The 169,231-nt window shown below is 60.4% G+C and carries 162 protein-coding genes and 1 tRNA gene (1 of these 163 cut by a window edge); 83 read left to right on the plus strand and 80 right to left on the minus strand.

Annotated elements, in window-relative coordinates; all coding sequences use genetic code 11:
• Together Q666_RS40920 and Q666_RS40925 are read left to right on the plus strand one after the other, a co-directional pair.
• Nucleotides 1–110: the 3' portion of a xanthine dehydrogenase family protein molybdopterin-binding subunit gene (locus tag Q666_RS40920; protein WP_023002834.1), read on the plus strand. 2,077 nt of this gene lie to the left of the window's left edge; 110 of the gene's 2,187 nt are visible here — the last part of the coding sequence; its start codon lies off the left edge, out of view; its stop codon occupies nt 108–110.
• 297 nt (nt 111–407) lie between these two features.
• Entirely contained in the window at nt 408–2,549 is a 2,142-nt protein-coding gene (locus Q666_RS40925; RefSeq protein WP_023002835.1) for a methyl-accepting chemotaxis protein, read from the plus strand.
• A 72-nt stretch (nt 2,550–2,621) separates the two neighbouring features.
• Here Q666_RS40925 and rlmN read toward each other — a convergent pair whose 3' ends face one another.
• Both rlmN and Q666_RS40935 read right to left on the minus strand, forming a co-directional pair.
• Entirely contained in the window at nt 2,622–3,839 is a 1,218-nt protein-coding gene (gene rlmN, locus Q666_RS40930; RefSeq protein ID WP_023002836.1) for a 23S rRNA (adenine(2503)-C(2))-methyltransferase RlmN, read from the minus strand.
• Nucleotides 3,840–4,143: 304 nt separating this feature from the next.
• A complete protein-coding gene (locus Q666_RS40935) occupies nt 4,144–4,653 on the minus strand; it encodes an invasion associated locus B family protein (protein ID WP_023002837.1) in 510 nt (169 codons plus the stop codon).
• 253 nt (nt 4,654–4,906) lie between these two features.
• Here Q666_RS40935 and Q666_RS40940 point away from each other — a divergent pair, with 253 nt between their 5' ends.
• A complete protein-coding gene (locus tag Q666_RS40940; protein WP_035907892.1) occupies nt 4,907–5,479 on the plus strand; it encodes a sigma-70 family RNA polymerase sigma factor in 573 nt (190 codons plus the stop codon).
• Nucleotides 5,480–5,540: 61 nt separating this feature from the next.
• Here the strand turns inward: Q666_RS40940 and Q666_RS40945 are convergent, their stop codons facing one another.
• The gene (locus tag Q666_RS40945; protein WP_031270178.1) at nt 5,541–6,086 is read right to left on the minus strand and encodes an RNA methyltransferase; all 546 of its coding nucleotides are present in this window, start codon (nt 6,084–6,086) and stop codon (nt 5,541–5,543) included.
• 164 nt (nt 6,087–6,250) lie between these two features.
• On the opposite strand from Q666_RS40945, the gene Q666_RS40950 reads away from it, so the two are divergent.
• The gene (locus Q666_RS40950; protein WP_023002840.1) at nt 6,251–7,225 is read left to right on the plus strand and encodes an NADPH:quinone oxidoreductase family protein; all 975 of its coding nucleotides are present in this window, start codon (nt 6,251–6,253) and stop codon (nt 7,223–7,225) included.
• A gap of 222 nt (nt 7,226–7,447) precedes the next feature.
• Here the strand turns inward: Q666_RS40950 and xth are convergent, their stop codons facing one another.
• Both xth and Q666_RS40960 read right to left on the minus strand, forming a co-directional pair.
• On the minus strand, nt 7,448–8,257 hold the full coding sequence (gene xth / locus Q666_RS40955; protein ID WP_023002841.1) for an exodeoxyribonuclease III: 810 nt from the start codon (nt 8,255–8,257) through the stop codon (nt 7,448–7,450).
• 70 nt (nt 8,258–8,327) lie between these two features.
• On the minus strand, nt 8,328–9,521 hold the full coding sequence (locus tag Q666_RS40960) for a cation:proton antiporter (protein ID WP_035907893.1): 1,194 nt from the start codon (nt 9,519–9,521) through the stop codon (nt 8,328–8,330).
• Between the two features lie 153 nt (nt 9,522–9,674).
• Between Q666_RS40960 and Q666_RS40965 the strand changes: the two genes are divergently transcribed.
• Nucleotides 9,675–10,439, plus strand: coding sequence for a GH25 family lysozyme (locus tag Q666_RS40965; RefSeq protein WP_023002843.1), 765 nt, complete (start codon nt 9,675–9,677; stop codon nt 10,437–10,439).
• 21 nt (nt 10,440–10,460) lie between these two features.
• On the opposite strand, the gene Q666_RS40970 is transcribed toward Q666_RS40965, so the two are convergent.
• Nucleotides 10,461–10,952 carry a hypothetical protein gene (locus Q666_RS40970; RefSeq protein ID WP_208993985.1) on the minus strand — a complete coding sequence of 164 codons (492 nt, stop codon included), beginning with the start codon at nt 10,950–10,952 and terminating at the stop codon, nt 10,461–10,463.
• A gap of 200 nt (nt 10,953–11,152) precedes the next feature.
• On the opposite strand from Q666_RS40970, the gene Q666_RS64730 reads away from it, so the two are divergent.
• Entirely contained in the window at nt 11,153–11,719 is a 567-nt protein-coding gene (locus Q666_RS64730) for an SH3 domain-containing protein (RefSeq protein ID WP_023002845.1), read from the plus strand.
• A 10-nt stretch (nt 11,720–11,729) separates the two neighbouring features.
• On the opposite strand, the gene Q666_RS40975 is transcribed toward Q666_RS64730, so the two are convergent.
• Entirely contained in the window at nt 11,730–12,266 is a 537-nt protein-coding gene (locus tag Q666_RS40975; protein WP_306355459.1) for a CAP domain-containing protein, read from the minus strand.
• A 280-nt stretch (nt 12,267–12,546) separates the two neighbouring features.
• On the opposite strand from Q666_RS40975, the gene Q666_RS40980 reads away from it, so the two are divergent.
• Nucleotides 12,547–13,221: a class I SAM-dependent methyltransferase gene (locus Q666_RS40980; RefSeq protein WP_023002847.1), complete on the plus strand. Its 675-nt coding sequence runs from the start codon at nt 12,547–12,549 to the stop codon at nt 13,219–13,221.
• Nucleotides 13,222–13,359: 138 nt separating this feature from the next.
• On the opposite strand, the gene ccrA is transcribed toward Q666_RS40980, so the two are convergent.
• On the minus strand, nt 13,360–14,655 hold the full coding sequence (ccrA, locus tag Q666_RS40985; protein ID WP_023002848.1) for a crotonyl-CoA carboxylase/reductase: 1,296 nt from the start codon (nt 14,653–14,655) through the stop codon (nt 13,360–13,362).
• Between the two features lie 285 nt (nt 14,656–14,940).
• On the opposite strand from ccrA, the gene Q666_RS40990 reads away from it, so the two are divergent.
• From Q666_RS40990 to Q666_RS41010, 5 genes are all read left to right on the plus strand, one after another.
• Nucleotides 14,941–16,938, plus strand: coding sequence for a protein meaA (locus Q666_RS40990; protein WP_031270187.1), 1,998 nt, complete (start codon nt 14,941–14,943; stop codon nt 16,936–16,938).
• A gap of 200 nt (nt 16,939–17,138) precedes the next feature.
• Nucleotides 17,139–18,896, plus strand: coding sequence for a diguanylate cyclase (locus Q666_RS40995; RefSeq protein WP_031270188.1), 1,758 nt, complete (start codon nt 17,139–17,141; stop codon nt 18,894–18,896).
• A 119-nt stretch (nt 18,897–19,015) separates the two neighbouring features.
• Nucleotides 19,016–19,393, plus strand: coding sequence for a hypothetical protein (locus tag Q666_RS41000; protein WP_023002851.1), 378 nt, complete (start codon nt 19,016–19,018; stop codon nt 19,391–19,393).
• A gap of 206 nt (nt 19,394–19,599) precedes the next feature.
• Entirely contained in the window at nt 19,600–20,259 is a 660-nt protein-coding gene (locus tag Q666_RS41005) for a carbonic anhydrase (protein ID WP_023002852.1), read from the plus strand.
• Between the two features lie 22 nt (nt 20,260–20,281).
• The gene (locus tag Q666_RS41010; protein WP_023002853.1) at nt 20,282–20,785 is read left to right on the plus strand and encodes a DinB family protein; all 504 of its coding nucleotides are present in this window, start codon (nt 20,282–20,284) and stop codon (nt 20,783–20,785) included.
• A gap of 13 nt (nt 20,786–20,798) precedes the next feature.
• On the opposite strand, the gene Q666_RS41015 is transcribed toward Q666_RS41010, so the two are convergent.
• The 4 genes from Q666_RS41015 to mtnK are packed head-to-tail and all read right to left on the minus strand — an operon-like array spanning nt 20,799 to nt 24,844.
• Entirely contained in the window at nt 20,799–21,467 is a 669-nt protein-coding gene (locus Q666_RS41015) for a class II aldolase/adducin family protein (protein ID WP_023002854.1), read from the minus strand.
• Nucleotides 21,460–22,479: a sugar-binding transcriptional regulator gene (locus Q666_RS41020; protein WP_023002855.1), complete on the minus strand. Its 1,020-nt coding sequence runs from the start codon at nt 22,477–22,479 to the stop codon at nt 21,460–21,462. The genes Q666_RS41015 and Q666_RS41020 overlap by 8 nt, the downstream gene beginning before the upstream one ends.
• Nucleotides 22,476–23,585: an S-methyl-5-thioribose-1-phosphate isomerase gene (mtnA, locus tag Q666_RS41025; protein ID WP_023002856.1), complete on the minus strand. Its 1,110-nt coding sequence runs from the start codon at nt 23,583–23,585 to the stop codon at nt 22,476–22,478. The genes Q666_RS41020 and mtnA overlap by 4 nt, the downstream gene beginning before the upstream one ends.
• Nucleotides 23,582–24,844 carry an S-methyl-5-thioribose kinase gene (gene mtnK / locus Q666_RS41030; RefSeq protein ID WP_023002857.1) on the minus strand — a complete coding sequence of 421 codons (1,263 nt, stop codon included), beginning with the start codon at nt 24,842–24,844 and terminating at the stop codon, nt 23,582–23,584. The genes mtnA and mtnK overlap by 4 nt, the downstream gene beginning before the upstream one ends.
• 138 nt (nt 24,845–24,982) lie before the next feature.
• Between mtnK and Q666_RS41035 the strand changes: the two genes are divergently transcribed.
• From Q666_RS41035 to Q666_RS41045, 3 genes are read left to right on the plus strand one after another with little or no spacing between them, the layout of a single operon-like run.
• A complete protein-coding gene (locus tag Q666_RS41035; protein WP_031270191.1) occupies nt 24,983–26,521 on the plus strand; it encodes a sugar ABC transporter ATP-binding protein in 1,539 nt (512 codons plus the stop codon).
• Complete coding sequence (locus tag Q666_RS41040) at nt 26,518–27,546, plus strand: ABC transporter permease (RefSeq protein WP_023002859.1); 1,029 nt, start codon at nt 26,518–26,520, stop codon at nt 27,544–27,546. Before Q666_RS41035 ends, Q666_RS41040 begins: the two co-directional genes overlap by 4 nt.
• A gap of 56 nt (nt 27,547–27,602) precedes the next feature.
• Nucleotides 27,603–28,625, plus strand: a complete 1,023-nt coding sequence (locus tag Q666_RS41045) for a substrate-binding domain-containing protein (RefSeq protein WP_286133941.1) — start codon at nt 27,603–27,605, stop codon at nt 28,623–28,625.
• Between the two features lie 101 nt (nt 28,626–28,726).
• On the opposite strand, the gene Q666_RS41050 is transcribed toward Q666_RS41045, so the two are convergent.
• The 3 genes from Q666_RS41050 to Q666_RS41060 all read right to left on the minus strand — a co-directional run bounded on the left by Q666_RS41050 (nt 28,727) and on the right by Q666_RS41060 (nt 33,595).
• Entirely contained in the window at nt 28,727–30,184 is a 1,458-nt protein-coding gene (locus Q666_RS41050) for a PAS domain-containing methyl-accepting chemotaxis protein (RefSeq protein ID WP_023002861.1), read from the minus strand.
• A 206-nt stretch (nt 30,185–30,390) separates the two neighbouring features.
• Nucleotides 30,391–31,233 (minus strand): HD domain-containing phosphohydrolase, encoded by an 843-nt coding sequence (locus Q666_RS64735; protein WP_161633278.1) that lies wholly within the window; start codon nt 31,231–31,233, stop codon nt 30,391–30,393.
• A 721-nt stretch (nt 31,234–31,954) separates the two neighbouring features.
• On the minus strand, nt 31,955–33,595 hold the full coding sequence (locus tag Q666_RS41060) for a Cache 3/Cache 2 fusion domain-containing protein (protein ID WP_023002863.1): 1,641 nt from the start codon (nt 33,593–33,595) through the stop codon (nt 31,955–31,957).
• A gap of 342 nt (nt 33,596–33,937) precedes the next feature.
• Between Q666_RS41060 and Q666_RS41065 the strand changes: the two genes are divergently transcribed.
• From Q666_RS41065 to Q666_RS41095, 7 genes are all read left to right on the plus strand, one after another.
• Nucleotides 33,938–34,972 (plus strand): iron ABC transporter substrate-binding protein, encoded by a 1,035-nt coding sequence (locus tag Q666_RS41065; protein WP_023002864.1) that lies wholly within the window; start codon nt 33,938–33,940, stop codon nt 34,970–34,972.
• Nucleotides 34,948–35,991, plus strand: coding sequence for an iron ABC transporter permease (locus tag Q666_RS41070; RefSeq protein ID WP_023002865.1), 1,044 nt, complete (start codon nt 34,948–34,950; stop codon nt 35,989–35,991). Before Q666_RS41065 ends, Q666_RS41070 begins: the two co-directional genes overlap by 25 nt.
• Nucleotides 35,988–36,782, plus strand: coding sequence for an ABC transporter ATP-binding protein (locus tag Q666_RS41075; RefSeq protein WP_031270203.1), 795 nt, complete (start codon nt 35,988–35,990; stop codon nt 36,780–36,782). The genes Q666_RS41070 and Q666_RS41075 overlap by 4 nt, the downstream gene beginning before the upstream one ends.
• Nucleotides 36,783–36,842: 60 nt before the next feature.
• Nucleotides 36,843–37,175 carry a metalloregulator ArsR/SmtB family transcription factor gene (locus tag Q666_RS41080; RefSeq protein WP_023002867.1) on the plus strand — a complete coding sequence of 111 codons (333 nt, stop codon included), beginning with the start codon at nt 36,843–36,845 and terminating at the stop codon, nt 37,173–37,175.
• Nucleotides 37,172–37,600, plus strand: a complete 429-nt coding sequence (locus Q666_RS41085) for an SRPBCC domain-containing protein (RefSeq protein WP_023002868.1) — start codon at nt 37,172–37,174, stop codon at nt 37,598–37,600. The genes Q666_RS41080 and Q666_RS41085 overlap by 4 nt, the downstream gene beginning before the upstream one ends.
• A 20-nt stretch (nt 37,601–37,620) precedes the next feature.
• Entirely contained in the window at nt 37,621–38,034 is a 414-nt protein-coding gene (locus tag Q666_RS41090; RefSeq protein ID WP_031270205.1) for a DUF1801 domain-containing protein, read from the plus strand.
• 110 nt (nt 38,035–38,144) lie between these two features.
• The gene (locus Q666_RS41095; protein ID WP_023002870.1) at nt 38,145–38,357 is read left to right on the plus strand and encodes a hypothetical protein; all 213 of its coding nucleotides are present in this window, start codon (nt 38,145–38,147) and stop codon (nt 38,355–38,357) included.
• 77 nt (nt 38,358–38,434) lie between these two features.
• Here the strand turns inward: Q666_RS41095 and Q666_RS41100 are convergent, their stop codons facing one another.
• A complete protein-coding gene (locus tag Q666_RS41100) occupies nt 38,435–38,935 on the minus strand; it encodes a c-type cytochrome (protein WP_023002871.1) in 501 nt (166 codons plus the stop codon).
• A 9-nt stretch (nt 38,936–38,944) separates the two neighbouring features.
• Entirely contained in the window at nt 38,945–39,403 is a 459-nt protein-coding gene (locus tag Q666_RS41105) for a cupin domain-containing protein (RefSeq protein WP_023002872.1), read from the minus strand.
• A gap of 111 nt (nt 39,404–39,514) precedes the next feature.
• Here Q666_RS41105 and Q666_RS41110 point away from each other — a divergent pair, with 111 nt between their 5' ends.
• The gene (locus Q666_RS41110) at nt 39,515–40,507 is read left to right on the plus strand and encodes a LysR family transcriptional regulator (protein WP_023002873.1); all 993 of its coding nucleotides are present in this window, start codon (nt 39,515–39,517) and stop codon (nt 40,505–40,507) included.
• Between the two features lie 490 nt (nt 40,508–40,997).
• Here Q666_RS41110 and Q666_RS41115 read toward each other — a convergent pair whose 3' ends face one another.
• The 7 genes from Q666_RS41115 to Q666_RS41140 form a co-directional block, all read right to left on the minus strand.
• Entirely contained in the window at nt 40,998–41,891 is an 894-nt protein-coding gene (locus Q666_RS41115) for a DMT family transporter (protein WP_023002874.1), read from the minus strand.
• Between the two features lie 4 nt (nt 41,892–41,895).
• Nucleotides 41,896–42,636, minus strand: coding sequence for a TenA family protein (locus tag Q666_RS41120; RefSeq protein ID WP_023002875.1), 741 nt, complete (start codon nt 42,634–42,636; stop codon nt 41,896–41,898).
• 336 nt (nt 42,637–42,972) lie between these two features.
• Nucleotides 42,973–44,007, minus strand: a complete 1,035-nt coding sequence (locus tag Q666_RS41125) for an aspartate-semialdehyde dehydrogenase (protein ID WP_023002877.1) — start codon at nt 44,005–44,007, stop codon at nt 42,973–42,975.
• A gap of 110 nt (nt 44,008–44,117) precedes the next feature.
• A complete protein-coding gene (locus Q666_RS66180) occupies nt 44,118–44,255 on the minus strand; it encodes a hypothetical protein (RefSeq protein WP_023002878.1) in 138 nt (45 codons plus the stop codon).
• Nucleotides 44,256–44,463: 208 nt separating this feature from the next.
• Entirely contained in the window at nt 44,464–45,207 is a 744-nt protein-coding gene (locus Q666_RS41130; RefSeq protein WP_023002879.1) for an aspartate/glutamate racemase family protein, read from the minus strand.
• An 18-nt stretch (nt 45,208–45,225) separates the two neighbouring features.
• The gene (locus tag Q666_RS41135) at nt 45,226–46,368 is read right to left on the minus strand and encodes a Xaa-Pro peptidase family protein (protein ID WP_023002880.1); all 1,143 of its coding nucleotides are present in this window, start codon (nt 46,366–46,368) and stop codon (nt 45,226–45,228) included.
• Entirely contained in the window at nt 46,361–47,443 is a 1,083-nt protein-coding gene (locus tag Q666_RS41140; protein WP_031270211.1) for a pyridoxal-phosphate dependent enzyme, read from the minus strand. Before Q666_RS41140 ends, Q666_RS41135 begins: the two co-directional genes overlap by 8 nt.
• Nucleotides 47,444–47,608: 165 nt before the next feature.
• Here Q666_RS41140 and Q666_RS41145 point away from each other — a divergent pair, with 165 nt between their 5' ends.
• Both Q666_RS41145 and Q666_RS41150 read left to right on the plus strand, forming a co-directional pair.
• Nucleotides 47,609–47,953: a metalloregulator ArsR/SmtB family transcription factor gene (locus tag Q666_RS41145; RefSeq protein ID WP_023002882.1), complete on the plus strand. Its 345-nt coding sequence runs from the start codon at nt 47,609–47,611 to the stop codon at nt 47,951–47,953.
• Nucleotides 47,954–47,963: 10 nt separating this feature from the next.
• Nucleotides 47,964–48,473, plus strand: coding sequence for an arsenate reductase ArsC (locus Q666_RS41150; RefSeq protein ID WP_023002883.1), 510 nt, complete (start codon nt 47,964–47,966; stop codon nt 48,471–48,473).
• Nucleotides 48,474–48,508: 35 nt separating this feature from the next.
• Here the strand turns inward: Q666_RS41150 and Q666_RS41155 are convergent, their stop codons facing one another.
• Nucleotides 48,509–49,708, minus strand: coding sequence for a multidrug effflux MFS transporter (locus tag Q666_RS41155; protein WP_023002884.1), 1,200 nt, complete (start codon nt 49,706–49,708; stop codon nt 48,509–48,511).
• 227 nt (nt 49,709–49,935) lie between these two features.
• On the opposite strand from Q666_RS41155, the gene Q666_RS41160 reads away from it, so the two are divergent.
• Entirely contained in the window at nt 49,936–52,155 is a 2,220-nt protein-coding gene (locus Q666_RS41160) for an esterase-like activity of phytase family protein (protein WP_023002885.1), read from the plus strand.
• Nucleotides 52,156–52,243: 88 nt separating this feature from the next.
• Here Q666_RS41160 and Q666_RS41165 read toward each other — a convergent pair whose 3' ends face one another.
• Nucleotides 52,244–52,738, minus strand: a complete 495-nt coding sequence (locus Q666_RS41165; RefSeq protein ID WP_023002886.1) for a cytochrome b/b6 domain-containing protein — start codon at nt 52,736–52,738, stop codon at nt 52,244–52,246.
• Nucleotides 52,735–53,133, minus strand: coding sequence for an antibiotic biosynthesis monooxygenase family protein (locus tag Q666_RS41170; protein WP_023002887.1), 399 nt, complete (start codon nt 53,131–53,133; stop codon nt 52,735–52,737). Before Q666_RS41170 ends, Q666_RS41165 begins: the two co-directional genes overlap by 4 nt.
• 69 nt (nt 53,134–53,202) lie before the next feature.
• On the opposite strand from Q666_RS41170, the gene Q666_RS41175 reads away from it, so the two are divergent.
• Together Q666_RS41175 and Q666_RS41180 are read left to right on the plus strand one after the other, a co-directional pair.
• A complete protein-coding gene (locus Q666_RS41175) occupies nt 53,203–53,652 on the plus strand; it encodes a MarR family transcriptional regulator (protein ID WP_023002888.1) in 450 nt (149 codons plus the stop codon).
• On the plus strand, nt 53,649–54,080 hold the full coding sequence (locus tag Q666_RS41180; RefSeq protein WP_023002889.1) for a YqaA family protein: 432 nt from the start codon (nt 53,649–53,651) through the stop codon (nt 54,078–54,080). Before Q666_RS41175 ends, Q666_RS41180 begins: the two co-directional genes overlap by 4 nt.
• A gap of 48 nt (nt 54,081–54,128) precedes the next feature.
• Here Q666_RS41180 and Q666_RS41185 read toward each other — a convergent pair whose 3' ends face one another.
• The 13 genes from Q666_RS41185 to tsaD all read right to left on the minus strand — a co-directional run bounded on the left by Q666_RS41185 (nt 54,129) and on the right by tsaD (nt 64,454).
• On the minus strand, nt 54,129–54,524 hold the full coding sequence (locus tag Q666_RS41185) for a VOC family protein (RefSeq protein WP_023002890.1): 396 nt from the start codon (nt 54,522–54,524) through the stop codon (nt 54,129–54,131).
• A gap of 13 nt (nt 54,525–54,537) precedes the next feature.
• On the minus strand, nt 54,538–54,957 hold the full coding sequence (locus Q666_RS41190) for a hypothetical protein (RefSeq protein WP_023002891.1): 420 nt from the start codon (nt 54,955–54,957) through the stop codon (nt 54,538–54,540).
• A gap of 80 nt (nt 54,958–55,037) precedes the next feature.
• Nucleotides 55,038–56,150 (minus strand): 3-isopropylmalate dehydrogenase, encoded by a 1,113-nt coding sequence (gene leuB / locus Q666_RS41195; RefSeq protein ID WP_023002892.1) that lies wholly within the window; start codon nt 56,148–56,150, stop codon nt 55,038–55,040.
• Nucleotides 56,151–56,330: 180 nt separating this feature from the next.
• The gene (locus tag Q666_RS41200) at nt 56,331–57,101 is read right to left on the minus strand and encodes a sulfite exporter TauE/SafE family protein (RefSeq protein ID WP_023002893.1); all 771 of its coding nucleotides are present in this window, start codon (nt 57,099–57,101) and stop codon (nt 56,331–56,333) included.
• Nucleotide 57,102: 1 nt separating this feature from the next.
• Entirely contained in the window at nt 57,103–57,897 is a 795-nt protein-coding gene (locus tag Q666_RS41205; protein WP_023002894.1) for an ATP-binding protein, read from the minus strand.
• A gap of 136 nt (nt 57,898–58,033) precedes the next feature.
• Entirely contained in the window at nt 58,034–59,206 is a 1,173-nt protein-coding gene (locus Q666_RS41210) for a M20 aminoacylase family protein (RefSeq protein ID WP_023002895.1), read from the minus strand.
• A 143-nt stretch (nt 59,207–59,349) separates the two neighbouring features.
• On the minus strand, nt 59,350–60,021 hold the full coding sequence (locus Q666_RS41215) for a methyltransferase (protein WP_023002896.1): 672 nt from the start codon (nt 60,019–60,021) through the stop codon (nt 59,350–59,352).
• A 27-nt stretch (nt 60,022–60,048) separates the two neighbouring features.
• Entirely contained in the window at nt 60,049–60,474 is a 426-nt protein-coding gene (locus tag Q666_RS41220) for an EVE domain-containing protein (protein WP_023002897.1), read from the minus strand.
• On the minus strand, nt 60,475–60,765 hold the full coding sequence (locus Q666_RS41225; RefSeq protein WP_023002898.1) for a YciI-like protein: 291 nt from the start codon (nt 60,763–60,765) through the stop codon (nt 60,475–60,477).
• A gap of 478 nt (nt 60,766–61,243) precedes the next feature.
• Nucleotides 61,244–62,251 carry an NAD(P)H-dependent glycerol-3-phosphate dehydrogenase gene (locus tag Q666_RS41230; RefSeq protein ID WP_023002899.1) on the minus strand — a complete coding sequence of 336 codons (1,008 nt, stop codon included), beginning with the start codon at nt 62,249–62,251 and terminating at the stop codon, nt 61,244–61,246.
• Nucleotides 62,238–62,714: an NUDIX domain-containing protein gene (locus tag Q666_RS41235; protein ID WP_023002900.1), complete on the minus strand. Its 477-nt coding sequence runs from the start codon at nt 62,712–62,714 to the stop codon at nt 62,238–62,240. The genes Q666_RS41230 and Q666_RS41235 overlap by 14 nt, the downstream gene beginning before the upstream one ends.
• Nucleotides 62,715–62,740: 26 nt before the next feature.
• The gene (locus tag Q666_RS41240; protein WP_023002901.1) at nt 62,741–63,244 is read right to left on the minus strand and encodes an NUDIX domain-containing protein; all 504 of its coding nucleotides are present in this window, start codon (nt 63,242–63,244) and stop codon (nt 62,741–62,743) included.
• A 103-nt stretch (nt 63,245–63,347) separates the two neighbouring features.
• Complete coding sequence (tsaD, locus tag Q666_RS41245) at nt 63,348–64,454, minus strand: tRNA (adenosine(37)-N6)-threonylcarbamoyltransferase complex transferase subunit TsaD (RefSeq protein ID WP_023002902.1); 1,107 nt, start codon at nt 64,452–64,454, stop codon at nt 63,348–63,350.
• A gap of 93 nt (nt 64,455–64,547) precedes the next feature.
• Between tsaD and hemC the strand changes: the two genes are divergently transcribed.
• From hemC to Q666_RS41270, 7 genes are all read left to right on the plus strand, one after another.
• Nucleotides 64,548–65,474 (plus strand): hydroxymethylbilane synthase, encoded by a 927-nt coding sequence (gene hemC / locus Q666_RS41250; protein WP_031270219.1) that lies wholly within the window; start codon nt 64,548–64,550, stop codon nt 65,472–65,474.
• A gap of 7 nt (nt 65,475–65,481) precedes the next feature.
• Nucleotides 65,482–66,198, plus strand: coding sequence for a uroporphyrinogen-III synthase (locus Q666_RS0132930; RefSeq protein ID WP_023002904.1), 717 nt, complete (start codon nt 65,482–65,484; stop codon nt 66,196–66,198).
• A 120-nt stretch (nt 66,199–66,318) separates the two neighbouring features.
• Nucleotides 66,319–68,286: a hypothetical protein gene (locus Q666_RS0132935; protein ID WP_023002905.1), complete on the plus strand. Its 1,968-nt coding sequence runs from the start codon at nt 66,319–66,321 to the stop codon at nt 68,284–68,286.
• A gap of 77 nt (nt 68,287–68,363) precedes the next feature.
• On the plus strand, nt 68,364–70,406 hold the full coding sequence (locus tag Q666_RS41255) for a heme biosynthesis HemY N-terminal domain-containing protein (protein WP_023002906.1): 2,043 nt from the start codon (nt 68,364–68,366) through the stop codon (nt 70,404–70,406).
• 200 nt (nt 70,407–70,606) lie between these two features.
• A tRNA-Thr gene (locus Q666_RS41260) sits at nt 70,607–70,682 on the plus strand.
• Between the two features lie 745 nt (nt 70,683–71,427).
• Nucleotides 71,428–72,249, plus strand: a complete 822-nt coding sequence (locus Q666_RS41265) for a response regulator (RefSeq protein WP_208984613.1) — start codon at nt 71,428–71,430, stop codon at nt 72,247–72,249.
• A 288-nt stretch (nt 72,250–72,537) separates the two neighbouring features.
• Nucleotides 72,538–73,275 carry a hypothetical protein gene (locus Q666_RS41270; RefSeq protein ID WP_035907952.1) on the plus strand — a complete coding sequence of 246 codons (738 nt, stop codon included), beginning with the start codon at nt 72,538–72,540 and terminating at the stop codon, nt 73,273–73,275.
• Nucleotides 73,276–73,481: 206 nt separating this feature from the next.
• Here Q666_RS41270 and Q666_RS41275 read toward each other — a convergent pair whose 3' ends face one another.
• From Q666_RS41275 to Q666_RS41315, 9 genes are all read right to left on the minus strand, one after another.
• Entirely contained in the window at nt 73,482–74,270 is a 789-nt protein-coding gene (locus Q666_RS41275; protein ID WP_023002909.1) for a crotonase/enoyl-CoA hydratase family protein, read from the minus strand.
• The gene (locus Q666_RS41280) at nt 74,267–75,127 is read right to left on the minus strand and encodes a hydroxymethylglutaryl-CoA lyase (protein WP_023002910.1); all 861 of its coding nucleotides are present in this window, start codon (nt 75,125–75,127) and stop codon (nt 74,267–74,269) included. Before Q666_RS41280 ends, Q666_RS41275 begins: the two co-directional genes overlap by 4 nt.
• Before the next feature lie 117 nt (nt 75,128–75,244).
• Nucleotides 75,245–76,876: an acyl-CoA synthetase gene (locus Q666_RS41285; RefSeq protein ID WP_023002911.1), complete on the minus strand. Its 1,632-nt coding sequence runs from the start codon at nt 76,874–76,876 to the stop codon at nt 75,245–75,247.
• Entirely contained in the window at nt 76,863–78,857 is a 1,995-nt protein-coding gene (locus Q666_RS41290; protein WP_023002912.1) for an acetyl/propionyl/methylcrotonyl-CoA carboxylase subunit alpha, read from the minus strand. The genes Q666_RS41285 and Q666_RS41290 overlap by 14 nt, the downstream gene beginning before the upstream one ends.
• Before the next feature lie 3 nt (nt 78,858–78,860).
• Complete coding sequence (locus tag Q666_RS41295; RefSeq protein WP_023002913.1) at nt 78,861–79,190, minus strand: hypothetical protein; 330 nt, start codon at nt 79,188–79,190, stop codon at nt 78,861–78,863.
• Nucleotides 79,180–79,701 carry an O-acetyl-ADP-ribose deacetylase gene (locus Q666_RS41300; RefSeq protein WP_023002914.1) on the minus strand — a complete coding sequence of 174 codons (522 nt, stop codon included), beginning with the start codon at nt 79,699–79,701 and terminating at the stop codon, nt 79,180–79,182. The genes Q666_RS41295 and Q666_RS41300 overlap by 11 nt, the downstream gene beginning before the upstream one ends.
• Nucleotides 79,698–80,123 carry an ASCH domain-containing protein gene (locus Q666_RS41305; RefSeq protein ID WP_023002915.1) on the minus strand — a complete coding sequence of 142 codons (426 nt, stop codon included), beginning with the start codon at nt 80,121–80,123 and terminating at the stop codon, nt 79,698–79,700. The genes Q666_RS41300 and Q666_RS41305 overlap by 4 nt, the downstream gene beginning before the upstream one ends.
• 4 nt (nt 80,124–80,127) lie before the next feature.
• The gene (locus Q666_RS41310; protein WP_023002916.1) at nt 80,128–81,735 is read right to left on the minus strand and encodes a carboxyl transferase domain-containing protein; all 1,608 of its coding nucleotides are present in this window, start codon (nt 81,733–81,735) and stop codon (nt 80,128–80,130) included.
• Nucleotides 81,736–81,810: 75 nt separating this feature from the next.
• Entirely contained in the window at nt 81,811–82,452 is a 642-nt protein-coding gene (locus tag Q666_RS41315; RefSeq protein ID WP_023002917.1) for a TetR/AcrR family transcriptional regulator, read from the minus strand.
• A 222-nt stretch (nt 82,453–82,674) separates the two neighbouring features.
• On the opposite strand from Q666_RS41315, the gene ppk2 reads away from it, so the two are divergent.
• Nucleotides 82,675–83,583: a polyphosphate kinase 2 gene (ppk2, locus tag Q666_RS41320; protein WP_023002918.1), complete on the plus strand. Its 909-nt coding sequence runs from the start codon at nt 82,675–82,677 to the stop codon at nt 83,581–83,583.
• A gap of 263 nt (nt 83,584–83,846) precedes the next feature.
• Entirely contained in the window at nt 83,847–84,854 is a 1,008-nt protein-coding gene (locus tag Q666_RS41325; protein WP_023002919.1) for a Gfo/Idh/MocA family oxidoreductase, read from the plus strand.
• A gap of 133 nt (nt 84,855–84,987) precedes the next feature.
• On the opposite strand, the gene Q666_RS41330 is transcribed toward Q666_RS41325, so the two are convergent.
• A complete protein-coding gene (locus Q666_RS41330) occupies nt 84,988–85,827 on the minus strand; it encodes an MBL fold metallo-hydrolase (protein WP_023002920.1) in 840 nt (279 codons plus the stop codon).
• Nucleotides 85,828–85,923: 96 nt separating this feature from the next.
• Between Q666_RS41330 and Q666_RS41335 the strand changes: the two genes are divergently transcribed.
• Together Q666_RS41335 and Q666_RS41340 are read left to right on the plus strand one after the other, a co-directional pair.
• On the plus strand, nt 85,924–86,844 hold the full coding sequence (locus Q666_RS41335; RefSeq protein ID WP_023002921.1) for a helix-turn-helix domain-containing protein: 921 nt from the start codon (nt 85,924–85,926) through the stop codon (nt 86,842–86,844).
• 61 nt (nt 86,845–86,905) lie between these two features.
• The gene (locus tag Q666_RS41340) at nt 86,906–87,787 is read left to right on the plus strand and encodes a hypothetical protein (protein ID WP_161633279.1); all 882 of its coding nucleotides are present in this window, start codon (nt 86,906–86,908) and stop codon (nt 87,785–87,787) included.
• 86 nt (nt 87,788–87,873) lie between these two features.
• Here the strand turns inward: Q666_RS41340 and Q666_RS41345 are convergent, their stop codons facing one another.
• From Q666_RS41345 to Q666_RS41365, 5 genes are all read right to left on the minus strand, one after another.
• Nucleotides 87,874–88,713: an inositol monophosphatase family protein gene (locus tag Q666_RS41345; protein WP_023002923.1), complete on the minus strand. Its 840-nt coding sequence runs from the start codon at nt 88,711–88,713 to the stop codon at nt 87,874–87,876.
• Between the two features lies 1 nt (nt 88,714).
• Nucleotides 88,715–89,776 carry an ABC transporter ATP-binding protein gene (locus Q666_RS41350; protein ID WP_023002924.1) on the minus strand — a complete coding sequence of 354 codons (1,062 nt, stop codon included), beginning with the start codon at nt 89,774–89,776 and terminating at the stop codon, nt 88,715–88,717.
• Nucleotides 89,773–92,004 (minus strand): iron ABC transporter permease, encoded by a 2,232-nt coding sequence (locus Q666_RS41355; protein WP_023002925.1) that lies wholly within the window; start codon nt 92,002–92,004, stop codon nt 89,773–89,775. The genes Q666_RS41350 and Q666_RS41355 overlap by 4 nt, the downstream gene beginning before the upstream one ends.
• A 236-nt stretch (nt 92,005–92,240) precedes the next feature.
• Entirely contained in the window at nt 92,241–93,269 is a 1,029-nt protein-coding gene (locus Q666_RS41360; protein WP_031270233.1) for an ABC transporter substrate-binding protein, read from the minus strand.
• A 197-nt stretch (nt 93,270–93,466) separates the two neighbouring features.
• The gene (locus Q666_RS41365; protein ID WP_023002927.1) at nt 93,467–94,507 is read right to left on the minus strand and encodes an ABC transporter substrate-binding protein; all 1,041 of its coding nucleotides are present in this window, start codon (nt 94,505–94,507) and stop codon (nt 93,467–93,469) included.
• 211 nt (nt 94,508–94,718) lie between these two features.
• On the opposite strand from Q666_RS41365, the gene Q666_RS41370 reads away from it, so the two are divergent.
• From Q666_RS41370 to Q666_RS41400, 6 genes are all read left to right on the plus strand, one after another.
• On the plus strand, nt 94,719–95,462 hold the full coding sequence (locus tag Q666_RS41370) for a response regulator transcription factor (RefSeq protein WP_023002928.1): 744 nt from the start codon (nt 94,719–94,721) through the stop codon (nt 95,460–95,462).
• Nucleotides 95,463–97,580: an ATP-binding protein gene (locus tag Q666_RS41375; protein WP_023002929.1), complete on the plus strand. Its 2,118-nt coding sequence runs from the start codon at nt 95,463–95,465 to the stop codon at nt 97,578–97,580. It abuts the gene before it with no gap.
• 487 nt (nt 97,581–98,067) lie between these two features.
• Nucleotides 98,068–99,066, plus strand: coding sequence for a Gfo/Idh/MocA family oxidoreductase (locus Q666_RS41385; RefSeq protein ID WP_031270236.1), 999 nt, complete (start codon nt 98,068–98,070; stop codon nt 99,064–99,066).
• Nucleotides 99,067–99,068: 2 nt separating this feature from the next.
• Nucleotides 99,069–100,643 carry a CoA-transferase gene (locus tag Q666_RS41390; RefSeq protein ID WP_023002932.1) on the plus strand — a complete coding sequence of 525 codons (1,575 nt, stop codon included), beginning with the start codon at nt 99,069–99,071 and terminating at the stop codon, nt 100,641–100,643.
• The gene (locus Q666_RS41395; protein WP_023002933.1) at nt 100,640–101,413 is read left to right on the plus strand and encodes an enoyl-CoA hydratase/isomerase family protein; all 774 of its coding nucleotides are present in this window, start codon (nt 100,640–100,642) and stop codon (nt 101,411–101,413) included. Before Q666_RS41390 ends, Q666_RS41395 begins: the two co-directional genes overlap by 4 nt.
• Nucleotides 101,410–102,930 carry an aldehyde dehydrogenase family protein gene (locus Q666_RS41400; protein ID WP_023002934.1) on the plus strand — a complete coding sequence of 507 codons (1,521 nt, stop codon included), beginning with the start codon at nt 101,410–101,412 and terminating at the stop codon, nt 102,928–102,930. Before Q666_RS41395 ends, Q666_RS41400 begins: the two co-directional genes overlap by 4 nt.
• Before the next feature lie 8 nt (nt 102,931–102,938).
• On the opposite strand, the gene Q666_RS41405 is transcribed toward Q666_RS41400, so the two are convergent.
• Entirely contained in the window at nt 102,939–103,988 is a 1,050-nt protein-coding gene (locus Q666_RS41405) for a substrate-binding domain-containing protein (protein ID WP_023002935.1), read from the minus strand.
• A 316-nt stretch (nt 103,989–104,304) separates the two neighbouring features.
• Between Q666_RS41405 and Q666_RS41410 the strand changes: the two genes are divergently transcribed.
• From Q666_RS41410 to Q666_RS41465, 12 genes are all read left to right on the plus strand, one after another.
• On the plus strand, nt 104,305–105,507 hold the full coding sequence (locus Q666_RS41410) for an ABC transporter substrate-binding protein (RefSeq protein ID WP_228148126.1): 1,203 nt from the start codon (nt 104,305–104,307) through the stop codon (nt 105,505–105,507).
• A 164-nt stretch (nt 105,508–105,671) separates the two neighbouring features.
• Entirely contained in the window at nt 105,672–106,577 is a 906-nt protein-coding gene (locus Q666_RS41415) for a sugar ABC transporter permease (protein WP_023002937.1), read from the plus strand.
• Nucleotides 106,577–107,449 (plus strand): carbohydrate ABC transporter permease, encoded by an 873-nt coding sequence (locus Q666_RS41420; RefSeq protein ID WP_023002938.1) that lies wholly within the window; start codon nt 106,577–106,579, stop codon nt 107,447–107,449. The genes Q666_RS41415 and Q666_RS41420 overlap by 1 nt, the downstream gene beginning before the upstream one ends.
• A 4-nt stretch (nt 107,450–107,453) precedes the next feature.
• Entirely contained in the window at nt 107,454–108,563 is a 1,110-nt protein-coding gene (gene ugpC / locus Q666_RS41425; RefSeq protein ID WP_023002939.1) for a sn-glycerol-3-phosphate ABC transporter ATP-binding protein UgpC, read from the plus strand.
• A 3-nt stretch (nt 108,564–108,566) separates the two neighbouring features.
• A complete protein-coding gene (locus Q666_RS41430) occupies nt 108,567–110,051 on the plus strand; it encodes a GMC family oxidoreductase (protein ID WP_023002940.1) in 1,485 nt (494 codons plus the stop codon).
• Entirely contained in the window at nt 110,048–110,806 is a 759-nt protein-coding gene (locus Q666_RS41435; protein WP_023002941.1) for a 3-ketoacyl-ACP reductase, read from the plus strand. The genes Q666_RS41430 and Q666_RS41435 overlap by 4 nt, the downstream gene beginning before the upstream one ends.
• A gap of 25 nt (nt 110,807–110,831) precedes the next feature.
• The gene (locus tag Q666_RS41440) at nt 110,832–112,424 is read left to right on the plus strand and encodes a GMC family oxidoreductase N-terminal domain-containing protein (RefSeq protein WP_023002942.1); all 1,593 of its coding nucleotides are present in this window, start codon (nt 110,832–110,834) and stop codon (nt 112,422–112,424) included.
• The gene (locus Q666_RS41445) at nt 112,421–112,735 is read left to right on the plus strand and encodes a Dabb family protein (protein WP_023002943.1); all 315 of its coding nucleotides are present in this window, start codon (nt 112,421–112,423) and stop codon (nt 112,733–112,735) included. The genes Q666_RS41440 and Q666_RS41445 overlap by 4 nt, the downstream gene beginning before the upstream one ends.
• A 27-nt stretch (nt 112,736–112,762) precedes the next feature.
• Nucleotides 112,763–113,926 carry a dihydrodipicolinate synthase family protein gene (locus Q666_RS41450; protein ID WP_023002944.1) on the plus strand — a complete coding sequence of 388 codons (1,164 nt, stop codon included), beginning with the start codon at nt 112,763–112,765 and terminating at the stop codon, nt 113,924–113,926.
• A gap of 7 nt (nt 113,927–113,933) precedes the next feature.
• Entirely contained in the window at nt 113,934–114,947 is a 1,014-nt protein-coding gene (locus tag Q666_RS41455; RefSeq protein WP_023002945.1) for a LacI family DNA-binding transcriptional regulator, read from the plus strand.
• Nucleotides 114,944–116,215, plus strand: coding sequence for a glycerate kinase (locus tag Q666_RS41460; RefSeq protein ID WP_023002946.1), 1,272 nt, complete (start codon nt 114,944–114,946; stop codon nt 116,213–116,215). Before Q666_RS41455 ends, Q666_RS41460 begins: the two co-directional genes overlap by 4 nt.
• Complete coding sequence (locus Q666_RS41465) at nt 116,212–116,802, plus strand: HAD family phosphatase (RefSeq protein WP_023002947.1); 591 nt, start codon at nt 116,212–116,214, stop codon at nt 116,800–116,802. Before Q666_RS41460 ends, Q666_RS41465 begins: the two co-directional genes overlap by 4 nt.
• Nucleotides 116,803–116,832: 30 nt before the next feature.
• Here Q666_RS41465 and Q666_RS41470 read toward each other — a convergent pair whose 3' ends face one another.
• From Q666_RS41470 to infC, 3 genes are all read right to left on the minus strand, one after another.
• Nucleotides 116,833–117,732: a sigma-70 family RNA polymerase sigma factor gene (locus Q666_RS41470; RefSeq protein WP_031270238.1), complete on the minus strand. Its 900-nt coding sequence runs from the start codon at nt 117,730–117,732 to the stop codon at nt 116,833–116,835.
• Nucleotides 117,733–117,747: 15 nt separating this feature from the next.
• Complete coding sequence (locus Q666_RS41475) at nt 117,748–118,413, minus strand: flavodoxin family protein (RefSeq protein WP_081713207.1); 666 nt, start codon at nt 118,411–118,413, stop codon at nt 117,748–117,750.
• Nucleotides 118,414–118,581: 168 nt separating this feature from the next.
• Complete coding sequence (gene infC, locus Q666_RS41480; protein WP_075283347.1) at nt 118,582–119,121, minus strand: translation initiation factor IF-3; 540 nt, start codon at nt 119,119–119,121, stop codon at nt 118,582–118,584.
• A 332-nt stretch (nt 119,122–119,453) separates the two neighbouring features.
• On the opposite strand from infC, the gene Q666_RS0132940 reads away from it, so the two are divergent.
• Nucleotides 119,454–119,921, plus strand: coding sequence for a hypothetical protein (locus tag Q666_RS0132940; protein ID WP_023002952.1), 468 nt, complete (start codon nt 119,454–119,456; stop codon nt 119,919–119,921).
• A gap of 8 nt (nt 119,922–119,929) precedes the next feature.
• Here Q666_RS0132940 and Q666_RS41490 read toward each other — a convergent pair whose 3' ends face one another.
• The gene (locus tag Q666_RS41490; RefSeq protein ID WP_023002953.1) at nt 119,930–120,304 is read right to left on the minus strand and encodes a YkvA family protein; all 375 of its coding nucleotides are present in this window, start codon (nt 120,302–120,304) and stop codon (nt 119,930–119,932) included.
• Between the two features lie 106 nt (nt 120,305–120,410).
• The gene (locus tag Q666_RS41495) at nt 120,411–120,659 is read right to left on the minus strand and encodes a hypothetical protein (RefSeq protein WP_023002954.1); all 249 of its coding nucleotides are present in this window, start codon (nt 120,657–120,659) and stop codon (nt 120,411–120,413) included.
• A gap of 201 nt (nt 120,660–120,860) precedes the next feature.
• Here Q666_RS41495 and Q666_RS41500 point away from each other — a divergent pair, with 201 nt between their 5' ends.
• Complete coding sequence (locus Q666_RS41500) at nt 120,861–121,112, plus strand: YMGG-like glycine zipper-containing protein (protein ID WP_023002955.1); 252 nt, start codon at nt 120,861–120,863, stop codon at nt 121,110–121,112.
• Nucleotides 121,113–121,255: 143 nt separating this feature from the next.
• Here the strand turns inward: Q666_RS41500 and Q666_RS66185 are convergent, their stop codons facing one another.
• Together Q666_RS66185 and Q666_RS66190 are read right to left on the minus strand one after the other, a co-directional pair.
• On the minus strand, nt 121,256–121,417 hold the full coding sequence (locus tag Q666_RS66185) for a hypothetical protein (RefSeq protein WP_023002956.1): 162 nt from the start codon (nt 121,415–121,417) through the stop codon (nt 121,256–121,258).
• Nucleotides 121,418–121,541: 124 nt separating this feature from the next.
• A complete protein-coding gene (locus Q666_RS66190; RefSeq protein WP_023002957.1) occupies nt 121,542–121,706 on the minus strand; it encodes a hypothetical protein in 165 nt (54 codons plus the stop codon).
• Nucleotides 121,707–121,901: 195 nt separating this feature from the next.
• Here Q666_RS66190 and Q666_RS41505 point away from each other — a divergent pair, with 195 nt between their 5' ends.
• Entirely contained in the window at nt 121,902–122,933 is a 1,032-nt protein-coding gene (locus tag Q666_RS41505) for a cation transporter (RefSeq protein WP_023002958.1), read from the plus strand.
• A 28-nt stretch (nt 122,934–122,961) separates the two neighbouring features.
• Here Q666_RS41505 and Q666_RS41510 read toward each other — a convergent pair whose 3' ends face one another.
• Both Q666_RS41510 and Q666_RS41515 read right to left on the minus strand, forming a co-directional pair.
• Nucleotides 122,962–123,549: an exopolysaccharide biosynthesis protein gene (locus Q666_RS41510; RefSeq protein WP_023002959.1), complete on the minus strand. Its 588-nt coding sequence runs from the start codon at nt 123,547–123,549 to the stop codon at nt 122,962–122,964.
• A 145-nt stretch (nt 123,550–123,694) separates the two neighbouring features.
• The gene (locus Q666_RS41515; protein WP_023002960.1) at nt 123,695–124,147 is read right to left on the minus strand and encodes a host attachment family protein; all 453 of its coding nucleotides are present in this window, start codon (nt 124,145–124,147) and stop codon (nt 123,695–123,697) included.
• A gap of 208 nt (nt 124,148–124,355) precedes the next feature.
• Between Q666_RS41515 and Q666_RS41520 the strand changes: the two genes are divergently transcribed.
• Both Q666_RS41520 and Q666_RS41525 read left to right on the plus strand, forming a co-directional pair.
• Nucleotides 124,356–124,784: a DUF4399 domain-containing protein gene (locus Q666_RS41520; RefSeq protein ID WP_023002961.1), complete on the plus strand. Its 429-nt coding sequence runs from the start codon at nt 124,356–124,358 to the stop codon at nt 124,782–124,784.
• An 89-nt stretch (nt 124,785–124,873) separates the two neighbouring features.
• Nucleotides 124,874–125,449 carry an MgtC/SapB family protein gene (locus Q666_RS41525; protein ID WP_228871083.1) on the plus strand — a complete coding sequence of 192 codons (576 nt, stop codon included), beginning with the start codon at nt 124,874–124,876 and terminating at the stop codon, nt 125,447–125,449.
• A 6-nt stretch (nt 125,450–125,455) separates the two neighbouring features.
• On the opposite strand, the gene Q666_RS41530 is transcribed toward Q666_RS41525, so the two are convergent.
• Nucleotides 125,456–127,144: an acyl-CoA dehydrogenase family protein gene (locus Q666_RS41530; protein WP_031270243.1), complete on the minus strand. Its 1,689-nt coding sequence runs from the start codon at nt 127,142–127,144 to the stop codon at nt 125,456–125,458.
• A 163-nt stretch (nt 127,145–127,307) separates the two neighbouring features.
• Between Q666_RS41530 and Q666_RS41535 the strand changes: the two genes are divergently transcribed.
• On the plus strand, nt 127,308–128,198 hold the full coding sequence (locus Q666_RS41535) for a YihY/virulence factor BrkB family protein (RefSeq protein WP_023002964.1): 891 nt from the start codon (nt 127,308–127,310) through the stop codon (nt 128,196–128,198).
• A 34-nt stretch (nt 128,199–128,232) separates the two neighbouring features.
• Here the strand turns inward: Q666_RS41535 and Q666_RS41540 are convergent, their stop codons facing one another.
• Complete coding sequence (locus Q666_RS41540; protein ID WP_023002965.1) at nt 128,233–129,108, minus strand: DMT family transporter; 876 nt, start codon at nt 129,106–129,108, stop codon at nt 128,233–128,235.
• 312 nt (nt 129,109–129,420) lie between these two features.
• Between Q666_RS41540 and Q666_RS41545 the strand changes: the two genes are divergently transcribed.
• Together Q666_RS41545 and Q666_RS41550 are read left to right on the plus strand one after the other, a co-directional pair.
• Complete coding sequence (locus Q666_RS41545; protein WP_023014476.1) at nt 129,421–131,358, plus strand: HAMP domain-containing methyl-accepting chemotaxis protein; 1,938 nt, start codon at nt 129,421–129,423, stop codon at nt 131,356–131,358.
• A gap of 170 nt (nt 131,359–131,528) precedes the next feature.
• A complete protein-coding gene (locus Q666_RS41550) occupies nt 131,529–132,713 on the plus strand; it encodes an FAD-dependent oxidoreductase (protein WP_023002967.1) in 1,185 nt (394 codons plus the stop codon).
• A gap of 80 nt (nt 132,714–132,793) precedes the next feature.
• Here Q666_RS41550 and Q666_RS41555 read toward each other — a convergent pair whose 3' ends face one another.
• From Q666_RS41555 to secA, 7 genes are all read right to left on the minus strand, one after another.
• Nucleotides 132,794–133,756 carry a hypothetical protein gene (locus Q666_RS41555; protein WP_023002968.1) on the minus strand — a complete coding sequence of 321 codons (963 nt, stop codon included), beginning with the start codon at nt 133,754–133,756 and terminating at the stop codon, nt 132,794–132,796.
• A 130-nt stretch (nt 133,757–133,886) separates the two neighbouring features.
• Entirely contained in the window at nt 133,887–134,681 is a 795-nt protein-coding gene (locus tag Q666_RS41560; RefSeq protein WP_023002969.1) for an alpha/beta fold hydrolase, read from the minus strand.
• A 53-nt stretch (nt 134,682–134,734) separates the two neighbouring features.
• Complete coding sequence (locus Q666_RS41565) at nt 134,735–135,925, minus strand: adenylate/guanylate cyclase domain-containing protein (protein ID WP_023002970.1); 1,191 nt, start codon at nt 135,923–135,925, stop codon at nt 134,735–134,737.
• Between the two features lie 68 nt (nt 135,926–135,993).
• Nucleotides 135,994–137,514: a glycosyltransferase family 39 protein gene (locus Q666_RS41570; protein WP_023002971.1), complete on the minus strand. Its 1,521-nt coding sequence runs from the start codon at nt 137,512–137,514 to the stop codon at nt 135,994–135,996.
• A 3-nt stretch (nt 137,515–137,517) separates the two neighbouring features.
• Nucleotides 137,518–137,949, minus strand: a complete 432-nt coding sequence (locus Q666_RS41575) for a GtrA family protein (protein WP_023002972.1) — start codon at nt 137,947–137,949, stop codon at nt 137,518–137,520.
• On the minus strand, nt 137,939–138,976 hold the full coding sequence (locus Q666_RS41580; RefSeq protein ID WP_208993448.1) for a glycosyltransferase family 2 protein: 1,038 nt from the start codon (nt 138,974–138,976) through the stop codon (nt 137,939–137,941). Before Q666_RS41580 ends, Q666_RS41575 begins: the two co-directional genes overlap by 11 nt.
• A gap of 109 nt (nt 138,977–139,085) precedes the next feature.
• Complete coding sequence (gene secA / locus Q666_RS41585) at nt 139,086–141,857, minus strand: preprotein translocase subunit SecA (RefSeq protein WP_031270251.1); 2,772 nt, start codon at nt 141,855–141,857, stop codon at nt 139,086–139,088.
• Nucleotides 141,858–142,126: 269 nt separating this feature from the next.
• Here secA and Q666_RS41590 point away from each other — a divergent pair, with 269 nt between their 5' ends.
• The 4 genes from Q666_RS41590 to Q666_RS41605 all read left to right on the plus strand — a co-directional run bounded on the left by Q666_RS41590 (nt 142,127) and on the right by Q666_RS41605 (nt 145,252).
• Complete coding sequence (locus Q666_RS41590; protein WP_051990069.1) at nt 142,127–143,011, plus strand: peptidylprolyl isomerase; 885 nt, start codon at nt 142,127–142,129, stop codon at nt 143,009–143,011.
• Between the two features lie 255 nt (nt 143,012–143,266).
• Entirely contained in the window at nt 143,267–144,508 is a 1,242-nt protein-coding gene (gene argJ, locus Q666_RS41595; RefSeq protein WP_023002976.1) for a bifunctional glutamate N-acetyltransferase/amino-acid acetyltransferase ArgJ, read from the plus strand.
• 85 nt (nt 144,509–144,593) lie between these two features.
• Nucleotides 144,594–144,995: an 8-oxo-dGTP diphosphatase MutT gene (mutT, locus tag Q666_RS41600; protein WP_023002977.1), complete on the plus strand. Its 402-nt coding sequence runs from the start codon at nt 144,594–144,596 to the stop codon at nt 144,993–144,995.
• Nucleotides 144,996–145,024: 29 nt separating this feature from the next.
• Entirely contained in the window at nt 145,025–145,252 is a 228-nt protein-coding gene (locus tag Q666_RS41605; protein ID WP_306355458.1) for a Flp family type IVb pilin, read from the plus strand.
• Between the two features lie 19 nt (nt 145,253–145,271).
• Here the strand turns inward: Q666_RS41605 and Q666_RS41610 are convergent, their stop codons facing one another.
• Nucleotides 145,272–146,102, minus strand: a complete 831-nt coding sequence (locus tag Q666_RS41610; RefSeq protein ID WP_208993996.1) for a methyltransferase domain-containing protein — start codon at nt 146,100–146,102, stop codon at nt 145,272–145,274.
• Nucleotides 146,103–146,397: 295 nt separating this feature from the next.
• On the opposite strand from Q666_RS41610, the gene Q666_RS41615 reads away from it, so the two are divergent.
• The 5 genes from Q666_RS41615 (at nt 146,398) to Q666_RS41635 (ending at nt 149,710) form a co-directional block, all read left to right on the plus strand.
• The gene (locus Q666_RS41615; protein ID WP_023002980.1) at nt 146,398–147,159 is read left to right on the plus strand and encodes a ComF family protein; all 762 of its coding nucleotides are present in this window, start codon (nt 146,398–146,400) and stop codon (nt 147,157–147,159) included.
• Nucleotides 147,160–147,273: 114 nt separating this feature from the next.
• Nucleotides 147,274–147,531 (plus strand): glutaredoxin 3, encoded by a 258-nt coding sequence (grxC, locus tag Q666_RS41620; protein WP_031270254.1) that lies wholly within the window; start codon nt 147,274–147,276, stop codon nt 147,529–147,531.
• 47 nt (nt 147,532–147,578) lie between these two features.
• Nucleotides 147,579–148,433, plus strand: coding sequence for a carbon-nitrogen hydrolase family protein (locus tag Q666_RS41625; RefSeq protein WP_023002982.1), 855 nt, complete (start codon nt 147,579–147,581; stop codon nt 148,431–148,433).
• Entirely contained in the window at nt 148,430–148,957 is a 528-nt protein-coding gene (locus tag Q666_RS41630) for a DUF1178 family protein (RefSeq protein ID WP_023002983.1), read from the plus strand. Before Q666_RS41625 ends, Q666_RS41630 begins: the two co-directional genes overlap by 4 nt.
• 402 nt (nt 148,958–149,359) lie before the next feature.
• Complete coding sequence (locus Q666_RS41635) at nt 149,360–149,710, plus strand: response regulator (RefSeq protein ID WP_023002984.1); 351 nt, start codon at nt 149,360–149,362, stop codon at nt 149,708–149,710.
• A gap of 204 nt (nt 149,711–149,914) precedes the next feature.
• Here the strand turns inward: Q666_RS41635 and Q666_RS41640 are convergent, their stop codons facing one another.
• From Q666_RS41640 to ubiG, 3 genes are all read right to left on the minus strand, one after another.
• Nucleotides 149,915–150,460, minus strand: a complete 546-nt coding sequence (locus Q666_RS41640) for a hypothetical protein (protein ID WP_023002985.1) — start codon at nt 150,458–150,460, stop codon at nt 149,915–149,917.
• 230 nt (nt 150,461–150,690) lie between these two features.
• Nucleotides 150,691–151,386 carry an alpha/beta hydrolase gene (locus tag Q666_RS41645; protein WP_023002986.1) on the minus strand — a complete coding sequence of 232 codons (696 nt, stop codon included), beginning with the start codon at nt 151,384–151,386 and terminating at the stop codon, nt 150,691–150,693.
• Complete coding sequence (ubiG, locus tag Q666_RS41650; RefSeq protein WP_023002987.1) at nt 151,386–152,147, minus strand: bifunctional 2-polyprenyl-6-hydroxyphenol methylase/3-demethylubiquinol 3-O-methyltransferase UbiG; 762 nt, start codon at nt 152,145–152,147, stop codon at nt 151,386–151,388. The genes Q666_RS41645 and ubiG overlap by 1 nt, the downstream gene beginning before the upstream one ends.
• 193 nt (nt 152,148–152,340) lie before the next feature.
• On the opposite strand from ubiG, the gene Q666_RS41655 reads away from it, so the two are divergent.
• The 9 genes from Q666_RS41655 to Q666_RS41695 all read left to right on the plus strand — a co-directional run bounded on the left by Q666_RS41655 (nt 152,341) and on the right by Q666_RS41695 (nt 166,510).
• Nucleotides 152,341–153,591, plus strand: a complete 1,251-nt coding sequence (locus Q666_RS41655; protein WP_023002988.1) for an aspartate kinase — start codon at nt 152,341–152,343, stop codon at nt 153,589–153,591.
• Between the two features lie 64 nt (nt 153,592–153,655).
• Nucleotides 153,656–155,923 (plus strand): phosphoenolpyruvate--protein phosphotransferase, encoded by a 2,268-nt coding sequence (gene ptsP, locus Q666_RS41660; protein ID WP_023002989.1) that lies wholly within the window; start codon nt 153,656–153,658, stop codon nt 155,921–155,923.
• A 54-nt stretch (nt 155,924–155,977) separates the two neighbouring features.
• Entirely contained in the window at nt 155,978–157,051 is a 1,074-nt protein-coding gene (gene prfA, locus Q666_RS41665) for a peptide chain release factor 1 (RefSeq protein WP_023002990.1), read from the plus strand.
• 1 nt (nt 157,052) lies between these two features.
• Nucleotides 157,053–157,901 carry a peptide chain release factor N(5)-glutamine methyltransferase gene (gene prmC, locus Q666_RS41670; protein WP_023002991.1) on the plus strand — a complete coding sequence of 283 codons (849 nt, stop codon included), beginning with the start codon at nt 157,053–157,055 and terminating at the stop codon, nt 157,899–157,901.
• A 391-nt stretch (nt 157,902–158,292) separates the two neighbouring features.
• Entirely contained in the window at nt 158,293–158,988 is a 696-nt protein-coding gene (locus tag Q666_RS41675; RefSeq protein ID WP_152533292.1) for a DUF4167 domain-containing protein, read from the plus strand.
• A 255-nt stretch (nt 158,989–159,243) separates the two neighbouring features.
• Complete coding sequence (gene clpB, locus Q666_RS41680; RefSeq protein WP_023002993.1) at nt 159,244–161,841, plus strand: ATP-dependent chaperone ClpB; 2,598 nt, start codon at nt 159,244–159,246, stop codon at nt 161,839–161,841.
• A 205-nt stretch (nt 161,842–162,046) separates the two neighbouring features.
• Nucleotides 162,047–162,250, plus strand: a complete 204-nt coding sequence (locus tag Q666_RS41685; RefSeq protein WP_023002994.1) for a DUF2892 domain-containing protein — start codon at nt 162,047–162,049, stop codon at nt 162,248–162,250.
• 13 nt (nt 162,251–162,263) lie between these two features.
• Nucleotides 162,264–163,292 (plus strand): efflux RND transporter periplasmic adaptor subunit, encoded by a 1,029-nt coding sequence (locus Q666_RS41690; RefSeq protein ID WP_023002995.1) that lies wholly within the window; start codon nt 162,264–162,266, stop codon nt 163,290–163,292.
• Entirely contained in the window at nt 163,289–166,510 is a 3,222-nt protein-coding gene (locus Q666_RS41695; RefSeq protein ID WP_023002996.1) for an efflux RND transporter permease subunit, read from the plus strand. Before Q666_RS41690 ends, Q666_RS41695 begins: the two co-directional genes overlap by 4 nt.
• 147 nt (nt 166,511–166,657) lie before the next feature.
• On the opposite strand, the gene Q666_RS41700 is transcribed toward Q666_RS41695, so the two are convergent.
• Together Q666_RS41700 and Q666_RS66525 are read right to left on the minus strand one after the other, a co-directional pair.
• The gene (locus tag Q666_RS41700) at nt 166,658–168,631 is read right to left on the minus strand and encodes a M23 family metallopeptidase (protein ID WP_031270257.1); all 1,974 of its coding nucleotides are present in this window, start codon (nt 168,629–168,631) and stop codon (nt 166,658–166,660) included.
• 336 nt (nt 168,632–168,967) lie between these two features.
• On the minus strand, nt 168,968–169,231 hold a 264-nt coding region (locus Q666_RS66525), incomplete at its 5' end, for a hypothetical protein (RefSeq protein ID WP_208993988.1).

The following is a 169,231-nucleotide window of genomic DNA, read 5'->3' on the forward strand; positions in this document are numbered from 1 at the left end:
TCGGTGAGCCCGGTACTCCGCCAATCGGCCCGGCAGTCGCCAACGCGATTGCCGCTGCCAAGGGCGAGTGGTCAACCAGCCTGCCGCTGGCAAAGTCCGGTCTCGTCTGAGCCTCGCCGAAGAATACAAAAAGGCCGCCTCCGGGCGGCCTTTTTCATGAGAGCGTAACCTTTGCCGAAGGCGCCAAGCGCCGGATTAGAGGCAAATGTGCGATCTATCTATGGTGGTATTATTTCAAGATGAATCCTCAGGTATAAGCATTGATGTAGGAATTAATCTTATTTTCTACCGTTAGTTACATTCTTATTGTTTTCAACTTCTCTATTTTTCTAATTTTATCAATATTAACCAACATTAAATTGCTGAGATCTAGCCTTCTCGTAATAATTCTACTTCGGGAGGGTGCCTTGGGAACCCGAATCTCAAAACTCAGTTTTCGTCTGCCGGCCATCATCTCCGGTTGTTCGGTTGTGGCCGCGCTGTTTGTAGGCGCCCTTGCCTATTGGGTCAGTTCAACGGATCTGGAAGAGCAGGCGGAAGAGCGGCTTTCGGCTCTTGCAAGTGCGCGCGCCGGAGATCTTTCGCACTATCTGGACTCCATCGTGCAGGATCTGCAGGTCACCGCCGCAAGTCCGTTCGTGAAATCCGCACTGGCGGATTTCAAGGAAGGGTGGGCAAGCCAGGAGGGCGATGCCACGGCGAGTCTGCAGAAGGCCTACATTCACGACAATCCGCATCCGACGGGCCAGAAAGACGCGCTGATGCGCGCTGGCGACACCGCCTACGACGAGGCGCATGAACAGTATCATCCGTGGTTCAGCAAGATGCTGAAGACCCGCGGTTACTACGACATCTTCCTGTTTGCGGAGGACGGCTCGCTCGTCTACACGGTGTTCAAGGAACTCGACTACGCAACCAACCTGACCACCGGCAAATACAAGGATACGGATCTGGGCAATGCCTTCCGGGCGGCGTTGAACGGTGGACGGGACGAAGTTCGCTTCTTCGATTTCAAACCATATGCTCCGAGCGCGGATGCGCCGGCAAGTTTCATTGCGACACCGGTTTTTGAAGGCGGCAAGCGTGTCGGCGTGCTGGCCTTCCAGATGCCCATCGACAACATCAACAGCGTGATGAGCAGCTCGGCGGGTCTCGGAGAAACAGGGGAGGCCATCCTTGTCGGCGCAGATAAGCTGTTCCGGAACGATTCTTCCAAGACACCCGGACAGAACGATATCCTGACCGCAAGCCTCGATTCGTCTCTGGTGGATCAGGCCCTTGGCGGCAAGCCGGCTTCCGGAAACCTGGAAGGGTTCCGCGACACGGACTATCTGGCCGCTGCAGTGCCTCTGACGTTTTTTGGAGCCAATCTCGCGGTTGTTACGGTCGAGGCACGCGATGAAATTCTCGCGCCGGTGCGGGCGCTGCGCAATCAGATCGCACTGATTTGCCTCGGGATTTTCGGCATCATGATGGCAATCGGCTGGCTGGCTGCACGCTCGATCGTTGCCCCGATCAAAAGCCTTGTCGCCAATGCGGCTCGCCTCGCCGGTGGTGATGTATCCGTCGTCTTTGCGGAAGCAGACCGAAAGGATGAGGTTGGAGAAATCGCGGCCGCCATTGCAGGCTTCAGAGATGGCGTCGCCGAGCAGGCGCGTCTGGAAGAAGCACGAAAGATTGAAGAACAGGCTCGTACGGACCGTCAGCTCCGGATCGAGGCGTTGATCGAGGGCTTCCGCACGCAGTCATCCGAAATGCTCGGTTCCGTTGACGCTGCCATGTCTGAAATGCAAGCCAATGCAAGTTCCATGATGGAAACGGCCTCAGGGGCTTCTGAAGAGGTGAGCAGCGCTGCTGCGGCAACAACCCAGGCATCGGGCAACGTACAGCTTGTTGCGGCCGCCACTGAGGAGCTGTCATCGTCGATTTCCGAAATCGGTCAACGTGTGGAGGAAACCACGCGGGTGATTGCCGATGCGACCAGCCAGACCCAGGCAAGCACACAGAAAATGGAATTGCTGTCGTCGGGTTCTGCCAGGATCGGCGAAGTGATCGGCCTTATCCAGGCAATCGCTGAGCAGACCAACCTTCTGGCGCTCAATGCGACAATTGAAGCGGCACGGGCCGGCGAAGCCGGCAAGGGCTTTGCGGTGGTGGCTGCCGAAGTGAAAGAGCTGGCCACCCAGACCTCCAGGGCGACCGAGGAAATTTCCAACCAGATTGCGGAAATCCAGTCTGCCACCGAGCAGGCAGTGACCGCGATTGAAGGCATCGCTTCCATCATGGTTCGGGCGAACGAGAACACCACCTCGATTGCCGCTGCCGTTCAGGAACAGGATGCGGCCACCGGCGAGATCAGCCGCAGTGCTTCGGAAGCTTCCTCAGGCACACGCGCGGCCAGCGACAACATGTCGAATGTCAGCACTGCCGTGGAAACGACGGCCAATTCGGCGCAGTCGGTGGATCAGGCGACGCAGGTCGCCTCCGAGAAACTGCGTTCGCTGAATACGGCCGTAAACGACTTCCTGCGCGAGGTCGCTGCGGCCTGACGGATCAGAATCTGAAAACAGGAACGGCGGCTCCAGTGAGCCGCCGTTTTTCGTTCAGCAGATGATGTTGCCTCAGGAGGCTGCCAGGGCCTCGCGGTCCTTCTTTCGCATGCGCTCGGACGCGGATTTCAGCTGTCCGCAGGCGGCGAAGATGTCGCGGCCACGTGGCGTGCGGATCGGAGAGGCATAACCGGCGCGGTTGACGATGTCGGCAAATTCCTCGATTCGCTCCCAGTCGGAGCATTCGTAATCGGTGCCCGGCCACGGGTTGAAGGGAATCAGGTTGATCTTGGCCGGAATGCCCTTCAGCAATCGGACCAGTTCAAGCGCGTCCTGATTGCTGTCGTTGACACCCTTCAGCATCACATATTCGAAGGTGATGCGCTTGGCGTTGGACAGGCCCGGATACTGCCGGCAAGCGTCCAGCAGTTCCTTGATGTTCCATTTCTTGTTGATCGGCACCAGCACATCGCGCAGCTCGTCACGAACCGCGTGAAGCGAAATGGCCAGCATGCAGCCGATTTCTTCACCGGTGCGGAAGATTTCCGGCACGACGCCGGAGGTCGACAGGGTGATGCGGCGCTTGGAGAGCGACAGGCCGTCACCATCGGACGCGATCAGCAGCGCCTTCTTGACGTTGTCGAAATTGTAGAGGGGCTCACCCATGCCCATCATGACGATGTTGGTCACCAGACGGCCTTCGGACGGCACGATGGCGCCCTGCGGGGTGTCCGCATGCGGGAAATCGCCCAGCCGGTCGCGCGCAATCAGGATCTGCGACAGAATTTCTTCGGCCGTCAGATTGCGGACCATCTTCTGGGTGCCCGTGTGGCAGAAAGTGCAGGTGAGGGTGCAGCCGACCTGGGAAGAAACGCAGAGCGTGCCGCGGCCTTCTTCAGGAATATAGACGGTTTCAACCTCGACCGGGCGGCCGGCGCCGCGCGCGGGAAAGCGGAACAGCCACTTGCGGGTACCGTCGACGGAGATCTGCTCGGACACAATTTCCGGACGGGCGATCGTGAAGGCTTCGTCCAGCTTCTGACGCAGGTCCTTGGCGATATTCGTCATCTGCGCAAAGTCGGACACGCCGCGCACATAAAGCCAGTGCCAGAGCTGGGAGGCACGCATGCGCCACTGCTTCTGCGGCACACCGATGGTGCCGAGCGCTTCACCCAGTTCCTCGCGCGACAGGCCGATCAGCGTCGGCTTGTCTTCGCCGGGCAGGACGGCTTCGGCTGAAACGGTGTGCGCGTTCGGATTGTCCCGCGCGATGTCGAGCGTAATTGCCATGTCGTGATCCGTAATCTCTTCCGGCAGGGTCTTCAGGCGTCTTGGAACAAGACTACGCGGTCGCCGGGCACCTGACTTGCAGGTCTGATTTCAAGCGCTCCCAAAACCACAAAAAGCGCCGAAAATCAAGTTTGCTGACGTGCAGGGGAGCTATGCAGAGCTGTTTTTACGCAACGACAACGACCCGGATAGGCCGTTCGGCCCGTCCAGGGTGACGTCGAGACTGAAAGGAAACCACCGGCCGACTTCGGCTTTTCGCCCTGCGGATGCAGGGGAAAGCCGGAGAAGCTGCTGCCTGAACGCGTTAGCGGCAGGCAGCGTTGGAGTCGTCGATCGCGGCTGTGACGCCGGACAGCGAGAACTTGTAGGTGGTGCGGGTGCCGCGGCTGGATTCGCCGGTCACCGTCATTTCCCGGCCTGCCCTCATGGCAGAAACGAGTTGCGCTTCGGTTGCAGCATTTTCGACCCAGGCACCGTCATTGTTGGTGAAGAGCGTGAAGCCCTTGCCGTCAATGTCTACGCTGACCGAGGATTTGTCCTTGAAAGGATAACCGACCAGCAGGCTCGGCTCGGACGAGACGCCTTCTGCCGGGCGGGTGGTCACGAAAAAGAATACGTCCCCGTGATTTCGATCTCCCGGAAGCAACGTCGTCGGTTTGGTAAGCGCGTAGCAAACCTTGCCGCCGCCACTGGTCAGCGCATAAGCCGCCCAGTCCTTGTGCTGCTTCAGAAGTGTCGGGGTTTGTGCGAAAGCCGCTGCACTCGAAACGGCAAGACCTGCTATGGCCAGAACCAGCGATTTTGCTTTCATCATCTCCACACCGTTGGATTTGAGTTTCCGTCAAATTTAGTTCAACTGCCGTCTGACATATAAACCTTGCTTTAATGATAACTTAAAGCGGGTTACGAAAGGGTTGAAGCCCGACAATTGTATTTTCTGTTTTTCGGTGCGTGCACCAACCTAATCGCTTTGCGGTTAAACGCGGCAACAGTGTGGCAGACCTGCTTGACCCCCCTTTCGAATTATGCCGAACCTGATAAAGAAGATGGATCGGCAGGGGGATTGATTGTCTTTGACGCAGGTGCAGTATTTTTCCGATCTCATTGTCAAAGTGGCGGAAGACCGGGACAAGGCGGCTTTCATCGAGCTGTTCGATCACTTTGCGCCGCGCCTGAAGGGCTACCTGATGAAGCAGGGCGCCGATGAGGCCCTTGCCGAAGAAGTCGCCCAGGACGTCATGATGACGCTGTGGCGCAAGGCCGATCTGTTCGATCCGAAAAAATCCAATGCCAGCACCTGGCTGTTCCGGGTTGCCCGGAACCGGCGTATCGACAGGATCCGCCGCCAGAAGTCTGCCGCGCTCGATCCCGAAGATCCGTCCCTGCACCCGACGCCGCTGCCGGACATTGCCGAAGAGATGGATGCGAAGCTGCGGGAAAAACGCGTGCGTGCTGCTTTGTCGCAGTTGCCTGAAGAGCAGCGGAATGTGGTTCGGCTGGCTTTTTTCGCAGGACAGTCGCACAGCGAGATCGCCGAACACACGGGTCTGCCGCTTGGCACGGTCAAATCCCGTATCCGGCTTGCTTTCGGACGTTTGCGCCAGCTTCTGGAAACCGACACGTCCGTGGATGTGGACTAATTGGGGCCCCGGGCAAGAGACGCCCAAAATTCTGGCGGCCTGAAGTTCAGGCACAACTCATTCAGGTTCCCGGCACTTTCCGTCCCGTGCGCATCACGGGACCGCCGCTGACATGTTTCGGACGTTCGATCCTGGGAGCGCCGGCCGTGGTGGAGCGGTCCGCGTAGCGACCCAGCGCCCTGTGACGGTCGTACATGACGATCGCGCCGGCCATGGCGACATTGATGCAGAACTTTGTCGGGATCTTTACCACGTGGTCGCAGCGCGCCAGCATCTGCGGTGAAAGCGAGCCTCTTTCAGGACCAAGAACGTAGGCCGCTTGAAGGGGATGTCCGAAGCTCGGCAGCTCGATCGATTCGTCCGTGAGCTCGATGCCGACAAGCTGGCAACCTCTGGGCAGGTCCATCGTGTCTACGCTGTCCCAGGTGAAGACAGGCAGGTGGCCGGGGCTCTTGGAGGTGTCGGAGGGGGGCGCCTTGCGCAGCTTCTGGTCGGCATCCACCGTGAAGAAGAAGTTGGCGCCGAAGGCATGGGCAGAGCGCATCAAGGTGCCCAGGTTCATCCGTTTCGAGAGGCCTTCGGCCCCGATTGCAAAATATCCGCGCATCAGTTTGTCCGTTTTCGATTTGGCTGCCTCATAGCCGACTTTCGCCATGGCCGAAAGTTTTCAGCTTATCCGGAAAGCCAATTCCCGCCTCGGACAGGGCTTGCTAACGTCTCACCCGGCGCAGCGCGAGCGGCGCTTTGCCCGTAGAATTTCATGAGGATGCCGTGAAAGCCTGTCTCTGCAAAACCTTCGGTCCGCCTTCCAGCCTGGTTGTCGAGGAGATTGCCGATCCGGTTGCCGGGCCGGGGGAGGTCGTGGTGCGGGTGAAGGCCTGTGCGCTCAATTTCTTCGATACGCTGATCATCAGGGGCAAGTACCAGTACAAGCCGGAAATGCCGTTTTCGCCGAGTGCCGAATTCGCCGGTGTGGTCGACCAGGTGGGCTCCGGCGTCGAAGGGGTTTCGCCCGGCGACAGGGTCATGGGCTACATGCGCTGGGGGGCGGCGCGGGAAAAAGTGGTGGTCGCAGCAGGCGATCTTGTCTCGCTGCCGGACGATATTTCCTTTGAAGTCGCGGCAGGTTTGACCGTGACCTACGGCACCACGCTGCATGCCTATCGCGACCGGGCCGGGTTGAAACCCGGCGAGACTGTTGCCGTTCTGGGCGCATCGGGCGGTGTCGGCCAGGCTGCAGTGGAAATTGCCGCGATCATGGGAGCAAAGGTGATTGCCTGCGCCTCATCTGAGGAAAAGCTCGCTTTTGCCCGCTCGCTCGGCGCTGACATGACGGTCGATTATTCGGTTGAGCCGCTCAAGGAAACCCTGAAGGAGCTGACCGGTGGAAAGGGTGTGGATGTGGTCTACGACCCGGTTGGCGGAGAGCTGTCGGAACAGGCCATCCGGGCAACGGCCTGGGAGGGGCGGTTCCTGGTGATCGGGTTTGCCGCGGGCGACATTCCGAAAATTCCGCTGAATATCGTGATGCTGAAAGGCTGCGACATTCGCGGTGTCTTCTGGGGCGCCGCACTCGACCGGGATCCGGAAGGCCATCGCCGCAACATGAAGGAACTTTTGTCCTGGGTGTCTGAAGGCAAGCTGAAGCCGCACATCCACGGCGTTTACAAGTTGGCAGAAACGGCAACCGCGCTTGAGGAAATCGCTGCGCGCCGGGTGCAGGGCAAGGTGATTGTGACGCCTTGAGGCCTGCGTTGCGCCTGATTGATGGCGCGGGGCCTTTCCAGGTTTAGGCAGTTCAGGTGCTATTTTTCGGGTAAGTGGCCCATCCTTCGAGACGGATCTTGCGGTCCTCCTCAGGATGAGGCTCTGGTTTTGGCAAATCCGGGAACATGCAACAAGGATGACCTCATCCTGAGGAAGCGCAAAGCGCTGTCTCGAAGGATGGGCCGCTTGCTCAGACTGACCTCAGATCGCGAATTCGGCGATCACCGGGGCGTGGTCGGACGGCTTTTCCCAGCCGCGTGCGTCGCGCAGGACCGTGGTGCCCTTCACATACGGGGCGAGCGGCTGAGACACCCAGACGTGGTCAAGACGGCGGCCCTTGTCGGCGGCAGACCAGTCCTTGGCGCGGTAGCTCCACCAAGTGTAGAGCTTTTCATCCAGCGGCGTGAACTGGCGCATGGCGTCCAGCCAGCCGCCTGCCTCGCGCACCTGCTCGAACAGTTCCGTTTCGACCGGGGTATGTGAGACCACCTTCAGGAGCTTCTTGTGGGACCAGACGTCGTGCTCGTAAGGCGCGACGTTGAGGTCGCCGACCAGAATGGCGGGTTTCGAGGTTTCCTCGCCTTTCAGCCATCCCAGCATCTCTGCCATGAAGTCGAGCTTGTGGCCGAATTTCGGGTTGATCGTGCGATCCGGCTCGTCACCACCTGCCGGTACATAGAAATTGTGCAGCCGGATGCTGGAGCCGTTGAAAGGCACGTCCGCGGCCACGTGACGGCTGTCACCCACCTGGCAGAAGTCGCGTTTCTCGATGTTGCTCAGCGGCAGCTTGGAAAGCGTTGCGACGCCGTGGTAGCCCTTCTGGCCGTGGATGGCCATGTGTTCGTATCCCGCCTTGCGGAAGGCGTTTTCCGGGAAATTGGCGTCCGGGCACTTGGTTTCCTGCAGGCAGATCACGTCCGGTGCGACTTCCTCGATCAACTGTTCCACAATCGGCATGCGCAGGCGCACGGAATTTATGTTCCAGGTGACGAGTTTGATCCGGTCTGTCATGGGAAGTTTGCCAAGGCTTGTTGCGGGAATAGCCAAGTCATACGGATTCGGCCACCGAGTGCAAACGAATTCAGGTCTCGGGATCGTCTTCCCCGGCCTTGCCGGTTTCGCCGACCCGTTTCAGGGCGAGTTGAGTAGCCGCGGGGCCGAGCAGTTCGAAGACGATGGTTGATCCGATGGCGACGGTCAGAATTTCGTCCCGGTACTGCGGCAGCACTTCGGCAGCGACCAGGGCCATGCCAAGCGCGACGCCCGCCTGGGGCAGAAGCGAGAGGCCGAAGAGATAGCTTCGGTCGGTTCCGGCCCCGCCGCTGAGCTTGCCGCCCAGCCAGCCTCCAGCCAGACGCCCGGCGAGCCGCAGCAGAACATATGCCGCGCCAAGGAGACCAAGCTTCAAAAGCAGGTCCGGCTGCAGCGCTGCGCCGGCCAGCACGAAAAAGAAGATCATGAACGGCCATTCGATATGTTCGATCTCATAGAACGGCCGGGTATGGTGACGCCCGGTGTTGACCACCATGGCCCCGCAGGCAATGCCGGCAAGCAGGAACGAGAGGTCGAGCCAGATGGCCAGACCCGCCGTCAGGAACACGATGCCAAGCGCCTCGGCAAGGGTCGGGTCGCCGGGTTGGAGGCGGCCTGACAGGTAGCCTGCCGGGAGGCCGACAATCGCGCCAAGCAGGAGCGATCCGGCAATTTCCCAAACCGCATGAAGCAGGGCGCCCGAGCCGTCGCCGCCCATGAGCGCCTGTGCTCCCATGAGACAGAACGCAAAGACCAGAATGCCCCAGATATCGTCCAGCGCAACGATGCCGGACAGGATGGTTGTGAAGGGCCCCTTTGCGCGGTACTGGCGGATGACATCGCTGGTGGCTGCCGGGTCGGTGGCGGTGGCCAGGGCTGCCAGAATCAGTGCCAGTTCCAGCGGAAAGCCGAGAAGGGCGAGACCTGCAAAGACGACGATCGCGGTAGAGGCGACCGCTGAAGCCGAAACGACCGTTACAGCCTTGCCGCTGTTTTGCAGATGGACCCTGGAGAGTTTGCCGCCCAGGACGAAGGCGACCATCGACAGGGCCAGAACGGCGAGGGTTTCATAAAGCTGGGTCAGGTTTTCAGGCAGAAGATCCAGAAAGGCGGGGCCGGCGGCCAGTCCGCACAGGATCAGCAGCGTCACGCGGGGCATCTGCGTCCTGTGGCCGATTTCGTCGGCCAGCATGCCGAGCAGCAGCAGGGCGCCAATGGCGATCAGGGTGGTCGCGATTTCCATGCTCATACATTGAGGGAAAGAGACCAGACGTCTTTGATCCGCCGCAATCCCGCCCTATTCGATTGCCCGCACGATAACAGATACGTGTTTATGCGGAGAAATCGTGATTTCGTCTACGCTCCGTTAGGAAATCCCGCGCATTTTGTGCGGTGAGTGAAAGCCTTTCTTAACCCTGCCGAGGACGCTGTGCTGGCAATCGTAAAATCGTTTTGTTCCATTTTCGGGTTCATCTTTTTAAGCTCGTGCGCGGCTTACGACTTTCCGGATCCAACGCCAGAAGACTACGCGGTACACGGCATCGACGTGTCCCGATGGCAGGGCGATATCGATTGGGCGGCCGCAAAACAGGGCGGTGTGGCTTTTGCCTGGATCAAGGCGACCGAAGGCGGCGACCACGTCGACCCGCGCTTTGTCGAGAACTGGGTGGCAGCGCGCCAGGCGGGAATGCCACGCGGGGCCTATCACTTCTATTATTTCTGCCGTCCGGTTGAAGAACAGATTTCGTGGGTGAAGGAAATCGTTCCCGTCGACCCGCAAGCCCTGCCGCTTGTTCTCGACATGGAATGGAATGCGCATTCCAAGACCTGCAGGGAACGGCCGGAACGACCGCAGATCCTGCGGGACATGAAGATCTTCCTCGACGAAATGGAAAAGCACTACGGCAAGCGCCCGGTGATCTATTCCTCGGTCGATTTTCACCGAGACAGGCTGGTCGGTGCGCTCAAGAACGAGCAATTCTGGCTGCGCTCGGTCGCCAGCTTCCCGAACAACATCTATGAGCAGCGCGACGACTGGGTGTTCTGGCAGTATACGGCCGAGGGGCGGGTGCCGGGCGTCAAAGGCGACGTCGACCGGAATGCGTTCTTCGGAACCAAGTCCCAGTACCGCGACTGGCTGAACGGCAAGCTGAGGCGCTGACCGTTCCCAGGGCCAATACCGCTAGCGCACCTTGATCTGGTGTGTGACGTCTTTGCCGTTGCTGACTGTGATCTGGGTGAAGCCGATCATCTTGCAAAGATCGAGAAAGTTCAGGTCCTGCGGCTGGTTTGACCGCGCGAAGAGTTCCGTCGTGCGGGCCATCGAGGTCAGCGAGGCAAGCAGGGCCCGCAGCCTGAACAGCGTGTCATAGCGCCCGTCGCCGGTTGCCACCACAATCAGTTTTTCCAGTTCTGTGCCCTTGGCGAACAGGTGATATCCTGGCGGATACCCCAGTTTTGCGTTCTGGGATGCAAGGCCGCTGACGAAGGCTGCCCGCGACCGCTTGCCCGTGTCAGGTGCAAGGCCCAGTTCTGAGACATAAACCTCCTGGGTCTGCACCTCCGGGTAATAATAGCCCGCATGCGCATCGAAGGCCGACACCGGTGCAATGGATGCAGCAAACCAGAGCGCCGCCAGCGCCATGGCAGACGCAACAGATTGAATTCGTTTCACTTCACAAAGCCCCCCGGCTGTTCGTGCGCCTATCAAGCCCGAAATGCAGGCCGAACGCAAATCGGACGCAAGCTGGGCGCAAGCTGGGGCGGGCAGCATTTGGCGTGAGAAGGAATAGAGACGCCTGCAGCGCTATACTTTTGCCATGATGCTAGCCGCTTCTTGAAAGCGTCAGGGCGCAGAACTTTGGAGTTTTGAACATGTTGATCCGCTTTTCGCTGGCATTTGCCGCGATCGTGATGATGGTGCTGCCAGCAAGCGCACAATCACGGCCGGCTATTGCCTTCACGACGGCCAATCTCAACATGCGCGCCGGACCGGGAACCAATTATCCCGTGATGGCCACCGTGCCGCGCGGGGGCGGGGTAACCATTTTCGGGTGTACGGCCGACTTCGGCTGGTGCGATGCCGCCTTCACCAATGTGAAGGGATGGGTTTCCGGCCAATATCTCAGCTATGGCGGTGAAGGCATCTATTATGGTCGGCCGATCCCCAGCGCGGGCATCAACCTGGGTGTGCAGCGCTACTACCGGGATTACCCGATCTATGCTGAGGCGCCTGCGCCTGCCTATCGCGGCGGGCCAGTCTACAAGGGCGATCCTCCCTATGATCCGCCGCCGGTTGAACCGGGCCCAGTCTATGCACCGGAACCGCTTTACGAAGCACCGCCTGTCGTGGTCGCGCCGCCGCAGCCGATCATTATCCGGCCCTATTGGGATTCATTTCCCGGCTATCCGCAAAGGTATTTCGAGCCGCGTATCTATTGACGCGGGCTGTTTACCGGGCCGGTTTCGGTCCGGCCATGACCAGCGACCAGAATACCTTGTGCTTGGCATTGGGCGCGTAAGCCGTCGCGATGCCAAGCCGGGTGGCGTCTTTCGTCAGCAACACCTGGTTATGTTTCGGGCTTTCCCGCCAGCCTGAAAAAGCTTCGGCAAAGGTCCTGTATCCGGCGCTGACGTTTTCGGCGGCAGCCGTCTTCGGCTCGCCGATGGAGGCCATGCGGGTTGCCAGCTGCTGGTTCGGGGCGAGCGATGCCTGAACGTTTCCGGCCGCGGCCATTGCGTCGGCCTGGGATTTTGCAATGGACGTCAGCTGCGGATCGGCAATCACGGGCGAAAGTCCGTTGTTGATCCGGTATTGCGAGATCATCTGAGCGGCCGTCGCAGCATCCACCACACCGTCGACACGCGCCATGTCCTCGTAGAAGGGCGGTGTCTGCATGCGGTCGCCCATGCAGGCGGCAACCGAGAGCAGCAGCGCTCCGGCGAGGGCGAGTTTCAGGGATCGATGGACCATCGGATTGTCAGCCACGCTGTTGAAGCTCCCGCTCAGGATCAATGAGATTTAGTGAGGCACATGATTCGCCTCACTTTGGAAGGTGATGGGACGACAGTTGAGCAGAATTGCGGCGCAAGGCTCCTGAAACCGGTGCACAAGCCTATCAGCTGGGGTGCGCGCGCAACGGGTTGGAAAAAATGGAACAGGTTTCTTGAATGGCAATTTTCAAGTTACATATAAAGTAACATGATGGTGCCGAACGTCTTGGTATGGATCGGAGCACCAGGCCACGCATTGCTTGAGGACCTTTTCCATGTCCCTGTTTTCCGGAGCCGCATCAACCGCCGGATATGCGGAAAGAACGGCGAGGCTCGTTCCCGGGCTTGCAGACATGCACAAGATGACCGGCCTGCTGCTGGCGGAGCGGGCGCCATCGGACGGAACAATCCTGGTGCTTGGTGCCGGTGGCGGTGTTGAACTGAAGGCCTTTGCCCGCATGCAGCCGGACTGGCGTTTCCTTGGTGTCGACCCGTCCGCAGACATGCTGGAAAAGGCGCAAGAGCACCTTGGTCCCCTCGGGGCAAGAGTGAGCCTTCTGGAGGGATACATCCAGGATGCCCCCGAGAGACAATTTGATGGCGCCGCTTGCCTGCTGACGCTTCATTTTCTGGATCGGGAGGAGAGGTTGAAGACGCTTTCCGGACTGCGGCAACGGTTGAAGCCTGGAGCGGCCTTCGTTTCGGTTCATCACAGCTTTCCGACCGACCGTGCGGGCAAGGACAGGTGGCTGGCAAGATATGCCGCGTTTTCCACCCTATCCGGCACTTCCCGCTCGCTTACCGAAAACGGCATGGCTGCGATGAAGGAGCGATTGCCGGTGCTGACGCCCGAACAGGATGCGGATCTGTTGAGGCAGGCCGGATTTGTCGACGTCGAGACCTTCTACACGGCCTTCACCTTCAGAGGCTGGGTCGCCACCGCCGGGTAATCAAAAAGAAAAGACCAGCCCGTGAGACACGGGCTGGTCAGGCTGCATGAGGCTAACGGGGCTTGAGGCCCCCAGCCTTTCAGGGAGCTTGTTGAGCCCGCCGCCTGCAGGTGGTTGCCCTGAAGGCGACGTGCCGGATCAGCGGGTGGAGGCTTCCAGAACGTCCTCATAGGTCCGAAGACCGGTGGTCGGCGCGCAGACCAGGACGGACATGTTGCCCGGTGCGTGCTGGTTCTTCCACATCTTGGTATGGGCCTTCGGGATCTGATCCCAGGGGAAGACCTCGGACATGTAAGGGTCGATGCGCCGTTCGATCATCAGCTTGTTGGCGGCCGAGGCCTGCTTCAGATGGGCGAAGTGTGACCCTTGAAGGCGCTTCTGGTGCATCCACATGTAGCGGACGTCGAAGGTGCAGTTGAAGCCTGACGTGCCTGCGCAAATGACGACCATGCCGCCCTTCTTGCAGACCAGGGTGGAGACCGGGAAGGTTGCCTCGCCCGGGTGTTCGAAGACGATATCGACGTTGTTGCCCTTGCCGGTGATGTCCCAGATCGCCTTGCCGAACTTGCGCGCTTCCGCGAACCATTCCGCATATTCGGGCGAGCCGACCGTCGGCAATTGTCCCCAGCACTTGAAGTCCTTGCGGTTGATCACACCCTTGGCACCGAGATCCAGCACGAACTGGCGCTTGTCCTCGTCAGAGATGACGCCAATGGCATTGGCACCTGCTGCCGTAATCAACTGGATGGCGTAGGAGCCAAGGCCACCCGAGGCGCCCCAGACAAGCACGTTCTGGCCTGGCTTCAGCTCATGCGGGTGATGGCCGAACAGCATGCGATAGGCGGTTGCGAGCGTCAGCGTGTAGCAGGCGCTTTCTTCCCAGGTCAGGTGGCGCGGCCGGGGCATAAGCTGCTGGGCCTGCACGCGGGTGAACTGCGAGAACGACCCGTCCGGTGTCTCGTAGCCCCAGATCCGCTGGGAGGTGGAGAACATCGGGTCGCCGCCGTTGCACTCCTCGTCGTCGCCATCATCCTGGTTACAATGAACCACGACCTCGTCGCCCACTTTCCAGCGCTTGACCTTGTCACCAACGGCCCAGACGATGCCCGAGGCATCGGAGCCGGCAATGTGGTAGGCGGCGCCGTGACCGTCGAACGGGCTGATCGGCTGGCCGAGGCCTGCCCAGATGCCGTTGTAGTTGACGCCGGCGGCCATCACCAGAACCAGAACCTCGTGGCTGTCGAGTTCCCAGGTCGGCACGACTTCCAGTTTCATGGCGTCTTCCGGCGGTCCGTGGCGTTCACGGCGGATGGTCCAGGCATACATGTTTTTGGGAACGTGTCCGAGCGGCGGGATCTCTCCGATTTCATAAAGATCTTTCACCGGCGCGCCCTCTCGCGTTTGGTTGTCATTGGCTTCCGCGGTCGCTGTCATTCTCCCCTCCCAGGGCTTCTTTTGGGCCTCAGAATTTCGCATTTGCACAAGTCGTAATCGGGCAAATACCCAATTTTGCGCAACTATTGTTCAAAAACGATCACCGTTCTATACGACTATTGCTTAACTTGCGTTTTGATGCCAACCATATTTTGCATTGCACATTGGGGTTTCGCAGTCGCGTAAACTCCGGCACACTGCTGACTGTTCGGGAGAAACAGGCTGACGCGGTGCTGCCAAATCAAGAAAAAACAGGCAGCAGAACGCCTTAGGAGGATGAGTGGCATGAGTGCATCGGGTGAGAGCCGGCCGGAGAAAGATCGTCCGTGGATTTTCCGGACCTACGCGGGCCACTCGACGGCGGCCGAATCGAACAAGCTCTACCGTGGCAATCTTGCCAAGGGTCAGACCGGCCTGTCCGTTGCGTTCGATCTGCCGACTCAGACCGGCTACGATCCGGATGACGCCCTGGCGCGCGGCGAAGTGGGCAAGGTCGGTGTTCCGGTGGCACATCTCGGCGACATGCGCACCCTGTTCCAGGACATACCGCTGGAGCGGATGAACACCTCCATGACGATCAACGCGACCGCACCCTGGCTGCTGTCGCTCTATATAGCGGCTGCCGACGAACAGGGCGCCGATCGCAAACTGCTGTCGGGCACGACCCAGAACGACATCATCAAGGAATATCTGTCCCGGGGTACCTATGTGTTTCCGCCGGCGCCATCGCTCAGGCTGACGACCGATGTCATCGCCTGGACCTATTCCAACATGCCCAAATGGAACCCGATGAACGTCTGCTCCTATCATTTGCAGGAAGCAGGCGCGACACCGGTTCAGGAGCTGTCCTTCGCGCTGGCAACGGCGGTGGCCATTCTGGATTCCATCAAGGCGAGCGGTGCCATTCCCGAGGACGATTTCCCAAAGGCTGTCGGCCGGATTTCCTTCTTCGTCAATGCGGGCATGCGGTTCATTACCGAGATGTGCAAGATGCGCGCCTTCACCGAATTGTGGGACGAGATCTGCCTGGAGCGCTATGGCGTTGAGGACGAGCGCTATCGCCGCTTCCGCTATGGGGTTCAGGTGAACAGCCTCGGGCTGACCGAGCCGCAGCCGGAAAACAACGTCTACCGTATCCTCATCGAGATGCTGGCAGTGGTCTTGTCCAAGAATGCGCGCGCCCGCGCTGTGCAGTTGCCGGCATGGAACGAAGCGCTGGGCCTGCCGCGACCGTTCGACCAGCAGTGGTCGCTGCGAATGCAGCAGATCGTCGCCTATGAGACCGACCTTCTGGACTATGCGGACATTTTTGACGGCTCGGCCGAAATTACCCGCAAGGTGGAAGAGCTGAAGGCGCAAGCCCGCGAGGAACTTGCCCGGATCGATGCCATGGGTGGTGCGGTCGCCGCGGTCGATAGCAGCTACATGAAGCGCCAGCTTGTGGAAGCCAATTCCGCACGCCTTGCCGCGATCGAAGGCGGCGACCAGGTGGTGGTCGGCGTCAACCGCTGGACGGACAGCGAGCCTTCACCTCTGGCCGCCGGGGAAGACGGCGGCATTCTCACCGTTTCCGAGCATGTCGAGGAAGAAGCGGTCGAGAAGGTCAAGGCCTGGCGCGATGCACGCGATCAAGCCGCGGTCGAAACCGCGCTGGCGGACCTGAAAGCCGCCGCCCAGGAAGGCCGCAACATCATGGAGCCCTCGATTGCCGCGGCCAAGGCCGGAGCGACCACAGGCGAATGGGGCCGGACACTGCGCGAGGTCTTTGGCGAGTACCGTGCACCGACCGGTGTCGGCCAGGCCGTGCGGGACAATGCCGGCACTTTGGCAGACATCCGCTCGGACGTGGAGGCGGTATCAAAGAAACTTGGCCGCCGGCTGAAGTTCCTGGTCGGCAAACCGGGTCTCGACGGGCATTCGAACGGTGCGGAACAGATTGCCGTCAGGGCGCGCGACTGCGGTATGGAGGTGGTCTATGAGGGAATCCGGTTGACGCCGGCGCAGATCGTCAACGCCGCGGTGGAAGAAGACGTTCACGTGATCGGTCTGTCGATCCTGTCCGGCTCGCACCTGGCCCTGGTGCGTGACGTCATGGACCGCCTGCGGGCAGCCGGCGCGGACGATATCCCGGTCGTGGTTGGCGGGATTATCCCTGACGAAGACGCCGCACAGCTCAAGGCGCAAGGCATTGCGGCAGTCTATACGCCCAAGGATTTCCAGCTCACCGATATCATGGCCGATGTGGTGAAGATTGTCGGCAACCGTGCAGAGCAGGCTGCTTGAACCGGCCTTCGTCGAAAGTGACAATAATGCCGATTGAAGTATTTATTGGCGAAAATTATTCGCTCTTCTAGTCTCGGATAAACTTTCAGTTGCAACTGGCGCAGTCGTGGCTGCGTCGGTTTCGCTGGCGGGTTCAAGATTTATTTATACTTGGCCATTAGTAGTTTCCCTTAGCGCGGGTCTAAGCAGGAAACGATCCGATGATACGTAAGCCAATTTCCAGAATAACTTCAGTCCTCATCGGATTGCGGGACGGGACCAGTCTGCGCCAGCAGATTGCCCTTCTGGCGGCTTCGCTTTGCATCCTTTCGATCGCGGTGGCCGCATTCGGTGCGGCCCTGATTGCACGCGGCGAAGCCATCCGGGAAAACCGGTGGGACCTGACCCTGATTGCACGCAGCATGGCGCAGCGGCTGGACCAGACGATGTTCGACCGTTACCGCGAAGTGCGCAACGTTGCAGACATGGAACTGCTGAAGCCCGTCTGGACCCGCAATCCCGACATCATCCGTGAAACGCTTGACCAGCTGCAGCGCAGCCTGCCGCAATATGCCTGGATCGGCTTTGCATCTGTCGACGGCACGGTCGTGGCGGCAACAAAGGGCATGCTGGAGGGCGCATCCGTCGCCGAGCGGCCCTGGTTCATCAGTGGCCTGAAAGGGCCTGCGGTCGAGGATGTGCATCTTGCCAAGCTGCTTGACCACCTGTTGCGGACAAGCCCCGACGAAGCGCCGTTTCGTTTCGTCGACGTGGCAATGCCGGTAAAAGACGAAAACGGAAAACTGGCGGGCGTACTCGGCGCGCACATGAGCTGGAGCTGGGCGGAAGAAACCCGGCGCGATGTTCTGGAAAACAATCTCGGCAAGGAAGGGCTCGACCTCTTCGTGCTTGCGCGCGACGGCTCGGTGCTTGTCGGGGAAGACGCCGAGGGCACAAGCCTCTCCCGGGAAACTGCTGCCTACGATCCCGGCAATCCCGACATGGTGGTCGCGGAGGTCGAAACCTCGGGCCTTGGCGATTATCCGGGGCTGGGCTGGAAAGTTGCCGTGCAGCAGCCGGTCAGCGTCGTGTCCGCTCGGGTGGCGGCTCTGGTTCGCAATATCTTTCTGATCGGATTTGCGGTTGCCTGTCTTTCCGCGCTGCTGGCATGGCTTGCGTCTCGCACCATCTCGCAGCCGCTTCTCGGCCTGGTCTCAGCACTGGACAGGATCGGGCGTGACGAAAAGGAAACGACAGTTCCGCGCCTGCACGGGTTCCGGGAGCTTTCGCAGGTGTCTGCCTCCGTCAGATCGCTGTTGCGCCGGCTCGGTACGGTGGAAGAAAGCGCCAGGACAGCCCGGGACATGCTGGCGGTTCTGAAGGACGAATACAGCCGCAACATACGGTCCAGTGAGGAACGGAACCGGCAACTGGGAGCCGACATCCGCTCCTTGAGAACGCTGGCGGAACACGATTCCCTGTCGGGCCTCCTGAACCGGCGTGCGTTCCAGCCATTTGCGGAAGATGCCTTTGCGACCTTCCAGCGCCATGACCGGCTGTTCAGCGTGCTGATGATCGATGCGGACCACTTCAAGACCGTCAATGACCAATTCGGGCACCGGGCCGGTGACGACGTCATCCGGGCCATCGGGGATGCCATCGTTGAAGAAATCCGTTCGACCGACAAGGCTGCCCGGTTCGGCGGGGAAGAATTCGTTCTCCTGCTGAGGGAAAACGACGCAAACGGGGCCTGGGTCCTGGCTGAACGCATCAGGTTGAGAATTGCAGCCCTCACCGTGGATGCCGGCGTTGGCAATATCTCCGTCACGGTCAGCATTGGTCTGGCGGAAGTCACGGCTGATGATCGTGATGTCGAAGACACGATCGCCCGGGCGGATCAGGCGCTTTACATCGCCAAATCGTCGGGCCGCAACCGGGTCTGTGTCGACTATCCGACCCCTCGGTCCCAGTCGGCCTGACGCCGTTGCTATTGATGAAACCGAGGGTTAACCTAACGTAAAGTTTTGTTAACCCTTTGTTGAAACAATTGGCGGGTTCCGCCAGAAGGCGGCAATTCTCTGAGGGCCAGGAGGCCGGAATGGCGACGATCGAAAGGCCGCAATCGGCCCAGGTCGTGGCGCATGCGACAGAGTACCCCGCGGACCGTGACGGTGACGGCACTGGTTACGACCGCAGAAAGAAGCGTGACACCGCAGAGCGCCATGAAAATGAAACCGGGATGTCCGAGGACACTCCGGCAGTTCTTGTTGACGATCACCACACCGTAAATCATGTGCTGGATGGCGTTGCCGCCTATCGGGCTGTCGCGTTGCAGGTCATGGAACCGGGCATCGATCACGGGCCGGTTCACCCCTTGCGGGGACCTGTGGACAGGATGCCCGCGGACAACGTCCGTCATGCCTATGAGGATCACGAGGACGGTGAGCCGCCACATGAGGTGAATGTCGCGACCTGACGGGCGAAGTCGTCCAAAAGGTTGAAGTCACTTGGCTCGTTACGTATTAACCCGTATCTATGGCCGGCAGGGGAGATCCCCTATCGTTCGTGCACAGGTGGGCGTCCTTCGGGATGCAGTACCAGGTGCCGCCATTCCGGTTGGCAGGCCTGCCCATATCTGGCGCAGGTGGCTGATCCCGGGTGACAAGAGCTGGAGACTTGAGTTTGACTTTCCCCGCACATCTTCTCGAAGGCTACGGCCGTTACCTCAACAAGGGGTTCGTCAGGTACAAGGAAACCCATGAACGCCTGGCGGTCTATGGTCAGACGCCGGATGTGATGGTGATTTCCTGCTGCGACAGCCGGGTTACGCCGGAAGGCATCTTCAATGTCGGTCCGGGCGAATTGTTCGTGGTGCGCAACGTTGCCAACCTGGTGCCGCCTTACGAGGATACGGAAGGCCAGCACGGCACAAGCGCCGCGATCGAATTCGCGGTCAACGGGCTCAAGGTCAAGCACATTGTGATCATGGGACATGGCCAGTGCGGCGGCGTGAAGGCGTTCCGGGAAAACGCGAATGCGCCGATGGCGACAGGTCAGTTCATCGGCCGGTGGATCAAGCTGCTGGAGCCGGCGGCAATCGCGATGGCCTGCATGCCGGTGGACAAGGCTGACGATCCTCAGCTTGCCATGGAATATGCCGGTATCCGCCAGTCGCTGAAGAACCTTATGACCTTCCCGTTCATCGAGGCGGCCGTTTCGGCGGGGTCACTCAGCCTGCACGGGTCCTGGTTCGACATCGGGTCCGGCGAATTGCGGGTCATGGACGCCGAAACACAGAGATTCTCCACGACAGCCCCGGAAGTTCTCGCCACGGCGGGATAAGCGCTGCAAGGAAAGGGACGTCATGCTCGTCGATCCGGTGCTCTATCGCCGAATGGCCAAATATAACAGCTGGATGACTGAAAAGGTCTATGCGGCAGCGGATCTCATGAGCGATGAAGACCGCAAGGCGGACCGGGGTGCCTTCTTCCGGTCCGTGCATTCCACGCTTAACCACATCCTGTTTGCCGACAGGGCCTGGATGAGCCGCTTTACCGGCCGCAAATACGAAATCAAGGGCATGGGCGTTGATCTCTTCGAGAATTTCGATGAGTTGAAAGCCGCTCATTTCGACATGTGCCTGCAGATTTCCGACTTTGCCGAGTGGCTGACCATCGACTGGCTGGCGGAGGATCTGGAATGGACAAGCGGCCAGGACGGTATTCCCCGGTCCCGGCCGCGCTGGATGCTTGTCACCCACATGTTCAATCACCAGACCCATCATCGCGGCCAGGTGTCGACACTGCTGACACAGGCCGGGCATGACATCGGCGTTACCGATCTGCCGTTCATGCCCGATCTGGTGTGACGGGGAAGTCTGTTCAGACTTCCGTCTTCATTCCATAGTTCTTCACCGCGCCAAGCACCGCGTCGATCTCGGATTTCGAGAGAATGTGCGGCGAGCCGATCGTCCGGCTGAGGATATAGGCCTTGGCCAGGACTTCCAGTTCCTCAAGACGCCAGAGGCCCTTTTCAAGGGTCTCGCCGACAACCACGGCACCGTGGTTGGCCATCAGGCAGCCTTGCCGGTCTTTCATGACGTCTGTCACTTCCCGCGCAAGTTCGTCGCTGCCGAAAAGGGCGTAGCCCGCCAGAGGAACCGTGTCACCACCGAAGAGCGCGATCATGTAATGGCAGGAGGGGATCTCCATCCGGTTGATCGCCAGCGCGGTGCAGTGGACCGGGTGGGCGTGCACGACTGCGTGCATGTCCGGCTTTGCCCGCAGCAGCGCAAGGTGGAACTGCCATTCGGTTGAAGGCGGCAGGGGCCCTTCGAAAGCGCTGTCGCCGTCCAGCGAGATGGAGGCCAGCATCTCCGGGGTCATGCGGTCATAGGGCACGCCGGAGGGCGTGATGATCATCCGGTCGCCTGCGCGCGCGGAAATATTGCCCGATGTGCCCTGGTTGATACCGCGGCTGTTCATCTCCTTGCAGGAATCGATGATGGCCTGGCGAAGTTCGGGAGTGTCCTGATAAGGCGTCTTAAGCATTGTTTTCCGTCAGATTGAGCATTTCCGTCGCCGTTTCCGAGCAGGTGGCGATGTGGGTGGCGTAGCCGCCGCGCAGGGCGGCCAGCATCGGTCTGGCACGGTCCGGGCCGGAGCCGACCAGCAGGCCCATGTCCTTGCCGCGCATCTGGTCCAGCGTCACGGCAATCATCCGGTCCTCGATTTCCCGGTTGAGACCGTTGCCGTCGTGGTCGATCAGGCGGCCGCAGATCACGCCGATGGCACCACGTTTCGCACATGGGTCAACGTCGGCGGGGTCAAGCAGGCCGGTATGGACGACGTGGCTGTCTGCGGTGCAGGTGCCGCAGGCGAAGATGGTCTTGTTGCAGTCGGCCACTGCATCAAGCTGCATGCGGATCACCGGCTCCCGCTTCAGTTCTTCCACCAGCGCCCGGTTGGACAAGAGCAGCGGTACATGAAGGTTGACGCAGTGCGCGCCATAGCGGCGGGCGAGCGTTGCCGAGCAGGTTTCCGCGGCAAAGCCGAGAGCTGCAGGGCGCGAGCCGACCAGCTGAACCACGGTAAGGTCCGGAACCGTCACCCGCGGCGCGGCCTCCGCCACCCGGTAGACCGTTTCGCCCCAGGCAACGCCAAGCCGGTCGCCCGGTTCCAGCAGACCTGGCAGCCAGTCGGCAACGACCCGGGTGACCCGGTCAAGGGACTGGTCGGCTCCGGCGGGGGATGTCGGAACGACGATGGCGTCCTGCAGACCGAACCGGTCGACGAGACGGCGCGCCAGGTCGTGATCGCGGAAGATGTCCGTGTCCAGTGTGATGCGGACATAGTCGCGTTTTCGCGCTTCGGACAGATAGTTGACGACCGTCGCCCGCGAAATGCCGAGGCGTTCGGCGATCTCGTTCTGGTTCATGCCTTCCTGGTAGTAGCACCAGGTGACCTCGATGATGGCATCGTCCTGGCTGCGCGCCCTGGTGGCCGCAGAGGGTGCCGCGGCCTTGGTGCCGGTTGGCCGGGAACTGGTCGGGCCAGGGCTCATGCGCTCTTGGCGATCCTGCTGAGATCCGGGAAGAGAGCGGCAAGGCCTTCGGCGCTGGCCTCGCAGACACCGCGTTCGGTAATCAGGCCGGTGACGAGGTGGTTCGGCGTGACATCGAAGGCAGGATTGCCGCCGGGCGTGCCAACCGGTGTCACCTGCACGACGCCGATCTTGCCGTCGTCCGTCAGGCCCTGGATGTGCGTGACTTCGCGTTCCTGGCGTTCCTCGATCGGAATTTCGGCAACGCCGTCATCTACCGTCCAGTCGATGGTCGGCGAAGGCAGGGCAACGTAGAACGGCACGTTGTTGGCCTTGGCGGCGAGTGCCTTCAGATAGGTGCCGATCTTGTTGCAGACGTCGCCGCGGCGCGTGGTGCGGTCGGTTCCGACGATGACCATGTCGACAAGGCCGTGCTGCATCAGGTGGCCGCCGGCATTGTCGGTGATGTAGGTGTGCGGAATGCCGTGGCTGCCCAGTTCCCAGGAGGTGAGGGCACCCTGGTTGCGCGGGCGGGTTTCATCCACCCAGACATGGATCGGAATGCCGGCGTCATGGGCCTGGTACATCGGGCTTGTCGCCGTGCCCCAGTCCACGGTCGCAATCCAGCCGGCGTTGCAATGGGTCAGGATGCGGACAGGCTCTCCGTCCTTCTTGCCGGCTGCGATCTTGCGGATGATCTCAAGACCATTCTGGCCGATGCTGTGGTTGATGCCGACATCTTCGTCGGAAATCTCGTGCGCGAGCTTCAGCGCTGCGGCGGGACGGTCGGCTTCCGGCAGCGGGAGCAGGTGCGCACGGCAGCGGTTAAGCGCCCAACGCAGGTTGATGGCCGTCGGCCGGGTCTTGTCGAGAAACTCCCAGGCCGTGTCCAGATGCGCATTGGACGGGTCGATCTTTGCGGCCAGTGCCATGCCGTAGGCAGCGGTTGCACCAATGAGCGGCGCGCCGCGCACGCGCATCTCAACGATGGCGTCGGCGAAGTCCTGAAGTGTGTCGACCTGCTGGATGCGGAATTCGTGCGGCAGCCAGCGCTGGTCGATGATCTGCAGGGCAGCCTTGTCGTCATCCCACCAGAGCGAGCGGTAATGAGTGTCGTTGACCTTCATGGGATGTCCTTCTTGTTGAATTGGCGCGCAAGCTTCACGAGCGCATCGGTCGAGCCGTAACTTTCTGGCGACAGGATGAGGTCGGCCCCCATCAGCAGGTTGCGCGTTTCCAGACGGCGCTTCAGCTGCTTGTCCTCGATTTCCTCGAAGTCGGCATTGTGGGCGAGCGACAGGGTGCGGCGGTGCATCTCGATGCCACAATAGCCCATGGCTTCGTTGCGGATCTCCTGCAGGAGGCCCGCACATGCGAAGTCCGATGCCTGCCCCTGATCCTCGAACAGGGAAGCCGGGTAAAGCATGCCGGTGCGCTCGGTGTTCCAGAGGCGGGTGAACTCGGCCTCGAAGGATGAGAAGGTTTCGGCGATGACCGACAGAACCCATTCCTGGAAATCGTCGAGAGTTTCCGCGCTGCGATGAGCCGGCTGGCTGAAATAGGCCATCAGGAAGTTGGCCGTCAGCATGCCGATATCGAAGCCGAGCGGGCCGTATTGCACGAATTCGGGATCGATGACGCGGCTGTCGCTGTCCGTGGACATGATGGAGCCGCTGTGCAGGTCGCCGTGCACCATGGTTTCGGTGTTGGAGGCAAATTTCATCAGGAACCGCTGCACCTTTGCCTTCAGTTCGGCATTGGTGCGCAGGTCTGCCACAACGGGGTCGAGACCTTCCGTGTGGTGGTTCATTTCAGCAGCATAATAAGGATCGGTGAAAACCAGCGCTTCGGTGATTGCGGGGATTTCCACGTTGCCGGCGAACAGTCTGACATCGGCCTTCTTGTCCGCGCTCTTCATGGACAGTTCCGAGCCGCGGAACGCGGTGCGGGCGCAGAAGGTGCCAAGGAAAGCACCAAGTCCGGCAACCTTTTCACCATCGATCAGCTTGCGCCGCAAGATCTTGTGCGGCGAGAGGAATTCCATGACGATCAGCGCCTGGTCCTCATCGAAGTGGTAGACCTCCGGTACCGCGCCCGGATCACGGGCGGCCTGTCGCACAAGCGCATGGTTCTCGTAAAGCGCGCGATAAAGCGGCAGCGGCCAGCTGTCGCCGACCAGGCGCACATACGGCAGCGCCTGCTTGACGATGATCGTGCCTTTGGGGCCCTCGACAATGAAGACGAGGTTCAGGTTGCCGTCGCCAACTTCGCGAACGGTCCAGTCAGACGGGTCTGCTCCGATCCTGTCCGCAACGGCGGAAATGCCGGAAAGTCTTTCGCCGAGCGTTTCCGGCGTGAGGGGCCGATAGAGGTCTGGCGTGTCCATCTTGGGTCTTGTTCCTCCCTATTTTGCCCCGATAATGGTCAAGATTATTCAAAAGTCAACACAGTTGACAAATGCCTATTTAGCGTGTTGTAACGATGAGAAGCGGGGGAGGAACTCGCAAAAATATCGGGAGGAAAGGTGCCAGACGTCACCTGTAAATTGAGCGGCTTGGAAAAGTCCTTCGGGCGCAACCACGTGCTTCGGGGGATCGATCTGGAGCTGCGCGCCGGCGAAGTCACGGCGCTGATGGGAGCCAACGGTGCCGGCAAGTCGACGCTGGTGAAGGTCCTGTGCGGCTATCATTTTGCCGATGCCGGCGAGATCGAGCTGGCCGGTGCCCCCTTCAAGCCGCTTGATGCGGCCGATGCCATCTCAAAGGGTGTCGTGACCGTTCACCAGTCCATTGATGATGGTGTCATTCCGGATCTCGATGTTGCCACCAACCTGACGCTGGACCTCCTGACCGAACCGGGTGCCGATTTCTTCGTCAACGACAGGAAACTTCGCCGGCAGGCCCGCAAGGTTGCCGAAAGCATGGGTCTGACGATGGACGTGCGCACCCGTGTTGCGGATCTGGAGGTTGCCGACCGCCAGATGATCGCGATCGCACGTGCCATGGCCCGCGCGCCGAAGTTGCTCATTCTGGACGAGCCGACCTCATCACTGTCCGCTTCCGAAGCCGACCGCCTGTTCGCGCTGATTGACCGGCTGCGCGCGGAAGGTGTCGCCATTCTTTATATTTCCCACCGCATGTCGGACATCCGCCGCGTGGCCGACCGGATCGTTTCCATGCGAGACGGGGCGATTTCCGGCCTGTTCGAGACAGAGCCTCTGGACTATGTCGGTGCGGTCAACGCCATGCTTGGCCACCAGATGACCGAGGTCGATATCGATCCGGTTGCCGGCGGCGATCCGATCCTGGAAGTCGATGGTGTGCGCCTACACGAAAATGGCCCACAGATCGATCTGACTGCTCGCGAAGGCGAAGTGGTTGCCCTGACGGGTCTGCTCGGCAGCGGCACCACGGAACTGGCGGAAGTGCTGTTTGGACTTGCGAAACCGGCCGGCGGCACCTTGCGCCTGGACGGCAAGGCCTACACTCCGAAGAGTGCGGAAGACGCCGTCGCCAAGGGTGTGTTCATGTCACCCAAGGACCGCAGCGTGAACGCCGTGGTACCGGATTTCGACATTGCCAACAACATGACACTGCCTTTCCTGGGGGCATTCAGCCGGTTCTCTTTCCTGAGCGAACGCGGACAGCGGCGGGCTGCTGACGACATGATCGGCAAGATCGGGATCGTCTGTCAGGGCAACGGCGACGGCATCAACACCCTGTCGGGTGGCAATCAGCAGAAGGTCATGATCGGCCGCTGGCTGTTGCAGGCAAGCCGCGTGCTGTTGCTGGACGAACCTTTCCAGGGGGTCGACATCGGCGCCCGGCGGGACATCGGTCACTACATCCGGCAGACCGCAAAAGGGCGCACGACGCTCGTCTTCGTGGCGGAAATCGACGAGGCCCTGGAAATCGCCGACCGCATCGTTGTCATGCACGAGGCCGCCATCGTCGGTGAATACATCAACAAGAACGTCGACCTGAACCGTCTGGTCGCGGATGTCTCCGGGCCCGCAGGCGGGCAGGGGCAGAGCGAGCCAGCAACGCAGGCAATGGCAGGATGAATACCGGAACAATGAACAAGAACCCGCTCGAACTTGCCATCCGCTACGGCTTCCTCGTCCTACTCGGCGGACTGGCCCTTTTCTTCAGCCTCTATGCCAGCGGCTTTGCCAGCCCGCGTTCGGCAGTCTTCATCCTGCAGTCGGTGGCCATTACCGGCATTCTCGCGCTCGGTGTCACCTGTACGCTGGTGGTGGGCGGGTTCGACCTGTCCATCGGCTCGGTCGCAACCTCGGCGCTGATGCTGTCCGCCTATTCCATGGTGGTGCTGGAGCAATCCGCCTTTGTCGCGGTTGCACTCTGCCTGGTGATGGGTGCGGTCGTCGGGCTGATCAACGGGTTCCTGATCGTGAAGATGCGGGTGCCGGACCTTTTGGCGACGCTCGGCATGATGTTCCTTCTCATCGGTTTGCAGCGCATTCCGACCCAGGGCAATTCGATTGCGACCGGGATGAGCCTGGGCGAGGGCGTCGTTGCGGAGGGAACGTTCTCCGCGGCCTTCCTGTGGCTCGGCCGGCATCGGTTCGACCTGTTCCTGGACCGGTTGCTGCCGGTGCCGGTGGTGGTGTTCCTTTTGATCGCGCTGCTGATCTGGCTGTTTCTGGGGTACACCCGGCATGGCCGCCTGATGTATGCCATCGGCTCCAACGAACGGGCTGCCGAACTGGTCGGCACAAACGTGCAGCGCTACAAGATCGTGGCCTACATGATTTCCGGCATGCTGGCATCGGTTGGCGGCATTCTGCTGGCTGCCCGCCTTGGCCGCGGTGACATCGCCTCCGGCAACAACCTTCTGCTCGACAGCGTGGCCGCAGCCCTCATCGGCTTCGCGGTACTGGGCGCTGCCCGCCCGAACGCCTTCGGCACGGCGGCAGGGGCACTGTTCGTCGGCATTCTTCTTCAGGGGCTGACGATGATGAACGCTCCTTACTACATGCAGGATTTCGTCAAGGGGGCCGTGTTGGTCGCCGCCCTTGTCTTCACATTCTACCTGTCCTCGCGACGTGGGGGCCGGAGAACAGCGTGACGCCCTGAATGGCGCCGTTTCCATTGGGAGGAAAACAAATGCTGAGACGTGAATTCATGAAGCTGGCGGTTGCCGCCGGGATCGGGCTTTCCGGCGGAGCGGCTTTTGCAGCCGACATGCCGGCGCCGTTCGACAAGCCGGAAGAGGTCAAGATCGCGCTGGTGCGTTATCTGTCCACCGGTGACTTCTTCCAGTCCTATCTTTCGGGTGTTGAAAAGCAGTCAGCTGCCCTTGGCGTTGATCTGCGTGTTCTCGACAGCCGTCAGGATGCCGCCCTTCAGGCCGACATGGTCGACCAGGCCATCGCGCTTGGTGTCGACGGCATCATCATCCAGCACGGCCTGACCGAATCCATGAAGGCTGCTGCACAGCGCGCCGTCGATGCGGGCATCAAGGTTGTCGCCTTCGACGTCAACGTTGAAAACGATGCGATCCCACAGATCGAACAGTCCGACTACCTGCTCGGCAAGCTGGCACTGGAACAGGCGATCAAGGACAATGGCGACAGCTTTACCGCAGGCTATGTCTATGTGCCGGGCATCGCACCGCTGGACCGCCGCGACGTCGCCTGGAAGGAAGTCAAGGAAGCCAATCCGGGGATCACGGAAGCGGCCATGTTCGGCACGCTTGATAACCCGATTGCCAACTCCGTTGCCAACCAGGCCCGTTCGGTGCTGCAGGCCAACCCGAACATCAATGTCGTCTTTGCCCCTTACGATGAATTTGCCAAAGGCGTGAAGATCGCGGTCGATGAAGCCGGTCTCAACCAGGACATCGCCATTTATTCCGCAGACGTTTCCACGGCCGATATCTCCGCCATGCGCGAGCCGGATTCCGCCTGGGCGGCTACGGTCGCGACCAACCCGGCGGTTGTCGGTGAGGTCAGCGTGCGCACGCTGGCGCTGATGCTGGCAGGTGAAGACCCGGGCAAGCAGGTTGTCGTGCCGCCGACCCTGATCACCCAGGAGTTCCTGAACGAGCAGGACGTCAAGAACATGGAAGAGCTGGGCCAGAAGATGCCGCAGTTCCAGCATGCGGATGTTTCTGTTGCCGAGTGGATCCCGCTTCCGGCGCGCTAAGGCCAGGTTCAATAACCCGTCAAAAGAAAACCCGGTGCCTTGGCACCGGGTTTTTTTGTCTGGCAGGGACTGGGCGTGATGTCAGATCGTGCGTCCCTTGTTCACATCAGGGATTGCGAGGCCTGCTTAACGTTCTTGGTCGCGGCGTCTATCTGGGCAGTTGCCGAGGAGATCGACTGCATGTTGGAGGTGATCCGTTCCACGCCCTGGGCGGCCGAATGCATGTTGGAGGATATGTCATTCGTAACCGCCGACTGCTCCTCGACCGAGGATGCGATGCTGGCGGCGATGTCCCCGACGTTCTTGATGACCGCCAGGATCGACTCGATTGCGGCGACTGCCTGACCGGTCGTCTCCTGCATGGAGCCGATCTGATTGGAGATCTCTTCGGTTGCCTTGCTTGTCTGCGCGGCGAGGCTCTTCACTTCGGAGGCAACAACGGCGAAGCCCTTGCCGGCTTCCCCTGCTCTTGCTGCCTCGATGGTCGCGTTCAGGGCCAGGAGATTTGTCTGGTCGGCAATGCCGTCGATCAGTTCGATTACCGAACCGATCGTCTTTGCATCCTCAGACAGCCCGCTCATGATGTCACTGGACCGCTCGGCCTCGGTCGCAGCGCTTTGCGAAACTTCAAGCGCGGTCTGGACCTGGCGGCTGATTTCCTGAATCGAGGCAACGAGTTCTTCTGCCGCCGCCGCGACGGTCTGCACGCTGGAATAGGTCTGTTCGGACGCTGATGCGGAAGTTGTTGCCTGTTCCGTCGTGTTGGAAATGGCCGTGGCGATTTCGGACAGATCCTGGTCGATGCCCTGCTGAACGGTGGCGCGGCGACGTCTTTCGACGACTTGCGGAGTGCGGTCAGTCGCGAACTTCACGACCTTGAAGGGACGACCGGCGGAATCGAATATCGGATTGTAGGTTGCCTGGATCCAGACTTCGCGCCCACCATTGCCGATGCGCTTGAACTCACCCGCCTGAAATTTGCCTTCGGCGAGATTCTTCCAGAACTGCCGGTACTCCGTGCTCGCCGCATGGTCCTTTTCGACGAACATGCTGTGTTTACGGCCCTTGATTTCATCGAGGGAGTAACCCATCGCGGACAGGAAATTTTCGTTTGCGTCGAGGATCGTGCCGTCGAGGTCGAAATGGATCACGGCCTGCGACCGATTCATCGCTTCAACCTGACCTTCAAAATCGGCGCTCTTTTGCTTGCGCTCGGTGATGTCCGAGGCGATCTTGACTACCTTGACCACCTTGCCGGCGGTGTTGAGGATCGGGTTGTACGAAGCCTGGATCCAGACTTCCCGGCCACCCTTGCCGTAGCGCAGATATTCGGCGGTCTGAAATTCGCCTTGCGCCAGCTTTTTCCAGAAGGCCTTGTATTCTGCCGATGCCGCGTAGGCGGGGTCGACAAACATGCTGTGAGGTTTTCCCTGAACTTCATTGAGGGCGTAGCCCATCGCTTTCAGGAAATTGGGATTGGCAGTCAGGATCGTGCCTTCGGGTGTAAACTCGATGATGGCCTGCGAGCGGTTTAGCGCATCAAAGGCGGCTTTCCACATGTTCGACCCTGAAAACAGCACCTTGTTTACTCCCGGTTTTTGCCTCTGTAGGGGGAGATATTGTCGTAGGGGAAACTGAAGAAAGAGTTTCAATGACCGTTTCTAGTCGGACGATATAGCTATTTTTGACAACACAAATAGGTGATCGCGCAATCCTGAGACGGTGTCGAATTTAGCGCTGCAGCCTTGGGGTGTTTTCCCAGGTCTCAGGCCCTGGCCTGCCGCCGGACACGGCCGAATTCCGAGCTCAGCACCTGGGTTCTAAATTTTCGCAACAGGTCCATGTCGAGCTTGCCCTTCATCTCGAACATGATCGCAAAGGCCTGGCGCGGACTGAGGCTGTCCTTGTAGGCTCGTTTTTCGGTGAGGGCGGAATAGATGTCGCTGATCGTCAGAAGCCTGACCCTTTGCGAGATCTGATTGCCTTTGAGGCCATCCGGATACCCGGTTCCGTCCAGAAACTCATGGTGACACAGCGCCATCTCGACAACCTGCTTTGGAACTTCCTGGCGCGTTGCCAGCATCTCCCGGCTAAAGAGCGGATGTTTGTTGACAAGCTCACGTTCTTCCAGGGTCAGCCTGCCAGGCTTGTCCAGGATGGAAAGCGGGATCTTGACCTTGCCCAGGTCGTGCACCAGTGCACCCAGGCCGAGAATTGTCTGCTCCGCTTCGGAATGGCCGAGTGCACGCGAAAACGAAACGGTGTGCCCGGCGACCATCATCGTGTGGCAGAAGGTGTGGCTGTGGTGGCATTGAACCGCACTCAACCAACTGTCGAGACCGTCCGTCATGATGACCGAGGTGATGTCCTGGGCGTTGGTAGCCAGGAATTGCATGGGCAGGGGAGCGCCGGAAAGGGCTGCGGCCGACATCAGGTTCAAGCCCATGCTGGTGGTTTCAACCGACTTGACGATTTTCTCCGAGTACCGGCTGGGCAGCGTCGGTTTGGAATAGTCGCCCACCACTTCGCGTATTTTTTCGAACAGTGTCGCGAATTTTTCCTCGCGATCTATCAGATTGTAGAAGCCAAGCTCGCGCGCCTGCAGCACGCTCTGTCTGCTTTTTGTGTCAACGATGCCGAGCGCCGGCACGGATTGGCCGCTTCTCGAAAAATCTCGAAGTATTTTGATGTGGTCAGTGCCAAGGTCCAGAAAGTCGACAAGAAGCAGCGAGCGGGGCTTGATGTCCCTCAGGTTGGGGCGGGAGAAGGCAATTCGTTTTGTCGGGTAGAGGGTCGCGATTCTGGCGAAACGCGATGGAAAATTTCCGAAATCCACTGCCGCAACTAAAATTTGAACCATGATCGATTGGCATCTGAAACAATTTTGGTTGAAATCAAGGATTGTAGAAAAAACCTAAAAAAGGTTTAGTAAATCTGCCAAGTAAAAATACGCAGGATGCTGAGTAATTTTTGCTTCGGACACTTCCCTTTAACCGCCTGTGTAAATTGGCCTGCCTGTAAACGTTAAAGGCACTTGGTGAATAATCGAGTGCAGTGCAGCAAAGTTTTGGCTACGCGAAAAGTGCTGCGTGACGGTTGCAGGGCTGAAAGTCTCGCCTTTTCAGGTGCTCGACGTTTCCTGCGCTCACCAACGTGCCGGGCGAGCTGGCCTGTGCGGTCTCTGGATGAACGTGGTTGGAGGCTGATTGCCGTGACGCGGGGCTCTGATGCCGGGTGTGTTCTGAGCGAAAACCGGATGCCGAAAACGAAAGAGGCGCGGACGATGTCCGCGCCTTCCTGACAAGATAATTTGTCGTTGGTTGGTTGCCTCAGGCGGCGGCCACACCGTTCAGGAATGTTTCCACTTCCTGTTTCAGCTCTTCCGTGCGCGAAGACAGCATTTCCGATGCGTCCAGAACCGATTGGGAAGCCTGCGACGTCTGATTGACCGCACTGGAAAGGTCGGACATGCAGGACGACACGAAGGTGGTGCCTTCGGCGGCATTCTGGGCGTTCTGCGAAATCTCGCCGGTGGCCGAGCCCTGCTGGCTCACGGCTGCCGCGATGGTGCTGGTGTAGGAATTCACCTCTTCCATGATCTTGGTGATTTCCGCGATCGCACCGACCGAGTCCTTGGTCGCATCCTGAATGGCGGTGATCTGGGCGCTGATTTCCTCGGTTGCCTTGGAGGTCTGGGTGGCCAGTTCCTTCACTTCCGCTGCGACGACCGCGAAGCCCTTGCCGGCTTCCCCGGCGCGTGCCGCTTCGATGGTGGCATTGAGGGCCAGCAGGTTGGTCTGCTCGGCGATCGCCTGGATAAGGGTTACCACTTCGCCGATCTTGGAGGCGGAGGCTGCAAGGCCTTCCACCTTTTCGTTGGTCATGCGGGTGCCTTCGGTTGCCCGGCCAACAACTTCTGTCGTCTGGGCCACCTGGCGGGAAATTTCGCTGATGGACGCGGAGAGTTCTTCCGCGGCACTGGCCACGGTCTGAACGCTCGATGTTGCTTCATCGGCGGAGTTCAAGGTTTCCGTCGCGCTTGAGGCGCTCTGGCCGGACAGGTCGGAGAGGTGTCCCGCGGTGCCTTCCAGGCCATGAACGGTTTCGTTGACCGAGTTGAGCACGTTGGAGACATTGGTCCGGAAGGTTTCGATCAGACCCTGAACACGGTTCTGGCGGTCGATCGCAGCGGCTTCGGACGTGCGCTGGTGCTCGGTCAGTTCGATCCGCTCGACGGCCCTGTCACGCAGGGTGCTGACGGCCTGGGCAAGCGTGCCGATCTGGTCGGAGCGTTCCTTGAAGGGGACTTCGTCTGCGAGATTGTCCTGCGCAATCTGGTCCGTGATTTCCGCAAGGCGTGTAATCGGACGCAGCTGGCGGCGAATTGCGAGGATCAGAAGGACCACCGAAACGGCGACGACCGGCAGCACCAGCATCGCGTAGCGGCTGGTCAGTTCCCATGCGTTGGCTTCGACTGCGGCCTTTTCCACGCCGGCATAAAGGATGCCGAGAATATCGCCCTTGGATGAGAAGATCGGCTGGTAAACCGTGAAGTAGTCCTTGCCGAGAATGGTGGCCTGCCCGTGAAAGGTCTTGCCCTGGGTAACGACAGGATAAACCGCGCCGTTCTGGCCGAGTTGGGTTCCGACGGCACGCTTGCCGTCACCCTTGATGATGTTGGTGGTCTTGCGCCAGAAATCCTTCGTTTCCGGATCCCAGGCAAAAACAGTCGCGGTTTCACCTGTCATGCGCCCGACGGCGTCGATCATGTCATGGTTTTCGAACACCGGCATTTCGGCCAGTTCGATCCGCTTGACGTTGTTGTTCGCGTCCCAGCTGACCTTTGCACCGTCGATGCGGTCCTGAAACAGCGTCGCTGCCACGCGAAGGTTGATATCCTGTTTGACGAGGGCACGGTCCTCAGCCTGGCCAAGGGCGACCTGATACAGGATAAAGCCCACAACAATCATCGATATTCCAAGCACGCTGGCAGAAATAATTGCGAGCGTCGAAGTCACGCTTAATCGGGACAAGAACTTCTTCATCATTTCCCCCAAGGTCATAATTGGGATCATCTTTGTCGATTTGCGTAAATTAAGAATGAAAGAAAATTCGCGTCAAAATAGCAGTGATAATCACAGTTTAGTGAGCGTTTCATAGTTCCGTGAAAGGGCTGCAGTTTATGTTGTTTTTGTGTATTTTCTCCGCATGATCCATCACTGTACTGATGGAGTTTCTGCCTTGTCGCTTTCCTGAAGCTGAACTGAAATAAGCAGAAACCCTCGGTCAGTTAAAAGAATGCTGGAGGAAACATGACGCGCCTGGCCGCTATTTGCCTTTTCCTGCTTTGCATTTCGGGGACGTCCGTCCTGGCGCGAAGCGTTACCGATTCCGCGGGTCGTACGGTCGAGATCCCGGATACGGTGACCCGAGTGTTCGCTGCCGGGCCTCCGGCGTCCATTCTCGTCTATGCGCTCAAACCGGAAGCGCTGCTCGGCTGGCCGAGAGCGCTTCGGGACTACGAGAAGCCATTCATCGCCGAAGCCTTTCGGGACCTGCCCGAGACCGGCCGGCTGACCGGACGCGGCGGGGAGGCAAACCTGGAGCGGGTTCTTGCCCTGAAACCCGATCTGATCATCGATTTCGGGTCCGTCCGCGATACCTATATCGATCTTGCCGACCGTGTGCAGGAACAGACAGGGATTCCCTATCTCCTGGTCAACGGCCGGTTCGATGAAATCGCCGGCGCGTTGCGTCTTGTGGGCGAGGCGCTTGGCGTTCCGGAACGTGGAGATCTTCTGGCCGCAGATGTCGAGGCAACCTTCACCGCGCTGACGTCGGCACTCGGTGCCGTGCCCGAGGGGGACAGGCCGCGTGTCTACCTCGCCCGTGGGGCGGATGGACTTGAAACAGGCCTGAAAGGCTCGATCAACACCGAAATCATCGAAAAGGCCGGTGGGCGCAACGTTGCCGATGTGCCCGGGCAATACGGACTGGTGCAGGCAAGTCCCGAGCAGATTATCGTTGCCAACCCGGACACAATCGTGACGTGGGATCGTAGCTTCTATGAAGCTGTCTGGCAGGATCCCTTGTGGCAAGGCATTGCCGCGGTGCGTGAAGGCCGGGTTTTCCTGTCGCCAACGGCCCCTTTCGGCTGGATCGACAGGCCGCCGTCCGTCAATCGGATGATGGGTTTGAAATGGCTTGCAGGCCTATTCTATCCCGAACTCTGGGATGGGGAGCTGCGTCAGGAAACCGCCGACTTCTATAAGTTGTGGTATCATGTGGACCTGAGTGAAGCAGAGCTCGACACTCTGCTGGAATGGGCAAAGGGGCGGGCTCCCTGACCGGCAAATCTACTCCTTTCGCGCGTTCCGGCTTGTTCGTATGGCTCGGCCTCGCGCTTGTTCTTGGCAGTTTCGCGGCTCTTCTGATCGGTCCGTTTCCGCTTACGCCGTCCGAGGCCGTCGGTGTGCTGGCGCGCGTCGTATCCGGCGCACAGCCTTCGGGAACGCAGGACACGGTGCTGCTGTCGATCCGTCTGCCAAGGGTGGTTGCCGCGCTGCTGGTCGGCGCTTCGCTTGCTGCAGCCGGTGCATGTTACCAGACCCTTTTCCGCAATCCGCTGGTGTCACCGGATATTCTCGGTGTTTCTGCCGGCGCGGGGCTCGGGGCCGTGCTTGGCATCTTCCTGTCGCTTCCTGTCGCGGCAATCCAGCTGATGGGTTTTGCCGGCGGTCTTGCCGCTGTTGCTCTCGTCGGTTTTGTTGCCGCGACGGTGCGCGGTGGAGACAGCACGCTTGTCCTCGTGCTTGCAGGCGTCGTCGTCGGTGCTTTGGCGGGGGCGGCGACATCCTTGCTGAAAGTGCTGGCAGATCCTTATGACCAGCTTCCGGCGATCACTTTCTGGTTGCTGGGCAGTCTGGCAGGCGTGAAGGCCGGCGATATCCTGCCGGCGGTACCTGCAGTTCTGTTCGGCCTTGTCCCGCTGTTCCTGTTGCGCTGGCGGATCAACGTCCTGTCTCTGGGGGATGAAGAAGCGAAGGCGCTCGGTGTGGAGGCCGGTCGGCTGCGGCTCGTTGTCATTTTCTGCGCGACCTTGATCACCGCAAGCGTCGTCGCCATTGCCGGTGTCGTTGGCTGGGTGGGGCTGGTGATACCGCATATCGCCCGGATGATCGTTGGCCCTGGTTTCGGGCGCCTGTTGCCGGCAGCAGCCTTGCTTGGTGCGGGATACCTTCTTGCAGTCGACACGCTGGCACGCACGCTTTCGGGAACCGAAGTCCCGCTCGGCATTCTGACCGCCGTTGTCGGTGCGCCATTTTTCCTGTGGCTGCTTGCCAGGGGGAGGCGGGCATGGGCGTGAAGCTCAGGGCTGAAAACCTGTCCATCGGCTATCCGGGCCACGATGTCGGGAGCGAGTTGAACCTGACCGCTTCCTCTGGCGACGTCTATTGCCTGCTTGGGCCCAACGGGTCCGGCAAGACCACTCTTTTCAAGACGCTTCTGGGGCTGCTGCCGGCGCGTGGCGGCACGGTGCTGGTGGAAGGACGGCCGCTGAAGTCGCTGTCCCGTGCGGATATCGCGACGCGGATCGCCTACGTTCCACAGGCACACGCCGCGCCCTTTGCTTTTCCGGTTCTGGAAGTCGTGTTGATGGGCCGAACCGCAAAACTGCGTGCCTTTCAGCAGCCCGGCCCGCGTGACAGGGACGTCGCGTTGGCGGCGCTGGAAAGGCTCGGTATCGGGGAACTCGCCGGTGCAGACTATACGCGGCTTTCCGGTGGACAGAGGCAACTGGTGCTGATCGCCAGGGCACTTGCGCAGGAAACACGTGTCCTCGTGATGGATGAGCCGACAGCCAGTCTCGATTTCGGGAATCAGGCACTGGTGCTTTCCGAAGTTGCGGGTCTTGCGGCGGACGGCCTGACTGTTGTCCTGTCGACCCACGACCCTGATCACGCCTTTGCAATCGGAACCAGGGTGGCCTTGCTTCACGATGGTCGCATCAAGACGGATGGCCCTCCAAAGGAAGTGCTGACAAGCGCTGCTCTTTGCAAAGTCTATGGTGTCGTTGTGCGGATCGAACAGTTCGCCGATGGCCGCACCGTCTGCCTGCCGTCACTTGCGCGCAAGCGGGAAGCGGTGCAGGTCTGAATTGTGCCTTGACTCATTCATAACTTCGAGGTTATCAATCAAATCAATAACCGTGGAGTTATGAATTTGAGTGAGCCAACACCTGACCTTCTGTTTCGGACGCTGGCAGACCCGACCCGGCGGGCGTTGTTCGAGCGGCTTTGCCGAGAGGGCGAGCTGACGGTGCGGGTGTTGACCGACCAGGCCGGTGTCTCCCAGCCCGCAGTTTCCAAACATCTTGGCGTCCTGAAGGAGGCCGGGCTTGTCACGGACCGCCAGGAGGGCAGGCAGTCGCACTATAGCGCCAGGCCCGGAGCGCTCGCACCACTGGTCGACTGGACTCAGCGCATGAACGTGTTCTGGGAACGCCGGTTCGACGATCTGGAAGACCTTTTGAGAAGAATGGACCAATGAGTTTCTCGGACGAAGATACCCTTGCTGTTGTCGTGGAACGGGAAATTCCCTTTCCCGCGGAAAAGATCTGGCGCGCGTTGACCCAGCCCCACCTGATCGAGGAATGGCTCATGAAAAATGCCTTCAAACCGGTTGTCGGCCACCGCTTCGACCTGAGTGCCGACTGGGGAATGGTCGATTGCGAAGTCCAGTCGATCGAGCCGCATAAAGCGCTGGCCTACAGCTGGAACACCAAGGATCTTCGAAGCACCGTGACCTGGACATTGACCCCGACGGATAACGGCACCCTTCTGCGTATGGAGCAAATCGGCTTCACGCAGGAACAGCTGCCCTACTATCGCGGTGCAAGCGCCGCCTGGCCCCGCTTCATGGAAGCGCTGGAAAGCGTTGTTGCGCGGCTGGACGATGCCGGCAAAGACGCCTGATAACCGCAAGGAAGACGACCATGGACAATCAAATGTCCCCCGCGCAGCAGATTGACGCCAGGATCGCAGAACTTGACGACTGGCGTGGACGCACACTGGCGCGGATGCGCGCCCTCATTCACGATGCGGTTCCCGAAGTCGAGGAAGCCTGGAAATGGCGCGGTGTTCCCGTCTGGGAAAAGGACGGCATCATCTGCACCGGCGAGACTTACAAGAAAGCCGTGAAGCTGACGTTCGCAAAAGGCGCGTCACTTGATGATCCGGCTGGTCTCTTCAATTCCAGCCTGGACGGCAACGTGCGCCGGGCAATCGACCTGTTCGAGGATGCAGACATCGATGAAGCGGCGCTGAAAGCCCTCGTTTGTGCAGCCGCCGAGCAGAATGCCGCTGCCTCGGCCGCCAGGAAAACGCGCAGGAAATCAGCCAAGGTCTGACAGTCCGCACGCGGCGGCCTGAGCGCACCCCCCCCCAACTCTCAAGAACCCTTTGCTGACGGATCTTTCCGGCAGACGGGATCTTGCGTCGTGATCACCAGGAGCAAATCATGAATTGGAACAAGATCATCCGTCAGCTGCACCGCTGGCTGTCCATAGCCTTTACGCTGGCCGTGGTTGTCAATCTGGCTGCCATGGGGCAGTCCGAGCCGGCACTCTGGATCGGTTTACTTGCGTTGGTGCCATTGATCTTCTTGCTGGTATCGGGACTTTACCTTTTTGCCCTGCCTTATGCCGAAAGGTGGCGTCGGCAGGCACGGTAACGGGCAGTCGATTGGAGGATAGCCCGAATTCGGCTTCCAGGCGCCGTTGGCCGTCAGGCCAACGGCATTGGTGTGCCCTATCCTGGAAACTTTATCGTGAAATAGGGGGCAGGGGCGTTTTCCCCCGGCGCAATCAACCCTGGAACGGGATTGTCATCCGGTGTCAGGGACTGCAGGTAGCTCGCAATAGCTTCGGCGTCCTGTGTGGTCAGTCCGGCGTACGCAGGCCAGGGCATAACGGGAATGAGCAACCGTCCGTCTGGTCGAACGCCGGTCGTCAGGGCCGTTACAATTTCTTCCGTACTCCAGGATCCCGCACCGCCATTGGCAGGCGTGAGGTTCGGGCCCCAGACAATACCTGCCTGCGGAATTTCAAAGCCGACATTGCCGCCGATGAGCCCGGCTTCGGGCATTGGCGCACCGTTCGGTCCGCGCGGACTGTGACAATCGGCGCAAGCCATGATCCGGGCAAGGTAGGCTCCACGTGCAGCCTTGTTCTCATCCGCGGACACGGATCCTGAAAAGGCCGCGAGCACGGCAAAAGCCAGAATGGTTCTCTGGAAGACCAAGCAGATCATTGCCACCTCCTAAGCCGCAGCCTGACCTGGAAGCATTTCCAGGCCGTAGTCGGGAGCAAGTTCCATGAAACGTTCTGCACCTTGCGTGCCAGCTTCGGCAGCGCGTGCGAACATCGTTTCGAACCCGCCGGGCGTAACGGTCACATCGAGCCAACCCTCGACATCGCCGACATTGCGAAACGCATGCGGGACACCGCGCGGCAGGACGACGACATCACCTGGATGGACGTCGAAGACTTCATCGGCGCACCAGATGCGGAAATGACCTTCGCGGACATTGAACATCTCGTCTTCCTTGTGATGGATGTGCAGGGGGACACCTTCTCCGGGCGGAACGATTTCCTCAAAAAATCCAAGCCGTCCACCGGTATCGGCACTCCGCACCCTTAAGCGGCGGAAGCCGAGTATTTCGTTTTCGCAAGCGTCCCGGTGCGCCGCGATTGCGGCTGCATTAAAAATTGCTGTCATAATGGGTCTCCTCAAGCCGCAAACTGCGGCGAGGCCAAAAAATACGACTTTCCCGAAATTGCGGAAGTGGCGATACTCCGGACAGTTTGTCCGGTTTCACAGGACGTTCGCATGGCACTCTTTGATGCAATCGAGATCTTCGCCAGGGTGGTTGAAGCCGGAAACATTACCCGGGCCGCCGAGCAGCTCGGCTTGTCCAAATCCCGTGTCAGCGAATGTGTCATTGCCCTGGAAAAACGTCTGGGGGTACGCCTTCTCGACCGGACCACCCGTCACGTTTCTCCAACCGAAGCCGGTGTGATTTTCTACCAGCGCTGTACCCGTGCACTGGAAGAGGCACACGCGGGTGTAACTGAAGTGATGGCGTATCAGGAAACTCCAGTTGGCCATATGCGGATCGGTGCGCCTGAAGCTTTTGCTGACCGGTTTATCATTCCGGCACTCGGGTCTTTTCTTGCAGAGAATCCGCAAGTGACAGCAGAAATCGTCGAAGACATGCGCATGGTCAACCTCGTTGAGCAGCGTCTCGACCTGTCGATAAGGATCGTGCGTGAACCGGAGCCTGCGACGATTGTCCGTAAACTCGGCATGTCTGAGATCCTCGTCTGTGCCGCACCGGACTACATCGCAAGGCATGGGGTGCCGCAACATCCCGTCGACATTCCGGACCACAAGTGCATCGGGTTCGCTGCGCTCTACTGGGCACGGGAATGGCCGTTCTTGTCGCCTCAGAAACACACCGTTTCACTGTCTCCCGTGATGATTTGCAACAGCACGGCATCGCTACGGGCAGCGGTCGTGTCGGGTATCGGCCTGGCGGCACTCCCCCGTTGGGCGGTTGCCACTGAACTGAATGAGGGGGCCCTGGTCAGGGTGATGCGGGACTGGACGCTACCTGAAAGCGGCATCTATGCCGTCTATCCTTCAAACCGACTGGTGACGGCGAAGGTGCGCCGCTTTGTCGTTCACCTGGCGCCGATCCTGCGCAAAAGTCTAAGCGACATGCCGGACATGGACGTAGCGCAAGATGGATGTCCCGCAGATGGCGTAAATGTGATTTCGGATGGTTCGCGCCCCGACGAACAGGCCGCCAGTTTGCGTTGATCTGCGCGCATTACCGTTCGGTTTTGGCGGCCGAATGGCGCTGCTTGGCTGTAAATCGATGCTGACGCCTGCTCCTGTCATTGAGGTGTTTGTTGCAAAAATACACCCAGTAGTAGTAATTCAGGCGAGGTTGAGAAACGGGTTTAAGTAAATTTTTCGAAAAAAGTACCGATATATTCCCCAGATGGGGAATAGGAGATATGCCGTAGGGGCATAAGATCTTCCTGGCTGCGTCGGGGCGGTATGGCTGTTTAAGCTGGAACGTCTTGTTTGGTGTCAGCTGTGTTTTTGCCGGTTGCTTACTCGAGGGGCGGTCGGTCCTCGAAATTCGTTTCGGGTGTTTTTTAAACTATCGATACTGGCGTTAGGGAGCCGGGTGAGGTCGGAACTACCCGCTTGCAGCCCGCTGCAAAGTACCGGTTCGAATCCGGCTCCCATATTCCTCTCACACTTGTAGATCCATTGTTCCGATCTGCCAACTTCCTTTTGCCTAGCTGGCAAAGAGCAGCGCACTGCCTGCCACAACACCTGCCGCGCCTACCCAGGCGCCGAGTGCCGGTGCTTCCCCGGTTCGCCACCACATCATCGGTAGCATGAGGACGGGTGTCGTTGCCGAGAGGGTTGCGATGATGCCGACTTCTCCGCCGGACAGCGCGAACAGGATCAGCGTCATGCCGAGACCCATGCCGAGCAAGCCGGAAATGGCGATCAGGCCGACGACCGGAAGCGTAAAGTTTCCTGCCGGCTTGACCCAGCTGACCGGAAGGCGTGTCAGAAGCAGCAGTCCCACAGCTGCAACACCGACGCGTATGCTGGAAGCTGCGACCGGGTCAGCGCCGGTTTCCATGATCGGACGGGCAATGAGGGAGCCGACCGACTGGGACAGTGCCGCGGCAAGGCCGAGAAGCACGCCAATCCACACCGGACCCTTGATGTTTTCCCATTTGTGAAGCTGGGACTTGCGCTTGCCGAAACGGATGGCCAGCAGGACCCCCAGAAAGGTAAGGCCGATACCGACCATCTGCGTGGGGCTGAGGTCTTCGTTCAAGAGCAGCCAGCCAAGGATCGCCGACATGGGGGCATTCAGAGAGAACAGCATTGCGGTCCGGCGTGGACCCATTCGGTTCAACGTCAGGAAAAGCGCAGTGTCGCCAAGAAAGATGCCGACGAAACCGGACAGGACAAGAGGCAGCATCTGCGCGTCGCCGATGGAGCTCCACCCCGTGGTCAGGAACACCCAGGCGCACAGCATCAATGCCACAAGCACCATGCGGGTACAGTTGAAGGCAATCGCGCCGAGATGCTGAGCGGGGCCGGTGGACAGCAGGCCCGTCAGCGCCCACAGGGCAGCCGCGCCGAGGGCTGCGGCTTCATAGAGAAACATCGGGTCAGGTCCGTAACAGATCGTCCTCCGGACCGGGCAAATTGCCGGTCCAGGCGGCTTCGAAGAAGGCGACTTCCAGTTTGCTCATCTGGCGGAAAAGACCCGCAACGCGGGCCTGCTCGGGTTCCGGCAGAGTGGGGCCGATCCGGTCCATTTCCGCCCGGATCCAGGTCACGAAGGCCTCGAAGCCAGGCACGGCATGCAGGTCAATCCATTCGGCGAGATAAAACGCATCCGGGCGCGGTTTTCCCGCTTCGCGCTGGCCCCAGGTGAGATAACACCATTCCGCGCAGAGAAGGCATGCAAGCCCTTCGGCGTAACTGCCTTGTCCGGACGATTTTAGCAGGAGCTGCGAGAAAGCGCGGGTCACAGGGCCCTGTGCTGCGGTCTCGTAAACTTGCGGTTCCACGCCGAGCGCCTCGAACGAGCGCAGGAAATAGTCGTTTTCCTCCGAGGTCAGCAGAGCCAGGAAACCGGAGAGCCGCGACTTGGCGGGCATTCCGGGGGCTTTGGCGACGAGATATCCCAGAGTGGAAGCGAGATCCGTGACGAAGGTGTAATCCTCGATCAGATAACGCGCATAGGCTTCCTCCGGCATGGTTCCGTCGCCGATCGCAACGGTGAAGGGATGGCTGCACGCATCGCTCCAGTAGGGCTCGGCGCAAGCTGCCAGCCAGTCGGTGAAGCGTCCGCCGGGAGTGCTTTCAAGGAAGTCGGTGAACGACCCGTCAAATTCAGAGGGCATGGGAGAAAACTCGTTGGCGACCTTTGCGAACGCCGGGAATAGGGGATGACAGAGGTGATGCTGTTTTTGCGGCCTGTCAACATCAAAACCTGTCGGTCGCCGGCAATGTTCGGGTTTGTGGCGCTGAGCTGGGTGTTGTCGCTTCAACGCTCGACATAGCGCGTCGAGCTTCCCCGCAAAGAGGAAATCCGGGGCCTGGATCGATGGCTCGGGGGGCTGCCCGATAGGTGTCGGGAACGCGGTTCCCGCTTCAGGACCTTCGCAGTGCCGTCGACCGGATGGCAGCCGGCAGGCCACAAGAAAACGGGCGCCCGAGGCGCCCGTTTGAACTGTCGATCAAGCTGCTGCCTTTTTCGGCGTGATCAGGCCGCGGTTCACGAGAACCTCGGCGATCTGGACGGCGTTGAGCGCCGCACCCTTGCGCAGGTTGTCGGAAACGACCCAGATGTTGAGGCCGTTTTCAACGGTCGCGTCCTCGCGGATGCGGGAGATGTAGGTCGCATCTTCGCCGGCACTTTCGTACGGCGTGATGTAGCCGCCATCTTCCTGCTTGTCGATGACGAGGCATCCCGGAGCTTCGCGCAGGATGTTGCGGGCTTCTTCAGCGGTGATCTCGTTTTCGAACTCGATGTTGACGCTTTCCGAATGTCCGATGAACACCGGTACGCGAACGGCGGTGCAGGTCACCTTGATGGCCGGATCGAGCATCTTCTTGGTTTCCGCCAGCACCTTCCATTCTTCCTTGGTGTAGCCGTCTTCCATGAAGCTGTCGATGTGCGGGATCACGTTGAAGGCGATGCGCTTGGTGAACTTGCTCGGCTCGATCGGATCGTTCACGAAAACCGCACGGGTCTGGTTGAACAGCTCTTCCATCGCTTCCTTGCCGCCGCCGGAAACCGACTGGTAGGTGGAAACGACGACGCGCTTGATCTTTGCGTGATCATGCAGCGGCTTCAGCGCCACGACCAGCTGGGCGGTGGAGCAGTTCGGATTGGCAATGATGTTCTTTTTCGTGAAACCGGCAACAGCATCGGCATTCACTTCCGGCACGATCAGCGGCACATCCGCGTCGTAGCGCCATGCGGAAGAGTTATCGATGACAATGCAGCCCTTGGCAGCGATCTTCGGCGACCATTCTTTGGAAACGGTGCCACCGGCGGACATCAGGCAGATGTCGGTGTCGGAGAAATCGTAGTTCTCCATGGCCTGAACCTTCAGCGTCTTGTCGCCGAAGGAGACTTCGGTGCCCTGGGAACGGCGGGAAGCGAGGGCGACGACTTCGTCTGCCGGAAAGCCGCGCTCAGCGAGAATGTCCAGCATCTCGCGTCCGACATTGCCGGTAGCGCCTGCAATTGCGATCTTGAAACCCATCTTTGACTAGTCCTTGTCCGTCTCCCCGCTTCGCCAGCCGCCCGGTTCTGGATGGGCGTGGCCGGCTCCCGGCGCCTCCCATCCCCGGGGAGGCGGGATGAGCGGCACCGTCAAGCGGTGGTCTTGGTGGTCTTGGTAGTGCGTTTAAGAGCGGTTGCGGCAGCCGCCCGGGGCTCGCCGCGCATGAAGGTAGCGCTGGCAAGGGCCTGGGACATCATATCCAGAATGTCGGCTTTCAGCCGGGTCATCGGGGCTCGCAATCGTCAAAACTTGAGACGGCGGTGTTTTTGCCCGGAAATCCCCGCGAGTCAACAAGGAATAGGCGGGTGTTGCCAGCTAAGTGAACGAATTGATGCCGTTCGGGAACAGTCGAATAGCAGCAGCCTCGGCAATTTCACCGAAAGAAGACCTTCGGCAGCCTTGTGTTCTGGCGTGGATGTGTTCGTTTTTTGCAGGTCAGGTGGCAAAGAGCCGTCCCGGTCCACGGTCCGTCGTCGGCAGGTCCGCCAGATGCATCATGTGCCATGCGAGCGCCAGGTTGGAGCTGATGACGGGTTTGGAAAGACGTTTCTCGCAGGCTTCAATGACAGGCAGCGTGCGCAAGTTTGTGCAGGAGGCAAAGACGGCTTCTATCTCCGGATCCTTGCCAACCTCGCAGATTGCCTCTTCCACGGACTGCAGGCTGATCCTTGCAACCACGGCTTCTTCCGCTTGCCCGAAAGAACCGACACTCAAGGGCGTTATGCCGTTTTCTTCCAGGAGACGGCAGAGTGCGTCGGAGACTTCCTCCACATAGGGCGAGACGATGGCGATCCGTGAGACACCAAGGTGTGCAAGGGCTGCAACGACTGCGCGGGCGGGGTCGGTCACGCGTGCGCCAGGATGAGTTGCCTGGATCGCACCGGCGACCTGATCCGATCCGATCACCGTTGCGCCGGACGTGCAGGCATAGGCAATGACGTCGAGTGGGCGCGTTCCCGGCAAGAGGGCCGCGGTGTCCTTCAGCCGGGCTTTCATCTGCATGAGTTTTTCGGAGGTGACTTCGGAAGCGCTCTCGATTCTGGCGTGAAGCAGCGAGACGCCTTCCTGATCAAAGAGGGACCGAAACTCGCTCTCTATGGTTTCGTCAACCGACAGCAAGATCAGGCCGAAAGCCGCTTTGGTTGCCGATCCCCTGTCGCAGTCGAAGGAAAGTTTCATGCCGCGGTTCCAGGTGTTCTAGCGGGTGATAACCGGAATGTCCGGTCCTGCCGGCACGGTCAGGAATTCGGGCGCGCCGTCTCGAATGACGATGTTTTCCTCGTGAACCATCATCCTGCCGGGGCCGAGAGCAAGGCTCGGCTCCAGTGTCAGCACCATGTTTTCTCGAAGTGGGGTCTCGTCGAAGCCGGTCAGGCTGGGCGCTTCGGTAAGCTGCATGCCAAGTCCGTGGCCGAGCCGGCCGACGTCACCTTCGCCCTGGTCCAGCACCTTGGCCATGGCCTGGAATAGATCGGCACAGGTGCGGCCCGGGCGGGCAATTTCTGCAGCTGCCTCAACGGCCCGGACAAGTGTTTCATGGGCGGATCTGACGGCATCACTGGCCAGGCCGATCGTAAAGTTGCGGTCAAAATCGCAGAAATATCCGCTTTTGGTGGCACCCGTATCAAGCATCAGGACGTCCCCTTCCTGTAGGGGGCGGGCCGAGGGGGGAGAAATGACATCGCCGTAGCCGTCCTGCCCGGCTCCGCCGACCAGATAAGGCACATCGTCCGCACCTTGCTTCAGAAGCTCGATACGGAAGGACCGGAAAACCTCGTTGAGCGGTTGGCCGGTGTGGAAAAGCTCCGGTGCCCTGGCAAATGCTTCCGAACCGATACCGCAAATCTCGCGCAGGAGAGCAATTTCACGTTCAGATTTCACCATCCTGAGGCTCTGGATCAGGCCGGTTCCATCCAGATATTCTACGTCGTTTGTGAGATCTCGAAGGCGCTGAAAGTCGCGAAGCGGCATGCGAAGCACGCTTTCCCGCCCCATCGGCATGGCGATTTTCGTGAAGCCCTTGAGGGTGTCCGCGAGCAGGGCGATGCCGTCATCGACGGGATGCGGGGCGGAAAATACCCGGATATCGTCAATCCAGGTGCTCGCCATCAGGTGCGCGCCGATCTGCGGAATGACCGCAATCGGCTTGCCGTTTGCCGGCACGACGAGGAACCAGGGCCGCGTGGGGCTCTGCCAGAACAGGGTCCGGAACCCGGTGAAATAGCGCATTTCGGCTTCGGTCGTGAAAAGCAGCGCGTCGATGCCCTGGGAATGCATGGCTTTTTGGGCTGCTTGCGTGCGCGCGGCAAATTCGTCTTCCGGAAAATCCTGTTCAGACATCTTCCGGTCCTTCGGAAAGATAGCAGAGCACCCGGGCTTCCGGTCCGAGGCCGAGGGTTGATGCCCCTCCACCTGCATGTCGAACGGCTGTGATACCGCCCGCACCGGATGGCGTCGTCGCAATGCCGTTGTTGCCCAGCCAGTCGACCGTTTCCGCCGCCTCGCTGTCGGAAACGGTCACGAAGAAATCGGCTTCGCTGGCCAGGTGCTTCAGCGCCAGATGCGAGGGTTCCTTGCAGTCTAACCGGCCCATGTTCGACACCGGGCCGGGCGCCGTGACGGGTTTTCCGGCTTCGATGCTGGCCATGAGGGCGGGTGCGTATTCCGGCTCCACCACGACGATGGTTACATCGCGGCCCCAAGTCAGGCGAGCGCCGACGGCACAGGCGGCGGCAAGTCCGCCGACACCCGCCTGCAGGAAGACATGCGTGGGCGGTGTCTTGATCTGCCGGGCAATTTCCGCGGCCATCACAAGATAGCCCTCCATGACGTCGTGTCCGGCGGCGGTCATGCCCGGCCAGGTGCTGTCCGGCAGCAAGGTCCAGCCTTCGGCGTCGGCGCGTCTCCGGGCTTCCGCCATGCTGTCTTCATAGGTGGCTCCGGCCCGGACAACATCAGCGCCCCGGGCTTTGAGGCGGGCCTCAAAGGCACTTGGAACAGTTTCGGCCACGAAGACGACGGCCTTGGCCCCAAACAGCGGAGCGCCTGCCGCTAGGGACATGCCGTGGTTTCCGGCACTCGCACAGACAAAGGTTCTGCCGGTCAGCGCGGAAGCGTGCGACTGGGCAAGTCCGCCCCGAACACGGCTGTCCGCCAGTTTGGCAATCGCATAGGCCGCGCCAAGTGCCTTGAAGCTGCCAAGACCCATGCGTTGCCGTTCGTCTTTAAGGGCAAGGTTGCCGATAGCAAGACCGGCCGCGAGGTCATTCGCAATCAGCAGCGGGGTTTCATCCGCACGCGGGCATTTCCGAAAAAGGTTCTCTGCTCCGGCGACGTCCTGCGACACGGATCCATCCGCAAGCCCGCTTTGCTCGGAAAGGCCTTTGCCGAGGAAAGGATTTTTCAGTGTTTTCATCATCTGCCCCGCGCGGTTTCCCGGGCAGGTCAACAGCTCTGAAGGCCGGTTGCAAGCGACTTGCTGAAAATGACGGTTACGAACCAGATCGGGCCGTGTCCGAGATGTTGAGACCGGTTGCGAAAAAGACTTGCCTGTTGCAGATGAATCGAAATATCATGAATTATGGATATGAAAGATGCGCTGAGCGCTTTTGGGGCGCTCAGCCAGAAAACCAGACTGGAAGTCTTCCGGCTGCTGATCCGGGCTGGTGACGCAGGAATGACCGCCGGCGAGATCGGCGAGGCGCTGGACGTTCGGCAGAACACGATGTCGGCGAACCTTGCTGTTCTGCTTCAGTCCGGGCTGATCCGCAATGAACGCGAGGGGCGGTCGATCCGGTACTTCGCGGACCTTGACGGCATACGTGAGTTGCTGACGTTTCTGATGGCCGATTGCTGTGGTGGTCATCCGGAACTTTGTGCGCAGGTCATCGAGACGATTGCCTGCGGAGAGACCTGTTCAGGTTAAGGGGGACCAAATGTCCGGCGATGTCTATAACGTGCTTTTCCTGTGCACGGGCAATTCCGCCCGGTCGATCATGGCGGAGGCGATCCTGAGCCGGGAGGGGCAGGGCCGCTTCAGGGCGTTTTCTGCCGGGTCACAACCGGCTGGAGCGGTGCGTCCGGAAGCGCTTGCCTTGCTCAGCAAGCTCAATTTCAAGACGGATGAGCTGCGCTCGAAGGACTGGGCAGAGTTCGCCGCGCCGGATGCCCCGGTCATGGATTTCGTCTTTACCGTTTGCGACAATGCGGCCAAGGAAACCTGCCCTGTCTGGCCTGGCCAGCCGATGTCAGCCCATTGGGGCCTGCCGGATCCGGCAGCCGTTTCCGGAAGCGACAGCGAAAGGGCTGTCGCATTCAACGAGGCCTTCCGGATGCTCAGCAATCGGATCTCGGTGTTCGTGAACCTGCCGATGTCTTCGCTTGACCGTTTGTCCCTGCAGAAGAAACTCGATCAAATCGGTCAGTCTGCCGAAGAGCCCGTGTAAGGCTGCTCCGGCGTACCTGTTTCGGGAATATCGCCTCAGGCGACGGCCTGGCCTTCGCGCGATGTGCGCAGGGTCAGCAGTGCGATGACCAGGGCGATGAGCGCACAGGCGGCAACCGCGCCAACCAATGGCAAAGCTGTCCGGTCGAAGAACGGGCTGCAGACGAGGATCATCACGCCACCGGCAACCATCTGGAAGGTGCCCCCAAGGGAGGATGCCATGCCGGCATGTTCGCCATGTTCTTCCAGCGCCATGACCATCACCGGAGCAATGACCTGGCCGAGGCAGGTGTTGCCGATGAAGAAGAGCGCCATCAGAACCGGCAGGTCGTCGATGCCGCTCCACACAAGAATGACCAGCAGGACGTTGGCTGCCGCAAATCCGCTGACGGCCTTCAATGCCACTCTGCCCATGCCGAAGCGCTCACCAAGCGAGGCGGCAAACTGGGAAGACGCAAAGAAGCCGATCGCGTTCAGCGCGAAAACAAGACTGAAGGCTGTCGGCGTCAACTGGTACTGGGTCATGTAGACCAGCGGCGCTGCGGCGATGAAGACGAAGAAACTCGCAAGCGAGAAGCCACCGATCAGCGTCAGACCCATGAACCTGCTGTCACGCATCAGGTAGATGGCGCTGCGCAGCATCGCTGTCGGGTCGATCTTGCCCCGGCGCTCGGCCGGTAGCGTTTCGGGCAGCAGGAAGGCCATTTGCAGCATGGCGAGAAGGGAAATTACGCCCAGGGCCACAAATATCAGGCGCCAACTGCCGAACTGGATGATCAGGCTGCCGGCGAGCGGTGCAAGCATCGGCGAAACGCTGAAGACCAGCATCACCAGAGCCATCAGCCTGGTCGCCTTTGGTCCGGTGTGGAGGTCGCGGACCACGGCCCGCACGATGACCATCGGCGCGCCGGCACCAAGCGCCTGCACGAAACGGCCGAATGTCAGGGCTGAAACGTCGACTGCGGTCGCGCACATGACCGATCCGATGAGGAAGACGATCAGGCCCAGGAAGGCGGGCAGCTTGCGTCCAAACCGGTCTGCCAGCGGACCGTAGATCAGCTGGGCTAACCCGAAAGCGATGAAATAGACCGTGAAGGTCATATGAACCGCAGCGTCGTCCGTCTGCAATGCCTGCACGATTTCCGGCATGGCGGGCAGATAGAGGTCGATGGCAAATGGACCGACAGCAGCGAGAAGCCCCAGCACAATGGCGGAGCGGACAAAACCGATCTGCATTGGAAAATCCGATGAAAAATGCGCCGGAGGCACAAATGCGGGAAAGTCTGGAAGATGGAGGTGGCGGAGATCACCGCCCGGCCTTGATATGATGTAAGTGCTCGAAATGCAAATTCAAGGCTTGCCGGGTGTTGTCATGAAAGCTTCATGCAACTGTCACCGATATTGTAATCAGGGCCACTAGCTTGCGCGCACCATCAACCCGATATTTTGTGGGAGCGAGTGCAATGGCGGACCTTCGTGGGCGCTTTTTAAAAGGTGTCAGCCTTTCAGTCCTGTTCGGCCTTGGCGCCGTGTCGGCAGCACAGGCAGAGTATTTCGAGCGTATCAACACATTCCCGGTCTACAAGACCCTGCCGGAAGGCGTGGATCAGGCCACCGAAACCGTTGCCGAAATCATCTACGCCACGAAGGACGGCCGCACGCTCGTCTTCACCGACAGCCCGGGCGAAGCCATTGTTTTCGTCAATGCGGCAAACCCGCTGAACCTGCAGCCGATGGGCCGCACCGCGCTTGGTGGTGAGCCGACTTCGGTCGCCGTCGGCGAAAAATTCGCCTATGCCGGCGTCAACACGTCCGAAGACTACGTCAATGCGTCCGGCCATCTGGCCGTGATCGCTCTCGACGGTCTTGGTATCACGGCGAAGTGCGATGCCAAGGGTCAGCCGGACAGCGTTGCCATCTCTCCGGATGGCAAGTTCGTTGCGATCGCCATCGAGAACGAGCGCGACGAAGATCTGAACGACGGCGTGATCCCGCAGATGCCGGCCGGCCATCTGGCGATCTTCGATCTGGACGAAACCGGCACGCCGACCAACTGTGACGCGGTCCGCATTGTCGACCTGACGGGTCTTGCAGAAGTCGCGCCGACCGATCCGGAGCCGGAGTTCGTTTCTATCAACTCCCAGAACCAGGTTGTCGTCACGCTGCAGGAAAACAACCATATCGCCGTGGTCGATCTGGCCTCCGGTGAAGTTGTCAGCCATTTCTCCGCCGGTACGGCTTCGGCTGAAAACATTCCGGTTTCCAAGGCGCGCATGAGCGATGCCTCCGGTTCGACCGAAAACGTCAAGCGTGAGCCGGATGCGGTTGCCTGGATCGACGACGAGCGTTTCGTGACCGCCAACGAAGGCGACTACGAAGGCGGTTCGCGCGGCTTCACCATCTGGAACACCAAGGGCGAGGTCCTGTTCGACAGCGGCAACCAGATGGAACACCTTGGCATGGCCAACGGCCACTATCCGGCCAAGCGCGCGTCCAAGAAGGGCACCGAGCCGGAAGGTGTGACGGTTGGTGAATTCGGCGGTGAAAAGCTGATCTTCGTCAATTCCGAACGCGGCAACTTCGTCGCTGTCTACAAGGACACCGGCGCCGAGCCGGAATTCGTCCAGTTCCTGCCGACACACGTCGGTCCGGAAGGCTCACTTGCGATCCCGAGCCGTGACCTGTTTGTGGTTGCCAACGAGGTCGACAGTGCGGAAGACAACGTTCGTGCGCAGGTCTCCCTCTACAAGTTTGGTGCGGAAGCCCCGTCCTACCCGATGGTCGTGTCCGAAACCGACCCGGAAAAAGGCGCGCCGATCGGCTGGGGCGCACTGTCCGCACTGGCTGCAGACCCGGAAGACGGCAACAAGCTCTACGCCGTCAGCGACAGCTTCTATGACGACGCCCGCATCTACACGCTGGACATCTCTTCCAAACCGGCAAAAATCGTTGCCTATGCAACCGTTCAGGGTGGCAAGCAGGCAAAACTGGACCTGGAAGGCATCTCTGTTTCCAAGGATGGCGGCTTCTGGCTGGCTTCCGAGGGCAATCCGGACAAGGAACTGCAGCACCTGCTGCTGAAGGTCGGCACCGACGGTCAGGTTCAGGAAGAAATCACGCTTCCGGAAGAGCTGAACGCCCAGTCCGCGCGTTTCTCCTTTGAAGGCGTTGCCGAGTTCGAAATGGACGGCAAGACGCTGGTGGCCGTCGCCGTTCAGCGTGAATGGAAAGACGACCCGAAGGGCATGGTGAAGCTGGCCATCTACAACCCGGCCGACAAGTCCTGGGGCTTCGTTCACTATCCGCTCGACAAGCCGAAGAGCGCAGCCGGCGGCTGGGTCGGCCTGTCGGAAATCGTCTCCATGGGCGACGGCAAGTTCGCCATTCTGGAGCGCGACAACAAGGGTGGTGAAGACGCCGCCATCAAGCAGATCACCACGATCTCCCTGGAAGGTGTGACCCCGGCTGCCTACGGATCTGAGCTCCCGGTGGTCCAGAAGCATTACGCCATGGATATCCTGCCGGCTCTGGCCGAAGGCAAGGGCTGGGTTCTCGACAAGCCGGAAGGCCTGACGATCACGGCCGATGGCCGTCTGATCCTGGTCACCGACAATGACGGTGTCGACGATGCACCGGGTGAAACCCGGTTGATCGACCTCGGCCCGGCAAGCCGCCTGAACTAAGGCACTTCAGACAAAGGTCCTCCCAAGACCTGAGCGAAGGTCCGGCCGCTTTATGCAGCCGGGCCTTTCCTTTTCTGCATTGCCATTTTCAAGCCGTGAAACTTCGTCTTTGCCAGTGCCACAGGGCAGCAAGACTGTGCAGTCCGATGAGTGCTGCAAGCAAAAGCGCCGCGGCATGGTGCAGGCCTGCCGGTGGCAATCCGGCGAAAGCCGCAAGTCCCGGCAATGTGCCATTCGCAATCTTTTCAAGGCTACCGGATATGACGATCATGCCGATACCGCTGACGAGGAGCAGAAGCGGTAAGAGGCGCAAAGCGGCGTGGACGCCCTTGCCGATAGCTTGCTGCAACCCGGAATGAACGGCGAACACCGGCTGAGGGGCCTCCTTTGCCAGCCAAAAGATTGTGCGGACAAGAGCGAGCAGGCCCGCAGACAAGCCAAGTCCCAGATGGGTCCTCAGAAGGTTTGGCGAAAACGGTTCGTTGTTCGTCAGGGCATAGCCGGTAGCCAGGGCGCTGATGGTAAGTGCGGCAATCGTCCAGTGCAGCAACCTGTTTCCGGTTACGGGCAAGGCCGCCATCATTCATCCTCCCGAATGACGTTGTAGAGTGCGGCATGAAAGCTGATGCCTTTGAATTCCGCGACGATGCCGCTTTTGCCGAGCTTCTGAATGGCGGCCTGATAGGCATCGGGACTTTCCCAAAGCGCGACGTTGACCAGCTGGAACTTCGCCTGCGGAGACAGGGACTGGTGCAGGCGCGTGGTGATGTAGCCGGGCTGCTCTTTCAGGAAGTCGCGCGCCTGTTCCCAACTGCGAACTGCGTCGGCAAGACGGTCTTCGGGAACTTCGAAGGAATTGATCAGCGTTACCGGGGCGTTGGTGTTGATTTCACTCGCCATGGCGGAGACTCCCAGGTTGGCGGTCAGGAAGGAAAGTGCTGCCAGATGAATGGCACGACGTGTCCAGAGTGATGTCATTTCGAACTCCTAATTATATAGCAAGCTATGTTTATTTATATAGGGTGCTATCTATCGTATATGCAAGGGATGACCTTCGAAAAAGATTCCTCCGCCGGGTATCTGGCAAACCACATGGCACGGCTGTTTGCCGCCGGTCTCCATCGCCGCATCCGGCCGCTAGGCCTTTCGCCGGGCCAATTTCCGGCACTGGTCGCCCTTTGGGCAAAGGAAGGACGCACGCAAAAGGAACTCGTGCAGTTGCTTGATATCGAACAGGCAACGCTGGCAAACACCCTGGCCCGGATGGAACGGGACGGCTTGATCACCCGTCGGGCGAGTGAAGAAGACGGCCGGGTTCAGGAAATATTCCTGACCGACAAGGCCAAGGTTTTGGAAAAGGAAGCCATCGCGTCTGCGATTGCGCAGAACGGAGAGGCGCTGGAGGGGTTTTCGGAACAGGAAAAGGCGCAGTTCCTGGATTTCATGCACAGAGCCATTTCAGCCATGCAGAAAGCCCAGACCGGCAGTTCCCGATGAGTGCCAGCTTGATGGGCCTGTTCGGCGTCTCCTTTCTGGCTGCCACCCTGCTGCCCGCCCAATCCGAACTGGGCCTTTCCGGCCTGATTGCGCTTGGAACGGAACCCGTCGTTCTGCTGGTTGCGGCGGCAAGCCTTGGCAACACGCTCGGATCAATGGTCAACTGGGGTCTCGGCAGGGCCGCAACCGCCTGGTCGACCGCTTCCTGGTTTCCGGTCAAGCCTGACAAGCTCGCCAAGGCAACGGGCTGGTATCACCGCTACGGACGATGGAGCCTGCTGCTCAGCTGGGCGCCGATTATCGGCGATCCCCTGACATTGGCAGCAGGTGTGCTCAAGGAACCCTTCTGGAGCTTCACCTTGCTGGTCGCAATTGCAAAGACAGCACGCTATGTCGCTGTCGCTTTGATCACGTTGCAGGTTATCTGAGACTGCGGGCCAGCCGGGGGAATGCGAAACCTTCGCTGCGCGGGACGCTTAACCCTCAAAACGCTCGATCAGATCCCACTTGTTGCCGAAGGGGTCCTGGAAGACGGCAACTTTGCCATAAGCCTCGTGGCGTGGTGTCTCCAGAAAGGTGACGCCGGCCGTGAGCATCGCCTGATGATCGCGATCGAAGTTGTCGGTGTGCAGGAACAGGAACACACGACCGCCGGTCTGGTTGCCGATGGCGGCGTGCTGATCGTCACCGTCGGCTTGCGCCAGCAGGAGACGTGTCTCGGAGCTGCCCTTGGGCGCGACCAGTACCCAGCGCTTGCCGTCGCCAAGGTGAGTGTCTTCGACCAGGTCGAAGCCAAGCTTGCCGACATAAAAGTCGATACCCTGGTCATACTCGGGCACGACGAGGGCGATCGCTCCAATCATCTGTTTCATGGCAGGCCGTTTCCTACTGCGCGCGCCGGTAGACGGATACGTTCGTGTAGCTTGCAACGTCGACCAGGTGGACGGTTTGCGTCACAGTCAGCGTTCTGCCGTCGTCAGACAGTTCCCGGTCGGCTTTCATGATCGTCAGCCCTCCGCGGCGGGCTTCCGAAATGAGGTTGCGATCTCCCTGGAACACGAGACGCATGGCGTCGACAAGGCCGCTTTTGCCAAGACGCACTTCCGGGCCGTCCGGCATTGCCTCGAAAGTGTCGTTGGTGACTTCACCGTCGGAGGCCACCTGGTTCATCGTGAAGACGGCAACGCCGAAGTTCTCGTCAATCTTGAGCGTGGCGCTGCGTGGCGGTTCGCCTTGTTCGAAGTCGCTTTCCTCCGTGTCGAGGATCCAGGTGCCGAGAAAGGGGGCGAGTTTGTCTTCGATCATGGGACCAGCGGTATCTTGAAAAGGGAAAGCCGCCACCGGGATAACCGGTGACGGCTCTGCTTGCAAATGGCGATTGCCTATCAGGCGCTCAAGGCGTCCAGTTCGGCAATGATGGCGTCGCCCATTTCCACGGTGGAAACGGTGGCCTGGCCAGGCGATGCGATATCTTTCGTCCGCAGGCCCTTGTCGAGAGCGTTGGCGATGGCCTTGTCCAGTTTGTCGGCGGCTGCAACTTCCTCGAAGGAGTAACGCAGCGCCATGCCGAAGCTGGCAATCATGGCGATCGGGTTGGCAGCGCCCGTGCCGGCAATGTCCGGAGCCGAGCCGTGGACGGGCTCATAAAGCGCCTTGCGCTTGCCGGTAACGCCATCCGGTGCGCCGAGCGATGCGGACGGGAGCATGCCGAGCGAACCGGTCAGCATGGCGGCAACGTCGGACAGCATGTCGCCGAAGAGGTTGTCCGTCACGATGACGTCGAACTGCTTGGGCCAGCGCACAAGCTGCATACCGCCGGCGTCAGCCAGCATGTGCTCCAGCTGAACATCCTCGTAGCCGTTCTTGTGCGTCTGGGTAACGACTTCGTTCCACAGTACGCCGGACTTCATCACGTTCCGCTTTTCCATGGACGTGACCTTGTTGCCGCGCGTGCGTGCCAGCTCAAAGGCGACGCCGGAAATGCGCTCGATCTCGTAGGTGTCGTAGACCTGCGTGTCGATGCCGCGTTTCTGGCCGTTGCCGAGGTCGATGATTTCCTTCGGTTCGCCGAAGTAGACACCGCCAGTCAGCTCGCGCACGATCAGGATGTCGAGACCTTCGATCACGTCCTTCTTCAGCGAGGATGCATCGGCAAGCGCCGGGTAGCAGATGGCCGGGCGCAGGTTGGCGAACAGCTGCATGTCCTTGCGCAAACGCAATAGGCCGGCTTCCGGGCGAACTTCGTAAGGAACGTCGTCCCACTTGGGTCCGCCGACGGCGCCGAAGATGACCGCGTCGGCAGCCATGGCCTTGGCCATGTCTTCTTCGGAGATCGACTGGCCATGCGCGTCATAGGCGGAACCACCCACCAGGCCTTCGTCGGTTTCAAAGGACATGCCGCCCTTTTCATTGAACCAGGCAATGACCTTTTTCACTTCCTGCATGATTTCCGGGCCAATGCCGTCACCCGGCAGAAGCAGAAGGTTTTGTGAAGCCATGGATGTTCCATCCCGCATTTTGAGAAATCTGATGGCGTTGGGTTAGCGCGTCGGTCGTTGTCTTTCAAGATGAAGCCAGTTGCGAAGAACTCAAGCAAGCCGTGGGGAAAGGTCAAGAACGGCTGAAAGGCCCGGAGAGCAGCGGGATTGAAGCCGGTATCAGGACAGCTCCTGCAAGGATCAGCCGAGCCAGCCCCGCACTGCCTGGAACAGGAGGTTCAGCGCCAGCGCGGTCATCACCCATCTGAAGCCGGCCTTGAAGCTCTTCTCGTCCATTCGGCCGAGCAGGCGGCTGCCGGCGAGTGTGCCGAGAAAGCCGCTGGCGATCATCAGGACAATCAGTCCCAGCCAGGGCGCGAAGGCAAAGCCGAGCGCGCCGAACGCAATGATCTTGAAGACATGCATGATCAGCGCAGTGATTGCCTGGTTGGCGACGAACCCGTGGCGCGGCAGGCCGAGGGTCGACAAAACGGCACCGCCGATGGGGCCGGCCGCACCGAAGAACATGGACAGGAACGTGGAGGCAAAACCCGCTGCTGCCATGACCCGTTTCGGCGCCTTGCCGAAATGCGGTGCCTTGCCCCAGACGACCCACAGCACGAACAGTCCGATGCCCGCCTTCAGAACGGCCGGCGGCAATTCCACGGCGATGGCGCCGCCCACTGCTGCGCCAATTGCCGCCCCGACTGCGAACCACAGCGCAATCAGCCAGTCGACATGTTTCAATTGTATAAGCGCACGCCCGGCGTTCGATCCGAGCTGAACGACACCGTGGACCGGCACCAGGGCACTGGCCGGCATGACGGTTGCCATGATCGCGATCAGCGCGACCCCGCCGCCAAGGCCGACGGCCGCTGTCAGGGCCGAGGTGAAGAAACTCGTGACGATCAGTGTCAGCGATGCAGCAAGGTGCAGCTGATCGGGAAAGAAGAAGCCGGCGATGTCCGACATGTCACGACCATCTCTTGTTGGCGTAGTTGACCGCTTCGCGGACATCCAGTGCGCGGGTGGAATTGCCGCTGCGCAGATAGAAGACCGAGGCCTTGTTTTCTTCCAGATAGACGGCGCGGGGTGCCGGGCTGACGATGACCATCGCCACGTCCTTGCCGTCCACCCTGGAAAAGACCGTGTGGATGTAAGGACAGAGATCTCCGCCGAGTGTCTTGGAAACGATGTCGTTGACGGTGCGCTCGAACGAATCGAGGTCCGGGCTTTTCAGCGTTGCCAGGTCCTTGTCGAGACCAAGCGGTGTGCCGTTGTCATCAACACCGATCAGAAGATGGCCGCCATCGGCATTGAAGAAGCCGGCAAGGGTCTTGGCGATGACCTTTTCCAGGGACCGGTTGGTCCGGTTTTCCTTCAGGTCCCAGCGCAGCGACGACTTGAACTCCACGCGCCGGTTTTCGCCCTGTTTCAGAAGATCGGGAATGAGCGCGGTCTGCTCTTCGCGCAGCGACCGGTAGGCTTCGGACGTTCGCATGTAGTTGCGGGTGAAGATGCCGAAGGCGAGGCCGACAACTGCGCCGAGACCGGTATAGGCAACCGCAACATCCAGGTGCCGGGGAAGCAGCACCAGCCACAGGCGCGCCGTCAGAAATTCAAGGAGGTTCGGAGCCGTTTCCGAAAAACGTGCCAGTTCCCACCAGACCACCACAAGGTTCAGCGGGTGGATCACCAGGACACCGACAATGGCCCCGACCACGACATAGGCTGCCAGAAAGGGAAGCTTGAACGGGGAAAGAGCCATATTTGAAAATCCAAATGAAAACGCCGGTCGGAACCGGCGTCACTCTTAATCCAAAACCTTCCCGCCGTCATCCCGGCCCGTCATCCCGGGTCGGCATCGTGCGAACCGGGATGGCGATGAAGGATTTCACAGGCGGTCAGGCCGCTGCGGGCAGGGCCGTTTCGACCAGTTTCACCCAGTAGGAACAGCCGACCGGGATCAGGTCGTCGTTGAAGTCATAGGCCGGATGGTGCAGGCCCGCGCTGTCGCCGTTGCCGGCGAAGATGAACGCGCCCGGGCGTTCTTCCAGCATGTAGGAGAAATCCTCACCGCCCATCATCGGCTCGATCTCGCGATTGACCTTGCCGACCCCGGCAATGCCTTCGGCGACGGCTGCCGCGAAATCCGTCTGTTCGTCGTGGTTCGCCGTGACCGGATACCCGCGCGTGAACTGCAGAACTGCCTTTGCTCCGAACGCATCGCCAACAGAGCTGACGATGGATTCCATCCGTGCCTGGGCGAGATCCCGCATTCCCGGGCTCAGCGTGCGCACGGTGCCGCGCAGCAGGACTTCCTGCGGAATGACGTTGAAGGCGTTGCCACCCTGGAAAACGGTCACCGACACAACAACCGAATCGAGCGGATTGGCATTGCGGCTGGCGATGGTCTGCAGTGCGGACACCAGTTGCGAGCCGATCACGATCGGGTCGATGGTCTCATGCGGCTTGGCGGCATGGCCGCCCCGGCCGGTGATGGTGATGCGGAATTCGTCGGTCGCGGCCATGATCGGGCCCTTGCGGATGGCGAATTCGCCCACCGGCATGCCCGGGAAGTTGTGCATGCCGTAGACTTCCTCGATCGGCCAGCGGGTCAGGAGACCATCGTCGATCATCGCCTTCGCGCCTGCGCCACCTTCTTCGGCCGGCTGGAAGATGACGACGACCGTGCCGTCGAAGTTGCGGGTCTCGGCGAGATACTTTGCAGCGCCCAGCAACATGGCGGTGTGGCCGTCATGGCCGCAGGCGTGCATCTTGCCCGGGATCTTGGAGGCATAGTCCTTGCCGGTGATTTCCTCGATCGGCAGCGCGTCCATGTCGGCGCGCAGGCCGATGGTCTTGCCGGCACCGCCGTTGCGGCCCTTGATCACGCCAACGACGCCCGTCTTGCCGACGCCCGTTGCGATTTCATCGACACCGAAGCTCTGCAGCAGCTCGGACACCTTCTCGGCAGTCCGCACCGTTTCGTAAAGAATTTCGGGATTTTCGTGAATGTCGCGGCGCCAGGCGGTGATCTCGTCGGCCAGATCCGCGAGGCGATTAACGATGGGCATGAAGGACTCCTAGAAACACATCGGAACAGGAAAGCGCTTTAAGCTTGAACGGCTAACCTATCGCAAGCTGCAAAAAGAGGAAGTGGGATTGCGGAAAAAGTTATGTGCAAGGCGATCGTCTGCAAGACTGATCCGCCACCAGGTCATTCTCCGGATGATTTTTCCTGCAAACGGAAAACGCGGGTGCGTTTGATCTCGTTGTCTTCCAGCGCACCGACCACCGGAACGCTGTAGGCCGCCAGTTCAATCATGCGTGACGAGGGCAGATAGGACCGGCCAGGATCACCGACATAGACCTCGATGTTGTTCGCCAGCAACCTGTCGAGAAATGCCAGCACCTTGTCGGCCATGGGCTTGTCGTAGAAAACGTCACCACAGAAGACAAGGTCCGCTTGCGGCGGTTCTCCGGTGGTGATGTCCGCGGTCTCGGTGGTGATCTCCACCTCGTTGAGCGCGGCGTTGAGGCGTGTTGCGGTCAGGGCGTAGGGGTCGATGTCGACCGCGTGGCAGGACGCTGCGCCGGCCTTCATGGCGGCTATGCCGACCAGACCGGAGCCGCAGGCAAAGTCGACAACGCGTTTTCCCGCGACCAGTTCCTGCGTGTCGAGCACGTAGCGGGCAAGTCCTTGGCCGCCAGCCCAGGCAAAGGCCCAGAATGGCGGCGGCAGGCCTAGCTCGCCCAGTTCGTCTTCGGTCTTTTGCCAAAGATCCATGGCCTCATCGGCCACATGCAGCAGAATTTCCTCTGCATGCGGCACGGGTTTGACCTTGGTCTCCTTCCGGATGAAGGCTGCCGGATCCTTGATAAGGGCCATTCAGGGCGGATCTCTCAGGAGAGGACGTTAGGCAGGCTCTTTCAGGCCGCCCATTTCACAGACGATTTTCCATTCCTCTTCCGTGACCGGCTGAACCGACAGGCGCATGGAGGTGACCAGCGACATCTTGGCAAGGCGCGGTTCGGCCTTGACGTCGGCCAGGGTCACCGGCTTGGGCATGTCACGGACGGCCTTGAAGTCCACGCATTCCCAGCGGGGATCATCGATAGTGGTGTCCGGATGGATGTCGCTGCAGACCTCAACGATGCCGACGACTTCCTTGCCGATGTTGGAATGGTAGAAGAACGCCTTGTCGCCGATTTCCATGGCCCGCATGTTGTTGCGTGCCTGGTAGTTCCGGATACCGTCCCACTGCTCACCCTTGTCGCCACGGGCCTTCTGCTGTTCCCAGGACCATTTGTCGGGCTCGGACTTGATCAGCCAGTACTGCACTCAGTTTGCCTCCGGGTTCTTGATTGCCCAGTTCCAGGGGCGGATCTCGACGCTTTCGAACAAACCGGCACGGGCGTAGGGATCTTCCTGGGAGATCGCCAGGATCTCGTCGCGGTTGGAGGCTTCGATCACCACCAGCGAGCCGGTCATGTTGCCGTCGTCGTCAAGAAACGGGCCAGCTGCCTTGAGGCTGTTGCCGAGGCCTTTCAGGAAGTCGAGATGGGCGGCGCGGTTGTCGAGGCGCGTCTGCAGGGCACCGGGCTTGTCGGTGCAGATCAGGGCATAGAGCATGAAGAATTCCCCGGGTTGGTCGAATCTGCGTCGAACCTAGGGCCGGGGCGGGGGAAACTCAATGGGGGAAAGTCTGAGAGGTGCATCACACCCTGTGCGAGCGGCCCATCCTTCGAGACGCCTGGCATTGCCCGGCTCCTCAGGATGAGGGGGTGGGGGAGCTGTTCTCCCCTTCGTGGCAGGGCAACTGACTTTGGACTAAAGACAGGCAGCAAGCACAAGTGTCACCCCGGGCGAGCAACGCGAGACCTGGGGGCTACTCGTTTCCAGGGAGCCGGAATGGGTTGTGCCTCTTCAGGGTACCTTGTCTGCTTCGGCAAGCGGCGCTGCGAGTGGGCCCCGGATCTGCGCTTCGCTTGTCCGGGGTGACGCCGTGGGGATGAGGATATCGCTCATATGCCAATCCCCTATCACAAGCGGAAAGAGAGCCAGGCGCCGGCTTGTGCCTATGTCGAAGGCCGGTTTCGTCGAGACGGGGTCAAAGCCCTGCCGTTTCCGATTTCAGCGGGCGTGCCATCAGGGTGTTGAGGGCGTCGTCGATGGTCAGGTCCTCGTCGATCATCCTGGCGACGGTCTCGCAGATCGGCACTTCGACATCGTATTTGCGGGCCAGCTTGACTGCGACGCGGGCGGAATAGGCGCCTTCCGCGAGCTTGCCACCTGCCGAAATCAGCTCGGAAGCCATGAAGCCTTCGCCGAGCCGCAGCCCGAAGGAAAAGTTGCGCGACTGGCTGGACGAACAGGTGAGCACAAGGTCTCCCAGACCGGAAAGGCCTGTCAGGGTTTCACCCTGTGCGCCCATGGCAGTGCCGAGGCGAGACAGTTCGGCAAAGCCGCGTGCTGTCAGCGCCGCCTGGGCACTGGCGCCGAGCTTGCGGCCGACCACGGCCCCGCAGGCGATCGCGAGCACGTTCTTGAGGGCGCCGCCAATCTGGGCACCGAGAATGTCGATCGAGGCATAAGGCCGGAAACAGGGCGATTGCATCGCTTCGCACAGGCTGAGCGCGGTCTTGGCCGAATTGGCGGCAACGGTGACGGCGGTCGGCAGGCCCTTGGCGACGTCGTCGGCAAAGCTCGGGCCGGACAGGACGCCGGGTTCGACGCCGGGCAGTTCCTCGCTCATGACCTTGGACAAGAGCTTGCCGGAGGATTGTTCGATCCCCTTGGCGCACAGCACGACGGGGCCGCGTACCTTGCCGGTCTGTTTGAGGGCAGCCAGCATCGCACGGGTTGTCTGGGCGGGTGTCACCAGCAAGATGGCATCAGCGTCGGCAACTTCTTCCAGCGAAGATGTCGCTTCCAGTTCCTCGTCAAAAGTGATTCCCGGCAGATACCGCGGATTCTGCCGACGGGACCTGATATCGGAGACCGTACCGGGATCACGCGCCCAAAGGCGCACTTCCCGGCCGGCACGGGCCGCGGTCAGGGCCAGGGCCGTGCCCCAGGCGCCGCCGCCAACGACGCCGATAGACCTAATGGCGCCCATTGCTCTGCCTTTCCACGCGCGTCCGTAATGTTTCAAGTTGCGCTCCAAACCCTTCAAAAAAGCGGGCCTCGGTCGGCGCATCCATGGTGAACAGGTCAATCCAGAACAAACGGAACCTTATCGGAGGTCCGCCTGCGTTCGGTGACATTTCGAAATGTTCCCATTCTGTCGCGGGCTTTTCACGAATTCGGCCGTGAAAATGCCGCCGGCGATGCAAGCCGTCGAGACAACGGGGAACATCTTTGAAGATATGGTCCTGGTCGGCGAACGATTCGAGCGCGATATCCAACGAAAGTCCGGTCTCCTCGGCAAATTCTCTCCTGGCAGCCTGCAGATAGCTTTCGCCGGGGTCGACCGTGCCTCCGGGAACCTGGAAGCCGGCGTTCGGGAAATCGGGTTCCACAAACACGAGAAGCTCTGTTCCACAGGTCAGGTAGACATAGGCCTTTTGGTAGATCAGCACGGGCAGGTCCTTGAAAGAACTGTTGTTTATGCCGCGTTGGCGAGGCGTGTCACACGTTTGCGCAGCGCGTCGAGGGGCGCGCCGAAGGCTGCGAAGAAGTTTTCCTCGTCGCTTGCCCGCTCGCCAAAGAGGTCAACCCAGAAGAAACGATAGCGAATCGGTTCGCCGCCGCTGCTGGGATGCATTTCGTAATGCTCCCACTCGCTCTTCGGCCGGGCACCAAGGCGGACATGGTAGTTGCGGCGGATGTGTCGGCCAAGCAGCGGACGGTTGGGTGCGGGCCGGTACTGTCCGACGGGAGGGATCGTTTCGAACGGGATATCCTGACTGGAAAAATGATCAAAGGCCACGTCCAGTTCGAGGCCGGTTTCCTCGGCAAATTCCCGCATGGCGCCATGCAGAAAGCTTTCGCCCGGATCGATGGTGCCACCCGGAACCTGCAGGCCCAGATGAGGCGTATCCGGTTCGTCGAAGACCAGAAGGTCCGTGCCGCAGGTCAGGTAGACATAGGCCTTGTGGTAGACGCGCATTTCTCAGAACAGTCCTTGTTGGAAGGCTGAAGTTTCCTAACAGGGTCTTTGGTCGCGCAAAAGGGTCGGTGGGAAATTGAGCGATGATTTACAGGTCCACATCCTAGACCTTGGCACCTTTTTTACCCGCGCCGAGCACACCGGCATTGGCTGAATCCAGCGGCCAGCGAGGCCTGGGTGACAGGCTCATGTCGTCCACGGGGCCAAGTCGAAGCCGCTCGATACCGGCCCAGGCGATCATTGCTGCATTGTCGGTGCAAAGGCGCATGGGCGGCGCGATGAAACGGGCATCTGCCTCTTCTGTCGCAGCCAGAAGACTGTTGCGGATTTCCTGGTTCGCCGCGACGCCGCCAGCCACAACGATTGCCGGTTTGACACCCGGGTGGCGTGTCCGGAAGAGATCGAGTGCGGAACGGGTGCGGGCTGCCAAAACGTCGGACACAGATCGCTGAAAGGCCGCGCAGAGGTCGGCAATCGTCTGTTCATCGACAGGTTCAAGCTTTTTCGCCTGGGTGCGAAGGGCCGTCTTCAGTCCGGCGAAGGACATGTCGAGGCCCGGGCGATCCAGAAGCGGACGCGGCAGGCGGAAGCGGGTGACGTCGCCCTTGGCAGCCATTTTTTCTACATGCGGGCCGCCGGGATAGGGCAGGCCCAGCAGTTTGGCTGTCTTGTCGAAAGCTTCGCCAATGGCATCGTCGATGGTCGTGCCGAGACGTTCATAGTCCCCGACGCCGCGCACCAGCAGGAACTGGCTGTGGCCGCCGGAGACGAGCAGCAAGAGGAACGGGAACTCGAGATCGTCGGTCAGGCGCGCGGTCAGGGCGTGGCCTTCCAGGTGATTGACGCCGACGATCGGCTTGCCCGCTGCCATGGCGATCGCCTTGGCGGTCATGAAGCCGACGATGACACCGCCGATGAGGCCGGGACCGGCAGTTGCGGCAATCGCGTCGATATCCTCCCAGCCGCAACCGGCCTCGTTCATGGCTTCGGCAACGATCCGGTCGAGGATCTCGATGTGGGCACGGGCGGCAATTTCCGGCACCACGCCACCGAATTCTGTATGCTCGTCGATCTGCGAACGGATCGTATTGGAGAGGATCTTCTTGTGCGCAGGGCCGCACACAACCGCTGCTGCGGTTTCGTCGCAGCTGGTTTCAATGCCCAGGACGGTCAGATTGGTCGCATTGTCATCTGTTTTGACTGAGGTCATTGGTCTAAGTGCGGTGGCCTGTGTTAGGACATCCGAAAAGACATAAATCGGTGCCCGTCATTTCTGCCGGGCGTAGCATCTGGACGGTAAACCTTGCAATCAAATCCTTTGCGTATCGGAACAAGGGGCAGCGCGCTGGCGCTGGCACAGGCCCACGAAACCCGCGACCGGCTGATGGCGGCCCATGATCTGGCCGAAGACGCGTTCGAGATCGTGGTCATCAAGACCTCCGGCGACAGGATCCAGGACAGGCCGCTGTCGGAAGTCGGTGGCAAGGGGCTGTTCACGAAGGAAATCGAGGAAGCGCTTCTGGACGGGCGGATCGATCTTGCCGTTCATTCGTCCAAGGACATGCCGACGGTCCTGCCGGATGGTCTGGCTTTGACGGCCTTCCTGCCGCGGGAAGATGTGCGCGATGCGTTCCTGTCGCCCAAGGCAAAGACCCTGACCGATCTGCCGCAGGGCGCCGTCGTCGGGTCCAGTTCGCTGCGGCGCCAGGCGATGATCAAGCGGCTGCGCCCGGATATCGAAGTGGTGATGTACCGCGGCAACCTGCAGACACGCCTGCGCAAGCTGGCAGAGGGCGAGGTGGACGCAACACTTCTGGCAGCTGCCGGTCTGCGCCGGCTGGGCCTGGAAGCGGAAATCACCAGCCTTCTGGAAACCGACCAGTTTCTGCCGGCTGTCGGCCAAGGTGCGATCTGCATCGAAAGCCGGGCGGACGACAAGGCTACCCTTGAAATGCTGGCGGCAATTCACGACGCGGCAACGCAGATCCGCCTTGATGCGGAGCGCGCCTTCCTTGCTGTTCTGGACGGGTCTTGCCGCACGCCCATCGGCGGTCTGGCAACACTCGAAGGCGATACGATGCACTTCCGAGGGATTGTGCTGAAGCCGGACGGATCGGCCGCGCATGAGGCATCGGGCAGTGGGCCTGCGGCAGAGGCCGCGCGGATTGGCCGGTCTGTCGGGGAAGATCTGAAAACCCGGATGGGACCGGACTTTCTGGCAGGAGCCTGACCCGGTCATGCGCTTTCTGGTGACACGCCCCCAGCCGGATTGCCGGAGGACCGCTGAAAAACTGCGGGCGTTGGGGCATGTTGCCGATGAAGCTCCCGTTCTGAAAACCGTTGAGGTGCGGTCGGCACAATTCGGGCCGGATGGCGTGTCGGCGCTGGCGTTTTCCAGCCGGCGGTCGGTCGCCGTCCTGTCGGCACAGGGCCGGATCGATGCCTTGCGGAGCTTGCCGGTTTTCACGGTGGGCGACGCGACCGCACTCGCCTGCCGGGAAGCGGGCTTTTCAAGTGTACTTTCGGCCAGCGGAGATCTTGCTGCGCTGGCTCAGCTGATTCTCGATAATCGGAGCGGATTGTCTTCAGGGACCGTCCTTTATCCTGCTGCCGAGGAACGGGCGGGGGATCTGGAGGGACTTCTCGCCGCAGGGGGCATTTCCTGTCGCACCGTCGTGCTTTACCGCATGGAGCTGGCGGAAAGCCTGCCTTCTGCCGTGGTTGACGGCCTTCGCCAGAATGCCTTTGATGGTGTCTTCATTTATTCCAAACGCACGGCTGAAGCTTTTCTGGCGCTGGTTCGCAGGCACGGTCTCGACCATATTTTTTCCAGGTTGCCTGTCTATGCCCTTTCGCGGCAGTCGGCCGAGCCCCTATTTGAGGTAAGCCAGGTGCGTATTGCAGCTGCGCCGAACGAAAGCGCCTTGATGGATCTGGCTTTAACACAGTGTTAACCAGATCCGGGGGAGTCGTTCTTTTGCAGCGCGCAAAAGTCTTTGCTGCGGCGGTACCGCTTCGCAAAGAGGTGTGTATAGTGAAGGTCTTGGGACCGGCAGGGTTCAGGAGGAGATGAGATGACGACGGACAAGAAATCCCCGGGCGGGACATCTTCATCGGGCGGCAGCGGCACCGGCGGCAAGGACAAGCCGGGCAGCAGCACTGCGTCTTCCTCCGGCAGCAGCAAGCGGCCGGTAACGATCGATCTGACCGCAGAGAAGGTCGGTGCCAAGCCGACAGACACGAAGCCAGCCTCTGGTACGAGCTCAACGACGAGCGCCACGACGGGGTCTGGCGGCACGACTGCGGGTGCAACCAAGACAGGCGGCATCGGCAGCACGACTGCGTCCGGCAGCTCAACGTCAGCCGGAAATACAACGTCTTCCGGCAGCACCGGCAGTTCGGGCAGCACATCGTCGCCCTCTTCGTCTGCATCGACCTCGTCCTCGACCGGATCAGGCTATTCTTCTTCTGCGGCGTCTACCACTGCCGGGTCTTCCACTGCAGGAAAGCCCGCCGGAGCCGGCACATCCGGGTCGTCATCGGCGACCGGAAAACCGGCGTCTCCGGCAAGCTCATCGACGTCTGCCGCCAGTCAGACCGGAACCTCCTCGACAAGCAGCAGCTCCCGTCCTGGTGGATCAGCCAGCTTTTCCAATCCGCCGGCCGCTGAAGACCGCGGCGGTGTCGGGGCATTCGGCGTTCTGATTGCGGCCGTTATCGGCGGTATCCTGGTGCTTGGCGGCGGCTTCGGCCTTTACCAGGCCGGGCTCGTCAAACTGTCGCCCGAGCCGAACCAGCAGCTCACCAGCGCGCTCAGTGCCGCCGAACGCAAGATCTCCGATCTGGAGAAAAAACTCGGCGACGTGACGTCTTCGGTCTCCAGCCAGGGCAGCTCCGGTGCTGTTTCTGCTCTGGAAAGCAAGGTCAGCGCGCTTGAAGCCAAACTGCAGGATGCGTCGTCGTCCGATCTGGGCGCCGCAGTCGATGCCCTGAAGCAGGATGTAGAAGGACTGCGCAGCACCGTTGCTTCGGCAGGGGCCGGCACCGGCGAAGGAACCCCAGCCGATCTCCAGCCGCTTGAAAGCCGTCTGGCCGCGCTGGAAGAGGAAGTGAAGGGCGATAGCCAGGTGGATCTGGCGCCGCTTGAAAACCGCTTGGCCAAGCTGGAAACCGACACCACATCGACATCTTCCGAAGCCGACAAGCTTTCCGGTTCCGTAACCGGGCTCGAGGGCCAGCTTTCGGACCTGAAGACGACCCTTTCCGAGGTGGAAACCCGCCTTTCCAATACCGAAGCGACCGCGAAAGCAGCACAGACAGCCGTATCGACGTCGGACGTTTCCCTGAAGACCCTTGCCGACAGCCAGGCACGGGCAACCGAGACCCTGTCTTCGCTGGCTGCCGACATCAAGTCTGTCGGCGCGGCCAACACGGCAGCGCTGGAAGGTTTGCGCTCTGAGCTGGACGCGCTTTCAACGCGACTTGCCGCGGTTGAGGCAACGATGGGCGATGCGACGGCGCGTGAAGTTGCTGCCAGGGCACTGTCCGTTTCCGCATTGAAGTCGGCCGTTGATTCCGGCCGCCCTTATGAAACCGAGCTGGCCGCCGTCAAGGCGGGGCTGCCGGGCGGGCTCGACCTGTCTGCACTGGAGGCCAACGCCAAGACCGGTGTCGAACCGGTGCCTGTGCTGATCGCCCAGTTCCCGCCGGTTGCGCGCTCTGTCTACCAGACGTTTTCCGAACCGGACCGGTCCGGTGATGTACTCGACAGCCTGATGACCAGTGCACAGTCGCTGTTCACCGTTCGTCGTTCGGGCTCAGGTGAAGGCGACGGGCCGGCCGCTGCCCTGCAGCGCATGGAAAACGCCGTCCGGAAGGGAGACCTCAAGTCGGCACTTGCCGCCTACAAGGATCTGCCAGAACAGGGACAGGCTGCTGCTGCCGACTGGGCAACGCGCGCCGAAGCCCGCGTCGAGGTTGATGACCTGACGGACAAGGCCTCGCAGGAAGTGCTCAACGCGCTTGCTGCGAAGGATAGCTGAATGCAGGCCGGCCACTCGCCCGCCCGTCAATGGAATTATGTGCCGGCAGGAGCCGGCCGTCGCAGGGAGCGAACTGAATGATCCGCGTTCTGTTCTTTTTCGCGCTGTTGTTTGCCGTTGCCATGGGCTTTGCCTGGATGGCGGACCTGCCGGGAACGATCCAGATTTCCTGGCCGGTTTATGAAGGTGGCCAGCAGGTCGGGACGGATATCTGGGAGCAGTCGCCTGCGATTGTTGCCCTTGCCGCAGCCATTTTCCTGGCGATCTTCCTGGCGATTGTCTGGGTGATCCGCGTCGTCTTGAAATCACCGCAGATTGCCAGCCGCTTCTTTCGGCGCCGCCGGAAAGACAAGGGCTACAATGCGCTGTCACAAGGCTTGATCGCTCTGGGCACGGGCAACGCCAAACTGGCGCGCCGCTACGCGCTGGACGCCGACAAGCTGCTGGATGATGAACCCGCGGCAAAGCTGCTGCTTGCACAGACGGCCCAGCTTGCCGGCAAGGACGACGAAGCGCGTCAGCGTTTCGAGGCGATGCTGGAAGATCCGGCCACCAAGGCGCTTGGTCTGCACGGCCTCTTCATCGAGGCCGAGCGGCACAGGGAACCGGTGGCAGCACGCCATTATGCGGAGGAAGCCGCCAAGACATCGCCGGGTCTGGAGTGGGCCGGCAAGGCCGTGCTCGGCTACCAGGCGGTTGCCCACCATTGGGACGAAGCGCTCAAGACCCTGGAGCGCAACTACGCCGCAAAGATGCTGGACAAGAAAACCTATCGGCGTCAGCGCGCCGTCATCCTGACGGCCCTTGCGACAAAGCTGGAGGACGGCGAGCCGGAACGGGCCTATTCGCTGGCCAAGGAAGCTCATGGCCTGGCACTCGACCTTGTGCCGGCGGCCGTGCTGACGTCTCGTCTGGCAACGCGCCGGGGCGACATCCGCAAGGCCTCCAAAGTGTTGGAGGCGACCTGGCGTTTGTTCCCGCATCCGGAGTTGGCTGAAACCTATGCCCATGTGCGTACCGGCGATTCGGCTGTCGATCGCCTGAAGCGGGTGAAATCGCTTTCCGCACAGCGGGCAAACACTCCCGAAGGTGCGCTGGCCATCGCCCGCGCAGCCATGGAGGCGCGCGAGTTCGAAGAAGCACGCAAGCAGCTGAAAAAGGTCCTGCAGTCCGAACCTACCCGTCAGGCGTTTCTGCTGATGGCGGAAGTTGAGGAAGCCGAACACGGTGACCGGGGCCGCACACGCGACTGGCTGGCCCGTGCCGTCAGTGCGCCGCTCGACAAGGTCTGGATGGCCGACGGCATCATTTCCGCCGAATGGCAGCCGGTGTCACCGGTCACCGGCAAGCTCGATGCGTTCCAGTGGGCAACGCCGGGCAGTCTGTCCGACGAGGACGGTCCGCTGCTTGAGGACAGCCTGTTCGAGGCGCCGGCCCTGCCGTCCGCCACTCCAGCCGAGCCGGTTCGGTCGGTTGCAGATGTGGATGACGGCGCCGTGGTGCTGGAAGCCGAACCCGTCACCAGGCCTGCCACTGCCAAGCCTGCGGGACCCGAGACGGGTGACGCCAAATCCGGCAGCGCCAAGTCAGCCGCCGCGGAACCTTCCGCTGCCTCTGCTCCACTGGAAAAGCAGGGCTACGAAGGGACGACGGACGATGTCAAATACAGCCCTGCGCTGAAGGACCTGCCCGACGCCGAGGCTACCAAGGCACCTTCGGACAAGGCTGCGACCGTTGAGAAGACGGCAGCCAAGGAAACCGCGGCAAAAGCCGAAGCCAGGGCAGACGACAAACCTGCCGTGGTGACAGGCAAAGACGCCGGGACAGCGAAAGCTGGAGTGACCGGCAAGACCGACACCCGGAACGGTTCCGAGACGCCTTCCAAGCCAGAGGCAACATCTGAGGCCAAGGTTGAGGAAACTCCGAAATCGGCGGATGCAAAGCCATCGGCTGCCAATGCCGGGGAGGCCAAGACAGGCGAAACAAAGTCCGGCAGTTCGAAAGAGGATCTCAACCGGCCAATCGAATTTCCCCTGTCGCGGATGCCGGACGATCCGGGCCCGGATGAGGACGACGAGGACGAGAGCGCCAAGACGCCACGGCCGCGCTTTTTCAACTGAAGCGCTGCTGCGGCGATAGTCGGAATGTGCTGACGAGCATGTGTTTGCCTGGCTTCCGGAAAAGGGAAGATGTGATCTTCCTGAAAGAACCGGTTTTAGGCTCTTGCATCTGACGCCAAGCTCCGGTAATTAGCGGCGCACTCGGGCTTGACCTGAGTGTCCGCGCCAAATCGCGCGATGCCCGGCATCTGCCGGAGAACGCCGCTGTAGCTCAGATGGTAGAGCACGTCATTCGTAATGATGGGGTCGGGGGTTCGAGTCCCTTCAGCGGCACCACTTTCTAGGCCCAGGTTCCTTTCTTCAGGTGCGCCCGACAGGGCTATCCCTTCTCTGATGCTTTCCTCCAGATTGAGCAAGCTGTCACGAGACTTCAGAAACGGCTGTGTGATCGCTGGCCCTGCCACCAGTCCATGGGCTGCACAGGTCGCAGTGACAGCTTTGATGCTGGCGAACTTGTGTTGCCCTGCTGCTGATCCGGTTTCTGTTTATCGGACGGGAAGTGCCACATTGATGGCTCGTCGGCAGTCCTTGCAAGAGGCGGGGTGATTGTCCAATTCTGACGCTACAAATTGACGTAGAGTTGGTGTGGCAGGTTGTGGGCGACTTTGTCCTGACGAGACAATCGTATCGGCCGACAGATCCTTGTTTAGGTCTCCTCTTATTTTCAGAAACAGGCTGGTTGGATCCCGTGTTTTGAAAAAAAGCTGGCCACAAGTTGCTTCAATTCGACGGAAGTCACTGAACCATAATGCGACTGCGGGGAGGGCTGTGAAGCCGGGTTACGCCTGTTTCCTCGTATTTTGTAGGATTTTTCCAGATGAGGATTCGGTCTTTACATCCTATTTGTAAGAATTTTGGAATCGAGTGAATGAATATTCATGTAAATCTATGTATATCAAAGGTTGTAAAATGCCTGGCGAGCTTCAGTAACAGAAAATATACAATTGTTTCCTTATTGTACTTGTTAATTTAGACATGGCCTCAAGTGACGATGCGAGAGCCGCACACAAGGTGATGAGAATTGCTGCATAAAATGATCCGCATTCTTGTCGCTGACGACAGCGGCATCGCTCGTGAAGTCATCAACAACGGCATCGCCGTTCATCGTTCCAAGCGGTACATCGAGGTTGATAACGTCGATAACGGTCGTTCCGCTGTCGAGGTTCTGAAGAAGAAACAGATCGACATCGCCTTCATCGACATCAACATGCCGGGGCTGAATGGTCCGGACGTAATCGCCGCGATGAGCGAGACGAAGTCTGCAGATTGTCTGACGGTCGCGATTTCAAGCGGCCTTGATGAGCGCAATGCCAACATGCTTCAGCAGCTGGGGGCCTATCATTTCCTGAAAAAGCCTTTCACCCAGGAGGATGTGTCGGAGATCGTCGCCACTTACATGACGATGACGACGACCTATCCGATCCTGATCGTCGACGACAGCGGTACGATGCGCAAACTGACGCGCAAGGTTCTGGAGGCCAGCCGGTTCGACTTCGAAATCTCGGAAGCCGACAGCGCGCAGGCGGCACTTCGTACACTGGCATCGGGCAAGTTCCGGATGGTGCTGACGGATTTTCACATGCCGGATGTCGACGGTATCGAGCTTGCCGGTTCGATCCGGGACCTGTCGAGCAAGATCGGCATCTACATGATGTCCACCAACGACACGAGCTATCTGGAGCGGTCCGCGGCCTTCGTTGGGATATCCGGTTTCCTGAAAAAGCCGTTCACGCCTCAGGACATAGATACGCTCATGCATCAGTTCCTGGAGCTGGATACGCCAAAATTCGGCAAGGTGCGCAACATGTTCAGCTTCATGGAACGAGAACGCAAGGCATCGTGAGGCTCGCCGGACTGGCGAGTGCTGATCGTTCCTCTTGGGTCTCCTGGAAATTTCAAGGGAACCATTTGCCGAACGCTTACATTGTTTCTGGATTGTTTGTCAGCATTCTTGATTTAAAACGCTTCAGTTGATTCAATGAAAGAATCAGAAGTCTCCCCCTAGTTCGTATCGGTTCCACTGTCTGAATGCATGGAGAGCGGTGTGGGCAAAACAGCAAAACTTGAATTACTTCGCCGGATATTGCCGCTCGGCCTCTGCGTGCTGGGTATAGTCGGCGGATATTTTTTCATGTCGGTGCTCAGCAGCCTGCTCTGCATAATCGCGGCCGCCGGGATCTATGCCGCCTTGCCGCGGCCGAACGTACCGTCCGGTGCCGTAAAGCCGGTATGTCATCCGCCGGTTCTGGTACTCGACATGATCGGGTTTGTGATTGGTGCCGCTTTCTTTTCCATAGCTTTCATCGGGATGGCAGACTGGAGCGGAGGCGCAGCCCTGATGGCACTGCTTTGCCTGGGTCCTGCCTCGATTGCACCGGTGCTGTTCACCGTGTCCGCACGACAGGAGACATCCTGGGTCCGTTTCTTCAGCAACGGTTTCGAATTCACACAGTTCGGCCGGCGCGTCCGGGTGATGTATGAGGATCTGAAAAAGATCGACATCCGCCTGTGGCATGCTTCCGGCTGGGCTGCCTGGTTCCAGTCGACGATCGGCTCGCTGGGGCCGAGATCAGCGGTTCTGCTGAATGGGGCTGAAACCACCACGACTCTGGTCTTCAAGCGCCCGGACGGGGCAACCTTCACCATTTCCTCCGAACTGGTGCCGGACCTGCAGCGGGTGCTGATCAACATCGACAGGGCCGGTATGGAGCTTCCTGACGGGATCAGTGAATATCAGCGCAAGAAGATCCGCCAGCGGCGCGAGCGCATGTACGGCGGCCCGCCGCAGGAACCGCCGCAGTCGGAACAGAAGGAAGTGGCGCGTATCGCGGCCCTTATCGAACACGCCAGGCGCAGCGCCGGCCATTGAGGGCGGTTTTTCTGTTTCCAGCGCTTTGTTGAAGCTCACCACAAATTCATCCTCATGCTGAGGAGGACTGCCAGGTCCGTCTCGAAGCATGGGCTGCTTGTTCTGTGTGGCCCATCCTTCGAGACGCGCGCCAGCGCGCTCCTCAGGATGAGGGAGTGGGGAGTTTGATTGTCTGAAGACCCGGTGCTGGCATCAGCCGCTGCAAACTATGAACCGACCCAGTTCGCCTTTCGCTTTTCGAAGAATGCGGAGATGCCTTCCCGGGCTTCGGGGGTTTCCCAGGTCTCGGCGAGACGGCGGATGGTGTCGTCGATGATTTCTTCGGTGATTTCCGGGCCAAGGCTGCGGGCCAGCGCCTTGGAGGCGGCTACGGCAGCGGGGGCAGCGGAGAGATACGGTTTGATTTCCTTTTCGATCGCCGCATCGAGGTCCGCTTCGCTCACGACCTTCGCCACAAGATCTAGATCCCGAGCCTCTTCCGCGCCGAACAGGCGGGCGGACATGAATACCCGGCGTGCCTTGCCTTCTCCCATGCGGGCCAGCACATAGGGGCTGATGGTTGCCGGGATGAGGCCGAGACGTACTTCCGTCAGGCCGAATTTGGCGCTGTCGACGGCTATCACGGTGTCGCAGACGCTCATCATGCCGATGCCGCCGCCAAAGGCCTGGCCTTGTACGCGGCCTATCAGTGGCTTCGGCAATTCGTTGAGGCTCTGCAGCATCATGGCAAGCTTGCGCGCTTCAGTCATGCGGGTTTCGCGGTCAGCTTCGAACTGCTCGCGCATCCATCCAAGGTCGCCGCCCGCGCAGAAGCTGGCACCAGCACCCGTCAGGATAACGACACGGACAGTGTCGTCCTCCGCCAATTGCGCAGCAACTTCCGTCAGTTCGGCGATCATCGTGGCGGAAAGCGAATTGTGCTTGTCCGGGCGGTTGAGTGTCAGCGTTGCGACGCCCCGGTCGTCAACGGCAAGGGAGATTGTCTCGAAGCTCATGCGTCAACACTCCTGAGGGTGCGGGCAAAGTCGGCGATTTCAGCAAGCTTCGCCCGGTCGATGCCGGTCTCGAAGCCCTTGCGGGTCATCAGGTCTAGCACGGCTTCGGTTGCGACATTGCCTTTGGCACCCGGTGCATAGGGGCAACCGCCCAGACCGCCGACTGCACTGTCGAAGGTGCGCAAGCCCTTTTCGAGGCTGACCTCGATGTTCTCGATCGCCCGGCCCTTGGTGTCATGAAAATGGCCGGCAAGCTTGTCCGCAGGGATCGCGGTCAGCACGGCGTCCAGCATCCGGCCGATGGTCTCCGGCGTTCCGGCGCCGATGGTGTCGCCGAGGGAAATCTCGTAGCAGCCGAGATCGAACAGCGTTTTTGCGACCTCCGCAACCTTCTCAGGTGGTGTTGCACCGTCGTAGGGGCAGTCGGTTACGCAAGAGACATAGCCGCGAACCGGGATGCCGTCCTCATGTGCCTTTTCCAGAAGCGGCTTGAAGCGTTCGATGCTTTCGGCAACCGAGCAATTGATGTTCTTTCTGGAAAAGCCTTCCGAGGCCGAACCGAAAATGGCGACTTCATCCGCCGACACCTTCTTGGCGGCCGTATAACCCTTCACATTGGGTGTCAGCACCGCATAGGTCACGGACGGATGCCGGTAGATGCCTTCCATCACCTCCTGGGCGTCGGCCATCTGCGGTACCCATTTCGGACTGACGAAACTGGTCACCTCGATCTTGCGGAAGCCGCAGGCAGAAAGCCGGTCCACGAGGTCGATCTTCTGGGCCGTCGGCACAAAGGTTTTCTCGTTCTGCAGACCATCGCGCGGGCCCATTTCAAACAGGGTGACGAATTCAGACATGTTTTCTTCTCTAGCTTCTCGTGAGGCCTAAAGGTGAGGCCGGTTCTTCGCTGCGCTTCGTCCGGGGACGGCACCAGGCAAATCGCGGAGGCATTCGTTAAACGGTGTTTGACACGATCACTCTTCCTGCTCGGCTCGGGCGCGCAGTTCACGGCGGATGACCTTGCCGGTGGTGGTCAGGGGCAGGGCGTCGACAAAAGCGACTTCGCGCGGATACTCGTGGGCTGCAAGGCGCGTCTTGACGAAGTCGGCGATTTCCCCGGCAAGTTTGTCGGTCGGTTCAATGCCGCTTTTCAAGACGATGTACGCCTTGACGATCTCCGTGCGCTGGCTGTCGGGTTTGCCGACGACACCGGCCATGGCGACCGCCGGGTGCTTGATCAGGCAATCCTCGATCTCTCCCGGGCCGATGCGATAGCCTGATGACGTGATGACGTCGTCATCCCGGCCGACGAAGCGGATCCACCCGGCGTCGTCCTTGATGCCCGTGTCGCCGGTCAAAAGCCAGTCGCCCGCAAATTTCTTTTCCGTCGCTTCCATGTTGTTCCAGTAGTTCAGGAACATCACAGGATCAGGACGTTTGACGGCAATGTTGCCGAGTGATCCGGCAGGCAGTTCCTCGCCCGTGTCGCTGACGACGCTGACATCATGACCCGGAACCGGGCGGCCCATGATGCCGGGGCGCGCTTCCATCAGTCTGGCGCAACTGGAAACGATCATGTTGCACTCGGTCTGGCCGTAGAATTCATTGATCGTCAGGCCGAATGTGCGGCGGCCCCAGTCGATCAGCTCCGCGCCGAGTGTCTCGCCACCGGAGGCAACGGACCGCAGGGTGAATTGCCAGCGGTTTTCCGGGGCTTCCACCTGACGCATCATCTTCAGCGCGGTTGGCGGCAGGAAGGTGTTGCGGATCTTCTGGTCCTGCAGCAGCTGGAAGGCTGCTTCAGCGGTGAACTTTCTGAACCGGCACGCTACCACGGGCACACCCAGGAAGAGCGCGGGCATCAGAACGTCGAGCAGACCGCCGATCCAGGCCCAGTCGGCCGGGGTCCAGATCCTGTCACCCGGCTGGCCCAGAAGATCATGACTCATCTCGACGCCCGGCAGATGGCCGAGCAGCACCCGGTGGCCGTGCAGGGCACCCTTGGGTTGTCCGGTGGTGCCGGAGGTGTAGATGATGATTGCCGGGTCATCGGGGCCTGTGTCGAAGGGGTGGAATGTGCCTTCGTGTCCGGCCATGTGATGATGGAGGCTTTCTGCCCCCGGGACGTCTTCATCTGCACAAAGGACGGTCGTCAGTTCCGGCAACCGGTCACGGATGGTCGCCAGTTTGGCAGCGCCGCTTGCATCCGTGATCACCGCCTTCGCGCCGGAATCCTTCAGCCGATACTCAAGTGCTTCTTCCCCGAACAGGGTGAAAAGCGGAATGGTGATCGCGCCGAGTTTCAGGGCCGCAATATGGGCAAAGGCGGTTTCGGGCCTTTGCGGCATCAGGACGCCGATCCGGTCGCCGGGCTGTACGCCTCGGGCAGTCAGCAGGTTGGCAAGCTGATTGGAAAGCCGCCTCAGGTCGCCATAGGTGTAGCTGGTGGCGCTGCCGTCCTCGTCCGTATAGACCAGCGCCTCCCGGTTCGGCTCGCGTGCCGCCCAGTCGTCACATATGGCAACGCCGATGTTGAACCGGTCTGGGATTTCCCATCGGAACCTGCCGGACAGGTCGTCATAACTCGTGGCGTCATGCGGCAGCATCGGCTTCCTCCGCGAGCGCGAGAAGGACGGTGCCGTCGGTTACCTGCTCGCCTTCGGCAACAAGAACCTCGCCAATGACACCGTCCCGCGGGGCTTTCAGCGTGTGTTCCATCTTCATGGCTTCCAGGATCACCAGAGGCTGGTCCTTCGTCACGGCTTCGCCTGCCTTGGCGTTCAGAACCTTCACGAGGCCGGGCATCGGTGCGATCAGCTGATCGCCCGCGCCGCCGGCTTCCTCGTCTGCGCTGAGCGTGTCCGGCAAGGCAACCGGGAAAGCATGGCCGCCGAGGAAGACCGTCAGTCCCTTGCGGTCCTCCACCACAACCGCCCGGGCACGGTGGCCGTCACAGTCGTAGGTGATCGCACCGCCTTCAACCTTCACCAGAGCATATTCGCGTGAGCCTTCCTCAAGCTGGACCGCGAACCGCTGATGGCCGAGGGCATGGACCTCGACATCCCGGCGCTCGCCCGCAATTTCAAGCAGTGCGTACTGGCGCGATGCACTCCAGATCCGCCATCCGGCCAGCGTGTCGAACGGATCGTTGCCACTTGCCGGCCTGGTCAGGCCAAGCGCCGTGAGAGCGGCAAGGGCAATGGCGTCCACCGGAATGGAGGGCTCTTCTATGAGCTGGGTCAGATCCCGGTCGATAAGGCCGGTGTCGACATCGCCCGCGGCAAAACCTTCATGGCGACACAGGGCCGCCAGAAAGCCGGCGTTGGTGACGCAGCCGGCAACTTCCGTTGCCTCAAGGCTTGCCAGCAACTTGCCGAGTGCCGCCTGGCGGGTCGGGCCGTGGACGATCACCTTGGCGATCATCGGATCGTAATAGGGGGTGATTTCATCTCCGGAGCGCACGCCGCTGTCGACCCGGGCGCTGTCTTCCGGAAGGGCCAGATGCTCCAGCGTGCCGATGGCGGGCAGGAAGCCCTTCGGCGCATCTTCCGCATATAGCCGGGCTTCGAAGGCCCAGCCGTTGAAGGAAAGATCTTCCTGGCGCTTTGGCAGGGTTTCGCCGGAGGCCACGTGAAGCTGCCACTCGACCAGGTCTTCGCCGGTGATGAGCTCGGTAACCGGGTGCTCGACCTGTAGCCGGGTATTCATTTCCATGAAATAGAACCGGTCGGACCTGAGGCCTTCGGAAACGTCGGCGATGAACTCGATAGTGCCGGCGCCGGAATAGTCGATGGCCTTGGCCGCGGTCACGGCGGCTTCCCCCATGGCGCGGCGCATTTCTATCGGCATGCCGGGGGCAGGGGCTTCCTCGATCACCTTCTGGTGGCGACGTTGCAGCGAGCAGTCGCGCTCGAACAGATGCACGGCATTGCCGTGGCTGTCGCCGAAAACCTGAATCTCGATATGGCGCGGCTTGGTCAGGTATTTCTCGATCAGCACGCGGCCATCGCCAAAACTCGCTTCGCCTTCGCGCTGCGCGCCTTTCAGGGCGTCTGCAAAATCCTTCGGGTCATCGACCCGGCGCATGCCTTTGCCACCACCGCCGGCACGGGCCTTGATCAGCACCGGATAGCCGATCCGGTCGGCCTGCTCCTTCAGGAAGTCCGCGTCCTGGTTCTCGCCATGATATCCGGGCACCACCGGCACGCCGGCCTTTTCCATCAGCGCCTTGGCGGCATCCTTCAGGCCCATGGCGCGGATGGAAGAGGCGCTCGGGCCGATGAAGGCTATGCCGGCCCTGTCGAGGGCGTCGACGAAATCCGGATTTTCCGATAGGAAGCCGTAGCCCGGATGCACGGCTTCGGCGCCACTCAGCTTGCAGGCTTCGATGATCTTGTCAGCCTTCAGATAGCTTTCCGAGACCGGTGCCGGTCCAATGCGGAAAGCCTCGTCGGCCATGGCAACGTGCTTGGCCCTGGTGTCCGCATCGGAATAGACCGCAACGGTCTTGATGCCGAGCTTTTTGGCCGTTGCCATCACCCGGCAGGCAATCTCGCCGCGGTTGGCAATGAGGATCTTCTTGAACATTTCTCAGTTCTCCTCCCAGGGAGTGACTAGTGCGCCGGGGGTATCGGCAGTTCGGTCCGGAGCAAGATCCGGCATATGTTGTATGGGCAGCTCGCTGAACACCGTGATGGAGTTCCGGCTCCCGTCGGCAAGGAGCGCGCTTCGTCCGGTTGCCAGCACGCTCACCTTCAGGCCGCCGACGGAGAGGGTGTCGCCCTTGTCGATATTGCCTTCGTCGAGCGCAACCAGGATGGCCGTCAGGGGCTGCGTCAGCTGTATGTCGGGATGCTGGTCGCGGAACGCCGCTTCGATATCCGGGCCGCATTCCACCATCGAGCGGACTTCACCCTTCATGAGGTTTCCTCCCGAGTGCTGCCAGAAGATGGGCATGGCTTGCCTCGTCGAAGGCAACCAGTGTGACGGTTTCGATTTCCGGCAGGTCCTCCAGAACCCGTTTGACAGTTTCCACCGCGATCGACGCGGCGCTGCCGGCCGGATAGCCGTAAATGCCGGTGGAAATGGCCGGGAAGGCTATGCTTCTGCAGCCGGTTTCTGCCGCAAGACGCAGGCTGGTTTCATAACAGGAGGCAAGAAGGTCCGCTTCGCCCGACGTGCCGCCTTTCCAGACGGGGCCGACCGTGTGGATGACGTGACGGGCGGGCAGGCGGTAGCCACTGGTGATCTTTGCGTTGCCTGTTTCACAGCCGTTAAGCGTCCTGCATTCGGCCAGGAGCTCCGGACCTGCCGCACGGTGGATCGCCCCGTCGACACCACCGCCGCCGAGCAGCGACGAGTTGGCCGCGTTGACGATGGCATCCACGTCGAGCCGGGTGATGTCGCCTATGTGTGTTTCGATCCTGCTCACGGCTTGAGCTCCGGCTGCAGATCTTCAACAACCTTGAAGCGCTCGCAGACAAGGTCCATTTCCGGGTCAAATCCGCCGTTGCGTTCAAAGAAGACCTGATGGTCCCTGCGCCAGCCGGCGAGGTCATCATTCTCGCCTTCCGCCAGGGCGAAGTCTTCCCCGACATCGCAGAAGCGCACGACGGACACTTCCAGTGTTTCGATCACCAGCGCGGGGGTGTCGTCCCAGTTCAGTGCAATGTCCCGCCGTCCATGAACGGGCAGGACCTCACCACCGTCCTCATAGCTCTGCAAGGCACCGCATGTGGCGGTTTTCCTGCCGGCTCGGACAAGGGCGATGAGCTGGGCACACAGGTCCGCATTGTCGCCGAACTTGAAGGTTTCGGCGCCGGGGTATCTTGCTTTCAGCTCGTCGATGGACATCGGATCACATCCTGAAGAGACCGAAGCGCGTGTCTTCGATCGGGGCGTTGAGGGCTGCCGACAGGGAAAGGCCCAGAATGTCCCGGGTCTTGCGCGGGTCGACAATGCCATCGTCCCAGAGCCGGGCAGTCGCGTAAAGCGGGTGACCCTGCTGTTCGAACTGATCGATGATCGGTTGCTTGAAGGTTTTTTCCTCATCCGCCGACCAGCTGCCACCCTTGCGCTCGATACCGTCGCGGCGGACGGTGGCAAGCACGCCGGCGGCCTGTTCGCCGCCCATGACAGAAATGCGGGAATTGGGCCAGGTCCACAGGAAGCGCGGCGAATAGGCCCGGCCGCACATGCCGTAGTTGCCGGCACCGAAGGAGCCGCCCACCAGCATGGTGATCTTCGGAACGGACGTGGTGGCGACCGCCGTCACCAGCTTGGCGCCGTCCTTGGCAATGCCGCCGCTTTCATATTTGCGGCCGACCATGAAGCCGGTGATGTTCTGCAGGAACACCAGTGGAACTTTGCGCTGGGAACAGAGCTCGACGAAGTGGGCCCCTTTCACCGCGCTTTCGGAAAACAGAACGCCGTTGTTGGCGATAATGCCGACCGGCATGCCATGGATATGGGCGAAACCGCAGACCAGTGTGGTGCCGTAGCGGGCCTTGAATTCATCGAAGCGCGATCCGTCGACGGTGCGGGCGATCACTTCGCGGATGTCGTAGGGCGTTTTCAGATCGGCCGGAACGACGCCGAGGATTTCGTCCGGATCGTAGAGTGGGTCTTCCGGGGTCTGCAGCGCGACAGATGGCGTCTTTGTGCGGTTGAGGCTGGCGATGGCGCGGCGGGCGAGGGCGAGTGCGTGGGCATCGTCACGGGCAAGATGATCGGCAACACCGGATAGGCGCGTGTGAACATCGCCGCCGCCGAGATCTTCCGCAGATACTTCCTCGCCGGTGGCAGCCTTCACCAGAGGCGGACCGGCCAGGAAGATTGTGCCCTGGTTCTTGACGATGATGGTCTCGTCCGACATGGCCGGCACATAGGCACCGCCCGCGGTGCAGGAACCCATGACGACCGCGATCTGGGCGATACCTTTTGCCGACATGTTGGCCTGGTTGAAGAAGATGCGGCCAAAGTGGTCGCGGTCCGGGAAGACCTCGTCCTGGTTGGGCAGGTTGGCGCCGCCGCTGTCGACCAGATAGATACAGGGTAGATTGTTTTCCGAGGCAATTTCCTGAGCGCGCAGGTGTTTCTTGACCGACATCGGATAATAGGTGCCGCCTTTGACGGTGGCGTCATTGGCAAGGATCATCACCTCGCGGCCTTCAACCCGGCCGATGCCCGCGATCATGCCGGCGGCGGGAGCCGCGCCCTCGTACATCTCGTGGGCGGCCAGCATGCCGACTTCCAGGAAGGGTGAGCCGGGATCGAGCAGGCGGGAGACGCGTTCGCGCGGCAGGATCTTGCTGCGGGACACATGACGCTGGCGGGCGGTCTCGCCACCACCGTCCAGGGCTGTCTGGGCTGCTGCCTTGACGGTGTCCATGGCCGCTTCGTGGGCGGCGCGGTTTGCTGCAAACTGTTCGCTTCTCGGCGATAGGCTCGATTTCAGGATGCTCATGTCACCCGGTCTCCCTTGGATCAACCTTGTGGACGGTCGATTGAGTTCAGTTGCTTGCTCCCCACGCGTCCGGTTTCACGCCTGAGGGGCCGGAATGTCCCGGTTCTCCGGCGCAACGGCCTTGCGCGCCAGGTCCAGGTAAATCTCTTCGATATCCAGTTTCGACAGGCGGCCGCCTTCGCGGTACCAGCTCGGAATGCCAGTCAGCATGGCGATGATCGCGCGGGTGGCGACCCTCGGTTCGCGTACGCTGTAGCGGCCTGCCGCGGAGCCGGTTTCCAGAATACCCGTCAGGATGCCCTCGTAGCGACGGCGCTCCGCTTCGACGATGTCGAAGTTGTCCGGTTCGAGATTGCGCAGTTCCATGTAGGAAATGAACACCTCGTCCGCCCGTTCCAGGTGATAGCGGATGTGAAAGCGGACAAAACGCTCCAGCGGGTCCATGTCACCCGCAAAAGCCGCTTCGTCCCAGGCAGCAAGGAGTTCGCCCATGTGGGCGAGCATCAGGTCCTTCAGGATATCCTGCTTGGTCGGAAAATGGTTGTAGAGCGCACCTGGCTGAACGCCGACATCGGCGGCGATTTCGCGCATGGAGACAGCGGCATAACCGTTGGCGGCAAAGCGTTTCAGGGCTGCCTTGCGCACACGAGCGGCAGTCTCCTGGCCTTTCGCGCCCGTTCTGGATCGGCTTTGCGGTCTTGCGGCTGCACTTGCCATCTTGTTTCTCCCTATTGCAAAAAATAAATGAACGTTCGTTCATTTGCAAGGGTAATTTGAGTGCGAAAGCGTTGCTGCTAGAAAGAATGACAGGGGAACAGGCGCGACTGTCAAAAAACTTTCATGGATAACCTGTTCACAGTCCTTGGGCATTCTGCGTCCGGTTGAATGCGCTGACGAACCTGGGCGTACCTCCGGGATGTATTTCAAAGGAACCGATTGATGACCGACGAAAGTGCAAAAACCTGGGTTGAAGCGGAATGGGCAGACAGCCTGGACGAAGAGCTGGAGATGGAGATCGACGATTTTCTCGTCGCCAAGGATCTCGCCTTCATCTCCGCGAAGAAGCACAAGTCGACCATCGACCGGAACACCTATTTCCACGAGTTGCTGCGTCTGCAGGCCGAACTGGTGAAGCTGCAGGACTGGGTGCAGCATACTGGTGAGAAGATCGTGATCATCTTCGAGGGGCGCGACGCTGCCGGCAAGGGTGGGGTCATCAAGCGCATCGCGCAAAGGCTCAATCCGCGTGTCGCCCGTGTCGTGGCGCTGCCGGCACCAACCGACCGTGAAAAGACCCAGTGGTACTTTCAGCGCTACGTGCCGCATCTGCCGGCCGCCGGAGAAATGGTGCTGTTCGACCGCTCCTGGTACAACCGCTCCGGCGTCGAGCGCGTCATGGGCTTTGCCAGCGATAGCCAGGTGGAGGAGTTCTTCCACGATGTGCCGGAATTCGAGCGCATGATCGTGCGCTCCGGCGTACGGCTGATCAAATACTGGTTCTCCATCACGGATGAAGAACAGCAGCTGCGCTTCTTGATGCGCATCCACGATCCGCTGAAGCAGTGGAAACTGTCGCCGATGGATCTGGAATCCCGCGTGCGCTGGGAGGATTACACCAAGGCCAAGGAAGAAACCTTCGAGCGGACCAATATTCCCGAAGCACCCTGGTTCATCGTGGAAGGCAACGACAAGAAGCAGGCGCGCCTCAACTGCATCAGCCACCTCCTGTCGATGATCCCTTACGAAGATATCCCGCACGACCCGATCAAGCTGCCGGAACGGGTCTACAATTCCGATTATGAGCGCAAGGTCCTGCCGGAGCATCTCTACGTGCCGGAGAAATTCTGAGCCGGGACAGTGCTCCCTTCACGGGCGCGGCGCTGCTGTGTGAAATCGCGGCGAAAGACCTTCGATGTCTCCCCGGATCTCCGCTACGCTTGTCCGGGGGGCGAGGTTGGTGTGACTGCTGCCCGCGTCCAGCCGATGAGGCCGGTTTCAAATCAGCTTTTCACCAGCGAGCAGGCCTTTCTCCGGCCTTTCTGCCCTTGCGGAGTTAAATCGTTTTATGTCATCTGGCGTGCGTACCTCAAAATCATGGGAAGGATGCCGGCATGACGGAAAAGACTATCAGGTGGGGGATCGTTTCGACCGCGAAAATCGGTCTTGATAAGGTCATTCCGGGCATCCAGCGGTCGAAGACCGGCACCGCCTATGCGATTGCTTCGCGAGATCTCGACCGGGCAAAGGAAGCAGCGAAGGGTCTCGGCATCGAGAAAGCCTACGGATCATACGAGGAGCTGCTCGCAGATCCGGAGATCGACGCGATCTACAATCCGCTGCCCAACCACATGCATGTGCCCGTGACGATCCAGGCGGTGAACGCGGGCAAGCACGTGCTTTGCGAAAAGCCGGTCGCACTGAATGCCGACGAGGCAAAGCAGCTTCTGGACCTGCCGAAGGACAAGCTGGTTGCCGAAGGCTTCATGGTTCGGGCGCACCCGCAGTGGATCAAGGCGCGCGAGATCGTGCGGTCCGGCGATCTGGGGGAGCTGAAGGCGATCCAGACCTTCTTCAGCTACTACAACGATGACCCGGGCAACATCCGCAACAAGGCGGATATCGGTGGGGGTGCGCTGCTCGACATCGGTTGCTACACGATGCTGGCCGGCCGGTATTTCTTCGATGCCGAACCTCAGCGGGTCGTTTCGCTGATCGACCGGGATCCCGCCTTCGGCACCGACCGCATGACCAGTGCCCTGCTCGACTTCGGCAACAACCGGCATCTCAACTTCACCGTCTCGACCCAGCTGACGCCTTATCAGCGCATTCATCTGGTCGGTACGAAGAAGCGGCTGGAAATCGTCATCCCGTTCAACGCGCCGCAGGGCGAAGCTGTTCAGATCCGGCTTGACGACGGTTCGCTGCTCGGCGATGCGGCGATGCAGTCGGATATCATCGCGCCTTGCGATCAATATGCCGAACTGGCGGATGTGTTTGGCCGGGCGATCACCGGTGAAGCGCCACTTCCTTATGGCGCGGAAGATGCCGTCCAGAACATGAAAATCCTCGACGCTATCTTCGCGTCGGCCGAAAAGGATGGCTGGGTCAGCATCGGTTAAGCCGTTCGCACACCCTGCCTCCCGCAAAGCCAGGTCCCGGCCTCGAGCCGGGACCTGTTTTTTGAGGAGACCGCGGCGCAAAGGCCTGCGCAGCCACGAAAGGACTTGGCGTGGTTGAAAAGTCGCCTTGTGTTCAAATCTCCACAAAAGCGAACCCGTTGTCGCGTGTTTCCAGGCATCCGAACCTGTCGGTAGACAGGTGCGTCGCGGCGAAAGGGATCCTGTCTGCCGACAGCCTGTCTAACAGAGCCCTTCTTGTTTTCACGGCCAGATCCGGGTCGCTGTCGAGCGCATAACGGACATCCGGATTGGCAAATTGCAGCACATCGGACACCACGACATCCGCGAGCAGAATGGCTTCCTTGCTGCCTGAAGAAAGGTGCAAGGCCTGATGGCCAGGGGTGTGGCCGGGCGCTGAAAGCAGGGTGATGCCATCGCCGAGGTCGGTATCGCCGCGATGAAGCCGGAGCTGATTGCCGACCGGTTTCGCAAGCGCCTGAATGAGACCCACCAGTGGCCGTTTGTCTTCCGGTACGGAGGTCAGCAAGGCCTCGTCGGTCCAGAAGTCCCACTCGGCGGCCTGAACGTGGATCTCTGCATTCGGGAAGAGGCAGCTGCCGTTCAGTGACAGTCCGCCGATATGATCGGCATGCATGTGGGTAATGACGATATCGGTCACCGCTGCGCGCTCTTCGGTCTTTTCCGGAGCTTGCCAGGTCAGCGTGCCAGTGGCTGGAAATCGTTCCTTCAGATATTCGCCCGAACCGGCGTCGACCAGGATCTTGCGGGTGCTGGTCTCAATCAACCAGGTATTGGCGCCAAAGCGTGTGCTCGGGCTGACGGCGTCCTGTTCGGTCTGTGTCACGTTCGAAAAATAGGCTGCGGGAATATCGAGATAGCCGTCCGACAGGGCCGTGACGGTCAGGTTGCCGAGTGCAAGACGGGAAGCGGATTTTTCGAGAGTGCCGAGCATAGGGGTCTCCATGTGTTTGTGCTTTGGAGAAACCTAGCTTCGAGCATCTTTCGGGGCGATTGGCGCAAATGACAAAGAATGTGCTAAACCAGCCAAATGGACCAATCGCTGTCGATCGCCATTCTCGCTTATCCGGGATCCTTGAAATCCGCTGTCTACGGGCTCCAGGATATTCTGGGCCATGCGGCGCGGATCAGCGATACTGGGATGAAACTGGATCTGTTGGAGGATTTTTCTGCGGCAGTGGACCGATATGACGCGGTAGTCCTGCCGCCCTCGGCAGGGACTGTCCGTCTGGAAGAGGTTCCGGCTCTTCCTGCTTTTCTCAAGCATTTGCACGGTCGCGGCGCTGTTGTTTGTTCGGCCTGTACCGGGCTGACATTCGTTGCGGCGGCCGGTCTGGCGGAGGGGCGCAAGGTTACGACCCATTGGGGACTGGAACAGCGTTTGTCAGCAGCCTATCCGGACCTCAGGCTCGATACGGACAGGCTGCTGATCGAATATTCCGATCTGATCACGGCCGGAGGCCTCATGGCCTGGGTCGATCTTGCGCTGGCGCTCATCGAGCGGTTTCTGGGGTACCCGGTGGCCGTTGCCACGGCGCGGCATTTCATTGTCGACTTTCGCCGCCGCGACCAGCGCCGGTTCAGGCGCTTCCTGCCTGAACTTCGGCACGGCGATGCTTCCATCTTGAAAGTGCAGCATTTCCTTGAAACCCGGTCGGGTGACGACGTGAGCGTTGCCGATATGGTGCGCACCAGCGGGCTGCCGGCGCGGACCTTTCAAAGGCGCTTCAAGCTGGCAACGGGACTTGCCCCGAAACAGTATCTCCAGGAGCTTCGGATTGAACGTGCCAGGGATCTCCTGATCGAAACGGATCGTCCCGTCTCGGATATCTGCTTTGCCATCGGCTACAACGACCCGCCATCCTTCGTTCGCCTGTTTTCACGTCTTTCCGGCCTGACACCGGGCGCGTTCCGCGAGCAGTATCGACGGCAGCCAGATATGGCAGGGTAACCGGCTTGATCGACCCTCTTGTTGGTGCGACCTTTCCCGCTGCCGGCGAGCGCATACGAATATGAGAGAGGGACACGCGATAGGTATCTTCGCAAGAACTTTGGGACTTCTGGCCGTTGTGGGCCCCTGCCTTCTCGCGGGCGGCGCCGCTGCGGACACGTTGCCTTCCCCCATCACGGGTGAGGTTGAGTTCGGCGGTCTCCAGATGAAGCTGTCAGAGGGCGACGGTCAAAGACGTTTGATCTTGGCAAACGGCGACCGTCTGCCTTTTCCGAAAGGTGGCGCCATCGTTCTGGCTGTCGATCGGGTCCTGGTCTTTGATGCAGAGGGAAACACCGCCGGGAGTTTTCTTCATGACGGTCGGATTTCTTCTGAATTGCTGCAGCGGATGGCCGTTCTGGAGAGCTTTTCCGCGATAGGCGCACACCAGACACGTGAAGACGCTGCACAACATCTTGCTGCCTTTGGTCTGCCTCAGGCGTCTGCAGAACTGCTGGCGGCAATAAACCGGGATGTGCCGGAGTTTGCCCTCGCCAGTGGAGAAGAGTGTGGCGGCAATTGCGATTGGGCCGCGCTCAACGCCATCGAGCGTATTGCAGAAGACCTGGAACGCAAGGATGTCCGTATCTTCGAAAACGCCACTCGCTATCTTGTCGGCTTTGGGCCGCCGGACGTAGAGGCGAACCCTGATTACATGATAGCTGCAAACCCCGCTGCGCCGCTTTACCTGTCTGCGAAGAATACAGCTGCGGCGACGGATGCACTCGGCTTGAAGTTCTTGCTGCTGAATGCGGACGAGCAAACGGACAGCCCCGGGCGCCGGGCCGTCTGCGTTCCGCTTTCAGGCTGTGGTTGGGCGGAAATCGATGTTCTGACAGAGGTTCGCCCGGAATGGCTCGAGTTTGAAAAATCGACCGGAAAATTGCTGCGCGTGATGTTTTGAGGTCGTTCAAAAGGTCCTGAATGAAAAGAAGGCGTACCTCTTCCGAGACACGCCTTTGGAGATGTTTGCAGGATTTCCCTGAACCGTCAGCTTTTCAGGAAACGCTCGCACTCCGTTGCCAGAGCCGACAGATCGTCAAATGTTCCCGGACCGGCCGCGAGAACCGGACCACCGTCCAGGATGGCATCCCCCGCCACCGGGAAGGGGCGGTAGCTGCCGCCGGCTTCGGCGACCAGGCAATAGCCGGCAAGGCAATCCCAGGCATGCATGGACGGTTCGTAGAAACCGGCGAGCCTGCCTGCGGCCACGGAGGCCAGCATCTGCGCGCCCGAACCGGTGCGGATGTAGTTGCCGCCACGCGCCATCAGACCGGCGATAAGCGCGCCGATCATTTCCGCTGGCACGGCGTGGTTGGCGCCGATCCCGGTCAGGCTGTTTTGCAGGGTCCTGGATGAATCAAGCCGGAGGGGTTCGCCGTTAAGTGTTGCGCCGCCGCCCTTGACGGCTGCGAAGCTCTCGTCGTCGCAAGGCACGCGGATAACACCCATGACCAGATCCGTGCCGTTGAGAAGGGCGATGGAAACACACCAGCTCGGCAGACCGTGAACGAAGGCGGAGGTGCCGTCGATCGGATCAACCACCCAGGTGAACCCGCTGCTGCCCTGTTCGACGCCGTGTTCCTCACCCAGGATGCCATCTTCGGGAAACGAGGTGTGCAGCCTGTCGCGGATGAGGGTTTCAACGTTCTTGTCGGCGATCGAAACGACATCCTGCAGGCCGCCCTTGATCTCTATGGTGAGATCCTTGCGCCGCCGAAAATAGTCCAGTGCCAGGGAACCGGCTTCTTCGGCGATTTCCCGAGCTACGGCGAACCTTGCTGTCAGCGCATCGGTCGATGGGGACATGTCTTCAGTAACCAGTGTCATCTCATGCCTCGATCAGGGCGAGGCCGCGGTTGCGGAAGCCGAGGGAAACGGCTGTGTGGGGGGCAAACGACCTTTCGACCGAATGATCGATGACGAAGAAGTTTCCGACCTGGGTCTCGATCTCGTATTCGACATGATCACCGAGATAGGCCGCGGTCAGGATCTCTCCGCCAAGTCCGGAAGCACCTTCCGGGTTCAGCACGACCGACCCGGGCCTTACCGCCAGCTTGGCCTTGCCGTTGGCGGTCTGGCGGGCGCGCAGCCGGTGCTGCAGGCCACCGACATCGATCAGTGTTTCGTCGCCTTCACGCCCGACGACTTCGCAGGTGACGACATTCGCCTCGCCCATGAAGTCTGCGATGAACTCTGAAACGGGTTCTTCGTAGAGTTCGCGCGGAGCGCCCTCCTGGGCGATCTTGCCGTCTTTCATGACCACGATCCTGTCGGACACTGCAAGTGCTTCGTCCTGGTCGTGGGTGACGTAGACGGCGGTGAAACCGAGCCGCTGCTGCAACTCGCGGATTTCCGTCCTGACGCGCCGGCGCAGCCGGGCATCAAGGTTGGACAGGGGTTCGTCCAGCAGAAGCACCTGTGGGTTCAGCACCAGAGCACGAGCGACCGCGACGCGCTGCTGCTGACCACCGGAAAGCTCTGCCGGCAGGCGGTGAGCCATGCCGCCAAGACCGACCTGGGCAAGGCCTTCTTCTGCCCGCTCGCGCGCCTCGCGTTTTTTGTATCCGGAGGATTCCAGGCCGTAGGCAACATTGTCGAGCGCGTTCATGTGCGGGAAGAGCGCATAGGACTGGAACACCATGGAGACGTCGCGTTCATGTGCCGGAACCATGGTGACGTCCCGTCCGCCGATCAGGATCCTGCCCGCGCTCGGGTGTTCGAGACCTGCCAGCATGCGCAAGGTGGTCGTCTTGCCGCAGCCTGAGGGGCCGAGCAGGGTCACCAGAGTGCCGGGTTCGATGGTGATCGACAGGTCCGGAATGGCGGTGAAGGTGCCGAAGTCCTTGCGGACGTTTTCAAAAACGACGGAGCCGGGTTTGAGGTCAGTCATGCAGTTTTCTCCTGCGCGATACGGATTTTATTGGATTTGGCCATGCCGGAGACGCGGTTTTCCCGGCGCAGGCGGCGTTCGCCGACCAGCAGCTGGAAGCCCGCAATGACCGTGATCATCACGAAGATCAGCATGGAGGAATAGGCGATGGCGATGCCGTATTCGCCGTTTTCGACGAGGCCGACGATGTAGGAGGTCGCCATGTTGTATTCCGCGCTGACCAGGAAGATGACCGCACTGATGGATGTGATTGCCCGGACGAAGGAATAGACCAGCGCAGCGGTGATGGCCGGCCGCAACAGCGGCAGGATCACCTTGCGCAGGGTCCGGGCGCTGTTGGCCCGAAGCGTCAGCGAAGCTTCGTCCAGGCTCTTGTCGAGCTGGCTCATGGCGGCAATACCGCCGCGCACGCCAACGGGCATGTTCCGGAAGACGAAGCAGGCAACCAGGATCAGGGCCGAGCCGGTCATCTCGATGGGCGGCAGGTTGAAGGCCATGATGTAGCTGATGCCGATGACTGTGCCGGGAATGGCGAAGCTCATCATGAGGGCAAATTCGAAGGCGTTCTTGCCGGCGAATTTCTGCCGCACGATGATATAGGCCGTCAGCAAGCCGACTGCCGCCGTCAGGGGGGCGGAGATCAGCGCGATTTCCATGGTCGTCCAGAAGGAGTTCCAGGCAACACCGGTCCACACGAGAGCACCATCCTGGAAGGTGACCGAGAACGCCCTGGCGTAGTGTTCCAGCGTCAGGGAATTGTCGAGACCCCAGGTCTTCACGAAGCCGCCGAACAGGATCATGCCGTAGACGACGATGGTGAAGCCCATCCAGGGAAGAACGATGCCATAGACGGTGACGGAGAGGCTCTTCGGCAGGCCCGCATGGGCACCGCTGTCGCCCTTGCCGGTGACGGTTGCGAAGTTCTTGCCCGACAGCCACAGACGCTGCGCAAGGAAGGCGGTCAGTGTGAAGCTGAGCAGGATGATCGCGAGCACGGCGGCGCGGGACGGGTCGACCTGCGAGCCGACGACGGCAAAGAAGATTTCGGTCGAGAGCACGCCATGGCTGCCGCCAAGCACCAGCGGATTGCCGAAATCGGCCATGCTTTCGATGAAGCCGATCAGGAAAGCGTTGGCAAGGCCGGGTTTCATCAACGGCAGAGAGACGCGCCAGAACGTGCGCCAGCGGTCGGCCCGCAGCGTTTGCGAGGCTTCTTCCATCGATGGGCTGACACCTTCGACAACACCGATCAGGACGAGGAAGGAGATTGGCGTGAAGGACAGGACCTGCGCAATCCAGATGCCCGTCAGCCCGTAGAGCCAACGGCTTGGTTCGATGCCGAACAGCGTGTCGAGTGCTTCGGTAACGACGCCGGAGCGGCCGAACAACAAGGTGAGAGCCAGGCCGATCACGAAGGGCGGGGTGATGATCGGCAGGACGGTCAGTAGTCGAAGGCCCTTCTTGAAGGGAAAGCGTGTGCGTGTGGCGACCAGTGCGAAGGCGAGGCCGAGGATGGTCGAGCCGAGGCCGGTCATCACCGCAAGGAACAGTGTGCGCCATGCGACGCCGCAGCGATTGCCGCCGATGACACAATCAAGGCTCCAGATCGCGGGATCCTGCATGTTGCGGATGAAGCCGTCCGGCTTGAACGAACCGTCGAAATCCTGCACCGAGCCGGCGAACATCGAGCCAATGGGATAGAAGATGAATACCGTCACCAGGAAGATCAGGATGGAGATCGATCCGACGACAAAGGCATCGCCCTTCATGAAGCCCCGTTCTGCAAGGCCGAAGGCGATGAAAAGGACGAAGATCAGCGAGGTGAGGATGGCACCTGCCCCCATGGCGGGCTGGCCAAGCGGCAGGGCTCCGAAGGTGGTTTCGGGAAAGGTCCAGGCCCAGCCGGTAAAGCTGATCGCAAGGCCCTGAAGCGCCATGTACAGAATGCCGATGGTCCCGGTGACGACGAGCAATCGGCCGCGCTTGTTGGCATCGGCCATGAAGCGCGCGCTGCCGCCGATCAGGAAGAGGGCCAGTGCCAGCACAAGCCACACGCGACCTTCCGCGAAGATCTGCAGAAGACCGGGCGCGAGATCGGATGAGAACGGAAAGTCCGATGGCCACTCAAAGGAAAAGAAGCCGCGTTCGACCCTGTACCAGGGTACGATCAGAAAGGCGCCGATCCCCAGCCCGAGTAGAGCGTTCAGCCGTTTGTTGCCACTCAGCATGGCCACCCCTGTATTTATGGTTTTTCAATAACGGACGTGCCCCGCCGCATGCCTATTGCGATGCGCTGGCGAAGCCGGCCGGAAGTGCGGACGTGCCGCGGCACTGCCATCGATGTGCAGATGCTTGTGGCGGCAGCTTTCAGCGAACATACGTCCGCCTTGCTGCGCAGTCTGTCCGGGCGAAGCCCGCACCCGGCTTTTAGGCAGCCGTGTGCGGACTTCTTCGGGTGTTGGGGTCAGTTGGCGATAGCGCCAATCTCACGGTCCCAACGCTCCAGGAGGCTCTTGCGGGTATCCGGGTTGCCGTAGGTGGTGAAGTCGTAGTCGATCAGCTTGATGTCTTCGAACTTCGGTGCTTCCGGCGGAACTTCGGCAGCCTTGTTGGACGGCAGCTGGAAGGACTTTGCCTCTTTCATGCGGGACTGAACTTCCGGGGACAGGGCCCAGTCGTACCAGACCTTCGCATTGTCGAGGTTGCGGGCACCCTTGACGATGGACATGGAGCCGATTTCATACCCGGTACCTTCGCACGGTGCGATTGCCTTGACCGGGAAGCCGGAAGCAGCCTGTGCAATGGCGTCATGCATGAAGACGATCCCGAGGCCGGTTTCGCCGCGTGCAGCGGCCTTCACCGGTGCAGAACCCGACTTGGTGTACTGGGACACGTTGTTGTTGAGTTCCTTCAGATAGTCGAAGGCCTCGTCTTCGCCCATGATCTGAACCAGGGAAGCAAGTGCTGTATAGGCCGTGCCGGAAGAATTCGGGTTGGCGACCTGGATTTCAGCTTTCAGCTCAGGTTTCAGGAGGTCTGCCCAGCAGGCGGGTTCGGCAAGGCCCTTGTCCTTGAAGATTTCGGTGTTGTAACCCCAGCCGAGAGCACCGGCATAAACGCCAACGGTCTTGAAGCCGGAGCTTTCCGCCTGCTTCTGAGCCCACTCATGAAGGTCTGCGAGCTTTTCCGACTTGTATTCCTGGGTCAGGTTTTCAGAAGCTGCCTGAAGATGCGGGTCGCCGGTGCCGCCCCACCAGATATCGGTCTTCGGATTGCGGGATTCGGCGCGAATCTTTGCGTAGCTTTCGCCTGACGACAGGCGCACCATGTTGACCTTGATGTCATGCTTGGCTTCGAAGTCGCCCTGCAGCTGTTCACAGATCACGACATCCGCCGAACAAATGACATTGAGGTCGCCCGCTGCCATGGCCGGAGCAACCGAGTAGGTTGCTGCCGTTGCAAGCAGTGCGACGGAAAGTGATTTCAAAGACATGGTTTCCTCCACTTTTGGCTTTCAGCCTGTTACCTGCCCGGACGGGCAGGCGTTTGTTTCAGCCCGGGGGCTGATGTGTTGACCGGCATGAGGCAAAGCTTGCCCGTTCGGATCCGCCTCCACGGGTCCGTTGCCGGTCGAATTTCAAATGACGAACTCCGGATTTTCCTTCGCTGGCGAAGGGGCAATCTCGTCCTTTACTGGGTGGCTACAGGGGTTGCCGTCTGCAGCACCTCCTTGTCGAAACGGTCGAGCAGTCTTCGCCTCTGGTCAGGTGAACCGAAGGTGGCGAAGTCGTAGTCGACCATGCGAATGAGTGAAATATCGGGGGCTGCCGGTGGCAGCGACGCTTTCGCGTTTGCGGGTATCTGGTTCTGTCCCGAGGCCGCGCAGGTTTCCTGTCCTTCCGGGCTCAGCGCAAAATCGACGAACAGGCGGGCAGCCTCGGGGTTCCTGGCGCCCTTGACGATGCTGACGGCGCCGATCTCGTAGCCGGTGCCTTCGCAAGGTGCGACGATGACCATGGGCGCGCCGGCAAGTTTCTGCGTCACCGCGTCGTGGATGAAGGAGATGCCGATGCCTGTCTCACCACGGGCGGCTGCCTGAACCGGTGCTGCGCCCGAAGTGGTGAACCGGTCGATGTTTTTCGCAAGCGCCGCCAGATATTCGAAAGCCTCGTCTTCCCCCAGCAGCTGAACGAGCGTTGCCAGCATCGTATAGGCGGTTCCCGAGGAATTCGGATTGGGCATCTGAACAAGGCCCTTGTACCGCGGTGCGGTCAGGTCTTTCCAGCAGGACGGAGCGGCAACGCCATGCTCAGCCAGAAAGTCGGAATTATAGCCAAACCCGAGTGCGCCTGCATAAATGCCTGCCGCCTTGCCGCCTGACATCAGAAAGAAATTCTGCGCCCAGGGCAGCGTGTCCTCGAAGTTTTTCGGCTGGTAGGGTTCAAGCAGGTCTTCGCCTGCTGCTTGCAAGTGGGTGTCACCGGTGCCGCCCCACCAAACGTCGATCTTTGGTGCGGTGCGCTCGGCCCGGACCCTGTCGAGGATCTCGCCGGTGCTTCTGCGTTCCATGGAAACATCAAGGCCGGTCTTTTCCTCGAAGACAGCCTCCATCATCTGGCACCACTCGACCTGCACGGCACACAGGACATTCAGGTCCTGCGCCGAAGCAGCGTTGAGCGACAGCGACAGCCATACGGCCGCACCCGCTCCGAGTGACGCGATGAATTTCATGTTTCCTCCCAGTCCGGAACCAGGCCCCGGACAGCTATTACCATGGCAGAAGAGGCAGTGTTCGCAACAGGAGATTGGTTACTGTTGTTTCGCTGGCAAAAGAAAAGAGTTACAAATATTACAAGCCTTACAAATGTGACAAGCAATTGAAAAACCAAGGCTTTGCATAATACGGCTCTATGCCTATGATGTCACTCGGGAGGACATAGGTTTGCTGAACGAAGGCATCAAGATCCTGATCGTGGAGGACGATCAGGATATGGCGGAATTGATATCGGATCTTCTGGAAGCCGAAGGCTGGTCGCCGGTTGCCGCGCGCTCGGCGGAAGAAGCTGCGCGGATCCTGCCGGAGCATGCCTTTCATCTGGTTCTGGTCGATCATAACCTGCCGGGCATGTCCGGCCGGGTGTTTGCGCAGAAGCTGCGGTCGCAGACCGATATCGGCATTGTCATGGTGACGGCCGCCGGTAGCGCCGCAGAGCGTGTGCTTGGCCTTGAAACCGCCGCCGATGATTATGTGGTCAAGCCGTTCGAGCCGATTGAACTCACCGCCCGGATCAAGGCGGTGCTCCGGCGGATGCATCCGTCCCTGCGCGGCAGCGATAAGGACACCATCAGCGTTCAGCACGAGCCGACCGCGCTGCTTCTGGGCGACTGGGTGATCGATCTCGTCAATCGCAAGGCCGTTTGCACGTCTCACCCGACCCGGACGCTGACGTCGTCGGAATTTTCCCTGCTGGAGATCTTGGCATCGACGCCGAACGAACCGGTGAGCCGGACCAAGATCCTGGAACAGCTGGGCGCGGAAACAGACCGGCTGATCGATCGCAACGTCGATGTTCTGGTCCTGCGGCTTCGCCGCAAGATCGAGCGAAACCCGGACCTGCCGCAACATATCAAGACCCGCCGGGGGAAGGGCTACATCCTGCATCAGGATCCAGCCCATGCACCTTAAATGATCAGCCGGCCGGTTCTTTCTTCCATTGCCTTCAGGCTGCCTGCCGCCATCGCGCTGATCTGCGCCGTCGCCTTCACGCTGTCGGCCATCGCGATCTACGGGCTTTTGAAGGCGCGTGAGGAAACCGCCGCTTACGGGCTGCAGGCCTTCACCAGTCTGGCTGATGCCGCGCTGGTCTCGCGGCAGGTGTCTGACCTCGTCTCCAGTGCGCCTTTCCTGATGAATGCGACCTCGCCCTACACCGTCTCTGGCAAGAGCCGGCTGCTGGTGGAGCAGGTCGACCAGTTGTTGAGTTCGCTCCCTGACTATCCGCCGGGCAAGGAGACCTATAGGGCCGCCAACACGCGGATCTTCGAACTGCTCGGGCAGATCCGTGCGCAGACGCTCGCGCTGTCTGCCAAGGCCGAAACCGCCCAGCACTACAAGGAAGAAGTCTCCTCCGCGCTCGGCATGATCGCCGTTGCCGACACCGCCAGCCAGAAGGAACCTCGCCAGCGCCTCAATGCCATCGTGCATTCCGTGTCGAGTGCGGGCAGCCTGTTTCAGCTGGGTGAATTGAAGCGGCGCTATGTGGCGGAGCCGGCCGCGGCCTCATTGCCGCCGTCAGACCTCAGGCCCTATGAGCGGGTTTTCGAGGCGCAGACCAGCTATCTCCTGGAAATGTTCGCCGTGCGCAGCGCAATTGCCAGACTGCACACGGTGGCGCGGGAGCTGTCCCTTGCGACGGAAACCCAGTCGGGCATCGTGACGGAAACCCTCAACCGGGATTTCCAGTCGACTTCGGCCACCCTGCAGCAGCTTCTGGTGATCGTTGCCGTGGCGTCACTGCTGGTGCTGACCATGGCGGTGATGTCGATCCGTTCGGTCATCCGGGTATCGAAAGGCATCGTTTCGCTGTCCAGCGGCATGAACGCCCTTGCCAAGGGGCAGAAGGATGTCGGTCCACCGGTCTATCAGGGCGATGAAACCGAGCTCCTGAACCTGCAACAGGCCTTTCTCGCCTTCAAGGAAAGCGTTGACCGGGTCACACGTTTGCGGCGCACGGCGGAGGCCGCTGCCAGGACAATCCGTTCCACCTTCCGCAGCATGAATGAGGGTATTGCCATCTTCGATGCTGCCGGCAAACCGGTCACCATGAACCGGCGGGTCATCGAATTGCTGGGTCACAAGGGTGCTGCCCGCAAGCTGCCTCTTGTCCAGTTTCTGGAACCGGTCCCGGAAATCCGGACCGAACTGCTTCCGGGTGCGCCCGACGGCAGACCCCTGAGCGCACCCTTTTCCGTACGTCATCGTTCCGAGAACGGGTCGGTGACGGAAATCTCGCTGTCGCGGCAAAGCGATGATGGTGTCGTACTGCTCGCCCGGGATGTGACCTTGCTGGACCGGCAGGAAGCGGAGGCGGCCAAGGCCCAGAGGCTTGACGGCATCATGCGCCTGACGCATCAGCTCAGCCACGAGGTCGGCAACACCATCGGCATCATTACCGGAAGCCTCGGACTGCTGGAGCGGGACGGCGGCTTCAGCGATCGTCAGGCCCGCAACATTGCCCGCATTCGCAAGGCGGCGGATCGAGGTCGGTCGCTTGCCAGCAGCATGTTGACCATCGGCCGTCAGCAACCTGCCAACCTCAGCCGCATCGGTATGTCCTCGTTGCTGCGCGGCATGGCGGACATTCTGGAAATCGCCATCGGCGAGAAATGCAGTCTGAAACTGGATCTGGACGACAGCTTGCCACCGCTGGTGCTGGATCCGGAACTCTTCGAGCAATCGGTACTCAATCTCTGCCTGAATTCGGCAGCGGCGATGCCCGACGGCGGCGAAGTGCAGGTTGCCACATTTTCAAACGGGGACGCGGTCGTGGTTGCGGTCCGGGACACGGGCATCGGCATGAGCCGGGAAGAGGTCGACAAGGCCTTCGAGCCCTATTTCACCACCAAGACCAGCGAGGGCGGCGCGGGGCTGGGCCTCGCTGTCGTCTATGGCTTCGTTCGCCAAAGCGGTGGCACGGCAAATATTTTCTCCGAGCCGGGCAAGGGCACGACCGTCGAATTGCGGTTTCCGCAAGACGTGGAAGAAGCCGGGGAAGTCACTCCGCGCATCGAGGTCGTTTCCTGAGGTGCTGACCATCCACCTGCGGAACGTTTCCAAGTTCATCGTATTCGGAACCACCTCACCACCTGAGTCACCCCGGACAAGCGAAGCGCAGATCCGAGGCCTACTCGCGAAGCCGCTTGCTGAAGCCGATGTCATCGTCTTGATGGTTGCTGCACCTTGCGAACGCTCTGGAAATGAGTGGGCCCCGGGTCTCGCGATGCTCGCCCGGGGTGACGCAGGGGGGGTGAAGTGGGGGCAATTTCTGATGCAGTGCTGAGCCGGCGAGAGCCTAGCTGCCTTAAGCCGTTGATAAGGCGGAGATGTCTGGAGACTTTGAGCAATGCGAACGTGTTGCTGATTGTTGTCTAACCCGAGCATCGATCTCGTCTGTCTCTCCAATTTCACGTCCTTGCAAAATTCCACTCTTGACTCATTTGGAACGTTCCAGTAATTGTTCCGATCAAGAAATTGGAACGTTCCAAAATTAAGAGTTATTCGGGAGGAATGGATGCGTTGGGCCCTTATCGGTGCAAGCCGAATTGCGTCGAGTTACATGATCGATGCCATCCGCTCGCAGAATGCCGACATCCAGTCCGTCCTGAGTTCGGATGCGGCCCGCGGCGAGGCGTATGCCCGTGAGCATGGTATTGCCGACAGCTTCACGGATCTGGATGCGCTCCTTGCGGATGACAGTGTCGACGCGGTCTATATTTCCACCACCAACGAAAAGCACCATGCGCAGGCGCTGGCCGCGATCGCTGCCGGAAAGCATGTGCTGTGCGAAAAACCGCTGGCCATGACCCTGGATGAGGCCGGTGAAATGGTTCGCACTGCCGCCGGCAAGGGTGTGGTCTTTGCGACCAATCATCATTTGCGCAATGCCGGGTCTCATCTGGCCATCCGCGAGCTGATCGCTTCCGGCCGCATCGGCAAGGTGTTGAGCGCGCGCGTCTTCCACGCGGTCAACCTGCCGGACGCGTTGCGCGGCTGGCGCATCAACGATGCGGCTGCCGGTGGCGGCGTCATTCCCGATATCACCGTGCATGACGCGGACACCATCCGCTTCCATCTGGGTGAAGATCCGCAGGAAGTTGTTGCCAAGGCTGCGGCTTCAGGCCTCGGAGAAGGGGTCGAGGACAGCGTGATGTCCGTCTGGTCGATGCCGTCGGGTGCCATGGTGCAGTCGCATGAAAGCTTCACGCATAAATTTGCGGGAACCGGCATCGAGTTTCACGGCACGGATGGGTCGATCTTCGCCCGCAACGTCATGACCCAGGAACCTGTCGGAGCGGTTCGTCTGGTCGATGCGGATGGCGAACACGAGATCTCCTACGACAAGCATAACCTCTACCATCGCGCGCTCGGCCTCTTTGCCGATGCGGTCAACGGCAAGGGGCGTCCTTCTGCCGATGGTGTCGACGGGGTCAAGTCGCTGGCGGTCGCCCTTGCCGTGCGTGAGGCCGCGCAGTCCGGCAAGGCTGTTGCCGTCAACTATGGAGGCTTCTGAACATGACCTCCAAGATCGTTTCCATGGCGGATGCCGCCGCCCGCATTCAGGACGGCGCGGTCATCACCGTTTCCTCTTCCTCCGGTCTCGGGTGCCCGGACAAGATCCTTGAGGCCATTGGCACAAGGTTCGATAGTGAAGGGCACCCGAGAAACCTCACGACGCTGCATCCCATTGCCGCCGGCGACATGTACGGCATCAAGGGGATCGACCACCTTGCCAAGGATGGTCTGCTGTCGACCATCATTGCAGGGTCCTACCCCTCCGGTCCGTCCAACCTGCCGATGCCGGCGATCTGGCAAATGCTGGTGGAGAACCGGGTAGCTGCCTACAACGTGCCTTCCGGCATCCTGTTCGACATGCACAGGGATGTTGCGGCCCGCCGCCCGGGCGTCATGACCAAGGTCGGTCTCGACACCTTCGTCGACCCGATCCGTCAGGGCTGTGCCATGAACGATGTCGCGGCAGACCGGCCCATCGTGTCCCGGCTGGAGCTTGGCGGCGAAACCTGGCTGCATTTTCCGAACATCGTGCCGGATGTCGCGATCATTCGGGCAACGACTGCGGATGAACGCGGCAACCTCACCTACGAACACGAAGGCGCCTATCTCGGCGGCCTGGAGCAGGCGATTGCCGTGCGCAATCACGGCGGCCTGGTGATCGCGCAGGTGAAGCGCGTGACGGCCTCGGGCTCGCTGCGTCCGCACGATGTCCGTGTGCCCGGTCATCTGGTCGATCTCATCGTTGTCGATCCGGACCAGCGCCAGACCACGGAAACCGGTTACGATCCGGCGATTTCGGGCGAGATCATGCGGCCATGGTCCAGCTTCTCGCTTGCCGAGCACGGCATCGAGAAGGTTGTCGCCCGCCGGGCGGCAATGGAACTCAAGTCCGGCCAGACGGCAAACCTCGGCTTCGGCATTTCGGCGATGGTGCCACGCGTGCTGCTGGAAGCCGGTCAGGAACAGGCCGTCACCTGGGCGATCGAGCAAGGTGCGACCGGCGGCATGCCGCTGACGGGTTTTGCCTTCGGCTGCGCTTCCAACGCCGATGCTTACATGCCATCGCCGCAGCAGTTTACCTACTTCCAGGGCGGCGGTTTCGATGTCTCCTTCCTGTCCTTCCTGGAGATCGATCTGGATGGCAACGTCAATGTCTCCAAGCTCGGCAAGAAGCCCTATCTGACCGCAGGTTGCGGCGGGTTTGTCGACATCACTGCGAATGCGCGCAAGATCGTGTTCTCGGGTCTTTTCGAGGCGGGTGCCGATCTGGAGTTGACGGAAGACGCGCTGAAGGTGCGGACGCCGGGCAAGTTCACCAAGATGGTGGACGAGGTCGAGCATGTCACTTTCTCCGGCCGCAGGGCAAAGGAACTTGGCCAGGACGTCATCTATGTGACCGAGCGCTGCGTTATCCACCTGACCGATGCAGGTCTGGTGGCGACTGAGATCATGCCGGGCATCGATCCGGCACGTGACATCGTCGATGCTTCGAAGGGCCGGGTCCGGCTCGCAAACGATCTGGTCGAGATGCCGAAAGCGCTTCTGTCCAGGGGTGCGATGGAGCTGAGCCTGTGAGCGCGCTGCATCTCATCCGTCATGGGGCAATTGCCGAGCTGAAGCTGGACAATCCGGCCAAGCTGAATGCGTTCACGCTCGACATGCTGAAGGCGGTTGAGCCCTTTTGCGATGAGCTGGAGCGCGATGCGTCGATCCTTGCGGTGGTGATTACAGCGGAGGAGAGCAAGGCCTTTTGTGCCGGCGCGGACATTCTCGAATGGTCCGAGCTGTCGCCTTACGACTTTGCCCGTCACTGGGTGCGCGAAGGCCACCGGGTTTTTGACCGGCTGGCGCGGCTTTCCAAGCCGACGGTGGCTGCGCTTGGCGCGCACGCCTTTGGTGGTGGACTGGAGTTTGCAGCGACCGCCGATATCCGCGTGATGGCGCCAAGGGCGACGCTGGCGCTGCCGGAAGCATCCGTCGGCATCGTACCGGGTTGGTCCGGCACGCAACGGTTGATCCGTTTGCTGGGTGAGCCGATGGTGAAGGAAATGGCCCTGTTCGGCCGGCGCATTTCCGCAGAACGTGCCTATGCGGCGGGCTTTGCAGTCGAGATATCCGACGATCCGGCTTCTGCTGCGTTCGAGATGGCCGAGAAGCTGGCCGACAAATCGTCCCGGGCCGTGGAAGTGGCCAAATACATGATCCATGCCGCCGTGGGTGAAGATCGCAGTGCCATGATCGAGGCGCTCGGCTCCGGCATGATCAGTCCGACAGAAGATCGCAACGAGGGCGTTACCGCCTTCCGTGAAAAGCGCAAACCGAATTTCCTGGAAGTTAAGTCATGAGTGACCTGAACGTCGTTTCCATCAGCGAAGCAAAACTCCCGGCCGAACCCTTCGTCGCCCGTCACCTGATCGATGGCGACTGGCGTCAGAGCGCTGACGGCTCAACCTTCGATCGTGTGTCTCCGTCCCATGGCAGCGTTGTCACGAAGGCGGCGAAGGGCGGTGCCCGTGATGTTGATGCGGCGGTTTCCGCCGCGCGGCTTGCTTTCGACAAGGGACGCTGGTCGCGCACCAGCGGCAAGGAGCGGGCAACGCTTCTCTTGAAGATCGCCGATCTGATCGACCGGGAACGGGAGCGGATCGCCTATTGGGAAACGCTGGAATCCGGCAAGCCGATCAGCCAGGCCATGGCGGAAATCGAAGGCGCGTCCGATATCTGGCGCTTTGCCGCTTCGCTGGCGCGCACCATGCACGGCGAAAGCTACAACTCCCTTGGCAGCGACATGCTCGGCCTGGTTCTCAAGGAGCCGGTCGGTGTCGTCTCGATCATCACGCCGTGGAACTTTCCGTTCCTGATCGTGTCGCAGAAACTGCCCTTCGCGCTGGCCGCCGGCTGCACCGCGGTTATCAAACCTTCCGAAATGACCCCGGCAACGACGGTCATTCTGGGTGAACTGTGCATCGAAGCCGGTATTCCGGCCGGGGTCGTCAACATCGTCCTTGGCTATGGCGATCCGGTTGGAACGGCGATGACCGCCGACAAGCGTGTCGACATGGTCACCTTCACCGGCTCGACCGGCGTCGGCAAGGCCATCGTCAAGGCGGCGGCCGGAACCTTGAAGAAGGTCTCGCTGGAACTTGGTGGCAAGAACCCGCAGGTCATCTTCCCCGATGCCGACCTCGAAAGCGCCGTCGATGCGGTTGTCTTCGGCGTCTATTTCAATGCAGGCGAATGCTGCAACTCCGGATCCCGGATCATTGTGCACGAAGACATCGCCGAGGCGTTCCTGAAGGCGACAGTGGACCTGTCGCGGAAGGTGCCCTTCGGCGATCCTCTGGACCCATCGACCAAGGTCGGCGCGATCATCACGCCCGACCACCAGAGCAAGATCGACAAATATGTGCGCGATGCCGCGGACGCGGGAGCGACTGTCCACCTGGGCGGGGAAGCCCTGACGGTTCCCGGCCTTGCCGGACAGTTCTACCAGCCGACGATCGTTGCGGATGTAAAAAGCGACATGCCGATCGCCCGCGAAGAAGTGTTCGGGCCGGTGCTTTCGGTGCTGACTTTCAAGACGCTGGATGAGGCGATCGAACTCGTCAACGATGCCGACTACGGTCTGTCCGCCGGTGTGTGGAGCGAGAACGTTCACACCTGTCTGGAATTCGCCCGCCGGGCGCATGCGGGCACGGTGTGGACCAACACCTGGATGGATGGTTTTGCGGAACTGCCCTTCGGCGGCGTAAAGGAAAGTGGCCAGGGCAGGGAACTTGGCAAATACGGACTGGACGAGTTCCTGGAAGCCAAGACCGTGACCATGCGCATCGGCAAGACCCGGGCACCCTGGGTGGCGTGATGAGCAGGCTAGTCCGAAATCGAGAAGGCGCCTTCGGGCTTCAGGAGGATCTGCATATCCTCCATGGGGGCGCCGTCGATCCTCGCGAGAAGAACCTTGGCCATGGCTCTGCCGGTGGCGCGCAGGTCCTCGTCGATGGTCTCGATTCTCGGGCGGAAATGATTGGAAATGGGCGAGGCGCGCTTGGCGACGACGTCGATTTCCATACCGGGTGTCAGACCGATGTCGTTGAGATAGGCGAGGGTCACCAGGGCCATGACCTCACCGACGCAGACATAACCGTCGGGCGCGTTGGGGCCGGCATGGAGCGAGCGCAGGGTCGCAGCGATCTCGTCGGGTTCGCTGTCGAGGTCAACGCCATCGGGAACCGTCAATTGAACGCCATGGGAAATGGCTGCCTGGCGGGCGCCGAACCGCAGGTGCTGACCGAAGGTGTAGCGTTCGTTCGGCATGACCATGCAAATGTGTTTGCGCCCCTTTGCAACCAGTCGCTCCACGGCCATGTGAGCGAAAACCTCGTTGTCGAAGTCGACGTAAGGGTGGGGCGTGGTGAAGTCCGTCCGGCCATGGGTGGCAAACGGGAAGTCGTGCTCCAGCAGGTAGCGGACCCGCTCGTCAAAGCACTCGGTGCGGGTAAAGACAATGGCGTCTGCCAGCGAGTGCCTGCGGATGTTGCGGATTGCCTCAAGCCGGTCGTCGGCAAGGCCGTCTGCTGTAATTGTGATCGCGTAGCCGGTTCCGGCAAGGCCTTCGGACATGCCGCCGAGAAACTCGGATGTGAAGCTGAGAAACTCGTGCCGTGTGTTCAGGAGAAGGCTGATGACCTTGGTACGGCCGGTGCGCAGGCGCTGTGCCGCGCGATTGGGAACGTAGCCGAGACGCCGGGCAACTTCGGAAACGCGTTCGCGCGTCGTCTCCGCGATCCTGGGGTCTCCGGCAAGGGCGCGGGAAACCGTGGTCACCGCGAAGCCTGCCTCCTGCGCCACCGTGCGCAAGGTGGGGCGCGGCAGCTTTTCGGCGGCGCGACCGCTGTTGGGTTCAAAGGTTTTTCGCGTCATGCCCGTTCACTTCAGCCGAAGCCTTCTAGCTCAAAAAGCAAGCCAAGTCTAATCAGGGCTTTTGTAACGTTACAACACAATAATGTGCTGCACTGCAGCACCGAAACATCCGCCTTAATAGTATGTAAGACAAACGAAACTCTTTGTTTTTCGGGAGTGATGAAAATCGTTGACACCACTCCGGTTTGCAACGTTACAATAAACGTTGCGTGACACTCGATTGCCGGGCTCCGGCACTCGAAACGCCTTTAGGCACCTTATGGGAGGAATATCGATGTCTTTGAAATCTCTGAAGCTGGGCCTCGCCGCCCTTGCAATGAGCACAAGCCTGGCGTCCGCCGCCGATGTTGAAGTTCTGCACTGGTGGACTTCCGGCGGTGAAGCTGCTGCTCTGAACGTTCTGAAGCAGGACCTGGAAAGCCAGGGCATCGGCTGGCAGGACATGCCGGTTGCAGGTGGCGGCGGTACCCAGGCCATGACCGTGCTGCGCGCACGCGTTACTTCCGGCAACCCGCCCACCGCCGTACAGATGCTCGGCTTCGACATCACCGACTGGGCCAAGGAAGGCGCACTTGCCGACCTGAACATCCTGGCCGGCATGGAAGGCTGGGACGACGTGGTTCCGGAAGCCCTGCAGAAATTCTCCAAGTATGACGGCAAGTGGGTCTCCGCTCCGGTGAACGTCCACTCCACCAACTGGGTCTGGGCGAACAAGGCCATCCTCGACGAGCTTGGTATCGAGCCGCCGCAGAACTGGGACGAATTCGTTGCCGCTCTGGAAAAGGTCAAGGCATCCGGCAAGACCGCGATCGCGCACGGCGGTCAGGCCTGGCAGGACGCGACCATCTTCGACGCAGTCGTGATGGCGACCGGTGGACCCGAGTTCTACCAGAAGGCCTTCATCGACCTGGACGAGGAAGCGCTCGGCTCCGACACCATGAAGGAATCGTTCGACCGCATGGCCGTGATCCGCTCCTATGTGGATGACAACTTCTCCGGCCGTGACTGGAACCTTGCGACCGCCATGGTCATCAACGGCGATGCAGCCTTCCAGATGATGGGCGACTGGGCGAAGGGTGAATTCCTGAATGCCGGCAAGAAGCCGGATGAAGATTTCCTCTGCTTCCGCTTCCCGGGCACCCAGGACCAGGTGACCTTCAACGCCGACCAGTTCGCGATGTTCGCGCAGGGGCCGGAAGTGGGCAAGGAGCAGGCTGCCCTGGCAACCGCCATCCTGTCGCCGAGCTTCCAGTCCGCGTTCAACGTCGTCAAAGGCTCCGTTCCGGCCCGGACCGACGTGCCGAACGATGACTTTGACGCCTGCGGCAAGAAAGGCATGGTGGATCTGAAAAAGGCTGCCGACAGCGGCAACCTCTACGGCTCCATGGCGCATGGTCACGCCAACCCGGCTGCCGTCAAGAACGCCATGTATGACGTGATCACGGCGCATTTCAACGGGGAATACGACAGCGAAACCGCTGTTGCAGAACTCGTTACCGCCGTTCAGATCAACAAGTAACGACCGCGCGGAGAGCGGTGATCCGTCACCGCTCTCCCACCGGTTCGGCGGACCGTCTCGCGGTTGCAAGCAACCGCCTGGAGCCGGCCGGAACCAAAGTCTCAGAGCTGCCGCGCGCGTTCGCTGGAACGCCGGCAAAAGTGCTCTAGGTCGGGGAACTCAAGATGTCTCTCTCTGAAACGGCGAACCCGCGCGGTTCCGTTGTTGACAGACTGCGTGATGCTTTGCCCAAACTCGTGCTCAGCCCGACGATCGCCATCGTGGCAATCTTCGTTTACGGCTTCATCGCCTTCACGCTTTACCTGTCTTTCACGGACAGCCGTATTCTGCCCACCTTCGGCTGGGTCGGCTGGCAGAATTATGAAAACCTCTTCAAGATCCGTGCGTGGGATACGGCCGTTTGGAACCTTGTGGTTTTCGGCGTTCTCTACATCACCATCTGCTGCGTCCTGGGTCTGCTGCTGGCGATCCTTCTCGATCAGAAGATCCGCGCAGAAGGCTTCATCCGCACGATCTACCTCTATCCGATGGCGCTCAGCTTCATCGTGACCGGAATTGCCTGGAAATGGTTCCTCGACCCGGGCATCGGTATCGAGGCCGTCGTGCGCGGCTGGGGCTGGGAAACCTTTACCTTCAACTGGATCAAGGACCGGGATTTCGCGATCTACACCATCGTGATCGCTGCGGTCTGGCAGACCTCGGGCTTCGTCATGGCGATGTTCCTTGCGGGCCTGCGCGGTATCGACAGCGAGATGATGAAAGCTGCCCAGATCGACGGCGCTTCCACGTTCGCGCTTTATCGCCGGATCGTGATTCCGCAGCTTCGTCCTGCCTTCATGTCGGCCTTCGTGGTGCTCGCCCATATGGCGATCAAGTCCTACGACCTGGTGATCGCCCTGACAGGCGGCGGACCGGGCACCGCAACCGAAGTGCCGGCAACCTTCATGTATTCCTACACATTCACCCGAAACCAGATGGGCATTGGTGCGTCTTCCGCCGTGATCATGCTGATGACGATCGCAGCGATCATCGTGCCCTACCTCTGGTCAGAGCTCAGGGAGAAAAAGTGATGTCGACGATGTCCAAGTCTTCCTCCCTGCGTCCGGCCCGGGTGATCCTGTATCTGCTGCTCGCGCTGTTCTGCATCTACTACCTGCTGCCGCTGTACGTGATGGTGGTCAACTCGCTGAAGCCGCTGACCGAAATCACTTCAGGCGGGATGATGGCGCTGCCGCAGGAGTGGACCATCGCTCCGTGGCAAAGTGCCTGGTCGAGTGCCCAGGTGGGTGTTGAGGCAACGGGTCTGCGGCCCTATTTCCTCAACTCCATCATCATGGTCGTTCCGGCGGTCGCCCTGTCGACGCTGGTCGGCGCGCTGAACGGTTACGTGCTCACCAAGTGGACGTTCCGCGGTGCGACCATCCTGTTCGGCCTGCTGCTGTTCGGCTGCTTCATTCCCTTTCAGATGGTGCTGATCCCGATGGCTCGCATGCTGGGTCTGATGGGCATCGCCGGCACGGTGCCGGGTCTGATCTTCGTACACTTCGTCTACGGCATCGGCTTCTCGACGCTCTATTTCCGCAACTACTATGCGGCCTTTCCGACAGAGCTTGTCCGGGCGGCGCAGATCGACGGTGCCGGTTTCTTCCGGATCTTCTGGCGCATCCTGCTGCCGTCGTCCGGTCCGATCGCGGTGGTCTGCATCATCTGGCAGTTCACCAACATCTGGAACGACTTCCTGTTCGGCGCGTCCTTCTCCGATTTCGACAGCCAGCCGATGACCGTTGCCCTCAACAACCTGGTGCAATCCTCCACCGGGGTGAAGGAATACAACGTGCATTTCGCCGGCGCGATCATGGCCGCGCTGCCAACCCTTCTCGTCTACATCGTCGCGGGCCGCTACTTCGTGCGTGGTCTGATGGCAGGCTCAGTAAAAGGATAAGACAATGGGCTTTCTCGACATCAAGCAGGCGACCAAGTCTTATGGATCCTTGCGGGTCCTGCATGAAACCGACATCTCCATCGAAGAGGGCGAGTTCCTCGTGCTCGTCGGCCCGTCCGGCTGCGGCAAGTCCACCTTGCTGAACATGATTGCCGGCCTGGAGGACATCACCTCCGGCGAGATCGCGATCAAGGGCAAGAGCATGAACGGCGTCAAGCCGGCGGACCGCAACATCGCAATGGTGTTCCAGTCCTACGCGCTTTACCCGAACATGACCGTTGCCGGGAACATCTCCTTCGGCATGGAAATGCACGGCATTGCGAAGCCGGAACGCGAAAAGCGGATTGGCCAGGTGGCCGATCTCCTTCAGATCAGCCATCTACTCGACCGCAAGCCGGGCCAGCTTTCCGGTGGTCAGCGCCAGCGTGTTGCCATGGGGCGTGCACTGGTGCGCGAGCCGGACGTGTTCCTGTTCGACGAGCCGCTGTCCAACCTGGATGCAAAGCTGCGCGTCGACATGCGCACGGAAATCAAGAAGCTGCACCAGAAGCTCGGCACGACAATTGTCTATGTGACCCACGACCAGATCGAGGCACTGACGCTGTCGACCCGGATCGCTGTCATGTTCGGTGGCTATGTCCAGCAGCTGGGCACGCCGAAAGAGATCTACGACAATCCGGCCAACATGTTCGTGGCGGGCTTCATGGGATCACCTTCCATGAACCTGTTCCCGGCCAAGGTGGTCTCGGCGGACGGCAGGCCGGCTGCGGAAGTCTCGCTAGCAGACGGCAAGACGGCGGCCATTCCGTTTGCCTCCGACGCGCTCTCTTCCAGCATCGGCAAGGACATCATCCTCGGCATTCGGCCGGAAGCCATTACCGACAAGGATGGTGCCGACCGCAATTCCAAGGCGGTTCACATCGTCGATGCTCCGGTGGAAGTCACCGAGCCGGCAGGTTCCGACACGTTCGTCGTCAGCCAGATCGGCGGCAAGGACGTGACCGGCCGCTTCCGTGCCGACGTTGCCGTGAAGGCGGGAGAAGTGTTCCCGTTTGCCTTCAACATGGAAAAGGCGGTCGCTTTCGACCCGAAGACCGAAAACCGGATCGCCTGACCCATGAATACGGCGCCCGACATTGTGATCATCGGCAGCGGCATGGGGGGAGCTTCCCTTGCCGCGGGCCTTGCTCCGACCGGGGCCAAGATCACGATTCTGGAACGGGGATACCGGATACCGGACGATGCTCCGGCCCGGGACCCCTGGCGCATCTATACCAACAGCGCTTTCCGGGCACCGGAAACCTGGCTCGACGGACAGGGTAATCCGTTCGAGCCAGGCAACTACTACAATGTCGGTGGCAACTCGAAGCTCTACGGCGCGGTGCTGATCCGTTACCGGGAAGAGGACTTCAGCGCGCTGGAGCATTATGACGGTGTTTCACCTGCCTGGCCGATTGCCTATGACGAGCTGTCGCCCTGGTATGACGCCGCCGAACAGCTTTTCCAGGTTCGGGGCGATACCGCCTCCGATCCGACTGAACCGCCGCACGGCAGGCCTTATCCGTTTCCGCCCATCCCGGACGAGGAAGCCATCCGGATTGCCCGGCGGCGCCTTGAGCAGGCGGGCGTTCGCCCGTTCAGCCTGCCGCTGGGGGTTGATATCGACCGCTGGCTGGATGCCGGGCACACCGGCTGGGACGGTTACCCCGACCTCAGATGCGGCAAGATGGATGCGGAAACCTGTGCGCTGGAAGCCGCAATGGCTCATGACAACGTCACCCTTGTCACCGGTGCCGAAGTCACCGCGCTCCGGACGGGCTACAAGTCCGGCCGTATCGATGAAGTCCACTACAGCAAGGACGGTGAAGAGATCTGCCTGACACCGGGGGTCGTTGCCCTGTGTGCGGGTGCTGTCCAGTCCGCGGCGCTCTTGTTGCGGTCCGGTGTAGCCAACCTCTCGGACTATGTCGGTCGTTGTTTCATGAACCACAATGCGACGGCGATGATCGCCATTGATCCGCGGTTCCGGAATACTTCCGTCTATCAGAAGACCTTCGGCCTGAATGACTGGTATCTCGATGACGGCGAAGACGGCATGCCTCTGGGCAACGTTCAGCTGCTGGGGCGGGTGACGCCGGATATCCTGAAGATCCAGGTGCCGCAGCTGCCGAAATTCGCTGCCCGCTGGATTTCCGGGCATGCCCTTGATCTCTATCTGATTTCCGAGGATCTGCCCGATCCTGAAAGCCGGGTTGTCCTGAAGGACGGCAAGATCCAGCTCATCTGGCAGCGGTCCAACATGACGGCGCACAGGAAGCTGGTCGAGAAGACCCGCAAGACCCTGCGCGAGGCCGGTTTCCCGCTGGTTCTGTCGCGCCTGTTCGACGGCAGGGTGCCCTCGCATCAGTGCGGCACGGTGCGCATGGGCGATGATCCGGCTAACTCCGTGCTCAATCCGGACTGCCGGTCCTGGGATCATCCGAACCTGTTTGTGGCCGATGCGGGAGCGCTGCCAACCTCGGCTGCCGTCAATCCGGCCCTCACGGTCGCGGCATTGGCGCTGCGCGCCGCCGAAACGATCAAGAAGGACCTGGCGGCATGAACAGGATCGCACTTGTCACCGGCGGCCAGCGCGGCATCGGTCTCGGCATTTCGAGGGCTCTCGCGGAGGCCGGTCACACGGTTGCCATCGCCGCTCAGGAAGAAGCCAACGCGCCGGAGGTGGTCGAAGCCCTGAACAGCCTGGGTGGCAAGGGCCGCTATTTCCGGCATGACCTTCTGGACATCGACCATTGCAAGACGCTGCTCGACCGGGTGGAGGCGGATCTCGGGCCGGTGACGGCTTTTGTTTCCAACGCGGGCGTTCCGGCCAGGATCCGGGGCGACATGCTGGATCTGGCGCCCGACAGTTTCGACTTCGTCATGGGTGTCAACCTGCGTGGGGCCTTCTTCCTGGCGCAGGAAGTGGCGAGACGCATGCTGGATCAGTCGTCAGACAGCTATCGCTCGATGAGCTTCATCACCTCCGTAAGTGCGGAGATGGTGTCGATCGAAAGGGCGGAATACTGCCTGTCGAAAGCAGGCGCCGCCATGATGGCGGAGCTTTTCGCCGTCCGGCTTGCGCCGCATGGCATCGGTGTCTTCGAGCTAAGGCCAGGCATTATCGAAACCGGCATGACCGCCGGAGTGAAAGACAAATACACGGCCCGGATCGAAGGCGGTCTGGTGCCTGCTGCCAGGTGGGGGCAGCCCGCCGATATCGGCTCAATCATCGTGCCTATTGTCGATGGCCAAATGGCCTTTGCAACCGGTTCGACCTTCGCGGTGGACGGCGGACTGTCGATCCCCCGGCTTTAGAGCGAGTTGTTCTGAGAGACTTCAGATGAATACAGGCTACGACTTCATCATCATCGGTGGTGGCAGCGCCGGCTCGGTTGTTGCCGCGCGTTTAACCGAGAACCCGGACGTTTCCGTGCTGCTGCTGGAAGCAGGCGGGCGCGACTGGCATCCGTTCTATCACCTGCCTGCCGGCTTTGCGAAAATGACCAAGGGGATCGGCTCCTGGGGCTGGCACACGGTGCCGCAAAAACACATGCAGAACCGCGTGTTCCGCTATACCCAGGCCAAGGTGATTGGTGGCGGTTCGGCCATCAATGCGCAGATCTATACCCGCGGCAATGCGCTCGATTATGACGAGTGGCGTCAGATGGGCTGCGAGGGCTGGGGCTATGAAGATGTTCTGCCCTACTACCGCAAGGCCGAGGACAACGACACCTACGACAACCGCTACCACGGCAAGGGCGGCCCGCTCGGCGTTTCCAGGCCCTGTGCCCCGCTGCCGATCTGCGAAGCCTATTTCGAAGCCGCTGCTGCGCTCGGCATTCCGAAAAACGAGGATGTGACAGGCGAGAAGCAGGACGGTGTTGCCTACTACCAGCTGACACAGCGCAATGCCCGCCGGTCTTCCTCCGCCATGGCGTATCTGGCGCCCAACAAGGGCAGGCCCAATCTCCACATCAAGACCGGTGCCCAGGTGCGCCGTATCGTGGTGGAAGGCGGCAAGGCGACCGGTGTCGAACTCATCGACGGCACCCGGCTGACGGCGGGCTCTGAAGTCATTCTGTCGTCCGGCTCCATTGGCTCGCCCCGTCTGCTTCAGCTTTCCGGCATCGGTCCCGCCGACGAACTCAGAAAGCTCGGTATCGATATCGCCTATGACCAGCCTGAGGTCGGTTCCAACCTGCAGGACCATCTGGATCTCTACTGCATTTGCGAAGTCAGCGGCCCGCATACCTACGACCGCTATGCCAAGCCGCATCTCTCTGTGCTGGCCGGCCTTCAATATCTGCTCACCCGGCGCGGGCCGGTGTCCTCCAGCCTGTTCGAGACGGGCGGGTTCTGGTACGCGAACCCCGATGCGCGTTCGCCGGACCTTCAGTTCCATCTGGGTCTGGGGACGGGGATCGAATCCGGCGTTGCCGCCATGCCGGATGGCGGCGTGACGCTCAACTCCTGTTATCTTCGTCCGCGCTCAAGGGGCAGCGTACGCCTGAAGAGCTCCAATCCTGCAGATGCGCCGTTGATCGACCCGAATTACCTGCAGGACAGCCAGGACCGGGAAATGTCGATCCGGGGTCTGAAGCTGACGCAGGAAATTCTGGCGCAGGCGCCGCTGAAGCCCTTCATCAAGGCCGAGCACTTGCCGGGGCCAGGCGTGAAGACCGACGAAGACTACTTCCGCTTCATCTGCGAACACTCTAAGACCTCCCATCATCCGGCCGGCACCTGCCGCATGGGCTCCGACGACAAGGCCGTGGTCGATCCGCGCCTGAGGTTCAACGGTGTGGAGGGTCTGCGCGTGGTCGATGCTTCCATCATGCCGACGGTCGTTTCCTCCAACACCAATGCTGCGGCCATCATGATCGGCGAGAAAGCCTCCGACATGATCCGCCAAGATCACGGGGCGCTGTCATGATCCGCCATATCGTTCTCATCAAGTTTCAGCCGGATGTTGCCGAAGAGCTGATCGAAAGCCTGTTTCAGGAACTCAGAAGCATCCGCGATCAGGTGTCGGGCATCGGCGAGATCGTTTCGGGCCGCAGCGAAAGCCCGGAACAGATCGAACGGGGCTACATGCACGGTTTCACCGTCGATTTCGAAAGCTGGGAGGCACTGGAAGCCTACCAGACCCATCCGGACCACAAGGCGCTCGGCGCCAAGCTGGTCGCCAATGCCATCGGCGGGATCGACGGCATTCTCGTCCTCGATATTCCCGTCTCGGCCTGACCGGCCGCCAAGTTTCCGGAGCGTATCATGCTGACCCTGCCCACTTACGAAAACCGTCTGGAACCCTACAGCCTCATCGGAGAAGCCCTGACGCCGCGTGCCCCGCGGGTGCCGCTAACCCGCACCGCTTTTGCCGCGGCGCATGTGGTGTCTGATCCGCTGCGCGAGCGCGATCCATGGGTTGGTTCTCCGGCTGTCGATTGGGAAAATACGCTGAAATTCCGGCACTGGCTGTGGGATCAGGGGCTGGGACTGGCCGAGGCCATGGACACCGCGCAGCGCGGCATGGGCGTTGACTGGGCAACGGCAAAGGAACTGATCGAACGCACCATGAAAGAGGCGAAGGCGCATCCGCTGAAGCCGCGTGTTGCCTGCGGGGCAGGCACCGATCAGGTGCCGCTGGAAAATCTCAAGACAAACGACGACATCGTTGCGGCCTATACGGTCCAGTTGGAGGCCATCGAGGCGGCAGGCGGTCAGGCGATCCTGATGGCATCGCGGGCGCTTCCCGCCATCGGGGCCGGGCCGGACGATTACGCCGACGTCTATGGCCGGCTGATCCGTCAGGCGCGGGAGCCGATCATCCTGCACTGGCTGGGCGACATGTTCGATCCGGAATTGACCGGCTATTGGGGGTCCATGGATGTTTCGGCGGCGTCCGACGCCGTCCTCGCCATCATCGAAAGCCACGCGGCAAAGGTCGACGGCATCAAGATTTCCTTGCTCGATCAGGCACACGAAGAAGCCTTCCGTGCACGCTTGCCCGACGGTGTGCGGCTTTATACCGGCGATGACTTCAACTATGCAGATCTGATCGCCGGCGATGGCAAGCACTATTCGCATGCTCTGCTGGGGGCCTTTGCGGCGATTGCCCCCGTGGCGAGCCAGGCGCTTGAGGCATTGGCGGAAGGGGATATGGGCACCTATCACAAGCTCTTCGCGCCAACCGTTCCGCTGAGCCGGGAAATCTTCAAGGCGCCGACCCGCTTCTACAAGGCCGGAATCGCGTTTCTTGCCTGGCTGAACGATGCCCAGAGCCACTTCATCATGCCGGCCGGTTTTCAGTCTTCGCGTGAGATTGCCCATTATGCAGAGGTCTTCCGGCTTGCGGATCAGGCGCGTTTGTTGTCAAAGCCGGAGATCGCCGAGGAGCGCATGGGGCTGCTCCTGAAACTGCACGGGATCGGATAGACCTTTCATGAAGAAGCGGCCGACAATTCTGGATGTTGCAAGGCAGGCGGGCGTTTCGAAATCGACCGTCTCGCTGGTGCTCCAGAATTCGTCGCTGGTGAAACAGTCAACCCGGGAAGAGGTGGCCAGGGCAATTGATGAGCTTGGTTATGTCTACAACCGCTCGGCTGCCGGCTTGCGGGGCGCTGCATCCGGCCTCATCGGCCTGATCATCAACGACCTGCGCAACCCCTTCTTCACCGAATTTGCCGCCAGTGCGCAGATGACCTTTGCCAGCAAGGGATACTCGACCGTCATCGCCAATACGGATGAGGACCCGGAGATCCAGGCCCAGGTGATCGACAGCATGATCGAGCATGGCGTGTCGGCCTTCGTCATCTCGCCGACCTATGGCGGCGACGAAAGCCCCTTCGAGCGGATCGAGCGGGCCGGAATTCCCACCATGCAGGTGCTGCGTCAGCTGGACGAGCGCACGGACCTGTTTCCCTTCGCTTCGCATGACTACGCCTTTGGAGGCGAAGCTGCGACACGGCACCTGATCGATACGGGATGTCAGAAGATCGCCTTTGCCGGCGGTCTGGCGGATCGTCCGATCACCTTGGAGCGCATGTCCGGCTATCGAAGCGTGATGCAGGCGAACGGCCTTGCGCCGACGATTTTTCACGGACGGCCATCGAGGCAGTTCGGCCGTGAAATCGCGCTGAAGATCCTTCAGGAACACGAAGGCCTGGAAGCGGCGATCTGTTTCAGCGACCTGGTTGCGCTTGGCATGCTGAGCGGCTTTGCCGAACTTGGCATCAAGGTTGGTCAGGATTTCAGGATCATCGGCTTCGACGATATCGAGGAATGCTCACTGGCCTTTCCCAGGCTCAGCTCGGTGCGCTGCGATACCGCGCTGTTCGGCCGCAATGCCGCTGAAGCGATGCTGGCCTGGATTGTCGACGGCGTCAGGCCACCCGACACGAAACATTATCCGGTCGAGCTGATCAAACGGCAATCGACCCTGGGGCTCGATGCATGACAGATTGTTCGCGTGAGGCCCTGTTGCGGCGTCTGTTCGAGACGGCCGTTGCAGCGGCCGACCCGATGAAGTGCGTTCCCGCATTCCTGCCGGAAAGGGTTGACGGCCGGACGGTCGTGATCGGTGCCGGCAAGGCGTCGGCACGCATGGCCGAAGCGGTTGAAGCAGCCTGGGGGGCTTCAGAGGGACTGGTCATCACCCGCGACGGCTACTCCAGGCCTTGCCGGGGGATCGAAATCGTCGAGGCATCACATCCGGTGCCGGACGGGCGTGGGCTTCAGGCAACACAGCGCCTTCTCGGTCTGTTGTCCTCGCTTGAAGAAGCGGATCACGTGATCGCGCTGATTTCAGGCGGGGCGTCGGCGCTGCTGGAGGCGCCGGCCGGAGATATTTCGCTTGCTGACCTGCAGGCCTTGAATGAAGCCCTGCTGGCATCAGGCGCGCCAATCACCGACATGAACACGGTCCGCAAGCATGTCAGCCTGGTCAAGGGGGGGCAGCTTGCAGCGGCAGCCTATCCTGCCCGGATGACGGCGTTGATCATTTCCGATGTTCCCGGTGACGATCCGGCCTTTATTGCCTCAGGCCCGACGGTTGGCGATCGGACGACGCCAGCGGACGCGCGCGCGGTTATCGAACGCTTTGGCATGTCTGTGCCGGCATCTGTACTTGCTGTGCTGGACGGCGCCACCGGAGTGCTGCCGCCGGAAGATGAAAGAGTGTCGAGGGTGGAAAACCGCATCATCGCGGCACCATCGCTATCGCTGGAAGCAGCGGCAAGCCTGGCAGCCGACGAAGGTATGGAAGTCGAGATCCTGGGGGATGCCATTGAAGGCGAGGCGCGTGAAGTGGCTGAACAGCAGGCCAGACTCGCGATCGAACGCCAGCAGGCGATGAAACCGGGTGGGCGGCCCGTCCTGCTTCTGTCCGGCGGTGAATGCACGGTGACGCGGCGCGGTAAGGGCTGTGGTGGTCCGAATGCGGAATTTGCCCTTGCTCTCGCGATCGCACTCAAGGGTGCTGACGGTCTTTACGGGATTGCCTGTGACACAGACGGTGTCGACGGGGCGGCGGATGTTGCAGGGGCGGTTATTGGCCCAAGCACTCTTGAGCGAGCAGAGGCGCTTGGCCTCGACCCGGTCGCCATGCTCGGCGACAATGACAGCCACAGTTTCTTCGCGGCTCTTGGCGATCAGGTGGTGCCGGGGCCAACCCTCACCAACGTCAACGACTTCCGTGCAATTCTCATCGAAAGCCCAATGACATGAATGAGCTGGAGACGCTTCTCCAACGGGCGCAAGCCCTGATTTTCGATTGTGATGGCACGCTGGTGCAAACACCAACGCTCTATGCCGGTGCCTGGCAGGACGCGTTCAGGGCCGCCGGTCATCATATGGAGCCGGACTGGTACCACGCCCGGGCGGGAATGTCAGAACATGTGCTGCTTGATGACTATGAAGCCGAGCACGGCGTTACGGTGGATCGCCCACTGGCCGTTCGGGAGATGCGCACGGCAGTATTGGCCCGGATCGGTGAAGTCGGCGAGATCGAGGTAATAAGCGCCATTGCACGGAGGTTTCACGGCAAGTTGCCGATGGCGGTCGCCTCTGGTGGACCGCAGGAAGTGGTGCTGGCGTCGTTGAAGGAGACGGGACTGCTGCCGTTGTTCGATACGGTTGTCACGATTGATGACGTTGCCCATGCCAAACCGGCGCCGGATCTCTTCCTGGAAGCCGCTTCCCGGCTCGGTGTCGCAGCCGAACAATGCCTCGTGTTCGAGGACAGTCATCAAGGGCTTGAGGCAGCGCACAACGCAGGAATGCCGGTTGTTGATGTGAACCGGCTGATCGGATAACGCCGCGAAGCTGATTTCCACTCGTGCTGATCAGTTCAGGTCAATTGGCGGACGTATCGTGTCCTCCTGATCTGCGCCAAGATGCCTGAGCTTTTCCGGGTTGCGGGTCACATAGACGGCGATGATCCTGCCGTCCCGGATCTGCAATGCTGTGGTCTGGACAATGCCGCTATCTTCCTCGGTTACAAAACCGGGCAGTCCGTCAATGTCAGCAAACCGGATCAGGCGTGACGGAGCCTTTCTGAAATAGCGGGCGAGTGCCGCAAAGAGGCTCATCGACCGTTCGTGCCCGAATGTCGGAGCTGACGTGGCAGGCACCTTGCCGCCGCCGTCGGCGTAGACGACGATGTCTTCGGCCAGCAGGGATTGGAGTTTCTCCAAGTCGCCGCTGCGCGATGCTTCGTAGAAGGCGGTCGCCAGCTTTCGGCCCTGTTCCGGCGTGGCGGAAAAGCGTGGTCTTGCTTCCTGCAGCCTTGCCCTGGCCCGGCTGGCGAGCTTGCGGCAGGCTGCCGGTTCCCGGTTGATGGCGGTCGAAATTTCCTCGAAACCCATGCTGAAAACGTCATGCAGCAGAAAGGCGGCCCTTTCGAGCGGTGACAGCCGCTCCAGAGCCACCATCACGGGCAACGTAATGTCGTCGGCGATTTCGGCATCTGATGTCGTCAGCAGGGGCTCTGGAAGCCATGGGCCAACGTAAGACATGCGGCGACGGCGTGCGGATTTCAATTCATTGAGGCAAAGCCGTGTGACGATGGTCTTCAGGAAGGCGACAGGCTCGCGCACCTTTTCCCGGTCGGCGGCAAGCCAGCGCAGCCAGGCTTCCTGAACCACGTCTTCCGCGTCGGAGACTGATCCCAGCATGCGGTAGGCGATGCGGGTCAGTCGCCTGCGCAAAGCGGTGTCGTCTTCAAGGGCCGGTGTGTCCGTCATGATCATGACAGCCTATCACGTCAACGCCGGTTCGGGCCGTGCTTGCACCCGTCCGGCTGCAAACTGCAAGGCCGTTTTCGCCACACGCCTGCCAAGATGGCGGGCGGTTGCCAGATCCGCGGCCGGGGGAGCTGTCTGCGGCCCTTCGTCGGTGTTCGACTGTGCCGCAGCCCCGAGCCAGAAGCCGAGCCGGTTGAGATCGTCTTCCGATCCTTGCGAGGAACAATTGGCTGGCGGCAGGTCCAGGCTGACCCAGTGCATGCCGTGCTGGGCTGCAAACAGGGCCAACTGGATGAGCACCGCCAGCTTGTCGCCGGAACGCGAACCGGAATTGGTGAAGCCGGCCGCAATCTTGTCCCGCCAGAGATAGCCCTTCGACATGATTTCCTGCGAGCTGGCTTCCTGAAAGGTCTTGAAGGCGGCGGAGGCTGCGCCGACGTAGGTTGGCGTGCCGAAGATGATTGCGCTGGCCGCATTGAGTTCGTTCCAGCGGGTGCTGGCTTCATCGGCCGTCAGAAGCAGTGCGCGTGCACCGTCGACATCCTCTATGCCCTGCCTGACAGCCGCTGCTTGACGTTCTGTGTGACCGTACCCGCTGTGAAAAACGACGGCGACGTCAATCAATTGCCGGTCATTCGCAAGCTTGGTCTGAAGCCCTGCTGCTGCATTCCCATTGTCCATCATCATTTTCGTCTCCTGCGCACACGTGGTGTTCGCAGGTAATGACAAGACAGCGGCGCTGGATGTGACATGCCGGACAGGATTTTTGAGGAAATGAGTTGTTCTGCCGCCTGAAAACGAGAAAACCCCGCCGGAGCGGGGTTTTCGGACATTCAAACGCGATGAAGCTTACTTGATCGGAGCCAGAACCATAACCATCTGGCGGCCTTCGAGCTTCGGCGCGGATTCAACCTTGGCGATTTCGTTGGTTTCCTCACGGACCTTGTTGAGCAGGTTCATGCCCAGGTCCTGGTGGGCCATTTCGCGGCCCCGGAAACGGAGTGTGACCTTCACCTTGTCGCCTTCGCCAAAGAACCGCAACATGCTCTTCATCTTCACCTCGTAGTCGTGGGTGTCGATGTTCGGACGCATCTTGATCTCCTTGATCTCGACGGTCTTCTGTTTCTTGCGGGCTTCTGCTGCTTTCTTCTGAGCCTGGTACTTGTACCGGCCATAGTCCAGGATCTTGCAGACAGGCGGATTTGCGTTCGGCTGGATTTCAACAAGATCCAACCCGGCATCCATGGCGATGCCCATCGCCTCTTCTGTCGGGATGACGCCACGGTTGGCGCCTTCATGATCAATCAACTGGACTTCGCGAACGCGAATTTCGTGGTTTGTGCGCGGGCCTTCCTTCGTAGGAGGCGGGGCGCGGAACGGACGGCGAATGGTCGCAAACTCCTCTTTCGTTTCAACGTGGCGCTAGGGCTTTGATATGCTCCATGCACAAAAATCCTCGGAACGCTGGTACCAAGGTGCTGAGATGGATATGGCCTAACGCCATCCCCCAACGTCTTGCGAAACCGGCAAAAAGTCAAGCGAAAACACCGTTTTCGACATGCCGGGTCACATTTTCAGGGGCTAAGGCTCCGGCTGGCCTGATCATGGCCAGTCGGGCAACTGCCGGTTCTGGAAGGTTGCAATCCGACCGGCAGATGGTCAAGTAAGCAGTCAGCTCGCGCATATCAAGGAAGGACAGCGGTTTGGACGGCGGGAAATTCATGTTGCAGCTTCTCAGGATCGCGTTCGGTTTCATCTTCGCGGTGCTGGCGTGCGGCCTGTTCCTTGCCTGGGGCTTTTTCCGGGCCGGGCATCCCGAAGCCGATCCGATTGCCTTTGCAACCATGGTCGGAAGCGGTCTCGTGGGTGCAAGTGTGGTCGGTGCCACGGCCCTGGCCCCGGCTGCCGTTGCAATCGTTCTGGCCGAAGCTGCACGGCTGCGCAGTTTCCTGTTTCACGTCGGTGCCGCCGGGGTGATCGCCTTTGCAGTCTGGACACTTGGAGCCGAAGCCGCGGACAGTGCCTTCCGGCCGGGAAGTGCGGTTGCGCTGGCGGCCGGATTTATCGGCGGCGGAATTTACTGGCTGATTGCCGGGAGAACGTCAGGCTGCTGGCACGGAACCAAAGCGGCCGGTCAAGTGATGCACAAGTCGGCACAAGACGATCAGCCCGGACGCGACCACCTCTAGACAGTCGGTCAGATTTCGCCGTCCTTCAAGGCATCCTTTGCAGCCTGGTAGTGATCCGGCCGCATGTGGCTGCGGATCATCGCGAGGGCAGCCAGAAGCACGGTTGCGTCATCGCCGAAGCCGATGCCGATCAGAAAGTCTGGAATTACATCCAAAGGCAACACGAAATACGCCAGCGATGCGAGCACGGTGGCCCGCACCTTGCTGGGTGTCGAGGGATCGAGCGCGCAGAAATAGCCGGCGACGACATCTTCCATGAACGGCACCTGACGCGCGGCCTTGCGGACCGTCGTCATCAATTTCTGACGGATTGTCTTCTTCTGCTCTTCCTCCGGACCGAGGATCTCGGGGTCAAAGCCAAGGTCTTCAAAGGTGGTGTTCATGGGGCCGCCTGTGCTTGTGTTCGCCTTTAGAGATAGGTTTTCTTGCCGGCAGCTTCAACGTTTCGCCCTTCCAGGCCGGGCTGGAAGGGCCGCGCAGGGTCGCCGGTCAAAGGGTTGCGGCGCTGTTTTCCTCAGCCTCGGCAAGGTCGCTATGGCCGAGGCGCTCCAATGCCCTGTCGATGTCCCGAAGGCCCGACGAATCCGGGGTTTCGTTACCCATCGGGCTTTCCGTCGCCGCCCGTTGCAGGGCACGTGCGTCCTCTCGCATCCGCAGAAGCTCGTCTACGCGATCAGCCTTGCTGCGCGTGTTGTCTTTCAGAATACGGGCGATCTCGTCCCTGGTCCTGTCAGTCATGTCGGATCCTCCTGTAAGTGGCAGCCGGGAAATCCTCTTCTGGATCGCCGGCTGCCCGATACCGGGCAAACGTTCGAGGCTGACAGAAGTTCCTCCGCACGACGGATCTCTGCGTTGGTCTTGGCGGCAGTTTTCCATCTTTTTCTGGAACAATTCCGCTGCTCTCCCGTTCTGCCTAATGCAACACGAAGGGAGTTGATCATGTGGAAAATCATGCTGGTTGCGGTCGCTTTGACTGGTCTGACCGCTTGCAACAACACGCAAAAGGGCGCGGTGATCGGTGGTGCCTCAGGCGCGGCGATCGGTGCTGCAACGACCGGTAAGGCAGGCGGAGCGCTTGTTGGTGGCGCCGTCGGCGCGGCTGCCGGTGCGCTTGTCGGAAGGGCAACGGAACCGGGCAAGTGTATCTACCGCGATTCCTATGGCCGCGAATATGTGGCGGCTTGCCGTTAATCGGTCTGCCCGGCGATCTGCCGGGTCACCTTCTGCGAGCGAGAGTTGAGCCTCTCGCCGGAAAAACAAAAGGGACGACCTTTTCAAGGTTCGTCCCTTTTGTTTGGTCTTTCGAAGGGCTCTAGCCTTCCAGACTGGTGAACTCAAAGCAGGATGTAGCCGACAACCGCCAGTGCGATTACCGCGCCTGCGGTGCCGATCGCCAGGACGTAACGCATCTCGTGAAGTTCGAGGCCCTGCTTGGCTTCCTTTTCTCCCAGAACGACTTCCTTGTCCTGTTCGTTGGTCTGCGTTTGATAAGTCATCTCTACCTCGCTGGATTGTGCGTCGTTGCAAGCGCTGAGGGCGGTTTGGCCTCATCACTCTTCAGAACAACGTTCGAGCGGCAGTAGTGTTCCTGAGAACGTCCAGGCTGCCTTGGGCGTGCGGTCAATAGCTGAGCAGGAATATCAGGGCGATCAGCGAAAAAATGATGCCGCTGAATCCGAAGCCAAGAGCAAGGTGCTTCCAGCTGGAGGCTTCCTTGTCTCTGATCCTTTCACGCAGGATGGCAAGGTGCCGGTCCGCATCGTCGTTAAAGCCGTGATAGATCATCTTCACTACCTCGCGATGTTGCCACTTGGCAGCCAGGCTCGACTGCTCTTCAGCGGTTAACGCGCAAGATCCTTATTCGTTCCCCTCCGGGGGTTCCAGGGGAGAACGTTCAGGTGGGAACTTCCTGATGGGGTGGCCGTTTTCCCTTTGAAGTCCGGACAACTTCCGCAAATGCCAAGAGGGGACAAGGTCACTATGGGTTTCGACAGCCTGCCGCTGTGGGTCTTGCTTGCGCTTTTTGCAGGTGCCGGTGGAGTTATACTGGTTTGCGGCGTTCATCTGACCGGTCAGGCTGACCGTATCGCCGACCGGACAGGGCTGGGCGAGGCCTTGGTTGGCGGTGTCCTGCTGGGGGCGGCCACGTCGCTCTCGGGCACCGTGGTGTCCGTAACTGCTGCGCTGGACGGCCGCGCGTCGCTGGCCTTTTCAAATGGCGTTGGTGGTATCGCTGCGCAGACTGCCTTTCTGGCCATCGCTGACATCGTTTACCGGCGCGGCAACCTGGAGCATGTGGCGGCTGACGTTTCCAGTCTTTTTCAATGCGCCCTGCTGATGCTTTTGCTGGCCATTCCCCTGGTCGCCTACACCACCCCGGAAATCACGTTGCTGGGCGTTCATCCAGCCTCCTACGCCCTGGTTATCGTTTATGGCAGCGGTTTGCTGGCTCAGCGGCACGTGCGGGAGCAGCCCATGTGGCGTGTTGTGAATACGTCCGAAACCCACGAGGACAGCCCGGATGAGGAACAGCACGACCTGCGCGGTAACTTGCGGCTTATCGCAGGGTTTTCAGCGCTGATGCTTATCCTCGCCTCGATGGGCTGGGTGCTGGCGGAAGTGGCTGGCGCGCTGACGGACCGTTTCAATCTCAACGCCTCGCTTGTCGGCGCGCTGATGACAGCCGTTGTCACCTCGCTGCCCGAACTGGTGACGACGCTGGCAGCCGTGCATCGTGGTGCCCTGCAGCTCGCCATCGGCGGCATTGTTGGCGGCAACACCTTCGACACTCTGTTCCTGACGCTTTCCGATGTCGCCTATCGCGACGGCTCGCTGTATCAAGCCGTCTCCCCTCAGGACTATTTCTGGCTGGCGATCGGGCTGGTGATGACAGCGGTTCTGCTTCTGGGGTTGCTGGTACGGCAGAAGTCAGGCCCCGGCGGGATCGGTTTTGAAAGTGTCAGTCTGCTTGGCATCTATGGCGGTGCCATCGCGCTTCAGGCGCTCGGTTGATCCTGCGAACCTGTTCAGGAGGCCTTCTTCAGAACAAGGCCGTCAGTGCCCAGACAACGATGGCCAAAGGTAAAAGCGCGGCTAGGGCAAAGAGACCGTCCCGGGTGAGGAGAGAGAAGGCAATCAGGCAAACAGATGCGCCAAGAAGCGATGACGAGAATGGTACCAGTTCGAGAAAGGGCATCAAGGCGCCGAACAGGAGGCAGGAGAGCGGCAACAAGGCCCGAAGAGGTTGCCGGAAGAGGAACCGTGCTCTCGCGCGCGAATGTTTGTCCAGCCAGCGTGCGGCGGGCCGCAGCTTGTTCATCGCCACCCGCACCTTGTCGCCCTCAAGACTTTGCTGACCCAGCCAGTGGGGAAGCCAGACCCGGTCGCGTTTCATCAGCCATTGTGCCGCGATCAGGCAAATGGTCACTCCGCAAAGGCTTGAAAACAGGGGAATGCCGCTCAGCGGTGTCACGACGGCGGCCGCGGGCACGATCAGCATCGTCGCAAATCCGGTTTTCTCGAAAGCGCCGACCACGCGGTCAAGCGAGACCTGTCCTTCTTTCGTGATGTCTCCGACCCTGTCGACAATGGATGTCAGGGGCCGGTCCAAGTCCGGATCAGCGGTCATGGTCCTGCCTGTTCCAGCGGCCGCAATTGGCGGCCACTGTTCTCTAGGGTGAAAAAATTCCGAGCCTGGTCTTGCAAGACGCATCGTGGCAGGGACGTTCGGACCGTGGCGGCCGAATGCCCTGAGCGTCTGCGCAAGAAGATGATTATCTTCCGAAGACAAGTTTCTCGATGCGATCGACAGGATGATTGGTGAGATCCTTGTCGATCTCCGCGACGACACGGTCACTGACTTCCTTGTGCAGGCGCTTGCGGACCTGGCCGAGAACCGACGGGGCTGCGACCAGTACGATCTCGTCGAACTTGCCCTTGTGGGCGCGCTTGTAGAGCATCTGGGCAAGGTCCGCGGCGAAATCGTCTTCAGCCAGCGCATGCCAGTCGGCTTCCTGAACTGCACTTCGATGGCCCTGCGGACCGTCACTCAAACGACCGGGACGGTCAGCGGTCTGCTCGCGGTTGGGAGGGTTGTCCTGGGTTTCTTTCCGAAAGACCTTGAGGTCCGGCACGTGTTCCGTGCCCGCGTTGGTCAGGAACAAAGCCTTGGTTCCGTCGGCAACGACTACCCAACCATCATGTTTCAGTCGGATCGCATCCTTCATGTCGCACTCCTGCAGTTTTGGGTCCGTCTGGAGTGAACGCCGGACCACCGGAAGCGTTCCTGAGGATATCTGTGACAATTTCGACAGTTCGCAAGCCTACCAGTACGGGAAACGGATTGCGGGGCCTACCGGAAGAGAGCGCGGCGCCCTAAGTGAAGAGTGGTCGTGAGGAACAATGCAGAATTCCGTCCTTGAAAGGGAGAAGATCATGAAGAGACTTGCAATCGGGCTCGGTGCTGCCGTGCTGGCCCTCACAGGTGCCGTCGCCCAGGCAGGAGAAACTCCGGCACCGGACGGCGTGAAGCTCTACTTCGTAAACCTGAAGGATGGCGACACCGTCAAAAGTCCAGTGACCATCCAGTTCGGCCTTTCCGGAATGGGCGTTGCCCCCGCCGGTACGGAAAAGGAAAACACCGGACACCATCACCTGATCATCGATGAGAGTATCGAGGGCGAGGAGCTGAACGAAGCTATTCCGGCGGATGACAATCACAAGCATTTCGGTGGTGGGCAGACCGAAACCACGATTGAACTGCCAGCCGGTTCACACACGCTGCAACTGGTGCTGGGTGACTGGTCGCACATTCCGCACAATCCGCCGGTCATGTCGGAAAAGATCACCATTACCGTGGAGTAGGCGGCAGCCAGCGCCGGTCACCTTCCGGAACGAAAGACTTGTTGCGGCGTTGCTCTCTTATGCTGACCGACCCGCAACAAGGAACGACCATGGTAGACCGGCTTGCCGCAGAGATGGACCTCGGCTTCGGTGCGGTTCCGCTGGACGTTCTGGTTCTGCGGATGATTGCGGCCATCGTTCTGGGCGGTATCATCGGGTTCGAGCGGGAAGAGCGTGGCAAGGATGCCGGGCTCAGGACGCATATGCTTATCGCATTCGCCTCGTGTCTGTTTCTCCTGATCAGTCAGGCGCTTGCCGATCTGCCCTTTTCCGGGGCGAGCAACGTCAATGTGGATCCGCTCCGTCTGGTCGAGGCCGTGACAGCGGGCGTGGCGTTCCTCTCCGCCGGTCTGATCTTCTCCCGCAACGGCTCGGTGCAGAACGTCACCACAGGTGCATCAATGTGGCTGGCAGGTGCCATCGGCACGGCCTGCGGCGTCGGTCAGATCGGATTGGCGGGTCTTGCAACACTCATGGTGGTGATTGTCCTGGCCGTCATCGGCCGCCTGCAAAGCAAGCTTGGCCCCCAGGCCCGGGACAGTGCCCCGGACGAGGGAATGAGCGAGAGATCTGACAAGCTTCGCCACGCGCAGGCACATGGCCATCGCGACAAAGGGGCCATCTGATGACGATCAGGCGTTGCCGCGTGTTTCAAGCAGGCGGCGCGCGATGACCTGAGCCTGAATTTCCGCCGCACCTTCGAAGATGTTCAGAATTCGGGCATCGCACAGGACACGGGAAATTGCATATTCCAGAGCAAAGCCATTGCCGCCGTGGATCTGCAATGCATTGTCCGCCGCGGCCCATGCAACGCGGGCACCAAGCAGTTTCGCCATGCCTGCTTCCAGATCGCAGCGTTTGCCGGAATCCTTCTGCCAGGACGAGAAATAGGTCAGCTGGCGGGCGATCATCAGTTCGGCAGTCATCATGGCCAGCTTGTCGGCAACACGCGGGAAATTGACCAGTTCCTTGCCGAACTGGACGCGTTCTTCGGCGTACCTCAGGCCCAGGTCCAGTGCAGACTGGGCGACGCCCAATGCGCGGGCAGCGGTCTGGATGCGGGCGCCTTCAAAGGTCTGCATCAGTTGCTTGAAACCTTCGCCCTCGACCTGGCCGAGAAGGTTCTCGCCCTTCACCTCAAAGCCGTCGAAAGCGATTTCATATTCCTTCATGCCCCGGTAGCCGAGAACTTCGATCTCGCCGCCGCTCATGCCGTCTGCCGGGAAGGGCTCCTCGTCGGTGCCGCGCGGCTTTTCCGCGATGAACATGGACAAGCCCTTGTAGCCGGGTTCATCCGGGTTGGTGCGGGCCAGCAAGGTCATGATATCGGCACGGACCGGATGGGTAATCCAGGTCTTGTTGCCGGACACCTTCCAGACGTCGCCGTCCTTCACGGCGCGGGTCTTCAGCGAGGCAAGGTCCGAGCCGGTGTTGGGTTCGGTGAAGACGGCAGTCGGCAGGATCTCGCCGGATGCGATTTTCGGTAGCCAGTGCTGTTTCTGCTCTTCCGTACCGCCGCAAAGAATGAGTTCCGCCGCGATTTCGGACCGGGTGCCGAGCGAGCCGACACCGATATAGGCGCGGGACAGTTCTTCGGAGACGACGCACATGGCCTCCTTGCCAAGTCCGAGGCCACCATATTCTTCCGGTATGGTGAGGCCAAAGACGCCGAGCTCGGACATCTGCTCGATAATCTCAAGCGGAATATATTCGTTTTTCAGATGCCACTCGTGCGCGTTGGGCACAACGTTGTCTTCGGCAAAGCGGCGCATCTCGTTGCGGATCTGCTCCATGGTCTCGTCCAGACCTGGGTCGCCGAAGGTGGAATGGCCCGCCTGGTCGCGGATCAGGCGGGTGATCTCGCTGCGGATTTCCGGACGGCTTCCGGAATCGATCAGCGACAGGATTTCGGCTGTCTGGAAGCCAAGAGCTTCTTCGGAAGAGACGCCAAGATCCGCCAGGCGAACGATTTCACCCTGGTTCATCGGAATGCCGCCAAAGATCTGCGCAAGGTACTCCGCAAATCCGAGCTGGACGATGTAGTCCTCAAGAGCGCCGTAGCGGCCTTCCGCGGTCAGACGTTTCGCGTAGGCATCCAATTGGCGCAGAGACTCCACATAGGTTGCGAACCAGGCCAGTCCGTGGGTTGCCCTTTGCTCTTCTTCCATCAGGCGGGAGGAGATGCGCCCATCCTCGCTCACGCGGTCGCGCACCCGCTGCGCTGCAAGATTGAGCAGATGATCGAGCGTGGCGACGGTAGCTTCCGTTCGCTCGGTAAGGCTTGCGGGTGTTTCTGCGGCCGGCAGGGCTGCGGTGGACATGGCGATCTCCGTTTTCATTTGTTGCGCAGCAGCGCTTCTTGTTGAAGCTATGTTGCGTTGCACACCCTCATTTGTCGAGCGTGAATTTATAGACCTTTTGGCGGATGCGGTTTTCACTACCCAGGCTTGACGAATTGTGTCAGCGCAGGCCACATCTTGGGTCATGAGCGCCAGACAGACAGTTCTCGTGATCTACGCCGTCCTGAAAGACGCCATCGGTCACTTCGCCCGGGATGACGGCTTTGCAATGGCCAGTCACGTGGCGCTGTCGGGGTTGTTGGCGATATTTCCCCTGCTGATCTTCATCGCCTCGCTCGCGGCCTTTCTCGGCATGACCGGTGCTGCCGACACGGTGTCGGAACTGCTGTTCGATGCCTGGCCGGCAAGCGTTGCATCGCCTGTCGTGCGGGAAATCCAGAATGTCCTGACCATTCGCCGCGGCGACCTTGTGACCTTCGGCGCCGTTGCCGCTCTGTGGTTTTCCTCCAACGGGGTGGAGGCGCTGCGCACCGCGCTCAACCGGGCCTACCGGCAGCATGAAAACCGCTCCATCGTGCTGTTGCGGCTGCAATCGATCGGGCTTGTGCTGCTGGGTGCCGGCATTCTGCTTGCCTACACGTTTCTGGTGGTTCTGGCGCCGCTCGCCCTCGAGGGGCTGAAGGTCTTCGTGCCGCAGGTCGAGACTTTCCTGCTGTCAATCAACGTTGCCCGATACACACTGGCCGGATCGCTGCTGATCATCGGCCTTTTCATCACCCACTGGCTGCTGCCGGCGGGGCATCGCACTTTCCGCGACCTGTGGCCCGGAGTGCTCGCCACACTGTTCATGTGGATCATTGCCGGCAGTGCCTTCGGCGCCTATCTCGCCAGCTTCGCCAATTACGTCTCCACTTATGGCGGTCTGGCCGGGATCATGACCGCGCTGATCTTTCTCTATATCTGCGCGCTCGTGTTCATTCTGGGTGGTGAACTCAACGCGGCAATCTCCCGTCAACGGCGCTACTGGCGCCGCCGTCAGGAACAGCTTGCGCTGGCGCTGGATACAGAAGCCTGACCGGATTTTTCGATGACGGCTCCCGGGACCAACCCTAGCTCCTTGCTGGCTTCTTGCGGATGGTCAAGACGGCGCTGATGACCAGAACCATTCCACCGATCTGAACCGGCGTCAGGGATTCACCGAACAGGAAATAGCTTTCCACCGCTGTTGCCACCGGCACCAGATAAAAAAGGCTGGCGACCTGGGAGACCGCGCCCTCGCGGATCAGCAGCATCAGGAGCAGGATCGCACCGACGGACAAGACCAGCACGAGCCAGGCCATCGCAAAGATCAGCTCACCTGACCAGGTGATCTGCCAGCTTTCGGTCAGGCTCAGCGGAATTGTGACAAGCAACGCGCCGACGTACTGCCAGACAGTTGCTGCCATGAGGTCGGTCTGCTGTACGAAACGCTTCTGATAGACTGTTCCCAGGCTGATGGCCGCAACGGAGATGAGGACCACGAATATCGTCACCGGCGTGATGCCCGATCCGGCAAGGTCGAGTTTCGGACCAAGAACGAATGCAAGGCCAATCGCTCCGATGGCCATGGCGAGCCAGTGTCTGCGGGAAATGGTTTCGCCAAGCAAAGCCACCGCGATGAGTGCGGTCAGCACGGGCTGAAGACCGACAATGATCGAGGACGCTCCAGCCGGCATGCCCTGTTTGATTGCCCAGAACACACCACCGAGATAGATGCCGTGAACCAGCATGCCGGTGAAGATGCAATGGGCAATGGCAGCGGGATCTTTCGGCCAGGACTTCGACAAGAACATCGCCAGCAGAATCAGCACCGGCAAAACCGCAACGAAGCGGACCGTCAAAAACACCATCGGATCGATGTAGGGCGCGCCGAGTTTAGAACCGACGAAGCCCGTAGACCACAGCAAAACAAAAATGGCCGGTGCGGCTCTGGCGAGGAGATTCAATTGCAGCCTCAATGACAAAGTCGAAGGTGACGCAAGGTTAGATTGCGTCGAGTCGGTGGGGTTACACGCATGTTAACCGTAAGTTGGCATTTATAGTCAAATATACGGCGCAAACATGAGTGTTCGAACGTTCTGTCGTGAAAGAAACGCAGGCCAGAAGCACGAACACTTCCAGATCGATCAACTCATGGATGTAAACATCGACCCCGATGGCACATCCGTTGATCCAGGGGACATACGCTGGTGGCCTTCAGATCTCAATCACCTTTTCGGATCTTCGCGAATTTGTCAGTCAAAGCCAGAATTCTGGCCTTGAGCCTTTTCACCATTGTTGGGCTCCTTGCGATCGGCGGTGTCTTCTTCTGGAGCCAGGGTGAGCTCAATTCGGCCTTTGCGCGCATGAGCAGCAGTTCGACACTGGCCGGACAGGTCAGCACATTGTCGGAAAGCGCCGCAGCGCTGCGCTCGATTGAAGAGCGTTACCACAGCACGCCATCCGTCGAGACGTTCCAGAGTTTCAACGCCAAGCTTGAAGAAGCCAGCGCAGTTCTGGAGACGATCGCAACCAACCCGGCAGCAGCGGCCTACGCTTCGGAAATCGCCGACGTCAAGGATACGCTGGAAGGCACAAGAGGTGCTTTCGAGATGCTGGACACTGCCCAGCAGAAGATCGGGTATGACTCTACGCAGGGTTATCTGGCGGGACTCAACGAATATGCTGGGGCGGTCAAGCATCGCCTGTCGGAAGAGATGAAATTCGGCGGCGGGCCGGATTTCGAAAAGCTGGCCCGCGCGATCCTGGCCGTTCAGCTGGCGGAACGGGAGTTCACGCTCAACAATACCGAGGCGGCGCTGGAGGTTTTCCAGGGCGAGTTCAACGATTTCGAAAAGCTCTTGAAGAAAGTCTACATTTCCGACGCCATCAAGGCGGAGCTGGCCGACAACATGGCCAAATACAAGACGACTTTCGACGATTACACAGTCGCCAAGACAGAGCGGGCCGAGCATTCGGAACTGCTGGAAAACCTGTTTGAACTTGTTCCGCCGCACATCGCTTCCCTCAGCGAAGCCGCCAACACCACTCAAGGTGAAGCCGCCGGTCAGCTTGAGATGGCCCGATCGATCGCAACCTATGCAATCGGCGGGGCTATCGTGGTTCTGCTTCTGCTGCTTCCGGCCATCGCGCTTGTGATCGGCCAATCGGTGGCGCGCCCGCTGGCGCGTTTGCAGTCGGCCATGGAAGCTCTTGCCAGCGGCCAGACCGACCTCGACCTGCCGGACGACAGTGGCAGCACCGAGCTTGCTTCGATGAGCCGCACGGTTCAGGTCTTCCGTGACAATGCGGTCGAGCGGGCTGAACTTGCGGCCTCGCAGGATCAGGAAAACCGGCGGCGCGAAGAACGCGTTGCCCGTCTCGATACTCTGATCGGCCGGTTCGAGGGGACCGTGTCCGCAGCACTCGACAGTCTTGACCGAGCCAACGGCGAACTGCGGCAGACGTCCCAGTCGATGGAACAGTCGGCCGACGATGTTGCCAACCAGTCCGGGGAAGCAGCCGAAGCGGTGCGCACGGCGGCGGAAAACGTCACCTCCGCAGCTCATTCCGCGGAAGAGCTTGCCGCGTCCATCGCCGAGATCGCCGGTCAGGCCAACAAGTCGACGGAAGTGGCCCAGCAGGCGGTGCGGAGTGCATCTTCAACGGTTGCCACCATGCAGGAACTTTCCAGCGCGGCAGACCGGATCGGCGAAGTCATGGGGCTGATCCGCGACATTGCCAACCAGACCAATCTGCTGGCGCTGAACGCGACCATCGAGGCTGCCCGCGCGGGCGAAGCAGGCAAGGGGTTTGCGGTGGTTGCTGCCGAAGTGAAGCAGCTTGCCGACCAGACCTCGAAAGCCACCGAGGATATCGCGACCCAGATCGAGGCCATCCAGGGGTCTTCCGGTCAGGCGGTCCAGGCGATCGAGGACGTCAACCGGATCATCTCCGACATGGAGGGCCTTGCCTCGGCTGTGGCGTCAGCCGTGCAGCAGCAGGACGAAGCCGTCCAGGCGATCTCGCACAATGTTTCCAGTGCCTCGGCGCGGTCCGAACAAGGGGTGTCGAGCATGGAGGCCGTCGGTTCGGCTGCCGAGCTTGCACGGTCCAACGGTTCCGAAGTGGAGCACCTTGCAGAATCGCTTGGCGAGCAGGGCGCGTTGATCCGGCAGGAAGTTGCCGAATTCCTGCAGGGCGTGCGCAGCGCCTGATCCCGAACCGGAATGCTTGAAACAAAGAAAATCGAAAAAACGCCGTGTCCGCACCGACGCGGCGTTTCGCCATTCTGGCGGCCTGCGTTTCTTCGTGCTAGCCATGCACTCAAACGATCGGCCGGCACACCATCCGCCGGACCGGCCAAGCGCAAAGAGGGCGAAGCGGAATGCAGGAAGACATCGTCATCATCGGAGCAGGACAAGCCGGAGCCCAGGTCGCCCAATCCCTGCGGCAGGGCGGATTTGAAGGCCCGCTGCGGCTGATCGGCGAGGAACCGCATCCGCCTTATCAAAGACCGCCGCTTTCCAAGAAGTTCCTGGCCGGCGAGATTGGCGCCGAAGGCCTGTGGCTGCGCCCGCCGGCTTTCTTCACCACCAACAATATCGACCACATTCCCAATACCAGAGTGGTTGCGATCGACCGTGGCGCGAAGCGCCTGACACTGGCAAACGGCGATACGCTGCCGTATGGCAAGCTGGTTCTGGCAACGGGCACCAATGCCCGGCTGCTGACGCTGGAGGGTGCCGACAAGAAGGGCGTGGTCACGCTGCGCTCGATTGCCGATGTCAACGTGATCCGGGACATTCTGCAAAAAAGCAGCAATGTCGCCATCATCGGAGCCGGGTACATCGGTCTTGAAGTCGCTGCCGTCGCCAAAAGCCTGGGCAAGTCGGTCACCGTAATCGAGGCGCAGGATCGTCCGATGAAGCGCGTGGTCAGCCAGGCGGTCTCCGACTATTTCTCCTGCCTGCACAAGGCCCGCGGCATCGAATTGCGCCTGAATACCGGCATCGAGGCAATCGAGGGTGGTGACAGTGTCACCGGTGTCCGGTTGTCGACAGGCGAGACGGTTCCGGCGGAGCTGGTTCTGGTTGCCGTCGGCGCAGAGCCCAATGATCACCTGGCCGCAGAGGCGGGCCTGGAGGTCGACAACGGGATCCTGGTGGATGGATGCGGCCAGACCAGCGATCCTGACATCTTCGCTGCGGGTGACTGTACGCGTTTCTATTCCAACCGCTACCAGCGGTCCGTGCGCATGGAAAGCGTCCAGAACGCCATCGACCAGGCAAAGGCGGTTGCCCAGGCGCTGCTGGGTCAGGAAGTCGATTACGACCCGTTGCCGTGGTTCTGGTCCGATCAGTACGACATCAAGCTGCAGATCGCCGGTCTGTCGGAGGGGTATGACGACACAAAGGTCGTGGGTTCGACCCAGGACAACAAGTTCTATGTCGCCTACCTGCACGATGGCCGGCTAATCGCCGTCGACAGCATCAATTCACCGCGCTCGCACATGATGGCCCGCCGGGTGATCGGTGAGCCGTGGCGTGATGATCTGCTGCCGGAAGCCTGAACAACAGGTTCCGAAAGGATAGGTGCCGGCGGGCAACAGGAGGGCGAAGCGCTTCCATTGTCCACAGTTAACGCCTGCTGTTATTCGACCTTGCCGAATTTCTCCAGGAAATAGGCGGTCATTTCCTTGTTGCGGTCGTACTGGTGCACGATGGCGTAGGGTTGCTTGTCGAAGGTTTTGACCAGCCCGTCCTCGAACACCGGCACGGTTTCCCGAGGCATGCAGAACCCCGGCGCGTCCGGACCGACATTCGCACTGACCGCGTGCAGCAGCCAGGGAACCTGCCAGTTCACCTTCTCGGCCTTTTCCTTCCAGCCGCAAAAGGTCAGCAGCTGGTTGAAGGCGGCCTGATCACCGCTCCGTTTGGTCTGGTCGAAGTAATAGACCGCCAGCATGAAATCCATCATCGCCTCGTAGCGGCCGGCGAAATAGCCAGCGCAGCACACGGGGACCCTGGCCACACGGTCATAGGCGTGGCGGCCGAAGGTTTTCAGGACGTTCCGGCGGTTCCAGGGGTCTTCATGGGTGATGCTTTCCTCACCGATGAGGAGATCTTTGCCCGGAGCAAGGTTCTCTTCCATCCAGGCGAACGGGTCAGACTGGAAGATGACGTCCCTGGCATCCGAGAACGCGACGAAGCGCACAGGCTCGCCAAGCGCATCGAGATGCTGTTTCACCAGGTGACTGGCATGGAAGAAGCGCCGGTCGTAGATCTTGTCCTTGAAGCGCAGGACGCGCTTGTTCCAGGTCCAGCGCCTGTCGGTGTAAAGCTTGCCACCATCGGTATGGTCGGCGATTTCTTCCCGAAGCTGCGAATAGGAGTAGCGCTTCTTGCCGGCGTCATGATCGAAGGTGATGACGAGCGAGCCCATGTGCTTCATGTAATCAACAAGGGCTTCGCTGACATTGTAAGCAACCGCGACCGTCCGGCCGCGATACCCCGTTGCCTTCAGGGAATTGTACCAGGCAGCCATGTGTTTCGGCTCATAGCCCGACACCGCCGTGACGATGACATCGTTGGCTGCTGACATTTCGGCTGACATGCGCGCTCCGGCTCGGTTCATACAGGCCCCGCCGTCCGACCGGCCGGGTTTCGGCCTGCTACCTATCCCAAACCGCGCCGGGGGGCCAGATCGCGGGGAAACTTTCTGGAGTTCCAGATGTTGGTCCGCGTCAGCAGCCAGCGTTCTGAAGGATGAGCCGGGTCACTTCCTTGGGCAGTTCCAGATGCAGCATGTGGCCGGTTCGTTCGAAAATGTGCGTGGCAACGACACCCGGCAACTTGTGGGCCTGGCGCGTCGGCAGGACACGATCCTGTGTGCCCCAGAGGACCTTGATCGGCATGGGCAGGGCTGCCAGTTCGTCGCGCGGCAGGGTCTTTTGAACGCTGCCGTCGATGATCTCGTCCGCGATTGCCTCCAGTGTCGCGGCCGCGCCCGGGCGCGCGCGGCTTTCGGCAGCCGTTCTGGCGAGGAATTTCGGCAGTTTGAACTCCCAGCCGAAGAACTGCTCCAGCAGGGTTTCCATGGTGTCGGCATCCGTTGCAGCCGCATAGCGACGCAATAGGCGGTGATTGATTTCGGAGCCGAAGCCGCCCGGTGCCAACAAAGTGAGGCTGGCCACCAGATCAGGATTGCGCAGGGCAATCAGCGCGGCCACTGCGCCACCCATGGAATGGCCGACCAGATGGACCTTCGTCAGCTCGAGCGCCTCCAGAGACTGCCCGACAGCTTTTGCGGAAACCCCCGCATTGCCGATCCGCGGCCAGTCCAACGCCTCGCCGTGCCCCGGCAGATCGAACGCTATGGAGCGTTTCTTCGAAGCCAGTGCCGTCTGTATGTTGAGCCAGGTTTGCCGGTCGCCGCCGAAGCCGTGCAGCAGCACGACCGGAGCACCGTTGTCAGGGCCGGTGGCTTCCTGGTCTCTGAAAGGCAGATGGGAAGGGGCGTCGGGACGTAGATCGGTCATGTCGGTCTTTGCTTGTCGGTGGGATGAGGAAATACCTGCCGGACGGGCGGCTTTCAGAAAAGCCGGTCCAGGGTAAACAGGGGCTGTGGGTCGGTGAAGCCGTTCAGTTCGAACGAACCGGCCGGTTTTGATCGTTCGCTGGCGAAGCGGGCGACGTCTTCGGTCATCAGAACGTCGGCGCCGACGGTCTTGGTGAGGCTTTCGATCCGTGCAGCCGCATGGACCGTCTGGCCGATCACCGAAAAGGTGAGCCGGTGCGGGACGCCAATATTGCCGAACATGACGGAGCCGACGGACAGGGCGATGCCCGCCTTGAGAACGTGTGGCAGCGCCGGGTCGGCGTTGATCGCTTTCAGACGCTTCCGGCTTTCATCTGCGGCCGACAGTGCCTGTGCGACCGCCTTGTCCAGGCTTTGCGTGCCTATGGGGAAGACGCCCAGAACGGCATCGCCGATAAAATCGAGCACTTCGCCGCCTTTTGCCAGAATTGCACCGGCTGTCGCGTCGAAATAGGTGTTCAGAAACGAAAGGTAGGCATCGGGACCAAGCAGTTCCGCAATCGCGGTCGAATTGCGCATGTCGCTAAAATAGATCACCGCATCGACGGTCTGGCCGTCGCCATGGCGGATTTGGCCGCTGAGCACCTTGTTGCCGGCGATCTTGCCGAGATACGTCTCTGCGATCGTCTGATTGATCTGCCCCTGAATGGTGGCGCGCGCGGCCAGGGCAAAGCGTTTTTGAATGTAGCGGATTGCGGTCAGTGCATCGTCGGAAAAGCCGTCGGTTTCCCGCGTTGCCCAGCTGATCACGATGCCGGAGGTAGCAATCTGGTCCTTGATGGTTGGTAGGTCGAATTCGGTCGCGATGACGATGTAATCGGAGTACCCGCTATCCTTCAGCCGAACGAGCAAGGGAAACTCGAGCGGGGCATTGGCATTCGTGAGGCGCCGTCGCAGGACGGGTTCCTGGTTGACCAGCACGGCACGGACGGGGCTTTGCAGCCACTCGTCTGTTTCTTCGGCATTGTGGGCAATCTGTTCGCGCTGGATTTCAGTGCCGTTTTCCCAGATGGCGGCTTCCGCCTCGATCAGGGGATGAAGGGTTGACCAGCCGATCATGGCGCGGTCCACAGGAACCTCGCATGCGCGCAGGCGCTCGCACATCTCTCCGAACATCGACCCCAGATCGGGCGAGCCAAGAGACTGGTCGATCAACCAGTCTTCCACGCCGTCGATTTCCGCCATACTGATCATGGCGCCAAGTTAGTGTTGTTTTCGTCCGGTTTCCAGACGGCTTGTGCCAGCGTTTGCGATTAATTCGCCGGTTCGAAAACCACCTTGCCAGGCGGGACGATGACCCAGTTGACCGTGACGTCGGGAATGCTGCCGGAGGTCTGGTAGGCGAACGTTCGCGACCCTTCGCGGACAGCATCCGGATAATAACGGAGGATTTCCTCAATCGGTGTTTCCTGGTCGCCTCGCCAGACGATCATCAGACCTTTTTCCTGGACATCCTTCGGGTCGATCCAGGGGCTGAGGGTCCGGTCATGCAGATAGAACATCGACGGGCGGCTGGCGGCCTGTGTGGTGACGTTGGCTGCCGACCACATATCGCCGGCCACATAGGCGAGATCGGTGCCCATGTGCTCCTTCCAGACGCGTGCCATGTCTTCGGCGATCGCCTTGCCGGGATAGTGGAGCCGGGTCTGCTTATGTTTCCAGTGCGGCTCCAGAACCGCCTGCCCGAACAGGATGCCCAGGAAAATCGCCTGGATCGCAATGGCGGCAATGAGGGCCCGGGCGGGAAAGGGCCAGAGTTGCGGCAGTGCCAGAAACCGTACCGCCAGGATGCCGGACAGCACGAACATGGGCGTGCCCCACATGTGTTCGAACTCGTTGCCGGTAACGGCTGATGCAATCAGAACAACTGCAAGCGGCAGAACGGCAAACCAGAGCAGAAAGCGGTCGGAAGGTGTGGCCAGGGGCGTGGCAACTTCGCGCCTGCGCAGTCGAACCTGTTTCAGGCCGTGCCAGCCAAGACCGGCCAGAAGCACAAGGAACAAGCCGGCGTGATTGCCGATCTGAGCTGCCAGGAAGTTCAGCGGATTGAACAGGTGGTCGACAAAACCGTCAGCCGGTTTGCTGCGGCTGGCGGCGTAGCGCAACGTCAGGAAATCCGTTTCCAGAAGCCATGCCGCGTGTGGCACCAGCAGGGCAAGGCAGACGGCTATCGTCACCCAGGGGCCCGGGCGCAGGATATGCCGCCGGGCATCGGCGAAGACCAGCGCGTAAAGTCCGATTGCACCGATCAGGAGCAGAACGAAATATTTCGTGTAAAGGCCGAAGGCGGCGAGGGCGCCAAGCAGGACCCAGTCGAGCAGGCGACCTTTGTCCACTGCCCGGTGAAACAGCAGCATCATGCCTGCCCAGATGGGGATCTGCAGTATGTTCGGGTTGAATTCCGGCAGGGGCAGCGTGAAGTAGAAGGTTACGCTGGTCAGCACGAGAGACCAGAAGGCCTGCTGGCCGGAAAGTCCGAGACGGCGAGCGAGCCGCCAGATGAACAGATAGCCAAGGGCAACCGAAAGCGCGCTCAGCCAGTACCCGCCACTGAGGCCTCCCGTGAGACGATAGGTGAGCTCCAGAAGCCAGGCCTGCATCGGCGGATGTTTGGTATAGCCGAGCTGAAGTTCCCGGCCCCAGGCAAAGCCTTCAACCACGTCGAGTGGCGGGTTGGGAAAGGTCAGGGCCGGTATCAGGGCATAAAGCAGGCAGAGGCCGCCAGCGTAGTAGAGGGCCGCCCTTGAAGGAGCGTTTTCGATCAGACGTATCAAGGGTCAGGTCTCGGCTGGATGGTGCGAGAAGGCCCAGAGCCGGGCTCCGGCAAAGGAAAGGGCTGGCACGATCGCGATGGAAAACAGGAGGCCGATGAGATCCGGCCAGGGGGTCAGGGTCAGCCACAGGGCCAGAACGGTGGTGTTCAGCAGGAATCCGGAGACGGCAATCACCAGGAACCGCACCATGCTTCTGATTGCGGTGCCCTTCCGGCGCAGGTGCGAGAAGCTCCAGAAATAGTGACCGGTGAAAGAGACACAGAAGGCGACCAGGAAGCCGCAGACATTGGCCGGATAGGCCGGAAGCATTCCAGATTGCAGCAAGCTGCCTGCCACAATGGCATGGGTCAGCGTCGCCAGCACGCCGATCACGGCGAATTTGCCGGCGGCAGCGGTTTCCGTCTTCAGCTTGCCGTGGCGAATTTCAGGCGCCATTGGCGGCGTCGTCCGTTTGCTTTGCGGATGGAGGTGTGTTGCCGCCTTCGATGACATCCTGAACGATGAAGACCGGCCGCTGTTTCGCTTCGTTGAAAAGCCGCGCCACATATTCGCCGATCATGCCGATCGACAGCAGTTGCACACCCGAGAAGAACAGAAGCGCGACCATCAGCGATGCGTAGCCCGGGAGATCGATGCCTTCGATGAGGACGCGTAACGTCAGATAAAGCGCATAGGTGAAGGCGCCGACAGAGATCAGGGCGCCGCCATAGAACCAGACCCGTAGCGGGAGCGTTGTGAAGCCCGTGAGGCCGTCCAGCGCAAAGTTCCAGAGCTTCCAGTAATTGAACTTGCCAGCCCCCGCCAGGCGAGGAGGGCGCTCATAGGGCAGTGCCATGGCCGGAAACCCGACCCAGGCAAACAACCCCTTCATGAAGCGATTACGTTCCGGCAGGCGCAGCAATGCATCGATAACGCAGCGGTCGATCAGACGGAAGTCACCGGCGTTCGCGGGCATGTCGATATTGGCCAGGCGGTTGAACAGGCTGTAGAACATGCCCGCCGTGGACCGCTTCATGAGCGTGTCGGAAGACCGGTCGACCCTGAGGCCGTAGACGACATCATAGCCCGCGCGCCATCCGTCCAGCATCTGCAAAATGAGCTCCGGCGGGTCCTGCAGGTCAGCATCGATGATGACGCCGATGTCTCCTTTCGCCGCCTCGAGCCCTGCGGAAAGAGCGGCTTCCTTGCCGAAATTGCGGGAAAGGCCAAGAAGCCGTCCCGGCAGGCCGTTTGCAAGCTCCTCCGACAGGATGTCCGCGGTCCTGTCCCGGCTGCCGTCATCAATGAAAACATATTCGTAACGAAGGCCACTTCGCTCGAGCACCGGCCGGGTCGCCCGCAGGAAGTGGAGGATGACTTCCTCTTCGTTAAAGACCGGTACGATGACGCTGAGCAGCGGTGCCTGCGGGCGGGCGTTTTCCCGCCGGGTGACATAGACAGTGTTAGCCGCTTTGGTGTGCATGAACATTCGTTAGCCGGTTGAAGTCGGCGGCAACCTGCCGGAATTTCACGAAAAAGGCCAGCCCTTTGACGAGGCTGGCCTTCTTGATGGTCAATTGTTCCGATTGCCGTCAGACAAGCACGCCGTGGCAGTGCTTGAACTTCTTGCCGGAGCCGCAAGGGCAGGCCTCGTTGCGGCCGACCTTGCCCCAGGTCGCAGGGTCTTCCGGGTCACGCTGCGCCGGAGGTACCGGAAGCTGGGCGTCCGCCATGGCCATCTCGTCTTCCCCGGTCAAGGGATTGATGTGATGAGCATGCATTTCCGGCTCGGCCGGCAACTGCGGTGCCTGTTCCGTTACCAGTTCGACCCGCATCAGCTGCGCGGTCGTCATCTGGCGCAGTTGGGTCAGCATGGATTCAAACAGCGTGAACGCTTCGGTCTTGTATTCCTGCAGCGGGTCGCGCTGGGCGTAACCACGGAACCCGACGACAGACCGCAGGTGATCGAGATTGGCCAGGTGCTCGCGCCACAGGTTGTCGAGCGTCTGCAGCAGCACGGCCTTTTCGACCTGACGCATGATGTCCGGGCTGTATTTGGCAACCTTCTGCGCCATGCCGGCGTCGGCCGCCTTGCGCAGGCGGTCCTTGACCTCTTCGTCGGCAATGCCTTCCTCGGCCGCCCAATCCTTGATCGGCAGATCCAGGTTCAGATACTTGCGGACTTCTTCCTGAAGGCCTTCGGTATCCCACTGCTCCGGATAGGCGCGCTCGGGAATGTGCGCGGACACAAGATCGTCGATCACGTCGTGACGCATGTCGGAAACCGCGTCCTGGATCGCTTCACTGTCCATCAGCTCGATACGCTGATCGAAGACCACCTTGCGCTGGTCATTCATCACGTCATCGAATTTCAGCAGGTTCTTGCGGATGTCGAAGTTGCGTGCCTCGACCTTCTGCTGAGCTTTTTCAAGTGCCTTGTTGATCCACGGGTGGATGATGGCTTCGCCTTCTTCCAGTCCGAGTTTCTGCAGCATGGAATCCATGCGCTCGGACCCGAAGATGCGCATCAGGTCATCCTGCAGGGACAGGAAAAACTTGGAATGGCCCGGGTCGCCCTGGCGGCCGGAACGGCCACGCAGCTGGTTGTCGATGCGGCGGCTCTCGTGACGCTCGGTGCCGATGACATAAAGACCGCCGGCCGCAAGCGCCTTCTGCTTCATGTCCTCGACTTCGGCGCGGATCTGCGCTTCCCTGGCGCTGCGCTCTTCACCTTCCGGCATGTCGCCCAGTTCCATGGCGATCTGCATGTCGGCGTTGCCGCCGAGCTGAATGTCCGTACCGCGGCCGGCCATGTTTGTGGCAATGGTCACGGCGCCCGGCAGACCAGCCTGGGCAACGATGAAAGCTTCCTGCTCGTGGTAGCGCGCGTTGAGGACCGCGAAGACCTTGGTCTTGCCGCCTTCGTTCTTCTGCGCGGCGGCAAAGGCAGCCGGATCGCTGAGATCGATCTGCTTGTAGCCATGCTTCTTGAGCATCTCGGCAAGATATTCGGACTTCTCGATCGACGTGGTGCCGACCAGGATCGGCTGGGCACGCTGCTTGCAGTCGTCGATCAGCTTGACGATGGCCTGGAATTTTTCCTGAACGGTCCGGTAGACCTCGTCGTCGTCATCGATCCGCTTGACGGAAACGTTGGTCGGAATTTCGACCACTTCCAGCTTGTAGATGTCGGCAAATTCGTCGGCTTCGGTGGACGCGGTACCGGTCATGCCGGCCAGCTTGCCGTACATGCGGAAATAGTTCTGGAACGTGATGGAGGCCAGCGTCTGGTTTTCCGGCTGGATGCGCACTTTCTCGCGGGCTTCCAGCGCCTGATGCAGGCCTTCGGAGAAACGGCGGCCCGGCATCATGCGGCCGGTGAACTCGTCGATGATGACCACTTCGTCGTTGCGGACGATGTAATCCTTGTCGCGCTGGAACAGCTTGTGCGCCTTCAGCGCCTGCTGCAGATGGTGCACGATGGCGACGTTCTCGACGTCATAGAGCGAATCGCCTTTCAGCAGGCCGGCTTCGCCGAGCAGCTTTTCCAGCTTCTCGTTACCGGCTTCGGTGAAGGTGGTCGAACGCTGTTTTTCGTCGAGCTCGTAATCTTCTTCAGTCAGATGCGGAATGAAGGCGTCGACCGAATTGTAGAACTCGGAGCGATCTTCCAGCGGACCGGAAATGATCAGAGGCGTACGGGCTTCGTCGATCAGGATCGAATCCACTTCATCGACGATGGCATAGGCATGTCCGCGCTGAACCATGGACTGGCGGTCATGCTTCATGTTGTCGCGGAGATAATCGAAGCCGAATTCGTTGTTCGTGCCGTAGGTGACGTCAGCGGCGTAGGCTGCCCGGCGTTCCTCGTCGCTCAGCCCGTGAGTAATACAGCCGACGCTGAGGCCGAGGAATTTGTAGACCTGACCCATCCAGTCGCTGTCGCGCTGTGCCAGGTAGTCGTTGACGGTAACAACGTGAACGCCGTTTCCGGTCAGGGCGTTGAGATAGACCGGGGCGGTTGCCACAAGTGTCTTGCCCTCACCGGTGCGCATTTCTGCGATCTGTCCGGAATTGAGGACCATGCCGCCGATGAGCTGCACGTCGTAGTGTCGCTGACCAAGTGCCCTGCGGGCGGCTTCGCGGACGGTGGCGAACGCGGGAACCAAGAGGTCATCGACGCTTGCGCCGTTTTTCAGCTGGTTTCGGAACTCGTCGGTCTTGGCTCTGAGAGCGTCGTCCGAAAGAGCCTGGATCTCAGACTCCAGGGCGTTGATCTGTTCGACCTTTGCCCGAAATGTCTTCACCTTCCGGTCGTTCGCCGAACCGAAAATCTTACGTGCTAAAGCGCCAAGGCCAGCCATGTGGCGGTCCTTCCCTACCGGGCGGCGCCAACTGGCAAAGAGGCGCCTGCCCATGAAATCGTCTCAATTGCTGTCCACGTTGCCGCCTGGCGCAGAGCGCTGGCCGGCATTCGCGGCCGAAAAGATGCCTTCCCGGCGCTACGGCCAGGACGCCCGACAGATAAGAGGGGGCTGAATGCTTGTCAACGCCGCAGGAATGCGCAATGTAGCCACGCCCCTGCAAGACAGGGGAAAGAAAGATTACTGTTCCGATACGTAAAGGACTACTCATGTTCCGAATTTCGATGCGCAGGCCGGCTCAGGCGCTTGCCGTTTCTCTCCTGGCGCTGTCGCTCGGATCCACCGTTCTGTCCGCTGCAGAACCGGACGATGTGGTCGCGAAAGTTGGCGACACGGAAATCACTGAAGCCGATCTCGCCTTTGCTGCGCAGGACCTTGGCAAGGAATTGCAGCGGTTCCCGCCGGCACAGTGGCGCAAGCTTCTTCTGGACGTCATGGTCGACATGGAACTGATGGCGCATGCCGCTCGTGAAGATGGCCTGGACAAGGATCCGGACTTCGAGCGCCAGCTCGACTTCCTGAAACTGCGTGCCTTGCGGAATGCTTACCTTGCCCAGAAAATCGACGGTGCCGTAACCGACGAAGAGGTGCAGGCGGCATACGACAAGGAATTCGCCGACTTCGAAGGTCCGGAAGAAATCAACGCCCGTCACATCCTGGTGAAGGAAAAGGCTGAAGCTGAAGCCCTTATTGCCGAACTGGACGGTGGCGCGGACTTCGCTGAACTGGCTCGCGAAAAATCTACTGGTCCGTCCGGTCCCAATGGCGGCAGCCTGGGCTACTTCGTCAAGGGTCAGATGGTTCCGCCGTTCGAGGCTGCGGCTTTTGCGCTGGAGCCGGGCACCTATACCAAGGAGCCTGTCGAAACCCAGTTCGGCTGGCACGTGATCAAGCTTGAAGACAAGCGTCGTCAGGAAAAGCCGGCGTTCGAGGAAGTCGCAAACGGTCTGCGCCAGCAGCTGATGCGCGAGCGCTATGACGCCCGCATGGCCGAGCTGAAGGATCAGGTTGCAGTCGAAATCCTCGATGAAGCCCTGGCCAAGTCCGAAGAAGAAGGTGCTGCTGCCGAAGACGGCGCGGCCAAGACCGAATAAGGCAAACGCTGCCTGAAACCAGAAAGCCCGGCAGTCAGACTGCCGGGCTTTTTTGCAGCCTTTGTGCACCACGCCCGAAAAGGCTTGAAAAGGCTTGCCTTTGTCCCATGCTTACGGCAAGAGCATCCAGTGTTCAGGCGAGCGCTGACAAGGTGCTCGCACGCATTTGAATGGATCAATGTCCGGACGGTCAAACGATCTCGATTGAGCGCCCGTTGATCCGGAACTTTGTATCATCTGACCGGGACCGCCTTGATGTCGACCACCGTATCTCCCCTTGCACCCAAGTCCTATCCCGAGATGCCGGAGATCGAGGGTGTTCAGTTCGCGACCGCCTCTGCCGGGATCAAGTACAAGGGCCGGACCGACGTCCTGCTGGCAACGGTTGCCGAGGGAACGGCCGTCGCAGGGGTCTTCACCCGTTCCAAGTGTTCTTCCGCGCCGGTTGACTGGTGTAAGGCTCGGGTCGGTGGCGGCAAGGCCCGCGCGCTCCTGGTCAATTCCGGCAATGCCAATGCCTTTACCGGCAAGAAGGGCAAGGCAGCTGTTGAACTGTCTGCCGAAATCGTCTCCAGGGAGCTTGGCTGCAGCGAAGGTGAAATCTTCCTGGCATCAACCGGCGTGATCGGCGAACCGCTTCCGGCGGACAAGTTTTCCGGTGTCATCGGAGAATTGAAGGCCAACCAGGGCAGCGCGAGCTGGCTGGATGCCGCCAAGGCGATCATGACCACTGACACCTATCCGAAGGTCTCCACTGCAAGCGTTGAACTGGATGGTGTTACCGTGACGATCAACGGCATTGCCAAGGGCGCAGGGATGATTGCGCCGGACATGGCCACCATGCTGTCGTTCATCTATACCGACGCTCCGATCGCGCCGTCAGTTCTCCAGGCTCTGCTCAGCGGTGAAGTCGACGGCAGCTTTAACGCGGTGACCGTCGACAGCGATACGTCCACCTCCGATACGGTTCTTCTGTTCGCGACCGGTGCAGCCGGCAAAAAGGGCGTGGAGAGCGTTGCTTCGCTCGATGATCCGCGCGTCGATGTGCTGAGGGCTGCTCTTGGCGACGTCATGCTGGACCTTTCCCATCAGATCGTCCGCGACGGCGAAGGCGCACGCAAATTCGTGGAAGTGCGGGTTGAAGGTGCCGAAAGCGACGGGTCCGCAAAGCGGATCGCGCTGTCGATTGCCAATTCGCCGCTGGTCAAGACGGCAATCGCCGGCGAAGACGCTAATTGGGGCCGCGTCGTCATGGCCGTCGGCAAGGCTGGTGAGACGGCCGACCGCGACAAGCTGGCCATCTGGTTCGGCGATGTGCGGGTGGCCGTGGAGGGTGAGCGCGATCCAGACTACAGCGAAGCGGCGGCTTCTGCCGTCATGGAGCAGGAAGACATTGTCATCCGGGTCGATCTCGGTCTTGGCAGTGGCCAGGCGGCGGTCTGGACCTGTGATCTCACCAAGGAATATGTCGCCATTAATGGCGACTACCGGAGCTGAGTATCCCTAGCAGTTCTGACGGTACTGCCCGCAAACGTGCTTAACCGCGCGTTAATTCAGCGTTTCAGGATTGGACAATCTGCCAATGACCAAGATCGTGCTCGTCGCCGCTTGCGCCCTTGTGGATGCGGATGGCCGCATTCTTCTGGCGCAACGGCCCGAAGGCAAATCCATGGCCGGACTGTGGGAATTCCCCGGCGGCAAGGTCGAGCAAGGCGAGCGACCCGAGGAGTCGCTGATACGCGAGCTGGAGGAAGAGCTCGGCATTGAAGTTAACGAAGCGTGTCTGGCGCCACTTACTTTTGCCAGCCACTCTTACGAAGATTTTCACCTACTTATGCCATTGTTCATTTGCCGCAGGTGGAATGGAACTCCACTCGGCAAGGAAGGCCAGGCGTTGAAATGGGTGCGGGCTGTCAGGCTGAGGGATCATCCGATGCCTGCCGCTGATGAACCTCTGATACCCCATCTCCTGGATGCCGTCTAAGCCCGTTTGTTCAAACCCCCGGGGGGCACATGCCGTTTCGATTTCAAACCGTCGCAGACCGCATGTTGCAGGCCTTTCGCCGGGGAAGAGCTTTCGGAGATGACGAGCACGGCGCGACCATGATCGAATACGGCCTGATTGTCGGTTTCATCAGCATTGTCGTGCTGGTCGCCATGACCGCTATCGGTACTGCCATGCGCACCGATATCTTCGGAACAATTTCGACTGCTCTGCAAGGTGTGCTCGGTTCCAGCTGATCCGGGCCGTCGGCTACCTCTAGTCGCCTATTTTCCGTTCCTGAACGCCAAGCGCGTCTGCGAGCCGTGTCTTGGCCGAGCCGGGGCGCAACGGTTTCTGCTGGCTTTCATGCGGCGCCCAGCCCGACAGGGTTACCAGTGAAAATGTCGCCCGGATCCTGCCGTCCGCATCGGCGTGGTTCTGCGCGTAAAGTTCGGCCGCACGCAGCAGTACCTGTCGAGACAGCGGCTTTCTGCTGCGGTCTTTCAACACGGATGTTGCACCCATGGCCCTGAGATCCGCCAGCAGTGCGAACATCGTATCATAGCGCACCGTCAGACTATCCAGATCCGTCACCGGCAGCGCAAAGCCTGCCCTTTGAAGCAGGCTGCCGAGGTCGCGGGTGTCGGCAAACGGCAACACCCTTGCAGCTGCACCGCCTTTTACTTCCAGCTCAGCCCGCGTGAGGCTGTCGCGCAGTTCGCTCAAGGTGCCAGCTCCGGGCAAGGTTGCCAGAAAAAGGCCGTCCGGTTTCAAGGCGCGGCGGAGCTGTACCAGAGTGCCCGGCAGGTCGTTGACGAATTGGAGGTTGAGAGCGGAGACGAACAGATCCACCGACTGGTCGCCAAAGGGGATCAGGGCGTCATCGAAGACAAGGTCGGGTGCAGCAAGGCTCGGGTCGGCAGCAAACAGATCTGCGCGCAACACGAGGTCAGCCTTGCCGGACTGCCGGATTGCTTCGCTCACGTGAGCGCAGTGCCCACCGAGATCGACAGCAACCGGAAACCGCCGATTGACCAGCAGCAGGCGGTCCTGCAGATCTTCGCTGACGGCTTTCAGCAGAAAGTCCGCGCCCGGTTTGGCAGCCATCAGCGCCCGCAGGCGGCAGGTGCGGAAGAAGGAGCGGTCGAAGAGATCTGGTTGTGCGGTCACGGCAATCCCGGTTGTCATCGAACTTATCGCGGTCACATATGGTATCCGCCCGCCAAGGTCAAAGGCGCAAGGGTCGCGCCAGGCGGCTTGCGGAGCAGGCTTCCAGAAAGTTCAGGCCGGTTCCTGCTTGTTTGGGCTGGCCAGATTTGTGTTTTCAGTGCCAAGGTATTCCTCAGTTTGAAGAATTATTCCTGTCGGGTGCCATTGGGGAGCGGTTTTGCGAAGCCTTGCGATGAACATTGCCGGCCTGCCGGAAGTCGCGGCGCGATTTGCGCTCGATTTCGTGCTGCCGCAGCGCTGCTTCAGCTGCGATGCACGGGTGTCCGAGCAGACGGGATTGTGCGCGGAATGCTGGTCCCGGATGCCGTTCCTGGAGCGGCCCTGGTGTCAGCGGCTCGGTATTCCTTTCTCCTATGATGTCGGCGACGGTGCCTGGAGCCCGCAGGCGATCGCCTCACCGCCTGTGTTCGACAGGTTGCGGGCGGTCGCCTTTTATGATGGTCCCGCCCGGCAGATGGTGCATGCGCTGAAGTTTTCCGGGCGGCGGGAACTTGCCCGTCCGATGGCACGCTGGATGGCGCGTTCCGGCAAAGAACTTCTGAGCAGGGACAGCTTGCTGGTGCCGGTGCCGCTGCACTGGATGCGACTGCTGCAGCGCCGGTTCAACCAGGCGGCAGATCTGGCGAAGGAAGTTGCCCGCGAATGCGGTGGTCAGTTCGAACCGCAGGTCCTCAGGCGGCAAAAGCGTACGCGCCGGCAAGTTGGCCTGTCAGCCAAGGACCGCCACAAGAATGTCCGCTCGGCTTTCAAGGTCGATGGTGGCCGGGCCGATCTGGTTCAGGGGCGTCACGTTGTGTTGATCGATGATGTGCTGACGACCGGCTCAACGGTGTCGGCCTGCTGTAAATGCCTGCTTTCTTCAGGGGCAGCTTCCGTCGACGTGCTCACATTTGCGCAAGTCGACCCTGCTTTGCGCTCGGGCAACTCGACCTGATCCCGACGGTCTTCCTCTTGAGTTTTCGCCGCGCGCTCGCATATAACGCCCGGATTTGGTGTGCGGCGGTGCGGGAAAAAGCGTGCAGCTGCCAAAAAGCAAGGAAAAGACCTGATGGCTGAAGTGGTGATCTATACGCGCCAGCTCTGCGGCTTCTGCACGGCGGCCAAGCGGCTGCTGGACAAGAAAGGCGTTGCCTACACGGAACACGATGCCACGTTCGATCCAGGCCTGCGCAAGGAAATGGTGCATAAGGCCAATGGTCATTCAACGTTCCCGCAGGTCTTCGTCGGCAAAACCCATGTGGGCGGCTGCGACGATCTTCACGATCTGGAACGTGCAGGTAAACTGGACGCATTGCTCGCGTCCTGATTTACTGAACGAACAACCTTACCTATCAGGACGGAGACAGCGGTCGGATGACCTCATTCACGGCAGCATGCATTCAGCTGCGCAGCGGCAAGACGATTTCGGACAACGCCGATGCTGCGGAAAGCCTGATCCGGACAGCGGCAAAGGATGGCGCGCAATTCGTTCAAACGCCTGAAATGTCCAATGTTCTGGTGCGCAGCCGCGAAGAACTGCTGGAGCGGATTTCCGATGCCGAAGACGACCTGTTCCTGAAAAGAGCAAGTGCGCTTGCAGCCGAGCTTGGCATCCATCTGCATCTGGGGTCGCTGGCCGTGCTTGCCGGCAACGGCAAGGTCGCCAACCGTGCTTTTCTGATCGGGCCTGACGGCAAGATCCTTGCGACCTACGACAAGATCCACATGTTCGACGTGGACCTGCCAAATGGCGAAAGCTGGCGCGAGTCCGCAACCTATGAACCTGGAACACAGACGGTCATCGCGGATCTGCCCTTTGCCAAGGTCGGCATGGCTGTCTGTTACGATATAAGATTTCCGGCGATTTTCCGGACCCAGGCTCGTCAGGGTGCACAGGTTCTGACGGGGCCGGCAGCCTTTACCCGCCAGACCGGGCAGGCGCATTGGCACGTACTGCAGCGGTCCCGCGCCATTGAAAACGGTGCCTACGTGATTTCGGCCGCACAGGGCGGTACGCATGAAGACGGGCGTGAAACCTATGGTCACAGCCTGATTGTCGACCCCTGGGGTGCCGTGATCGCCGAGATAGACAATGATGATCCCGGCTACGTTCTCGCCGAGATCGACACCCAGAAGGTTGCCGATGCGCGGGCTCGCATCCCTGCGATCGCCAACGAGCGGGATTTCGTCTGCTGTCACGCGGATGGTCTGAAGGAGATTTCGGCGTGATCAAATACACGCTCGTTTGCGACAGTGCACATTCCTTCGAAGGCTGGTTCCGCAATTCCGATGATTTCGACGCGCAGTGTGCGCGAAAGCTGGTTGTCTGCCCGATCTGCGGAGCAACCAGCGTTCAGAAAGGTTTGATGGCGCCGGCAGTTTCGACCGCACGCAAGCGGGAGGCGCTTGTCGGTGCCGCGCAGGCGGAAATGCAGTCGGTAGCCGCAGCCGCTGCCAACAAGGCCGATGCGCCGACGGCAGCTGCCTCGACCGAAATGCGCCCGTCCGCCCTGTTGCCTCAGGATGTGCAGCAGAAGGAAATCCTCGAAGCTCTTCGGCTGGTGCGTGCGCGTATCGTCGAAAGTTCGGAAAACGTCGGTCAGAATTTTGCGGCGGAAGCCCGCAAGATCCACTATGGCGAAGCTGAAGAACGCAGTATCTATGGCGAGACAACGCCCAAGGATGTCGAGGCATTGCTTGACGAGGGCATTCAGGTGTTCGCACTTCCTGAACTGCCTGACGACAAGAACTGAGTTCAGGCGGCTTTCAGCGTGAAGTTCGGAGCGTACCCAAGAAAGGGGCGGGAGCTTCGCGCCCGGGTTGCCGGCCTCTGCAACTTCCCTGCTGTTGCGATTTCTCAGCCGTTTCGCTGGAAGTTTAGTTTGCCGGGAAAGAGGCGTTTCTCTTTCGGTAGTCTCAGATGAAGATCACGTAAAAGAAGATATATTGCGTTTATGTAGTGGGATTGTTCCAAGAAATTTCTTACGTAGTGTTAATCATTGTTAATTATTTTGGATATTTAAAATTTACATCGACTTGGGAACTTTTTCGGGTTGTCGGTGTTGAATATTGAAACAAACATTTATAATCATGATGCTGTGCCGAGGTTCCCGATGTCGATGACTGAGATGAACATGCCCGATAGGATACGTGTAATGGTGGCGGAAGATGAGCCGCTGATCGCCTGGATGCTGGAAGATATCCTGTCTGGCATGGGCTTGCAGGTTGTCGGGCCATTCGCGACCGTTGCCGAGGCACGTTCCTGCGTGTCTTCCGAGCCGCCAGAGTTGGCACTTCTGGATGTCGATCTGGCCGATGGCGTTGTCTATCCGCTGGCCGACACGCTGCATGCTCAGCAAGTGCCGATCATCTTTCATACCGGTAATACGGACAAGGTGGACCTGAAGAATCGCTACGGAGGGGCTGAAGTCATTCCGAAGCCGTCCAACCCCAAGCGGTTGCAGATTGCCGTGGAAACGGCCCGGACGCTGCTCAAACGGGCGTAAGCGGGCCCTTCAGAGCGCGCTTTGCTGATCTGTTTGGGACGCAGGCGTCTTCCTGGCTTCCGAATTGTGCAGTTTCGCCGCGGCTTCACCGGGTGCCGGTGGAGCCAGGCGACTGGAATTTTCCGTGACAACCAAAACGAAAACCTGCTTCAGCCCGGGCGGATGAAGCAGGTTAAACGGTGTAGGGCCGGTCTGGCGAGGATGTCAGGGTTTCGCTGAAGCCGGCTTGCGCCGCGCCTGCGCCGGTTTCAGCGCAGCCTTGGTTTCTTCCAGGCTTTCTTCTGCAGCCTTGCTCATCTCGTTGACGCTTTCCATCGCCGTTTCATTGAGTTCTTCAACCACGGCGGCGCTTTCTGAAAAGCTGTCGCGGAAGAGGGCTGCCTGCTTTTCGAAATGGTCCTGATATTCGCTCGCCATTCTGGAATAGAAGTCCTGCAGGGTTGCCATGGTTTCTTCCGGCGCGGCGCACTGGCTGAGGGACTTGGCGCATTCCATGTCCTGGTGCAGCCGGTGGCTGACGAAATTCATGTGGTCATCAAACGCCTTTTCGGCATGGGACCACATGGTCTTGCCCACTTTCTGGAAACTTGCGATGGCCTTGGCTTCAATTCGGTCTTCGCGCTCGGCAAACGCCCAGTTGGAAAAGGCAGGCATTGGCCATTCGGTTGGTGCCGGCCATTCCGGCAGCTTGGGCCATTCGGCCATCATGGCGCTGAAGTCGAAGGCACCTGTATTGCTTTTCGTCGGCATGAAAGATCCTCCGGTTGTTCGTGTGACATCCTGCGGCTGGCCATGGCGTTCTTCGCCGGCTTGCCGTCCCCGGACCTGCGCATTCTGTCATTGGCAGCGCAGGGCCCCGCTCCAAAGGTGACGTAACTGTACCTTTGCATCAAGGCCAAGCTTTGACACGGATCAAATCGCATCCCGATTCTTACGTAAAAGGCATTTGTGCCGCAGGTTTGTGCAGCCGATTTGCGGGGTTAAGGGCGATTGAGAAAATCGCGCAGTGTCGCTGTTACCTTTTCAGGGGCTTCGAGAGGCGACAGGTGGCCGCTGCCTTGGATCACCGCCAATTCGCTTTGGGGAATGTGGTCGTGGATTTCCTGCGAGATTTCAACCGGTGTGAGCCGGTCGCCATCACCGACCAGCACAAGCGTCTGGCAGGTGATCTCGCCGAGACGGGGGCGGGAATCGATGCGGTTGATAAGCGCGGTCTGCTGGCGGATGAAGGCCTCGGGCCCGGTTTCCTGCGCCATCTCGACGACGATTGCCTTCAGCTCTTCGTCTTCCTCGCGCTTTTCATGAACGAACCCGGGGTAAAGGAGGTGGGGAACCTTGGAAAAGCCCTTCTTGCGGGTCAGGTCGATGAGGAACTGCCGGCGCTCCGACTGATCGGGCGTATCCGGCCGGGAGTTGGTGTCCAGAAGGGCAAGTTTGCCGACGCGCTCCGGCGCTTCACGCATGATTTCCATGGCGACATAGCCGCCCATGGACAAGGCGATAAGGGAAAACCGCTCTGGTGCTTTTTCCAGGATGCTGGCGGCGATCGCCTTGATGCTGTCGTGTTCGCGGTGGTTTGCCACCATGATCGGTCGGTCGGCAAAGGCAACTATCTGCGGGGCGTAGAGCGCTTCAGTGCACAGAAGGCCCGGTACGAACAGGATCGGATCGCTCATCAGCTGTCTTTCGCCCGTTCCGCCAGCAGCATGTAGTTCACGTCCATATCGCGCGATCTGGCCCAGGTGTCTGTCAGCGGGTTGTAGGTGACGCCGCAACGGTCGATCATGGTGAGCCCGGCGGTCTGAAGCGGGCCTTCGATCTCGGAAGGGCGGACCAGCTTTTCGTAGGAATGTGTGCCCTTCGGCAACCAGCGCAGGACGTATTCGGCGCCGACGATGGCAAGTGCATAGGCTTTCAGCGTGCGATTGATGGTCGCGACGAACATCAGCCCACCCGGACGGACCATTTGCGCGGTGGCCTCCAAGAACAGAGGTACGTCGGCGACGTGCTCGACCACTTCCATGTTGAACACAACGTCGAAGGTCTCCCCCGCCGCTGCCAATGCTTCCGCTGTTTCTGCCCTGTAGTCGATTTCAAGGCCGGAGGTCTTCATGTGAAGGCGGGCGATCTCGATGTTGGTTTCGGACGGGTCCGCGCCGACCATATCGGCACCGAGACGTGCCATCGGTTCGCTCAACAGGCCGCCGCCACAGCCGATATCGAGGCAGCGCAGCCCCTTGAACGCGTCCGTGGTCTTCGGATCGCGGCCGAAATGCCGGCAGACATGTTCCTTGATGTAGCCCAGCCGCACCGGGCTGAACTTGTGCAAGGGCTTGAACTTGCCCGTCGGGTCCCACCACTCTTCTGCCATGGCGGAAAAGCGCGCGACTTCCTCGCTGTCGATCGTGCTTCTGGTTTCCTGAGCCCTGCCAGTCATCGGACGGTCCTTTCAAGAGCTTGAAGCGGCTTGGCGCTTCGCCTGGTCATTCAACGGTTCGAAGTCGTTCCAAGGTCTGAGACTATTTGTCAAGACACCCAGTTGCAGCAAAGGAACGCAGCCTGTATGCATGTGCGCCGATCCCAGAGGCGCAACAGCGCTTCCAGACACGACTATAAAGAATACGAGTGGTATGGCCCGACTGGTTTTAAAATTTGGCGGGACTTCGGTTGCCGATCTCGATCGCATCCGTAACGTCGCCCGCCATGTCAAACGGGAAGTGGACGCCGGCCATCAGGTCGCGGTGGTAGTTTCGGCCATGGCCGGACAGACCAACAAGCTGGTGGAGTTTTGCCGTGAGGCATCACCGCTCCACGATGCCCGCGAATATGATGCCGTGGTTGCTTCCGGCGAGCAGGTGACGTCCGGTCTCCTGGCCATCGTGCTGCAGGACATGGGCGTCAACGCCCGGTCGTGGCAAGGCTGGCAGGTGCCGATCAAGACCGACGAGAACCACGGTGCGGCCCGCATCCGCGACATCGAGGGCGGCTTCCTGAGCGAGCGTCTCGAGCAGGGCCAGGTGGCTGTGCTCGCGGGCTTCCAGGGTGTGGCGCCGGACAACCGGATCGCGACCCTGGGTCGCGGCGGGTCCGACACCAGCGCCGTTGCCATCGCCGCGGCCATCAAGGCCGACCGCTGTGATATCTATACCGATGTCGACGGCGTCTACACCACCGATCCGCGCATCGTACCCAAGGCGCAGCGTCTTGACCGGGTGTCTTTCGAGGAAATGCTCGAAATGGCCTCGCTCGGCGCCAAGGTGCTCCAGGTGCGCTCCGTGGAAATGGCCATGGTCCATGGCGTCAGAACATTCGTGCGCTCCAGCTTTGACGATCCGGATGCGCCCCAGGTCGGCGAGAACGGCCTTCCGATTGGAACTCTTATTTGCGACGAGGATGAACTCGTGGAACAGCAGGTTGTCACCGGCATCGCCTATGCCAAGGACGAAGCCCAGATCTCTCTTCGTGACGTTGCCGACAAGCCGGGTGTCGCCGAATCCGTGTTCGGTCCGCTGGCGGATGCCAACATCAACGTCGACATGATCGTCCAGAACATTTCGCCGGATGGCAAGACCACCGACATTACCTTCACGGTTCCCGAAGGCGATTTCGAACGCGCCAACAAGGTGCTGGAAGACAATCGCGGCGTCATCGGTTTCCAGAACCTTGAGGGCGCCCGTGACGTGGTGAAAGTCTCCGTCATCGGCATCGGCATGCGCTCGCATGCAGGCATCGCGGCCCAGTGTTTCCGCGGCCTCGCGTCCAAGGGTATCAACATCCGGGCCATCACCACATCCGAGATCAAGATCTCTGTGCTTATTGATTCAGCATATGCAGAACTTGCGGTGCGGACTCTGCATTCGCTATACGGGTTGGACGGATAGTTCATCCGGGAGGCAGGCCCCTGTAGAAAAGGGGCCTGTTTGAAGCGGGATCAACGGGGGCGCTATGCGCAGCAACCTAGCCGGACCGCGCCTTCTGCTCCGCCGGCTTCGCGAAGTCATGGCGGAGCCGATCACGGCGCAGGAGCGACTCGACAAGATCGTGGTGTTGATCGCCTCGAACGTCGTCGCGGAAGTCTGTTCCGTTTATATCCTGCGCGCCGATGGTGTTCTCGAACTCTATGCGACCGAAGGTCTGAAGAGCGAAGCGGTCCACAATGCCTCGCTGCGCGTCGGCCAGGGTCTTGTCGGCCTGATCGCGGCCGAAGCCCGGCCGCTGAACCTGCCCAACGCCAGTGCCCACCCGGGCTTTGCCTATCTGCCGGAAACGGGTGAAGAGGCCTATAATTCCTTCCTCGGTGTGCCGATCCTGAGAGCCGGCCGCACGCTTGGCGTTCTTGTCGTCCAGAACAAGTCTCACCGGACCTATCTGGAAGACGAAGTCGAAGCGCTTCAGACGACGGCCATGGTGATCGCCGAAATGGTGGCCGCCGGCGAACTGGAAGCCATTTCCCAGAAAGCCACCGGTCTGGATCTTTCCCGGCCGATCACCTCCAACGGTGTTGGCCTTGCCGAAGGTGTCGGCCTCGGTCATGTGGTTCTGCATGAACCGCGTGTCGTCGTCACGAACCTGATCGCGGAAGATACGGACCGGGAAAAGGGGCGTCTGGAAGCTGCCATCAACCGGCTGCGTCTTTCGATCGACGATCTGCTGGCCAGCGGAGAAATCGCGGCCATCGGCGAGCACCGCGAGGTGCTGGAAGCCTACCGCATGTTCGCTTACGACCGCGGCTGGATCCGGAAGATTGAGGAAGCGATCCGCAACGGCCTGACCGCCGAGGCTGCCGTCGAAAAGGTCCAGAGCGACACGCGCGCCCGAATGCTGCGCCAGACCGATCCGTATCTGCGTGAGCGCCTGCACGACCTCGACGACCTTGCCCACAGGCTTATCCGCGAACTCATGGGCCGCGAACACGGCCCGGGCCTGGATGAACTGCCCCAGGATGCGATCGTCGTTGGCCGCAACATGGGGGCTGCAGAACTGCTGGACTACGGCCGCGACCGCATTCGCGGCCTGGTGCTGGAAGAAGGCGGCCCGACAAGCCACGTGACCATTGTTGCCAGGGCACTCGGCATCCCGACGGTCGGACTCGTGGATGATATCGTCAGCCTGGCCGATGGCGGCGACGCGATCATCGTGGATGGCGACACCGGCGAAGTGCACTTGCGCCCGGCCGCCGATCTGGAAAACGCCTATGCGGAAAAAGTCCGCTTCCGTGCGCGGCGACAGGCCCAGTACCGGCGCCTGCGCAACAAGCCGTCCGTCACGCGGGACGGTGTCGACATCTCGCTTCAGATGAATGCGGGTCTTCTGGTCGACCTGCCGCACCTGGATGAGGCTGGCGCGGCCGGGGTAGGCCTGTTCCGCACCGAACTGCAGTTCATGGTGGCGTCTTCGTTCCCGCGCATGCGGGAGCAGCAGTCCCAGTACAGCCAGGTTCTCGATGCGGCTGCGGGCCGGCCGGTTACGTTCCGGTCGCTCGATATCGGTGGTGACAAGGTGCTGCCGTACCTGCGCTCGATCCAGGAGGAAAACCCGGCGATGGGCTGGCGCGCACTGCGCCTCGGCCTTGATCGGCCGGGCCTGCTCAGAACCCAGATCCGGGCTTTGCTGCATGCGGCCGCCGGCCGGGACCTGAAACTGATGTTCCCGATGGTTGCCGTGGTCGATGAATTCCTGCAGGCCAAATCGCTGGTGGACAAGGAAGTCAAACACCTGCGCCGCCACGGTCACGCCACGCCGGAAAACATCCGTCTGGGCGTGATGGTGGAAGTGCCTTCGCTGCTGTTCCAACTGGAAGAGCTAATGAGCCATGTCGACTTCGTGTCTGTCGGTTCCAACGATCTGTTCCAGTTCTTCTGCGCCGTCGACCGGGGCAACACGCGTGTTGCCGACAGGTTCGACACATTGGGTGTCGGCTTCCTCCGGGCCTTGAAATCCATCGTGGATGCCGCAAATAAGGCTCATGTGCCCGTGACCCTTTGCGGAGAGCTTGCAGGCCGTCCACTTGAAGGTATGGCGTTGATAGGCCTGGGCTTCAGGGACCTTTCCATGTCGCCCGCGTCTCTTGGGCCGGTGAAAGCCATGCTTCGGACCCTTGATGCCGGTCGCCTGTCCGCCAGGTTGCTGCCGCGACTGGAGCCGGGACACGATGACAGCAACATACGGGAAGTGTTGAAGCGCTTTGCCGCCGAAACCGATGTTGCCCTTTAGCGCTAACGGGCGTAACTCACCGTCAAAGCGATAATTTCTGGAGAATCAGCGCGTATGCTGGCGCGTCACAAACTTGATACCCTGCTGGACCGGTTCGCTGAACTCGAACACATGATGTCCGCCAATCCGGATCCGGGCGCTTATGTGAAGCTGTCGCGGGAATATGCCGGACTGGAGCCGTTGGTCGGCAAAATCCGTGCGTTGATCAAGGCGGAACAGGATCTGGCCGGTGCAAAGTCACTGGTGCAGGATCCGTCCTCCGACGCGGAAATGCGCGAGCTTGCCGAAATGGAACGCGACGAACTGGAAGAGCGCGTCGAAGAACTGGCCCAGGATGTACGCATCGGGCTGTTGCCGAAGGACGAAGCGGACTCCAACGATGCCATCCTGGAAGTGCGGGCAGGGACCGGCGGCGACGAGGCGGCTCTCTTTGCCGGAGATCTCTTCCGCATGTACCAGCGTTATGCCGAACTTCAGGGCTGGAAGGTGGAAATCCTGTCTGCCAGCGAAGGTGAAGTCGGCGGCTACAAGGAAGTGATCGCGTCCGTTTCCGGCGACAACGTTTTTGCCAAGATGAAATTCGAGTCCGGTGTTCACCGGGTGCAACGGGTGCCCGCAACCGAGTCGGGCGGACGTATTCATACGTCGGCGGCAACCGTTGCCGTGCTGCCTCAGGCGGAGGACGTCGATATCGACGTTCAGGAGAGCGACTTGAGGATCGACACCTATCGCGCATCCGGCGCAGGTGGGCAGCACGTCAACACGACCGATTCTGCTGTGCGCATCACGCACTTGCCGACGGGTATCGTCGTTGCCGTTCAGGACGAACGCTCGCAGCACAAGAACAAGGCGCGAGCCATGCAGCTTCTGCGGGCGCGCATCTATGACGAGGAGCGCGAGCGGGCTGCGAGCGAGCGGACCGAAGCCCGGCGGTTGCAGGTCGGGTCCGGCGATCGGTCCGAGCGGATCCGCACCTACAACTACCCGCAGGGCCGCGTGACGGATCATCGTATCGGCTTGACGCTCTACAAGCTGGAGCAGATCCTTTCGGGGGAAGCACTTGGCGAAGTCATCGAGCCGTTGATCCTGGACCACCAGGCCAATCTTCTGGCAACCGAAGAGGCCTGAGGTGACCATCGGCCAGCTTTACCGGTCCGTGCGCGACCGGTTTCGGGTGGCCGGTTTGCCGACACCGGAACTGGATGCAAGGCTTCTGGTCAGCGCGGCGCTCGAGCTGCCCCTGTCGGAACTTGTCTTTCGTGAACAGGAAGAGGCAGCACCTGGTGCGGCCGAACTTGCAGAGGCCCATGCGCAGAAACGCCTTCATGGCATGCCCGTCGGCCGGATACTCGGGGAACGGGATTTCTACGGCCGGCGATTTCATTTGAACGAGGCAACGCTGGAGCCCCGGCCGGACACTGAAACCCTGATCGATGCCGTGCTTGAAAGATGTGCTCCTGAAGAAGCACCGTTTATCTGCGATATCGGCACGGGTACGGGAGCGATCGCCGTCACGTTGCTGGCCGAGTTGCCCCGAAGCCGGATGATCGCGGTGGACCTGTCGGAACAGGCGCTTGAATGTGCTGCAGGCAACGCGTCTCTGCACGGCGTGGAAGACCGGTTTCTTCCCGTGCGGGCGGACTATACCTCCGCGCTGCGACCGGAAAGCGGCTTCGACTGGGTTGTCAGCAACCCGCCCTATATCCGCAGCGCTGTCCTCGCCGAACTGTCGCGCGAAGTGATTCAGCATGACCCGAAGCTTGCTCTTGATGGCGGTGAGGACGGCCTGACAGCCTATGTTCGTATCGTCGCGGATGCTGTGAAGCTGCTGCGCCCGCGCGGTTGGATCGCTCTCGAAATCGGCTTCGATCAAGGAGAGGATCTGGAAAAACAGCTGCGTCATCATGGCTTTGTAGAGATTGAAATCATTAAAGATCTTTCCGGAAACGACCGTGTTGTGGTGGGGCGCAGGCTCTAATTTTGCGGATTTGATCCAAAGGCGAAAAAGCACTTGGAAATCGCAACGGAAACGGGTACGTTCCTCTTGCCGAGACCGGAAATGTTATCAGCGTTTAGCGGGGCATGCGCATCCGGCAGCTGGGAACCGGCGCAACTTCAGCGTTTTGGAAACCGTTGCAAATCGGACTATCCGGTGTTTCGGACTGTCGAAGAAAAAGACAATCGCGTTGGCCATCGGCCTTTAGCGCGCTGCGTATGTTTTCAATGACAGCCGCTAACCAGCATTGTTGGTTTCGGCAGGTATTTCGTGTCGGTTTTAGGCAATTCCGATGTTGGGTCAGCGTCAAGCTGACCGCCGTTCCTTAAGAGAAAACGGCAGGATGAGACCAGGTAATCAAAGCAATAAGCGTATGCGCGGACGGGGCCGCAAGGGCCCAAATCCGTTAACCCGGACTTACGAATCAAACGGTCCTGATGTGAAAATCCGCGGTACTGCGATGCACGTTGCAGAGAAGTACCAGCAGCTTGCACGGGATGCCCAGGCATCCGGCGACCGGGTGATGTCCGAGAACTATAACCAGCATGCGGAGCACTATCTGCGCATTGTGGCTGCCGCGCAGCCGCAACAGCAGCCGATGGCGCATGCCTCTTCCCGCAACGAAGCCGAAGACGGTTTCGAAGCCGCGGCAACGAATGGCTCAGGCCACTCCAATGGCGCAGAACGGTCTTCCCAGGACGTGTCCTCCTCGGACAACGACCTGATGGATGCCGACAGCCCGCAGCCTTTCATCGACGACATGCCTGTCATCGATCAGGAAGGTAAGGTCAACGGCGCTTCCCAGAAGGCAGAGAAAGCCGAAGCCGGCGACGACGAAGCGGACGAAAAGCCGCGCCGCCGCCCCCGGACACCTCGTGCGCGCACGCCGCGCCGGGCTTCCGGTGATCAGGCTGACGCAGGCCAGGCCACGGCGGAAGCCGCGGAGGGTGCTGAAGCTTCCCGCGGTTCCGACGAAGAGGATCAGCCGAAACCGCGCCGCCGGGTTGCACGCCCGCGTCGTGCCAAGGCGGCTGAAGAGGCTCCGGCCGAGGCACCTGCCGGAGAATGATCCGGTAGATGGTCAGCCTCGATAAAGCTGAAACAGATAAAACGGCGTCCATGATGGGCGCCGTTTTTTGTTTGGCTTGCAGACATCCGTTCCGGACGGCACAGAATAAGATGCCGCAGGGGCTTTTGTGGTGAATATGCAACACTATATTAGAGGAGCAGCACTGCAAAAGGCTGTGCGGATGCCCGTATCAGGGGTCCGTATTCCAGATCGTTCCCCACGCTTCGGGTGGTGCGGACGGGTAGGAGGTAACTTATGAACTTTGAAAAATACACTGAGCGTGCGCGCGGTTTTGTTCAGTCCGCTCAGACCTTTGCCTTGGGGCGGGGCCATCAGCAATTCGCACCTGAACACATCCTGAAGGTTCTTCTGGATGATCCTGAAGGCATGGCCAGTGGTCTGATCGACCGTGCCGGCGGCAACGCCAAGGCATTGAAGGGCGATCTTGAGGGCCTTCTGGACAAGATGCCGAAAGTTTCCGGTGGGTCCGGACAGCTTTACATGGGCCAGGCAACCGCACGCCTGTTCGAGCAGGCCGAGAAGATTGCCGACAAGGCCGGAGACAGTTTCGTCACCGTGGAGCGGCTTCTGCTCGCCCTTGCCATGGACAGCGACAGCGAAACCGGCAAGCTGATGAAGCGGCACGGCATTACGCCAAACGGACTGAACGAGGCAATCAACCAGCTTCGCCAGGGCCGGACGGCCGATACTGCGACTGCCGAAAACCAGTATGACGCGCTGAAGAAATTCGCTCGGGATCTGACCCAGGTTGCCCGGGAAGGCAAACTCGACCCGGTGATCGGCCGTGACGAGGAAATCCGCCGGACCATCCAGGTTCTGTCGCGCCGTACCAAGAACAACCCGGTTCTGATTGGTGAGCCAGGGGTCGGCAAGACCGCGATTGCCGAGGGCCTTGCGCTGCGCATCGTCAATGGCGATGTGCCGGAATCGCTCAAGGACAAGCAGCTTCTTGCGCTCGACATGGGCTCGCTGATTGCCGGCGCGAAATATCGGGGTGAGTTCGAGGAACGCCTGAAGGGTGTTCTGTCCGAAGTCCAGGCGGCCGCGGGCAAGGTCATCCTGTTCATCGACGAGATGCACACGCTGGTTGGAGCCGGCAAGGCGGATGGGGCTATGGATGCCTCCAACCTCTTGAAGCCTGCTCTGGCGCGCGGTGAGCTGCACTGTGTCGGTGCGACAACGCTGGACGAATACCGCAAGCACGTTGAAAAGGATGCCGCTCTGGCGCGCCGGTTCCAGCCGGTGTTCGTGAGCGAGCCGACGGTCGAGGACACGGTTTCGATCCTTCGCGGGATCAAGGAGAAGTACGAACTCCATCACGGGGTCCGTATCACCGACAGTGCCATCGTCTCGGCAGCGTCTCTTTCCAACCGCTACATCACCGACCGGTTCCTGCCGGACAAGGCGATCGATCTTGTGGACGAAGCCGCCAGCCGGCTGCGGATGCAGGTCGACAGCAAGCCGGAGGAACTGGATGAACTGGATCGCCGGATCATCCAGCTCAAGATCGAGCGCGAGGCGCTGAAGGCAGAAAGCGACGAAGCTTCAAAGGATCGTCTGTCCAGGCTCGAGAAGGAGCTGACGGATCTGGAAGAAAAGTCGCAGGCACTCAGCAACCGCTGGCAGGGCGAGAAGGAAAAGCTGAACCTTGAACAGAAGATCAAGGAACAGCTGGAACAGGCCCGCATCGACCTGGAAATCGCGCAGCGTCGCGGTGATCTGGCCAAGGCTGGTGAGCTTGCCTACGGCGTGGTTCCGGAGCTGGAGCGCAAACTCGCCGAAGCGGAAGCTTCAGAGGATGCCGATGCCATGGTCGATGAGGCCGTGACGCCGGCTCATATTGCCCAGGTCGTTTCGAAGTGGACCGGAATTCCGGTCGACAAGATGCTGGAAGGCGAGCGCGAAAAGCTGCTTCAGATGGAAGACATGCTGGCGAACCGGGTCATTGGCCAGGCAGAAGCCATTCATGCGGTTTCCACTGCGGTGCGCCGGGCGCGTGCCGGCCTTCAGGATCCGAACAGGCCGATTGGCTCGTTCATGTTCCTCGGACCGACCGGTGTCGGCAAGACCGAGCTGACCAAGGCACTCGCGTCGTTCCTCTTCGATGACGACAGCGCAATGGTGCGGATCGACATGTCGGAATACATGGAGAAGCACTCCGTTTCCCGTCTGATCGGCGCGCCTCCCGGCTATGTCGGATACGAGGAAGGTGGTGCGTTGACGGAAGCCGTTCGGCGGCGCCCGTATCAGGTCGTGCTTTTCGACGAAATCGAAAAGGCGCATAGCGACGTGTTCAACGTGCTGTTGCAGGTTCTGGACGACGGTCGGCTGACCGATGGTCAGGGCCGGACGGTCGACTTCCGCAACACGCTGATCATCATGACCTCGAACCTGGGGGCCGAGTATCTGGTCAACCAGCCGGAAGGTCAGGATACGGATGCGGTTCGCGACGAGGTGATGAGCGCCGTGCGGGGTCATTTCCGTCCGGAGTTCCTGAACCGTCTCGATGAGATCGTGCTGTTCCATCGCCTGCAGCGGGCGCAGATGGCCGATATCGTCAAGATCCAGCTGGAGCGCCTGCGGGCTCTCCTCAGCGATCGCAAGATCACGCTGAAACTGGACGACGGCGCTCTCGGTTGGCTGGCCCAGAAGGGCTACGACCCAGCCTATGGAGCGAGACCACTGAAACGGGTGATCCAGAAGGACGTTCAGGATCCCCTCGCCGAAAAGCTGCTTGCCGGTGAAATCCTCGACGGCCAGACGGTGGATGTCACGGCTGGGTCAGACCGCCTGATGTTCCAGGTGGAAGGCTCGGAAAGCGCAGCCGCCTGATCTGAGGCAAGCTGAAAGAAATGAAAAGGAAACCCGCGGAAGGACACTTCCGCGGGTTTTTCGTTTTGTGCCTCGATTGGCCCGGGCGTTTGCGTTTTGTCAAACGGGCTAGCGAAAAGCTGTGGTATTCATATATTCATAAATGTGAAACAAGAGCCGCGCTTCGGTGAATCCCCAGGGCGGCTGATCCATCAAGGAGACTCAGATGACAGTCGATCGTGCAGTCATGATGTTTGCAGGTGCCATGGTGCTCTTGTCCCTGGCGCTGGGGTTTTACGTTTCGTCCTACTGGTATCTGCTCAACGCCTTTGTCGGCTTGAACCTGATGCAGGCATCCGTCACCGGCTTTTGTCCGGCAGCAATCATTTTCAAGAAGCTCGGCATGAAACCGGGAGTGGCCTTCTCGTAAGGTGGAGGACAAGATGAGACGCGGTATCTTCATTTTCTTCCTTTTGACGCTGGCTGCAGCGTCGGGTGCCGCGCCGGTGGCTCGTGCCGGTGAATTTCTGGCCGAGCCGATCACCGTACCGGAAACCAAGGCGGTATTTGCCGAGGTCAAAAGCCGGACGGTCGTTCCAGCCCGTGCCCGCATTGGCGGAACCATAAACACAATTTCCGTGCGCGAGGGCGATGTCGTGTCAGCTGACCAGGTCATTGCCCTGGTCGTTGACGAGAAAATTGCACTCGAGCTTGGGGCTGCGGAGGCCCGGATCGAGGTTCTGCGCTCCCAGCTTCACAATGCCCGCACCGAGTTGGAGCGTGTGGAGCAACTGGTTGCCCGTGGCAGCGCGGCACAAAGCCGGCTGGACCAGGTGCGCACACAATTCGATGTGGTCACCAACCAGACCGTCGCGGCGGAATCGGAGATGGCGGTCGTACGCCAGCGTGCCAGCGAAGGCGAGATCCTGGCCCCCAATGCCGGACGCGTTCTGACAGTGCCGGTCACGGAAGGCTCGGTCATTCTGCCGGGAGAGGAAGTCGCCCGGATTGCCAGCGGCCGATACTTCCTGCGTCTCTCCATCCCGGAGCGTCATGCCGCCCAAATAACCTCAGGGGCGAAAGTCCTGCTGGGCGGACGTGGTCTTGACCCCAAGCCCGAGGCTGCGGAGACCGGGAGCACCGCAACCCGGCAAACTTTCGGAACGATCGTGAAGGTCTATCCTGAAATTACCGAAGGCCGGGTGACGGCGGATGTCGATGTCGATGGCCTGGGAGACTATTTCGTCAACGAACGCACCCTTGTTCATGTGCCCGTCGGCGAGCGTCAGGTCATTGCGGTGCCGGAAGCTGCTCTTTCGATCCGGCATGGTGTCGATTATGTGCAGGTTGCCGTTGCGGCTGGCACCCAGGATGTCGCCGTGGTTCCAGGCGCAAATGTTCTTCACGAGGGGACGGTTCTGGTCGAAATCCTGACCGGACTGCGTGCCGGTGATCGGGTGATGGTGCCATGAAACTCGGTCTTGCCGGATGGCTGACCCGATCCTTCATCGGGTCACCGCTCACCCCGCTGTTCCTGATGGCTTCCCTTGCCCTCGGGCTGATTGCTCTTGTCGCCCTGCCACGTGAAGAAGAACCGCAAATCTCCGTGCCTATGGTCGATATTCATGTGGAAGCCAACGGCCTCAATGCGGATGACGCGGTCAAACTGGTGACGGAACCGCTGGAGACGATCGTCAAGGCGATCGATGGTGTCGAGCATATCTATTCCCAGACCCAGGACGACCGTGTGCTGGTAACGGCACGGTTTCTCGTCGGGACCGACGCGGACGCTGCCATCTTGCGCGTGCACGAAAAGATCCGCGCCAACATGGACCGGATCCCCGTCGGCATTCCGGAGCCATTGATTGTTGGCCGGGGTATTGATGATGTCGCCATTGTCGTCGTTACGCTGACACCGACACCGGGGGGCGCCGAACGGTGGACGGCAAACGGTTTGACCCGGATCGCGCGTGAACTTCAGACCGAAATCGCCAAGCTCTCGGACATCGGTCTCACGTTCATCGTCGGGGAGCAGCCGGAAGCCATTCGCGTTGAACCTGACCCGGAAAAACTGTCGCTTTACGGAATTACGCTGCAGCAGCTGGCTGCCAAGATCGAGGGCGCCAACAAGTCCTTCCGCGCAGGCTATGTCCGGGAGGCCGGAGAGCAGCGCGTTCTGGTCGCAGGGGAGACGTTGCAATCGGCCGAAGAGATCGGAAATCTCTTCCTGACCGCTCGTGATGCCCGGCCCGTTTATGTGCGTGATGTCGCCCGCATCGACCTTGCCACTCAACCGGCAGAGCACAGGGTCGCCCATATTCGCAAGCAAGATGGAGCATTGACCTTGGCCCCGGCGGTGTCGCTGGCCATTGGCAAACGACCGGGCACCAATGCGGTGGTGATTTCCGATGAAATCGTTTCACGGCTTGAAGCAATTCGCGGAGATCTCTTTCCCGAAGGCGTGGATATGGAGATCACCCGGAACTACGGTGAGACCGCCAATGAAAAAGCCAATGAACTGCTGTTCCATCTTGGGCTTGCGACAGTCTCCATTGTCGTCCTGATCGCACTGGCGATCGGGTGGCGCGAAGCGCTGGTGACGCTGGTGGTGATCCCGACGACGATCCTGCTCACGCTCTTTGCAGCCTATCTGATGGGCTACACCATCAACCGTGTCAGCCTGTTTGCCCTGATCTTTTCCATCGGCATCCTGGTGGACGACGCCATCGTGGTGATCGAGAACATCGCCCGGCACTGGGGCATGTCGGATGATCGCAGCCGGACGCAAGCCGCGGTGGAAGCGGTGGCGGAAGTCGGCAATCCGACCATCATCGCAACGCTGACGGTCATCGTCGCCCTTTTGCCGATGCTGTTCGTTTCAGGCTTGATGGGCCCCTATATGGCGCCGATTCCTGCCAATGCTTCGGCAGCGATGCTGTTTTCGTTCTTTGTTGCCGTGATGCTGACACCCTGGCTGATGATGAAATTCGCTGGCCGCGGCGGAGGCCATTCCCATGCGCCTGCGGCACATGGCGGGGCTCTGGGTCGTATTTACGTGAAGGTCGCCAGACCGTTGATCGGTTCGCGCCTGCGCGCCTGGGGCTTTCTGCTGATCGTCGGCGTCTGCACAATTGGTTCGCTTGCGCTGTTCTATACCACCGACGTTACGGTGAAACTGCTTCCATTCGACAACAAGGCGGAGCTGCAGGTGCTTGCCGATCTGCCGGAAGGGTCTTCGGTCGAGGACACGAACAGGGTTCTTCAGCAAATTGTCGCCCGTTTGGGAGAGGTGCCTGAAATCCTGACGTTCCAGACTTATGCCGGCACTGCATCGCCTTTCAATTTCAACGGACTGGTTCGCCACTACTATCTGCGGGCACTGCCTGAACAGGGTGACGTGCAGATCAATCTCACCGAGAAGGGGGAGCGGGACCGGACAAGTCATGACATCGCGCTGGATATCCGCGAGATGCTGGCAGGTCTCGACCTACCCGCCGGTACTGTGTTGAAGGTGGTGGAACCGCCCCCGGGGCCGCCGGTTCTGGCGACGCTGCTTGCGGAAATCTATGGGCCCGATGCCGAAACCAGGCGCGCGGTTGCAAGCAAGGTTCGCCAGGCCTTCGAGAACGTGCCGTTCATCGTGGATGTCGACGATTCCTTTGGAACCCAGGCCGACCGGGTGCGCATCGCCATCGATCAGGACCGGCTTGAATATCACCGGGTCGAGCAGGGCGATGTCTTCGACACCGTCCGGCGCCTCTATGGTGGAACGGAGGTCGGTTATTCGCACCGCGGCCGGGCGCGTTATCCGATCCCGATCCGGATCCATCTAGCCAGGGGCGACATGGTGATCGGTGAAGCGGTGCTTGCAACGCCGGTGCCGGCCAATGCATTGCCTGGAGGTCGGGGCGTGATCGAGCTTGGCGACGTGGTGACGGTTCGCAGGGAAAAGACATCCTTTCCGGTGTTCCGCCACAACGGGCGCGCGGTTGAAATGGTAACCGGCGAACTGGCAGGCGCGTTCGAAGCACCGGTTTACGGGATGCTGGCTGTTGGACAAAAGATCCAGGACATGGATTGGGGACCTGACGGTGAACCGGTGATCTCGTTCCATGGTCAGCCCGAAGACGAAACGCGGCCAACCCTGCTCTGGGATGGCGAGTGGGAAGTCACCTGGGTCACTTTTCGGGACATGGGAGGTGCCTTCATGGTGGCGATCCTGGGCATCTACTTCCTGGTGGTGGCCCAGTTCGGTTCCTTCAAACTGCCGCTCGTGATCCTGACGCCAATTCCGCTGACGCTGATCGGCATCATGCTGGGGCACTGGCTGTTTGCTGCGCCATTCACGGCGACATCGATGATCGGCTTCATTGCGCTTGCCGGCATCATCGTGCGCAACTCCATATTGCTGGTCGATTTCATCCAGCATTCGCGCACGCCCGACAAACCGCTTCTGGACGTTCTGCTGGAAGCCGGGGCAATCCGCTTCAAGCCGATCCTGTTGACAGCGCTTGCCGCCATGATCGGCGCTGCAGTTATCCTGACCGATCCGATATTTCAGGGGCTGGCGATTTCGCTGCTCTTCGGTCTGGCATCGTCGACGATCCTGACGGTTCTGGTGATCCCGGCGATCTACATGGCTCTGCGCCGCGACCAGGCACGACAGAAGGAAGTTTCGGAAGCTGGATGAGCGGCAGGTTGATTGTCGCCGGCGTCAAGCTGGTGCCGGTCCCTCAGGCGGGGATTGATTGAATGATCGAAGCCTGTCTGGAGTGCAGACAAGAACAAGTTCGGCCGGGGCACCAAGGCCCCGGCCGAACTTTGTTTTTCAGGAGTGTCAGTTGATGGCAGCGATCCGCGACGGCTTGCGGACACGGTCCAGCAAGGTGTCGACGCGGTAGCGCTCGGTTTCGAACGCTGTGCGCATTTCACCATCCAGCGTACGGCCCTTCGGCAGCTTGATACGCATCGGATCCATGTAACGGCCGTTGACGAGCACTTCATAGTGCAGGTGCGGGCCTGTCGACAGGCCAGTGGAGCCGACATATCCGATGATCTGGCCCTGGGTGACCTTGGATCCTTCACGGATGCCGCTGCCAAAACCACTCATGTGGTTATAGGTCGTGGTGTAGCCGTTCGTGTGCTGCAGCTCGATACGGCGGCCATAGCCGGAGCTCCAGCCGGCCTTGACGATTGTGCCGTTCCCGGCCGCCATGATCGGCGTTCCGCGCGAAGCAGACCAGTCCACACCGCGGTGCATCTTGGTGTAGCCATGGATCGGGTGGCGGCGCATGCCGAAACCGGAGCGGAACTTGCCGCCATTGAGCGGTTTGCGGATAAGAAACTTCTTGGCGCTCTGACCGGTGTCATCATAGAAATCGGTCACGCCGTCGTCTGGCGTGCGGAACCGGTAGAATTCCCGTGTGGTGTTGCCGGTGTTGAGCGCGGCATACAGGATCTTCGGCGGGCTGTTGTCGTCGCCGTCGGTGAAGAACAGCTCAAGGGCGTCGCCCGGCTGAACCCGCGCATTGAAGTCGACGTCAAAGGAGAACATCCGCACCAGATCGTTGATGATCTCTTCAGGCATGTCCTGTTCGAGAGCCGTCTGGTAGAGGCTGTCGTAGATTGCCGGGGTCGGGCCGCCGTAGGAAACACGGTCGGCTTCCTCAAAGGCATCAGCAAGGAACGTGCTCGGTTCCTTGGCCTCAATATAGGCGCCGCTGTCCGAGCGGGCCACCGTAGCGCGGTGCTCCGTATTCTCATAAAGGCTGACGCGTTCAGGACGCATCCGCTCCAGATCGTCCGGCGACGGTGCATAGGCGATCCGCAATCTTTGTCCTTCAGTCAGGTCCGAAATGCCGAACAGGCTTGAGAAGGCGGTCGAGATTGCAAGTGCTTCATCTTCGGTCGCGTCATAATCCATCATGACGTCGACCAGATCCTGGTCCTTGGTTACGGGAACGATGCTTTCGTCCATTCCGGCAAAGCGGATGTCCTCATCCTGTTTGGACACGAAGGAAACGTTCTCCGGCGTGATGCGCACGGCGTAGCGTTCCAGGTCAGGCTGCAGGGCCAGATTGAAATCGAAGCGGCCCGGATCAACCAGGGATTTTGCCGCCATTTCGACAGCGTCAATAGAAAGAGTGCGCGCGGTTTCGCGAACGGCAAGCTCAACTTCGGTTTCGGACGGCGTCCGGTCGAGGTCTATGTCCCCGCTGGAAGACGGGAAGGGGGCAAGCGAAATGCTGACTTCGCTTTCCAGCTTTGCGCCATAGATGGAATCGGCTGGAAGCGGAGTGCCGGTTTCGGCAACACTGATGCCGCCATCATCATCGTTATTGTCCGCGAACATGTTCAACGGATTGAACGGGGGAATGCGCTCCGCGAGCTCCGGATCCTTGCGGGTCGCAAGCGTTGCGCTGACGAAGACATGCGGCTGGACCCGAATATGATCCCTGTCACCTTCGCGGGTGACCACATTAACGTCGATGACATGCTTGCTGGAATATTCGGCTGCGGTGCGCAGGACGCGATCGCCCTTGGCGCCACCACTGGACAGGGCAAAGCCGTTCAGAAATGCACCGGACGAGGGCGCGGCTTCCACACTGTATTGACCGTCGAGTGCCGCCATGAGGGCTCCACCCATCAATACGAGTGAAGTGACGCCTGTCAGGACGGTACCTGCAAACCAGCGCAAAGACACCTGCCGACGGTCGGACATGCCACTGCGGCCTTCGTAGCCGCGCAGCGGCGGCTCTTCACCTAACTCTATACGTAGGGTCTGCGCGCTATGGAAGGGCCCCAAATGCATTAATACCTGTCCGGTCCTTTTAAGCTATCGCGTGAATCCGAAGCCCGCAGCCCTGGGCCACGGCCAGTATGTTTCAGCGGTGCTAAACATAACAGATCCTGCTACATGCAGTGTTTGATTTAAATCGTCAATTGTTTCTGCACGGATGCCCACGAGGCGAACCGCTTCGAGGTGGTGGGTTACGAGCAGAATTTGTCGGTTCTGTGGTCGCAATAGGGCTACGTGTCTTCTTTATAAGGGGGCTCATACGGGAGGCTGTGGGCATTCCCGTATTCCCGGAGCAAAAAAGACAAAAAGAAATCGAAAAAAATCGCGGGAGAAGACGAGGCTCCGGGACTAAATCGATGATTTAGATAAGGGAATCCGTACGTTTTGGCTTGTGTGAATCTTTTTTGACAAAGAGTGTTGACTCATCTTCAGGCCATGCGTATAACGCCCTCCATCGACGGCGGCGCCGCCAACACGGCGCTCCTCGCTGTTGGTTCTACCAAACAACTTTGCCGCATCGACCTGGCAACAGGGAGTGGTTCGGCGTCTTTGGTTGAAGGCTTTCAGGCCGCATTTGCTGACTGGCGAATGGTTCTTTGACAATTTGATTAT

The sequence above is a fragment of the Labrenzia sp. C1B70 genome, assembly GCF_000475395.1.
Classification (GTDB): domain Bacteria; phylum Pseudomonadota; class Alphaproteobacteria; order Rhizobiales; family Stappiaceae; genus Roseibium; species Roseibium algicola.

Bases quoted from the DNA above. Each gene is read 5' to 3' on its own strand.
- rlmN (WP_023002836.1), bottom strand. From the start codon at position 3,839: ATGGCAATTACGCTCGACATCGCGCGGGACAATCCGAACGCGCACACC.
- Q666_RS40935 (WP_023002837.1), bottom strand. From the start codon at position 4,653: ATGATGAAAGCAAAATCGCTGGTTCTGGCCATAGCAGGTCTTGCCGTT.
- Q666_RS40945 (WP_031270178.1), bottom strand. From the start codon at position 6,086: ATGCGCGGATATTTTGCAATCGGGGCCGAAGGCCTCTCGAAACGGATG.
- xth (WP_023002841.1), bottom strand. From the start codon at position 8,257: ATGACAGACCGGATCAAACTCGTCACCTGGAACATAAATTCCGTGCGC.
- Q666_RS40960 (WP_035907893.1), bottom strand. From the start codon at position 9,521: ATGGAAATCGCGACCACCCTGATCGCCATTGGCGCCCTGCTGCTGCTC.
- Q666_RS64730 (WP_023002845.1), top strand. From the start codon at position 11,153: ATGTTGATCCGCTTTTCGCTGGCATTTGCCGCGATCGTGATGATGGTG.
- Q666_RS40980 (WP_023002847.1), top strand. From the start codon at position 12,547: ATGTCCCTGTTTTCCGGAGCCGCATCAACCGCCGGATATGCGGAAAGA.
- ccrA (WP_023002848.1), bottom strand. From the start codon at position 14,655: ATGACAGCGACCGCGGAAGCCAATGACAACCAAACGCGAGAGGGCGCG.
- Q666_RS40990 (WP_031270187.1), top strand. From the start codon at position 14,941: ATGAGTGCATCGGGTGAGAGCCGGCCGGAGAAAGATCGTCCGTGGATT.
- Q666_RS40995 (WP_031270188.1), top strand. From the start codon at position 17,139: ATGATACGTAAGCCAATTTCCAGAATAACTTCAGTCCTCATCGGATTG.
- Q666_RS41000 (WP_023002851.1), top strand. From the start codon at position 19,016: ATGGCGACGATCGAAAGGCCGCAATCGGCCCAGGTCGTGGCGCATGCG.
- Q666_RS41010 (WP_023002853.1), top strand. From the start codon at position 20,282: ATGCTCGTCGATCCGGTGCTCTATCGCCGAATGGCCAAATATAACAGC.
- Q666_RS41015 (WP_023002854.1), bottom strand. From the start codon at position 21,467: ATGCTTAAGACGCCTTATCAGGACACTCCCGAACTTCGCCAGGCCATC.
- Q666_RS41020 (WP_023002855.1), bottom strand. From the start codon at position 22,479: ATGAGCCCTGGCCCGACCAGTTCCCGGCCAACCGGCACCAAGGCCGCG.
- mtnA (WP_023002856.1), bottom strand. From the start codon at position 23,585: ATGAAGGTCAACGACACTCATTACCGCTCGCTCTGGTGGGATGACGAC.
- mtnK (WP_023002857.1), bottom strand. From the start codon at position 24,844: ATGGACACGCCAGACCTCTATCGGCCCCTCACGCCGGAAACGCTCGGC.
- Q666_RS41040 (WP_023002859.1), top strand. From the start codon at position 26,518: ATGAATACCGGAACAATGAACAAGAACCCGCTCGAACTTGCCATCCGC.
- Q666_RS41045 (WP_286133941.1), top strand. From the start codon at position 27,603: ATGAAGCTGGCGGTTGCCGCCGGGATCGGGCTTTCCGGCGGAGCGGCT.
- Q666_RS41050 (WP_023002861.1), bottom strand. From the start codon at position 30,184: ATGTGGAAAGCCGCCTTTGATGCGCTAAACCGCTCGCAGGCCATCATC.
- Q666_RS41060 (WP_023002863.1), bottom strand. From the start codon at position 33,595: ATGATTGTTGTGGGCTTTATCCTGTATCAGGTCGCCCTTGGCCAGGCT.
- Q666_RS41065 (WP_023002864.1), top strand. From the start codon at position 33,938: ATGACGCGCCTGGCCGCTATTTGCCTTTTCCTGCTTTGCATTTCGGGG.
- Q666_RS41070 (WP_023002865.1), top strand. From the start codon at position 34,948: ATGGGCAAAGGGGCGGGCTCCCTGACCGGCAAATCTACTCCTTTCGCG.
- Q666_RS41080 (WP_023002867.1), top strand. From the start codon at position 36,843: ATGAATTTGAGTGAGCCAACACCTGACCTTCTGTTTCGGACGCTGGCA.
- Q666_RS41085 (WP_023002868.1), top strand. From the start codon at position 37,172: ATGAGTTTCTCGGACGAAGATACCCTTGCTGTTGTCGTGGAACGGGAA.
- Q666_RS41090 (WP_031270205.1), top strand. From the start codon at position 37,621: ATGGACAATCAAATGTCCCCCGCGCAGCAGATTGACGCCAGGATCGCA.
- Q666_RS41095 (WP_023002870.1), top strand. From the start codon at position 38,145: ATGAATTGGAACAAGATCATCCGTCAGCTGCACCGCTGGCTGTCCATA.
- Q666_RS41100 (WP_023002871.1), bottom strand. From the start codon at position 38,935: ATGATCTGCTTGGTCTTCCAGAGAACCATTCTGGCTTTTGCCGTGCTC.
- Q666_RS41105 (WP_023002872.1), bottom strand. From the start codon at position 39,403: ATGACAGCAATTTTTAATGCAGCCGCAATCGCGGCGCACCGGGACGCT.
- Q666_RS41110 (WP_023002873.1), top strand. From the start codon at position 39,515: ATGGCACTCTTTGATGCAATCGAGATCTTCGCCAGGGTGGTTGAAGCC.
- Q666_RS41115 (WP_023002874.1), bottom strand. From the start codon at position 41,891: ATGTTTCTCTATGAAGCCGCAGCCCTCGGCGCGGCTGCCCTGTGGGCG.
- Q666_RS41120 (WP_023002875.1), bottom strand. From the start codon at position 42,636: ATGCCCTCTGAATTTGACGGGTCGTTCACCGACTTCCTTGAAAGCACT.
- Q666_RS41125 (WP_023002877.1), bottom strand. From the start codon at position 44,007: ATGGGTTTCAAGATCGCAATTGCAGGCGCTACCGGCAATGTCGGACGC.
- Q666_RS66180 (WP_023002878.1), bottom strand. From the start codon at position 44,255: ATGACCCGGCTGAAAGCCGACATTCTGGATATGATGTCCCAGGCCCTT.
- Q666_RS41130 (WP_023002879.1), bottom strand. From the start codon at position 45,207: ATGAAACTTTCCTTCGACTGCGACAGGGGATCGGCAACCAAAGCGGCT.
- Q666_RS41135 (WP_023002880.1), bottom strand. From the start codon at position 46,368: ATGTCTGAACAGGATTTTCCGGAAGACGAATTTGCCGCGCGCACGCAA.
- Q666_RS41140 (WP_031270211.1), bottom strand. From the start codon at position 47,443: ATGAAAACACTGAAAAATCCTTTCCTCGGCAAAGGCCTTTCCGAGCAA.
- Q666_RS41145 (WP_023002882.1), top strand. From the start codon at position 47,609: ATGGATATGAAAGATGCGCTGAGCGCTTTTGGGGCGCTCAGCCAGAAA.
- Q666_RS41150 (WP_023002883.1), top strand. From the start codon at position 47,964: ATGTCCGGCGATGTCTATAACGTGCTTTTCCTGTGCACGGGCAATTCC.
- Q666_RS41155 (WP_023002884.1), bottom strand. From the start codon at position 49,708: ATGCAGATCGGTTTTGTCCGCTCCGCCATTGTGCTGGGGCTTCTCGCT.
- Q666_RS41160 (WP_023002885.1), top strand. From the start codon at position 49,936: ATGGCGGACCTTCGTGGGCGCTTTTTAAAAGGTGTCAGCCTTTCAGTC.
- Q666_RS41165 (WP_023002886.1), bottom strand. From the start codon at position 52,738: ATGATGGCGGCCTTGCCCGTAACCGGAAACAGGTTGCTGCACTGGACG.
- Q666_RS41170 (WP_023002887.1), bottom strand. From the start codon at position 53,133: ATGACATCACTCTGGACACGTCGTGCCATTCATCTGGCAGCACTTTCC.
- Q666_RS41175 (WP_023002888.1), top strand. From the start codon at position 53,203: ATGACCTTCGAAAAAGATTCCTCCGCCGGGTATCTGGCAAACCACATG.
- Q666_RS41180 (WP_023002889.1), top strand. From the start codon at position 53,649: ATGAGTGCCAGCTTGATGGGCCTGTTCGGCGTCTCCTTTCTGGCTGCC.
- Q666_RS41185 (WP_023002890.1), bottom strand. From the start codon at position 54,524: ATGAAACAGATGATTGGAGCGATCGCCCTCGTCGTGCCCGAGTATGAC.
- Q666_RS41190 (WP_023002891.1), bottom strand. From the start codon at position 54,957: ATGATCGAAGACAAACTCGCCCCCTTTCTCGGCACCTGGATCCTCGAC.
- leuB (WP_023002892.1), bottom strand. From the start codon at position 56,150: ATGGCTTCACAAAACCTTCTGCTTCTGCCGGGTGACGGCATTGGCCCG.
- Q666_RS41200 (WP_023002893.1), bottom strand. From the start codon at position 57,101: ATGTCGGACATCGCCGGCTTCTTCTTTCCCGATCAGCTGCACCTTGCT.
- Q666_RS41205 (WP_023002894.1), bottom strand. From the start codon at position 57,897: ATGGCTCTTTCCCCGTTCAAGCTTCCCTTTCTGGCAGCCTATGTCGTG.
- Q666_RS41210 (WP_023002895.1), bottom strand. From the start codon at position 59,206: ATGCCCATCGTTAATCGCCTCGCGGATCTGGCCGACGAGATCACCGCC.
- Q666_RS41215 (WP_023002896.1), bottom strand. From the start codon at position 60,021: ATGGCCCTTATCAAGGATCCGGCAGCCTTCATCCGGAAGGAGACCAAG.
- Q666_RS41225 (WP_023002898.1), bottom strand. From the start codon at position 60,765: ATGCTCTATGCCCTGATCTGCACCGACAAGCCCGGTGCCCTGCAGACG.
- Q666_RS41230 (WP_023002899.1), bottom strand. From the start codon at position 62,251: ATGGGCGCCATTAGGTCTATCGGCGTCGTTGGCGGCGGCGCCTGGGGC.
- Q666_RS41240 (WP_023002901.1), bottom strand. From the start codon at position 63,244: ATGCGCGTCTACCACAAGGCCTATGTCTACCTGACCTGCGGCACGGAC.
- tsaD (WP_023002902.1), bottom strand. From the start codon at position 64,454: ATGACCTCAGTCAAAACAGATGACAATGCGACCAATCTGACCGTCCTG.
- Q666_RS0132930 (WP_023002904.1), top strand. From the start codon at position 65,482: ATGCGCTTTCTGGTGACACGCCCCCAGCCGGATTGCCGGAGGACCGCT.
- Q666_RS0132935 (WP_023002905.1), top strand. From the start codon at position 66,319: ATGACGACGGACAAGAAATCCCCGGGCGGGACATCTTCATCGGGCGGC.
- Q666_RS41255 (WP_023002906.1), top strand. From the start codon at position 68,364: ATGATCCGCGTTCTGTTCTTTTTCGCGCTGTTGTTTGCCGTTGCCATG.
- Q666_RS41270 (WP_035907952.1), top strand. From the start codon at position 72,538: ATGTCGGTGCTCAGCAGCCTGCTCTGCATAATCGCGGCCGCCGGGATC.
- Q666_RS41275 (WP_023002909.1), bottom strand. From the start codon at position 74,270: ATGAGCTTCGAGACAATCTCCCTTGCCGTTGACGACCGGGGCGTCGCA.
- Q666_RS41280 (WP_023002910.1), bottom strand. From the start codon at position 75,127: ATGTCTGAATTCGTCACCCTGTTTGAAATGGGCCCGCGCGATGGTCTG.
- Q666_RS41285 (WP_023002911.1), bottom strand. From the start codon at position 76,876: ATGCTGCCGCATGACGCCACGAGTTATGACGACCTGTCCGGCAGGTTC.
- Q666_RS41290 (WP_023002912.1), bottom strand. From the start codon at position 78,857: ATGTTCAAGAAGATCCTCATTGCCAACCGCGGCGAGATTGCCTGCCGG.
- Q666_RS41295 (WP_023002913.1), bottom strand. From the start codon at position 79,190: ATGAAGGGTGAAGTCCGCTCGATGGTGGAATGCGGCCCGGATATCGAA.
- Q666_RS41305 (WP_023002915.1), bottom strand. From the start codon at position 80,123: ATGTCCATCGACGAGCTGAAAGCAAGATACCCCGGCGCCGAAACCTTC.
- Q666_RS41310 (WP_023002916.1), bottom strand. From the start codon at position 81,735: ATGAGCATCCTGAAATCGAGCCTATCGCCGAGAAGCGAACAGTTTGCA.
- Q666_RS41315 (WP_023002917.1), bottom strand. From the start codon at position 82,452: ATGGCAAGTGCAGCCGCAAGACCGCAAAGCCGATCCAGAACGGGCGCG.
- ppk2 (WP_023002918.1), top strand. From the start codon at position 82,675: ATGACCGACGAAAGTGCAAAAACCTGGGTTGAAGCGGAATGGGCAGAC.
- Q666_RS41325 (WP_023002919.1), top strand. From the start codon at position 83,847: ATGACGGAAAAGACTATCAGGTGGGGGATCGTTTCGACCGCGAAAATC.
- Q666_RS41330 (WP_023002920.1), bottom strand. From the start codon at position 85,827: ATGCTCGGCACTCTCGAAAAATCCGCTTCCCGTCTTGCACTCGGCAAC.
- Q666_RS41335 (WP_023002921.1), top strand. From the start codon at position 85,924: ATGGACCAATCGCTGTCGATCGCCATTCTCGCTTATCCGGGATCCTTG.
- Q666_RS41340 (WP_161633279.1), top strand. From the start codon at position 86,906: ATGAGAGAGGGACACGCGATAGGTATCTTCGCAAGAACTTTGGGACTT.
- Q666_RS41345 (WP_023002923.1), bottom strand. From the start codon at position 88,713: ATGACACTGGTTACTGAAGACATGTCCCCATCGACCGATGCGCTGACA.
- Q666_RS41350 (WP_023002924.1), bottom strand. From the start codon at position 89,776: ATGACTGACCTCAAACCCGGCTCCGTCGTTTTTGAAAACGTCCGCAAG.
- Q666_RS41355 (WP_023002925.1), bottom strand. From the start codon at position 92,004: ATGCTGAGTGGCAACAAACGGCTGAACGCTCTACTCGGGCTGGGGATC.
- Q666_RS41360 (WP_031270233.1), bottom strand. From the start codon at position 93,269: ATGTCTTTGAAATCACTTTCCGTCGCACTGCTTGCAACGGCAGCAACC.
- Q666_RS41365 (WP_023002927.1), bottom strand. From the start codon at position 94,507: ATGAAATTCATCGCGTCACTCGGAGCGGGTGCGGCCGTATGGCTGTCG.
- Q666_RS41375 (WP_023002929.1), top strand. From the start codon at position 95,463: ATGATCAGCCGGCCGGTTCTTTCTTCCATTGCCTTCAGGCTGCCTGCC.
- Q666_RS41385 (WP_031270236.1), top strand. From the start codon at position 98,068: ATGCGTTGGGCCCTTATCGGTGCAAGCCGAATTGCGTCGAGTTACATG.
- Q666_RS41390 (WP_023002932.1), top strand. From the start codon at position 99,069: ATGACCTCCAAGATCGTTTCCATGGCGGATGCCGCCGCCCGCATTCAG.
- Q666_RS41400 (WP_023002934.1), top strand. From the start codon at position 101,410: ATGAGTGACCTGAACGTCGTTTCCATCAGCGAAGCAAAACTCCCGGCC.
- Q666_RS41405 (WP_023002935.1), bottom strand. From the start codon at position 103,988: ATGACGCGAAAAACCTTTGAACCCAACAGCGGTCGCGCCGCCGAAAAG.
- Q666_RS41410 (WP_228148126.1), top strand. From the start codon at position 104,305: ATGAGCACAAGCCTGGCGTCCGCCGCCGATGTTGAAGTTCTGCACTGG.
- Q666_RS41415 (WP_023002937.1), top strand. From the start codon at position 105,672: ATGTCTCTCTCTGAAACGGCGAACCCGCGCGGTTCCGTTGTTGACAGA.
- Q666_RS41420 (WP_023002938.1), top strand. From the start codon at position 106,577: ATGTCGACGATGTCCAAGTCTTCCTCCCTGCGTCCGGCCCGGGTGATC.
- ugpC (WP_023002939.1), top strand. From the start codon at position 107,454: ATGGGCTTTCTCGACATCAAGCAGGCGACCAAGTCTTATGGATCCTTG.
- Q666_RS41430 (WP_023002940.1), top strand. From the start codon at position 108,567: ATGAATACGGCGCCCGACATTGTGATCATCGGCAGCGGCATGGGGGGA.
- Q666_RS41435 (WP_023002941.1), top strand. From the start codon at position 110,048: ATGAACAGGATCGCACTTGTCACCGGCGGCCAGCGCGGCATCGGTCTC.
- Q666_RS41440 (WP_023002942.1), top strand. From the start codon at position 110,832: ATGAATACAGGCTACGACTTCATCATCATCGGTGGTGGCAGCGCCGGC.
- Q666_RS41445 (WP_023002943.1), top strand. From the start codon at position 112,421: ATGATCCGCCATATCGTTCTCATCAAGTTTCAGCCGGATGTTGCCGAA.
- Q666_RS41450 (WP_023002944.1), top strand. From the start codon at position 112,763: ATGCTGACCCTGCCCACTTACGAAAACCGTCTGGAACCCTACAGCCTC.
- Q666_RS41455 (WP_023002945.1), top strand. From the start codon at position 113,934: ATGAAGAAGCGGCCGACAATTCTGGATGTTGCAAGGCAGGCGGGCGTT.
- Q666_RS41460 (WP_023002946.1), top strand. From the start codon at position 114,944: ATGACAGATTGTTCGCGTGAGGCCCTGTTGCGGCGTCTGTTCGAGACG.
- Q666_RS41465 (WP_023002947.1), top strand. From the start codon at position 116,212: ATGAATGAGCTGGAGACGCTTCTCCAACGGGCGCAAGCCCTGATTTTC.
- Q666_RS41470 (WP_031270238.1), bottom strand. From the start codon at position 117,732: ATGACGGACACACCGGCCCTTGAAGACGACACCGCTTTGCGCAGGCGA.
- Q666_RS41475 (WP_081713207.1), bottom strand. From the start codon at position 118,413: ATGGACAATGGGAATGCAGCAGCAGGGCTTCAGACCAAGCTTGCGAAT.
- Q666_RS0132940 (WP_023002952.1), top strand. From the start codon at position 119,454: ATGTTGCAGCTTCTCAGGATCGCGTTCGGTTTCATCTTCGCGGTGCTG.
- Q666_RS41490 (WP_023002953.1), bottom strand. From the start codon at position 120,304: ATGAACACCACCTTTGAAGACCTTGGCTTTGACCCCGAGATCCTCGGT.
- Q666_RS41495 (WP_023002954.1), bottom strand. From the start codon at position 120,659: ATGACTGACAGGACCAGGGACGAGATCGCCCGTATTCTGAAAGACAAC.
- Q666_RS41500 (WP_023002955.1), top strand. From the start codon at position 120,861: ATGTGGAAAATCATGCTGGTTGCGGTCGCTTTGACTGGTCTGACCGCT.
- Q666_RS66185 (WP_023002956.1), bottom strand. From the start codon at position 121,417: ATGACTTATCAAACGCAGACCAACGAACAGGACAAGGAAGTCGTTCTG.
- Q666_RS66190 (WP_023002957.1), bottom strand. From the start codon at position 121,706: ATGATCTATCACGGCTTTAACGACGATGCGGACCGGCACCTTGCCATC.
- Q666_RS41505 (WP_023002958.1), top strand. From the start codon at position 121,902: ATGGGTTTCGACAGCCTGCCGCTGTGGGTCTTGCTTGCGCTTTTTGCA.
- Q666_RS41510 (WP_023002959.1), bottom strand. From the start codon at position 123,549: ATGACCGCTGATCCGGACTTGGACCGGCCCCTGACATCCATTGTCGAC.
- Q666_RS41515 (WP_023002960.1), bottom strand. From the start codon at position 124,147: ATGAAGGATGCGATCCGACTGAAACATGATGGTTGGGTAGTCGTTGCC.
- Q666_RS41520 (WP_023002961.1), top strand. From the start codon at position 124,356: ATGAAGAGACTTGCAATCGGGCTCGGTGCTGCCGTGCTGGCCCTCACA.
- Q666_RS41525 (WP_228871083.1), top strand. From the start codon at position 124,874: ATGGTAGACCGGCTTGCCGCAGAGATGGACCTCGGCTTCGGTGCGGTT.
- Q666_RS41530 (WP_031270243.1), bottom strand. From the start codon at position 127,144: ATGTCCACCGCAGCCCTGCCGGCCGCAGAAACACCCGCAAGCCTTACC.
- Q666_RS41535 (WP_023002964.1), top strand. From the start codon at position 127,308: ATGAGCGCCAGACAGACAGTTCTCGTGATCTACGCCGTCCTGAAAGAC.
- Q666_RS41550 (WP_023002967.1), top strand. From the start codon at position 131,529: ATGCAGGAAGACATCGTCATCATCGGAGCAGGACAAGCCGGAGCCCAG.
- Q666_RS41555 (WP_023002968.1), bottom strand. From the start codon at position 133,756: ATGTCAGCCGAAATGTCAGCAGCCAACGATGTCATCGTCACGGCGGTG.
- Q666_RS41560 (WP_023002969.1), bottom strand. From the start codon at position 134,681: ATGACCGATCTACGTCCCGACGCCCCTTCCCATCTGCCTTTCAGAGAC.
- Q666_RS41565 (WP_023002970.1), bottom strand. From the start codon at position 135,925: ATGGCGGAAATCGACGGCGTGGAAGACTGGTTGATCGACCAGTCTCTT.
- Q666_RS41575 (WP_023002972.1), bottom strand. From the start codon at position 137,949: ATGGCGCCTGAAATTCGCCACGGCAAGCTGAAGACGGAAACCGCTGCC.
- Q666_RS41580 (WP_208993448.1), bottom strand. From the start codon at position 138,976: ATGCACACCAAAGCGGCTAACACTGTCTATGTCACCCGGCGGGAAAAC.
- secA (WP_031270251.1), bottom strand. From the start codon at position 141,857: ATGGCTGGCCTTGGCGCTTTAGCACGTAAGATTTTCGGTTCGGCGAAC.
- Q666_RS41590 (WP_051990069.1), top strand. From the start codon at position 142,127: ATGTTCCGAATTTCGATGCGCAGGCCGGCTCAGGCGCTTGCCGTTTCT.
- argJ (WP_023002976.1), top strand. From the start codon at position 143,267: ATGTCGACCACCGTATCTCCCCTTGCACCCAAGTCCTATCCCGAGATG.
- mutT (WP_023002977.1), top strand. From the start codon at position 144,594: ATGACCAAGATCGTGCTCGTCGCCGCTTGCGCCCTTGTGGATGCGGAT.
- Q666_RS41605 (WP_306355458.1), top strand. From the start codon at position 145,025: ATGCCGTTTCGATTTCAAACCGTCGCAGACCGCATGTTGCAGGCCTTT.
- Q666_RS41610 (WP_208993996.1), bottom strand. From the start codon at position 146,102: ATGGCTGCCAAACCGGGCGCGGACTTTCTGCTGAAAGCCGTCAGCGAA.
- Q666_RS41615 (WP_023002980.1), top strand. From the start codon at position 146,398: ATGAACATTGCCGGCCTGCCGGAAGTCGCGGCGCGATTTGCGCTCGAT.
- grxC (WP_031270254.1), top strand. From the start codon at position 147,274: ATGGCTGAAGTGGTGATCTATACGCGCCAGCTCTGCGGCTTCTGCACG.
- Q666_RS41625 (WP_023002982.1), top strand. From the start codon at position 147,579: ATGACCTCATTCACGGCAGCATGCATTCAGCTGCGCAGCGGCAAGACG.
- Q666_RS41635 (WP_023002984.1), top strand. From the start codon at position 149,360: ATGGTGGCGGAAGATGAGCCGCTGATCGCCTGGATGCTGGAAGATATC.
- Q666_RS41640 (WP_023002985.1), bottom strand. From the start codon at position 150,460: ATGCCGACGAAAAGCAATACAGGTGCCTTCGACTTCAGCGCCATGATG.
- Q666_RS41645 (WP_023002986.1), bottom strand. From the start codon at position 151,386: ATGAGCGATCCGATCCTGTTCGTACCGGGCCTTCTGTGCACTGAAGCG.
- ubiG (WP_023002987.1), bottom strand. From the start codon at position 152,147: ATGACTGGCAGGGCTCAGGAAACCAGAAGCACGATCGACAGCGAGGAA.
- Q666_RS41655 (WP_023002988.1), top strand. From the start codon at position 152,341: ATGGCCCGACTGGTTTTAAAATTTGGCGGGACTTCGGTTGCCGATCTC.
- ptsP (WP_023002989.1), top strand. From the start codon at position 153,656: ATGCGCAGCAACCTAGCCGGACCGCGCCTTCTGCTCCGCCGGCTTCGC.
- prfA (WP_023002990.1), top strand. From the start codon at position 155,978: ATGCTGGCGCGTCACAAACTTGATACCCTGCTGGACCGGTTCGCTGAA.
- Q666_RS41675 (WP_152533292.1), top strand. From the start codon at position 158,293: ATGCGCGGACGGGGCCGCAAGGGCCCAAATCCGTTAACCCGGACTTAC.
- clpB (WP_023002993.1), top strand. From the start codon at position 159,244: ATGAACTTTGAAAAATACACTGAGCGTGCGCGCGGTTTTGTTCAGTCC.
- Q666_RS41685 (WP_023002994.1), top strand. From the start codon at position 162,047: ATGACAGTCGATCGTGCAGTCATGATGTTTGCAGGTGCCATGGTGCTC.
- Q666_RS41690 (WP_023002995.1), top strand. From the start codon at position 162,264: ATGAGACGCGGTATCTTCATTTTCTTCCTTTTGACGCTGGCTGCAGCG.
- Q666_RS41695 (WP_023002996.1), top strand. From the start codon at position 163,289: ATGAAACTCGGTCTTGCCGGATGGCTGACCCGATCCTTCATCGGGTCA.
- Q666_RS41700 (WP_031270257.1), bottom strand. From the start codon at position 168,631: ATGCATTTGGGGCCCTTCCATAGCGCGCAGACCCTACGTATAGAGTTA.